This is a genomic window from Dokdonia sp. LLG6352-1 (assembly GCF_045055815.1).
Taxonomy (GTDB): Bacteria; Bacteroidota; Bacteroidia; order Flavobacteriales; family Flavobacteriaceae; genus Dokdonia; species Dokdonia donghaensis.
The window spans coordinates 728358-959043 of record NZ_CP159329.1 but is presented as its reverse complement, the minus strand read 5'-3'; the positions used below and the strand labels follow the sequence as shown (position 1 = coordinate 959043).

220 protein-coding genes, 2 tRNA genes and 1 riboswitch (2 of these 223 only partly in view) are annotated in these 230686 nt (G+C 38.8%); of the genes, 116 read left to right on the top strand and 106 right to left on the bottom strand.

The window, feature by feature from the left end; all coding sequences use genetic code 11:
* Positions 1-597, top strand: the 3' portion of a protein-coding gene (locus ABVM49_RS04410) for an NAD(P)H-dependent flavin oxidoreductase (protein WP_405203199.1). Its footprint begins 357 nt before the window's first position; only the last 597 of its 954 coding nucleotides appear in the window; its start codon lies beyond the left edge, outside the window; the stop codon is at positions 595-597.
* Positions 598-665: 68 nt separating this feature from the next.
* Here the strand turns inward: ABVM49_RS04410 and ABVM49_RS04405 are convergent, their stop codons facing one another.
* The 3 genes from ABVM49_RS04405 to ABVM49_RS04395 form a co-directional block, all read right to left on the bottom strand.
* Positions 666-1328 (bottom strand): ATP-binding cassette domain-containing protein, encoded by a 663-nt coding sequence (locus ABVM49_RS04405; protein ID WP_405203198.1) that lies wholly within the window; start codon positions 1326-1328, stop codon positions 666-668.
* Positions 1325-1618 carry a hypothetical protein gene (locus tag ABVM49_RS04400; protein WP_405203197.1) on the bottom strand — a complete coding sequence of 98 codons (294 nt, stop codon included), beginning with the start codon at positions 1616-1618 and terminating at the stop codon, positions 1325-1327. The genes ABVM49_RS04405 and ABVM49_RS04400 overlap by 4 nt, the downstream gene beginning before the upstream one ends.
* Positions 1619-1728: 110 nt before the next feature.
* The gene (locus ABVM49_RS04395) at positions 1729-2781 is read right to left on the bottom strand and encodes a ferredoxin--NADP reductase (protein ID WP_038598215.1); all 1053 of its coding nucleotides are present in this window, start codon (positions 2779-2781) and stop codon (positions 1729-1731) included.
* A 94-nt stretch (positions 2782-2875) separates the two neighbouring features.
* On the opposite strand from ABVM49_RS04395, the gene ABVM49_RS04390 reads away from it, so the two are divergent.
* The 23 genes from ABVM49_RS04390 to ABVM49_RS04280 all read left to right on the top strand — a co-directional run bounded on the left by ABVM49_RS04390 (position 2876) and on the right by ABVM49_RS04280 (position 27160).
* Positions 2876-4345, top strand: coding sequence for a DUF5687 family protein (locus ABVM49_RS04390; RefSeq protein ID WP_405203196.1), 1470 nt, complete (start codon positions 2876-2878; stop codon positions 4343-4345).
* A 7-nt stretch (positions 4346-4352) separates the two neighbouring features.
* Complete coding sequence (locus ABVM49_RS04385; RefSeq protein WP_405203195.1) at positions 4353-5066, top strand: ABC transporter ATP-binding protein; 714 nt, start codon at positions 4353-4355, stop codon at positions 5064-5066.
* Positions 5067-5390: 324 nt separating this feature from the next.
* Entirely contained in the window at positions 5391-7928 is a 2538-nt protein-coding gene (locus ABVM49_RS04380; RefSeq protein ID WP_405203194.1) for a tetratricopeptide repeat protein, read from the top strand.
* Between the two features lie 24 nt (positions 7929-7952).
* Entirely contained in the window at positions 7953-8357 is a 405-nt protein-coding gene (locus tag ABVM49_RS04375) for a polymer-forming cytoskeletal protein (RefSeq protein ID WP_038598219.1), read from the top strand.
* Positions 8326-8541 (top strand): AtpZ/AtpI family protein, encoded by a 216-nt coding sequence (locus ABVM49_RS04370; RefSeq protein ID WP_375252104.1) that lies wholly within the window; start codon positions 8326-8328, stop codon positions 8539-8541. The genes ABVM49_RS04375 and ABVM49_RS04370 overlap by 32 nt, the downstream gene beginning before the upstream one ends.
* Positions 8542-8943, top strand: a complete 402-nt coding sequence (locus ABVM49_RS04365; protein WP_405203193.1) for a DUF6168 family protein — start codon at positions 8542-8544, stop codon at positions 8941-8943. It abuts the gene before it with no gap.
* Positions 8944-9029: 86 nt separating this feature from the next.
* Positions 9030-10208, top strand: a complete 1179-nt coding sequence (gene atpB / locus ABVM49_RS04360; RefSeq protein WP_038598225.1) for a F0F1 ATP synthase subunit A — start codon at positions 9030-9032, stop codon at positions 10206-10208.
* A 40-nt stretch (positions 10209-10248) separates the two neighbouring features.
* Positions 10249-10473 (top strand): ATP synthase F0 subunit C, encoded by a 225-nt coding sequence (gene atpE / locus ABVM49_RS04355; protein ID WP_269465683.1) that lies wholly within the window; start codon positions 10249-10251, stop codon positions 10471-10473.
* A gap of 98 nt (positions 10474-10571) precedes the next feature.
* The gene (locus ABVM49_RS04350) at positions 10572-11072 is read left to right on the top strand and encodes a F0F1 ATP synthase subunit B (protein ID WP_035326314.1); all 501 of its coding nucleotides are present in this window, start codon (positions 10572-10574) and stop codon (positions 11070-11072) included.
* A gap of 22 nt (positions 11073-11094) precedes the next feature.
* Positions 11095-11631 carry an ATP synthase F1 subunit delta gene (atpH, locus tag ABVM49_RS04345; protein WP_405203192.1) on the top strand — a complete coding sequence of 179 codons (537 nt, stop codon included), beginning with the start codon at positions 11095-11097 and terminating at the stop codon, positions 11629-11631.
* Positions 11632-11693: 62 nt separating this feature from the next.
* Positions 11694-13271: a F0F1 ATP synthase subunit alpha gene (gene atpA, locus ABVM49_RS04340; protein ID WP_035326318.1), complete on the top strand. Its 1578-nt coding sequence runs from the start codon at positions 11694-11696 to the stop codon at positions 13269-13271.
* Between the two features lie 121 nt (positions 13272-13392).
* Positions 13393-14256, top strand: a complete 864-nt coding sequence (gene atpG / locus ABVM49_RS04335; protein WP_035326320.1) for an ATP synthase F1 subunit gamma — start codon at positions 13393-13395, stop codon at positions 14254-14256.
* Positions 14257-14412: 156 nt separating this feature from the next.
* Positions 14413-17226 carry a triple tyrosine motif-containing protein gene (locus tag ABVM49_RS04330; RefSeq protein ID WP_405203191.1) on the top strand — a complete coding sequence of 938 codons (2814 nt, stop codon included), beginning with the start codon at positions 14413-14415 and terminating at the stop codon, positions 17224-17226.
* 443 nt (positions 17227-17669) lie between these two features.
* A complete protein-coding gene (locus tag ABVM49_RS04325; RefSeq protein WP_405203190.1) occupies positions 17670-18944 on the top strand; it encodes a T9SS type A sorting domain-containing protein in 1275 nt (424 codons plus the stop codon).
* Between the two features lie 286 nt (positions 18945-19230).
* Positions 19231-19752, top strand: coding sequence for a hypothetical protein (locus ABVM49_RS04320; protein WP_405203189.1), 522 nt, complete (start codon positions 19231-19233; stop codon positions 19750-19752).
* A 39-nt stretch (positions 19753-19791) separates the two neighbouring features.
* Positions 19792-21255, top strand: coding sequence for a polysaccharide biosynthesis C-terminal domain-containing protein (locus ABVM49_RS04315; protein ID WP_405203188.1), 1464 nt, complete (start codon positions 19792-19794; stop codon positions 21253-21255).
* A 72-nt stretch (positions 21256-21327) separates the two neighbouring features.
* A complete protein-coding gene (gene dut / locus ABVM49_RS04310; RefSeq protein WP_038598233.1) occupies positions 21328-21762 on the top strand; it encodes a dUTP diphosphatase in 435 nt (144 codons plus the stop codon).
* Positions 21763-21815: 53 nt separating this feature from the next.
* Complete coding sequence (locus tag ABVM49_RS04305; RefSeq protein WP_038598235.1) at positions 21816-22835, top strand: sugar phosphate nucleotidyltransferase; 1020 nt, start codon at positions 21816-21818, stop codon at positions 22833-22835.
* Positions 22836-22855: 20 nt separating this feature from the next.
* Positions 22856-24238 (top strand): tetratricopeptide repeat protein, encoded by a 1383-nt coding sequence (locus ABVM49_RS04300; protein ID WP_405203187.1) that lies wholly within the window; start codon positions 22856-22858, stop codon positions 24236-24238.
* A 2-nt stretch (positions 24239-24240) separates the two neighbouring features.
* On the top strand, positions 24241-25020 hold the full coding sequence (locus ABVM49_RS04295) for a DUF4292 domain-containing protein (RefSeq protein WP_405203185.1): 780 nt from the start codon (positions 24241-24243) through the stop codon (positions 25018-25020).
* Entirely contained in the window at positions 25007-26239 is a 1233-nt protein-coding gene (locus tag ABVM49_RS04290) for a murein hydrolase activator EnvC (protein WP_298349882.1), read from the top strand. The genes ABVM49_RS04295 and ABVM49_RS04290 overlap by 14 nt, the downstream gene beginning before the upstream one ends.
* Before the next feature lie 114 nt (positions 26240-26353).
* Positions 26354-26863 (top strand): hypothetical protein, encoded by a 510-nt coding sequence (locus ABVM49_RS04285; protein WP_405203184.1) that lies wholly within the window; start codon positions 26354-26356, stop codon positions 26861-26863.
* Between the two features lie 111 nt (positions 26864-26974).
* Positions 26975-27160 carry a CsbD family protein gene (locus tag ABVM49_RS04280; RefSeq protein WP_038598248.1) on the top strand — a complete coding sequence of 62 codons (186 nt, stop codon included), beginning with the start codon at positions 26975-26977 and terminating at the stop codon, positions 27158-27160.
* Positions 27161-27212: 52 nt separating this feature from the next.
* Here the strand turns inward: ABVM49_RS04280 and ABVM49_RS04275 are convergent, their stop codons facing one another.
* Both ABVM49_RS04275 and ABVM49_RS04270 read right to left on the bottom strand, forming a co-directional pair.
* Positions 27213-27722: an acyl-CoA thioesterase gene (locus ABVM49_RS04275; protein WP_405203183.1), complete on the bottom strand. Its 510-nt coding sequence runs from the start codon at positions 27720-27722 to the stop codon at positions 27213-27215.
* Positions 27723-27790: 68 nt separating this feature from the next.
* Positions 27791-28726 carry an SPOR domain-containing protein gene (locus tag ABVM49_RS04270; protein WP_405203182.1) on the bottom strand — a complete coding sequence of 312 codons (936 nt, stop codon included), beginning with the start codon at positions 28724-28726 and terminating at the stop codon, positions 27791-27793.
* Between the two features lie 101 nt (positions 28727-28827).
* Between ABVM49_RS04270 and dprA the strand changes: the two genes are divergently transcribed.
* The 3 genes from dprA to lysM all read left to right on the top strand — a co-directional run bounded on the left by dprA (position 28828) and on the right by lysM (position 31744).
* Entirely contained in the window at positions 28828-29931 is a 1104-nt protein-coding gene (dprA, locus tag ABVM49_RS04265; RefSeq protein WP_405203181.1) for a DNA-processing protein DprA, read from the top strand.
* A gap of 90 nt (positions 29932-30021) precedes the next feature.
* The gene (locus ABVM49_RS04260; RefSeq protein WP_405203180.1) at positions 30022-30981 is read left to right on the top strand and encodes a nicotinic acid mononucleotide adenyltransferase; all 960 of its coding nucleotides are present in this window, start codon (positions 30022-30024) and stop codon (positions 30979-30981) included.
* Positions 30982-31243: 262 nt separating this feature from the next.
* Positions 31244-31744, top strand: coding sequence for a peptidoglycan-binding protein LysM (lysM, locus tag ABVM49_RS04255; protein ID WP_035326359.1), 501 nt, complete (start codon positions 31244-31246; stop codon positions 31742-31744).
* 96 nt (positions 31745-31840) lie between these two features.
* Here lysM and ABVM49_RS04250 read toward each other — a convergent pair whose 3' ends face one another.
* The 12 genes from ABVM49_RS04250 to ABVM49_RS04195 all read right to left on the bottom strand — a co-directional run bounded on the left by ABVM49_RS04250 (position 31841) and on the right by ABVM49_RS04195 (position 41101).
* Positions 31841-32170 (bottom strand): hypothetical protein, encoded by a 330-nt coding sequence (locus ABVM49_RS04250; RefSeq protein ID WP_405203179.1) that lies wholly within the window; start codon positions 32168-32170, stop codon positions 31841-31843.
* A gap of 5 nt (positions 32171-32175) precedes the next feature.
* Positions 32176-32754: a nicotinate (nicotinamide) nucleotide adenylyltransferase gene (gene nadD, locus ABVM49_RS04245; RefSeq protein ID WP_405203178.1), complete on the bottom strand. Its 579-nt coding sequence runs from the start codon at positions 32752-32754 to the stop codon at positions 32176-32178.
* 18 nt (positions 32755-32772) lie between these two features.
* The gene (locus ABVM49_RS04240) at positions 32773-33117 is read right to left on the bottom strand and encodes a HopJ type III effector protein (RefSeq protein WP_405203177.1); all 345 of its coding nucleotides are present in this window, start codon (positions 33115-33117) and stop codon (positions 32773-32775) included.
* Between the two features lie 7 nt (positions 33118-33124).
* Positions 33125-33724 (bottom strand): guanylate kinase, encoded by a 600-nt coding sequence (gene gmk / locus ABVM49_RS04235; protein ID WP_405203176.1) that lies wholly within the window; start codon positions 33722-33724, stop codon positions 33125-33127.
* Positions 33724-34587, bottom strand: a complete 864-nt coding sequence (locus ABVM49_RS04230; RefSeq protein ID WP_405203175.1) for a YicC/YloC family endoribonuclease — start codon at positions 34585-34587, stop codon at positions 33724-33726. The genes gmk and ABVM49_RS04230 overlap by 1 nt, the downstream gene beginning before the upstream one ends.
* 84 nt (positions 34588-34671) lie before the next feature.
* On the bottom strand, positions 34672-35004 hold the full coding sequence (locus ABVM49_RS04225) for a hypothetical protein (protein WP_035326367.1): 333 nt from the start codon (positions 35002-35004) through the stop codon (positions 34672-34674).
* Positions 35004-35765 (bottom strand): DUF1080 domain-containing protein, encoded by a 762-nt coding sequence (locus tag ABVM49_RS04220; RefSeq protein WP_405203174.1) that lies wholly within the window; start codon positions 35763-35765, stop codon positions 35004-35006. The genes ABVM49_RS04225 and ABVM49_RS04220 overlap by 1 nt, the downstream gene beginning before the upstream one ends.
* 3 nt (positions 35766-35768) lie before the next feature.
* The gene (locus tag ABVM49_RS04215; RefSeq protein WP_405203173.1) at positions 35769-36503 is read right to left on the bottom strand and encodes a DUF1080 domain-containing protein; all 735 of its coding nucleotides are present in this window, start codon (positions 36501-36503) and stop codon (positions 35769-35771) included.
* A gap of 9 nt (positions 36504-36512) precedes the next feature.
* A complete protein-coding gene (locus ABVM49_RS04210; RefSeq protein WP_405203171.1) occupies positions 36513-37565 on the bottom strand; it encodes a sugar phosphate isomerase/epimerase family protein in 1053 nt (350 codons plus the stop codon).
* Positions 37566-37647: 82 nt separating this feature from the next.
* Positions 37648-38784, bottom strand: a complete 1137-nt coding sequence (locus tag ABVM49_RS04205; protein WP_405203170.1) for a Gfo/Idh/MocA family protein — start codon at positions 38782-38784, stop codon at positions 37648-37650.
* Positions 38785-38885: 101 nt separating this feature from the next.
* Entirely contained in the window at positions 38886-40109 is a 1224-nt protein-coding gene (locus ABVM49_RS04200) for a nucleoside permease (RefSeq protein ID WP_405203169.1), read from the bottom strand.
* Between the two features lie 5 nt (positions 40110-40114).
* Positions 40115-41101, bottom strand: a complete 987-nt coding sequence (locus ABVM49_RS04195; protein WP_405203168.1) for a sugar phosphate isomerase/epimerase family protein — start codon at positions 41099-41101, stop codon at positions 40115-40117.
* A gap of 191 nt (positions 41102-41292) precedes the next feature.
* Between ABVM49_RS04195 and ABVM49_RS04190 the strand changes: the two genes are divergently transcribed.
* The 8 genes from ABVM49_RS04190 (at position 41293) to ABVM49_RS04155 (ending at position 48156) form a co-directional block, all read left to right on the top strand.
* The gene (locus ABVM49_RS04190; RefSeq protein ID WP_375252534.1) at positions 41293-42972 is read left to right on the top strand and encodes a GMC oxidoreductase; all 1680 of its coding nucleotides are present in this window, start codon (positions 41293-41295) and stop codon (positions 42970-42972) included.
* A 1-nt stretch (position 42973) separates the two neighbouring features.
* Positions 42974-43618, top strand: coding sequence for a gluconate 2-dehydrogenase subunit 3 family protein (locus tag ABVM49_RS04185; RefSeq protein WP_405203167.1), 645 nt, complete (start codon positions 42974-42976; stop codon positions 43616-43618).
* A gap of 4 nt (positions 43619-43622) precedes the next feature.
* Positions 43623-44570: a hydroxypyruvate isomerase family protein gene (locus ABVM49_RS04180; protein ID WP_405203166.1), complete on the top strand. Its 948-nt coding sequence runs from the start codon at positions 43623-43625 to the stop codon at positions 44568-44570.
* Positions 44571-44660: 90 nt separating this feature from the next.
* Positions 44661-45539 (top strand): ABC transporter permease, encoded by an 879-nt coding sequence (locus ABVM49_RS04175; RefSeq protein WP_038598289.1) that lies wholly within the window; start codon positions 44661-44663, stop codon positions 45537-45539.
* Positions 45540-45558: 19 nt separating this feature from the next.
* Positions 45559-45822 carry a DUF3098 domain-containing protein gene (locus ABVM49_RS04170; RefSeq protein ID WP_035326394.1) on the top strand — a complete coding sequence of 88 codons (264 nt, stop codon included), beginning with the start codon at positions 45559-45561 and terminating at the stop codon, positions 45820-45822.
* A gap of 37 nt (positions 45823-45859) precedes the next feature.
* Entirely contained in the window at positions 45860-46654 is a 795-nt protein-coding gene (uppP, locus tag ABVM49_RS04165; protein ID WP_375253625.1) for an undecaprenyl-diphosphatase UppP, read from the top strand.
* Between the two features lie 4 nt (positions 46655-46658).
* Positions 46659-47384, top strand: coding sequence for a tRNA pseudouridine(55) synthase TruB (gene truB / locus ABVM49_RS04160; RefSeq protein ID WP_298349930.1), 726 nt, complete (start codon positions 46659-46661; stop codon positions 47382-47384).
* 58 nt (positions 47385-47442) lie between these two features.
* Positions 47443-48156, top strand: a complete 714-nt coding sequence (locus ABVM49_RS04155) for a hypothetical protein (protein WP_405203165.1) — start codon at positions 47443-47445, stop codon at positions 48154-48156.
* A gap of 7 nt (positions 48157-48163) precedes the next feature.
* Here ABVM49_RS04155 and ABVM49_RS04150 read toward each other — a convergent pair whose 3' ends face one another.
* Positions 48164-48778, bottom strand: coding sequence for a thioredoxin family protein (locus ABVM49_RS04150; protein ID WP_405203163.1), 615 nt, complete (start codon positions 48776-48778; stop codon positions 48164-48166).
* Positions 48779-48846: 68 nt separating this feature from the next.
* Here ABVM49_RS04150 and ABVM49_RS04145 point away from each other — a divergent pair, with 68 nt between their 5' ends.
* Entirely contained in the window at positions 48847-49416 is a 570-nt protein-coding gene (locus ABVM49_RS04145; RefSeq protein WP_405203162.1) for a DNA-3-methyladenine glycosylase I, read from the top strand.
* A gap of 8 nt (positions 49417-49424) precedes the next feature.
* Here ABVM49_RS04145 and aat read toward each other — a convergent pair whose 3' ends face one another.
* From aat to ABVM49_RS04125, 4 genes are all read right to left on the bottom strand, one after another.
* Entirely contained in the window at positions 49425-50057 is a 633-nt protein-coding gene (aat, locus tag ABVM49_RS04140) for a leucyl/phenylalanyl-tRNA--protein transferase (protein ID WP_405203161.1), read from the bottom strand.
* 54 nt (positions 50058-50111) lie between these two features.
* Positions 50112-50471, bottom strand: a complete 360-nt coding sequence (locus ABVM49_RS04135; RefSeq protein ID WP_405203160.1) for a hypothetical protein — start codon at positions 50469-50471, stop codon at positions 50112-50114.
* Between the two features lie 76 nt (positions 50472-50547).
* Positions 50548-50931 (bottom strand): DUF3127 domain-containing protein, encoded by a 384-nt coding sequence (locus tag ABVM49_RS04130; RefSeq protein WP_035326409.1) that lies wholly within the window; start codon positions 50929-50931, stop codon positions 50548-50550.
* Positions 50932-50967: 36 nt separating this feature from the next.
* Positions 50968-51843, bottom strand: coding sequence for a flavin reductase family protein (locus tag ABVM49_RS04125; RefSeq protein WP_405203159.1), 876 nt, complete (start codon positions 51841-51843; stop codon positions 50968-50970).
* A 484-nt stretch (positions 51844-52327) separates the two neighbouring features.
* On the opposite strand from ABVM49_RS04125, the gene ABVM49_RS04120 reads away from it, so the two are divergent.
* The 4 genes from ABVM49_RS04120 (at position 52328) to ABVM49_RS04105 (ending at position 56803) form a co-directional block, all read left to right on the top strand.
* On the top strand, positions 52328-53467 hold the full coding sequence (locus ABVM49_RS04120; protein ID WP_405203158.1) for an SPFH domain-containing protein: 1140 nt from the start codon (positions 52328-52330) through the stop codon (positions 53465-53467).
* Positions 53468-53528: 61 nt separating this feature from the next.
* Positions 53529-54629, top strand: a complete 1101-nt coding sequence (locus ABVM49_RS04115; RefSeq protein ID WP_405203157.1) for a DNA helicase PriA — start codon at positions 53529-53531, stop codon at positions 54627-54629.
* Between the two features lie 96 nt (positions 54630-54725).
* Entirely contained in the window at positions 54726-55142 is a 417-nt protein-coding gene (locus ABVM49_RS04110) for an OsmC family protein (protein WP_380031487.1), read from the top strand.
* A 233-nt stretch (positions 55143-55375) separates the two neighbouring features.
* The gene (locus ABVM49_RS04105; RefSeq protein ID WP_405203155.1) at positions 55376-56803 is read left to right on the top strand and encodes an FG-GAP-like repeat-containing protein; all 1428 of its coding nucleotides are present in this window, start codon (positions 55376-55378) and stop codon (positions 56801-56803) included.
* Positions 56804-56908: 105 nt separating this feature from the next.
* Here the strand turns inward: ABVM49_RS04105 and ABVM49_RS04100 are convergent, their stop codons facing one another.
* The 6 genes from ABVM49_RS04100 to ABVM49_RS04075 form a co-directional block, all read right to left on the bottom strand.
* Entirely contained in the window at positions 56909-57571 is a 663-nt protein-coding gene (locus ABVM49_RS04100; RefSeq protein WP_405203154.1) for a hypothetical protein, read from the bottom strand.
* Positions 57572-57590: 19 nt separating this feature from the next.
* A complete protein-coding gene (locus tag ABVM49_RS04095) occupies positions 57591-58541 on the bottom strand; it encodes an OmpA family protein (protein ID WP_405203153.1) in 951 nt (316 codons plus the stop codon).
* 289 nt (positions 58542-58830) lie between these two features.
* Positions 58831-59994: a nitrate/nitrite transporter gene (locus tag ABVM49_RS04090; RefSeq protein ID WP_405203152.1), complete on the bottom strand. Its 1164-nt coding sequence runs from the start codon at positions 59992-59994 to the stop codon at positions 58831-58833.
* Between the two features lie 122 nt (positions 59995-60116).
* The gene (locus ABVM49_RS04085; protein WP_299149217.1) at positions 60117-61670 is read right to left on the bottom strand and encodes an aldehyde dehydrogenase family protein; all 1554 of its coding nucleotides are present in this window, start codon (positions 61668-61670) and stop codon (positions 60117-60119) included.
* Between the two features lie 185 nt (positions 61671-61855).
* Positions 61856-62392: a 3-hydroxyanthranilate 3,4-dioxygenase gene (locus ABVM49_RS04080; protein ID WP_035326436.1), complete on the bottom strand. Its 537-nt coding sequence runs from the start codon at positions 62390-62392 to the stop codon at positions 61856-61858.
* A gap of 124 nt (positions 62393-62516) precedes the next feature.
* Positions 62517-63014: a CAP domain-containing protein gene (locus ABVM49_RS04075; RefSeq protein WP_035326438.1), complete on the bottom strand. Its 498-nt coding sequence runs from the start codon at positions 63012-63014 to the stop codon at positions 62517-62519.
* 201 nt (positions 63015-63215) lie between these two features.
* Here ABVM49_RS04075 and ABVM49_RS04070 point away from each other — a divergent pair, with 201 nt between their 5' ends.
* Genes ABVM49_RS04070 through ABVM49_RS04060 form a run of 3 tightly spaced genes read left to right on the top strand, consistent with a single transcriptional unit; the run spans position 63216 to position 65167 of the window.
* Positions 63216-64286, top strand: coding sequence for an isoaspartyl peptidase/L-asparaginase family protein (locus ABVM49_RS04070; protein WP_405203151.1), 1071 nt, complete (start codon positions 63216-63218; stop codon positions 64284-64286).
* Position 64287: 1 nt separating this feature from the next.
* Positions 64288-64638 carry a hypothetical protein gene (locus ABVM49_RS04065; protein ID WP_038598346.1) on the top strand — a complete coding sequence of 117 codons (351 nt, stop codon included), beginning with the start codon at positions 64288-64290 and terminating at the stop codon, positions 64636-64638.
* A gap of 1 nt (position 64639) precedes the next feature.
* A complete protein-coding gene (locus ABVM49_RS04060) occupies positions 64640-65167 on the top strand; it encodes a GNAT family N-acetyltransferase (RefSeq protein ID WP_035326447.1) in 528 nt (175 codons plus the stop codon).
* 1 nt (position 65168) lies between these two features.
* On the opposite strand, the gene ABVM49_RS04055 is transcribed toward ABVM49_RS04060, so the two are convergent.
* Entirely contained in the window at positions 65169-65633 is a 465-nt protein-coding gene (locus ABVM49_RS04055) for a CBS domain-containing protein (RefSeq protein ID WP_035326448.1), read from the bottom strand.
* 121 nt (positions 65634-65754) lie between these two features.
* On the opposite strand from ABVM49_RS04055, the gene ABVM49_RS04050 reads away from it, so the two are divergent.
* Complete coding sequence (locus ABVM49_RS04050; RefSeq protein WP_405203150.1) at positions 65755-68118, top strand: M28 family peptidase; 2364 nt, start codon at positions 65755-65757, stop codon at positions 68116-68118.
* 37 nt (positions 68119-68155) lie between these two features.
* Positions 68156-68959 carry an NAD(P)H-binding protein gene (locus tag ABVM49_RS04045; protein ID WP_405203148.1) on the top strand — a complete coding sequence of 268 codons (804 nt, stop codon included), beginning with the start codon at positions 68156-68158 and terminating at the stop codon, positions 68957-68959.
* A gap of 97 nt (positions 68960-69056) precedes the next feature.
* On the opposite strand, the gene ABVM49_RS04040 is transcribed toward ABVM49_RS04045, so the two are convergent.
* The 4 genes from ABVM49_RS04040 to ABVM49_RS04025 form a co-directional block, all read right to left on the bottom strand.
* A complete protein-coding gene (locus tag ABVM49_RS04040) occupies positions 69057-71117 on the bottom strand; it encodes a M13 family metallopeptidase (protein ID WP_405203147.1) in 2061 nt (686 codons plus the stop codon).
* Between the two features lie 104 nt (positions 71118-71221).
* Complete coding sequence (locus ABVM49_RS04035; RefSeq protein WP_405203146.1) at positions 71222-74623, bottom strand: T9SS type A sorting domain-containing protein; 3402 nt, start codon at positions 74621-74623, stop codon at positions 71222-71224.
* Between the two features lie 139 nt (positions 74624-74762).
* On the bottom strand, positions 74763-75272 hold the full coding sequence (locus ABVM49_RS04030; protein ID WP_405203145.1) for a nuclear transport factor 2 family protein: 510 nt from the start codon (positions 75270-75272) through the stop codon (positions 74763-74765).
* 15 nt (positions 75273-75287) lie between these two features.
* On the bottom strand, positions 75288-75890 hold the full coding sequence (locus ABVM49_RS04025; RefSeq protein WP_405203144.1) for a hypothetical protein: 603 nt from the start codon (positions 75888-75890) through the stop codon (positions 75288-75290).
* Between the two features lie 111 nt (positions 75891-76001).
* Between ABVM49_RS04025 and ABVM49_RS04020 the strand changes: the two genes are divergently transcribed.
* Genes ABVM49_RS04020 through arfB form a run of 3 tightly spaced genes read left to right on the top strand, consistent with a single transcriptional unit; the run spans position 76002 to position 77494 of the window.
* Positions 76002-76952: an NAD-dependent epimerase/dehydratase family protein gene (locus ABVM49_RS04020; protein ID WP_405203143.1), complete on the top strand. Its 951-nt coding sequence runs from the start codon at positions 76002-76004 to the stop codon at positions 76950-76952.
* Between the two features lie 10 nt (positions 76953-76962).
* Positions 76963-77100 carry a DUF2256 domain-containing protein gene (locus ABVM49_RS04015; RefSeq protein WP_084811657.1) on the top strand — a complete coding sequence of 46 codons (138 nt, stop codon included), beginning with the start codon at positions 76963-76965 and terminating at the stop codon, positions 77098-77100.
* Positions 77093-77494: an alternative ribosome rescue aminoacyl-tRNA hydrolase ArfB gene (arfB, locus tag ABVM49_RS04010; RefSeq protein WP_035328931.1), complete on the top strand. Its 402-nt coding sequence runs from the start codon at positions 77093-77095 to the stop codon at positions 77492-77494. Before ABVM49_RS04015 ends, arfB begins: the two co-directional genes overlap by 8 nt.
* Positions 77495-77566: 72 nt before the next feature.
* Here arfB and azu read toward each other — a convergent pair whose 3' ends face one another.
* Both azu and ABVM49_RS04000 read right to left on the bottom strand, forming a co-directional pair.
* A complete protein-coding gene (gene azu / locus ABVM49_RS04005; protein ID WP_035326473.1) occupies positions 77567-78073 on the bottom strand; it encodes an azurin in 507 nt (168 codons plus the stop codon).
* A gap of 48 nt (positions 78074-78121) precedes the next feature.
* Entirely contained in the window at positions 78122-79090 is a 969-nt protein-coding gene (locus ABVM49_RS04000; protein WP_405203142.1) for a YheT family hydrolase, read from the bottom strand.
* Positions 79091-79309: 219 nt separating this feature from the next.
* Between ABVM49_RS04000 and ABVM49_RS03995 the strand changes: the two genes are divergently transcribed.
* Complete coding sequence (locus ABVM49_RS03995) at positions 79310-79786, top strand: thioesterase family protein (protein ID WP_038598374.1); 477 nt, start codon at positions 79310-79312, stop codon at positions 79784-79786.
* A 49-nt stretch (positions 79787-79835) separates the two neighbouring features.
* On the opposite strand, the gene ABVM49_RS03990 is transcribed toward ABVM49_RS03995, so the two are convergent.
* The 4 genes from ABVM49_RS03990 to ABVM49_RS03975 form a co-directional block, all read right to left on the bottom strand.
* Positions 79836-80204, bottom strand: a complete 369-nt coding sequence (locus ABVM49_RS03990) for a SnoaL-like domain-containing protein (RefSeq protein ID WP_375251782.1) — start codon at positions 80202-80204, stop codon at positions 79836-79838.
* 169 nt (positions 80205-80373) lie between these two features.
* Complete coding sequence (locus ABVM49_RS03985; RefSeq protein WP_405203141.1) at positions 80374-81504, bottom strand: hypothetical protein; 1131 nt, start codon at positions 81502-81504, stop codon at positions 80374-80376.
* Entirely contained in the window at positions 81497-82390 is an 894-nt protein-coding gene (locus ABVM49_RS03980; protein WP_405203140.1) for a DMT family transporter, read from the bottom strand. The genes ABVM49_RS03985 and ABVM49_RS03980 overlap by 8 nt, the downstream gene beginning before the upstream one ends.
* Before the next feature lie 6 nt (positions 82391-82396).
* Positions 82397-82753, bottom strand: a complete 357-nt coding sequence (locus tag ABVM49_RS03975) for an arsenate reductase family protein (RefSeq protein ID WP_405203139.1) — start codon at positions 82751-82753, stop codon at positions 82397-82399.
* A gap of 84 nt (positions 82754-82837) precedes the next feature.
* On the opposite strand from ABVM49_RS03975, the gene ABVM49_RS03970 reads away from it, so the two are divergent.
* Positions 82838-83302: a DinB family protein gene (locus ABVM49_RS03970; RefSeq protein WP_038598384.1), complete on the top strand. Its 465-nt coding sequence runs from the start codon at positions 82838-82840 to the stop codon at positions 83300-83302.
* On the opposite strand, the gene ABVM49_RS03965 is transcribed toward ABVM49_RS03970, so the two are convergent.
* Positions 83292-84014 carry a hypothetical protein gene (locus ABVM49_RS03965; RefSeq protein ID WP_405203138.1) on the bottom strand — a complete coding sequence of 241 codons (723 nt, stop codon included), beginning with the start codon at positions 84012-84014 and terminating at the stop codon, positions 83292-83294. The genes ABVM49_RS03970 and ABVM49_RS03965 overlap by 11 nt on opposite strands.
* A gap of 84 nt (positions 84015-84098) precedes the next feature.
* Positions 84099-84881, bottom strand: coding sequence for a T9SS type A sorting domain-containing protein (locus ABVM49_RS03960; protein WP_405203137.1), 783 nt, complete (start codon positions 84879-84881; stop codon positions 84099-84101).
* A 254-nt stretch (positions 84882-85135) separates the two neighbouring features.
* Between ABVM49_RS03960 and ABVM49_RS03955 the strand changes: the two genes are divergently transcribed.
* The gene (locus ABVM49_RS03955) at positions 85136-86275 is read left to right on the top strand and encodes a cystathionine gamma-synthase (protein WP_405203136.1); all 1140 of its coding nucleotides are present in this window, start codon (positions 85136-85138) and stop codon (positions 86273-86275) included.
* 44 nt (positions 86276-86319) lie between these two features.
* On the opposite strand, the gene ABVM49_RS03950 is transcribed toward ABVM49_RS03955, so the two are convergent.
* Positions 86320-87162: a THC0290_0291 family protein gene (locus ABVM49_RS03950; protein WP_405203135.1), complete on the bottom strand. Its 843-nt coding sequence runs from the start codon at positions 87160-87162 to the stop codon at positions 86320-86322.
* Positions 87163-87367: 205 nt separating this feature from the next.
* On the opposite strand from ABVM49_RS03950, the gene gdhA reads away from it, so the two are divergent.
* From gdhA to ABVM49_RS03930, 4 genes are all read left to right on the top strand, one after another.
* Complete coding sequence (gene gdhA, locus ABVM49_RS03945) at positions 87368-88711, top strand: NADP-specific glutamate dehydrogenase (protein WP_405203134.1); 1344 nt, start codon at positions 87368-87370, stop codon at positions 88709-88711.
* Positions 88712-88902: 191 nt separating this feature from the next.
* A complete protein-coding gene (locus ABVM49_RS03940; RefSeq protein WP_405203133.1) occupies positions 88903-91182 on the top strand; it encodes a two-component regulator propeller domain-containing protein in 2280 nt (759 codons plus the stop codon).
* Positions 91182-91901, top strand: coding sequence for a DNA repair protein RecO (gene recO / locus ABVM49_RS03935; RefSeq protein ID WP_405203132.1), 720 nt, complete (start codon positions 91182-91184; stop codon positions 91899-91901). Before ABVM49_RS03940 ends, recO begins: the two co-directional genes overlap by 1 nt.
* Positions 91902-94313 (top strand): TonB-dependent receptor plug domain-containing protein, encoded by a 2412-nt coding sequence (locus tag ABVM49_RS03930; RefSeq protein WP_405203131.1) that lies wholly within the window; start codon positions 91902-91904, stop codon positions 94311-94313.
* A 38-nt stretch (positions 94314-94351) separates the two neighbouring features.
* Here the strand turns inward: ABVM49_RS03930 and rsmI are convergent, their stop codons facing one another.
* The 3 genes from rsmI to ABVM49_RS03915 are packed head-to-tail and all read right to left on the bottom strand — an operon-like array spanning position 94352 to position 96273.
* Positions 94352-95026, bottom strand: a complete 675-nt coding sequence (gene rsmI / locus ABVM49_RS03925) for a 16S rRNA (cytidine(1402)-2'-O)-methyltransferase (protein ID WP_299149170.1) — start codon at positions 95024-95026, stop codon at positions 94352-94354.
* Between the two features lie 41 nt (positions 95027-95067).
* Positions 95068-95430 (bottom strand): DoxX family protein, encoded by a 363-nt coding sequence (locus ABVM49_RS03920; protein WP_405203130.1) that lies wholly within the window; start codon positions 95428-95430, stop codon positions 95068-95070.
* Between the two features lie 6 nt (positions 95431-95436).
* On the bottom strand, positions 95437-96273 hold the full coding sequence (locus ABVM49_RS03915) for a hypothetical protein (protein WP_035326508.1): 837 nt from the start codon (positions 96271-96273) through the stop codon (positions 95437-95439).
* A 113-nt stretch (positions 96274-96386) separates the two neighbouring features.
* Here ABVM49_RS03915 and ABVM49_RS03910 point away from each other — a divergent pair, with 113 nt between their 5' ends.
* The 8 genes from ABVM49_RS03910 (at position 96387) to ABVM49_RS03875 (ending at position 104317) form a co-directional block, all read left to right on the top strand.
* Positions 96387-97043 carry a thymidine kinase gene (locus tag ABVM49_RS03910; protein WP_035326510.1) on the top strand — a complete coding sequence of 219 codons (657 nt, stop codon included), beginning with the start codon at positions 96387-96389 and terminating at the stop codon, positions 97041-97043.
* Positions 97044-98144 (top strand): alanine racemase, encoded by a 1101-nt coding sequence (gene alr, locus ABVM49_RS03905; RefSeq protein ID WP_405203129.1) that lies wholly within the window; start codon positions 97044-97046, stop codon positions 98142-98144. It abuts the gene before it with no gap.
* An 89-nt stretch (positions 98145-98233) separates the two neighbouring features.
* Positions 98234-98641 (top strand): large conductance mechanosensitive channel protein MscL, encoded by a 408-nt coding sequence (gene mscL, locus ABVM49_RS03900; protein WP_038598415.1) that lies wholly within the window; start codon positions 98234-98236, stop codon positions 98639-98641.
* A 230-nt stretch (positions 98642-98871) separates the two neighbouring features.
* Positions 98872-99861, top strand: coding sequence for an aspartate-semialdehyde dehydrogenase (locus ABVM49_RS03895; RefSeq protein ID WP_405203128.1), 990 nt, complete (start codon positions 98872-98874; stop codon positions 99859-99861).
* 81 nt (positions 99862-99942) lie between these two features.
* Positions 99943-100575: a CatA-like O-acetyltransferase gene (locus ABVM49_RS03890; RefSeq protein WP_405203127.1), complete on the top strand. Its 633-nt coding sequence runs from the start codon at positions 99943-99945 to the stop codon at positions 100573-100575.
* Positions 100576-100633: 58 nt separating this feature from the next.
* Positions 100634-101008 carry a DoxX family membrane protein gene (locus ABVM49_RS03885; protein WP_405203126.1) on the top strand — a complete coding sequence of 125 codons (375 nt, stop codon included), beginning with the start codon at positions 100634-100636 and terminating at the stop codon, positions 101006-101008.
* A 111-nt stretch (positions 101009-101119) separates the two neighbouring features.
* Positions 101120-103288 carry a prolyl oligopeptidase family protein gene (locus ABVM49_RS03880; protein ID WP_038598434.1) on the top strand — a complete coding sequence of 723 codons (2169 nt, stop codon included), beginning with the start codon at positions 101120-101122 and terminating at the stop codon, positions 103286-103288.
* Between the two features lie 30 nt (positions 103289-103318).
* Entirely contained in the window at positions 103319-104317 is a 999-nt protein-coding gene (locus ABVM49_RS03875) for an NAD(P)H-dependent glycerol-3-phosphate dehydrogenase (protein ID WP_405203652.1), read from the top strand.
* 35 nt (positions 104318-104352) lie between these two features.
* On the opposite strand, the gene ABVM49_RS03870 is transcribed toward ABVM49_RS03875, so the two are convergent.
* From ABVM49_RS03870 to ABVM49_RS03860, 3 genes are all read right to left on the bottom strand, one after another.
* On the bottom strand, positions 104353-104748 hold the full coding sequence (locus ABVM49_RS03870; protein WP_035335296.1) for a hypothetical protein: 396 nt from the start codon (positions 104746-104748) through the stop codon (positions 104353-104355).
* Positions 104749-104834: 86 nt separating this feature from the next.
* Complete coding sequence (gene pheS, locus ABVM49_RS03865) at positions 104835-105851, bottom strand: phenylalanine--tRNA ligase subunit alpha (RefSeq protein ID WP_405203125.1); 1017 nt, start codon at positions 105849-105851, stop codon at positions 104835-104837.
* A gap of 120 nt (positions 105852-105971) precedes the next feature.
* Positions 105972-106334, bottom strand: a complete 363-nt coding sequence (locus ABVM49_RS03860) for a hypothetical protein (RefSeq protein ID WP_035335302.1) — start codon at positions 106332-106334, stop codon at positions 105972-105974.
* Between the two features lie 179 nt (positions 106335-106513).
* On the opposite strand from ABVM49_RS03860, the gene ABVM49_RS03855 reads away from it, so the two are divergent.
* The gene (locus ABVM49_RS03855) at positions 106514-107068 is read left to right on the top strand and encodes a CvpA family protein (RefSeq protein ID WP_035326543.1); all 555 of its coding nucleotides are present in this window, start codon (positions 106514-106516) and stop codon (positions 107066-107068) included.
* Between the two features lie 54 nt (positions 107069-107122).
* Here the strand turns inward: ABVM49_RS03855 and ABVM49_RS03850 are convergent, their stop codons facing one another.
* The 12 genes from ABVM49_RS03850 to ABVM49_RS03795 form a co-directional block, all read right to left on the bottom strand.
* On the bottom strand, positions 107123-109000 hold the full coding sequence (locus ABVM49_RS03850; protein ID WP_405203124.1) for a SulP family inorganic anion transporter: 1878 nt from the start codon (positions 108998-109000) through the stop codon (positions 107123-107125).
* 146 nt (positions 109001-109146) lie between these two features.
* Positions 109147-109773 carry a carbonic anhydrase family protein gene (locus tag ABVM49_RS03845; RefSeq protein ID WP_405203123.1) on the bottom strand — a complete coding sequence of 209 codons (627 nt, stop codon included), beginning with the start codon at positions 109771-109773 and terminating at the stop codon, positions 109147-109149.
* 44 nt (positions 109774-109817) lie between these two features.
* Positions 109818-111395 (bottom strand): SulP family inorganic anion transporter, encoded by a 1578-nt coding sequence (locus ABVM49_RS03840; RefSeq protein ID WP_405203122.1) that lies wholly within the window; start codon positions 111393-111395, stop codon positions 109818-109820.
* Positions 111396-111516: 121 nt separating this feature from the next.
* On the bottom strand, positions 111517-111810 hold the full coding sequence (locus ABVM49_RS03835) for a hypothetical protein (protein ID WP_038598449.1): 294 nt from the start codon (positions 111808-111810) through the stop codon (positions 111517-111519).
* A 136-nt stretch (positions 111811-111946) separates the two neighbouring features.
* A complete protein-coding gene (locus tag ABVM49_RS03830; protein ID WP_405203121.1) occupies positions 111947-112711 on the bottom strand; it encodes a tetratricopeptide repeat protein in 765 nt (254 codons plus the stop codon).
* 1 nt (position 112712) lies between these two features.
* A complete protein-coding gene (locus tag ABVM49_RS03825; RefSeq protein ID WP_405203120.1) occupies positions 112713-114479 on the bottom strand; it encodes a BatD family protein in 1767 nt (588 codons plus the stop codon).
* Positions 114479-115369: a tetratricopeptide repeat protein gene (locus ABVM49_RS03820; protein ID WP_405203119.1), complete on the bottom strand. Its 891-nt coding sequence runs from the start codon at positions 115367-115369 to the stop codon at positions 114479-114481. The genes ABVM49_RS03825 and ABVM49_RS03820 overlap by 1 nt, the downstream gene beginning before the upstream one ends.
* 3 nt (positions 115370-115372) lie before the next feature.
* Entirely contained in the window at positions 115373-116407 is a 1035-nt protein-coding gene (locus tag ABVM49_RS03815) for a vWA domain-containing protein (protein WP_405203118.1), read from the bottom strand.
* A 28-nt stretch (positions 116408-116435) separates the two neighbouring features.
* A complete protein-coding gene (locus ABVM49_RS03810) occupies positions 116436-117440 on the bottom strand; it encodes a VWA domain-containing protein (protein WP_375251756.1) in 1005 nt (334 codons plus the stop codon).
* On the bottom strand, positions 117440-119104 hold the full coding sequence (locus tag ABVM49_RS03805) for a hypothetical protein (protein ID WP_405203117.1): 1665 nt from the start codon (positions 119102-119104) through the stop codon (positions 117440-117442). Before ABVM49_RS03805 ends, ABVM49_RS03810 begins: the two co-directional genes overlap by 1 nt.
* A gap of 31 nt (positions 119105-119135) precedes the next feature.
* Positions 119136-120002, bottom strand: a complete 867-nt coding sequence (locus tag ABVM49_RS03800; protein WP_038598469.1) for a DUF58 domain-containing protein — start codon at positions 120000-120002, stop codon at positions 119136-119138.
* Between the two features lie 59 nt (positions 120003-120061).
* Complete coding sequence (locus tag ABVM49_RS03795; protein WP_038598472.1) at positions 120062-121066, bottom strand: MoxR family ATPase; 1005 nt, start codon at positions 121064-121066, stop codon at positions 120062-120064.
* A gap of 167 nt (positions 121067-121233) precedes the next feature.
* Here ABVM49_RS03795 and ABVM49_RS03790 point away from each other — a divergent pair, with 167 nt between their 5' ends.
* The 7 genes from ABVM49_RS03790 (at position 121234) to ABVM49_RS03760 (ending at position 127030) form a co-directional block, all read left to right on the top strand.
* Positions 121234-122100, top strand: a complete 867-nt coding sequence (locus tag ABVM49_RS03790; RefSeq protein ID WP_405203116.1) for an aldo/keto reductase family oxidoreductase — start codon at positions 121234-121236, stop codon at positions 122098-122100.
* 10 nt (positions 122101-122110) lie between these two features.
* Positions 122111-122863: an SDR family NAD(P)-dependent oxidoreductase gene (locus tag ABVM49_RS03785; protein WP_405203115.1), complete on the top strand. Its 753-nt coding sequence runs from the start codon at positions 122111-122113 to the stop codon at positions 122861-122863.
* Between the two features lie 23 nt (positions 122864-122886).
* On the top strand, positions 122887-124023 hold the full coding sequence (locus tag ABVM49_RS03780; RefSeq protein WP_405203114.1) for an ATP-binding protein: 1137 nt from the start codon (positions 122887-122889) through the stop codon (positions 124021-124023).
* Between the two features lie 27 nt (positions 124024-124050).
* A complete protein-coding gene (locus ABVM49_RS03775; protein ID WP_405203113.1) occupies positions 124051-124776 on the top strand; it encodes a metallophosphoesterase in 726 nt (241 codons plus the stop codon).
* Positions 124777-124884: 108 nt separating this feature from the next.
* Positions 124885-126075 carry a HAMP domain-containing sensor histidine kinase gene (locus ABVM49_RS03770; protein WP_035326622.1) on the top strand — a complete coding sequence of 397 codons (1191 nt, stop codon included), beginning with the start codon at positions 124885-124887 and terminating at the stop codon, positions 126073-126075.
* Positions 126075-126665, top strand: a complete 591-nt coding sequence (locus tag ABVM49_RS03765; protein ID WP_405203111.1) for an NUDIX domain-containing protein — start codon at positions 126075-126077, stop codon at positions 126663-126665. Before ABVM49_RS03770 ends, ABVM49_RS03765 begins: the two co-directional genes overlap by 1 nt.
* 20 nt (positions 126666-126685) lie before the next feature.
* Entirely contained in the window at positions 126686-127030 is a 345-nt protein-coding gene (locus tag ABVM49_RS03760) for a hypothetical protein (protein WP_298350080.1), read from the top strand.
* Between the two features lie 7 nt (positions 127031-127037).
* On the opposite strand, the gene ABVM49_RS03755 is transcribed toward ABVM49_RS03760, so the two are convergent.
* Both ABVM49_RS03755 and greA read right to left on the bottom strand, forming a co-directional pair.
* Positions 127038-127427 (bottom strand): HIT family protein, encoded by a 390-nt coding sequence (locus ABVM49_RS03755; RefSeq protein WP_405203110.1) that lies wholly within the window; start codon positions 127425-127427, stop codon positions 127038-127040.
* 4 nt (positions 127428-127431) lie between these two features.
* Complete coding sequence (greA, locus tag ABVM49_RS03750; RefSeq protein WP_405203109.1) at positions 127432-127908, bottom strand: transcription elongation factor GreA; 477 nt, start codon at positions 127906-127908, stop codon at positions 127432-127434.
* Positions 127909-128098: 190 nt separating this feature from the next.
* Between greA and ABVM49_RS03745 the strand changes: the two genes are divergently transcribed.
* Entirely contained in the window at positions 128099-128521 is a 423-nt protein-coding gene (locus ABVM49_RS03745; protein ID WP_375253595.1) for a hypothetical protein, read from the top strand.
* 130 nt (positions 128522-128651) lie between these two features.
* Here ABVM49_RS03745 and ABVM49_RS03740 read toward each other — a convergent pair whose 3' ends face one another.
* Positions 128652-130829: a TonB-dependent receptor gene (locus ABVM49_RS03740; RefSeq protein ID WP_405203108.1), complete on the bottom strand. Its 2178-nt coding sequence runs from the start codon at positions 130827-130829 to the stop codon at positions 128652-128654.
* A 162-nt stretch (positions 130830-130991) separates the two neighbouring features.
* Positions 130992-131085, bottom strand: a riboswitch (TPP riboswitch).
* Positions 131086-131227: 142 nt separating this feature from the next.
* Between ABVM49_RS03740 and ABVM49_RS03735 the strand changes: the two genes are divergently transcribed.
* The 12 genes from ABVM49_RS03735 (at position 131228) to msrA (ending at position 141762) form a co-directional block, all read left to right on the top strand.
* Complete coding sequence (locus tag ABVM49_RS03735) at positions 131228-131953, top strand: geranylgeranylglyceryl/heptaprenylglyceryl phosphate synthase (RefSeq protein WP_405203107.1); 726 nt, start codon at positions 131228-131230, stop codon at positions 131951-131953.
* 27 nt (positions 131954-131980) lie between these two features.
* Positions 131981-132940 carry a carboxypeptidase-like regulatory domain-containing protein gene (locus ABVM49_RS03730; protein ID WP_405203105.1) on the top strand — a complete coding sequence of 320 codons (960 nt, stop codon included), beginning with the start codon at positions 131981-131983 and terminating at the stop codon, positions 132938-132940.
* Positions 132941-132946: 6 nt separating this feature from the next.
* Entirely contained in the window at positions 132947-133207 is a 261-nt protein-coding gene (locus ABVM49_RS03725; RefSeq protein ID WP_405203104.1) for a hypothetical protein, read from the top strand.
* Positions 133191-133823, top strand: a complete 633-nt coding sequence (gene pnuC / locus ABVM49_RS03720; RefSeq protein WP_375252193.1) for a nicotinamide riboside transporter PnuC — start codon at positions 133191-133193, stop codon at positions 133821-133823. The genes ABVM49_RS03725 and pnuC overlap by 17 nt, the downstream gene beginning before the upstream one ends.
* The gene (locus ABVM49_RS03715) at positions 133784-134344 is read left to right on the top strand and encodes an AAA family ATPase (protein ID WP_405203102.1); all 561 of its coding nucleotides are present in this window, start codon (positions 133784-133786) and stop codon (positions 134342-134344) included. The genes pnuC and ABVM49_RS03715 overlap by 40 nt, the downstream gene beginning before the upstream one ends.
* Entirely contained in the window at positions 134341-135897 is a 1557-nt protein-coding gene (locus ABVM49_RS03710) for a DUF4301 family protein (protein ID WP_405203101.1), read from the top strand. The genes ABVM49_RS03715 and ABVM49_RS03710 overlap by 4 nt, the downstream gene beginning before the upstream one ends.
* A 132-nt stretch (positions 135898-136029) precedes the next feature.
* Positions 136030-137328: a DASH family cryptochrome gene (locus tag ABVM49_RS03705; protein WP_405203100.1), complete on the top strand. Its 1299-nt coding sequence runs from the start codon at positions 136030-136032 to the stop codon at positions 137326-137328.
* The gene (locus tag ABVM49_RS03700; RefSeq protein WP_405203099.1) at positions 137329-138864 is read left to right on the top strand and encodes a cryptochrome/photolyase family protein; all 1536 of its coding nucleotides are present in this window, start codon (positions 137329-137331) and stop codon (positions 138862-138864) included.
* Positions 138861-140339, top strand: a complete 1479-nt coding sequence (locus tag ABVM49_RS03695; RefSeq protein ID WP_405203097.1) for a deoxyribodipyrimidine photo-lyase/cryptochrome family protein — start codon at positions 138861-138863, stop codon at positions 140337-140339. Before ABVM49_RS03700 ends, ABVM49_RS03695 begins: the two co-directional genes overlap by 4 nt.
* A gap of 30 nt (positions 140340-140369) precedes the next feature.
* A complete protein-coding gene (locus tag ABVM49_RS03690) occupies positions 140370-140654 on the top strand; it encodes a TIGR03643 family protein (RefSeq protein WP_038601158.1) in 285 nt (94 codons plus the stop codon).
* Between the two features lie 156 nt (positions 140655-140810).
* Complete coding sequence (locus ABVM49_RS03685; RefSeq protein WP_405203096.1) at positions 140811-141233, top strand: DUF2452 domain-containing protein; 423 nt, start codon at positions 140811-140813, stop codon at positions 141231-141233.
* On the top strand, positions 141220-141762 hold the full coding sequence (gene msrA / locus ABVM49_RS03680) for a peptide-methionine (S)-S-oxide reductase MsrA (RefSeq protein WP_380031327.1): 543 nt from the start codon (positions 141220-141222) through the stop codon (positions 141760-141762). The genes ABVM49_RS03685 and msrA overlap by 14 nt, the downstream gene beginning before the upstream one ends.
* Before the next feature lie 106 nt (positions 141763-141868).
* Here msrA and ABVM49_RS03675 read toward each other — a convergent pair whose 3' ends face one another.
* The gene (locus ABVM49_RS03675) at positions 141869-143197 is read right to left on the bottom strand and encodes a M20/M25/M40 family metallo-hydrolase (RefSeq protein ID WP_405203095.1); all 1329 of its coding nucleotides are present in this window, start codon (positions 143195-143197) and stop codon (positions 141869-141871) included.
* A 32-nt stretch (positions 143198-143229) separates the two neighbouring features.
* On the bottom strand, positions 143230-145104 hold the full coding sequence (locus ABVM49_RS03670) for a T9SS type B sorting domain-containing protein (RefSeq protein WP_405203094.1): 1875 nt from the start codon (positions 145102-145104) through the stop codon (positions 143230-143232).
* A 506-nt stretch (positions 145105-145610) separates the two neighbouring features.
* Between ABVM49_RS03670 and ABVM49_RS03665 the strand changes: the two genes are divergently transcribed.
* The 3 genes from ABVM49_RS03665 (at position 145611) to ABVM49_RS03655 (ending at position 148303) form a co-directional block, all read left to right on the top strand.
* Positions 145611-145684: transfer RNA gene (locus ABVM49_RS03665), tRNA-Asn, on the top strand.
* A gap of 289 nt (positions 145685-145973) precedes the next feature.
* Positions 145974-147638 carry an ATP-binding protein gene (locus ABVM49_RS03660; RefSeq protein ID WP_405203093.1) on the top strand — a complete coding sequence of 555 codons (1665 nt, stop codon included), beginning with the start codon at positions 145974-145976 and terminating at the stop codon, positions 147636-147638.
* Positions 147638-148303, top strand: coding sequence for a response regulator (locus ABVM49_RS03655; RefSeq protein WP_405203092.1), 666 nt, complete (start codon positions 147638-147640; stop codon positions 148301-148303). Before ABVM49_RS03660 ends, ABVM49_RS03655 begins: the two co-directional genes overlap by 1 nt.
* 285 nt (positions 148304-148588) lie before the next feature.
* On the opposite strand, the gene ABVM49_RS03650 is transcribed toward ABVM49_RS03655, so the two are convergent.
* From ABVM49_RS03650 to ABVM49_RS03610, 9 genes are all read right to left on the bottom strand, one after another.
* Positions 148589-148662 (bottom strand) — tRNA-Asp (locus tag ABVM49_RS03650).
* A gap of 154 nt (positions 148663-148816) precedes the next feature.
* Entirely contained in the window at positions 148817-149758 is a 942-nt protein-coding gene (locus tag ABVM49_RS03645) for a DUF58 domain-containing protein (RefSeq protein ID WP_405203091.1), read from the bottom strand.
* A gap of 95 nt (positions 149759-149853) precedes the next feature.
* The gene (locus ABVM49_RS03640; protein ID WP_038598549.1) at positions 149854-150402 is read right to left on the bottom strand and encodes a ClpP family protease; all 549 of its coding nucleotides are present in this window, start codon (positions 150400-150402) and stop codon (positions 149854-149856) included.
* Between the two features lie 202 nt (positions 150403-150604).
* The gene (gene trxA, locus ABVM49_RS03635; protein ID WP_405203090.1) at positions 150605-150922 is read right to left on the bottom strand and encodes a thioredoxin; all 318 of its coding nucleotides are present in this window, start codon (positions 150920-150922) and stop codon (positions 150605-150607) included.
* A 143-nt stretch (positions 150923-151065) separates the two neighbouring features.
* Positions 151066-151767 (bottom strand): zinc metallopeptidase, encoded by a 702-nt coding sequence (locus ABVM49_RS03630; RefSeq protein WP_405203089.1) that lies wholly within the window; start codon positions 151765-151767, stop codon positions 151066-151068.
* A 188-nt stretch (positions 151768-151955) separates the two neighbouring features.
* Positions 151956-153062, bottom strand: a complete 1107-nt coding sequence (gene ald, locus ABVM49_RS03625) for an alanine dehydrogenase (protein WP_405203088.1) — start codon at positions 153060-153062, stop codon at positions 151956-151958.
* A gap of 125 nt (positions 153063-153187) precedes the next feature.
* Entirely contained in the window at positions 153188-153457 is a 270-nt protein-coding gene (locus ABVM49_RS03620; RefSeq protein WP_375252181.1) for a SemiSWEET family sugar transporter, read from the bottom strand.
* Between the two features lie 56 nt (positions 153458-153513).
* Positions 153514-156393 carry a leucine--tRNA ligase gene (gene leuS, locus ABVM49_RS03615; RefSeq protein WP_405203087.1) on the bottom strand — a complete coding sequence of 960 codons (2880 nt, stop codon included), beginning with the start codon at positions 156391-156393 and terminating at the stop codon, positions 153514-153516.
* 140 nt (positions 156394-156533) lie between these two features.
* Positions 156534-157181: a 4'-phosphopantetheinyl transferase family protein gene (locus tag ABVM49_RS03610; RefSeq protein ID WP_405203086.1), complete on the bottom strand. Its 648-nt coding sequence runs from the start codon at positions 157179-157181 to the stop codon at positions 156534-156536.
* A gap of 72 nt (positions 157182-157253) precedes the next feature.
* Between ABVM49_RS03610 and ahcY the strand changes: the two genes are divergently transcribed.
* Complete coding sequence (ahcY, locus tag ABVM49_RS03605; protein WP_038598563.1) at positions 157254-158570, top strand: adenosylhomocysteinase; 1317 nt, start codon at positions 157254-157256, stop codon at positions 158568-158570.
* 141 nt (positions 158571-158711) lie between these two features.
* Complete coding sequence (locus ABVM49_RS03600; protein ID WP_405203085.1) at positions 158712-159215, top strand: DUF6252 family protein; 504 nt, start codon at positions 158712-158714, stop codon at positions 159213-159215.
* A gap of 74 nt (positions 159216-159289) precedes the next feature.
* On the opposite strand, the gene ABVM49_RS03595 is transcribed toward ABVM49_RS03600, so the two are convergent.
* Positions 159290-160168, bottom strand: coding sequence for a hypothetical protein (locus ABVM49_RS03595; RefSeq protein WP_405203084.1), 879 nt, complete (start codon positions 160166-160168; stop codon positions 159290-159292).
* Between the two features lie 51 nt (positions 160169-160219).
* Here ABVM49_RS03595 and ABVM49_RS03590 point away from each other — a divergent pair, with 51 nt between their 5' ends.
* Positions 160220-160564 (top strand): TM2 domain-containing protein, encoded by a 345-nt coding sequence (locus tag ABVM49_RS03590; RefSeq protein WP_038598571.1) that lies wholly within the window; start codon positions 160220-160222, stop codon positions 160562-160564.
* Positions 160565-160643: 79 nt separating this feature from the next.
* Here the strand turns inward: ABVM49_RS03590 and ABVM49_RS03585 are convergent, their stop codons facing one another.
* Positions 160644-161114 carry an Lrp/AsnC ligand binding domain-containing protein gene (locus ABVM49_RS03585; protein WP_035326699.1) on the bottom strand — a complete coding sequence of 157 codons (471 nt, stop codon included), beginning with the start codon at positions 161112-161114 and terminating at the stop codon, positions 160644-160646.
* Positions 161115-161211: 97 nt separating this feature from the next.
* The gene (locus ABVM49_RS03580; RefSeq protein ID WP_405203083.1) at positions 161212-162582 is read right to left on the bottom strand and encodes a saccharopine dehydrogenase family protein; all 1371 of its coding nucleotides are present in this window, start codon (positions 162580-162582) and stop codon (positions 161212-161214) included.
* Positions 162583-162662: 80 nt separating this feature from the next.
* Between ABVM49_RS03580 and ABVM49_RS03575 the strand changes: the two genes are divergently transcribed.
* Both ABVM49_RS03575 and pckA read left to right on the top strand, forming a co-directional pair.
* Complete coding sequence (locus ABVM49_RS03575; protein ID WP_375252175.1) at positions 162663-163043, top strand: DUF423 domain-containing protein; 381 nt, start codon at positions 162663-162665, stop codon at positions 163041-163043.
* 74 nt (positions 163044-163117) lie between these two features.
* Positions 163118-164731, top strand: coding sequence for a phosphoenolpyruvate carboxykinase (ATP) (pckA, locus tag ABVM49_RS03570; RefSeq protein WP_405203082.1), 1614 nt, complete (start codon positions 163118-163120; stop codon positions 164729-164731).
* A gap of 111 nt (positions 164732-164842) precedes the next feature.
* On the opposite strand, the gene ABVM49_RS03565 is transcribed toward pckA, so the two are convergent.
* From ABVM49_RS03565 to ABVM49_RS03530, 8 genes are all read right to left on the bottom strand, one after another.
* On the bottom strand, positions 164843-165394 hold the full coding sequence (locus ABVM49_RS03565; protein ID WP_405203080.1) for a hypothetical protein: 552 nt from the start codon (positions 165392-165394) through the stop codon (positions 164843-164845).
* Between the two features lie 22 nt (positions 165395-165416).
* Positions 165417-165962 carry a hypothetical protein gene (locus tag ABVM49_RS03560; protein ID WP_405203079.1) on the bottom strand — a complete coding sequence of 182 codons (546 nt, stop codon included), beginning with the start codon at positions 165960-165962 and terminating at the stop codon, positions 165417-165419.
* 22 nt (positions 165963-165984) lie between these two features.
* Positions 165985-166530, bottom strand: coding sequence for a hypothetical protein (locus tag ABVM49_RS03555; RefSeq protein ID WP_405203078.1), 546 nt, complete (start codon positions 166528-166530; stop codon positions 165985-165987).
* A 328-nt stretch (positions 166531-166858) separates the two neighbouring features.
* Positions 166859-167743 (bottom strand): DMT family transporter, encoded by an 885-nt coding sequence (locus ABVM49_RS03550; RefSeq protein WP_405203077.1) that lies wholly within the window; start codon positions 167741-167743, stop codon positions 166859-166861.
* Positions 167744-167821: 78 nt separating this feature from the next.
* The gene (gldD, locus tag ABVM49_RS03545) at positions 167822-168385 is read right to left on the bottom strand and encodes a gliding motility lipoprotein GldD (protein WP_405203076.1); all 564 of its coding nucleotides are present in this window, start codon (positions 168383-168385) and stop codon (positions 167822-167824) included.
* Positions 168382-169704: a gliding motility-associated protein GldE gene (locus ABVM49_RS03540; protein WP_405203075.1), complete on the bottom strand. Its 1323-nt coding sequence runs from the start codon at positions 169702-169704 to the stop codon at positions 168382-168384. Before ABVM49_RS03540 ends, gldD begins: the two co-directional genes overlap by 4 nt.
* 22 nt (positions 169705-169726) lie before the next feature.
* Positions 169727-170215, bottom strand: a complete 489-nt coding sequence (ssb, locus tag ABVM49_RS03535) for a single-stranded DNA-binding protein (protein WP_405203074.1) — start codon at positions 170213-170215, stop codon at positions 169727-169729.
* A gap of 212 nt (positions 170216-170427) precedes the next feature.
* Positions 170428-170766, bottom strand: coding sequence for a T9SS type A sorting domain-containing protein (locus ABVM49_RS03530; protein WP_405203073.1), 339 nt, complete (start codon positions 170764-170766; stop codon positions 170428-170430).
* A 220-nt stretch (positions 170767-170986) separates the two neighbouring features.
* On the opposite strand from ABVM49_RS03530, the gene ABVM49_RS03525 reads away from it, so the two are divergent.
* Positions 170987-171859 (top strand): AraC family transcriptional regulator, encoded by an 873-nt coding sequence (locus ABVM49_RS03525; protein WP_405203072.1) that lies wholly within the window; start codon positions 170987-170989, stop codon positions 171857-171859.
* Here ABVM49_RS03525 and mutY read toward each other — a convergent pair.
* Entirely contained in the window at positions 171851-172900 is a 1050-nt protein-coding gene (gene mutY, locus ABVM49_RS03520; RefSeq protein WP_405203071.1) for an A/G-specific adenine glycosylase, read from the bottom strand. The two genes, ABVM49_RS03525 and mutY, sit on opposite strands and share 9 nt — an antisense overlap.
* A gap of 129 nt (positions 172901-173029) precedes the next feature.
* Here mutY and ABVM49_RS03515 point away from each other — a divergent pair, with 129 nt between their 5' ends.
* From ABVM49_RS03515 to ABVM49_RS03505, 3 genes are all read left to right on the top strand, one after another.
* Positions 173030-173320 (top strand): HU family DNA-binding protein, encoded by a 291-nt coding sequence (locus ABVM49_RS03515; protein ID WP_013750876.1) that lies wholly within the window; start codon positions 173030-173032, stop codon positions 173318-173320.
* Between the two features lie 329 nt (positions 173321-173649).
* Positions 173650-175200, top strand: coding sequence for an Rne/Rng family ribonuclease (locus ABVM49_RS03510; protein ID WP_405203069.1), 1551 nt, complete (start codon positions 173650-173652; stop codon positions 175198-175200).
* Between the two features lie 86 nt (positions 175201-175286).
* Positions 175287-175766: a regulatory protein RecX gene (locus tag ABVM49_RS03505; RefSeq protein WP_405203068.1), complete on the top strand. Its 480-nt coding sequence runs from the start codon at positions 175287-175289 to the stop codon at positions 175764-175766.
* Here the strand turns inward: ABVM49_RS03505 and ABVM49_RS03500 are convergent, their stop codons facing one another.
* The 4 genes from ABVM49_RS03500 to ABVM49_RS03485 all read right to left on the bottom strand — a co-directional run bounded on the left by ABVM49_RS03500 (position 175767) and on the right by ABVM49_RS03485 (position 180944).
* Positions 175767-176564 carry a carboxypeptidase-like regulatory domain-containing protein gene (locus tag ABVM49_RS03500; protein WP_405203066.1) on the bottom strand — a complete coding sequence of 266 codons (798 nt, stop codon included), beginning with the start codon at positions 176562-176564 and terminating at the stop codon, positions 175767-175769.
* 172 nt (positions 176565-176736) lie between these two features.
* The gene (locus ABVM49_RS03495) at positions 176737-177702 is read right to left on the bottom strand and encodes a hypothetical protein (protein WP_405203065.1); all 966 of its coding nucleotides are present in this window, start codon (positions 177700-177702) and stop codon (positions 176737-176739) included.
* Positions 177703-178125: 423 nt separating this feature from the next.
* Positions 178126-178617, bottom strand: coding sequence for a PAS domain-containing protein (locus ABVM49_RS03490; RefSeq protein WP_405203064.1), 492 nt, complete (start codon positions 178615-178617; stop codon positions 178126-178128).
* Positions 178618-178685: 68 nt separating this feature from the next.
* Complete coding sequence (locus ABVM49_RS03485; protein ID WP_405203063.1) at positions 178686-180944, bottom strand: TonB-dependent receptor; 2259 nt, start codon at positions 180942-180944, stop codon at positions 178686-178688.
* A 103-nt stretch (positions 180945-181047) separates the two neighbouring features.
* On the opposite strand from ABVM49_RS03485, the gene ABVM49_RS03480 reads away from it, so the two are divergent.
* The 7 genes from ABVM49_RS03480 (at position 181048) to ABVM49_RS03450 (ending at position 186451) form a co-directional block, all read left to right on the top strand.
* Complete coding sequence (locus ABVM49_RS03480; protein WP_405203062.1) at positions 181048-181701, top strand: metal-dependent transcriptional regulator; 654 nt, start codon at positions 181048-181050, stop codon at positions 181699-181701.
* Between the two features lie 15 nt (positions 181702-181716).
* The gene (locus tag ABVM49_RS03475; RefSeq protein ID WP_405203061.1) at positions 181717-182634 is read left to right on the top strand and encodes a metal ABC transporter solute-binding protein, Zn/Mn family; all 918 of its coding nucleotides are present in this window, start codon (positions 181717-181719) and stop codon (positions 182632-182634) included.
* A gap of 4 nt (positions 182635-182638) precedes the next feature.
* Positions 182639-183379 (top strand): metal ABC transporter ATP-binding protein, encoded by a 741-nt coding sequence (locus ABVM49_RS03470; protein ID WP_038598619.1) that lies wholly within the window; start codon positions 182639-182641, stop codon positions 183377-183379.
* Positions 183380-183419: 40 nt separating this feature from the next.
* Positions 183420-183677 carry a four helix bundle protein gene (locus tag ABVM49_RS03465; protein ID WP_405203060.1) on the top strand — a complete coding sequence of 86 codons (258 nt, stop codon included), beginning with the start codon at positions 183420-183422 and terminating at the stop codon, positions 183675-183677.
* Positions 183678-183697: 20 nt separating this feature from the next.
* A complete protein-coding gene (locus ABVM49_RS03460; protein ID WP_405203059.1) occupies positions 183698-184810 on the top strand; it encodes a metal ABC transporter permease in 1113 nt (370 codons plus the stop codon).
* Positions 184810-185967, top strand: a complete 1158-nt coding sequence (locus ABVM49_RS03455) for a metal ABC transporter permease (protein ID WP_405203057.1) — start codon at positions 184810-184812, stop codon at positions 185965-185967. The genes ABVM49_RS03460 and ABVM49_RS03455 overlap by 1 nt, the downstream gene beginning before the upstream one ends.
* A 79-nt stretch (positions 185968-186046) precedes the next feature.
* Positions 186047-186451: a hypothetical protein gene (locus tag ABVM49_RS03450; RefSeq protein WP_405203056.1), complete on the top strand. Its 405-nt coding sequence runs from the start codon at positions 186047-186049 to the stop codon at positions 186449-186451.
* Positions 186452-186624: 173 nt separating this feature from the next.
* Here ABVM49_RS03450 and feoB read toward each other — a convergent pair whose 3' ends face one another.
* From feoB to ABVM49_RS03435, 3 genes are all read right to left on the bottom strand, one after another.
* Positions 186625-188751 carry a ferrous iron transport protein B gene (gene feoB / locus ABVM49_RS03445; protein WP_405203054.1) on the bottom strand — a complete coding sequence of 709 codons (2127 nt, stop codon included), beginning with the start codon at positions 188749-188751 and terminating at the stop codon, positions 186625-186627.
* 4 nt (positions 188752-188755) lie between these two features.
* Positions 188756-188986 (bottom strand): FeoA domain-containing protein, encoded by a 231-nt coding sequence (locus tag ABVM49_RS03440; RefSeq protein WP_035326774.1) that lies wholly within the window; start codon positions 188984-188986, stop codon positions 188756-188758.
* 73 nt (positions 188987-189059) lie between these two features.
* Positions 189060-189764 carry an SCO family protein gene (locus ABVM49_RS03435; protein ID WP_405203052.1) on the bottom strand — a complete coding sequence of 235 codons (705 nt, stop codon included), beginning with the start codon at positions 189762-189764 and terminating at the stop codon, positions 189060-189062.
* A 144-nt stretch (positions 189765-189908) separates the two neighbouring features.
* On the opposite strand from ABVM49_RS03435, the gene rseP reads away from it, so the two are divergent.
* From rseP to ABVM49_RS03415, 4 genes are all read left to right on the top strand, one after another.
* Positions 189909-191216: an RIP metalloprotease RseP gene (rseP, locus tag ABVM49_RS03430; RefSeq protein ID WP_298350195.1), complete on the top strand. Its 1308-nt coding sequence runs from the start codon at positions 189909-189911 to the stop codon at positions 191214-191216.
* Between the two features lie 714 nt (positions 191217-191930).
* Entirely contained in the window at positions 191931-209222 is a 17292-nt protein-coding gene (locus tag ABVM49_RS03425; RefSeq protein WP_405203050.1) for a Calx-beta domain-containing protein, read from the top strand.
* Positions 209223-209279: 57 nt separating this feature from the next.
* Positions 209280-210221 carry a type IX secretion system membrane protein PorP/SprF gene (locus ABVM49_RS03420; protein ID WP_038598653.1) on the top strand — a complete coding sequence of 314 codons (942 nt, stop codon included), beginning with the start codon at positions 209280-209282 and terminating at the stop codon, positions 210219-210221.
* A gap of 33 nt (positions 210222-210254) precedes the next feature.
* Entirely contained in the window at positions 210255-212207 is a 1953-nt protein-coding gene (locus ABVM49_RS03415; protein ID WP_405203049.1) for an OmpA family protein, read from the top strand.
* A 92-nt stretch (positions 212208-212299) separates the two neighbouring features.
* Here ABVM49_RS03415 and ABVM49_RS03410 read toward each other — a convergent pair whose 3' ends face one another.
* Entirely contained in the window at positions 212300-212818 is a 519-nt protein-coding gene (locus ABVM49_RS03410) for a DUF456 domain-containing protein (RefSeq protein WP_405203048.1), read from the bottom strand.
* Between the two features lie 133 nt (positions 212819-212951).
* On the opposite strand from ABVM49_RS03410, the gene ABVM49_RS03405 reads away from it, so the two are divergent.
* The 4 genes from ABVM49_RS03405 to ABVM49_RS03390 are packed head-to-tail and all read left to right on the top strand — an operon-like array spanning position 212952 to position 216511.
* Entirely contained in the window at positions 212952-213311 is a 360-nt protein-coding gene (locus ABVM49_RS03405; RefSeq protein ID WP_038598658.1) for a BlaI/MecI/CopY family transcriptional regulator, read from the top strand.
* A gap of 2 nt (positions 213312-213313) precedes the next feature.
* The gene (locus ABVM49_RS03400; protein ID WP_405203047.1) at positions 213314-214759 is read left to right on the top strand and encodes a M56 family metallopeptidase; all 1446 of its coding nucleotides are present in this window, start codon (positions 213314-213316) and stop codon (positions 214757-214759) included.
* Between the two features lie 3 nt (positions 214760-214762).
* Positions 214763-215965 (top strand): tetratricopeptide repeat protein, encoded by a 1203-nt coding sequence (locus ABVM49_RS03395; protein WP_405203046.1) that lies wholly within the window; start codon positions 214763-214765, stop codon positions 215963-215965.
* 54 nt (positions 215966-216019) lie between these two features.
* Complete coding sequence (locus tag ABVM49_RS03390) at positions 216020-216511, top strand: hypothetical protein (RefSeq protein ID WP_148305656.1); 492 nt, start codon at positions 216020-216022, stop codon at positions 216509-216511.
* 17 nt (positions 216512-216528) lie between these two features.
* Here ABVM49_RS03390 and ABVM49_RS03385 read toward each other — a convergent pair whose 3' ends face one another.
* Both ABVM49_RS03385 and ABVM49_RS03380 read right to left on the bottom strand, forming a co-directional pair.
* Positions 216529-217665, bottom strand: coding sequence for a glycosyltransferase (locus tag ABVM49_RS03385; protein WP_405203045.1), 1137 nt, complete (start codon positions 217663-217665; stop codon positions 216529-216531).
* A complete protein-coding gene (locus tag ABVM49_RS03380) occupies positions 217665-218627 on the bottom strand; it encodes a lysylphosphatidylglycerol synthase domain-containing protein (protein ID WP_405203044.1) in 963 nt (320 codons plus the stop codon). The genes ABVM49_RS03385 and ABVM49_RS03380 overlap by 1 nt, the downstream gene beginning before the upstream one ends.
* Positions 218628-218670: 43 nt before the next feature.
* On the opposite strand from ABVM49_RS03380, the gene ruvC reads away from it, so the two are divergent.
* The 4 genes from ruvC to ABVM49_RS03360 all read left to right on the top strand — a co-directional run bounded on the left by ruvC (position 218671) and on the right by ABVM49_RS03360 (position 221529).
* Positions 218671-219225, top strand: coding sequence for a crossover junction endodeoxyribonuclease RuvC (ruvC, locus tag ABVM49_RS03375; protein WP_035326806.1), 555 nt, complete (start codon positions 218671-218673; stop codon positions 219223-219225).
* 16 nt (positions 219226-219241) lie between these two features.
* A complete protein-coding gene (gene hemW, locus ABVM49_RS03370; RefSeq protein ID WP_405203043.1) occupies positions 219242-220375 on the top strand; it encodes a radical SAM family heme chaperone HemW in 1134 nt (377 codons plus the stop codon).
* 81 nt (positions 220376-220456) lie between these two features.
* A complete protein-coding gene (locus ABVM49_RS03365) occupies positions 220457-221215 on the top strand; it encodes a cyclase family protein (RefSeq protein WP_405203041.1) in 759 nt (252 codons plus the stop codon).
* A complete protein-coding gene (locus tag ABVM49_RS03360; protein WP_405203039.1) occupies positions 221215-221529 on the top strand; it encodes an antibiotic biosynthesis monooxygenase family protein in 315 nt (104 codons plus the stop codon). The genes ABVM49_RS03365 and ABVM49_RS03360 overlap by 1 nt, the downstream gene beginning before the upstream one ends.
* A 7-nt stretch (positions 221530-221536) precedes the next feature.
* Here ABVM49_RS03360 and ABVM49_RS03355 read toward each other — a convergent pair whose 3' ends face one another.
* The 5 genes from ABVM49_RS03355 to ABVM49_RS03335 are packed head-to-tail and all read right to left on the bottom strand — an operon-like array spanning position 221537 to position 223915.
* Entirely contained in the window at positions 221537-222019 is a 483-nt protein-coding gene (locus ABVM49_RS03355; protein WP_405203038.1) for a YciI family protein, read from the bottom strand.
* A gap of 1 nt (position 222020) precedes the next feature.
* Entirely contained in the window at positions 222021-222488 is a 468-nt protein-coding gene (locus ABVM49_RS03350; protein WP_405203037.1) for a CYTH domain-containing protein, read from the bottom strand.
* Between the two features lie 23 nt (positions 222489-222511).
* On the bottom strand, positions 222512-222889 hold the full coding sequence (locus ABVM49_RS03345) for a VOC family protein (RefSeq protein ID WP_405203036.1): 378 nt from the start codon (positions 222887-222889) through the stop codon (positions 222512-222514).
* A gap of 5 nt (positions 222890-222894) precedes the next feature.
* Complete coding sequence (locus ABVM49_RS03340; RefSeq protein WP_405203034.1) at positions 222895-223263, bottom strand: VOC family protein; 369 nt, start codon at positions 223261-223263, stop codon at positions 222895-222897.
* The gene (locus tag ABVM49_RS03335) at positions 223247-223915 is read right to left on the bottom strand and encodes an NAD(P)H-binding protein (protein WP_405203033.1); all 669 of its coding nucleotides are present in this window, start codon (positions 223913-223915) and stop codon (positions 223247-223249) included. Before ABVM49_RS03335 ends, ABVM49_RS03340 begins: the two co-directional genes overlap by 17 nt.
* A 57-nt stretch (positions 223916-223972) precedes the next feature.
* On the opposite strand from ABVM49_RS03335, the gene dinB reads away from it, so the two are divergent.
* The gene (gene dinB, locus ABVM49_RS03330) at positions 223973-225085 is read left to right on the top strand and encodes a DNA polymerase IV (RefSeq protein WP_405203031.1); all 1113 of its coding nucleotides are present in this window, start codon (positions 223973-223975) and stop codon (positions 225083-225085) included.
* Here dinB and ABVM49_RS03325 read toward each other — a convergent pair.
* The 5 genes from ABVM49_RS03325 to ABVM49_RS03305 all read right to left on the bottom strand — a co-directional run.
* The gene (locus ABVM49_RS03325; protein WP_405203029.1) at positions 225082-225519 is read right to left on the bottom strand and encodes a YybH family protein; all 438 of its coding nucleotides are present in this window, start codon (positions 225517-225519) and stop codon (positions 225082-225084) included. The genes dinB and ABVM49_RS03325 overlap by 4 nt on opposite strands.
* 52 nt (positions 225520-225571) lie before the next feature.
* Positions 225572-226675 carry a DUF4407 domain-containing protein gene (locus tag ABVM49_RS03320; protein ID WP_405203028.1) on the bottom strand — a complete coding sequence of 368 codons (1104 nt, stop codon included), beginning with the start codon at positions 226673-226675 and terminating at the stop codon, positions 225572-225574.
* A 213-nt stretch (positions 226676-226888) separates the two neighbouring features.
* Positions 226889-228160: a mechanosensitive ion channel family protein gene (locus ABVM49_RS03315; RefSeq protein ID WP_405203027.1), complete on the bottom strand. Its 1272-nt coding sequence runs from the start codon at positions 228158-228160 to the stop codon at positions 226889-226891.
* Positions 228161-228245: 85 nt separating this feature from the next.
* Entirely contained in the window at positions 228246-230408 is a 2163-nt protein-coding gene (locus tag ABVM49_RS03310) for a M56 family metallopeptidase (RefSeq protein WP_405203025.1), read from the bottom strand.
* Positions 230405-230686, bottom strand: the 3' portion of a protein-coding gene (locus ABVM49_RS03305; protein ID WP_035326836.1) for a BlaI/MecI/CopY family transcriptional regulator. Its footprint extends 90 nt past the window's final position; 282 of the gene's 372 nt are visible here — the last part of the coding sequence; its start codon lies beyond the right edge, outside the window; the stop codon is at positions 230405-230407. The genes ABVM49_RS03310 and ABVM49_RS03305 overlap by 4 nt, the downstream gene beginning before the upstream one ends.

The window sequence follows — 230686 nt, the reverse complement described above, 5'->3', positions numbered from 1 at the left end:
AAAGTATTTTGTGACGTTACAGACTTGAGCTACTCAAAAAAGGTAGAAGCAATGGGTTGTGATGCACTAGTTGCAGTAAATAATCAAGCTGGTGGCCACAGAGGTAATATCGCTCCAGAAGCACTTATAAAAGAGCTTAATGAAAACTGCGCGATACCGGTAATAACTGCTGGTGGGGTTGCAAACAAGAGCGACCTTGATCGTGCGATGTCTTACGGCGCGATAGGAGCAAGTATAGGAAGCCCTTTTATAGCTTCAGAAGAGGCACCTGTGTCTCAAGAGTACAAGCAAGCTTGTGTAGACTTTGGAGCAAAAGATATCGTGATGACACAAAAGATATCTGGTACACCGTGTACAGTTATTAATACACCTTATGTTCAAAAGATAGGAACAAAACAAACCTGGCTAGAAGGTCTTCTTAATAAAAATAAGAAGCTCAAAAAATGGGTAAAAGCCATTCGTTTTGCAAAGGGTATGCGTGATACCACAAAGGCCGCACAGGGAGCTACTTATAAAACCGTATGGGTTGCAGGACCTTCTATAGAGCAAACCACAGCGATAGAGCCTGTAGCAATGATTATTAAGAAGTTTATATAGAAGTACGCTTTCGCGAAAGCGTAAATAAAACCAAAACCTGTCAAGTCATAAAGATGAGACAGGTTTTTTTATGTAATATACCCTTGTAGCTTAAGATCTTTTACCGAATATACTACCGAAGAAAACCCGTTAGAAAGTACAATGTTACTCGTAGTAACGTCTAGTACGTCTGTATAATAATGGTCTGTGAGTATGATTCCTTTTTTTGCTTTAAGCGAAAACAAAAACTCTTTTATCTTTTCTTTATACAAGGGCTCTATCATAGAGAAAGGCTCATCTAGCATAAGGAATGGGTGATTAAGATTTGCTACAAGTAACAGCTCTAGATAACGTATCTCACCCATTGAGAGTACGCCCGCTTTTTTTGACGCTATTTTTTCTATAAATGGAGCTCTAAAAATGGCGTCTTGATCATCACCATCACTATAAAATAGCGGGATGATATCTCTTACTTTTAAATGTTTAGGCAAAAAGCTTTCTTGTGGTAAATAGCCTATATATTGCCTTGGAATAATCTTTTCTAGAGATGTAGGTGAGCCATTTATGGTAAGTGTTGCTTTAGTCGCTTTTAAGGTGCCAAAAAGTATCTTGAGCAATGTAGATTTGCCAGATCCATTAGCACCAAATAGTCCCAAAATATCACCAGTCTGTAGTGTAAAGGAGACATCTTTGAGCACTTCTTTGCTTCCAAAAGATTTTTGTGCAGATATGAGTTGTAGCTCGTTTATCATACAAAGAAGGATGTAATGATAAGCAAGACTATGGCTAGAACACCATTTATCAAATAGGTTCTTGTGATGAGGTGCCTCTTTGTAAAACCAAGATTATGGTACATATAATACTGTTGCTTTTGAAAGTAACCAAAGGCAAGAACGCCCAAGCCAGTCCCAAACACACCAAAAACAACGATGGTTACCAGAACACCATTTATAATGCTATCTCGAGCAGGAACTGTCGCGAGTCCAAATAAAATGCAGACTGCAGCAGCATATAATGTTACGTCACGATAAAAGTTCCACATAGGTTAAAAATAGATAATCTCCTTTTAAGGTAGGGGCAACATACTTTAATGACATAAAAAAACCTGCCTGTTGTATAACGGGCAGGTTTTTAAAAATGTTATAACCTCAATTATATATCATCATAATCTACCACAATTCTAGCTGAGGTAGGATGCGCCTGGCAGGTAAGGATGAGTCCCTCTGCAACCTCTGCATCTGTAAGAATTTGATTTTGCGACATCACAGCTGTACCTTCTGTTACTCGTGCGATACAGCTACTACATACGCCGCCTTGACAAGAGTGTGGTGCGTCTATATCTTCATCTAGTGAGGCGTCAAGAATGTTTGTCTCTTGATCCATAGTAAACTCAAACTCCTCATCATCACAAAGTACTTTTATTGCCGTTTTACCGTCTAGAGGCGCCTCGATCTCTGTAGTTTCTGTACTTGCTGTAAAGAGTTCAAAATGTATGGCAGTGTCTGCAACTTCATTTTCTTTTAGAACTTTAGTTACTTCATTAATCATTGCCTCTGGACCACATAAAAAGTAATCGTCAAAGTTGTTTTCGGCATATTTATTTTTTACCACAAAGTTTACCGTAGATTTCATAATACGGCCAAAGTGTGCGCCATCTACACGCGACTGCGAGTAAATAGACTCTATAGAGAAGCGATCTGTATATTGTGATCTCAAGGCTTGTAACTCGTCTATAAACATCGCCTCCTCTGGCGTTCGGTTCCCAAAGACTAGTACAAAAGTGCTATCTGGAGATTGAGTAAGGGTTGTCTTTATCATAGACAGAATAGGTGTAATACCAGAACCTGCGGCAAATGCTGCGTAGTTTTTCGCTTTCGCGAAAGCGGAATTATCTATCTTAAATCTACCCTCTGGTTCTTGTACCTCTAGCGTGTCACCTTCCTTAAGTTCTCTGTTTGCATACGTTGAGAACGTTCCGTTTTCTACCTCTTTTACTGCAACGGTAAGCCCCTCTTGAGGTGTGCTACAAATAGAGTAAGCACGTCTAACCTCTGTACCGTCTATCGTAGTTTTTAAAGTAATATATTGACCAGGCGCAAAGGTGAAGTGCTCTTTTAAAGCACCCGGAAGTGCAAAAGTAATAGCAACAGACTTTGCTGTGATTCTTGTAATGGTCTGAATATGAAGTGTGTGGAATGAAGACATTGACGTTTTTTTTACAAAAATACAAAGCAATGCGTTTTATGTGTAACATTACGAGTAGTTTAAATACCTATACCTCGCTAAACAACCGAAAATTATGGTCAAACAATTTGTAAGCCTTGAGTGGAAGGCATTTTTTAGAAGTCCTGCTTTTGGGACTAACCTTGCACTTAAAATTTTGATGGTTTTTGGAGCCTTATCAATGATTTTCTGGTTGGGTGGTATGGGAGTTCTTTTATATATGGGTCTTGAAAAAGCAGACCTTGAGCCTTTCTCTACCGTAAATACATTTGTTATTTACTACATAGTAGGTGATCTTATAATAAGATATATGGGGCAAAAAATGCCTGTGGTAAATATTAAACCGCTATTACTTTTACCTTTTAAAAAGACTAAGATTGTAAAGTTTGCACTTGGTAAAACGGTACTTGCCTTCTGGAACTGGATGCACGCTTTTTTCTTTATTCCATTTTCTATTGTTTTACTGGCAAAGGGTTTTAATCCGCTAGGTGTGATTGCGTGGCACGTGGCAATGTTTTGCTTTATATATGCAAATAATTTTATTAATGTCTTTTTAAATGATAAGCTGTGGCTTGTGTTGAGTGTAGGAGCATTATTTGCCGCTTTAGGCTTTGCTCAGTATTATGGCTATTTTGATATCACGGCGTTTACACAACCGTTTTTTCAAGGGTTATATGAGTATATGTGGCCTGTTATATTTCCTATAGCATTACTTGTTACAGTAGCAACGGTTGCTTTTAAGTACTTTCTTGCAAGACTATATCTAGATGCAGGGCTGGCAAAAAAGGTGAGTGAAGCAAGTGGCGGAGATTTAGGGTGGCTAGATCGTTTTGGGAAGCAGTCTACTTTTCTTAAAAATGATATTAGACTTATAATGAGAAATAAACGCTCTAAGACTACAGTGTTTATGAGTGTTATGTTCTTGTTTTACGGGTTGCTCTTTTTTACGGGTGCAGTTGAGGTTTATGATGGTCCTTTCTGGAAGATGTTTGCAGCAGTATTTGTGAGTGGTGGTTTCCTCTTTAGTTTTGGGCAGTTTGTTCCATCTTGGGATAGTGCCTATTACCCACTTATGATGACACAAAATATTGCCTATAAAGATTACTTAAAGTCTAAGTGGTTACTTGTGGTGATTGCTACATTCTTTTCGGCCATATTATGTATACCCTATATTTATTTTGGGTGGGATATACTTATTGCAGTACTAGTAGGAGCTATATTTAATATGGGTATAAATGCACACCTTGTATTACTAGGTGGGGCTTATATAAAAACGCCTATAGACTTACAGAGTGGCAAAAAGGCCTTTGGAGACAAGAGTTCTTTTAACCTTAAAACACTGCTTGTGAGTTTACCTAAAATGCTTGGACCTATGGCACTTTATGCGATAGGGCACTTTACGGTAGGACCTACACTGGGCTATGCACTAGTCGCTATAGTAGGGCTTATAGGCTTTGCTTTTAGAGACAAAGTATTTGACCAGATTATAAAAATATATAAGACTGAGAAGTATAAAACGCTTGCAGCTTACAAACAAACAAAATAGAGAGACGATGATCACAGTACACAACTTGTCAAAATCATATAACGGAGTTACAGTTCTTAACCTTGAAGGTTTTGAAATCCCAAAGGGTCAGTCTTTTGGACTTGTAGGTAATAATGGGGCCGGTAAGACTACGCTTTTTAGCTGTCTGCTAGATCTTATACAACCTTCTACAGGTTATATAGAAAATGGAGGGGTAAAAGTAAATGAGAGCGAAGACTGGAAAACACACACGGCTTCCTTTATAGATGAAACTTTCCTTATAGGATACCTTACTCCAGAAGAGTACTTTTATTTTATAGGAGATCTAAGAGGAGAAAATAAGGCAGATGTAGATGCATTGCTAGCAACCTTTGAAGACTTCTTTAATGATGAGATCATAGGAAAACGTAAATACTTACGTGACCTTTCAAAAGGAAATCAAAAAAAGGTAGGTATTGTAGCAACATTAATAGGGAGTCCAGATGTAATTATACTTGATGAGCCATTTGCAAATCTTGATCCTACTACGCAAATACGTTTAAAAGGAATTATAAAAAAGATGGCATCAGATAGAGAGGTAACTGTCTTGGTATCTAGTCACGATCTTCAGCACGTAACAGAAGTTTGTGAGCGTATTGTAGTTTTAGAGAAAGGGAGCTTAGTAAAAGATATTATTACCTCTCCAGCTACTCTCAAAGATCTCGAGGCTTACTTTGCGGGTAATGAAGTTGTAGTTGAATAGTGGCTTAAAATAGGGGTAAAAAAAATGGCCACAATAAAGCGACCATTTCCTAAGTTCCCCAACTTAATTCTTCAAGTTTATGCAACTTGAACAGTAAAAATACTAAAGTGCTAGTTATCAACCGAAAAAACAGCGGTTTTTTTTAAGAATTTTCTTAACTTTTTTTATGACATCCATAAATTATTTTACTAAAAGCAGGATGTGGCGTGAAGAGTCCTAATAAAAAGAGGGAAATCTATGTTTTTTCAAAAAGAAATGTATTTTTACACGCTTCCATACTAAAATGGGTAAATTACAGTTCCTTTTAGTAAAAACACAACAGGTTTGATAATACTCTTAAGACGTATCCTTTGTACAAGTATTCTTGTATTAATTCTTGTGAGCTGCTCTCGCAAGAAAGATTCATTTATAAGTCGCAACTATCACGCGGTTACCACAGAGTTCAATACACTATATAATGGTAATGTTGCCCTAGATGAAGGTAAGAACGCACTTATACAAACCTTTGATGATAACTACTGGGAGGTACTACCTATAGAGCGCATATCATTTGAAGAAAATACATCATTAGGTGAAGAAAACAGAGATCCTAACTTTGTAAGAGCAGAAGAAAAAGCAATTAAAGCCATACAACGCCACTCTATGAAAATAGATGGAGAAGAGCGCAACCCACAAATGGATGAGGCCTTCTTACTATTAGGCAAAGCAAGATATTTTGACCAGCAATTTGTACCAGCACTCGAAGCTTTTAATTACGTACTTGCTTACTACCCTAAGAGTAACAATATTGCTCAGGCTAAAGTCTGGAAGGAAAAGACAAACATCAGGCTAGAAAATAATGAGATTGCTATAGAAAATCTCAATAAGATTTTTAAAGTAGAGAAGAATCTTAAAAACCAAGACATTGCAGATGCAAAAGCAATGCTCGCCCAGGCCTACCTTAATCTAAACAAACCAGATAGTGCTCTTATTTATATAAAAGAAGCATCAGACCTTACTCGTAAGTATGAAGAAAGAGGTCGTTATAATTACATTAAGGGGCAGCTGTATAATCGTCTCAATAAAAAAGATAGTGCAAATCTTGCTTTTCAAGAAGTAATAGACCTTAATAGAAAGATACCGCGCAAGTATCATATAAATGCACATCTGGAACAAATACGTAATAGTGACCTTACTACAGAAGATACTCTTGCACTAAGAGAGCGCCTAGATAAAATGGTAAGCAATAGAGAGAATAGACCATTTTTAGATAAAATATATTACACAAAGGCTGCCTATTATATGAGCCTAGGTAAAGAAGACTCTGCTATTGCAAACTATAATAAGTCATTAAGGGAGACCAGCACAGATAACTATCTTGTATCACGAGATTATCTTGCACTTGCAGATTATAACTTTGAGCAAGCCGCATATAAAACTGCTGGTGCTTATTACGATAGTATGCTCGGTAAAATAAGCGACCGTACAAGAGAGTATAGATCTGTAAAAAAGAAACGTGATAACCTTACAGACGTTATTGCTTATGAGGATCTTACCCTTCGTAATGACAGTATAATTTCGCTAGTTACAATGTCTGAAGAGGATCTAACAGCATATTTTGAAAATTATATTGCAGAGCTTAAAGCAAAAGAAGCTGCAGACTCTATCGCTAGAGTAGATAAAATACGTAACAACGAGTTTTTTAATAGTAACGCTAGTACTCGTAAAAAAACGCAAGCAGCACCGGGTGAATTTTACTTCTATAATGATGTAGCCGTTGCCTATGGTAAGCAAGCCTTTGAGCGCAGATGGGGTAAAAGAAGACTAGTAGATGGATGGCGCCTCTCATCAAAACAAACTCCAGCTAGTAACGGAGGTCCCTTGCCGGTAGCACTCCAAGAAGAAGAGGAGACACAAAAGAAAACAGCACAAGACTATATTGCAACACTACCTAGAGATAGAACTCAAATAGATAGCCTCATTAAAGAGCGAGACTTTGCATACTTTCAGCTAGGTCTTATTTATAAAGAAAAGTTTAAAGAATATCCTTTGGCAGCAAGTCGTTTAGAAAAGCTATTAAGTTTCAAACCTGATGAGAAACTTGTGTTACCAGCTACCTATAACTTGTATCAAGTGTATGATTCTATGGGCGCTTTCGCGAAAGCGAAAACTTATAAAAATGAGATTACCACAAAGTATCCAGACTCTCGTTATGCTACAAGAATAAATAATCCTAACACAGCACTTGAGGCCGATGCAGAGGCTCCAGAAGAAATTTATAAAGGGTTATACAAGCGTTTTCAAAACCAGGAATATGCAGGTCTTCTCTCAGATCTAGAAGTGAAAATTGATCAACTTTATGGAGATCCATATTTACCTAAATTTGAACTGCTTAAAGCAACCGTGTTGGGCAGATACAAGGGGTATGATGCTTACAAAGAGAGCCTTAATTATGTAGCACTTACCTACCCACGTACAGAAGAAGGTAAGAAAGCTCAAAACTTATTGCGTAATGCTTTGCCTACAATGAAGTTTGAAAACTTTGATGACGAGGCAATTTCTATAAACTATAAGGTGCTATACTCGTTTACAAGTTCTGACTTGCAGGGAGCGCGCGATTTTCAGAGGAGACTTGTAGAGAGCTTTGAAAAAATAGGTTACACACAGTTTTCTACCTCTATAGATGTATATAATGAGAAAGAGTCTTTTGTAGTAATACACTTTTTAGATAGTAGAAATCAAGCCGAAGGTCTTGTTGAATTACTTGCAGTAAATGATGAGGTGAGAATTACACGACCTAATACTATTATTGCTTCAGAAAATTATAAGATCATCCAAGTACATAAAAACTTTGATGCTTATAAGGCACAAAAAACAAATTGAGATTAAAAAATAACCCCCTTACAGATGTTTTCAGATAACAAAAAAGGAAAAGGACCAGCTCTTACAAACCAGCAAAACCGCATTAGTCAAGGCACTACTCTTAAAGGAGATGTAACCTCAGAGGGAGGTTTTCGTATAGATGGTGTTATAGAAGGCAATATAACTGCTCCAAATAAAATTGTGGTGGGCAAAACAGGTGTTGTAACTGGCACTATAATTTGCAATGATGCAGATGTAGAGGGTAAAATTGTAGGTAGATTAGAGATTAAAAATTTACTATCTATAAAGACCTCTGCACATATAGAGGGAGAAGTAATCACTGGCAAACTTGCTGTAGAGCCTGGAGCTACATTTAATGCATCTTGTGAGATGAAAGGTAATCTTAAATCACTTTCTAATGCCAAAGGAAAAGGAGAACGCTCCGCTTAAAAACTGGGCACGATTTTCTACTATTGCCCTGCAGATGGGAGTGACTATATACTTAGGTAATTTACTAGGTGTGTGGCTAGATCAAAAATTTGAAACTTCATACTTAGAAAAAACAGTTACACTCTTTGCTATTTTTCTATCTATCTACTTCGTCATAAAAGGGGTAATGCGTCTCAATAAATAAGTGTTGATTAAAAAATTAATTCTTTATACACTGGGTGTTATAAGCTTATTTCTTATTAGTTATAACGTTCACTATTATTTCACATTGAAATTTGAGATCTATCATCCATACAGTTTATGGAGTGTGTACATATATCAAGCAGTAGCATCTTATGTACTTGTGGTAGTCTTTGAGCTACTTGCCTCGCTCACAAAAGAGTTTAAAGATCAATTAGGTTTTTTATACTTAGGATCTATGGCGGTAAAAGTTTTATTCTTTTGTGTTCTTTTTAGAGATGTTATTTTTTTTGGACCTGATTTGAGTAAAATAGACAGTGTTTCTCTACTGTTACCCATCTTCATATTTATCTTTTACGAGGTAATTGTTATTGTGAAAATCTTGAATAGAGAGACTCAAAATTGAAATAATTACGAAATCTATTTTATTTTGAAGAAAATGAGTACTTTTGCACAGAATTTTAGGCCACGTCATTTATTGAAAATATTGGAATGAAAATAGCATCAAAATCGATTTCATTTTTAACATTAGTTCTTGTGCTTTTGACTTCTTTTTCTGTTTACGGAAAAGATGGAGCAAAAAAGGGTGATCCTGTTAATACAAGAACGGAGATTAATGAGTACATACAACATCACTTAAAGGACTCTCACGACTTCCATTTATTCTCAACTTTTGATGATAATGGAGTTGAGCATCACTGGGGTTTTCCTTTACCAGTAATGTTATGGGGAGAAAATGGCTTTACAGCTTTTATGTCTTCAGAGTTTCACCACGATGATGATGGAACTGTCGTTGTAGAAAAAGGTGATAGCCGCTTTGTAAAACTTCACGGTAAAATATATGAGCTTAATGCTGGTGAGGCTGCTGTTCAGTTTGATGAAGAGCACCACGCAGTAAATGCTTCAAAGCCTTTTGATTTATCTATCACAAAGAGTGTCTTCGGGATATTACTTATAGGTTTATTAATGCTGTTTTGGTTCTCAAGACTAGCAAGACAATACAAAAACAAACAAGTTCCTACTGGATTTGGACGTGTACTTGAGCCACTAGTGGTTTATGTACGTGATGAAATTGCTAAGCCAAACATTGGTGAGAGCTATAGAAAATTTACTGGATACCTTCTTACTGTATTCTTCTTTATCTGGATACTTAACCTTGTAGGTTTAATGCCATTCGGCTTTAATGTTACAGGTCAGATTGCTGTTACTGCGGCACTAGCTGTTATTACATTAGTAATTTATGTATTTAGTGGTAATAAACACTTCTGGGGGCATATGTTATGGATGCCAGGTATTCCTTATGTATTTAGACCATTACTAGGTATTATAGAGCTTATAGGTACACTAGTTATTAAGCCATTTTCATTATTAGTACGTCTGTTTGCAAACATTACTGCAGGTCACACGGTTGTAATGAGTCTTGTAGCGGTAGGTATTCTTATGCAAGAAAGCTTATCTGCAACAGGGTCTACTATTGTATCATTATTTTTATCATTATTCATAATGCTTATTGAGGTGCTAGTAGCATTCTTACAGGCTTATATATTTACAACACTCTCTGCACTATTTATAGGTATGGCAGTTGCAGATGATCATCACGATGAAGAGCTGCACGACGAGCTAGGAGAGGAGATTGAGGACACTGAAGTTATCCGTAAGAACTTCACTTAATTAAGAATTTTTATTTGTTTAATTTTTTATATACACTATTATGTCTTTAGCATTAGTACAAGAAGTAGCACCAATGTTCCCAAATTTAGTAGGAGCTGGTCTAGTAGTAATTGGAGGTGGTATCGGTCTTGGTAAGATTGGTGGAGCTGCAATGGAAGGAATTGCTCGTCAGCCTGAGGCTGCTGGTAAAATCCAGACTGCGATGATTATCGTTGCTGCACTTTTAGAAGGACTTGCATTTGGAGCGCTTATATTAGGAGCTTAATCCAGATCAACTCTAAAAATTCAATTTCCTGTAACGGTTGGTTACAGGAGTTGAATTTAATTAAACAAAGATTATAAGAACACAGAACCACTTTTGAGATGGAACAATTATTAGAGAATTTTTCACTTGACCTGTTTGTAAAACAAACAATCCTTTTCTTACTGCTTATTTTCCTTATGGTAAAATTTGCTTGGAAACCTATTATGAGCGCACTTAATGAGCGTGAAGAAGGAATACAAGGAGCTCTTGATGCTGCAGAAAATGCAAAGAAAGAGATGGCAAGTCTTCAAGCAGATAACGAGAAGCTTTTAAAAGAAGCTAGAGCAGAGCGTGAAGCGATGCTTAAAGAAGCTCGTGAGATGAAGACTAAAATGATAGACGACGCTAAGGTAGAAGCTAAAGACGCTGCGGATAAAATGGTAGCTCAAGCACAAGCAGCTATTGAGGCAGAACGTAAGAGCGCTATCGCAGATCTTAAAGGTCAAGTTGCAGCACTTTCTGTAGAGATTGCAGAGAAGGTTGTAAAAAATGAGCTTTCTGATAAAGAAAAGCAACTAGGTCTTGTAGACAAGATGCTAGGTCAAGCAACATTAAACTAACAGATTTTAAGCCGCTATCACTATGAGTAGAGCAGCAATACGATATGCAAAAGCAGTACTAGATCTTGCAAAAGATAATGGATCTGTAGAGGCAGTTTTAAATGATATGAAATCTGTAAAGGCTACTATTGAAGGAAGTAAAGAACTTCGCAATGCCTTAAACAGTCCTGTAATAAAAGCAGACGATAAGCGCGCTGTATTACGTCAGGTATTTACAGGCGGTACAAAAGAGACATTAGGTCTTGTAGATGTTCTTGTAGATAATAGTAGAGCAAATTTACTAGGTGGTGTGGCAGATAGTTTTATTGCAGAGTACAATAAGAGCAATAAGATTGAGAGTGCTACAGTAACTACAGCAGTAGCTTTAACTCCAGAACTGGAGACTAAGGTTCTTGCAAAAGTAAAAGAGCTTACAGGAAGCACGAACGTAACTCTTACAAACGAGATCGATGAGAGCATCATAGGTGGTTTTGTATTAAGAGTAGGTGATACACAGTACAATGCAAGTATCGCCAGCCAGTTAGGCAAGTTAAAAAGAGAATTTAGTAACAGTTTATAAATAAACGGCTCATCGTGAGGTGAGAAAATTTTCGCGAAAGCGGACTTATAAATTTAGATCAAATGGCAGAAGTTAAACCAGCAGAAGTTTCGGCAATTTTAAAGAAACAACTTTCAGGTTTTGAAGCAACAGCTTCCCTTGACGAAGTAGGAACAGTTCTAACTGTGGGTGATGGTATCGCTCGTATTTACGGACTTGCAAACGCACAATATGGTGAGCTTGTAGAGTTTGAAAGCGGTCTTGAGGCAATTGTTCTTAACCTTGAAGAAGATAACGTAGGGGTTGTACTATTAGGTACTTCTTCATCTATTAAAGAAGGTGATACCGTAAAACGTACACAACGTATCGCATCTATCCAGGTAGGTGAAGGTATTACTGGACGTGTGGTAAACACGTTAGGTCTTCCTATTGATGGAAAGGGACCTATCGCTGGAGAAACTTATGAGATGCCACTTGAGCGTAAAGCGCCTGGTGTTGTTTTTCGTGAGCCAGTAACAGAGCCATTACAAACAGGGATCAAAGCAATTGATGCTATGATACCAGTAGGAAGAGGGCAGCGTGAGCTTGTAATTGGTGACCGTCAGACAGGTAAGTCTACTGTTTGTATTGACACTATCCTTAACCAAAAAGAATTTTACGATGCTGGTGAGCCAGTACACTGTATATATGTAGCTATTGGACAGAAAGCTTCTACTGTTGCACTTATTGCACAGGTACTAGAAGATGCTGGAGCAATGGCATACACAACTATCGTAGCGGCAAATGCATCAGATCCTGCAGCAATGCAAGTATATGCACCATTTGCAGGAGCTGCAATTGGAGAGTACTTTAGAGATACAGGTCGTCCGGCATTAATCATTTATGATGATTTATCTAAGCAAGCAGTTGCATACCGTGAGGTATCATTGCTACTTCGTCGTCCACCGGGACGTGAGGCATACCCTGGAGATGTATTCTTCTTACACTCTAGATTACTTGAGCGTGCTGCAAAGGTGATTAATGATGATGCTATTGCAAAAACAATGAATGACCTTCCAGATAGTCTTAAACCTATCGTTAAAGGTGGAGGATCACTTACTGCACTTCCTATCATTGAGACACAAGCGGGTGACGTATCTGCTTATATCCCTACAAACGTAATTTCTATTACAGATGGGCAGATCTTCTTAGATGGAGATTTATTTAACTCTGGTGTACGTCCAGCAATTAACGTAGGTATCTCGGTATCACGTGTAGGAGGTAACGCACAGATTAAGTCAATGAAGAAAGTATCTGGTACACTTAAGCTTGATCAAGCTGCTTTCCGTGAACTAGAAGCGTTTGCAAAGTTTGGATCAGATCTAGATGCTGCTACCCTTAACGTTATCGAAAAAGGAAAGCGTAACGTAGAGATACTTAAGCAAGCAGAAAACACGCCATTTACAGTAGAAGATCAAATTGCAATTATTTATGCAGGTTCTAAAAACTTATTACGTGACGTGCCTGTAAACAGAGTAAAAGAATTTGAAGCAGAATATATCGAGTTCTTAAACGCAAAGCACAGAGGTATCCTTGATACACTTAAGTCTGGAAAGCTTACAGATGAAGTTACAGATACACTTGTAGCAGTAGCAAAAGACCTATCTGCTAACTATAACTAGTAGAATTTCGCTTTCGCGAAAAATATAATTCAACAACTCCCGCGCAAGCGGGAGACTTGTCAAAATTAAAGACAAATCGTGCCTAACAAGTCTTACTTGTAAACACGGGAATTTATACAAGATGGCAAACTTAAAGGAAATAAGAAACAGAATTTCATCAGTATCTTCTACGATGCAGATTACCAGTGCTATGAAAATGGTATCTGCTGCAAAGTTGAAGAAAGCACAAGATGCAATTACAGCAATGCGCCCATATTCTGATAAGCTTACTGAGCTTTTACAGAACTTAAGTGCAACGCTAGAAGGAGATTCTGGAAGTAAACTCGCAGAAGATCGTGAGATTAATAAGGTACTTATTGTAGCTATTTCATCAAACAGAGGTCTTGCAGGAGCTTTTAATACAAACATAATTAAAGGTGTAAATGCACGTGTTGCTGCAAAGTATGCTGGCAAAGAAGTACACCTAGTAACCTTAGGTAAAAAAGCAGATGCTATACTTGGTAAGACTTTTAAGGTAATCGAAAATAACAATGATATTTACGATGATCTTACTTTTGATAACGTATCAGCTATTGCAGAAGACTTAATGGCTCGCTTTGAAGCTGGTGAATATGACCGTATAGACATCATTTATAACAAGTTTAAAAATGCAGCAACGCAAATTGTTACTCCTGAGCAGTTTCTACCTATCGTAGCAACAGTACAAGAAGAAACAACTGCCACTGCAGATTATATCTTTGAGCCGTCTAAAGAAGAGATTGTAGAAGGATTAATTCCTAAAGCATTAAAGACACAGCTTTTTAAAGGTATAAGAGACTCTGTAGCATCAGAACACGGTGCACGTATGACTGCGATGCACAAAGCAACAGATAACGCAACAGAGCTTAGAGATGCACTTAAGTTACAATATAACAAAGCGCGTCAAGCGGCTATTACAAACGAAATACTCGAGATTGTAGGTGGTGCAGAAGCTTTAAATAATTAATAGCTGTTTAAGTCATTTAATTATACAACACAATTTGAAATATGAAATCCCTGGCCATAATGGTTAGGGATTTTTGTTATAGGTTAAATCTAACTATGACAAGATAAAAGAGTTATTATTGGTATCTTTTCAAGATAATTTCAAGAATTATAGGCTTTGAATTTTGTAAAGAACACCACATTTCTAATTACTATTTTCATAACTAGCTTGTTATGTAACTGTGCTCTAGCACAAGAGTTACCTCCTATTCAAAATTTTGAGCCGTCACTTTACGGTGCAGATAACCAGAACTGGCAAGTATCTCAAGGAGATGATGGGATCATCTATTTTGCAAACAACAAAGGACTTTTACAATACAACGGTGCTCAATGGAGCTTGAGACCTTCACCTAACGAGACAATTTTGAGATCTGTTGCTGCTGTAGGGGATAGAGTTTACACAGGGGCTCATATGGATTTTGGATTTTGGAAAAAAGACCGTGATGGTATACTACAATACACATCACTCAGTAGCCTTTTAAGCCACTCAATGATAGAAGGGGAGCAAATCTGGAAGATTATATCTTACAAAGACAAAGTGCTCTTACAATCTCTTAACGGCATTTATGTTTATAACCCTAAAGATGATAGCATAACCTATATTGCTGTAGCTATAAAGAATGCTATTTTCAGACTGTTTGAAATAGACGGTAACTTACTATTTCAAGAACAAGGAAAGGGATTGTTTATAATAGAAAATGGTCAAGCCAGAAGCTACGATACAAGAGATGTATTTAAAAATAAAACTTTTATAGGGCTCTACCAGCGAGAATCATATTGGTTAGGAGTAACCCAAAAACATGGGATTTTTAAAATTACACCTACGGAGGTTACTGCTTGGGCATACCCTGCAGCGTCATATATTAAAGATATGACCTTGTATCGCTCTATAGAACTTTCTGATAAATCACTAGTTATAGGAACCGTCGCAAACGGTCTTATAAAATTGTCTAAAGATGGCACACTAGATTACCAAGTAACTCAGAATAAAGGCCTTGGTAATAATACTGTACTGGCTATTTATGAAGATCAATCTAAGAATATATGGGTAGGTCTGGATAATGGAATTGCTTGTATAAACACAACGAGCCCCGTACGTAATTACTACGATGAACAAGGGAGGTTGGGTACAACATATGTATCAGCTATTCATAATAATGCACTTTACCTAGGCACAAATCAAGGTTTATTTTATAGAAATCTGGATAGTAAAGACTTTAAACTTGTTCCGGGTACCGAGGAGCAGGTTTGGGATTTAAAGGTCATACAAAACATACTTTTCTGCGGTCATAATAATGGCACTTACATTGTTGAAAAAGGTATAGCAAAACAAATTGCGAAACCCCAAGGCACTTGGACGATACGCACTATACCTGACAATCCTAATCTGCTTTTACAAGGTAATTACGATGGATTATATGTTTTAGAAAAATCAGAAAATGGATGGCAACTCCGTAATAAAATTAAAGGCTTTGATATATCATCACGGTATTTTGAGTTTATTTCGCCTACTGTTATTTTAGTAAATAACGAATATAAAGGTGTTTATAGAGTTGAAATGGACAGTACACTCAAGCAGGTAAGCTCATATGATCTGAATCCATCGGTAAATAAAGGAGAACATTCAAGCCTTTCTAAATTTGACAATACAATTTACTACGCAAATAAGAATGGTATTTATAAGTACAACGATATTACCAACACATTTAGTAGAGAAGATAAAATAAGTGCCATTTATGACAATAAGTTTGTTTCTGGCAAACTCATAAATGATGAAAGTAACAAGATGTGGGCTTTTACAGATGAAGATGTTGTTTACTTTTCTAAAGATCCTTTGGACACCGAGTTGTCTATTAATAAAATTTATATTCCGCAACGAGACCGTAATGCCGCACAAGGTTTTGAAAACATCACCTCCATTTCATCAAATAATTTTCTATTAGGAACTTCTCACGGATATCTAATATTTTCGCCCTACAATGATAAAGAGAAATATAGCGTCCATATTAACCGTATAGAAAACAATCCAATAGAGGGAACACCTCACGTCGTGTCACTTTTTGAAGATTCAAATTTTAGTTTTAAAGAAAATAATATCTCTTTTAACTATCACGTGGCTCAATATGATAAATTTAAACAAACCAGTTATCAATATCGATTGCTGGGCTTTTATGATGAATGGAGTGAGTGGACAACCACAAATAGACAAGAATTTGCAAATGTTTCTCCAGGCTCATATACATTTGAAGTTAGGGCAAAGGTAGGAGATAATGTTTCAGAAAATGTTGCTACACATAACTTTACGATAGACAGACCTTGGTATACATCATATCTGGCAATCATTCTCTATTCTATACTCGCTATTCTTGTTTTCTTAGCGTTTCAACAACATAATAAACGAAGATACAAACGAAAACAAGATCAAGCTTTAGAAAGAACAAAAAGAGATATGGATCTAAAGGCTCTGGCTGTAGAAAAGGAAAATATTGAGCTCAGAAATCAAAATTTAAGAGATGATATAAGTGCTAGAAATAGAGAGCTAGCAACTTCTACACTGGCAATGGTAAATAAAAGTAAAACGCTTAAGTCTATAAAAGAAAAGCTTAGTAAACTTGAACCTACCCCAGAACTTAAAGCGATTATCAAGGATATTGATAAGAATATTAGTACTAACGAAGACTGGGTATTTTTTGAGAAAGCATTTAATCACGCAGATAAAGACTTCTTTAAAAAAGTAAAAGAAATTCACCCAGAATTAACTGCAAATGATTTAAAACTTTGTGTGTACTTGCGTCTTAACTTAAGCTCAAAGGAGATTGCTCCACTACTTAATATATCTCATAGAAGTGTTGAAATTAAAAGATATCGTTTGAGGAAAAAAATTAATTTAGACAGATCTATACAGCTCAATGATTACTTCATAAAGATGTAAAGACCTCTACGTAGTGAGATTATATAAGTACATCATTGTTGTAATTTACTACAACATAACCACAACAATGATTAGTTTATAACGTTTGCGTAAGAATTAAGTAAGCTTCGTTTATAAGTATACAATACGTTTTTGTCAATACGAGTTATAATTATGTCTTATTACGAATATATTCTGTTATAAGCTAGGCAGCTAAGGTTCTTAACAGCAGTAAAAGCTAAGGTTTTAGGAAAAGTTTTTAAAATAACAAAGTTAATAAGAATTGTTACTTTAATTATGGATTTGACCTTTAAAAAAGCATCGAAAACAATTTTAAATTCTATAATTCGCAATTTTACGGTGTTAATATTACGATGTATGTTATTTGTATAGGTCTAATTTGGTGATTTGGCAAAATAAGCTTGTAATTTTAAATTTCGTATTATTAATTAAATTGAATTATTATGAAAAAAATTACTTTACTGCTTTTTATCTTTTGTAGTGCATTTGCAATGCAAGCCCAGAACCTGCTTAATAATGGCGATTTTGAAGAAGGAATGGTAGAATGGACGGGGAATGCCTTTAACGTACAAGAGGATGGCGGCAACAGCTTTAACTTTGCAAATGTAGAGACAGCAGGAAACGCGTTTGACGTAAATTTAAGTCAGATCCTCTCTATTACTGAGGGAGAAACATATGTACTCACCTTTGACGCATCTACTGGGGCTGGAGAAACTCGTACAATTATTGCGGGTATAGGTCTTAATGAAGCACCTTTTACTGCGGCGGTTGAAACAGTAACACTTACAGAAACTTTAACAACTTTTGAACTTACTCTTACAGCTGGTGGAATAGGAATTCCAAATAGTCGAGTATTATTTGATATGGGTGCAGAGACAGGAGTCGTTGTTATAGATAATGTTTCTCTAGTAGTAGGAGAAGCAGAAGAGCCTGCAGCTCCAACTGTAGCAGCTCCTACACCACCAGAAAGAGATGCAGAAAATGTTTTTTCTTTATTTAGCGATGCTTACACAACACAAGAGAATACTGTATTTGGAGCTTTTGGAGTGGGAACACAAGATATAGAAACAATCCAGGTAGAAGGAAACGACACCCAAAAAATCACGATGAATCAACCATCTTCTGAGTTTTTACTAGTAGACTGGGGAGCACCTATAGATTTATCTTCACTTACATTTTTCCATATGGATTATTGGATAGATACAGATAATTCGGCGGGTCTTATTGCAAATCCAAAATGGTCTAATCACGTAGGTGACGCAGGTGAAACTTCGTCTTTTCAGTTAACAAATCCTGTAACAACATTTGGAGAGTGGGTATCACTAGATGTGCCATTATCTGACTTTACAGACGGAGATGCAACACAGCAAAGAGATGCACTTAGACAGTTTGTATTAACGCTTGCAGGAGCAAATACGGGTAATAGAACTATCTATATAGATAATTTGTATTTACATAATGAGACACTAAGTACAGATGAGCTTACAGAGACAGGCCTATCTGCTTTTCCTAACCCAACTACAAACGAATGGGTTCTTACTACAAACGTACCTACAAAAGAGATTGTTGTTTATGATGTTTTAGGTAAAAAAGTTATGTCTTTAGAGTCTGGAAATACAACGACAAGAATAGATGCTTCAGGATTAACTACAGGAATATATATAGCAAACGTAGTGACAGAGCAAGGCATACAGTCTATAAAGCTTATCAAGCAATAGGGTCAACCCTCTATTTTATTACTTTATTAATGCCAGCTGTTTCAGCTGGCATTTTTTGTTTCTCCTTATTTTGAGCATCATAAAAAAGTAAACGATTATCGGTTTTCACCTATTTTTTAATGAAGCAGGGTATATTTAAACTCTTTCTTCACAATTATTTTGGTTTGAGTGTAAACCTCGAGGTGTCTATGATCTCGAGGTTTTCTTTTATGCTAAGAAGTCTAATTGTGATGAACTATCGTATCTTGGAATGAGATTTGTATATTACTCATAAACAACCACCATTATGTATAAACTACTTACAGTTTTGAGCCTAGCACTGAGCTCACTACTACTAACCCAATGTAAGTCTACTTCATCTTTAGAAAATCAGGATACGATGACTTTATCAAACCCCTCATTTGCTTCTATTGCTGCCCACTATAACACGTATGTCGCTGGAGCCCCGGGTGGTGGTTCTGGTATAGAGTTTTATATACCCACTAGTGTTCCTAGTAACGTATCATTAGAGAAAGTTTATTTTCGCGAAAGCGTAGGTAAGCTTATGCAAGGTAATGTAGGATACGTAGCTAGATTTAGAACAGATAATGGAATACATCAAGATGTGATAATGTCTAGTGACACAGATCAAGAAGCTGCAAATACGGCACCTGCGGCAAAGGATACGTTTCCTTTTAAACTATCAAAAGATCAAGCTGGTATTATTTACAAAGAAGAGGGGCTTACAAAGTATTGTATTTTATCAAATATTACTGAAAAAACAGGGGTTGATTACCCACAACAGCGACCACGCGGAAACGGCTACTAGGCTTTATTTCTTTATTTTTGATCGGTAAACAACTACTTCTTGAGCGCTCTTAAAAATCTTTTTAGACATACATTTATATACGGTCTTGCAACTGTATTACCTAGAGTTCTCACGGCTCTATTAACGCGATTGTATACTGGTTACTTGCCAGATACAGATGCCTTTGGGGAGATGACTATTGTGTTTTCATATATAATGATTTTTAACGTGCTGCTTACTTATGGTATGGAGACAGCCTTTTTTAGATTTTTTAATGATGAAAAGCATACTAAAAAAACATTATCAACCTCTTTACTTGGTTTGCTAGGGTCTACCATTTTATTTGTCATTATAGCATTTACTGGGATAGATGCACTATCAAGTATATCTGATGTTCCTGCGCAATACTGGAGATGGGTGATTTTAGTCATAGCGTTTGACACGCTTGCGGTAATACCCTTTGCATATATGCGAGCTCAAAATAAGAGTATGCGTTATGCACTTATAAAGTTACTTAACGTTGTTATTTCTACAGGATTATCTGTGGTATTTCTTGTGTGGCTACCGCAGTTAGATAGTGTAAACAGTTATTTACCCACAGATAAAATTGAGCTTGCATTTATTGCATTTTGTATACCTAGTTTTTTGATACTACTTATCGTGATAAAGCCCTATTTTACAAGATGTTCTTTTGATACGATTTTATTTAAAAAAATGCTTGCCTACGGTGCCCCCGTACTTATTGCGGGTCTTGCCTTTGCTGTAAATGAATCCTTTGATAAGATTTTATTAGAAAAGTTGCTACCAGAAGATATTGCAGAGAGTGAAGTGGGTATTTATGGTGCGTGTTATAAACTTTCTATAGGGATGACGCTGTTTGCCACAGCTTTTAGAATAGGGATAGAGCCCTTCTTTTTTAGCGAGGCAAAAAATGAAAACGCACATTATATGTATGCCCAGATTACAAAGGCATTTGTGGTTCTAGGTGCCATTGCGCTATTTGTGTATGTAGTACTTGTAGATGTGGTGAAAGTAATCCTTCTAGACGACCCTGCTTACTGGGAGGCTATGAATATTGTGCCACTTATACTCGTTGCATACCTGTTTTTTGGAGTTTATCAAACGCTGTCTGTCTGGTATAAAGTAACAGATAAGACAAGATATGGCGCTTATATTTCGGTTGCAGGGGCATTACTTACTATTGTGATAAATGTCTTACTCATCCCAAAAATAGGATATCTAGCCAGTGCCATTGCTACCTGTGCAGCATACACCTTGATGATGGTCACATCGTATATAATGGGCCGCAAACATTTAGCAATCCCTTATGATCTAAAAAATATACTTTTGTACCTCGTATTAAGTATCGCATTGTCTAGTCTATATTTTTATGGATTTAGAGATTACTTTGGCGTGGGTAGCTTGAGACTGTATCTTGTAGGAGCTGTAATGACCATATTATTAATTGGTGTAATAAGCTTCCGCGAAAAAGAGCTACTCTTGCGTATATTAAAAAGAAGATGAGTACGCTTTCGCGAAAGCGTAATTAAAAAATAATAGTATCTCAGTACGAGAATAAGTTAGAAAGAAGAACAAATGAAAATAAAGGTTATAAATAAAAGTGCACACGCACTTCCTCATTATGAGACCATCGCTAGCGCAGGAATGGATTTGCGTGCAAATATCACAGAGTCAATCACGATAGGTCCATTAGAAAGAGCTATTGTTCCTACAGGGATATTTATGGAACTGCCAGTAGGCGTTGAGGCACAAGTAAGACCACGTAGTGGCCTAGCTGCAAAAAAGGGCGTGACTGTGCTCAATGCTCCTGGAACCATAGATGCAGATTATAGAGGGGAAGTGGGAGTAATTCTTGTAAACCTATCTAATGAACCGTTTACAATCGAAAATGGAGAGCGCATTGCCCAGATGGTCATTGCGAAGCACGAGCAAGGGCAATGGGAAGAAGTAACAGAACTCTCAAGTACAGATCGTGGTGAAGGCGGTTTTGGTAGTACCGGGGTAAAATAGGAAATGACACTTATCAACATAATAGCAACCTTATTATAGAAAAATTTAAATAAATGAAAATAATAGTACCAATGGCCGGTCTAGGCTCTAGATTGAGACCACATAGTTTAACAATACCAAAACCATTAATTCCTGTAGCGGGAGCACCTATTGTACACAGACTTGTACGAGATATTGCAAAGATCTTAAAGCAACCTATAGATGAGATTGCTTTTGTACTTGGAGACCCTACATTTTTTGGTGATGCTGTAATTGCACAACTTGAAGAGCTTGCAGAGAGTCTTGGAGCAAAGGCATCTATTTATCGCCAGGGAGCGCCATTAGGAACTGGTCACGCTATTATGAGTGCAGAGCCTTCTTTAAGTGGTCCTGCGGTAATAGCTTATGCAGATGCACTTATACGCGCAGACCTGGAACTAGACCCAGAGGCAGATAGTGTAATCTGGACTAAGAAAGTGCCTAACCCAGAAGCTTACGGAGTTGTAAAACTTAATGAGAAAGATGAGATTGTAGAGCTTGTAGAGAAGCCAGAAACCTTTGTGTCTGATCAAGCGGTGATAGGTATATATTATTTTAAGGATGTAGCCGTTCTTAAAGAGAAGCTTCAAGAAGTTCTTGATGAAAACCTTATGAATGGAGGTGAGTACCAGATCAATGATGGTATTAAGAAAATGATGGCAGAAGGTCGTATTTTCAAAACTGGAACTGTAGATGAGTGGATGGATTGTGGTAATAAGGAGGTTGCCATAGATACTAATTCTAAGATGTTACAGTTCTTACACGATGAGAAGGAAGAGCAACTTATAGCAAACTCTGTGGTAAATGAGAATTCAACGATTATTGAGCCTTGTTTTATAGGTGAAAACGTAGTTCTTAAAAATTGTACTATAGGTCCAGGTGTTGCGATAGGAGCTGGCACAACTATTGAAGATAGTACCATAAGTCACAGCTTAATCCAGCAAGATAGTGTGATAAAAAACGCACAGTGGACAGAAGCGATGATAGGTAATAAAGTACAATATAACGGAGAACACACACGTGTAAGTCTAGGGGATTACACGGTGATGAAATAAGTTTTATATAATCATATTTAATGAAAAAAGGAATCTACATACTCATACTCACGATCGCTTTTACACTAGTAAAGGATCGTGCGTATGGGCAATTCTTAAAAGAAGCAAATCCCTTTGCAGATGAGAATGTAGATGACCTAGGTAATGTTTCAGACGATTTTCAGACATCTTTTTTTGAAGCATTAAAACAAAAGGGAATTGAGAATTATGAGCGTGCCATTATGGAGCTTAACAAGTGTATCTCAATGTCACCATCTAGTCATCCTATTTTATATTTTGAGCGAGGTAAAAATCACGTTTTCTTAAAAAAGTATGATGAGGCTGCTTTAGATTTTAATAAGTTTTTAGAACTCGAGCCAAATAATGAAGATGTACTAGAAGCATTATATGAAGTCTACTTCCAGCAGCGAGATTATGATGCTGCTGAGGCTACTGTAAAAAATCTCATTAATTTTGACGTGCAGTATAAAGAAGATCTTGCACGTATCTATACAAGCACAAAAAGATATAACGAGGCGCTAGATCTTATAGATGAGCTTGATGAAGAAATAGGTACAGATATATATCGCGATAGATTAAAAAACAGATTATATCTACTCTCTGGAGATACATCTAGACAGGTAAAAGCTATAGAGAAAAATATAGCTTCAAACCCTAAAAGTGAAGCAGAGTATCTTAAACTCATATTGCTTTATAGCGAGCAAGGAAATACGCAAAAAGCGTATGAAACCGCTCTAGAACTTCAAAAGGTAAACCCATATGCAGATGAGGTACACCTAGCTCTGTATAAGTTTAATCTCAATGATAATAAAATAGACGAGGCCATAAGCTCTATGCAAAAAGTACTGGAAAGTACTCGTATGAGTGCCGCAGCAAAGCATCGCGTGCTTAATGACTTTGTGCTATTTGTAAACAGTAACCCACAATATGAACCGCAGTTAGAAAAAGCCATTGCAGTTTTTGACACACAGGTGGGAGATTCTAATATTTATCAAGAACTAGCTTCTTATTACATTAAAAAAGGAAGTAAGGATAAGGCACTACCATATCTAAAGAAAGCTTTACAAAGTGATCCAGAAAATCTCGAGCTTATTAAAAACACAAGCCTTTTACTTTTGGACTCTGGAAGCTTTAAAGATGCCGAAGAGATTGCTGCAAATGCGCTAGACCTTTATCCATCACAGCCACTATTATACCTTACTTATGGAGTCGCACTTAATAATCAAGGTAAATTTAAAGCAGCCATAGATCAACTTGAACTAGGTGTAGATTATGTGATAGATGATGTAAAGATGGAAATAGATTTTTACCAGCAACTAGGCGATGCACATAAAGGAGACGGTAACGCTTCTACAGCAAGTAAATACTACAATAAAGTTGAACAATTAAAAGCGCAAGGATAATAATGAGAAAGCTCGTTTACATTATTTTATTAGTTGCTCTCGCAAGTTGTGGTGCAAAAAAAGCAGCGAGTACTAGCACTGCCGAAGATGTCTCTGCAAAAAGACTTATTACTGAGTATTACAACAATGCACTCACTTATAAAACGCTAGATGCCCGTACCAAGATAAAGTACAGAGATAAGAAAGGATCAAAGCCTACAGTAACACTTACGATACGCATAGAAAAAGACAAAAAAATCTGGCTAAACGCGTCACTCATTGGTTTTTCTGGTGCTCGTGCCTTGATTACACCACAAAAGGTACAATTTTACGATAAGCTCAATAATCAATATTTTGATGGAGACTTTACATTTCTTAGTCAGTACTTAGGAGTAGATATAGATTTTTACCAGTTACAGCGATTGCTTACGGGACAAACTGTTTATGACCTAAGAGAGGGAAAGTATACCTTTAAAGAAACGGAAACGGGTTATGAGGTCACACCAAAAAAGCAACTCAAGGAGGCACTCATCTTCTTTGGGATTGCTACTCAAAATTTCGTCACGCAAGAACAACGCATAGAGCAAACAGATGGTAACGGGACTTTAGACATTGCATACGGAAATTACAAACAGGTAGGAGGTAAGACCTTCCCATTTTCGCTAGATATTCTTGCAGATGATGGTCGCAACCAGTCACAGGTACAAATCGAGTTTCGTGATATAGATTTAGATGGAGAGGTACGTATGCCTTTTAGTATTCCTTCTGGATATGAAGAAATAAAGCTAGATGCAAAGAGATAGGCGCATATATATAGCTCTCTTGAGTGTTTTTATGATGCTCTTTGCTACGCAAGCGGCTTTTGGGCAGTCTGCAAAGCAAAAGCAGCTAGAACAGCGACGTGAGGCTCTTAAAAGAGAAATGCGACAGTTACAACGCTTACGCGAAACAAATAAGAAAAAAGAAATATCTATTCTCACCCAAGTAGAAGACCTGGATACCCAGATAAGACTACGCTCAGATCTCATACGAGTTACAAATAGTCAAGCCAATTTATTGTCAAGAGAGATTAATGAAAATCTCGTAAAGATGGAAAACCTCCGTAAGGAGCTCGCCATATTAAAAGAAGATTATGGTGAGATGATACGCAAGTCGTATAAAAGTAAGAGCGGACAAAGCAAGGTGATGTTCTTACTCTCTAGTGAAGATTTTAAGCAAGCTTACAAGCGTGTACAGTATATGAAGCAGTACGCAAACTACCGCAAGAAGCAAGGTGAGCAAATCAAGGAACGCACAATACTTATACAAGAGACTAATAAAAAACTAGTCAAGCAAAAAGCGGACAAAGAAACCCTCATTGCCGAAAATAGAACGGCAAAAAAGGAACTAGATAAAGAAAAGCAACGCCAGGACCTACTCATAAAAGAAATTCGTAAAGAGTCTAGTACCTATATCGCTCAGATCAAAAAGAAACAAAAGGAGGCAGATCGCATAGATAGACAGATAGATAAGCTCATTGCAGATGCTATTGCTGCTAGTAATAAAAAAGCAGGTAAATCTACAAGCAGTAAGACATTTGCACTCACACCAGCAGAGGTTACACTCGCAAAAGAATTTTCTAGTAATAAGGGTAGACTTATATGGCCAGTAGAGCGTGGCCGCGTGGTGAGACCTTACGGTAAGTCTGCACACCCTACCTTACCCGGGATTACTTTAAGCAATAGTGGTGTAGATATAGAAACTACAGAAAATGCTACCGTAAGAGCCATCTTTGAGGGAGAGGTAACTTCTATACAAGACGCAAAGGGAGCAAACATTGCTATTATCATAAGGCACGGTGATTATCTTACCACCTATTTTAATCTTAAAAATATTAAAGTAAAACTAGGTCAAAAAGTAACTCTTAAACAGCCACTAGGTGAAGTCTCTCGTAATGCATTTACGGGCAAGAGCATTCTTAAATTTAGGGTAAGTAAAAACCAGACTAAGCTCAACCCTACACAGTGGATAAGTAGACGATAGCTGCTGGTTTACGCTTTCGCGAAAGCGTACCTCTAAATATCATTTGGCATTTCAACTCTGTTTTTTGTAATAAGCTTAACATAAGCGCGTTACATAAGTTTTAAATTTAGGGCTATGAAACATCTTAGCCTCTTGCTCTTAATTTTATTCGCTTCAATTATTAGTGCTCAAAACACCACAACCACGGCAGAACCTCGTTTTTCTCTAAACGCAATAGGTGCGCTACCTAGTAATGTAGGAGAACCCAATAAAGAATTTTATGATCAAACACGCACGCTACTTGTGGGGACATCTTTAGGTTATAAGTCTAGCTTGCAGGGTGGGATATCAAGGTCACGTGTAGGTAATGACGAGGTGGTCGAGTTTCCTCTTATTTTTAGATATCAAGCCACAAAGGGTATAAGTGCATACCTGGGTGTACAAGGGCAAGTAGTGAGAGGACTTGACACCAGCGGGCTTATGTTTACAGAGTTTGCCCCTACTATGGGAATAGATGTGCAATTTACACCAGAGTGGGATGCAGGTATTCAGTTTATGGCACCCGTATATCAAAATAGTGCTGCGCCTGCAGTAAGCTACGAGCTATCGCACCCTATTAGATTAAGAACAGGGATTAAATTTTAGTGTTTACTAGGCTTGCAAACTTTAGCACAACCATAACACTTTTTAATACACTCTTATTACAATAGATATCTCATTGTGAGTAATTTAGTGGTGAACTTAAAAAGAAAGATTATGAACTCGACAGAATTAGAAGGAAAGTGGAATCAAGTAAAAGGAGATTTCAAACAGAAATATGGTAAGCATTTTGATAATGATGAGACCTTTGCAGATGGAAAGATGGATGAGGTTCTAGGCCGTATTCAAGAAAAAACAGGAAAAACAAAAGAGGCTATTAAAGAAGAAATAGAAAAGTGGTAATAGCCCATAGATACAAATAAAAAAAAGCCTCCATTATGGAGGCTTTTTTTTATTATATAAATAGTGCTTTGAGCTCTGTTGCTTCTGCAGGTTTCATCTTGCCTGCAAGCACAAGTGATAGTTGTTTACGGCGTAAGGCTGCATCATAGCGTTGTTTCTCAAGATCAGATTCTGGTATGACTTGAGGTACTGGTACAGGCTGCCCTTGCTCATCTACTGCTACAAAGGTGTAAATCGCCTCGTTTGCTTGCGCTTTAAGGCCGCTCTCGCGATCTTCTATCCATACATCTATAATGACTTCCATAGATGTTTTAAATGCTCTAGAAATCTTTGCTTCTACAGTAACAACGCTCCCTAGAGCAATCATTCTATTAAAAGCTACGTGGTTTACAGATGCTGTAACAACGATACGACGTGAGTGACGTCTTGCAGCAATACTAGCTGCTCTATCCATACGAGCAAGTAGCTCACCTCCAAAAAGATTACCCAGTGGGTTAGTCTCACTTGGCAGTACAAGATCTGTAAGTATTGTTTTTGAGTCGCTTGGTGTGCGTGAATCCATAGATATTCAATTTTGGCGCAAAGGTACACCAAAGTAGAAAAGGGAAACAGTAAAATGTATAAAGAGTATTAATCGATACTTTGTACGAGTAACCAAGCATCTTGATTATCTGTCTTGCGTATTGCTCTAAGTTCTGAAAGCGCTTCTTGAGAGTCTGTAAAGCTTCCGTACACTACTTGATGCAGTCCATACTTGTTAGTCCCTATAGTACGTGCTTTATATCCTTTTTCTGTAAGCTGGTCTACACGCTTCTGCGCATTTTCTTCCATACGGAAGGCGCCCGCTACAATGTGGTAATTACCTGCAGGCTTTGTAAGTGATAGCTGTATAGCTGGTAAGGGATTAGGGATAACAAAAGTTGCTTCTTGTATCTTATCTTCTAGCTGCTCTCTTGCTTGCTCTTGTGCCACATAGTTATGCTCTTTTACATCTTGAACATAATTAAAGCTAGCCGCTCCAAGAACACCAAAAGCGATAACCGCTGCTGCTGCATACTTAAGCCAAGAGTTACTTGCCTTACGTTCTGGTGTAAAAGCAATAGGTGTTGTCTCCTCAAGTGCAGTAACCTCTTCTTTATAAACTTCTCGCATAATCTCTGGCGAGGTAAAAGAAGATAGACCAAAAGAATCTGTAAGATAGTTGAGGTGATATGATGGCTCAAACTGTAATCTACTCTCTGCGTCTAGAGATAGTGTACCTATGTTTGTAAGCGTTTGTGACTCTCCCTTATGCAGGTTATCATAAAGAAAGCGCACGTAGGTTTTAATACGATTACTCGCCTCACTATGAGGAATCATCTCTGTCTTTGCAATATAGTTTGCCAGTAAACCATCACTGTCTGTAAGTTGTGCATTAAATGACAATTTCTTTTTAGGCGGGTAAAAAGCGTGTGTAGTGGCGTGTATTTGCGCACTTTGGATTTGAGTCAAAAAAGCTCCAAAACCTGGTAAAATTACACACTCATATCTGTATAAAAGGTCACTTATGTATTGGTCTAACTGCATAACTCAAAAATAGTCAAAATGTCTAGTCACGCAACAAGGCGAGATATATTTTATTAACAGATATAATAGTTGTTACTTAGTAGCCTCAATTTCAAGCATTAATGACAGAAAAAGAATTACTCGCACTTCTTACCTTACAATACACTCCAAATCTGGGTGATGGTTCTATAAAAAAACTGCTTCAACACTTTGGTTCGGCTACGGCGGTTTTAGAACAGAAAAAGAGCACATTGCTTAAGATAGATGGCATAGGTGAGCATAAACTTAAAGCTTTTGGTAATGAGGAGTATCACGCTTTCGCGAAAGCGGAATTAAAATACATACAAGATAACAACATAAACGTCTGTGCATTTACAGATGAGCAATACCCACAACGTCTTAAACACTGTCTAGATGGACCAGTGCTGCTATTTTCTAGAGGAAACATAAACTGGAATAATAGAAGAATTATAAGCATAGTAGGGACTAGAAAGATTACTACCTATGGCGAGCATTTTATAAAAAAGTTCGTTAAAGATTTAGCTCCCTTAAACCCGCTTATTATCTCTGGTTTTGCTTATGGGGTAGATATTACCACACATAAAGCGTGTATTGAGCACGGATTGCAAAATGTAGGTGTACTGGCTCACGGGCTTAATCAAATTTACCCAAAGGTGCACGCTAAGTATATGAGCGATGTAGAGGCAAATGGTGGTTTTGTGACAGACTTCTGGAGTAAGAGCAGTTTTGTACATACTAACTTCTTACAGCGCAACCGTATTATTGCTGGGCTGTCTGAGGCTACTATCGTTATAGAATCTGCAGAGAAAGGAGGTTCTCTTGTGACTGCAGACTTTGCAAATGGATATAATCGAGACGTGTTTGCGGTACCGGGTAGGGCAGAAGATAAGCAGAGCTTAGGTTGTAATAATCTCATAAAACAGCAGCGAGCAAATCTTATGACTAGTGCTGCAGATCTTATTTATATACTGGGCTGGAAACTAGAGCAAGAACAAACTCCCGTGATCCAAAAACAACTTTTTGTAGAACTTACAGATGAAGAAAAACTGGTATGGCGCTTCTTAAAAGACAATGGTAAAGAGCTTATGGATATCATCGCTCTTAATTGTAAATTGCCCACTTACAAGATTGCAAGCATCTTATTGCAAATGGAATTAAAAGGAGTAATAAGGCCTCTCCCCGGAAAACTCTTTGAAATTATCTAGTAATAAATATTCTTAAATAGCTGATTTTGAGCTGATTGAATTTTTGGCACGTGGTTTGAATACTGTTAAGGGAATCCAAAAACAAACAGTATGAAAACGATCAAACATTTTATTGCAGTAGCGCTCGTCGCCATTTTGTTTACTTCGTGTTATACAGAGGCGATTGTAGAAGTAGATCCATATGTAGAGGTTAATAATGGACCTACACTTAATCAAGTATTAACAGATTATGAGATATGGTATGTAGATATAGATGCCTCATCTGGAAATATAGTTGTACCATTTTTACAGAAAGCATTTACAGTCTCTTTTAGAGGAGGAAATATTTTTGCAAATAACAACCTTTCTGGTTTAGGGTATAATGGAGCCGGGTTTGGGATAGATGTAGGTAACTATGATACTTTTGGTTTTGAGCTAGATGCTTATCACGATTTAGACGGAGATTACACCTTTGATGTACGCCAGTTATCTGGTAATGAGATAGAATTATATCACCCGTCTACGGGAGCGAGATATATACTGGTAGGTTACCAGCGCAACACCTTTGACTATGACTTAGTGTTTTACAATAACATACACTACTTCTTACAAGAATTTGAAGCTTGGGAGAAAATCTATACAAGTCAAGAGGGTGAAATCAATCCTTTTGATAATGAGAACTACTTACAGTTTTTACCAGCAGGGGTTTCTGGCAACTTTAGAAGCTCAGAAGATGGTAATGGTACACCAGTAAATAATATATACTGGGACTATGATGGGATTTATGATGTAGATGATGTGCCTGGTGATTTTTACCAGAAAACTTTAACACTAGATTACAATTTTCCAGACAATGAGTTCTTTGACCTTACCGTTATAGATGACGAGACCATAGAGTTATATCAAGTAACTACAGGTACTACCTACCAGTTTAGAGGTAGAGGGTATATAGAGTTTAGAACCTCAGAAGATGGGAAGTCTAAAACCTTACCTAAGTTACGTAAGAAGACTTCAGAAATTAAAAAAGAAATAGAAGCGCTCAAGGCGAAAAAAGCAAAAGCGTTAAAATAAAAAGGAGCACTGTACAACCACAGTGTGACGCATAAAGATTTTTTGGTTGGTTATTTAGTTGGAAAACCCTTACCTAAGTGTTAATTAGCGTAAGGGTTTTCTGTTTTAAAAAACGATTAGAACTATAGATATAATGCATAAAATTGAGGACTAAAGTACTAAGTGATTATTATTACCAATCTCCTCTTAACAATACTGTATAAACACCTACTTTTTTGTAAATTGACTACACAATAAAAAACACTAACTAAAAATTATAATTATGGGATTATTTTCATTTATTAAAAATGCCGGAGCAAAAGTATTCGGGATAGGAAAAACAGAAGAAGAAGAGGCAGCAGAAGCAGCAGCAGTTGCAGAAGAAAAGATTGCAATGGAAAATGCAAAAGCAGCAAGTAATATGGCAGAAACTATTAGTGACCTTGGTCTAGATGTAGATGATCTAGATATATCTATAGATGGTGATGTTGCTGTTGTTGCAGGTAGTGCACACGACCAAGCTACAAAAGAAAAGGTAATCCTTGTAGTAGGAAACTCTACAGGTATTGCAACGGTAGACGATAGACTTACTGTAGAGAACCCAGAGCCAGAAGCTCGTTTTTATACGGTAGAAAAAGGAGATTCTTTAAGTAAGATCTCAAAAGCGATGTATGGAGACCCAATGAAGTACCCACAAATTTTTGAAGCAAATAAGCCTATGCTTAAAGACGTAGATTTAATTTATCCAGGTCAAGTATTACGTATTCCTCACTTAGAGAAATAAAAGAAAGCGCTCAAGCGCGATTATAGACTAATTAAAAGAACAAATATGAAGGGCGATAGTCTGGAATGTTTGTTCTTTTTTATGTATTAAATTCATCTAGTTTAATGAACCAAAAATGTGCAGAATCTCTTTGCTCATATTCATTAAGACTAACACCCAGAATATCACAGCGAGCCCTGCAAAGAGTTTTGCTTTGCCCAAGTGAGCATTATGAGGTTCTTTTCGAGCCTTGACGTATTTTATAATTGTAAAGACACTGGAAACAATAAATATTGCCGTGGCAAAACCTGTTAAAAAATCAGGTAAGTCATTACTTGACTCAATGACTCTGTTTAATATAAAATATACTAGAAAAGACACAGCCATCATAAGCCCGTAGTAAGTGGCTTCTTTTGCATTTTGGTCGGTGAGATCTCTTTTAGGCATCAGGATTATCTATAAAAACTCATCTCGTCTATGAAGGTGTAAACTTCTGGGGGAAGTAGTGGTCGTATGTTTTTACCCTCCTTAATACCCTTACGTATCATTGTAGATGAAATCTCCATAATAGGAGCGTCTACTTTGTGAATCTTTGGGTGATTATCAAACTGTGTTTCAACCGTACCTTCAGAGATTCTAGGGTATACATAGATGTCGTGACGCTCAAGAATAACTTCATAGTTTTTCCACTTATGAAGACTTTTAAGGTTGTCCTCACCCATTATTAAACAAAACTCGTGCTTAGGATACTTTTCTTCTAGATGAGCCAGCGTGTATACCGTATAGTTAGGTTGTGGTAAGTCAAACTCAATATTACTTGGCTCGATTTTGTCATAATGCTCTACAGCCTCCATAACCATCTGGTAGCGATGATGATTGTTAAGTAGGCTACTCTTCTTCTTAAAAGGATTGTGAGGCGTGATAACCATCCAGATTTTATCTAAATCACTATACTCAGCCATATGATTTGCAATAGTAAGATGCCCTATGTGTATAGGGTTAAAAGTTCCAAAGTATAGACCTATTTTCAAGGGATAGTAAGTTTTGGGTTATTTCTTTTGGAGCGGGTTTGTGTCAAAGGCAATTCCGTCCCAACCGTATTTGATAAAATTTCTAATATTTTGGTGATCTGTACCCTCTGGGTTTTGTAGCACATCTTCTCTGTAATATGAGCCAAAACACTGTAGCGTGTCACTTTTATTTAATCCTTGCTCTTGTGCAAATGCAAATAGCTTACAGGAGCCATTGTTCTCACCTGCGTCATTATGAATATCACCATTCTTAAAAGAGCTAGGCGTAAAAGTATATAGAGCTTCTATAACAGCCATTGTATCTGTAAACTCAATCTCAGTGGGTGAGCTAGTAAGTTTGGTTTTAAAATCTTGTAATGTCATTGAGTTATTATTTTACAAAATCAGCCACGAGTGCAACAGCCTCATTAAGTGCTTTTTCTAAGTTATCATTAAGGATAATATGATCAAATTGTGGTGCTGTGGCAAGCTCAACAGAGGCTTTTGCAACACGCATATTGATTTTATCCTCACTTTCTGTACTACGTTTTTTAAGACGTATTTTGAGCTCGTCTACACTAGGTGGTTTTACAAAAACGGCAAGTGTCTTATCTGGAAATTTTTTCTTTATGCGTAAACCGCCTACTACGTCTATATCAAATATGACGTGCTTACCCATCGCCCAGATACGTTGTACTTCTTTCCAGAGTGTACCGTAAAAGTTGTCACGATAGACCTCTTCCCACTCTAGAAAGTCGTCTGCTTTGATATGATTTTTAAACTCCTTAAGAGAGATAAAGTAGTAATCTGTGCCGTGTACTTCTGTGCCACGAGGTTCTCTACTAGTCGCAGAGATACTAAACTCTAGATTAAGCTCTGGCTGACCCAAGAGATGTCTTACAATTGTTGTTTTACCACTACCAGAAGGCGCCGAAAAAACAATGAGTTTCCCCGTGTGATTTAGTTCTTGTGCGTCAGGTTGTTTTCCCATTAGAGTACGTTTAATACTTGCTCTTTTATTTTTTCTAGCTCATCCTTCATTTGCACGACTAGCTGTTGCATAGGTGCATAATTAGACTTTGAGCCTATGGTATTAATCTCACGACCTATTTCTTGACCTATAAAACCTAGCTTTTTACCGTTAGAATTTTCAGAATCTAGTGCTTCTGTAAAGTAATCTAAGTGATTTTTAAGACGTACCTTTTCTTCTGTGATATCGTATTTCTCTAGGTAATAAATAAGCTCTTGCTCAAACCTATTTTCGTCAAGATTAACCTTGAGATCTGCAACGGCTTTCTCCAGACGTACCTTTACATCTGCAAGACGATCTTTATCAAGAGTGATAACTTCATCTAGTAAATGTTGTAAATTTTTAATGCGCAGTTCAAACTCAGTTTTGAGAGAGTTACCCTCATCTAGTCTGTAAGCGTTTATCTCCTTAAGGGCACCTTCTAGATTAGTTACAATAGCTTTGTACTCATTTTCATCAAGCTCTTCACGCTCAGTTTTGAGAGCATCTGGAAGTCTCACAGCCATTTTAAGTAGCTCTATCTCGCTAGGCTCACCAGCAACAGCGTTTGACAGCTGTTTCATATACGTGTTTACAACAGATTCATTAATCGCTGTATTGGTGTTTTCGCCAGTGCTTTCTATGTAGAGTCCTACATCTATCTTACCACGTTCTAGAGCTTTTGCAACCATATTGCGTAGTGCGAGTTCCTTCTCACGATATGTAGAAGGGATACGTGCATTGAGATCAAGGTTTTTGCTGTTAAGCGATTTGATCTCGATAGTAATCTTTTTTCCGGGAAGCTGTACGACACTCTTCCCAAAACCAGTCATTGATTTTATCATAGCGCAAAGATAATGGTTCAGTAAGTAATGAAAAATTAAGAATGACTGTGGTTTTTTACGCTTTCGCGAAAGCGTAATCACACCCTATTTTACTTTTTCTTGCATATAAGAACGCACCTGGTAGTTAGCCAGCACAACATATGCTACTAATGCTATATAACCACCGTATGCGGCATAAGGGCTTTCTAAAAAGAGGAGACAGCTACAAATTGCAAAAAGTGCAATGGTGCCTATCCCGTACTTTTGAGCAAGAAAGGAGTATGCTTTATCCCAAGTGGCTTGATCTCTCATCCACCATTCTGGAGCTTTTGATAAAAAAGGATTACCCAGCGATGGCGGAAAGTAACGTGTATTTATAAATAATGCCAGACTTATGAGTGCTGGGGCAAATGTTGTAAGGAGTGCAGGGAAGTTCATTAATCTAATTTACGTAACCAAATATTTCTATATCCTACACCACTCATATCTCCGTGATCTTGCAGTATAATTGGGCCGTCACCGTGAGCATTGTTTTTTGGGAAACCTATGTACTCTGTACTCCCTTTAATCTCGTAGTGATCTTGTATGAGTACACCATTTAAAAATACGGTGATTGTAGCAGCTTTTGTTTTTTCACCTGCAGCATTAAACGCTGGCGCGTGAAAAACAATATCATAGCTGTTCCACTCTCCAGTAGGTTTTGCAGCCATAACGTCTGGAGCTTTTTGCTTATAAATAGAGCCTACCATACCGTTTACATAGGTGTCATTGTCATTGTTATTTAAGATTTGTACTTCGTATAAGCCTTGAAAAAACACACCACTATTACTTCTGTTTTGGTTAGTCTGTGTGTTGTTTGGGTCACTGCGCCATTCTAGGTGTAATTGCACACTCCCGAAGTCTTCTTTGGTCACAATATCTCCCGTTTTATCCTTTACGGTCATACTGCCGTCTTGATTAATCGTCCACTTAGGAGCGCCACCGTCATTTTTACTTTTCCAAGCGTTGAGGTTTGTGCCGTCAAACAATACTACAGCATCACTGGGGATACCGGTTTGCCCGTTTATGGCAACCTTTGCAGGTTTTGGACCCCATACTTCTGTTTGTTCTGGTTTTGTAGGTTCGTCACCCACATTTCCTGAGCCACACGATGTAATGGTTAGTGCTGTTGCGATAATTCCTAAATGGTATAATTTCATAATCTATAATTCTTTTATTGTAATGTTGCGGTACCATACTTTATCTCCGTGATCTTGGAGACCTATGTGACCTTCTTGATATTTACCAAAGCCTTTCCAGTCTGCAAACTTAGTCTTTGCAACCATAGCATCCCACTGTTCGCCATTTACGGGGAAGGTGTATGCTTCTTTACCGTTAAGGCTTACTTTACCTAGGTTGCTATCGTGATTGATATAAAGCGTTACTTTGTTCCACTCACCAGCGGGATTAATCATATCGTCTGCAGGCTTTATCATATCATAAAGAGATCCTGCTTTGTGCGTTCCATTTGCCACCTTTGCATCTGGGTGACGCTCGTCATCTAGCACTTGTATTTCTGGGCCAGTTTCATAAGCTTCTTTAAACTCTGGTGATTCCTTTACACCCCAAAAGATGCCACTGTTACCACCTTCAGAAACTTTCCACTCGAGATTGAGTTCAAAGTTTTTATAGGTGTTTTTTGTAATGATGTTTTTACCACCTTCTTCCCCAGGCGTAAAAGCCATTGCTCCATCTTCTATGGTCCAGTTGTCGTGCATACCGTCGGTACCATATCCTTTCCAAGCGTCAAAGCTAGAGCCGTCAAAAAGGACAACTTCGGTCGTAGATGCTTGTGTTGCCGTTTCTACTTCTTCAACCTCTTGTTTTGTAGTAACTTCTTTTTCTTTACAGCTTAAAGCGAAAATTGCCACTGCTGCGATATAAAATGTTTTTTTCATAATAGTGTTTTAAAGTCCCAATATCTTCTTTAACTGCTCCTTGTCAATATCTTCTCCAGCAAAATCATCAAAACGTTTTTGTGTTGCCTCAATAATATGTGAAGTGATAAATGGTGCGCCTTCTCGAGCTCCTTGCTCAGGACTTTTTACACAACATTCCCACTCCATCACTGCCCAAACGTCACAACCGTATTCTGTAAGTTTTGTAAAAATGGTTTTAAAGTCTATCTGTCCATCTCCCGGAGAGCGGTAACGCCCAGCGCGATCTTGCCAGTCACTATAACCGCCAAAGGTACCACGCTTTCCATCTGGTTTAAACTCAGAATCTTTTACGTGAAAGGCCTTTATAAACTCGTGATAGTGATCTATGTATGCGATATAATCGAGTTGCTGTAATACAAAGTGACTCGGGTCATATAAGATATTACAACGCTTGTGATTACCTGTAGCCTCTAGAAAACGCTCAAAAGTCACACCATCGTGAAGATCTTCACCAGGGTGAATCTCATAAGCCACATCTACTCCACACTCATCATAAGTATTAAGTATAGGTAACCAGCGTTTGGCTAGTTCTTCAAACCCCATCTCAACAAGTCCTGAAGGACGTTGTGGCCAAGGGTGCATTGTATGCCAAAGCAGCGAACCACTAAACGTCGCACTCACATCAAGACCTAGATGTTTACTTGCGTGTGCTGCGCTTATTACTTGCTTGCGAGCCCACTCAGTACGCTTCTTTGGATTGTTTTTACAGTCGTCTGGAGCAAAGTTGTCAAACATCAAGTCATAAGCAGGATGTACCGCAACCAGTTGCCCTTGTAGGTGTGTAGAGAGCTCTGTAATCTCAAGCCCATAGTCATTTACTTTACCCTTAAGCTCATCACAGTAGGTTTTACTCTCTCCCGCTGTGGTGAGGTCAATTAATCGGTTTTCCCAAGTTGGGATTTGTATTCCTTTATACCCAAGGTCTGCTGCCCATTTACACAATCCGTCTAGCGAATTAAATGGAGCTTTGTCATCCATAAACTGGGCGAGAAATACTGCGGGTCCTTTTATTGTTTTCATTGGATATATTTTTTTCATTCTCGCAAAGGCAAGAATCTTTTCAGTTATTGTTTTTTTACGCTTTCGCGAAAGCGTACTTATACTACTCTAGGTCTACCCACACATTCCCATCACGATGAGATTGTACAGCTTTCTCTATAAAATTCATTCCTCGTACACCATCTGTCATACCCGGAAACTCGCCCGAATTGTAGTCTTCTCCACGTATTGCCTTAGCAACACCTTTATAGATATTACCCATCGCGTCAAAAATACCTTCTGGGTGTCCCGGAGGTAGTTTTGTGCCGTCTAGCGATAGCGCACTGTTATAAGTGTGGCCTGGTTTAAGCACGCGCATAGGTTGTCCATCTTCTAGTAAATAGAGATAGTTAGGGTTTTCTTGCTCCCACTTGAGACCTGCTTTTGTACCATAAACAGCTACGGTAAAGTTGTTCTCTTCTCCTGTTGCTATTTGACTAGATCGCAATACACCTTTTGTGTATTCATCTAGGCGTAGTAATACGGTGCCGTCTATATCCATCTCATTATCTGCATATAGATGGTTGAGGTCTGCAAGTACAGATTTAATTTTCTTACCTGTTACAAACTCCAGCATCTGGTAAGCGTGAACGCCTATATCACCAAGACAGCAAGAAATTCCAGATTTTTCGGGCATTAAACGCCAGGTGCTATTGCGCTGCTCCTTGTCGTGTATGAGGTTATTAATCCAGCCTTGGTAATACTGAGCGTCTACCTTCTGTATCTCGCCCAGTTCTCCATTTGCTATCATTTCCCTCATTTGGCGCACCATAGGGTAGCCAGTGTAAGTATGTGTAAGTCCAAAGACGTTACCATTTTTCCTTTGGATAGCCTCAAGCTCTAGCGCCTCTGCGTGCGTCATCGTCATAGGCTTCTCACAAATCACGTTAAAGCCAGCTTCTAGAAGCTGCTTTGCCATCGGGAAGTGTAAAAAGTTAGGCGTTAGTATAGATACCACTTGCATACGTTGGTCTGCTGGGAGCGCGGTTTCCTTTTCTATAAGCTCCGTTAGATCTTTATAAATGCGATCTGTCGGGATGCCTATTTGAGCAGCAAATTCTTTGCTTACCGTAATATCTGGGTTAAAAGAACCACCTACTAGCTGGTATGCGTCAAACATACTTGCCGCCACGCGGTGTAACACACCTATTAAACTATCTCCGCCGCCACCTAAGACGCCCCATCTTATTTTATTGCTCATTGTGTTGTGTTTTTATTTTTTAATTATATCAAGTAAATATGCTTATTCTAAGAAAAGACCGCCCTTTAGGGTAGGGGAAAGAACTTTTTTAGACTTTGCTACTACTCCGTATATTCTATTTTCTCACTCTTAAATAACAGTGCAAAAATCACAAATACGGCTGCTGCAAAAATTGCTGGGAATACCCATACTGAGTTCCAGTCGTGACCTTCACCTACAATATTTGCGTCTGTTATTTTCCCTGCCACATAAAAACCTACAAGCATCCCTACACCGTAAGTAGCAAGTGTGATAAGTCCTTGAGCGGCACTTTTAATTTTTGGTCCAGCTTTACTGTCTGTGTAAATCTGTCCAGACACAAAGAAAAAGTCATAGCAAATACCGTGTAAAACAATTCCTGTAATAATCATAAAGAAAAGGTCTCCCGTGTTACCATAAGCAAACAGTAGGTAGCGCAATGTCCAAGCGAGCATCCCTACAAGGATAGTTTTCTTAAACCCAAATTTCTTAAAGAAGAAAGGAAGTAATAGCATAAAGACTACCTCAGATACTTGACCTATAGAAGCAAGAGCCGTAGATTTTTCTACACCAGACTCTGTTAGGAACGGACTTAAATTTTGATAGTAAAAGGCAAGTGGAATACATATAAGTACCGAAGAAAGGAAAAACACTAAGAAGTTTCTATCCTTAAGTAAATCTAAAGCTTCAAGACCTAATATATCTTTAATTGCAACTTTCTCTCCCTTTGCACTTGGTGGTGTTTTAGGAAGTGTAAAACTAAAAACTCCTAGTATTGCAGAAGCAATAGCAGTCATTACAAATGTGTTTTTAAGTAAACCTGCAGCGATAGATTCTTGAGAGTCCCATCCAAAAGCAAAACTTATTAATAGTCCTGCCACAATCCAACCGATGGTTCCCCATACACGAATGAATGGGAAGTCCTTTGATGGATCTTTCATCTGGTTAAATGCAACCGAGTTTACTAGCGCCAGTGTAGGCATATAAGCAATCATATACCCTAAAACATATGGATAAAACACAGCCGAGTCTGTTGCTTGTGACATTAAATACATAAGTACGGCACCTATAATATGTAATACTCCCAGAATGCGCTCTGCATTAAAAAATCGATCTGCAATAAGACCTATAATAAATGGTGCTATAATAGCTCCCCAAGATTGTGTAGAAAAGGCTGCTGCAATTTCTCCCCCTTCGGCGCTTAGGTTATTACCCATAAAGGTACCTAAGGTTACAAACCAGCCTCCCCAGATAAAAAACTCGAGAAACATCATTAGGGATAATTGAAACTTAGTCGTTGATTTCATATTGCTTATTTAAGATTGTCTATTGATTTTTGAACTAGTGCTTTAGTAAGAGCGATACCTTCTTTTGGGTCTTCTAGCGGCCCTTCGTATTCTGTACCCACATATCCTTCAAAACCACTATCGGCAACGATTTGCATTAATCGTTGATAGTCTAATTTTGTCTCATTACCATTTTCATCAAAGTTATATGACTTTGCAGACACTCCTTTCGCATACGGCATCATTTCTTTAATACCTGCGTAGGTGTCATATTCTTCTACACAAGGTGCACCCCAGCGTTCTCCACCTTCTCTTTTGATGCAAAAGTTACCAAAATCTGGCAACACACCTACAGTTTCCATATTAACCTCTTTCATAACAGCCGTAAGTTTTTGACCATCACTAGACCAGCCACCGTGATTTTCTATAATAATATTTACACCTACTTCTTTACCATAAGTTCCCAGTGCAGATAATGAAGCTACAGAGTATTCGTGCCATTTTGCAGGATCTAGTTCTCCAAAGAGGTTTGCTCTTACCGAGTGTGCTCCCATAAGTTTCGCAGCATCCATCCAGTATTTATGTATTTCTATTGCTTCTGCTCTCTTTGCAGCATCTGGATCTGCAAGCTCACCGTCACGGTCTACCATAATAAGTACGTTATCCATACCTGCCGCATCAGACTGTTTTTTCATTTCGCGAGCCCAGTTCATCACTTTTTCTTGGTAGTTACTCTTGTCTTGAAATTCAGGGTAGAGTTGCGTTACATATTCTACACCGGTAAAACCGAGATCTTTAGCAATTTGAGGAAAATCTTTCGGATCAAGATCACCTTCTAAAAATGGTTTATGTAATGACCACTGTGCAAGTGAGTGTTTATAATTGAGTAAATTTTCTTTAGAAGTTTCGGTTTCCGCTTTCGCGAAAGCAGAATTATCTTCTTTTTTTACCTCCTCTTTACAAGAAATAAGGACAAAAGCGCATAAAAAAGCGCCTAACAAATAATTTTTCATAAGATGAATTTTAAATAAGACTAGAACTATAACGTTTTCGCCTGTCATTTACTGTTAAATATAGGGTTTGACTAAGGTAGTCTTTTTTAGATATTCACAAAAAACAACTTAAAATTTATATATTTGGTAACCTATATCCCAATAAATTTTCATTAATACATTTTATGGTGAATACAGCTAACGAAAACGAAATGTACGACGCAATTGTCGTAGGCTCAGGAATCTCTGGTGGATGGGCAGCAAAAGAACTATGTGAAAACGGTATGAAAACGCTCGTATTAGAGCGCGGTCGTATGGTAAAGCATATAGACGACTACCCTACAATGCACAATGACCCTTGGGACAACAAATTTAAAGGTAATAACTCACGTGAAGTGGAGGCTAGATATGAGAAACAAGCTCGTACTGGATACGTTCACAAGGCAGATAGTCGTCACTTTTTTGTAGATGATATTGATCACCCTTATAATGAGACAAAACGCTTTGACTGGATACGTGGGTATCACGTAGGCGGTCGTTCTATTATGTGGGGTAGACAGAGTTATAGACTGTCTGATATAGATTTTGAAGCAAATAAAAAAGAAGGTATTGCTGTAGACTGGCCGGTACGTTACAAAGATATCTCACCTTGGTATGATAAGGTAGAGGAGTATATCTCTGTATCTGGAGAAAAATTAGGTCTAGAGGTACTACCAGACGGAAAGTTTTCACCACCTATGGAGCTTAACTGTGTAGAAGAGGTTCTTAAAAAGAATATGGCCGAAAATTATAAAGATGGTCGCCTTCTTACCATAGGGCGTGTTGCACATATTACAGGAGCAAAGACCTATGATGGTAGATCTGCTTGCCAGTTTAGAAATCGCTGTGTAAGAGGGTGTCCTTTTGGAGGGTATTTCTCAAGTAACTCATCTACGCTACCAGCTGCAGAGCGTACAGGAAATATGACATTACGTCCATTTTCTATCGTAACAGAAGTTATATATGATGATGCTACCGGTAAGGCTACTGGAGTTAAGGTGATTGATCAAGAGACAAATGAAAAGTTAGAGTTTAAGTCTAAAGTCGTTTTCCTTTGTGCATCTGCTATAGCATCTGCAAGTATACTTATGCAATCTAAGAGTGAGCGCTTCCCTAACGGTATGGGTAATGACTCTGGTGAGCTTGGGCATAACTTAATGGATCACCACTTTAAAGCAGGAGCTACTGCAAAGTGGGATGGAGATTTAGATAAGTATTATAAAGGACGTCGCCCTAACGGGATTTACATACCTCGTTTTAGAAACATAGGAGGAGTAACAGATCAAAAAACCTTTAAGCGTGGTTACGGTTATCAAGGTGGTGCTGGTCGTGGTGATTATCAACCTCAAATTGCAGAGGCTGGATATGGTGCAGGGCTTAAAAAAGCAATTCAAGAACCAGGAGGGTGGACAATAGGTCTTATGGGCTTTGGAGAATGTCTTCCTTATCACGAGAATAAAATGACCCTAGATTATAATGATCTTGATAAATGGGGATTACCTAAAGTAAACTTTGACGCAGAGTGGAAAGAAAACGAGTGGGAAATGCGTAAGGATATGATTGCAAGTGCAAAAGATATGCTTAAAAAAGCCGGCTTTAAAGATATCCAGACTATGGATGACCCAAGTGCTCCAGGTAACGGTATACACGAGATGGGTACAGCACGTATGGGACGTGACCCAAAAACATCTGTATGTAATGGTAATAACCAGCTACACGCAGTACCTAATGTATATGTGACAGATGGAGCATTTATGACCTCTGCAAGTTGTGTAAACCCATCACTTACTTATATGGCTTTTAGTGCACGTGCTGCAAATCACGCTGCCGCTCAAATTAAAAAAGAAGCATAAGATGAAAAGAAGACAATTAATAAAGAACTTAGGATTAGGTGGAGTGGCACTCGTTGCAACACCTACAGTATTAAGCCTACTACAAAGCTGTAAAGCAGACGGGCCAGTGTTTGAACCTGTGTTTATTAATAACTCACAAGGTAAAGCGCTTCGTCATATTGTAGATCTTATCATCCCGTCAGACGAGGCAATACCAGGAGCTGTAGATGTAGGTGCTCATAAGTTTATAGATATGTATTGGAACGAAGTGACACCTCTTGAAGATCAAGCACAAATCAAGGCTGGTTTTGATGCACTTGCAAATAGATTACAAGATGCTACAGGTAAAACTTTTGAAGATGCAGAGGCCGAAGATTATGACAAGCTTCTAGCCAAATATCTAAATGCTTCAAAAGAACAAGAAGAAGTATTTAATAAAAGTCTAGGTGAGTATTACCAAGCGTACCAGAGAGATAAGACGGTAAAGGTAGATCCAGATGCTGGCGCTTTTAGTTTACTGCAAAACGTAAGAGGTATGACTATCTGGGGCTGGAAACAGTCTGAAGAGATAGGAGAAAACGTACTTGCTTATGAGCCTATACCGGGACAACAAATAGGTTGCTTACCAGTAGAGGAAGCAACAGGAGGAAAAGCATACTCACTGTAATTATATGGACAGAAGAAAATTTATAAAAAAAGGAGCTCTCACGGGTTCCTTTTTAGGTTTAGGGACCGTAGGTATACACGCTATGGATGCGGTTGTGAGAGATTCCGCTTTCGCGAAAGCGGAAACAGAACCACACGCTTTTAATCTCAATTATGCCCCGCACATAGGTATGTTTAAAGAGCTCGCTGGCAAAAATGTTATTGATCAGCTCAACTTTATGGCAGATCAAGGTTTTACCGCCTTTGAAGATAATGAAATGCGCAACCGCCCCATTCCCGAACAAGAAGCAATGGCAGAGGTGATGCGTAGGCGTGGTCTCACTATGGGCGTTTTTGTGGCTCATAAAATACACTGGACAAAGCCAAACCTAGCCAGCGGAAAACAAGAATGGCGTGACGAGTTTCTGGCAGATATTAAGAGCTCTATTGAGGTAGCAAAACGTGTAAATGCAAAATGGATGACCGTGGTACCTGGTCACGTAGACTTGCGTCAGAATATTGATTTTCAAACGGCAAACGTAGTGGAGAGCCTTAGACAAGCAAGCGCCTTACTAGAACCGCACGGTATTGTGATGGTGCTAGAGCCACTCAATTTTAGAAACCACCCAGGACTCTTTTTATCTAAGTCACCACAAGCATATCAAATTTGTAAAGCTGTAAACAGTCCGTCGTGCAAGATTCTTTTTGACATCTACCACCAGCAAATTCAAGAAGGAAATTTAATCCCGAACATAGAACAATGCTGGGACGAGATTGCTTACTTCCAGATAGGAGATAACCCTGGTCGTAATGAGCCTACTTCTGGTGAGATTAACTACAAAAATGTATTTAAATACATACACAGTCGTGGTTTCAAAGGAGTTTTAGGAATGGAACACGGTAACAGTAAAGAAGGAAAAGAGGGCGAGCAGCGTGTGATAGATGCCTATGTAGAGAGTGATGGGTTTTTGTAAATCTGTATTTTTAATAATAATACAATCAGAATCTCTTCGTTTGATAACGGAGTGTGTAGGATTTACTACTTTTACTCAAAACCCTAGCAAATGAGTTCATCTTTTGAAAAATACCAGAAAAGACGATTAATTACCTCCTATTTTTCGGTGGTGATTAGTATTGCTTTGGTTCTTTTTCTTTTGGGAATTTTGGGGTTACTAGTACTCAATACCAAGAAGGTAGCAGATTATTTTAAGGAGACTATTGCCGTAGGTGTTTACTTTAAAGACACTGCAAAAGATGTGGAGATGAAACAGCTAGAGAAAACACTTTCTCTTGCAGCGTACACAAAATCTATAAAATTTGTTTCAAAAGAAGAGGCTGCGGCAGCTCATAGTGAAGCCCTGGGAGAAAACTTTGTAGACTACCTTGGCGAGAACCCGCTTCAAAATAGTATAGACTTATACCTCAATGCAGATTATGTATCTGCAGAGAAGGTAGAAGAAATAGCAAATGAGATCGCATCAAAAGACTTTGTAGAAGAAGTAACTTATGATAAACCTCTCATATCATTGCTTAACGATAATATCAAAAAAATAAGCCTGTGGATACTTATTATCTCTGGCATATTTACGTTTATCGCAGTACTGCTTATCAATAGCTCTATACGACTATCTGTGTATGCAAAGCGTTTTACAATAAAGACAATGCAAATGGTGGGCGCCACAAAACGTTTTATAAGACGTCCCTTTGTATGGAAGAGTGTGCGCCTCGGGATTATAGGTGCGCTTATCGCTATAGCAGGTATGGCAGGAGTGCTGTATTATGCAAATAAAGCATTCCCGCAACTTACATTACTAGATGACCCGCTCGTACTAGGAGCATTATTTGGAGGTGTGTTTTTAATGGGAATACTCATTACTTGGTTTAGTACCTTTCTGGCAACACAACGTTTCTTAAATTTGCGCACAGACGAGCTATACTACTAGCCGAATTACTAGATGTATTATGGGAGAACAAAAACGTAAAGAAGTATCAAAACAAACTACCGAATTTATATTTGGGAAGAAAAATTTTACGTGGATGCTTATAGGCCTTGGAGTTATAGCCTTAGGTTTTATACTTATGTCTGGAGGAGGTAGTGATGACCCTAATGTGTTTAACCCAGAGATCTACTCTTGGAGACGCATACGTCTTGCCCCAGCAGTAATACTTATAGGTTTTGGTATAGAAGTATATGCCATCTTATTAAATCCTAATAAAGGCAAGTAACTTTTGCCGCTTGTAACTACAGTTTTATCTTTGCCCTATGAATAATCTTGACGCATTTATCCTTGGTGTCATTCAAGGACTCACTGAGTTTTTACCTGTTTCATCTAGTGGGCACCTCGAGCTAGGTAAAGCTATACTAGGAGATACTTCTGTACCAGAAGAGAGCCTTATGTTTACCGTAGTGGTACATTTTGCAACAGCACTTTCTACCATTGTAGTCTTTAGAAAAGATATCATAGAAATTTTAAGCGGATTGTTTTCATTCAAGTGGAATGAAGAAACACAATTTTCGGCAAAAATCGTTTTGTCAATGATACCTGCAGTTATTGTAGGGCTCTTTTTTGAGGAGCAACTAGAAGCACTTTTTGGAGGAAATATTATGCTTGTAGGCTGTATGCTACTGGTAACTGCGGTACTACTATACTTTGCAGATAGAGCAAAAGACACTCAAAAGAATGTAACTTTTTCAAATGCATTTATAATTGGCGTTTCTCAAGCAGTCGCTATGATACCTGGTATCTCACGTAGTGGAGCTACTATATCTACCTCTGTATTACTGGGTAATGATAAGAGTAAGGCAGCACGATTTTCATTTTTAATGGTGATTCCACTTATTTTTGGAAAAATTGCAAAGGACCTTATGGACGGTGCAATTACGACTCAAACGGGTAATGTCTCTGTACTAGTGATAGGTTTTATATCTGCCTTTGTTGCAGGACTTATAGCCTGCACCTGGATGATAAAACTTGTGAAGAAAAGTAAGCTTTCTTGGTTTGCTATATACTGCCTCATTGTAGGACTTATTGCGATAGGTTTCTCACTTTATAACTAAGTCTATGTCTAAGATAACGAGCCTTACAGATCAAGATTTTAGAGATGGCCAAGTGCTTATTTTTGACAAGCCTCTTGAGTGGACGTCCTTCCAGTTAGTAAACAAAGTGCGCTGGCTTATACGTAAGAACCGAAACATAAAAAAAATCAAAGTAGGGCACGCAGGCACACTAGACCCGCTAGCTACTGGTCTTATGATTATCTGTACGGGTAAGTTTACAAAGCGTCTACACGAGTTTATGGGACAGGAGAAGGAATATACTGGCACCATCACTCTAGGTGGCACCACACCTAGTTATGATCTTGAGACAGCCATAGATAAAGAATACCCTACCGAGCATATCACTGAGGAGGATATTTACGCTTTCGCGAAAGCGTACCAAGGAAAAATAATGCAACGTCCACCTGTATTTTCTGCACTAAAGAAGGAAGGAAAACGTTTGTATGAGTTTGCAAGAGCAGGTGAGGAAGTAGAAATCCCGAAGCGAGAGATACACATCTCATCTTTTGAAATTACGCGTATTGAAATGCCCGAAGTAGACTTTAAAGTAAGCTGCAGTAAAGGTACTTATATACGATCACTGGCGTTTGATTTTGGAGAAGGGCTTAAAAGTGGTGCCCATCTTACGGCGCTTAGAAGAACCAAAATAGGCGACTATAGCGTAGATAATGCACACCTTTTAGATGACTTTATAAGAGACATTACGCAGAGCAATCCTGCCGATATCTAGAGGCGCGCCACCCACGAGCCATAACTTATGGCTTATTTTTTGTAACTTTTAAATACCTATGAAATTATCCCCATCAGATAAGGCACTACTCATTACCGTTTTTGGAGCGAGTTTTCTAGTGCTTGTATTTTTCTTTTTGGGAGTAAAACCATATCAGGGTGAGATAGCAGAGGAGTTTATAGAAATACCCGTTATTACTCAAAATCTAGAAGAACCGGAGGAAGAAACCAAAACTCCTGTACAGCAAAGAACTCGTTTATCTAACCAAGCATATAACTCAAGTGAATTATCTAAAGCGCTACAAGAAGAGGACGAGATAAGAAAGGCCATTGCACAGCGCCAGCAAAGCAGTGTTGAAAACCTTAATGAGCGCACAGATAATCAACTCAACGCCCTGCAAGAGGCTAGAGAAGCTGCTCTAGAAGAAAAGAGGAAAGAAGTACAAGCTGCAATAGAGGCAAGGGAGGATGCTAGAGGTATTAAGAAAAAGAGCGCTTACAGACAGAGTACTGTTTCTTATAACTTAGTAGGTCGTACAGCTATTGCTTTACCTAATCCCGTGTATACTTGTGACGCTTTTGGGAAGGTGGTCATAAATATTACTGTAAATGATAAGGGAGTTATTGTAAAAAAAACGTTTAATAAAAATGCTTCTTCAAGCGCAAATGGATGCCTTATAGACCAGGCTATGAAATATTTAAACAGAGCGTACTTTGATAAAGGAACAAAAGCCACACAGCTAGGCAGTGTGACTTTTGATTTTCAAGGATAAGCTTAATCTACTTTAGTAGAAGAAGTAAATCTTCTACGGTGTTCTGGCCTTTGTCTTTATTATACCAAACTTGTAAGTCTTGTTTAAAGTCTGGTGTGAGTTTACCGTGAGCTTCTTTATAATCATTTACCATTTTTGTAGCTTCAGATGGACGTGGTCCCCAATCTCCAAGTACTTCTTGAGTTTCATTGTCAAAGGCAATAAGTCTTGGGATAGAACGACCCCCATTGTATAAAAAGCGATCCATAAGCTCAAGATTTTCATCTCTTAGAATGACCTTAAAATCAATGTTAGGGTTGAGGTCTGCAAACTTTTGCATTACAGGCATTGTTTGTGCTGCGTCACCACACCAGCTTTCTGTTAGTACAAGCCAAGTGGTTTTATTGTCATATTGCTTTATTACGTTTTGAGCCTCTTCAGACAGTTTTATAGTCTTATCTAGACGCTTCATACGTTTGTGATTGAGCATTGTATAGTTGTGCAATGCCTCTGTGACTTCTGGACCTGTATTTGTACCTTCTAGGGCGTGAGTTTCTGTAAGTACTCTATAATCTTGGTAAGAGATTGCCTCAGAGAGACTTTCTGTTACTAGTTGTGCGGTTGTTTTTTGCATAGTTTCCATAGCCATTATGTCGCAGGCTTTACTACAAACTTACTATCTTTCGAGTTAGAAAAACAAATTGTAACCGTATGGAAAAACATAGATGTGGCTGGTGTGTGGGTGATGACTTATATGAGGCTTACCACGATAACGAGTGGGGGACTCCGCTTAGAGATGAAGATTTACTCTTTGAGTTTTTGGTTCTTGAAACTTTTCAAGCGGGATTGAGCTGGATTACAATTTTAAAAAAGAGAGAAAACTTTAGAGTTGCCTTTGATAATTTTGATTACAAGCGCATTGCCGCTTATAAGGAAGATAAAATACAATCACTCTTGCAAGATGCTGGTATTATAAGAAACAAGCTAAAAGTACGTGGTACGGTTACAAATGCAAGGCTGTTTATGGAGATTCAAAAGGAATACGGCAGTTTTTCAAAATACCTATGGGATTATGTAGATAACACACCCATACAAAATCACTGGAATGATTATAAGGAATGCCCTGCAAATACACCTCTAAGTGATAAAATATCTAAAGATCTAAAAAAGAGAGGCTTCAAGTTTGTGGGAAGTACCATTATCTATGCATTTATGCAGGCTATAGGGATGGTAAATGATCACGATGTAAACTGTTTTAGGTACAAGATGGTACAAGAGTAGTAAAGCTACTATTTAAGATATTCTAAAAAGGTTTCTCTAGGTATTTCGGCGGCGCCTAGGCTTGCGAGGTGGTCTGTGTACATCTGGCAGTCTATGAGCTTATATCCATTTTTAGTAAGCTTTCGCGAAAGCGTAATAAACCCCACCTTGCTAGCATTACTAACAGTGGCAAACATACTCTCGCCACAAAAAACACCTTTATCTTGCAAGTCTATACCGTAGAGACCTCCTACGAGATTGTCTTCATACCAGACTTCTACAGAGATGGCATAGCCTAGCTGGTGAAGCCTTAGATAAGCTTCTACTACGTCATTTGTAATCCAGGTGCCTTGCTGTCCATCTCTTTTAATACGCTTACAGGCGAGTATTACTTCTAGAAAATTTTGATTATAAGTAACTGTAAAAGGGTTGTCGCGCAGTAATTTGCGCATAGATTTTGATACGTGTACATCTTGAGGAGCCACAACCATTCTAGGGTCTGGTGTCCACCACAAGATGGGTTGTCCCTCATTATACCAAGGAAAAATTCCAGATCTATAAGCAAGTAATAACCAGTCTGGGGTAAGATCACCACCTACCATAAGGAGCCCCTCTTCGTCTGCCAGATGGTGGTCTGGAAACCAAGGGTCGCTAGAAAACATATGATGATCTGTTGGTGGTAGCACAATCTAATTTAATAGGTAGGGCAAAGATAACTATGCCTTACTACTACTAAACGCTTGTATGCGGTCAAAATTCTTTCTAGTGTATAAAATATATAAAAGCGCAGGGATGGTGTATATAATTGCAACGAGTGCTACTTGTGTGAGATTTTCAAGTAAAAGATAGCTTGCAACAAGCATTAGGAATCCTGTTACGGTAACTTCTACAATGGCGCTTGAGACACGTTTTGGAGATTTTACCTTTATATTGTGCAGTGTAAAGGTGTTTGTAACTCCACAACGAGCACAGTTTTTACGTACAGACGTTTTGAGCTTAGTCTCAAACGCTGTGTGATTACCTGTATGAATTAATAGATGCTTATGGCAACTTGAGCACTCCCCGTATATTTTCATAGGGGTAAATTAAAAAAGCCCAGTACAATGTAATTGTGCTGAGCTTTAAATGTTTATGATTATGTACTTTATCGATTTAGAAAGGTAAATCGTCGTGGTCGTCGCTATTAAGATTTGTTGCAGGTTCAAAAGAGTCCGCAGGAGGCATAGGAGGTAATGGTTGTCCTCCACCAGCATTTGCTGCTGCAAGATTCTCTATGCGCCATCCTTGTATTGAGTTAAAATATTTTGTTTCTCCCTGTGGGTTTACCCACTCACGACCTCTTAGGTTAATGCTTATTTTTACATTTTGACCTACAGAGTAGTTATTAAGTAAGTCTGTTTTATCTTGTACAAACTCCACCATTATGTGCTGTGGATACTGCTCTTCTGTTGTGACAACAATCTCTCTCTTTCTAAACCCATTACTCCCAAAAGTTTGAGTCTCACCTATCATTTTTACTTTTCCTTGTACTTCCATCGTGTTCAATTATTAGGGTGTAAATCTATGAAAATTCTAACGTTTTGCGAGTAGAATCTTCCACGCGTTATTCACATTTTTTTGAGCCAATAATTCTTGCGCTTTTTTGTGTATCGCAAGGTCATCGCCTGTTTTTACTAATTCCTTTATAAGTGCATCACTTGCTATAAATGTGTCTATTTGTGCCTGGGTAGGGAGTTGCTCTACATTACCCAGCATCCCGAGGTCATTACCAGTAAGTATATCGCTCAGGCGTATGTTTTCTGGAATTTGGTCTACGCCTATTCCTGTTTTTGCAATAGGTTTTGGCACTTCAAAAAGCCCTTCTTTTGCACGGCTATACCAGTTTCCACCCATACGTGATACTTGATCTATTTTAAGTGGGTCTATGGTACCAGCGTCTGTGAGAATGGTTTTATCTATATGCATTTTAAGAATCTCGCATATCACGAGGTTACCAGCGCCACCTTCATTACCCAGCGCTTTTACCTCGACTACCTTACACTCAAACTGCACTGGAGATTCTGCCACGCGAGGAGGTGTTACCATTTCTGAGGCAAGCTCTGTAAGACCAGCTTTTACAAATTCATTTACGCCCTTTGCATAGGCTGTACTTGCGAGCGACATTTGCTGTACCATTGCATAGTTTACCATATTTACCGTACACTCTGCAACCTCTAGCACGTTATCTAGCGTATTTTTTGTGGTATTATCTCTCCCACTACGAGAAGGTGAGTACACAAGTATGGGAGGATTTGCCCCAAAGACATTAAAAAAACTAAAAGGAGCCAGATTTACATTACCATCCTTATCTACAGTACTTGCAAATGCTATGGGACGTGGACCCACGGCACCTGTAAGGTGACCAAATAACTCAGAAACAGGAATATCTTTTGGATCTATAGTAAGCATATAATTTCTTTTAAAATGTACGGTTCAAAAATACCAAATCTTATAGGGTCTATTACGCTTTCGCGAAAGCTTAACACAAAACAGTAGATACTAATTAATCATAAGTCGCGATGAATGTACCCGAAGGATTAGGGGTAAAAACCCTAAGCAATATGCGCCATTATAGCTACATACTAATCTGTTTATGGTTGCATATTTGTGCTGTAGTAATCATTAAATAAAACAATTATGAAATCGCAAACAGAAGAATGGGGACTTCTAGAGCAAATATGCCAAGAAGAAGAATTTGACGTGTCATTTTTTTCTATTGAGTTTCCAGATGGTAGCTCCTATGAGTATCAGAATTAGAAAATCAGAAAAATCTTAAGTTTGAATTAGCCTTTGCTTAGGCACTTTAAAACCGGCTATTGTTTGGGGGAACAATAGCCGGTTTTTTGTAACATTTTGTATCTTCAAGCCACCAATAGTTAAAACAACACAACCTATGGATATTTTTAGCAAGATTAAGGAGAAGCTCAGCAATGAGTTTATAGATATTGTAGAGTGGCTAGACTACACAGATGACACGATTGCACACCGTTTTGAACGTTATCAAAACGAGATTAAAAACGGTGCAAAGCTCATTGTGCGTGAAGGACAGACAGCCGTTTTTGTAAACGAGGGGCAACTTGCAGATGTTTTTACACCAGGTACATATGACCTTACTACTCAAAATTTACCCATTCTTTCAACACTAAAAGGGTGGAAATATGGTTTTAACTCTCCATTTAAAGCAGAAGTTTATTTTGTAAACACACACTTATTTACAGATGAGAAGTGGGGAACTAAAAATCCCATAACCTTAAGCGATGAGCGTTTTGGACTAGTTGAGATTCGCGCTTTTGGCACCTACGCTTTTAAAATTGCAGATGCAGGAAAGTTTATTGTAGACATCGTAGGGACAGATAATAACTTTACAAATTTTGAAATTAATGAGCACCTCAAAAGTCTCATTGCAACAAGATTTACAGATACAGTAGGAGAAGCAAATCTCCCTATAGAGCTCTATGCGGCAAATACGTCTGAGCTTTCTGAGACGTGCCAAGAGGTGATGAAGCCAGAGTTTATGTCTGTGGGTATTTCTCTTGAGAAGTTTTACATCGAGAATGTATCGATGCCAGAAGACCTCAAGAAAGAAATATTTGAATATAGCCGTATCGATAAGCTTGACCTAGATAAGCTTACTAAGTTCAAAACTGCCAAAGCTATAGAAGCCGCAGCAGCAAATGAAGGCGGAACAGCAGGTGCAGGAATGGGAATGGGAATGGGCTTTGTACTCGCACAACAAATGGGAGGAATGATGTCTCCACAAATGGGAGGACAACAACAAGCACAACCACAAATGAATCAAGGCGGAATGATGCCGCCACCTATGCCAGCCGCTGTACAATATTTTTATGCAGTAAACGGTGCGCAACAAGGACCCGTAGGTATAGATCAGCTCAAGGCTTTATTTGCAAACCGCACTATCAATAAAGAGAGCCTTGTATGGAAACAAGGTATGACTGGATGGACGGCATTGCAGGAGGTAGAGGAGCTTAAGTCGTTCTTAGGAGGTAACACACCGCCGCCACTGCCGGTTTAAAAATTTTACAATGTATCAGCTTATGTGCGCTTTCGCGAAAGCGTAATTACTCTATGCCTATATGGAAGAAAACCCCATACATAAAACCGAACTCAAAAAGGCCTGCATAAATTGCGGGGCAGAGCTCAAATATAAGCCAGGTACCACAGCCATCACTTGTGAGTATTGCGGTCATAAAGAAGAGATATCACTAGCCACGAGCAAGTTTGAAGAGCTGGAGCTGTATCCATACCTAGAAAGTATGGGTAATCAAAAAAACAGCGAAGAGATCTCTATGTTGCATTGCAAAAATTGTGGAGCAAACCAGCACGTAGAAGAAAACTATAAATCCCTACACTGCGTGTATTGCAGTATGCCCCTCATACTTGAAGATGCCCGCAAGGAAGACTGGATATTACCAGGAGCTGTCTTGCCATTTCAGATAGATCAGAGTGCCTCTTTTACAATCTTTAAAAAGTGGGTGAACGGTCTCTGGTGGGCGCCTAATAAACTGAAGAAAGCCTCACTAGATCCTCAGTTTACAAAGGGGCTGTACTTGCCATATTGGACCTTTGATGCACAGCTTGCTGCAAGCTATACGGGACAGCGTGGTGAGTATTATTATGAGACACAAACCTATCGCGATAGTGATGGTAATAGAAAGAGCAGGCAAGTGCGTAAAACAAGATGGTATCCCGCCTCTGGTCACGTGTCTGGATTTGTAGATGACACGCTCATAAAAGCATCAAAACAACGCGCTGGTAGAGTTCCCTCAAAAATTGCACGCTGGGATCTTAAAAAGCTACAACCCTTCAGTAGCGGATTCTTATCTGGTTTTGTGACAGAAAAGTATACCATCCCTCTTAAAGATGGTCATACCAAGTCACGTGAGACGGCAAAGCAAATCGCCACAAGCTGGGCCGCTGGAGATATAGGGGGCGACACGCAGCGAGTAACCTCTATAGATATGAAGCTTGCAGAGGAGACCTTTAAGCATATTTTATTACCCGTTTATGTGAGCTCTTATCGTTACAATGGTAAGGAGTATAACTTCTTTGTAAACGGTGAGACAGGCGCGCTTTCTGGTAAAAGACCGTATTCGTTTTGGAAAATATTTTTTGCCATACTTGCGGCACTTATCATTATAGGTGTGATTGTGGTTTTTGCTCAGGGAGCGGGATAGTTTTTGAGTTGTAAATCTTTGTTAAACGCAATGTTATAAGGTGTTAATACCGCTTTCGCGAAAGCGGAATACTCATATCTTTAAATAAAAAAGACAATGAAATTTACAAGAAGCGCAAGCGCACACTGGGAAGGAAGCGGAAAAGAAGGAAAAGGAACAATCTCTACCGAAAGTACGGTACTAGATAAAGCACAATATGCCTTTGGGACTCGATTTGAAGATGGAGTGGGTACAAACCCAGAGGAACTTATAGGAGCAGCACATTCTGGATGTTATACAATGCAACTTAGTTTTTTACTCAATGAAGAAGACTACGTAGCAGATGCTCTAGATACGAGTGCAGATGTAACTTTTGAAGATGGGGAGATTACAAAAATTCACCTCACCACAAAAGGGAAGGTTCCAAATATCTCAACTGAAGAATTTGAGAAAATAGCAACTAAAGCAAAAGAAGTGTGCCCATTATCTAAGCTTATGAAAGCCGAGATTACCCTAGATGCCACACTAGAGTAACAAATATTTTATAAATGTAAAAGCCCTCAAAACCTTAGGTTTTGAGGGCTTTTTTTATAGTGGTAGTTTGAGTAAGTATTCCTTCCATTATAAAATAGCTGTCTACACTGGCTATTTAGAAAACCTCAAGGTATTATTAAGTAGTTATTTAAAAAAATAATGCTACTACATAGAGTTTGAAACAACTCACAAGATTGTTAGTTTTGATCATACTAATCACATAATTAAATAGAATGATCAAAAAACGAATTACTTTACTATTAATGCTTGTAACTGCTATGAATTTACTTGCACAAGATGTCTATGAACTAGCAGATGTGTCACAGGCAGATTTTGAAAACTTTACCCTTTCATCCTTAGAGTTTGCAGATGTTGATAATGACTCAGACGTAGACTTACTCATAATGGGTAGAAATGTAGACTTTATAAACGTCGCAAATCTCTATATAAATGATGGAGAAGGAAATTACTCCTTAGACCAGGGATCAAATATAGAAGGGCTGTCATCTGGGGACCTATCTTTTGGTGATATTGATAATGACAATGATCTAGATTTAATTGTTACGGGAAGAAATACTAGTATGGCAAGAAGAACAGAGTTATATCTCAATGATGGGAGTGGAGTTTTTACTGTTCAAAGTCAAGTACAATTTGAATCTGTCGCAGGTTCTAAAGTTGAGTTAGGAGATTTAAATAACGACGGTCTTTTAGATGTTTTATTAATAGGTTTTACTGGTTCAGAAGCCCAAACCAATGTTTATTTGAATACTGGAAACGCTACATTTACAGAAGTCTCAACTATTTTTGAAGATGTTTTTTTAGGTGATATTGCCATTTTTGATGCAGATAATGATACAGACAATGATGTACTCATTACAGGAAGCGGAAATAGTAATAATAGAGTGTCTGAGTTATATCTTAATAATGGAGATGGCACTTTTATTGAGTCTTCAAATTCTCTAACAGGATCTATATCCTCTTCTGTGGCAGTAGCAGACATTGATAGTGATAATGACTTTGATATTATCATATCCGGTTTATCATTAGTAAATGGCTTGCAGGAGCCATCTACTACCTTATATATAAATAACGGTATGGGTGAATACACTGCCTCTACTCAATCATTTATAAATGTAGGTAGAGGAAATGTTGTTTTTGAAGATATTGATAACGATCAAGATCTAGATATCTTTATATCTGGAGTTGACGAAGATGATGCAATTATTTATAGTTTTTACCTTAATGATGGTCTAGGGGTTTATACGCCGTTTGTAGATTCTAATATACTAGCAGTAAGAGAGGGTTCTTTAGATTTTGCAGACGTAAATGGTGACGGAACACAAGATATAGCAATTACCGGGAAATCAAGTGAAGATATAGAAAGCTCAAGGCTTTATATAAATCAAGAAATGCTAGGGGTTACTAGTGTAGAGAGTAATGCGTTATCTGTTTATCCAAACCCAAGCAATGGGCGATTTACAATTAATATAGACAAACCTGTAGGACAGATTGAAATCTTTGATATTTCTGGAAAGCTTATGCTTCGAGATAATGAAGTCAATGATAAGTTTTTGGATGTAAATCTGGCCTCTGGCATTTATCTTATAAAGGCTATGACAATCGATGGTGAGCAGTATGCTTCAAAAATTATTATAGAGTAAATTTTATTTTTTCGCGTAATTTAACATTGTAAAATAAAAAGAGCCACTTCAGTAATGAAGTGGCTCTTTTAGTAGTGATTTTATAAAAAGCTTTGTCTATTATAATTAAGCTTTACCGTAATCGTGCTCGTCCTGCCATTTTTTAAGCTCTGCCCACTTACCTAGAGCGGCCATTTCGGCTTGCATAGGCCAGGTGCCTGGACGATGTATTTCAAAGCGTTTACCACCAGAATTAAGTACCTCTTGACACTTCTCTACAGAAGTGCTTGCAAGTGCTGCCCACGTTTTGATATCGTGATTATGAAAGAGCTCAGATATTTTTGGACCTATTCCTTCTACAATAGTAAGATCGTCTTCTTTTATTCTTTTCTTACCATACACGCCTTTTGCCGCTGCTGCATCAAATGGTACACCTATGATACCTATAGACGGTGATGGTACACTCGTATTTGTATTTGAGATAACGGTCTCGCTTGTCGCTGCACCGGCTGCAAATGAGCTTGCCATACTTGCAGTGGTACTAGCTGCTGCTGGAGCCGCTGGTGGAGGTGTAGCCCTAAGCTTTGTTCTACACGCCTCTAGGTCTGCTTCTAATGAGGCTGTTTTCTTTCTACACGCATCAAGATCTGCCTTGTAATCATAGGTGTCGTGAGTTGTTGTTTCTTCTTTAGAACTACCAAAGAGTCTACCTAGTAAGTATCCTAAAATTCCGCATACTACTCCGGCTATAAGTGGCCAGATCCAGCAAGCTATATTTGAAAAATCCATATGTATATTTTTTAATGAGTTAGTTTATAGTTATTACGGCGCGTCTGTTTTGAGCGCGGCCTTCTTCTGTATCATTTGTTGCAATAGGGTTACGTTCTCCCTTTGTAACGGTTTTGATTTTTGCACCCGCAATCCCATTGTTTTGAAGGTATTGCTTACCAAATTCTGCACGCTCAAGTCCCAGTCTATCATTTGTAGCCATACTACCTTCACTGTCTGTGTGCCCTTCTACCGTAATGCTAGATCCTTCAACCTTATCAAGGTAACGTGTGATGTCTCCTAGTTTTTTACGCTGTTGAGCGTTGAGGTTTACAGAAGCTTCTGAGTAGTCAAAATAAATTACTAGCGGGTCTGCCTTAATAGCTTCAGCCATATTTGCAAGTTCTTCTTGCGCTTTGGCCTCATCTTCGGCGGCTTGTGCGTAGAGATTGTATGAAACAGGTCCTCTATAGATGTCGCCATCTGGAACTAATTCTTCGCGTAGCTCACCATAGGTGTTAATACGACTTGAAGAGATACCTTGATCTACAAAGTAATTTTTTACAGCAGTGGCACGTGCAAGACCTAGGTTTGCATAAGCCGAGTTGTTTACTTCATCACTGTCATAATAGCCAGTAATATTGACCATTTTGTTGTCATTATTTTCTGCATCAAAATAGCCTTTAAGCTTTGCAATACCACCATTTACATCTCCTACTACAGGAGTAATGATAGCAAAGTCTGAACTATTAAAATTAAAATTGTCGTTGCTTGAAAAAGCAAAGTTTCCGTCTGTGCCTCTTAAATTGAAGCCCATTGAGGTGGCCGCTGTGGCAGCAGCTACTGCGTTTTGATCATCTATTGTTGTTTCTTGCTTATCTGTGGTAGAAGCAGCGCTTGCGCCGGCTCCACAACAAAAAATCCAAGCCAAAATCATACAAATGATAATCGTAAATAGCATACCAAGTAGGTATCCTGATTTCTTACTCATATTGGTTAGGTTTAAATGGTTCGTTTGTCTTAAAGTTAGTTAAAATTTTAACATAACAACATTTTACACATTGATTGTTAGAACTTTATGTATTTCCTCGACGATTTTAATGGGTTTATCGAGCATTTTTGGGAGTTCAATCCTTGTTAAACACATTGTTTAGTGCGTTTTGCTGATTTTCAAATGTTTACAAAAAGATAACGTCATAGACAGCAAGTGGCAAGCCCTTATCTTAATAAAATTGTAGTGGGATGAGATTACGCTTTCGCGAAAGCGTAAAAAGAAATAATTATCTATTTCTCATCGCTAGGAGTCCAAAAACGGGACCTATAGCGAGAAGTGGTAAGGCATACATAAGTGGTACAAAAGATTGTAATAACACAAGTGTCTGTATACTTATGATGGTAATAGCAAACCCTATACAATTTACCATTGTTAAAGCGGTACCTTTTACAGATGGGGCTGCTCGCTGGGCTACTAGTGCAGAAAAAAGTGGTGAGTCTGCAATGACGACCATACCCCAAAAAATGAGAAATACAATTACAACTGGGTAATATGCTGTCCTTAATATCAACGGCGCTATAAGGCAGCACATACCAGACAAGAGTAAAAAGAGTTTTGCCATTTTTTGAACTCCTATTTTTTGTGATCGATAGCCACCAGCTATACAAGCAATGGAGCCGGCACCTATAATAATAAATGAATACAAGCTTACAGATAAGCTCGTTGCTGGATGCTGTTTTAGATAGATGATGAGAATGGCAGGAACCAGCGTCCAGAAGGTGTATAATTCCCACATATGACCTATATATCCTAGTGCGGCCTTATTAAAATTAGGATCTTTAAAAATATCTTTTAGCTGTTTAAAGCTTAAGGCGCTTCCGGCCTTTCTGTATGGTCCGTCTGGTACAAGTAATTGTAATAAAATCCCACCAAATACTGCAGTACAAGAGGTAATAATCATCACGGTTTGCCAAGAGATGCTGGATAGCACATCGCCCAGCAGGTGAGGAAAAGCGGTGCCTAGCACAAGAGCACCTACTAGATATCCCAGCGAGCGGCCCAGTCCTTTGTCAAAATAATCTGCTGCTATTTTCATCCCTACAGGATATATTCCGGCTAGAAAAAAACCGGTGAGAAATCGCAATAAGAGCAGTGTAGAGAGCGTGTTACCCTGCCAAATCATAGCAACATTAAACAAAGCGCCCGTGATCGCACAAACTAGAAATACTCTAGAAGGAGAGAATCTGTCTGCAATGGCAAAAATGGCAAATAGAAGCGTACCTACTATAAACCCTAGCTGTACAGCAGTTGTAAGATGTGCTACGGCATTTTGATTAAGATAAAAATCACTTATTAGCCCAGGCATCACCGCATTACCAGAAAACCATAACGAGGTGCCACAAAATTGTGCAAAAACAATGGTAGGTAAAATATGTCGTGCAGGCTTCAAATGTGATCTCGTAATTAATGTGGTAGAAAGATAGCTTTTTTGTGCGGGTGACGCTTTCGCGAAAGCATAAAAAAACCGCTCCTATAAAAGAAACGGTTTTTAATAATTATAAAGAGTATAATCTATAAATCAAACTTGATACCCTGCGCCAGCGGAAGCTCTGTGGTATAGTTTATTGTGTTAGTTTGTCTTCTCATATATACTTTCCAAGCATCAGATCCAGACTCGCGTCCTCCACCTGTATCTTTCTCACCTCCAAAGGCTCCACCTATCTCTGCACCAGAGGTACCTATATTTACATTTGCAATACCACAGTCTGATCCTGCCGCGCTCAAGAAACGCTCTGCCTCACGTAAGTTATTAGTCATAATTGCAGAAGATAGACCTTGTGCTACACCATTTTGTAACTCTAGTGCATCTATAACGTCTCCAGTATATTTTAATAAGTATAAAACAGGAGCAAATGTCTCGTGCTGTACAATCTCATACTCATTACTAGCTTCGGCTATTGCTGGTTTTACATAGCAACCGCTCTCATAACCTTCACCTGTAAGAACACCACCTTCTACAATGATGTTACCACCTTCTGCTACCACACGCTCTAGGGCGTTATTATAGTTTGCAACAGCATCTGTATCTATAAGTGGCCCCACGTGGTTGTTTTCATCTAGTGGGTTACCTATGCGTAGTTGACCATATGCTTTTACTATAGCATCCTTTACCGTATCATACACACTCTCGTGTATGATAAGACGACGTGTAGATGTACATCTTTGTCCTGCAGTACCTACCGCTCCAAAAACGGCACCTATAACGGTCATCTTAATATCTGCATCTGGCGTAACGATTATAGCATTGTTACCTCCTAGTTCAAGAAGCGATGTACCTAGACGCTCTCCTACAGTAGCAGATACAATCTTACCCATACGTGTAGATCCAGTAGCAGATACTAGAGGTACACGCTTATCTGTAGTCATCATTTCTCCTACTTTGTAATCTCCATTTATAAGACAAGAGATACCTTCTGGCATATCATTTGCCTTGAGCACCTCTGCGATAATGTTTTGACAAGCAACGCCACAAAGTGGTGTTTTTTCTGATGGTTTCCATACACATACATCACCACATACCCAAGCAAGAGCCGTGTTCCAAGCCCATACTGCTACAGGAAAGTTAAAGGCAGATATAATACCTACCACACCTAGTGGGTGGTATTGCTCATACATTCTGTGACCTGGTCTTTCTGAGTGCATTGTAAGACCGTGTAACTGGCGTGATAGCCCCACCGCAAAGTCACAGATGTCTATCATCTCTTGTACTTCTCCTAGACCTTCTTGATATGATTTACCCATCTCGTAAGAAACAAGTTTTCCTAGTGGTTCTTTTACCTCACGTAGCTTGTTACCAAACTGACGTACAAGTTCTCCACGAGCAGGAGCGGGCATTGTTCTAAAATCTTTAAACGCCGCTGTAGCTGCACTCATTACCGTCTCATAATCTTCTTTTGTAGTGGTTTTTACTTTACCTATAAGTTGACCATCTACTGGTGAGTGTGATTCAATAATCTCACCGTTACCAAAGTTTTTTTGACCCGTTGAGGTTCCTTCGTTTATGGCAGAAAGTCCGAGGATTTTCATCGCTTCGTCCATTCCAAAATCTTTTGCTACTGTGCTCATCGTTTTTTTATGAATAACTGAGATAAGAAAACCAGTAAAGTTGCCTTACTCAAGGGTTAATTTCTATTTATACTTCACAAACATATATGAGATGTCTATGTGAGTCAAATCTAAGAATAATTCAAAGGTTTCCATAAAAAAGGGTGTATTATTAAATACACCCTAAAAATTATTCTGTTTTTTTATCAATCTGCTGTAAAACGTTCATCTACTTCCATCACCGTACCGCAGTTGTCGCACGTTCTAAGCTCCTCACTATTATAGAAGTCCTTAAAATGTGACTGGAAGTCTTTTTCTACATCGTGAAGTTTAAAGTATACTTCGTGTAGTTTGTTATTACAATTGTCACAGTACCATAAAAGACCGTCTGTTCCTTCTAAGTCGAGTCTTTTACGTTCTACTACGAGTCCTATTGAGTTGTCGTGACGCACTGGTGAGTGCGGTACCCCAGCTGGGTGTAAGTACATATCACCAGGACCTAGTTTCATCGTGCGCTTTACACCTTCGTCTTGTACGTGCACTTCAATATGTCCTTCTAGTTGAAAAAAGAGTTCTTCGGTCTCGTTATAGTGATAGTCTTTTCTGGCATTTGGTCCACCTACAATCATAACGATATAGTCACCAGCGTCTTTGTAAAGATTTTTATTACCTACGGGTGGTTTAAGAAGATCTCTATTTTCTTCTATCCATTTATTTAAATTAAAGGGAGGTGCTATGGCCATATGTGTCTTATTTAGTTACTATAAAAGTACAAAAAGTAGTACGCTTTCGCGAAAGCGTAAAAAAAACATCCCCACCTACGTAAGCAGGTGGGGATGATAATCAAAAGATTTGGGGTTTTTTATGTTATCTAAAGAATAGTTGTGTGTAATATGGGATACCCATCTCATTCTTTACGATACCTATACCTGTATGTGTGTAATCACCTTCTAGTGCTTCTTTATGTGCTGGACTCCCTAACCATCCCTGTACTACAGACTCTGCGTCCATATAACCGTATGCTACGTTTTCGCTTACTATGTGAGCACCGCTTTGTTGTAACATTGCTGAGCGCTCATAGAAGTTATCGTGACTAGGCTGACTTTGTACCACCATATAATTAGAGTGACCTACAGCAAGATCTTCAGAATAGTTGTGCCACTGAAGTTCATTAAGACCTAAAGTTGCCCTATGGGCATTTAATACAGCAAGAACCTCCTGGGCTAATTCGATGTCGTTTTCAACATCAACTGGAGCTTCAAGATTAGAAGTCAGGTCTTCTGACTCGTTAATTGGATCGGTACTGCAAGAGCAGATAAGTAGCATTGCTGCAAAAAAGCAGAGACTTTGGTTAATCAGTTTCATAATTTGGGGTTATGAGTTATGACTGCAAGATAAAAATAATTTGCACTTAATCGTACACTTTGTGTATTTAATCGATGAAATACACAAAAAATGTAGTTTTTTTTAAAATTTACAAGTAGGAAGTGTCTGTATTCATCACTTTTAAGCCGTTCAAATGCTTCTTTCTCCTTATATTAGACCTATATATTTTAGTAAAAGCCTATGAAAAAGTTAGTTACCCTTGTTATGTTGTCTTTAATTGTATGTTCTTGCGATATGCCTGTTAAGGAAAAAGAGGATAAGATTAATGCATCATCTATACCTGCAGATCAAAAGTTTGGTCTTGTTATACACGGAGGAGCAGGTACAATTCTTAAAAAAAATATGACCGACTCTCTTGAGAGGGCATATCGAGCAAAACTTGATGAGGCTACAAGAGCGGGACATAAGGTGCTCTCTGATGGAGGCACGAGTATGGAGGCGGTGACGGCAGCTATCAATATTATGGAGGATAGCCCTCTTTTTAACGCTGGAAAGGGTGCTGTATTTACACACGATGGTACAAATGAGCTAGATGCTAGCGTTATGGATGGTAATACCCTTAATGCGGGAGCTATCTCTGGTGTGACTACTGTAAAAAACCCCATTGACCTTGCAGTAGCTGTAATGAACAAGTCTGAGCACGTGATGCTCAGTGCAAAAGGAGCAGAGCAGTTTGCTGCAGAACAAGGACTTGAGATAGTAGATCGATCTTACTTTTATACAGAGAGAAGGTATAAATCGCTCCAAAAAATAATAGATAAAGAAAAAACGCAACTCGATCACGACTTAGATAATAAAGTGACTTTTATGGATCCTTTTATAAAGGATAGTAAATATGGTACCGTAGGTTGTGCAGCACTAGATAAGTATGGTAATCTCGCAGCAGGCACCTCTACAGGAGGAATGACTAATAAAAGGTATAACCGTATAGGAGATGCTCCTATTATAGGAGCTGGCACTTATGCAAATAATGCAAGTTGTGCGGTAAGTAGTACAGGATGGGGAGAGTTCTTTATGCGTGGTATGGTAGCACACGATATCGCTGCTATTATGGAGTATAAGGAAGTTACATTACAAGAAGCGGCAGAAGAGGTAATCCAGAAAAAGCTTACAGAGCTAGGCGGTACTGGAGGAATTGTATCTATAGACCGAGATGGAAATGTAGCGATGGAGTTTAATACAGCAGGTATGTACCGTGCACATATGAATGCCGCAGGAGAGATAGATATAAAAATCTATAAGAACAACTAGTATGGATAGAACGTGTCCAGAATGTGGAGATAAAATTATAGGTAGAGCAGATAAGAAGTATTGTAGTTCTTCTTGTCGCAATGCTCGTAACAACAGCCAGAATAAGGACTCAAAAAATATGATGCGCAACATAAATAACAGGTTGCGCAAAAACTACCGTATACTAGAAAAACTCAATCCTGAGGAAAAGACAAAAACAACTAAGGCAAAACTAAATGCAGCGGGTTTTGACTTTAATTATTTTACAAGCATTTACACGACTAAAGCAGGTACTATATACTACTTTATATATGACCAAGGATATTTACCATTAGATGGTGACTTTTACGCACTCGTAAAAAGAAAGAATTAATATGAAAATCTACGCCGAAACTAAAAACCTAATTCTTAGGGAGATTGTCATAGAGGATACAGGAGATATGTATCGCTTGGACAGTGATCCCCTGGTACATAAATATCTAGGCAATAAGCCTATAAGTTGTATGGGTAAAGCAAGGGCATATGTAGATTACATACGTATGCAGTATGAAACTTATGGCATAGGCCGCTGGGCAGCCATCGAAAAATCTACAGGTGACTGGATAGGGTGGACCGGCTTAAAAATGAATTTTGAAAATGAGATGAACGGTCATACAGATTTTTATGATATAGGTTATCGCTTTATGCCACAATACTGGGGTAAGGGTTATGCAACAGAGTCATCTATAGCCGCTAGAGATTACTTTTTTGAAAACTTCACTGGCAAAAAACTGTGCGGTATGGCAGAGCTGGGCAACGGCGCCTCTTGCCGTGTGCTTGAAAAAATAGGACTAGAGCGCAAAGATAATTTTATCTACGAGCCAGAAAATATAGAGCTAGCTTGGTTTGAAAAATCAATGTAATCTATTTCCAAGTCTGACCATTAAGCTCTAGAGCCGCTTTAAGGACATCTTTCTGGCTTATCTGGCCTACTAGTTTACCATTTTCTACAATAGGGAAGCGTCTATGTTTTGATTCCAAAAATTTATTTGCCGCATCAAAAACATTCATATTACCATCTATAGTATCTACATTAGATACCATATGATTGCTCACTTTCATATTATCCATAGGCATATTATAATATCTACTCTCTGAGATTTGCTTCATACAGTCGCCCTCAGAAATTATTCCTAATAGTTCATTTTGTTCATTTACCACGGGACCACCAGATATTTTATGCTTTATAAGACTATTCATCACCTCAAGAACAGATTGATCTGGAGAGAAGGTGATGAGTTTTCGGCTCATATAATCGCTTACTTTTATATCTGTTGCAGTGCTTTTTACTTCTTTTGCACGTTTACCCATAAAACTTTTAATTGCCATAACTATCTGATTTTGTTGTCTTAAAGTTAGTCATTTATATTTAATAAGTTGTGTTACGCTTTCGCGAAAGCGTACTCCAAACCTATAAATTTGTATTTTACAAGCACCAAACCAATAGCAAATGAAACGCCTTAAACATTTCTTCTCATTATTTGTACTCCTCTTTCTTGTGTGGTTAAGCTTTAAATCGCTTTTGCCAGAGACGGCATCTTCTGGAGATGTACCACTCACTGAGTTCTCTACAGAACGTGCAATGAGCCAACTCAAAGTAATCTCTCAAAAACCTCACTATGTAGGGTCACCCGCACACGCAGAAGTGCGTGGGTATATTATAGATGAGCTTAAGAAACTAGGTCTTGAGCCTTCTGTGCAAGAGGGGTATGTACTAGACTCTTGGTGGGGATCAAGTACCTTAGTGAAGCCAAAAAACATAGTGGCACGTTATAAAGGAACCGGCACGGGTAAGGCAGTATTGTTAATGTCGCATTATGATAGTGCTCCACATAGTAAGTCTCACGGGGCGAGCGATGCGGGGTCTGGAGTGGTGACTGTGTTAGAAAGTTTAAGAGCCTATCTAGCAGCCGGAGTTGAGCCAGAAAATGATATTATCGTGCTATTTACAGACTCTGAAGAGTTAGGTCTAGACGGTGCTACGTTATTTGTAAAAGAACACCCTTGGGCAAAAGATGTGGGTATTGCCTTAAATTTTGAAGCTAGAGGCTCTTCTGGACCTTCTAATATGATTGTGGAGACTAATGGGGGTAATGAAAATCTTATTAAAGAGTTTGAGAAGGCTGGACTTGAGTACCCCGTGGCTACATCATTAATGTATAGTATTTATAAAATGCTACCTAATGATACAGACTCTACAGTGCTCCGTGAAGATGGTGATATACCAGGTTTTTTCTTTGCGTTTATAGACAGTCATTATAATTATCATACAGTAAATGATACTGCAGATAATCTTGACCCGCGCACACTTGAGCATCAAGGACAGTACTTATTGCCGCTTATCAAGCACTTTGCTCAAGTAGATTTATCTAGCATTAAATCTAGTGAGGATAGGGTATATTTTGACACACCACTACTTACTTTTGTTTCATATCCGTTTGCTTGGGTATTACCTATGGCTATTATTGCCTTGGTAGTGTTCATACTTTTATTAATTAAAGGTTTTAGAGATAAAAAGTTAAGGGGAGGTCCTGTAGGGCGAGGATTTTTAGCACTTTTTATTTCCCTAGGATGTGCTTTACTACTTCTACAAATATTTGTGTGGTTAATGCCATCATTATACCCTCAGTATAATGATATGTTACCAGTATTTATTTATAATGGTCACTGGTATACGATTGCTTTTGTGATGATGTCACTAGCGTTTAGCTTCGGCGTATATAGTCGTTTATGTAAACTAGAACATACAGCAAGTACTTATGTAGCCCCACTTGCTTTATGGGTTATTATAAATATGATGGTCGCTATATATCTTAAAGGGGCTGGCTACTTTATTATTCCATTATTATTTAGTCTTATTGCCTTTTTTGTAATGATTAAGCAAAAGAAACCAAGCGTTATATTAATGCTTTTACTGGTAGCGCCAGGAGTATTTGTTTTTTCACCATTAGTACAATTCTTTCCTGTAGGTTTAGGACCATCTGCATACTGGATTTCTATACTTTTTACAGTACTAGTATTTGGTTTATCATTACCAGTAATAGGCTATTATAAGAGTAAGCGCTTTTTAGGTTATATAGGTTTAATACTTACGTTTGTGTTTTTAGGAGTAGCACACGCAAAGTCTGATTATACACAGAAAAGACAGAAGCCTAATAGCTTATTATATTACCACAATGATAGTGATAGTAATGCTTACTGGGTCACCTATGATGATTATATAGATAGTTGGGTAGAGGGATATCTAGGGTCTAACCCCAAAGCTGCCAGTGAGTATATCACAAATGCTTCTGGAAGCAAGTATAATACTTCCTTTAGCTATGCAAAGGAAACCTCTGTTATAGACCTTGAAGAAACTATCATTATCAAAGAAAAAGATGAGGTTGTAGATGGAAATAGAGAGGTAACGTTGAGCATAAGACCACAGCGACGTATTAATAGAATACGCCTCTTTGCAGATAAGAATACGCCGTTTAAAATGCTATCATACAATAAAAAAGAATATAAGCCAGATAGCACGGCATCTTTATATAAGAAGAGATGGAGTAACGCTCTACTAAGTTATTATATGGGAGCAGATGAGGAGCTTGAATTTAGTTTTGTGGTGCCTGCCGGAGTAGATCCAAAAATAAGTTTTAGAGAATACTCTTTTGACTTATTAGAAAATTCAAAATTCACAGTATCTGCCAGACCAGAAACGATGATGCCTAAACCCTTTGTCTTAAATGATGCCATTATTATAGAGCGCGCGATTAACATAAATGAGCTGGCATTTGCCACTCCACAAAGTGACACACTACAGGTACAAGAATAGTACAGTATTTTAAAATCCCCGTGATAATGGGACACATATGACTAAAAGAATAACTATTGCAGGATTAGGCTGGTTAGGGCAACCACTAGCATCACATCTCAAATTATATGGTTACCAAGTAAAAGGTAGCGTCACAGATACAGAGAAGGCAAAAGCACTTACAAAAAGTGGCATTTCAGCTTACCCAGTTGTTATAGCAGAGGCTGGTGTGTCTGGACTAGTAGACACCTTGCTGATTGATACCGATGTGCTTATGATAATGATTCCTCCAGGGCTACGTAGAAATACTGGAGCAAATTATGCGCTTAAAATGGCTCATTTTTTACATCAAGTAGAAAAATCACAAATAGAAAAAGTCATCCTAGTAAGCAGTACCTCGGTATATGATGACTCACAGGGTGTAGTTACAGAAAAAGTCGCGCCTAGACCTGAGACTAACGCCGGTAAGCAATTACACGATGTAGAGCAAATTTTCTTTAATAACAGTGCTTTTAAGACCACCGTAGTACGCTTTGGAGGACTCTTTGGAGGTAGTAGAAACCCCGTTAAGTTTCTTGCCAGTCGTAAGGGGCTTACTAATGGTAAGGCTCCCGTAAATATGATTCATAGAGATGATTGTGTAGGCATTTTAATGGCTATTGTAAAGCAGGACGCCTTCGGCCATATTATAAATGCCGTTGCACCTAGCCACCCGTCAAAAAAGGACTATTATACACAGCAAGCACAAGAACTAGGTCTTGAGCCTCCAGAGTACATAGACGAGGATACAGCCACGTTTAAAGAGGTAAATAGTGTGGTTGTAAAACCCGTTTTGAACTACGAGTTTCAGGTTGATTTATAGATTGCTATAACCATTAAATAGTTTAAGTACGCTTTCGCGAAAGCATAAAAAAACCGTCCCTAATGAGACGGTTTTTTAAGTTTATAAAGTGTTTGTATTACCAAATACGCACTCTATCTTCTGGAGCTAGGTAATTTGCATCTCCTTCTTTTATATCAAATGCTTCATAAAAAGCATCTACATTAAGTAAAGGTTGTACAGCACGTACCATACCTGGAGAGTGTGGGTCTGTCTTGATTTGTGTTCTTAAAGCTTCATCACGGCTCTTAGTTCTCCATACGGTTGCCCAAGACATAAAGAAACGTTGTTCTGGCGTAAAGCCGTCTATGTTTTCTGGACGTCCATTTTCTGCATAGTATTTCTGAAGACCGTCATAAGCTCCTAGTACTCCTCCTAGATCACCTATATTTTCACCTAGTGTAAACTTACCGTTTACAAAAACGCTGTCTAGTACTTCTACATTGCTGTATTGTTCTGCAAGTGCATTACCACGTTTTGTGAAAGCTTCAAGGTCTGACTCTGTCCACCAGTTTTTTAGGTTTCCATCTGCATCGAAACGTGCTCCACTATCATCAAAGGCGTGTGAAATCTCGTGACCTATTACGGCACCTATACCTCCATAATTTACAGCCTCATCTGCCGTGTAGTTGTAAAATGGTGGCTGTAATATTGCTGCAGGAAAAACAATCTCATTGTTAAGCGGGTTGAAGTATGCATTAACCGTTTGTGGTGACATTCCCCACTTAGATTTATCTACAGGTTCACCTATATCTTCATAATTTTTAAGCTGACCCCATTTACCTACAGCTGTCATATTTTCAAAATAGGTCTTATCTGCAGACACCTCCATTGTAGAGTAATCTTCCCACTTGTCTGGATATGCAATCTTAACTGTAAATTTATCAAGCTTTTCGATTGCTTTTTCTTTAGTCTCTTCTCCCATCCAGTCTAAATTCTGGATACGGTTTTTGTAAGCATCAATCACGTTTGCAATCATTGTTTCTGCCTTTGCTTTTGCCTCTGGCGGAAACTTTGCATCTACATATAGTTGTCCTAAAGCTTCTCCTACGGTACCGTTTACAGTTGCAAGCGCACGCTCATCTGCTGGGCGTTGCTTTTTTGCACCGCTTAGGTATTTACTATAAAACTCCCAGTTTGCTGTTTCAACATCAGTACTTAGTCTACCGGCAGCACTATTAAAAGTATCCCAGCGTACGAGTGTTTTTATATCTTCAATAGATGTGTTATTTAAAAATTTGTCTAAGGCTGCAGTATACTTAAGCTGTGTTACCGTGAGGGTGTCAAATTCTTTTTTGATACCCAAGTCTTTGATCATCTTTTTAAGATCTACAGATGTTAGCATTGCATCTGCCTCTTCTACAGAACGTGGATTATTGAAGTTACGAGCATCACGGCTCTCTACTTTATCTAGTCTAGGTATAGCAAGTGCAGTTTCCATCTCAAGAATTTTTTCTGCAGCTGCTGTGGCATCTACTTCAGAGTCACCTAGCATTTGTAACATTCTTGAAATATGCTTTTTATACTCTACGCGTATCTCTTTAGACTTACTGTCTTCTAAGATGTAATAGTCACGGTCTGGAAGACCTAAACCATTTGCACCTAGATAAACAGTATTCATTGAGCTATCATTAAGATCTGCTCCAGCACCTATACTTAAAAATGGAGAAGATACTGCAGGGTTTGTAGCAAGTACGGTTTGTAACTCTGCGAGGTTTGTAACACCGGCAATATCATCTAGTGCTGGTTGTAATGGTTTTAATCCGGCTTCATTTCGCGCAAGCGTATCTAACTTTGTATTAAAGATTGCTAGTGCTTTTGCTTGGTCTGTGCCAGCAGTGTACTTCCCGCTTTTTTCTGCTTCATCAAGTATAGCAAGAACATCTGCATCTGTAGATTTACGTAGTACAGAAAAGCCTCCCCAGCTTGTACGATCATCAGGTATCTCTGTGTTTTTCATCCAAGAGCCATTTACGTAGTTGTAAAAGTCTTGATTAGGAGTTACGGAAGTATCCATATTTTCAAGTACGATACCTGGAATTTCTTCTGTTTTGGCTTCATCTTTTGGACCTTCTGTTTTACAACTTACTAGAGTAAGTGCACAAGAGGCTACAATTGCAGCCGATTTATAAAGTTTCATAGTGTTATGAGTGTTTGAAATTATATCTGAATAAGACGTTATTAATTTTGGATTGTTACAAAGTTAATAAAACAAAAAGCCCTCTTAAAAGAGGGCTTGATTAGTTAGTTGCGTATCAGCTTTTTGGTTATTTGCTTTGTACCTGTATTGAGTTTAAGTAAATATAAGCCGGTAGCAAATGAACTCATATCTAAGGGATAGTTTGTCTCACCCGCAGTGGTTGTAATAGGTTTTACAACTACCTTGCCTAAGATGTCATAAACTTCTATAGTAAGCGGAGTTCCTTGTGACCAGTTGATGTTAAAGACGCCATTTGAGGGGTTTGGGTGAATGCTAAGACCTGAAATAGAAACTTCATCTATAGCAAGTGGCTCAAGACCTATTTGTAAATCGTCTAATAATACACCTTCTCTCACCGTGTTCTGATCTGAGTGGAAAACAAATCTAAAAATCATACTTGTTTCTGAAGCAAAGGCAGTAAGGTCATAACTATACTCGTTAAGAGATGTGTCGTTGTCACCTGTCCACTGTGCTCCTGGGCAGTTAAAGCAGTTGTTACCCGGTAAGGTATCACTGTTATACCAATTAGGATCATTTGCTGTTCCTAATATATTCCAAGTAACGCCATTATCTGTAGTATACTCCATATACATAATATCCCAATCATTTTCTAGCTCAAAAGCCATCTGAAATGAAATTTGAGGTACTTCTAGTGCAGATATGTCATAACATTTAGTAGTTAAAAATTCTTTGATATTATCACCGTGATCACCAGCTAAGTTAGTCGCATATACATTCTGACCAGATGCTGCTTGATTAAGAGCTGGGCCCGAAGGGATCCCTCTTTGCCAGGTTGTGTTACTAGAGTCACAATTACTTGCATTACTATTTTCAGTAAGTACAAGAAGTGCATCTTCTTCTGTTTCAAAGTCATTAATAAGATCTCCTTCTCCTACTGCGTTTACGGCTAGAATGGTTCTTGAGTCATTATTATCTACTACTTGATCACCATTTAATATAACTTCTGCCACAAGCTCATATGTCCCTGTAGAGAGTCCTAGCACTGGTAGCTCAATTGTAGTAGACTCTTGTGATGCAAGCGATCCCGACCAATCTATTGAATTTGAAATACCACCAGCTTGATAATTTATGGTCGCAGTTGTAACTCCATCTGTACCACTATTTATAAAAGTAAGTTCTGTAGGGATTTCTTCACAAGAGAGGGCTTGATTACCTATAGGTGCTAATGAAGTAGTAGCGATATCTAGAGCTATGGGCTCTGTATCTATGTTAGTTTGCCAGATGCCACGACCGTAGGTAGCTGCCGTAAGAATACCATTAGACTCATTAATATCTAAGTCACGTACAGCAGTATTAGGTAATCCATTATCAAAGGTCTCCCAGTCGTTTGTAACATCATCATATCTCCAAACTCCAAGTGCTGTACCAAGATATAGTGGGTTTTCTGAGTGTAAGTTTTGATGTTTTATAACTAGTTTAGGAATGTTAGGTAATGAGCCGGTTATTTCGGTTGCTGTAATGTCTGTGCCTGTAATGTTTGCTTCATATACTTTACCTGAGGTTCCAGCGGTAACAATATATAATGTTGAGCTATCTCCATTTTTCACTTCAAGTGAAGATATATTATTTGAAAAGTTTGTCACAAAAGCAAAATTATCACCGCTGTTAGAACTTTTGTATAGTTGATTATCAACCGCTACATACATTACCTCTTCATCATTTGGGTCTGTCTCAAGGTAATCAATACGAGTGCCAAAAGACGATGAACGTTGTACCCAAGTATTAGAACAAAAATCTAATTCATAAAGACTAGTATATCCCGCATATAGTCTACTATCTTTTGCAAAGGCTAGAGGTGTTATCCAGTTACCATTTTCTGGAGCGTTAAAAGCTCCTGCGAGTGATGCTCCTCCATTATTTGAAAAATAAGGACCACCGCCACCTTGTATAAATCCGTAAACTCTGTTTGGGTCATTTGGATCAAATACATTCTCCATTCCATCTGCTCCATAATAGTTTTGCCATTGCTCGTTAAGGCGAGCATAACCACCGTTATCTTGTAATCCTCCAGAAATAAGAGAAGCGTCTGTAGCAGCTACATCTATTCTATAAAATTGTCCTATTGCTAGACCATCTGTAATGCTTGTAAAACTAGCGCCACCATCTGTAGATGTGTAAATACCACCATCACTCCCACAATAAAGAGTTCCGTTTATAAATCGTAGGTTATGAATATCTGCGTGGGTATATGCTGCTTGGTTTGGTGAACTCCAGTCGTTAAGTTGTGTGAAGTTTGCGCCACCATTAGTAGATTTCCATACATTGAGTATTCCTGTGTAAATTTCGTCTTCATTTGTGTCTGAAACGGCAAACGCCATATCAAACCAGGCTTGCGTACTCTGGAAAATATCTTGACCTCCAGTAAAAGTTTCTATAAAGCTATCTGCACTATCTGTAGATTTAAATATTGATCCAGAACCAAAACTTGAATCAGATCTAAATACATAGAGTACTTCTGGATTTGCTGGGGTTACATCTAGTACGAGTCTTGCTGCACCAGTAATGACTCCAGCAGATATGTTTGTCCAAGTTTCTCCAGCATCTAGAGATCTATAAACTCTATTTGAAGTAGCTGCATACAGCACATCAGAGCTTCCTGGTTTTACTTTTAAGTCATCAAAGTCGCCTGTGATTTTGTTTTCCCAAGTTAGACCACTATCTGTCGTTTTATAAACACCATCGCTAGTTGCAAGCCATAGTGTTTTATTGTCTGCAGGGTCAAAGTAAATCTCATTCATTGTTAAAGGAGAATTACTTTCATTAAGACCTGTGGTGTTCCAAGTAACGCCACCATCTGTAGATTTCATCACGCCTATACTTGTAGAGTCACCAGCATCATCATCACCAGTGGCAATGTATATGATATTACTATCGGTAGGATCAATAGCGATACCAGACACTCCTATTTGTGGTAGTTGGTCCGTAAGAGGTGTCCACGTTGCGCCTGTGTCTGTAGACTTCCAGATACCTCCAGCTGGAGCACCTATATAAATAACAGCAGGGTTTGCTGGGTCTACAGCCATCGCGTTTACACGCCCTTGGCCTGCAGACCAAGAGCCTGTATTAGTATGAGTAAGAGGGCCTATGTTTACCCAATCGCTTTCATCTGTTTGTGCCGCTCGTGAAGAGCTGTTTACTTCTTGCCATACGTCCCAAAGTTGCTTTTGAGTCATTACGGTACCATCATCATTAAGATAATTTTGGTGAAAAGATTCCCATCTTTTAAATGGTTTGTAACCGCTTCCTTTTACGGTCTCATCTTTGTCTTCCCAATACAGTTCAAAAGCATTTACAATTTCTTGAAAAGTGGGTTCTGTGGTTCGGTTAGGATTGTTAAAAGTTTCCATCCACGGGGCAGATGTACCTATTTGAGCAACAGATACTCCCGCAACTAGGCAAAGACCTAGTACTAGTAGTTTTTTCATTGTAGTTTTATTAGGCGATAAATATAATGCAGTAAAAGTATTTTACACAATTATTTCTCTATAAAACCAACAAAAAATCTACATAATATCAAGCAAACCTTTAAAAAGCTGAGATTTTAATAAAATAAACATCTTTTGCTTACTGTTTTTTGCGCATTTTCTCGATGTAGCGAGTGTCCCATTCACTTTTCATTTTGGTAAGCTCAGACACATTTTCATTAGGCACTGCAATAGATAAGACATAGTGGTGCACCTTCCAGTTGCCGTTTACTTTTTTTAGAACTCCAGAGCCTCTGCAAATCCCCATTTGTGTTTCTAAATGTTCATCAAACCAAGCAATACTTGGGTTTAATCCCTCTACATATACATTTCTATCTATAGCTTTGAATGACCAAGCACGACCTTTATCAAAATGAGGTTTTGAGTAATTTTTAAAAGACTCCACATCCCAAATTTCTGTTGCATCTGTTCCTACAAAAATTGCAGAGTCTGTCATCAAACCAAAATAAGCATCAAAATCTGCGTTAGATGCTGCTTGATGCCACGCATCTAAGGCTGTTGTGATAGATGTCTTAATAGAGTCATTATCTTGCGCAAGTGTAGTTGTAGTAATGCTTATAAGGACAAAAAGGGTAGCTATAAACTTCATAATTTACTGTATTTATTAATCTTTAAGAATTTCTTTTTCTTCCCCATCACCATCAGGCTCTTCATTCTCAAGTTTTATTTCTTCTAGTAAATCTCTAAAGCTTGTGTTGAACGCCTCATTAAGTTGTAAATTAAGATCCTGGTAAGCATTATGTAAATCTCCTATTTGCTTAGACAGTGTTTCTGAGTTTGGTTTGTTTAAAAAAGCTTCATTTTTAAGCACTTTCACCTTTGTCTCAATGGCAATGAGTCTTGCTTGTATTGCGTTAGACAATGTTTCTTGAGGAGCAACTTGCACCTCTGCCTCCTCTGCTTCTGCCTTTGCCTCATATAAGTTGTCAAATTTTTGAATCTTATTTTTTAAAACGCCCAGTGTAGGTATTTGTAAACTATCTATCGCTACAGATAGATCCCTGTATAAAGGCCAGTTTGCTACACCTTCTCTTGCTTGTGGTCTAAGGCCTATTTTAGGTTTAAGATTACTAGGTTTTGCTATAGATAAAGTGTCTTTTCCTAGTGTTTGCTCTTGGGTAGTGATTTCTTGAGGTGTTTGCTTTTCAGAGCAAGCATTTAGCATAAAAACCAAAATAAATAATAATAATACAGATAAATATCTCATAAAATATAGCGTAAAGACATAACAAAAGTAGGTCAAATGCATATATGTGAGCAATAATTATGACTAAGTTTGTCTACGCTTTCGCGAAAGCGTACTTCAAAACACACACAAATGAAATCAAGAATACTAATAATAGGAGCCTGTGGCCAGATAGGCACAGAACTTACACTCACCTTAAGAAATAGATTTGGTGCAGATAAAGTAGTTGCCAGCGATATACGCGAGGGTAATGAAGACATAATGGGTGAGGGGCATTTTGAACTACTAGATGCCACAGACCTTGCAGCAGTAGAAGATGTAATATTTAGATACAAGGTAGATACCGTGTACCTTATGGCAGCAATGCTTAGTGCTATTGCAGAGCGTTTTCCAGCAAAGGCCTGGCATCTTAATATGACCTCTTTATTTAACGTGCTTAACCTAGCAAAAGATAAGAAGGTAAAAAAAGTGTTCTGGCCATCTAGTATAGCTGTTTTTGGTGAAACTACACCAGCTCAAAATACACCACAACTCACCGTTATGGAGCCATCTACCGTGTATGGGATTTCAAAACAAACAGGAGAGCGCTGGTGTGAGTATTACCATAATAAATATGATGTAGATGTACGCAGCATACGTTACCCAGGCCTTATAAGTTATACAACAGAGCCAGGAGGTGGTACGACAGACTATGCTGTAGACATCTATCATAGAGCTCTTAAACACGGCCAGTACCGTAGCTTCCTTAATAAAGGAACAATATTACCTATGATGTATATGGATGATGCCATAAGAGCAACTATAGGCATTATGGATGCGCCAAAAAAGAATATAAAAGTACGCTCATCATACAACCTAGCCGGAGTAAGTTATGCCCCAGAAGATGTTGCAGCAAGTATACAAAAGGTAGTACCTAACTTTGAGATAAGCTACGAGCCAGACTTTAGACAGGCCATTGCAGACTCGTGGCCAGAGTCTATAGATGACAGTGTTGCGCGCAAGGATTGGGGCTGGGAGCATAAATTTGACCTAGATGCCATCACAAAAGTAATGCTCGATAATCTAGAAGAACGATATAAATAAGTACACTTACGTGAAAAAGAGAGACCTCCCCACAAAAGATTGTCCCGTTTGTAAACGTCCATTTACCTGGCGTAAAAAATGGGAAAAAAACTGGGCAGAGGTCATTTACTGCAGCGAGCGCTGCCGAAGAAATAAAAACAGTGCATAGAGAACAGCTCTTACAAGAATTATCATTTAAGGCTTCAAAAAGCAGTGGCCCGGGTGGACAGCACGCAAATAAAACAAGTTCTAGAATAGAGTTGAGCTGGTCGTTACCAGAAACCCTTGCATTTACAGAAGAAGAAATAGTGCGCCTTACTGATAAGCTCGCTCACAGACTCACTAAGGAAGGGGTGCTGCAGCTTGCTTCACAAGCATCACGTAGCCAGCATAAAAATAAAGAGGATGTCATAAAGCGCTTTTTCTCGCTACTAGAAGTGGCTATACAAGTTCCTAAAGTGAGAAAGAAGAAACGGCCTTCTAAACTTGCCAAGCTAAAACGCCTTAAAGCCAAAAAGGAACAGTCAGAAAAAAAGGCAAATCGCAAGCGACCAGAGTTTTAGAAGAACTGTTGTAAAATTAAAAGCCCTGTAAACAATGCGTTTACAGGGCTTTTAATTTTAAAATAGTGTAGATTACTCTACAATAAATTTTCCTTTCATAAGTCCTGAGTGACCTGGAAAGCTACATATAAAATCATAGGTTCCAGCCTCTGGTGCGGTAAAGGTTACAGTAGTAGACTGCCCACCACCTATCATCTTAGTATGAGCTATGATCTGATCTTCATTTGCAATCCAGTCACCAGCTTCACCAGTTGCTGCCGCCGCTGCCGAAAATTCTGGAATAGACGTTCCTGGCTTAAGTAGTACAAAGTTGTGACCCATTATTTTTTTATCAATTTTTCCTGTGTGACGTAGTGTAAGAGTCACTTCTTGACCAGCTTTAACTTTAAGTTCGCTCTTGTCATATTTCATCTGGTCATTTCCTGCAAGTGCAAGATTTACAGATTTTCCATCATCTTTTTTGGTTGTCTTTTTTGAGCCTATCTTTACGGTTTCTTTTTCGGCTTTTTTCTCTTCGCCGCCGCAGCTTATCATAAGTCCCGCAAGTGCAAGAGCAGCTATAATTCCTTTAAATTTCATAGTAGTTCAGTTTAGTTTAAGTTTCTAAAGATAATCAACAACAGCTTTTTACTCAATATAATTTTTAAAAAAGTCAAAGGTGCGTAACTCATTGTAGTAATACTCTCCTTTCATATAAAAGCCCACGTGCCCTCCGTGATCTGGCATTTCTAAATGTAAGATGTCAGACTGTTTTGCTTGTTCTATAGGATAGCAGTCACCGTGTAAAAAACTATCATTTTTTGCATTAAGGATAAGAGTAGGTACTTTAATATTTTTTATAAACTGAGCGCTACTTGCTTTTGCATAATAATCTAGTGCATCTTCAAACCCGTGAGCGGGCGCGGTGTATATATCGTCAAAAGATTGTAAACTATTAATTTTCTTATACGACTGCTTACTCATTTTCTCAGGAAAGCGAGACATTTTTTTTCGATACTTTGCACGTAAGTGTACTAAAAAGGAAGTGCGATAAATGACATTTTCTTTTTTTGATAATTGCTCAAGAGACATACGTAAATCTGCGGGTACACCTATGCAGGAGGCTACTTTAACTTCTGTAGGGATATTAGTATGCTCTCCTAGGTATTTTAAAACAGCATTACCTCCCAAGCTCACACCGTAGAGACCTATTTTTTCATATTTACGCTTAACAAGTGTTTCTACAATAAATGCAATGTCACCCGTTTCTCCACTGTGGTAAGACCGGTAGAGTCTATTTTGCACGCCGCTACAGCCCCGTAAATTTACAGCGGCAACATCATAGCCATTTGTGCTTAATAACTTTGCTGTGCCTAGCATATAAGGACGCTGTGCATCACCTTCTAAGCCGTGAAAGAGAACAGCCACCTTTTGATTTTTTCTTGAAACTCGAGCATTTGTCCAGTCTATATCTATAAAGTCACCATCGGGAAGTTCTAAACGCTCTCTAGACTGTTTAACCCCTTTTACACGCCTAATTTTTGCAGAGTAAATGGTAGAAAAATGAGCATCTTTAAATAGTCCGCTTGCGCGAAAATTTGATGAAACTATGGGCATTTAGGGTATGTAGCTTTAGATATTTAACATTTTGTAGTACAACATACTACTATCACAAAATTACATAATTATGAGAGGGTAATACCTATATATAGTCATTCTGTAAAAGCTTATTAAGATATTTTTATCGAAAACTACTGTACCTCAAAGAAGCGATTATTGTAATTTTACGACAAGACGGTATTGTCACAAACTTGATTTAATTAGAACAATTTATATATGTACACAAAAGAATTTGATATACGATGGAGTGATATAGATGCAAATCGCCACCTAGCAAACTCTGCTTACGTAAACTTTATGTCTCATACTCGTATGGGCTTTATGATAGAGAATGGTTTAAGCCAGAAGGAGATGGTGGAGTATAACATAGGGCCAGTGATTTTTCACGAGCAAATATTCTTTTTTAAAGAAGCCTTTCAAGGTAGACCTATCACTGTGACCTTTGAGTTAGGAGGAGCTAGTGAGGATGGTATGTTCTTTAAGTTTGTACATAACTTTTATGATTATAAAGGAAGAAACCTAGCTCGCGGAAGTATGCAAGGAGCTTGGATAGATCTTACCACACGTAAAACTACTGGCCTTCCAGAGGCATTAATGCCTATGCTCGAAAATGCCCCAAAAACACCAGACTATAAAGTCTTAACTAAAGAAGATATGAGATCTCACGGGCAGGCGCCTAGGGATAGAGAGTAATAAAAAAAAATTATAGGAGCAGTATGATGCTGCTCCTATAATGATACTGCTATTGTCCAGGCATATCATAAAAGAATTGCTCTTGAACAATTTTTCCATCCTTTACTTGATATACTGCTATTTCTGAAGATTTACTGCGTTGCCCGCTAGGCTTATGAGTAGTATCCATATCAAATCGTACAGAAAACCAGTTTTCTGCCACAGTAGGCTCACTTACAGTAGTGCTGTGTACATCAAAAGTATTTTCCCACCATTCTCCTTTTTTTCCTACAGCTTCCATACCCTCAGATCTTGAGTGTTCTGCCCACGATGGTTCGAGACTTACGATGTCTGGGCTGTAAAGTTCTTGATAGCACTTTGCATAATCTCCTTTATTACACCATTCTACTAGATTGTTTGCAATTTCTTGAGTTTTCATAATGAGTTGATTTTTAGATTGTTTGGTGTAAATATATGTATCTAAATACTGCTTTTGCTAGTCAAAACTTAAAATAAAAGTTAAATTTTTAACACAATTTGCTATATTGAAGGAGAATTTGAATGTCAAAAAGTTCAAGCACATACTACTAATTGATAGTGCACAAAGTTTATTTTTTAAACGGTGTATGTTGCTTATATTCTGTCATTTCGATTTGACGCACAAGAGGTTTAAATAACATATTTGCTGCCGTACGACGGTGTTTTATATAACACCGCAGTTGTTCTGGTACAGCACCTAGAGTACTTTTAATTTCAGATGCTGTTCTGCCCAAGTTGATTTCTTTCACCCCTAATGAGAGACCTTGTCTTATATAATCGTTAAGCATTCTTTGGTAGACGGCATCTGTTTTATTAAACTCGTAGTTGAGTCCTATAAAATGTGCATCAAGCACATCATCTACAATAAAAGCGGTTGAGAATCCCACAAGCATCCCATCTCTACTATAGGTTTTAAAAATGATACGGTCTTTAAAAGCATCTTTTAGTAGTGCATAGGTCTCTATAGTAATAGTTAGGGTATTAAAAACAGCCTTGCTAGTTACATTATTATATAGCAGCTGTAAGCTGTCTTTATTGCTTCTTATCTCTAATGCAGATAGCGATCGTACAGTAAGGTTATTGCTCAATGTATCTGCTCTATTAACCTTTACTCTATACTTAGATTTTAAGGCATTTTTATAACTGTCAAAGTCTTTCCACCTTACATGTAGCCTCATATTTGGTTCTACCGTAAAAGATTGAAAGTGTTCTTTTTCTGCGATGCTAGCAGATGCATCTTCGGTAGCATTAAAGTCCTTTAGGAAAAAGAGGCTTGGTTTTTTTGGTATAGAGAGCTTTTTTAGCTTTCGCGAAAGCGTATCATACACACTTCTTTTATCTATACCGGTTTTTACATAAAGACCATATGCACCGCTCAGAAAGATATTTCCACACACTAATATATGTGTTTTCTTTCCGCTTAGGTAGCATTGTATACTGCGTGCTAGTTGCTGGGTGAGTGGCACTTTCTCTGAAGCCATATCTAATGAGATATCTATTGCCTGGGTTATGGCAAGAGCTACGGGTTTGTCATTGAGAGAAAATAGAAGGTAGGTGTATGTAATAAGCGGGTTTGCCTTTTCAAACGCGTGTAAGAATGGTTTTGAAAAATACAAAGTGTCCTGACTCTCTAGTGTTATAAAAACACGATCATCTATATCATTTATACTTGAATATGATGTGCACGTATAATTAGACACTTGCTTTTTTTCGTTTTGTACTTAAATATACACCTAAGAAAATAAGCGAAGCTGCTACTACTCTTATAGTAGTGAGGGTGTCTGCTCCTAGTATAATAGCTACAAGCGTAGCTATGAGTGGTTGTAAATAGATAAAGGCTCCTATCGTAGAAGGTTTGAGCTGTCGCAGGGCAAATACATTAAATAGGTATGTTAAGTATGTGGTGCCTATTACTACAAACAGCATTACACCTATGACTGAAGGTGGTAAACTAGACCACTGTACTTCGAGAAATTGAGGTAAGGCAATGGGTGCGTTTGTAAATACTGCTATTAAGAAAAACCATTTCATAAGTGTTACCGAGGCATATTTGGCCGTGAGTGGCTTTACTAAAATTAGATAGACGGAGTAGGCAATGGCGTTAATTATAAACAGCGTGTTACCTAGGGGTATATTGGGCGCATTAGCTTGAGTTTTTGCGCCAAATAATATAAGAATAAGTGCTCCTACTAGGCCTATAGCAATACCAGAGGCTTTGAGCCAAGTGATTTTCTCTTTTAAGAATAAAGCAGATAGAATAAGAAGGATAACTGGAGATAGGGTGATGACCACACTACTGTTTATAGGAGTAGATAGCTGTAAACCCTTAAAAAACATAAGCATATTAATAGTCATCCCAAAAAGAGCACAAAGTATAATGCGCCACCAGTCTTTAGGGTCAATCTTTTCTGAGGGTAAAAACAAGCTTGTAATCCAGAATAGTATCGCTGCGCCTAGCACTCTAAGCATTATAAAACCATATGCTTCAATGTATGTGGGCATAAGATCTTTTGCCAGCGTGTGGTTTACACCATATATAAAACTAGCGCCAAAGGCAGCAAGAAATGCGAGATGACGCTTACTCATAGATTTTTATGCTTTTGAAAATGCCTCAACAGCAGCAGCAACCACCTTCTTGCTATTACCTACAAAAATTTGATTATCTACAATCATAATCGGGCGCTTTAAAAAAGTATAATGTTCAAGTATAAGATTTTTAAAATCTTCTTCAGAGAGAGATTGCTCGTTAAGACCACGTTTACGGTAGAGTTGTGCTCGTTTACTAAAAAGCGACTCATAACTACCGCTCATTTCTTTCATAGCCACAACTTGATCTTCTGTAAGAGGCTCGGTTTTAATGTCTTGTAATACAACGTCACTAGACGGGTTTATTTCAGAAATAATACGCTGGCAAGTGTTGCAAGTAGCTAAGTGTATGATTTTTTTCAAAATATGGTGGCTTATTAAATTACTTTACAAAATTACCATCTAACTCATCCAAAATGAATTATTTTTAGACAAAAATTACACATTATGACCTATACCTTTGATATCTGCCTTAAAAGTAGACAACTTTTAGAACGCTTTTTAAAAAGTCATACTACAGAGGAGCTTAACACAATTCCAGAGGGTTTTAATAATAACATTATATGGAATATAGGTCATAGCATCGCCACACAGCAACTTCTTACATACGGGCTGTCTGGGCTTAAAACTAAGCTTGATATGGCATTTATAGATCGCTATAGAAAAGGTACAAAACCAGAAGGGCTAGTTACTCAAGAAGAGGTGGCACAAATGCATACACTCTTGTTTACAACACTAGCAGAATTACAAGAAGATTATGAAGCCGGACTTTTTAAAGACTTTAAAGAATACACATTATCTACTACGGGCGGTACACTTACCAACGTCGGAGAAGCTCTGGAGTTTAATAATTATCACGAAGGTTTACACCTAGGGTGCGTTATACAGTTGTCAAAACTCGTTAAAAAGTAAGGTAACTCTCTGCTTCTTCCCAAGGTATAGTAACCACCATATTTTCAGATTGTATTGTATCTAGATCTATGTAATAAAGCACTACGCCTACATCTGTAAAACCAACTTCTTTAAGACTCTCATAAAACGTGGGATTGTTAAAGATATACTCCTGCTGTGGGTACTCTTTTGTGAAGTACGCTTTCGCGAAAGCGTAAAAATCTTCTGTAAATAGTGCTTCTTTTGATAATAGCTCTCCATTTTGTGGATTTAGGTTGAGGTAGCTTGCTGTGTCATACCCACTAGCACCACCAGAAAATTGATAGGTATAGTGCACAATAGAGAGTAAATTATTAGTCCCATATGAGAGCGCTGTTTCTATTTGAATTTCGTGAGCATCAGAGAGCTCAGTAGTTTCGGGATATGAAATTTGGGACTCATTAATGTATAAGTCTATTGCATCTGTTATAGTAAGGTCTGGCACTTCAGAAGCATTATACAAAATGGAAGTTGTCTTGTCAAGAATCCACTTATTTGCAATGTCCTTAACCGTCTCTGGCGAAGAGAAAGTAATAATGTCAATATCTATGTCTGGGCATTGCTGTGTTGCACATAAATCTATGTCGCTAGTGGTATAACGTGTGCTATTAGTTTCGTAAACAACTTCTTTCTCACAGCTCACGATAGAGATAGATAGTATAGTAAGTAGGAGGGGAGCCAGTATTTTTTTCATTAGATAAATGTAGGGTTAAGGCTGCAATAAAAAAAAGGCTACTCTTATAAGAGTAGCCTTTTAAAAAAGTTTAAGTTATAAAACTTATTGCTTCATAAACTTGTAAGTTCCTGTTTGACCTTCTGCAGTTACTTGTACTAAGTAAGCGCCAGTTTTAAGGTTAGAAACATCAATAGCATCAGAAAGTGCATTTACTCCCTTGTTTACTACTACTTGACCTAAAAGGTTATAAACTTTAACGCTAGAAATAGTAGAAGCTGCAGTCACATTTAATACGTTAGTCGCAGGGTTTGGAAACATTGAAAATCCGTCTAGTGAATTTGTTTCGGCAGATAGTACTCCTGTAATAGCAAAGGTATCTATACCTGCACCCCATCCCCAGTCACCTCCATTGTCATCGTAAGTATACCTTACTTGGAAGTCAGTATTAACATAATCTGTTAAGTCTATAGTTTCAGTTATAACACCACCAGTATTAGCATCATAAACTAATAGTGTGTTCCAAGCAGCCCCATCATAAGCTTCTACAGTAAATGTTTGATCTCCAAATTCTTGAAACCATACTTCATAAGTAAGAACAGCAGCTCCTTCACTTCCAGATAGGTCATATACAGCAGTTGTTATCGTTAGATTACTTGCGGCAGCCCCGTTTCCACATCCATCATCGTCATAAACAATTGCTGTCGAAGTAAAGTCATCTTGCGAACTTGGTGTTGTAGCAGTAAAAGCCCAGTCGCAATCACCCGTAACTGTTGTTAGTTCCCATCCATCTGGCGCAGTACCGTCATCAAATGTTTCAGAAACATCTTGTGCAGTCATTGAAATTGTAAAAAGTGCTAATGCACATAAAAGAGTAATTTTTTTCATACTAATATTGTTTAAGGTTATCAATGTGTTAAATATAAGTTATTTGTGCTAACAGGGCTTTTTTAACGTAGGTTAATTTGTTTTTTTTCGTTAAATGGTCATTAAATTGTAGGGTATTGTGAATAAAATCTTACAAAAGGCTTATTAACAAACGTTAGTATGTTAAATAGTTAGTTATTCCTTAATTATTTATTGTGCACTGCACTTTATCTTCCTACTTGAGTTAAGTAGCTTTGTTATATAAAAATCTCTCTATGAAATTTAATACTAAAACCATACACGGTAACCAGAAGCCAGATGCAGCTTATGGATCTGTGATGCAACCCATTTATCAGACATCTACTTATGCTCAACAGTCACCGGGTGATCATAAGGGATATGCCTACAGTAGATCTGCAAACCCTACACGTCACGCGCTTGAGCAATCTCTTGCAAGTATAGAAAATGGAGCATTTGGTATGGCATTTGCCTCTGGTGTGGCTGCGATAGATGCGGTAATGAAGCTACTTAAACCAGGAGATGAGGTTATCACAACAAACGATATCTATGGTGGTTCTTTTCGTTTATTTACTAAGGTTTATGAAGGTTATTGTATTACCTTCCATTTTGTAGATATGAGTGATATTAAAAATATCGAAACTCAAATCACAAATGATACAAAGATGATCTGGATGGAGTCTCCTACAAACCCGATGATGAACATTTTTGACATACAAGCCGCGGCCAAACTTGCAAATGAAAATAACATACTCCTTGCTGTAGATAATACCTTTGCGACACCTTACCTGCAAAACCCTCTAGATCTTGGGGCGCATATTGTGATGCATAGTGCTACAAAATACTTAGGAGGTCACAGTGATCTAGTAATGGGAGCACTTATCGTAAATGAAAAGACGCTAGCAGAAAGGCTTTACTTTATACAAAATGCGTCTGGCGCTATATGCGGTCCTCAAGATGCTTTTCTCGCACTGCGCGGTATAAAAACATTGCACGTACGTATGGAAAGGCATTGTCAAAACGGGCGTGCAATTGCCCATTATCTTAAAAATCACTCTAAAGTAGAAAAGGTGTACTGGCCAGGTTTTGAAGACCACCCTAGCCACCATATTGCTAAGAGACAAATGAATGATTTTGGGGGGATGTTATCATTTTCCACATATGGAGATAGTACAGAAGATGCACTCAAGGTTATAAAAAATTTAAAAATCTTTACTCTCGCCGAAAGTCTAGGAGGTGTAGAAAGTCTAGCCGGTCACCCAGCCACAATGACGCACGCTGCAATACCTAAAGAAGATAGGCTTAAAATAGGTTTAACAGATTCTTTAATACGACTAAGCGTCGGGATAGAAGATGTAGATGATTTAATAGAAGATCTTGAGCAGGCTCTTGAGTAGTATTCCGCTTTCGCGAAAGCGTAACTCTCCACCTTATCAGTATTTTAATCTAGGTAATAGATATACCCTACATTCATCCAGAATATCCAGTCGTTTACTCTGTTTACAGGTCTTGGGTCTGGATTAAGTCCATCTACCCAGTTTGAAGTGTAGTAGTGCCATCTCAAATCAATATTAAGATCACTTAGAATACCTAATTTATAACGAGTACCTACACTCCAAGTTATTGCCCAAGTATCACCCACACGGGTGTCAATACCTGTACCCATCTGTCCTTCACCTACATTAAAACCTTCTATAATAGCTGGTCCCGTATCTGTAGGATCTGTTGTAAAAGGATTGAGTACTTGTCCAAAGATATTACCATCCTCACGTAGTGAAGTTGTAGCACTAGGATTAAAAGAAACAAAGTGAGCTCCTACACTTACATATGGAGCAAACTTATAGGCCCCAGCAGAGAAGTCACGTATGCTCATAGGGAAGTATTCTAGTTGTGAACCTATCTCTAGTACTTGAGTTCTTCCTTTATGTGCGCGTAATCGCATACCTCCAAAATCGTTATCACTCGCCTCTGGGCCAAAGTTGTCTAAGTTTGTTATATGGAAGTCTATCTCGTTTCGTACCTTAAAGTGATCATTAAAGTAGGTGTACTTTGAATAACAGTTACAGTCTGCTTGATAGGCAAAGTTTAGGTAGTGCACTATTCCCACACCAAAGCCTACATTACCAAGGTTGGTCTCAACATTACTACGCTCTCCATAATCAGATTGAAACGCAACTGGACCGGCTATAACGCCAAGTTCGTGTGAAAACCCAAACTGAGCATTTAAGCCCTGCTGTGTGATCACCATTAATAATAATGCCAGTAGTAGGTACTTGGCTCTCATAAGTAGGTAATTAGGTGAGCAAATATATAAAAATATGTCAAACATCGAGTTTTTTGAGTTAAAATGATATTTCACGTAAGTGTAATCTTACAATTATATATTTAATTATGATATTCTAAAAAAAACACGCTAAAAATCAAGGATAATGTATATTTGTAGCTCTAACAGAACAATGTTTAAAGCATTGTCATAATAGATACCTTTTATGTCAGACAGCATTAAAAAATTTGTCGATTATGTTGCTCAGAGCAACCCAAATGAACCAGAATTTATGCAGGCAGTCCACGAGGTGGCAGAAACTGTAATTCCTTTTATAGAAAAAAATCCAAAATACCAGGGTAAGAAACTCTTAGAGCGTATGGTTGAGCCAGAGCGCACTATTATGTTTAGAGTGCCTTGGACAGATGATTCTGGAGAGATTCAAGTAAATAGAGGATACCGTGTAGAGTTTAACAGCGCTATAGGGCCATATAAAGGAGGACTTCGTTTTCACCCTTCTGTAAACTTGAGTATTCTTAAGTTTTTAGGGTTTGAGCAAGTGTTTAAAAACAGTCTTACTACATTACCTATGGGTGGTGGTAAAGGAGGATCTGACTTTAACCCAAAGGGAAAGTCAGATGCAGAGGTAATGCGTTTTTGCCAGAGCTTTATGAGCGAGCTAGCTCGTCACATAGGTCCTAACACAGACGTACCTGCTGGAGATATAGGAGTAGGCGGTCGTGAGATAGGCTATATGTTTGGACAGTACAAGAGACTTCGTAATGAGTTTACAGGAGTACTTACAGGTAAAGGTCTTACTTATGGAGGTTCATTAATGCGTCCAGAAGCAACCGGTTATGGTGATGTATACTTTGCACAAAGTATGCTTAAGACTAAAGGTGAAACTTTTGAAGGCAAAGCAGTAGCAGTTTCTGGATCTGGAAACGTTGCTCAATATGCTACAGAGAAAGTTACTCAACTAGGTGGTAAAGTAGTGACTATGTCAGACTCTGGAGGTTACATTTATGATAAAGACGGTATAGATGCAGATAAGCTTGCGTTTATTATGGATCTTAAAAATGTAAAACGTGGTCGTATAAGCGAGTATGTAGATACATACACAAGTGCAGAGTATCACGAGGGACAAAGACCTTGGTCTACTAAGGTAGATGTTGCACTTCCTTGTGCTACACAAAATGAACTTAATGGAGATGAGGCAAAAACACTAGTAGATAACGGATGTATATGCGTTGCCGAAGGTGCAAATATGCCTTGTACGCCAGAAGCTATAGAAGTTTTCCATAAAGCAAAAATTCTTTTCTCACCTGGAAAAGCATCAAACGCAGGAGGTGTTGCGACATCTGGACTAGAAATGTCTCAAAACAGTTTACGTTTTAACTGGACTGCTGAAGAGGTAGATCAAAAACTTCACAAGATTATGCTAGACATACACGAAGCGTGTGTAGAGTATGGAAAAGATGAAGACGGTTATGTAGACTATGTAAAAGGAGCAAACGTTGCCGGATTTGTAAAGGTGGCAGATGCTATGCTAGCTCAAGGAGTGGTATAGTAAGTCACACATATAATATAATATTACAATCAGACAGCTCAGGCTGTCTGATTTTTTTATGGGTAGTAGTACGCTTTCGCGAAAGCGTAATCAAGAAACCTAACTATCTTATGCATAACCTAGCTCCATTTCTGTGCTCAAAGCAATAATTGTACATTTGGTCGTTTTATACAAATAAACAGTTACCGGTAGTGAAGACGCGTTTTTTCTTATTGATTCTTCTCACATCATTTACAGTGATGTCCCAAGACTTTTCAGAAAACTGGACAGCACATTACTCTTATAACCGAGTGTCTGATATGACCTCTGGTAATGATAGAGTATATGTGGCCTCAGAAAATGCTGTTTTTATATATAACACACTTGATGAGACTATAGAGACTAGAACCACCGTAAATGGTCTTTCTGGTAATGTTATATCTGCTATTTATTATAGTGAAAATTTTGACACACTTTTTATAGGGTATGAAAATGGTGTTATAGATGTTGTAGTAGGTAATAGAACAGATGTTCTTACAGTGGTAGATATTTTTAATAAACCTGCTATCCCACCAGACCGTAAGCGCATTAATCATTTTGAAGAATATAATGGCTTTGTTTATATATCATCAAGCTTTGGTATTTCTTTATTTGAACTCAACCAGTTAGAGTTTGACGATTCTTATTTTATAGGTAACGGCGGTGGCTTACTAGATATAGGTAGTGTAGCCATACAAGAGCCATACATCTATGCAGCGTCTAGTGACGGAGGTTTACGTAGGGCACTTGTTGCAAATGATAATATTATAGATTTTGATAACTGGGAGACTATACGCACTGGATCATATCAAGAGATTGTAAGTTTTAACGATGACCTTTACTTACAAGAAGATAACCAGATTCTTATCTCTCAAAATGGGTTAGATTATAACATTTTTGAATCATACCCAGAGACGGTAATAGACATTAGACCTAATGAAGATTTCTTATCTGTAACATATAATGCTACCGTCTTACTTTATGATGAAAATCAAAATCTAGCTCAAACCTATGGTGCGATAGAAGGTTTTACAACAAGATATACTACTACATTGACACTTCAAGGAGAAATCTTTGTTGGGACATTTGGTTCCGGTGTGGCGCGATTTTCTAGTGATAATATTTCTGATGTAGCAAGGCTACTTCCTAATGGTCCGCTTGAAAATGAACATTTTGATGTAGCAGCAAGTGCTGGAAACGTGTGGTCTGTTTTTGGAGATTTTGATGTCTCTTATAATCCTTTCCCGCTCAAAACACAGGGAATAAGTAGATATGAAGAGGGTTTGGGGTGGAGTTTTATAAACCCTGGAGATCTTTTTGGAGCGACAAATTTTGTGCACGTTGCTATAAACCCCTTAGACCCAACACAGGTGTATGCAAGTTCTTTTAATGGAGGTCTAGTTGAGGTGCTAGATGCAACGCCTAGTATTTTATATGATGAAAATAATAGTTCGCTATCTCCTGTTTCATCAACTACAGATGATGTACGTGTAAACGGAGGAGCGTTTGATGCTGAGGGTAATTTCTGGGTGACTAATGCAAGATCACTGCTAGGCTTGCACAGGGTAAGTCCAGCAGGACAATTTTCTTCTTTTAACACAGAGGAGATTCTAGCCGGAAGTGATGCAAATCTTGATGCCCTTGCAATAGGTCTTGATGGTGTTGTGTTTTTTGGGACAGATACAAGAGGTGTGATTGCTTATAATCCAGCTACTAATGAGTTTGCAAGACTTGCAGGAGAAGATGGAGCAGCAAATTTACCTATAGATGATATACGCTCGCTAGCAGTAGATAGAAATGGGGCTTTGTGGATTGGAACACGATTAGGCCTTAGAGTACTATTTGGCCCATCACAAATTTTTGAAAACCCACAGATAAGCGCAAATGCAATTATATTTTTAGAGGATGGTCTAGCTCAAGAATTGCTTAATGACCAAGTGATAACAGATATCATTGTAGATGGAGCAAATAATAAGTGGCTAGCCACTGCAGACTCTGGTGTGTTTTACGTGAGTCCTAATGGCCAAGAAACCATTTTTCACTTCACTACAGATAACTCACCACTGCCGTCTAACACGGTACAATCTGTTGCGATAGATCCAGAGACGGGGAGTGTTTACTTTGGTACCGTAAGAGGTATGGTATCTTTTGATGGTACTTCTACTGCTCCTGCAGATAATCTGGAGAATGTACTAATATATCCTAACCCAGTGAGACCAGGCTTTAATGGTAACGTGCGTATAGAAGGACTTACCGCTCGTACTAATGTAAAAATTACAGACCTAGTAGGTAACCTCGTTTATGAAGAAAATACCACAGGTGGCAGCATAGAGTGGGATACAACAGCCTTTGGCCGTCATAAGGTGGCTTCTGGGGTATACTTATTACTCATTACCGGCCCTCCAGAAGAAATACAAGAGACTACCATAGAAAAAGTGATGATCATACGATAATGCTAGTAAAAACAGAAGCTATTGTATTCTCTGCGCTCAAGTATGGTGAGGCAGATCTTATTGTAAAGGCTTTTACAAAAAGCAGCGGTGTCAAGTCGTACCTACTCAGAAACATTCTTAAATCTAAAAAGGGAAAGCTACGTGTAGCAATGTTTCAGCCGCTCACCCATCTTGAGATAGAAGCAAACCATAAAGACAAGGGAACCCTCGAGAGTATAAGAGAAGCAAAAGTCATTACTCATTATACGAGCCTGCACACACAGGTAGCAAAGAGTGCTATCGTTTTTTTTATATCAGATATGCTGCGATCTTCTGTGCAAGAGGAAGAAGAAAATGCTCCGCTATTTGAGTTTCTGGTTGCCTCAAGCTTATGGCTAGATTTACATAGTGATATTGCAAATTTTCATCTACTATTTTTAGTGAAGTTAAGCGGTTATCTAGGCTTCTATCCAGATGATAGTGAGGCACATCACCTATATTTTAATTTGCTAGATGGTTATTTTGAGTCTTCAGAGCGCACTTTGTATAGTAGATCTGGAGAAGAAATTGAGTTGTTAAAAAGGTTCTTAGGCATAAATTTTGATGCACTTACAAAAATCAAACTAAATCAAAAACAACGCACCTCCTTTCTCAATATACTGTTACAGTATTATGAGTTACATTTGCAAGGTTTTAAGAAACCTCGCTCACTAGCGGTGCTTAACTCAATTTTTAGCTAAATGCGCATACTTTTATCCCTATTTCTGCTGCTGTCTTTTACTTCTTACTCTCAGGTCATTACAGTACTAGATGTAGACACGCGTGAGCCTATAATAGGGGTTGCTATATTTAATAATGACAAGAGTAAAAGTGCACTCACAGATTTTGATGGTAAGGCAGATGTGACCGCTTTCGCGAAAGCGGAAACCCTTTATTTTCAAGAAGTCGCACATAAGGACGCTCAGTATACAAAAGCACAAATAGCAGCATTTTCAAACCGAATTTTTCTTAAACAAAAGGATAACCAGCTTACAGAAATTGTGCTTTCTGCGAGTAAATTTGCACAAAGCCGAAAGAATGTACCTCAGAAAATAGTAGGCCTCACCTCAAAAGATATTATAAGAGCAAACCCGCAAACAGCGGCAGATTTACTAGAGACAAGTGGGTCTGTTTTTGTTCAAAAAAGTCAGCAGGGTGGAGGTAGTCCACTCATACGAGGATTCTCTACAAATAGGCTACTCATCACATTAGACGGTGTGAGATTTAACACGGCCATATTTAGAGGAGGAAACGTGCAAAACGTGATATCTATTGATCCTTTTATTATAAACCGCACAGAAGTTTTATTAGGTCCAGGTTCTGTGATTTATGGTAGTGACGCTGTAGGTGGAGTGATGAATTTTTATACAAAACAGCCCAAACTATCATTTTCAGACAGCCTTACGGTAACAGGTACGGCTGTAGCCAGAGTAAATACGGCCAATAATGAGAAGACGGGTCACTTTGATATCACACTGGGTAAGAGGCAGTGGTCTTTCCTCACAAGTGCTAGTTACTCAGATTATGATAACCAGCGACAAGGGAAGCACGGTCCAGATGATTACCTACGTTCTGAATATGTACAGACTATAGATGGGGTAGATGTAGCTGTCACAAATGAAGACGCACTGGTACAAGTAGGCTCTGCTTTTAACTCACTTAATCTAATGCAAAAGGTTAGATATACACCTAATGAAAAGTGGGATTTTAACCTTGGGGTGATTTATGCAGCCACATCAGATTATGATCGTTATGATCGATTAACAAGAAAACGTGATGGCGAGTTTAGATCGGCAGAGTGGTTTTATGGTCCACAAAAGTGGTTTATGACTAACCTCCAGGTTAATAAAGAAGGTAATGGTCAGTACTACGATAGAGTGATAGGTACCTTTACTTACCAGAATTCTAAAGAAAGTAGAAACGACCGGGATTTTAACGCGACAGACTTCTTTGAGACAGATGAGAGTGTAGATGCAATATCTGTAGGGTTAGATTTTGTTAAGAAGCTTAAGACTAGGAGAAACAAAATATTTTATGGCCTTGAATATATACATAACAAAGTACACTCAGATGGTCAAGTAACAGACATAACTACGGGTGACATAGCAAACACAGCGTCGAGATATCCAGATGGCTCTACCTGGCAATCGCTTGCAGCTTATGCCAGTGCACAAATAGAGCTTTCTGATAACACACATTTACAAACGGGATTACGTTATAATCACATCTTACTAGCAGCAGACTTTTCTGATAATAATGAGTTTTTTGCATTTCCTTTTCAAAACGCAGACTTGAGTACGGGTAATCTCACTGGAAGTTTTGGCGTGACTCACGAGGTGTCAAAAAAAGTAAGTGTTAAGGCAAATGTAGGTACAGCTTTTAGAGCACCTAATATAGATGATGTGGGTAAAATTTTTGATAGCGAGCCAGGTTCTGTTGTTGTGCCTAACCCTGATCTTAAATCTGAATATGCCTATAATGGGGAGCTGGGCGTGAGTCTTAATTTTTCTAACGTACTACAGTTTGATGTAAACGGGTATTATACACTGCTGGAGAACGCGCTGGTGCGTCGCGATTTTAATCTTAATGGTGTTACAGAGATAGAGTATCAAGGTGAGACTAGTAATGTCCAAGCTATTCAAAACGCATCTAAGGCAGAGGTATATGGTGTGGAGATAGGGGCAAATGCAAACCTCACAAAGCATTTAAGACTCACAAGCCAGTTTAATTACACGAGTGGTGTAGAGCAAGAAGAAGATGGGAGTTATGTGCCTTTTAGACACGTGGCACCACTCTTTGGAAATGGGCATTTAATCTGGGCAAAAGATAAGTGGACACTTGATGCCTCTGTGGCATATAGCGGTAAGTTTGATTTTGATGAGCTTGCTCCTAGCCAGCAAAGTAACGCACACCTTTATGCACTAGACGGAGATGGTAATCCCTTCTCACCTAGCTGGTATGACTTGAGTATTGCGAGTAGATATGTACTTTCAGACAGTTGGTCTTTTACGGCAAATCTTGAGAATATTACAGACCAGCGTTACCGTACCTATTCTTCTGGAATAGCTGCGGCGGGGAGAAATTTAATACTTGCGGCGACTTATAATTTTTAAGGTTACGCTTTCGCGAAAGCGTAATAAGAACCATTTAACTACTTGCTTTTGCCACCTACTATGATTACAATCTCACCCTTAGGAGGTTTGTTTGTATAATGTGCTAGTACCTCTGCTGCGGTACCTCTCACGGTTTCTTCGTGTAGTTTTGTAATCTCTCGAGAGACAGAAACCGGGCGATCTTCTCCAAAATATTCTACAAAGTGGCCTAAGGTCTTTACTAGCTTGTGTGGCGACTCGTAAATAATCATCGTGCGCGTCTCTTCTTTAAGTGCAAGAAAACGTGTCTGGCGACCTTTTTTTACCGGGAGAAAACCTTCAAAAACAAACTTATCATTAGGGAAGCCACTATTTACAAGTGCAGGTACAAATGCCGTTGCACCTGGTAAACAGTCTACCTCTATACCTGCCTCTACACAAGCACGCGTAAGTAAAAAACCAGGATCAGAAATTGCTGGTGTACCCGCGTCACTTATACAAGCTATGGTCTCCCCAGCAGCAATGCGCTTTACAATAGCATCTACCGTTTTATGCTCATTATGCATATGGTGACTCATCATCTGGGTGTCTATCTCATAGTACTTGAGTAGTTTACCGCTGGTGCGTGTATCTTCTGCAAGAATAAGATCTGCCTCCTTAAGTATGCGTATGGCACGGAAGGTCATATCTTCAAGATTACCTATGGGTGTGGGTACGAGATAGAGTTTTGACATACCGCAAAGTTAGTGATTAATGACAGTTTGTAGCTGTAAATCTAGCGATACATAGGTCGTACCTCTTTACCAAAAAAATATGATGCAAGTACTAGAACCGTTGTAACAAGTGTGAGGGTAATATCTTGGTCTGCATTATAATGTGCCGCCGCAGCGAGCACAACATCCATAAAAATACCAGCATATGCCCACTCAGTAAGCCAGGGGATACCTCGCCAGAGTACCATTGCAACACCTGCAATTTTTAATATGGCTAGCGGTATAACAATGTATGTGGGGTAGTTTAAAGATTCAAAAAACCCCTCAACCATCGCTGTGTTTCTAAAATACATTTGTGCAGAGTATAACATAATGGCACAAATACCTATGGTAGCAATCCAGTAAATGATGCGTTGTGTTTTCATAGCGATTTAATTAAAACGCGCTTCTATAACCTCCATAAATCGCTCCTCTTGTATTTCTTTACCTTCCCAGTTATTATAGTCTGGCTTTACCATCTGGGTAATAAAGTTTCTCGCCTCGCTAGCAGAAGCAAATGTTTCTAGCTGGCTTAACACGCGGTTGTAGTCAGACGTACTTCCGGCAAATAGGTGTTTTATAAAAGAGAGTTTATCATTAAGCCCTATTTTAAGCCCTGTTTTTAAGCGATCATTAAGGTTCTTAGGTTTTTCTTCTTCTTTGGGAGTCTCGGTTGTTGTTTCTTTTGGTTCAAATATGGGTGTTTGACCATACTCAGAGCCTATTGTAAAGCTGTCATTTTTACCTACAGCAGGTTCTTGCGGGATGATGGAGTCTATCACCTTATCAATATCTGCCGCTTCTGGTGCCATTTCTGGCCACATATCTTTTATTTTTTCTATAACGGGCTCGTGTACTGGATCTTCATCATTGTACTCTGTACCATCAGGTCTGTGGTGGTCTGTTGTTCCTTTTGCCTCCTCATAGCGCGCTTCATTCTCGGCTAGTATTTGAGCTGGAGTTTTTGCCTGCTCACTTTCTGTAGGTTCAGAAAATAGGTCTTGCTTTACGGTCTCGATAGAAGTTACTGCCTCAAGATTATCTTCTACATCTTTGAGACCTATTGTGGGTACACCTGTTTTTTCTAGCTTTTCTGCATAGGCCAGTACGGTTAATTTTTCGTGTAGTTCTCTAGAGGTAGCTGCTAGCTTAGTATAATCTGCTGTATCACGTAGTTGTAATATTTTGTGTGCTAGGCTTACAAGGTCTGCCTTGATGGATTTCTTCATAACTTTGAGATATGTGGGGTCGGTTTCGACGTAATTTTGATACATTTACCTACTCCTAATCATTGGGATTGATAAAACGAAATTAAATTCGTTTTGGTGTAGAAAAGTACAAAATGTTTCTCGAAAATACAGTAAATCATAAAGAGCAATTTGGCTGGATAGAAGTCATTTGTGGGTCGATGTTCTCTGGTAAAACTGAAGAACTCATCCGTAGGCTCAAGCGCGCGCAGTTTGCAAAACAAAAAGTAGAAATCTTTAAACCTGCGGTAGACGTGCGCTATGATGAAGAAATGGTAGTCTCTCACGACTCAAATGAGATACGATCTACACCTGTACCAGCAGCAGCAAATATTCCTATTCTTGCAGATGATTGTGATGTGGTAGGTATAGATGAAGCACAGTTTTTTGACGATGAGATTGTAAAGGTGTGTAATGATCTTGCAAACCGAGGCATAAGAGTAATCGTTGCGGGACTTGATATGGATTTTAAAGGAAACCCCTTTGGGCCTATGCCTAACCTTATGGCAACAGCAGAGTATGTGACTAAGGTACACGCAGTTTGTACTCGCACAGGTAATCTAGCACAATACAGTTATAGAAAAGCGCAAGGCCAAGATATTGTAATGCTAGGCGAGACAGAAGAGTATGAACCTCTATCTAGAGCGGCATATTTTAAAGCAATGCTGCGTGATCGTCTTCGTAAGATGGATGTAGATCAACCAGAAGAGATAACTCCTACTCAAAAAGAGACTCCTCAAGACCCTGGCTAGATGGCTATAACACGGTTAGAAATAGATCTCAGTGCATTAAGACACAACTACGCATATATGCGCAGTAAAGTATCGCCAGGTGTAAAAGTAATGGCCGTTGTAAAGGCATTTGCATATGGTAGCGATGCACAAGTGGTTGCTCAAGAGTTAGAAAAGCTCAAAGTAGATTACTTTGCGGTGGCATACGTTTCAGAAGGTGTCGCGCTTAGAGATGCAGGAGTTACAACTCCTATTTTAGTACTACACCCACAGCCAGATAATTTTGAAACGCTGCTAGAGCGCTGTTTGGAGCCTAATATTTATAGTAAGAGGATGCTGGAGATGTTTTCCGCTTTCGCGAAAGCAAAAAAGCAAACCGCATATCCCATTCACCTTAAGTTTAATACAGGTCTTAATAGGTTAGGGTTTACAGCAGGAGATGTCCCTTGGATTGTCGAAAACGTACTCAAATCCGAGCATCTAAAGGTGAAATCCTTATTCTCACACCTAGCGGCTAGTGAAGATCTTGACGAGCGCGATTTTACTTTGCATCAAATTGCCCAGTTTGATGAAATAGCAAATGAAATAAAGACCCAATTAGGTTATGCACCATTTATGCATATGACCAATACTTCGGGAATTATTAATTATCCCAGTGCTCACTATGATTGTGTGCGCACAGGTATAGGGTTGTATGGATATGGTAATACACCAGAAGAAACAGCAAACTTAAAACCAGTTGCTCGTCTTAAGTCTGTAATCTCACAAAAACATATTATTAACCCAGGTGACAGTGTAGGTTATAATAGAGCCCTTATTGCAAAAGAGAAGATGGTAACCGCAACAATACCTATAGGTCACGCAGATGGTATTTCTAGAGCCTACGGCAATGGCGTAGGTTACGTAACGATTGCGGGAGAGAAAGCTCCTTTTGTTGGGAACGTCTGTATGGATATGATTATGGTAAACGTTACAAACATTGCCTGTGAGGAGGGAGATGATGTAGAGATTTTTGGAACACAAACAGGGGCAAATGCTTTAGCTCAAAAAGTGCAGTCTATCTCTTACGAATTACTTACTATGGTTGGTCAGCGAGTAAAACGTGTCGTTCTTCGAGAATAGTATTCTTAACATCAAAAAAATTAACGTTTCTTTAAGCTTTCATTTTTTTGTTTATCTTGCTTAAAAATTAACCTTAAAAACTGACTAAAATGTTAAAAGAATTTAAAGAGTTTATTATGACGGGTAACGTCATAGATCTTGCCGTAGCTGTTATCCTTGCTGGTGCAATAGGATTAGTAATAAACGGTTTTGTGGGAGATATTATGATGCCTATCGTAGGTCACTTTGCAGGAGGTGTAGACTTTGCAGATCTTAAAGTAGTACTTGATGAGGCTGTTGTAGCTGCAGATGGTACAGTTACAACTGCAGAAAATGCAATTATGTATGGTAAGTGGATCAACGCGATCATAAACTTAATCATTGTAGGATTTGTATTATTTATGATGGTTAAAGCTTACAACAAAACTAAGAAGCCAGTTGTAGAAGAAGCTCCAGCAGATCCAGGACCATCTGAGATTGATTTATTAAAAGAGATCAGAGACGCTCTTAAGAAGTAATTACTCGTAGCAACCGCTACACTATTATATTCTAACTTAAACCACCTTGTTTATCTAGCAAGGTGGTTTTTTTATAGGTTATGAACAAACTTTAACAGATTGTTATATATGTAACTAACTTTTACAGTTTTAACGACTTATTAATGGAGCTTCCGTGCTAACTTTGGCGTTTTATAATAGTTTTTCGCGAAAGCGAATAAAATGTTTACAAACCTCTTTAAAACGATACTATGAAAGTAGCGGTAGTAGGAGCCACCGGGATGGTAGGCCAAGTGATGTTAAAAGTTCTTGCAGAACGTGATTTCCCAATTACAGAGTTAATACCTGTTGCCTCAGAGCGCTCTGTAGGTAAAAAGGTTACTTATAAAGACAAGGAGTACACGATTCACTCTATGGAAGATGCTATTGCAGCAAAGCCGCAAATAGCAATCTTCTCTGCTGGAGGAAACACCTCAAAGGAGTTTGCACCTAAGTTTGCAGAGGTAGGTACAACGGTAATAGATAATAGCTCTGCCTGGAGAATGGACCCTACAAAGAAGCTTGTAGTGCCAGAAATAAACGCAACCTCGCTTACTAAGGAAGATAAGATTATTGCAAACCCTAATTGCTCTACCATACAGATGGTGCTAGCAATGTCTCCTTTACATAGAGAGTACGGTATAAAGAGATTAGTCATATCTACTTATCAATCTATCACAGGTACAGGAGTAAAGGCAGTAGAGCAACTAGAAAATGAATATGCGGGTGAAAAAGGTGAGATGGCATACCCATACCCTATACACCGCAACGCCATACCAGCTTGTGATGTTTTTGAAGAAAATGGATACACAAAGGAAGAACTTAAACTGGTAAACGAAACTCAAAAAATACTAGATGATCGCTCTATAGCTGTTACAGCTACTGCAGTACGTATTCCAGTAGTAGGAGGACATAGTGAATCTGTAAATGTAGAGCTGCGTGCGCCTTTTGAAGAGAAGGACATTCGTAAGGTTCTTAATGAAACTTCTGGAGTAACTGTACAAGACAACCCAGATACAAATACGTACCCTATGCCTATTTATGCAGAGGGTAAAAATGATGTTTTTGTAGGCCGTATACGTCGTGATTACTCACAAGAGAATACCGTAAATATGTGGATTGTGTCTGATAACCTTCGTAAGGGAGCAGCAACAAATGCAGTGCAAATAGGTGAGTACCTATTAGCAAACGGACTAGTGTAAATCTAGCTTTAACATATCTTAGTGTATAAAAAGTCCCTCATCGCGAGGGACTTTTTATATTTGTGATAAATACCTCAAGCATTGAAAAAAATAGACATCACCACCTGGAAACGTAAGAAGCATTTTGAGTTTTTCTCACAATTTGAAGAGCCTTACTTTGGGATCACCTGGCAAGTAGATATGACACTTGCAAAGCAGCGAGCAAAAGAGCAGGGTATCTCACTTTTTGTATACTACCTGCATAAATCTCTTGAGGCGGCTATGGCTATAGAAAACTTTAGATACCGCATTAGACCTAATGGAGAGGTGGTTTTGCTAGATACTATAAGCGCTAGCGCTACGCTTATGAGAGATAATGAGACGTTTGGATTTAGTTACATTCCTTACGATACAGATATAACGGTTTTTACAAAATCTGTAGAGCGTGAAGTGGAGCGTGTAAAGGAGTCAGATGAGCTTTTTCCGCCTATTAATACAGATGATGTGATGCATTGCTCTGCTATACCCTGGATGGATTTTACAGCAATCACACATTCAAGACTCTTTAAAGCAAAAGACAGTGTTCCAAAAATTTCTTACGGCCAGATTACTCAAAAAGAACCAGGAGTTTACACAATGCCTGTTGCCTTATACGTACACCACGGTCTTATAGATGGTTTGCACCTCTCTAGGTATAAGATCAAATTTCAAGAGCTGCTAGACGGTAAAGAGTAGGTTTGTAATTAAGTGCTGCTCACTTCGTCTAAGGTTAGGAACAATAAAACCAACCATAATGAAATTAGCACACACAATTATAAGAATAGGCCTAGGACTTATGTTACTTGCCTTTGGTCTGAACAAATTTTTCTGGTTTATGCCAGATTTTGAATTTGGTGATAACGCAGGCGCAGCAAATCTTTTTCAGGCATTTACAGATAGTGGTTATATGTGGCCACTTGTAGGAGGGCTTGAAGCGCTTATTGGAGTACTATTTATTACTAAAAAAGCATTTCCTGCGGCATTACTAGCACTTATACCTATTTCGGTAAATATTGTGCTCTTTCACGCAGTGCTTGATCCGCCTAATATTGTGCCAGCTTTACTAGTTGCGATCCTCAATGGTTACTTCATTTATCGCAACTGGTCTTATTACAAGGATTTAGTGTAGGTAGTGCGCACCATAACATATTTATACCCACTTATTTGAGTGGGTTTTTTTATGCTTTCGCGAAAGCGTAATAACTCGTATCTTGAATCTCCATTCAAACACCCACACGTTATGAAAAAACTAGTTCTATTTGCACTGGCTACAACCGCAATAATAAGCTGTAATCAAGACGCCGAAAAACAATCAACATCGATGGCTGTAACTTATACTGAAACAAAAAAAGTAGATACGGTAGACACCTATTTTGGCACAGAAGTGCAAGATCCTTATCGCTGGCTAGAAGACGATCGCAGTGAGGAAACAATGGACTGGGTAAAGCGTGAAAACAACACAACGCAAGACTACCTCAAGAATATTCCTTTTAGAGCAGAGCTTAAAGATAGACTTGCTACTTTATGGAACTATGAGAAAGTAGGTTCACCTTTTAAAGAAGGTGATTATACGTACTTCTATAAAAACGACGGACTCCAAAATCAATATGTAATTTACCGCTACAAAACAGGTGAAGATCCTAGTACAGCTACGGTATTTCTAGATCCAAACACCTTTGCAGAAGATGGTACTATTTCCTTAGGAGGAGCTAGCTTCTCTGAGGATGGATCTATACTTGCTTATGCCATTTCTGAGGGAGGAAGTGACTGGCGTAAGATTCTGGTAATGGATACAGAGAAAAAAGAAATTGTAGAAGATACCCTAGTAGATGTAAAATTCTCAGGGATGTCTTGGTATAAAAATGAAGGTTTTTATTACTCTAGTTACGATAAGCCTAAGGGCAGCGAACTATCGGCAAAAACAGATCAGCATAAATTATACTATCATAAATTAGGTACAGCACAGTCTACAGATAAGCTCATCTTTGGCGGCACAGCTGCAGAGAAACATAGATATGTAGGTGGTAGTGTTACAAAAGATAACCGCTATCTGCTTGTGAGCGCTCGTAGCTCGACCTCTGGAGGAAAGTTATTTATGAAAGATCTTACTAAGCCAGGTAGTGACTTTGTAACCATACTTGGTCACGAAGATTCTGATAGCTACGTGATGGAAAACGTAGGAAGTAAGCTTTTTATAGCAACTAATCTTGATGCTCCTAATATGCGTGTTGTAACGGTAGATGCATCTAACCCTACACCAGAAAACTGGGTAGATTTTATACCAGAAACAGAAAATGTATTGAGCCCAAGTACTGGAGGAGGATCATTTTTTGCACGTTATATGGTAGATGCAGTTTCAAAGGTAAAACAGTATGACTACAGCGGTAAGCTAGTGCGCGATGTAGAATTACCAGGAGTAGGAAGCGTAGGAGGTTTTGGCGCAGAAAAAGATGAAAAAGAACTGTACTATAGTTTTTCAAACTATAAAACGCCAGGCAGCATTTATAAATACGACATCGCATCTGGTACCTCAGAATTATTTATCAAACCAGATATAGATTTTGACCCAGAAGCTTACGAGAGCAAGCAGGTGTTTTATAACTCAAAAGATGGTACGAAGGTGCCTATGATTATCACATATAAAAAGGGAACTGAGCTCAATGGTAAGAACCCTACTATTTTATATGCTTATGGAGGTTTTAATGTAAGTCTTACACCTAGCTTTAGCATTGCAAATGCTGTGTGGATGGAGCAAGGTGGAGTTTATGCAGTGCCTAACTTAAGAGGTGGTGGTGAATATGGTAAAAAATGGCACGATGCAGGAACTAAGATGCAAAAGCAAAATGTCTTTGATGATTTTATTGCAGCCGCAGAGTATCTTATTGATAACAAATACACCTCAAAAAAGTACTTAGCAATACGCGGTGGTTCTAACGGAGGTTTACTTGTAGGAGCAACAATGACACAACGTCCAGATCTTATGCAAGTAGCATTACCAGCAGTAGGTGTAATGGATATGTTACGTTACCACACCTTTACAGCAGGTGCAGGATGGGCATATGATTATGGTACAGCAGAGGATAGTAAAGAAATGTTTGAATACCTTAAAGGGTATTCTCCAGTACATAATGTAAAAGCGGGAACGTCATACCCAGCAACAATGGTTACTACGGGAGATCACGATGATCGTGTAGTACCTGCTCACTCTTTTAAATTTGCTGCAGAGCTTCAAGAAAAGCAAGCAGGAGATGCTCCAGTACTTATACGTATTGAGACAGACGCTGGTCACGGGGCTGGTACGCCAGTAGCAAAAACCATCGAGCAGTATGCAGATATTTTTGGATTCACATTATATAATATGGGCTACGAGGTACTACCAGAAAAGGTAGGCAACGTGATGAAAAAGTAACGAGCACAATTAAGACATAAAATACAGATGATGAGTAAACCCACATTTGGAGTTATAGGAGGAGGAAGCTGGGCAACCGCTATTGTAAAAATGTTATGTGAAAACCTAGAGACTGTAGGCTGGTATATGCGCAGTAACTATGCACTTGAGCACATCAAACGTGAAGAGCATAACCCAAGTTACCTAAGCTCTGTAGAGTTTAAGCCAGAACAACTTAAGTTAAGTAATGATATAAACGAGATTGTTGCTTATGCAGATGTAGTCATCTTTGCAGTGCCGTCTGCATTTATAGGCGGTGAGCTAGCAAAGCTCACGGCTTCTTTAGAAAATAAACTCATTATTTCTGCTATAAAAGGCATAATGCCAGAGAGTGGTAAGCTGGTGGGTGATCACTTTCACAATGTATATAACATACCTTTTGAAAATATAGGGGTTATTGCTGGTCCTTGTCACGCAGAGGAGGTAGCGCTTGAGCGCTTGTCATATCTTACAATAGCTTGTGCAGATAAAGAAAATGCAAAGCTGGTGGCAAAAAATCTATCTAGTGATTATATAAAATGTACCACTAGTGATGACATTATCGGGATTGAGTATGCTGCTACGCTCAAAAATATTTATGCCATCGCGGCTGGTATTGCACACGGTTTAGGCTACGGAGATAACTTTCAAGCGTTGTTAATGAGTAATGCTATACGTGAGATTAAACGTTATGTAAAACGTGCTCATAAGATGAAGAGAGACATTAATGGCTCTGCTTATTTAGGAGACTTATTGGTTACTGGTTATTCTGTTTTTAGCCGTAACAGAATGTTCGGTAATATGATAGGGAAGGGCTACACGGTAAAAAGCGCACAGATGGAAATGTCTATGATTGCCGAAGGCTATTATGCAGCAAAAAGTGCTTTAGAACTTAATGAGTCTCGTGAAAAACAAGCCAAAATTCCAATTATAGAGGCGGTACACAGTATTCTTTATAAAGGAAAAGATCCTAAGAAGGTGTTTAAAAAGCTTACAGAGAAGCTTAATTAAGTTTTAGTGTTCCGCTTTCGCGAAAGCGTAATAAGTTACACTGCTAGTACACCATCTTTATCCATTACAGGAAGCGCTACGGCGCTTTCTGCTTTTATGGTATGTGCAGGAAACTCAAAGCGCTTCTCATACATCTTGTTATCTAGAAAATAAGTAACCGAGTAGAAGTTGTCTAGCTTAAAGATATCTTCTTGCATAAATTCAATCTTTGCAAACCCCTTTGCTGGCAGCACCTTTATGGTGTGACGCGTGTGCGTGGTCATTTGCTTATCATTATAGCCTTGTACGGTAAGAAGTACCATCTCGAGTGGTGCTAGGCCATCGTTTATGATATATGCATTCCAGTCTAGTGTTTTAAACTCCTCGTGCATCTCTTGCACAGCAGCGATATAAACGTCTTTTACTTCTGGTATGATAATGTCTTTGCGCATAGCTGTAATCTGGTCAAGCGCAGTAAAGACCTATTTAATAAAGAAATGATGTTTCCCACGACTGCGCTCGAGGGGATAGTATGACTTTAAAAAGCAGATTTAAACTGCTCTAAGAAACGTGCATCGTTCTCACTAAGCATTCTAATGTCTGAGATCTGGTGTAGTAATAATGCAATACGGTCTATACCCATACCAAATGCGAAGCCACTGTACTCTTTTGAATCAATACCACAGTTTTCAAGTACATTAGGATCTACCATACCACAGCCCATAATCTCAAGCCATCCGGTTCCCTTTGTCATTTTGTAATCTGTCTCTGTCTCAAGACCCCAGTATACGTCTACCTCTGCACTAGGCTCTGTAAATGGGAAGTACGATGGACGTAAGCGTATTTTACTTTTTCCAAACATCTCTGTAGTGAAGTACTGCAGTGTTTGTTTAAGATCTGCAAATGATACGTCTTTATCTATGTATAATCCTTCTACCTGGTGAAAGAAACAGTGTGAACGACCACTTATAGCCTCGTTACGATATACACGACCTGGAGAGATTGTACGTATAGGTGGTTTGTTATTTTCCATATATCTCACCTGTACAGATGAGGTATGCGTGCGTAATAATACGTCTGGATCTGTTTGTATAAAGAAGGTATCCTGCATATCACGTGCTGGGTGATACTCAGGAAGATTTAAGGCAGTAAAGTTATGCCAGTCATCTTCTATTTCTGGACCTTCAGAAACGTTGAATCCTATGCGAGAAAAAATATCAATAATTTGATTTTTTACAATAGAGATAGGGTGGCGTGCTCCTATTTCAATAGGTTCACCTGGACGTGATAAATCTCCGGTAGCTGTTTCTTCTTCGGCGCCTTCTAGCTTTTCTTTAAGCTCGTTTACTTTTTCAAGAGCACTCGCTTTAAGGGTGTTAATTACCTGTCCGTACTCGCGCTTCATCTCATTAGGCACATTGCGAAAATCTGCCATAAAATCATTCACAAGCCCTTTCTTTCCAGAATACTTAATTCTGAACGCCTCTACCTCTTCTAAAGTTTGGGCATTAAAGGCCGTTACTTTTTCAATGTGTTCTTTGATTTTATCTAACATAATGGATGATTTTACCCTCTAAAAGGAAAGCGCAAATTTAAGAATAAAATTGGGGTGTAGCCTTAAAAAGAGCGTGCGAAAATAAACACCCACAAAATCTGAGTTTGCTATTAGTAAAATTTAAGAAATAAGTCCTTTTTCTAAAAAGTACTGCACGATGGCATCTTTCATAAGTATTTGTTGCTCACCAGCTTTAAGTGGTGGTAAGGCTTCTAGTACTTTGTAATGTGGCCATCCATCTGGATCATCATAATCGTACTGGTAGTACCCAAAAGGTTCTAGTAAACGGCATATGGCTATATGCATCAAGTTCATCTTTTCATCCTTCTTAAAGGTTTTATCTAGTTGTCCTAGCTCTTGTATACCTATGAGATATATAATGCTGTCTAGATCCATCGCTCCCGTATCTCCCTCTGCAAAGCGGTCGGCTAGTTTTTGTACTACCGCTTCATATCTCTCTTTAAGTTGCTCGTCTCTTGCCATAAATGTGCATCATCGGGAGTTTAGTCCCGCAGTTGTGATCCTATTTTATTAAGAAAATATAGATGGGTCTTACAAGTTAAGATATCCATCAAGTGTAAGATAACAAAGATACAATGCGTAGGTGAGCTACTTGCACAATATCAAAATTCATTAATCTGTAAAAAACTTATCTTAGCCATATGAACACAATAGACATCGTTTTTGGGATCATTTTGATTCTAGGTTTAGTACAAGGGATACGTAAAGGCTTTTTTGTAGAACTTGCCTCACTGGTAGGCCTTATTGCAGGTATTTACGGAGCCATACATTTCTCATATTATGTGGCAGACTGGCTTGTTGAGAAAACGGCGTGGGGAGAGCAAATTATAAAGCTTACCTCATTTGCAATAACGTTTGTAATTATTGTTTTGGTTGTCTCGCTCGCAGGAAAACTGCTTACTAAAGTTGCAAATTTTGCAATGCTAGGTATTGTAAATAAGCTACTAGGCGCTGCATTTGCGGTTATAAAATTTGCCTTTTTACTAAGTGTGGTTCTTATGTTTATAGATGCAGCAGACCGCCAGATAAGTCTCATAGGTGATGATAATAAAGAAGAGTCTATTTTATATCCTATCGTACAGCCACTTGCTCCTGCATTACTTCCGGCAATTATAAAAACTGCCAAAGACGAGGATATCTATAACCCAGATAAAGAAAAAGAGCCGACTGAAACAGACGACTCTTCTAGTATTTAGTAATGTTGATAGTTACGCTTTCGCGAAAGCGTAATTACTCCCCACATCATCTATTTAATATCTGTCTTTTACCTGAGTGTTAAGTGCGTTTATACACTCTTCAAAAGTGTCATAAACCTCTGTTTCTGGTATTAACTCAGGGATGATTTTAATACGTTCTAGCATATACTTAGGCTGTTTTCTAAGGCCTACAATATGCACATTAATTCCGCCTTGGTTAAGTTGGAGAATCGTGTCTTCTATCGCATATACACCAGACTGATCTACATAAGGAACACGCCCCATACGCAAGATAACATCTGATGCTGTTGCAGGAATTTGCTTAGTAAGTGCCGAAAATTCACTCGTATACCCAAAGAATAACGGCCCACGAAGGTGCTTTATAAATACCTCCTCCTTGAGATGATCTGGAAAAATAAGTTCGTCACTCCATAATACTTTATTCTTTTCGGCGGCGCGTAGGTCAAAAACTTTAGACTGTCTAGCGGTAAAGTCACCCATCTTCTTCATAAACATAAGACACGATAACACAAGACCAATTCCTACTGCAGCCACTAGGTCCCACACTACAGATAGCACAAGAACCACAAGCATTATAATCACCTCAGAACTTAGTTTTATAGGTCCCATCTTTAAATCCTTAGGAAGGTTAGGGATGGCTTTAAGACCTTTGTAATCCATCACTCCTATACCTACGGTAATAAGTATACCTGCAAGTACTGCTGCCGGTATTTGTGAAGCGATAGGGCCTAGGGCTAGGAGTATAAAAAGTAGTAATACACCAGCAATCATTCCTGATAATTTGGTTTTACCACCAGAGTTAATATTTACTACCGTTCTTATGGTTGCCCCTGCTCCAGGAATTCCGCCAAAGAAGGAAGCGATGGTATTTCCTATACCTTGACCTATAAGCTCTTTGTTAGGCTTATGTCTAGTCTTAGTCATATTATCTGCCACAACAGAGGTAAGCAGCGAATCTATTGCTCCAAGAAACGAAAGAGACAGTGCCGTGAGTATATATGGAGATATGATGCTAAACTTAAAATCGGTAATGATAGAAAGCTTAGGTACGGGAAACCCACTTGGGATTTCTTGAATTGCTCGGTATTCAAAAGGTGCAATATATGCTACTCCAGACACTACGAGCAGTGCGACAAGCGTACTAGGTACAACGGTTGTTATGCGTTTAAAGCCATAAATTATAAAAATCGTGGCAAGCGCTAGGGCAAGCTCTATCCAGTTTATATTTTGCAAGGCGCGTCCCATCACCTTAAAAGTACCTACCACCCCAGAAGAAGATGCTTTTGCAAGAGTTACGGCCTCCTTGTAAATGTCGGTATCGTCTGTAAGTTTTGCTCTACGTATGGTTTCTTCAAAGTTTTCTAAAACCAGAAGGCCTTCACCTGCTTCGTCTTGTAAAATCTTATCGAGCACAATTTCTTGCGCCTGTGGCTTAAAACTGTCTACATAACTTTCATCTTGATTAGGATAATACCCCACAGCTGGTAAAAGTTGCGTGATAAGAATCATCACACCTATAGCGGTCATAAATCCAGACACAACAGGGTAGGGGATGTATTTTATGTATTTACCTATGCCCATTACTCCCAGTACAATCTGGAAGAGACCTGCAAGTAAAAATACGGTAAGTATGGCTGGTAATGCCTTATCTACATCGCCATCAAAAGTAGCAATAATACCTGCGATAACTACCATACTCACTGCGGTCATAGGAGCTGTTGGTCCCGAGATTTGAGTAGGAGTTCCTCCAAAAAGTGCAGCAAAAAATGCTATAAAAATAGCACCATATAATCCGGCACTGGGTCCAAGACCAGAAGACACACCAAAGGCGAGTGCTAGTGGTAGAGCTACAATACCTGCTGTAATTCCTCCAAAGGCATCGCCTTTAAGGTGTTTAAAGAAGTTTTTCATAATGGTTAGGTTGGTGTCAAAATAGAAAGTTAATTCTTTGCATAAAAATAGGGTGGCTTCTTAACGGAACCACCCTACTAATTTAACATTTTAGTTTGTATGAAGCGTATACTGTTGTGAGTTACGCTTTCGCGAAAGCGGTTTTACTATACAAATGTTACTTCACCATTTGAGATGTCATAAACGCCTCCTACTATCTTGATGTCACCGTCATTTTCCATTTCGGTAAGAAGTGGGCTATCTGCGCGCATCTTTTCTATCGTTAAGTGTACATTTTTTGTAACCACATCGTTTACAAATGTCTTATTTGCACTAGTGCGGTCTGCAGCATCTTTAGGCTCCTCTACTGCGTGTACGGCTGGACGTATTTTTGATAATAATGCGGTGATGTTACCTAGTTGTACATCGTCACAAGCGCCTTTTACTGCACCACACATCGTATGACCTAATACGACCACTAGTTTCGACCCGGCAACTTTACATCCGTACTCAATACTACCTAGTACATCTTCGTTTACGATGTTACCCGCTACACGTGCGCTAAAGATATCACCTATACCTTGATCAAAAACAAGCTCTGCAGGTACGCGAGAGTCGATACAGCTTAGTACTACAGAGTGTGGCCATTGTCCACCAGTAGTATCTTTTACTTGATCTAGTAAGTTTCTATCTGCTGCTTTTGCAGCAACAAATCTTTTATTTCCTTCTTTTAAAATATCTAATGCATCTTGAGGTGTAGTAGCGTCTTGTATAGCTTTATTAAATGTTTTCATAATAGTGTGTTGTATATCACAAAAATGTGATCATTAATATTTTGTTATGCTGTTTTAGGTCTTAGTTTAAAAAACTCAATATAACTAGGTGGGTTCTCTATAATACCACGTTCTGAGATAAGCTTGATGTTGATGTTTCGGCTCTTTGCTTTAAGAGCAAAATCTTCTAATATCTCTATGATATCGTTATCTAAGAATCTTGTTTTACGTACATCTAGTTCAAGGTAAGAGTTTTCTGGAAGGTTGTCAAGCTCTTTTAAGATGGCTCCTTTGTTAAAGAAAGTAACCTCCTCGGCAAGGGTCATTTTCATTTTTTGAGTACCGTTACTTATATCTTCTTTGTTTAAGAAGTGCGAGTTTTTGTAGCTCTTGTAAAGAACCACTACGATACCTACGGCAAGACCAAGGCCTATACCCCATAAAAGATCAATAAAGAAGATACCTACTACGGTTACAATAAATGGTACAAATTGTTTCCATCCTGCTTTCCACATTGCTTTAAAAGTAGCTGGTTTTGCAAGTTTGTACCCTACAATAAGTAATATAGCCGCAAGTACAGAAAGTGGTATTTTGTTAAGTAAGGTAGGGATTAGAATCACAGAGATTAATAATAAGAAACCGTGTATGATGGCAGACATCTTTGTCTTACCACCAGACTGTATGTTTGCAGATGATCTTACGATTACTTGTGTCACTGGTAGTCCTCCTATCATACCAGATAAAATGTTACCTGTACCTTGAGCAAGAAGCTCTCTGTTAGTAGGTGTTACTCTTTTTTCTGGATCTAGTTTATCTGTTGCTTCTACACATAGAAGTGTCTCAAGACTCGCAACAAGTGCTATAGTAAATGCTGTTACCCATATGGCTGGGTTTGTTATTGCGCCAAAGTTCGGAAAAGCAAACTGCCCTATAAAGCTATCTACACTATCTGGTACAGGTACACTCACTAAGTGCTCTGCACTAATGGCATAATCTGTTCCTATTGTGCTTACATAATAGATGATACCAACGGCTACAGCAACAAGAGGTCCTTGTACTAGCTGGAAAAACTTTCCTTTTTTAGAAAGTACGTTGCTCCACAAAATAAGAATAGCGAGTGCAATAACTCCTATAAGTGTAGCTCCTATACTTATAGAGCCTGCGATGTTTCCTAGTTCAGACAATGTGTTTTCTCCATCCATTTGCGAGAAAGCAAAGTCTCCCTCAGGATCTGCATCATACCCAAAAAAGTGAGGAATTTGCTTGAAAATAATAATAATACCTATGCCCGTAAGCATTCCTTTAATCACAGAAGACGGAAAGTAATAGCCAATAATACCTGCTTTTAAGAATCCAAAAACAAGCTGTATTACACCTCCTAATACTACGGCTACCAAGAAGTTTTCATAACCTCCTAGAGCGCCAATAGCGGTAAGTACAATGGCAGCGAGTCCTGCTGCAGGACCACTTACACCTATTTGAGAGCCACTCAAGGCTCCTACTACAATACCTCCTATAATACCGGCTATAAGACCAGAAAATAGTGGTGCGCCACTGGCAAGTGCAATACCAAGACATAATGGTAAAGCAACAAAAAATACAACGACACTAGCGGGTAAGTCGTTTTTTAAATATTTGAACATAATTAATAAGATAATACCCCTCCATAGTTGGATAAGGCGATGATTTTAAAATGTAATAACGCTTTCGCGAAAAGAGTAATGGGTGATATTTACACAAAGTACTCAAAAGATGAAGTAATCTTTATACGTAATCTGGTGGGGGAGAGCTCACATCTTTAATGTGGCCGTAAGAACTGTCTAGATAGCAATAAAAAGCGAGTACAGGATCATCTGTACGTATAATAGAAAAACTGAGATCGTCTGTAAGGAACTTCTCATATTCTTCTAGCTCCTTTTTAGACTCACTTTGTTCCTCTTCGATATCTTGAACAATCTCAATAGAGCTGTCTGATTCAAAGAGTGCTATAAATGATGGTCCTATTATAGAGAAGGACATCATAAAGGCGAGTGCATATAAAGAGATTGCCTTAAACAATGGTTGTTTTTTTAATTAGTAATAAAACTAGCAATAATTGTGATAATGTGCTTTGTTTTAAAAAAATAAATAGAATTAAAGTAGACTTGTTATAAGTTACTTATAATACCTAGAATAACAAAAGTAGAACAAATAACTACAACGCTCTTACATCTGTCGTAGGAATCCAGCCAGTTTTACCATCTGCTAGTTTTATTTTGTTCCAGTTATCTACTGTTTCAAGAATCATCACTTTAGTTCCTTCGTGTAGTATAAAAGCTTGTGTACTTTTTAAGTTTGGCTCGCTCTTTACTTCAGACGTTGCAGCAAATACGATAGCTGGGTTGTCTTTAGAAATTTTCGCGAAAGCGTTATAAGCAAACACGAGTGATAAGAGGGCAAGAAGTAAACTTGTCACCGAACTCACAAAAAATAAACGTTTCTTGCCAGAGGCTACAGAAAAGTAGTAGCTTATAAATAGTATTACAAATAAGAATACAAATGCGACTGTAGCATATGCCCAGCCGTCTGTAGTCATAATATTGAGAATGCTGTTAAACCATTTTTGAAGCGTGTTTTCTGGCAATGGTGTTATGGCATCTATCTTCATCTTATCTGCAAATGAAGCATTGTTTTTTATGTCACTATCTGCTGGAGCAAGTTGCTTCGCTTTCTCGTAATAGTAAATGCTAGGCGCTACATTATTTAGTTTAAAATGGGCATTTGCAAGGTTATAGTATACGGCAGCGCTTTCTTGATTGCTGTCTAATATCTTTTTGTAATCATCTATAGCTTCTTGATACCTGCCCTCTGCATAGTGTGCATTTGCAGTTTCAAAATATTGCTCTGGAGTTTGAGCTATAACAGGTGTAACTGCAAGCATAAGTACAGTTACCGCGATGTATGTAATCAGGTCTCTCATCTTATAATTGTTTATCTATGGCACTTATAACTCTCACGGCTTTATCATAATCTTGCTGCATTGCCACACTACTGGCTGGGGTATATCTAGCAAACTCGCAGCTTTCTAGAAGACTTATAAACTCTATTGTGGTGTTTTGGTCTACATCACGTTCTTTAAGTAATCTTGTTATGCGATCTTTAGACATCTCACTGGTTGTGATGTTAAGTTTTGCTTTGAGGTAGTTGTGTAGTGCACGCTCCATTGCGATGTAAAACTCTTTTTGACTACCTAGGTTTTTCTTTGCTGTAGCGAGAAATTTTCTAGCAAGCTTATCTGCCTTGCGTATTCTATTACCCGCGATATCATTTGCATAAGACTCCTTCTTTTTACGTACAAGTATAGCTATAGGAATCAATAAAAATGGAAGTAGACTAAGCATCCAAAATAGTGTACTCTTAAAAAACTTTTCTTGTGTTACTGGTTTAAGGTTTGCAGTTGTCTTTATGTACTGAAATTGATTATTTGAAGCTACGACTTGCTGCTGCTTTGTATCATTAGTGTCAGATATTGCACTTGCAGTGTCTGTAGGTCCATTTTCTACTGTAATCACACGCTCTTGTGAGGTGATACGTTCGTAAGACTTGGTCTTAGGGTTAAAGTACGTAAATGAAAGTGGTGGTATGGGGTAACTCCCCTTAAACTGTGGTACAACTGTATATGTATCTTCCTTAAGGCCGCTCATACCGGCAAGATTAGTACGTATTTTATCGCTATTTTCTGGCTCATATACTTCTAGTGTACTTGGTAAGTTAGGTTTAGGTAACTCAAAAAGTTTGAGATTCCCTCTTCCTTGTACTTGTAACTTAAGCTGAAAAGCCTCTCCAGCATCTAGTGTATCCTTAGTTGAAGTGACTTTAAAGTCAAACTCACCTACAGCACCAGAAAAGTAATCTGGTTTACCGGCATCTGGTAATGGTTTTACATCTACCGTTCTTATAGGAGCGCTTACTGTAATATTTGCACTTTTACTGAGTATACGTCCAAAGATGTCACGGCGATTAGTAGGGACACTTACGGCAACACTTAGACTTAAAGGTTCTATCTCTAGCTTTCCTGTTTTTTGAGGGTAGAGCACAGTACGTCTCAAGATAACATAGCGATAATCTTCTCCTTTATACTTGCCTTCATAAATTTTAAACTGCTTCTCGTCTGCGCTTTGACTCCAGAAGTCTGCAAACTTTGGTGAGTCAAGCTCACGCCAGTTATTCACACTTGTCTCTTTTGAGACATAAAGCTTGTAAACAATAGTAAATGCTTCATTGAGATAAGGGCTATTTTTTGAAACCTCTGCCACGAGATGTACTTTTTCTTTTGCCAGATAAGTAGGGTCATTTGGGTCCTTTGGGACCTCTACAGCTGCAGTAACCGTAACTGGTACTGGCGGTGATTTATAGACTTGACCCCCTACTGTTATTTCTGCTTGGCCTATCTCAAGGTTACCACGCTTAGTGGGTGATAATACATAAGAATATGTTTTTGAAAAACTACTCTTACCATTTACCCACTGTCTGCTTGTAGTCTGGCTAGGGCCACCTACCACGCTAAAACCTTCAAAACTAGGAGCTCTAAAATTATCTCCATCTTGATTCATTATAAAATCTACACGTAAACGCTCATTTACACCTAGTCTATTCTTGCTCAACTTTGCATTGAACTGAACGTCTTGCGCAAATAAAACTGTCCCTATGAGTAGAAACAGGTAAACTATGTTTGATTTCATCTTCATTACCAGTCTTTCTCCGTTTTTACTTTTGCACCTTTTACCTTCTGTGCATTTATCTTTTCTTGGGTTTTTTTCTCTTGGTCCTGCATCGCTTTTAGTAAACTCTGCACTTGTTGAGGAGATAATTGCCCTTGCTTAGGTTGCGGTGGTGGTTGTTTTTTATCTTCTTCACCCTCGCCACCATCTTGCTTTTTGTCTTTGTCTTTAGGGTCTCCTTTATCATCTTCTTTCTGCTCTCCCTCGTCTTCTTTTTCTTCGCCCTTATCGTCTGTTTCTTCCTTGTCGCCGTCTTCTCCTTCTTTTTTATCTCCTTCTCCTTTGTCGTCTTTTTTATTTTCGTCTTTGTCCTGGTTTTCGTCTTGGTTTTCTTGGTCGTCATTATCGCTACCACCACCGCCATTGTTTTCTTTTTCTTTTTTGGCAAGTTGTAAATTATAGCGTGTTTCTTCGTCTGTAGGATCTGCGCGTAGGGCATTTTTATAGGCTTCTACAGCTCCATCCCATTGCTCTTGTTGAAAGAGTGCATTACCTAGGTTGTGATATGCTTTGTGCTTTTCTTTTTTAGTTTGGGCAACTGCTGCTGCTCTTGCCAGCGCGCTTGTGCTTTCTTCCCACTTTTTGTTTTTGTAATAGTTGTTTCCTGCATTATATTTTGCAGGTACACTCTCTGGTGTGAGTGAGATGGCTGCTCTTAGGTTTGATTCCGCTTTCGCGAAAGCGTCAAAATCTACAATGCCACCCTCTTGGTTCACCATTGCTTCGGTGCCTTCTAGAATATACTCTCTAGCCTCACCTGCCAGCGGATTTTCAAGTGTCTTTCCTTCTTTTGCTTTTTCTTGAGCTATGGCAGTAAAAGCTAGTGTGGCGAGCGCCAGTGTAAGTAACTTTTTCATTGCTTAGTTATCATTAAAAAGGTTTAACTTTTTGAGCCAATTAGTCTTACGGTCTAATAGAAATATATCTAAAAATAAGAACAGTAATCCTGCGCCTAAAAACCATTGAAACTGATCTTTAAAATCTGCAAACTGCTTGGCTTCAAATTCTTTTTTGTCCATACCATTGAGCAAATTCTGTACCGTTTCTACCACTGTGGCCGTGCTGTTACCGTCTATATATTCACCATTAGCCTGCTCTGCAATAGCCTTAAGAGTAGCCTCGTCTAGGCGTGTGATAACGGTCTCTCCGTTTTGATCTTTCTTATAAGATTGTACAATGCCATTGCGCTTGAGAGGTATGGGGCCACCTTCGGTTTTACCTACGCCTATGGTAAAAATGCGTATACCTTCTTTATTTGCTTGTTCTGCTAGGCTCGATGCTTCTCCCACGTGATCCTCACCATCTGATATGATAAAGAGCACACGATTAGTTTGCTCCTCATCATTATAATAGGTTTTTGCAAGTTCTATAGCTTCTCCTATGGCCGTACCCTGGCTAGAGAGCATATCTGTATTCATCTGGCTTAAAAATAGCTTAGCACTGCTATAATCTGTCGTGATAGGTAGTTGTGGGTATGCACTTCCTGCATAGGCTATAATCCCTATACGATCGCTACCCAGACTATTGATGATTTGAGTAACTAGTTGTTTTGATTTTTCAATTCTATTAGGTGCAATATCTTCTGCTAGCATAGATTTTGAAACGTCTATGGCAAAGACCACATCTACTCCCTCGCGCTTTACGGTCTCAAGTTTAGTTCCCATTTTTGGGTTAACAAGGCCTATTACTAAAAATGCAATGGCAATACAGATTATAAGGACCTTAAGACCTGGTTTAAAATAAGACCTGTCTGGACTTAATTTTTTAAGAAGATTTGCACTTGCAAATTTCTTTTGAGCACTGCGCTGCCAGATTAACACCCCCATATATAAGAGTATTACCGCTGGTATAGCGAGCAGTAACCAAAACCATATTTTTTCTTCTAATAGATACATAGGTGCCTTTTACAAAAGCATATATTATTTATACAAAACTCTTAAAAACAGTATACTTTAATAATAACTCAATCATAAGTAACAATCCTGCTAGTAAAACTAGAGGCCTGTACTTTTCTTCATAATTTGTATACTTAAACTCTTCTACATCGGTACGTTCAAGTTTATCTATCTCGTCATAGATTTCTTGAAGTTTCTTGTTGTTAGTCGCTCTAAAGTATTGACCTCCGGTGGTTGCGGCGATTTCTTCTAGTAGCTCTTCATCTATAGTAACTTGTATATTTTCATACACAAAGGTACCGTTAGGGTTACGAGCATAAGGTGATAGTGCCGTACCATTTGTACCCATCCCGATGGTGTATACTTTAATGCCAAACTCTTGTGCGAGCTCTGCTGCGATACGCGGGTCTATCTGTCCCGCATTATTCTCACCATCTGTCATTAATATGATAACCTTGCTTAATGCTTTACTGTCTTTAATGCGGTTTACACCCGTTGCTAGCCCCATACCTATAGCGGTCCCTCCTTCTATAATGCTGTTGTACTGTATGCCTTTAAGCGCACTTAGTACAATACTCTTATCACTCGTGATGGGTGTTTTTGTAAAACTCTCACCTGCATACTCTACTAGTCCTATACGATCGTTAGGACGGCCATTTATAAAACTTGAGGCTACTTTTTTAAGTGCTTCTAGTCTATTAGGACGTAAATCTTTTGCCAGCATACTGGCAGATACATCTATCGCGATTACGATATCTATCCCTTTTGTGGTTTTAGTCTTAGTAGATACCTCTACATTACGAGGTCTAGCGAGTGCCACTATAATAAGACTAAGAGCCGCTAGTCTCAAAATAAATAGAAGCGGTCTGAGTTTAGGTAAAATGCTAGTGCTCGTTTTAAAACCTTTAATGCTAGATATTTTTACCGCAGGCGTTTGCTTCTTGCGTTTCCATAAGTACCAAGCGATTGCCACTGGCAGTGCAAGAAACAACCAGAAAAACTCAGGATTTGAAAATTCAAAATTGCTTAGCATTACTTCTCTTCTTCTTTTGCTTGCAGTTCTACACTTTGCATCACGCGCTCTGCGATTTGTTTACCATAAGGATCTTCATCGTGCCAGCTTATAAATAATTGCTGGATCACACTTTCTGACTGAAAAGTTAAAAATGCATACTCACCAGAGTCCATCATTTCCTTTTCTTCGTCTATAATTTGTGTTCCTTTTCCAAAGGTTTTGAGACCTTCAGCACCATTAGGGGTTTTGAACTTTTCATTCTTCACAACATCTGCAGAGAAGCCATTTTGCTCGAACGTCGCAAGTTGATTTGCAATGAGCTGCTCTACTTTTACTTCGGCGTTTTCTGGAAATTTAAATTGAAATACGAGTATAGAAACATTTGCCGGTACAGTAGACCACGCAAATGAGGTTGCCTCCATTTGCCCTTGCGCCTCTGGTGGTAATGCCACTTCTTGTCTTGTAAGAACCTTTGGTGTACTCACAATCATAGATGGCGCTCCATACTCACTAGTAATCCAAGAACCTTCGGCAAGCTCACGGGTCATATTTCCGAAGACAAAATCTTTAACCTCACTATACCCCTTAACAACTATACCTACGGTGGTTGCTACAAGTAAGATGGCCAGAACACCACCTATTGCGGTAAGCCATAGTTTTCTTTTACGCTTTCGCGAAAGCGCTTCTCTATAATCCTCCTGCTTCATAAGCTCTTCTACAGTAGGAGGTGGGAGTGCTTCTTTAGTTTCTTTTACTATTTCTTCTACACTAAGACGGTCTGCTTGCGCCTTACCCTCTGGCGGGTTTACACGTGCAAATTTTATAAGGTCTGCACGTTTAAAAATATCTTTAAGCTTTACAATAGTCTCCCTGCTGAAGTCAATGTGCCCACTGTCACGCTCCATCTCAAGACGGGCAATGAGCTCATCTGTTGTGCTCTCCATAGCACGATCATATACCTTCTCATCATAGTAGCGACGTATGGCATCTGTAAGTACGGTGTAGTACTCCTTATATTTTGCTTGAGCGATATAATCTTCTTGATCTAGTGCGTTGAGTGTTGCAATAGCTTGCTCAAAAGGAGGCACATATTTTTCTGCCTCTTTTTGTTTTTTATGACGACGTAGTAAAAACCATAAAAATAAGGCGATGGCAATAAGTACTGGGATGATCCATAACAGGTACTTCCACCACTTGCTATAGTCTCTAGGTAACTCTATAATAGGTTTAATATCATAAAGACCTTGGTTTACAGTATCTAGTACAACATTGTTTACTTCTACTAGAAAAGTATCTGTCTCTACAGTTTTAGTCCCTATGATTATTTTTTGCTTTGGGATGACATAGCGACCACTATCAAACTGTGTTAAACCATATCTCTTTATAAGCTTTACTCTTGCCGAAGTTGAGCTTGCGGTGTCAATTTTATAACTTTCTATAACCTCAAGAGGGTTAAAAGTTTGACCCTCTGGAAAAACTACCGCCTCACCATCATTTGCAAGAACTTCAATCTTGTAATTAATTTGTTGCCCTATAAGAATGCTTGTAGAATCTATGGTGGCACGTACATCATCTTGAGCTTGAGACGATGTGGCAAAAAGAAAGCAGATCAAGAAAAACACAAACAAGGCAGACTTAGATATGCCAGCTGTATTAAAGTTATGTTGTCTTGAGGTATTCATTAGGTATTTCTCTTTGGGGTTTTTATCGCTACTAGCCACGTCTTTTAAAGTATCCGAGTAGCTTTTTTACATAGCTTTCATCTGTACGTACATCTATAACACCGGCACCACTGCGCTTAAAGGTTTCTTTAAAGTAAGCAACACGCTCTTTATAGTATACCTCATAGTTTGTTCTTATCTTTTTTGAACTTGTGTTGATAAGTGCTAGTTCGCCAGTTTCTTCATCTTCCATCTGTACAATACCTAGGCTAGGTATTTTTTCTTCTCGCTGGTCATAAATACGTATACCTGTAATATCGTGCTTATTTGCAGCAATTTTCATTGTTTGCTCATAGCCGTCTGTAATAAAGTCTGAAAGCACAAAAACAATGGCTTTCTTTTTCATCACATTACTAAGGTACTTTATGGCTTGTGCAAGGTCTGTCTTTTTTGAACTAGGTTTAAACTCTAGTAACTCCCGTATGATGCGTAGTACGTGAGACTTTCCTTTTTTAGGAGGTATAAATAGCTCTATCTCATCTGTAAAAAGGATGAGACCTATTTTATCATTATTCTGCATTGCACTAAAGGCGAGTGTTGCCGCAATTTCAGTAACAATTTCATTTTTAAACTGCTTGTCTGTTCCAAAAAACTCAGATCCAGACACATCTGCCACGAGCATCATTGTGAGCTCTCGCTCTTCTTCAAAAACCTTAATGTACGGCTCACTGTAACGTGCTGTCACGTTCCAGTCTATATTACGCACATCATCACCAAACTGATACTGGCGCACCTCAGAAAAAGTCATACCACGACCCTTAAAGGTAGAGTGATATTCTCCACCAAAAATGTGATCAGACAGCCTACGTGTCTTAATCTCGATCTTGCGTACTTTTTTAAGAAGTTCTTTTGTATCCAATTCTTTTTGGGACTATAATTTATCGCATAGTAACTGTTCTCACTGTTTTATGAGACTGTCTATGGTACTTCTATCTGGTTTACAATTTTGTTTATGATATCTACAGAGGTAATATTTTCTGCCTCTGCTTCATAGGTAATACCTATACGATGGCGCAGTATATCGTGTACCACGGCACGTACATCTTCTGGTATAACATAACCACGACGTTTTATAAATGCATAACACTTTGCAGCTGTGGCAAGGTTGATACTACCACGAGGCGATGCTCCAAAGTTTATGAGAGGTTTTAAATCTGCCAGGCCATAATTTTCTGGGTAACGCGTTGCAAAGATGATATCAAGAATATACTTCTCAATTTTTTCATCCATATACACTTCTTTTACCGCCTCTTGCGCTCTTATAATTTGCTCTACAGATACTACAGGATTTACTTTTTCATAAGAACCCTTTAAGTTCTGGCGTATGATGAGTTGCTCATCTTCCAGTTTTGGGTAGTCTATAACTGTTTTGAGCATAAAACGGTCTACCTGTGCTTCTGGTAGTGGGTACGTTCCTTCTTGCTCTACAGGGTTTTGTGTAGCCATTACTAAAAATGGCTTATCTAGTTTAAAAGTTTCATCACCTATGGTAACCTGCTTTTCTTGCATTGCCTCTAGTAGGGCAGATTGCACTTTTGCCGGAGCACGGTTAATCTCATCTGCAAGAACGAAGTTGGCAAAAATAGGTCCCTTCTTGATACTAAAGTCTGCAAGCTTCATATTATAAATAAGCGTTCCCACTACATCTGCAGGTAGTAAGTCTGGCGTAAATTGTATACGAGAGAAAGAGCCGTGTACCGCTTGTGACAAGGTGTTTATGGCTAGCGTTTTTGCAAGACCAGGCACTCCTTCTAGAAGAATGTGACCACGACCCAAAAGACCTATGAGCAATCGCTCAATCATATGCTTTTGACCCACAATTACTTTATTCATCTCCATTGTAAGAACCTCTACAAAGGCACTCTCACGCTCAATTTTTTCATTGATTGCCTGTATGTCAATCGATGTAGTATTTTCTTCCATAATTCTTTATTCTAGTAAGCAAAAACTTCTAACGTCGCAAAGTCTTATTTTATTCCTGAAAATCTTGTTAACATTTGGTTAAAAAATATTGAAAATAAAGGGCTTCGCACACATTTCTGTAGTTTTAGAACAACTACTTTTAATAAAATCAAATTTAAAAATTACAGATGCAATTTTCAAGAATAATTCAAGGCTGTATGACCTGGGGCGTTTGGGGCAAGCAATTTAATGAACGCCAAATGGTTGAGACCATACATCACTGCCTTGAGCAAGGTATTACCACCTTTGACCACGCAGATATTTACGGCGATTATACGACAGAGGTTGAGTGGGGTAGCGCTTTCGCGAAAGCGAACATCCCTAGAGAAACCGTACAAATTATAAGCAAGTGCGGTATCCAGATGATGGGTGACAACAGGCCAGAAAACACCATAAAACATTATCAGTACGACAAAGATTACATCATAGCCAGCGCCGAAAGGTCTCTCAAAGAGCTACAAACAGAGTACCTTGATTTATTCTTATTACATAGACCAAGTCCTCTGCTTGCTACAGATGAGGTAGCGGAAGCAGTGAGCCAGTTAAAAGAACAGGGGAAGATTAAAAACTTTGGACTTTCTAACTTTACGGCTTCACAAACAGCACTTGTAGCTTCTAGCGTTGAGGTGAGTGCAAACCAGCTCGAAATCTCCATAACAGAGCGCAGCGCCCTAGATGATGGGAGTCTAGACTATATGATGACTAATGGGATCACACCTATGAGTTGGAGTCCGCTGGGATCTGTTTTTAGAGAAGAGACACCGCAGAGTGATCGCATTAAAAAAGCGCTAGAGCCGTTATGCGAAAAGTACAATGCCACACAAGATCAATTATTACTAGCCTGGTTGCTCAAGCACCCAGCGGGTATACACCCAGTTATAGGGACCACAACTGCGAGCCGTATTACAAATGCTGTACTGGCAGAAAAAATAGCATTAAGCCTTAAAGATTGGTTTACCATCTTAGAAGCTAGCGTAGGAGAAGAAGTAGCATAAAGAAAATATTATGAAAACAGCACTTATAACCGGAGCCACCAGTGGTATAGGTAAAGCAACAGCCACTCGATTTGCACAAGAAGGGATACGTCTCATTCTTTGCGGTCGTCGTGAGGAGGTATTAAAACAACTACAAAATGAGCTTGGTAAGCACGTGCCTGTACACACACTTACATTTGATGTGCGTAACGATGAAGATGTTACCGCTGCGATACAAAGTCTACCAGAAGATTTTAATACCATAGATATCTTAATTAACAATGCAGGTAATGCCCACGGTCTGGACCCTATACAAAATGGCTCTATAGATGATTGGGATGCAATGCTCGACATTAATGTAAAAGGATTGCTGTATGTGAGTAAAGCAATTATCCCACAGATGACAGCGCGTAAGAGAGGTCATATCATAAATATAGGCTCTACAGCTGGCAAAGAAGTGTATCCTAATGGCAATGTATACTGTGCAAGTAAGCACGCTGTAGATGCTATAAACCAAGGGATGCGTCTAGATCTTAATAAGCATAACATACGTGTGGGAGCCATAAACCCGGGGATGGTAGAAACAGATTTTAGTAAAGTACGTTTTAAAAATGATGAGGATCGAGCAGATAAGGTGTATCAAGGTTTTGACTGCCTACAACCAGAAGACATTGCAGACATTATACACTTTACAGTCACAAGACCCTATCACGTAAACATTGCAGATCTCGTCGTGCTCTCCACAGCACAAGCAAGCTCTACGATAGTTAATAGAAATGACTAGAATATAACAATGCACAGAGCACGATGATTAATAAACGACTTCTTGTAAAAAATCTTCTCGCTCACAATGACGAGAACAGTTTTTATGACAAGAAGCGTAAGATTGACATTAGCAATAAAGAGGGCAAAGCAAAATTTTTAAAACATATCTGTGCGCTGTCCAATAGCAACCCCAAAAACAATTCATACATCGTTATAGGCGTAGATGATGGCGAAAATGATATTATGGGCGTGCCGTTTTTTGATGATAGTAAATTGCAAAACCTCATAAACGCATATCTAGATAACCCGCCTATTATCTCTTATGAGAACATACCATTTCCTAATCTCCCAGCAGATAAGGTGGTGGGACTTGTAACCATTAGAGCACAAGATAAACTTACAGCTTTACGTCGCAATATTTGGAAATACTGGGGAGGTACAGTCTTTTTTAGAGATGGCAGTATCTCTATGCCTAAGGTCTTTAAGTCTGATATAGTAGATGTAAACAGTGACATTGTTGCTGCAATAGAGAGACACGCAAAAAACAGCATAAAACTCACACTAGACGGTGTGATGGATTTTGTAAATCATCGTCATAAAGATAGGGATAGCACATATAAAGTCTTTAAAGAGCAGTTTGTACTATGCTGGGCAGGAGTAAAAAAAGTGGTTAAGGGTGAGACCTATTACTCAAGAGTAGATATAGAGCTTATTAATGAGCAGGTAAAATTATTTTACTCTTCGCTGGACGAGGTTTCAATTACCTATGATGAAGATTGTTTTAAGATTTTAGAGTATGTGCATCTCGGAGTACAAGAGCAGTTTAAATATTACCCACTAGAAGAGGTTGAGATACGCTTTCGCGAAAGCGGAACCTACACCATTCATACAAATTTGGTGTTTGAGCCACCTAAGGTAGATAGAAAGACGTTGTATCATATTTTTAATAATAACAATGTTATTTTTTACAAGCTTAAACGTGGTATAGCACTCAATCAAGGTGAGTGGAAGGATTTATATAATCTATCAAACACGTATCTAATTTGTTATCTCAACGGTTTTGATAGTGCGATGCAAAAACTAGTAGAGCTCAAACCTTTTATGAAAAAGATAAGAGGAGGTGCCTACGGTAGATATCGGGAGACAATGCGTATTTTGAGAAAGGTGAGGTATGAATAAAGTATAAAAGAAGGACAGTTACGATTTATGAGAACATTAATTTTTGGAGATATACACGGTGGTTTACGTGCCTTAGTGCAAGCTATGGAGAGGGCAAAGGTTACAGTAGAAGATCATCTCATTTTTTTAGGTGATTATGTAGATGGATGGAGCGAGAGTGCAGAGGTTATAGATAAGCTTATGGAGCTTCAAAAATCAAATAAAACAACCTTTATACGAGGCAATCACGACGACCTCGTACAGCAGTGGCTAGAAGGTAAAGAGATGTCGCCTAAGTGGCTACAGCACGGGGGACAAAGCACTATAGACTCTTACAGTCGTAGGTCTAAAGATGAGATCAAGACGCATCTGGATTTTTACAAAAAGTTTAAAGACTATCATATAGATGAGCATAATAGAATGTTTTGTCACGCAGGATTTCAGAACCTTAACGGGCCTGAGCACGAGTGGCACACCACAGTTTTCTTTTGGGATAGAACTTTATGGGAAATGGTATGTGCTATGCGAGATGATATAGCAGAGAGTGATGCTTTATACCCTAAGCGATTAAAGCTTTTTGCTGAGATATTTATAGGGCACACACCTACTACTCGTATTAATAAAACAACGCCTGTAAATAAAGCTAACGTTTGGAATCTAGACACGGGAGCCGCTTTTAAAGGACCGCTTACCGTAATGGATGTGCATACTAAGGAGTACTGGCAGAGTGACCCATTACCAACTTTATATCCCAATGAAAATGGTAGAAATTAACTACTAGCATATCATAAAGATGCGGTCATTTTTTTAATAGATATTGAGCGTGTTTTATAGAATAGTTGGTTTTTGAATTGTCTGTATCTTTAACCCAAATAGCATTGTATGAATTTTAGCGCACAGCCGCATATTGCGAGATGGTTTATCATCATCTCATCGCTTATCATTACCACACTCATCTTGTGGAATGTGTCGCTATTTTTTGACCAACTTAAAGATGCAGAGCAGTCTAAGGTAGAGATTTATGCTGCCGCAATGAGAGCCCTTGCAAATACAAGTGAGGTTAACCTAGAAAGTCGTAATAGAGATACCCGCATATTATCTAACGAGCTTACCTCTTTACAAAGCCTTATCATAAGTGATAATAGAACTATCCCATTATTACTGTATCAACTGGAGGCAGATACCTTTGTGCCTCAAAATATTCCAGATGCAGATAAGCTCTCGCAAGAAGATTTAAGACAGCTAGCCGAAGAGTACGCACTCGTAAATGAACCTATTGCTATCACCTTTGATGGCGTAGAGGAGCAAACACTATATTATGGCAACTCGGCTATTATAAACCAGATCAAGTACTTTCCTATTGCGCTTATCGTGATAGTTATTCTCTTTATAGCCTTAATTTACTTTTACTATCTCACCTCAAAAGCGGGTTCTCAAAACTTATTATGGGCTGGGATGGCAAAAGAAACAGCACACCAGATAGGGACACCACTCTCATCACTGGTAGGATGGACAGAAATTCTCAAAACAGAAAATGTAGATCCAGACTATATTGCAGAGATGACTAAAGATATTAATAGGCTTGAGACTATTACAAATCGTTTTAGTAAAATAGGCTCTGTGCCAGATCTTAAAAAAGTAGACCTCATTGCAGAGACACAAGAGGCTTATGATTACTTAAGCAAGCGCAGCTCAAAACTCATCACCTTTACTCTAGACATCCCGCAGGGGCAACTACCAGTAATGCTCAATAAAGAACTATATGGCTGGACATTTGAAAACCTTATAAAAAATGCCATAGATGCGATGAAGGGTAAAGGTGCGTTAACCATTACTATCACTCGTGATACACGCTTTGCGATTGTTCAAATTACAGATACGGGTAAAGGCATTGCTAAGTCTAAGTTTAATAAAATCTTTGAACCAGGTTTTACTACCAAAAAAAGAGGATGGGGGCTAGGGCTATCACTCGCAAGACGTATCATAGAAGAGTATCACGATGGCCGCATTAAAGTACTGGAGTCTGAGGTCAATAAAGGAACAACAATGCAAATAGCTTTACGTCTCGCATAATGAGTAATCGCATAAAAAACGTAGTAGAAGAGATCATAAGTGATCAGTGGGCAACGCTAAAAAAAGTAACCTACAGTTATCAAAACCAAGACCAATCTTGGAGCGATGTAAAGCGAGAGGTATATGACAGAGGCCACGGAGCCTGTGCCTTGCTTTATAATGTAAAAAAGCAAACGGTCATTCTCATAAAACAGTTTAGGCTACCTGCATATCTTGCGGGAGACGATGGTTTTTTAACAGAAGTGCCTGCTGGTATCATAGAAGACGAGGCGCCAGAGCAAGCCATTATACGTGAGATAGAGGAGGAGACCGGTTATGTTATACCAGCACTTACTAGTGTGGGTGATATTTTTACCTCTCCTGGAGCGGTAACAGAGCGCATTTTTCTATTTATAGCAGCTTATGACGATGCTCAAAAAGTAACGGATGGTGGCGGTCTAGATATTGAAAACGAAGATATTGAGGTGGTTGAGTACGCTTTCGCGAAAGCGTTACAAGACGTAAAAAAAGGTATTATTAAAGATGCCAAAACAATTATCTTACTACAGCACCTGGCACTCTCTGGTGTGATGAAAACATCCAATTTGTAACGTGCAAGCGTATCACATTTATGAAAACAACTTATAAAACCATACATACGGCTGCCTTGCAGTGCAACTGCCCAGAGTGTTATAGTAATAGTGGCTTAGAGTTAAGCTTTAAACAGGAGTGGAAAGATACCTTCTGGTCAAAAAAGGCAACAGATGTCGTGAGAGAAGAGTTGGTTTGTAAACATTGCGATTTTCCTATCTACCCCGTAAGCTGGACCGAAGATATTGAGCGCCTTTATGAGTACCATAATAAGCTTGCCAAAAAGGAAACGTATAAAAAATTAAAAGCCCAAACCTATATTATAGGACTTGGACTTTTAGTTATTTTATGTGTTGTTATTTATGGAGTAATAACATATTACTAGTAGTGTTCTATAAAGCTTTCTTTATATCATTTATAAGCGCCTTAAATTCATCATCTGTAAGAGATACTTTCTTTTCAAATCTTATGTCATCCATATCTTGTAGCGGGATGAGGTGTACGTGCACGTGTGGTACTTCAAGACCTATGACAGATACGCCTACACGTTTACAAGGCACTGCCTTATCTAGAGCGATTGCTACCTTGCGAGAAAAACGCATTAGGTCAAGATATTCTTGTTCCTCTAGGTCAAAAATCTTGTTAACCTCTTTTTTAGGGATACAAAGGGTGTGACCTTTTGCATTAGGATTTATATCTAGTATTGCGATATGCTTATCATCCTCTGCAACAATGTGGCCGGGGATTTCTCGGTTTATGATTTTTGTAAAAATGCTTGACATTGTTCTAGTCTCTAGTAATTGATACTACGTCAAATTTCATTATCCCGCTAGGCACTTGTATTTCGGCAACGTCACCTACTTCTTTTCCTAGAAGTCCTTTACCTATAGGTGAGTCTACAGAGATAAGTCCCTTCTTGATGTCGGCTTCATTTTGAGCTACTAGTTTGTAGGTCATTGTCGCGCCGTTAGTCCGGTTTTTAATTTTTACGGTAGAGTGTACCAGCACCTTTGAGGTGTCTAGTTGCGACTCGTCTATAATGCGCGCGTTTGAGGCAAGTTCCTCTAGCTTTGAGATGCGCATTTCTAGCATTCCTTGTGCTTCTTTGGCAGCATCATATTCGGCATTTTCACTCAGATCTCCCTTGTCACGTGCATCTGCAATATCTTGTGATGCCTTAGGGCGCTCTACATCACGCAGGTGATTAAGTTCGTCTTTAAGTTTTTTAAGTCCTTCTGGGGTATAGTAATTTACCTTGCTCATAATAGATCCGGTTTTAAGTATAATTAGTATTAAAATGATGTGTCAATCTCTCAAACACAAAAAAAGTCCCTCTTCGGGACGTGCCTTACGAATATACGAAATATTTTAAATCCTTTCTCGTTTTATAGTACCTTGCGAGCTTTATAGGATTAAAATTACGCTTTCGCGAAAGCGTATCAAAAACAACATTATGCGTCACATTTGTGCTTTACTTTTTGCTCTAGTTCTTATTACTTCTTGTTCTGAAAGTGATGATGGCGGCCAGCGTAATCCCTTCTTGCTAGATGTAAATTTTTCTACACAACTTAGTGCGATACAGGTGCTTGATCTTGAGATACCTAGTAACCCTATTTATGTGTCTAATGGTGGTTTGAGAGGTTTTTTTGTGATTAATACGGGTAGCAGTCTTATTGCCTGGGAAGCATCAGACCCTAACCACGCTCCAAACGACTGCTCTAGAATGGTGATAAACGGTATAAATGTTTTCTGCCAGTGTGATGATGCGCATAGTTATAACTTATTTACAGGGCAGTCTAATGATGAGGTGTTGCCCTACACGATGCTTAATTACAGAGTAAATGAATCTGGAGGAACGATTACCGTGTTTAATTAAATGAAAAGAAGCCATCTTAACAAGATGGCTTCTTTTGTTACAAAGTGTATTACAGTCCCCCAACTGCTACAAATTGTTGATTATTTGACACTTAAAGTAAGCTAAAAAAACATAAATTCAAAATTTAGTTTTAAAACTTCATCGTAGCACCTACTAGAAAGTTAATCCCAGCCTGTGGATAAAAGCCTGCTCCCTCTATAGTTGTGATTTCATTTGGTACAGAAAAATCATCGTCATAGGTAAAGAAGTAACCGTTTGATACATATTCAATATCAAATATGTTATTTACTAGCGCGTTAAAAACGATAGACTTAAATACTGGGATATCCTTAAGCTCATAAGTAACATTTAAGTCATTTGTAAAGTAGCTATCTAGTTTAGAAGTCTCACTGTCTATATTACCTAAGTATTGCTCACCTACATATTTAGATAAAAGGCTTATTCTAAAGTTTTGTGCTGGCTTGTAAGAAATGGTGTTACCGGCAACTAGGTTAGGCGAGTATGAGATGTCTGTATTACCTAGGTTAGTAAGCACGCCGTCTCTCTCAAAAAAGAAATCTCTGTTTTTATTTGTGCTTATTGCAACATTAGGCTGTACTGTAATTTTATCTGTTATAGCGATTGCCGCGTCTATCTCAATACCAGCTCTAAAGCTCTCTCCACTATTTGCACGTATAGGTGCTCCTACGTCATCTAGCGCTCCAGTAAGCACCAGCTGGTCACGGTAACCCATATAGTATCCGTTTACATTAAGGCTTACCTTTTCTGTATTATGACGCCATCCTAACTCCCAGTCGTTAAGACGCTCTGGACGTGGTGCTCCGTTTTCAAAATCTGTACGGTTAGGCTCTCTGTTTGCTCTAGCAAAAGATGCATACAGCTGGTTGTTATCATTTACCTTATAAGAAAGCCCCGCTTTTGGGTTAAAGAAACTATAATCTTCATCTACAATAAATTCGGTTATGTCAGAGTTAATTCCGTCTGTTGTGTATGAGATAAAACGTTGCTGTAAGTCAAGGTAACCACTCCATTTTGAGTTGAAACGGTAGTTCGCTTTCGCGAAAGCAGAAAACTCCTTCTTCTTACCAGTTCCAAAATAGTAATCATCACCTAGCTCACTATCACTAGCAAAACGTGCCCAAATCACTTCGCCAAAATGGTCACCGTCATATACACTTCCGTATAATCCTCCTACAAAGTCAAGGCTTGTATCCTTGTAATTTACCGTAGCATTTGCCACATAAAAGTCATTATCTAGCCAGCGACGTCTTATAATATCTGAGGTCTCTACCGTCTCATCACCTATAACTACAGGAGCGATGCTGTAAAATGCGAGATCTTCATCTTCTTTATATTCTTCAAAGAAGCCGCGACCATACGTGTAGTTAAGGCTAAGCTGTGTACTCCAGTTGTTATCATAACGCTGGTTCCAGTGTAGCTGGTAGTGATCTTGCTTGTAATTATCTACTTGATTATCGTGAAAACGCGTTACACCATTCTCATCTGTAAATTGACCAGCTGGGTTAAACGTTCTATCTTCTGCAAGTGTCTCTGCGTCTATGCCAAACCAAGATTGATACGTTACCTCAGATCCTGCAAAGTTAACTAACTTAATAAGCGTGTTATCATCTGTATAAGCCGCTTGTAAAAAGTAAGACTTAAGGTCTGAAGATGCTCTATCTATATATCCATCAGACTTTATTTGTGATAATCTTCCTGATATCTCTATATGATCATTAAGTAACCCTGTACTAAACTTCACATTGTGACGACGTGTTGCAAAAGATCCAAATGAGTTAGAAATCTCACCATAAGCCTCCTTAGAAATAGCATCTGTAAGAATGTTAAGACTTGCTCCAAAGGCTCCAGGTCCGTTTGTAGAAGACCCTACGCCACGCTGTAACTGTAAACTCTCTACAGAAGAGCTAAAGTCTTGAAGGTTTACAAAAAACGTAGTTGCGCTCTCTGCATCATTATAAGGGATACCATTTATCGTTACATTGATACCTTGGTTACCAGTACCACGTACTCTAAAACCTGTATACCCTATTCCCGCACCAGCATCTGATGTGGTGACAACACTAGGTAAAAAGTTAAGCTGTGTAGCGATGTCTTGACCTAAGTTACGCTGGGCGATTTGTGCCTTTGTAAGGTTAGAGTGCGTGATAGGTGAGTCTGCCTTTACTCTTACAGAGCGTACCAGTACTTCATCTAGCGACTCCACTTTTGTGGTGTCAATAACAGTAGTTTGTTGGGCAGTAGCAGTGATTGCTGCAAGTGCCATCATACTTAATAGGATCTTTTTCATCCGTAATTAGTTTGGTTACGAATACAAAGGGCAAATATTCCTTAAATGTTAGTATAAAACATACCTGTGCCGCGCGCACATATTGAAGAGGGTGTGCTATAAAAGCACGTCTCAAGAGTAGTGTTGCCTTACTAAAACTACGCAGTTATAGTTATAGTTTTAGTCAGACCTCTTTCTCATTCCTAAACAGCATTACCTGTTCTAGGTTCAATGGGTATAATCTCAGCTTATTTAAAAGCACCCCTTTGAGATGCCGCAAAGATATACTAGAGTTTTTGATTATCAAGCATACTATGCGAGTAAATTTTTATGCTCATTTTGAGTGAGAAATATAGAAAGTTTATGAGTTAATAATTAGCCTTGCCTGTACTTTGTATAAATCCCTACCTTCGTTTATAATGTCTATACTAGAAAATATATTAAAGGCTGCTCAGTATAAAGAGCAATTGCTCGCCATACTCATAGATCCAGATAAGTTTGAGGTAGATGGTGATGGGAAGGGTAGCGCTTTCGCGAAAGCGTACTTAAAAAAAATCCCCGCGCAAACCACACATCTTTTTGTAGGCGGTAGTACAGATAACAACTGCAAAACCGAAAAAGTAGTACAACTCCTCAAAGCCGAAACAGATTTACCAGTAATATTATTTCCGGGAGATTACACTCAAGTTACTCCAGAGGCAGATGCGCTACTGTTTTTATCACTACTCTCTGGTGATAATCCGGAGTTTTTAATAGGGCAGCAAGTAAAAGCCGCACGAGTAGTACAACAAAGTAATCTTGAAGTCATACCTACGGGTTACCTTCTCATAGATGGCGGGTCGCAAACGGCAGTTGAGAGAGTGAGTAATACGCAACCACTATCTCAAGATGAACCAGAGACTATTATAACAACTGCTCTAGCTGGACAATATCTGGGCAAAAAACTAATATATCTAGAGGCGGGAAGCGGTGCTAGAAGTGCAGTACAACCTAATATTATAACATCAGTTTGTGAGGCCGTTACCATACCCATAATTGTAGGTGGGGGCATACGTACAGAGCGTGCTATGCAAGCGGCTTTTACCGCTGGGGCTACTATAGTAGTGATAGGCACGGCTTTTGAAGATAACACCTGGAATAACTAACGGTTTAAAACCACTACATTTGTTTATATGAAAGTTTCCTTCTTAGCCATAGTACTTACATTAACTGCGGTTGTAAATAGCCAGACTACCTTTGTGAAAGATGCAGTTACAAAGACGCCGGTTTCTTTTGCAACTATCTCTTTTGGAGATGGACGGGGTACTTTTGCTGGAGAAGAGGGAGAGTTTAGATTTGAGGCGTCTAAATATAAAGACATTGATAGTCTTTACATTTCGGCAATAGGTTTTGAAAGTAAGGCAGTTGCTACAGAAGGACTGGTTTCTCAAGTACTCTTAAAGCCTGCAGCAAGCCAGCTAGAGGAAGTGGTTCTCACCTCAGAAAAAAAAGGCAAGTATAAAAAGAAAAAGCTCAAAGAAACTACACACATCAACTATTATAATAGCTGGCTTCCTACCGTAGAAAGTGAGGTGGCTGTGTTTTTTGAAAGACAAGAGGGCAAGTCTACAAAAGTGGCGCAACTCTGGCTACCTATTAACTCAGAAAAGGAGTTTCGAAAAAAGGGTAATATGAAGTTTTCTACTCTTTTTAGAATTCAGTTTTATAAAAATAATAACGGATTGCCTGGTGATGCTATGGTACACGATGATATCGTTTTTCGCGTAAGCGAGCAAGATGATGAGATGTATGAATTAGACATTTCAAAATTCCAAATCTTTATTCCTAAAGGTGGGTTATATGCGTCTTTACAAGTACTAGGCTATGCAGACCCTCAAGGAAAATTGATACAGACTAAAAAATATAATGAGATAGAAACGCCTAGAGGTATACAAAAGGTATCTGTCACTTTTAGACCATTGTTGCCTTTTACAAATGATCTTCCTGCGCAGAAGACTTTTGTAAGAAGGGTATTTTTTAATAATAAAAAATGGCAAGTGTTTGACAAATCTTATAACGAGAACTCTGCACTAGTAAAGACAGGTCACGTAAACTATGGGATGGGAGCACTTTTGCACGTCTATAATAAATAAGAAATTATGAATATATCTGTAGACCTTACTTTTAGTCCTTTGCAGAATGATTATGAAGGGCATATTATAAATTTTATAAAAAGGCTACGTGACTCAGGCCTCACTGTTATAGAAAACCCCCTTGCTACGCAGGTTTATGGCGATTATGATGAGGTTATGGGGCTTCTCACTGTAGAGATGAAGCGCAGTTTTGAAGAAGTGGGTATAGGCCTCTTTTACATAAAAATGGTAAAAACAGATCGCTCAGACTATGTCGCAGATTTTTGATTTCCTCTTTGGGCAATATGCGAGTTATGATACACTAGATATCGTATTAGAGTTACTTGCCTCTGTATTTACAATAGCATCGGTTATTTATTCAAAAAAGAATAACGTTCTGGTCTTTCCTACGGGGATGATCTGTACAGCCATTTTTGTGTATTTATTACTCAAATGGGGCTTGCTAGGTGATATGATGATTAATGCATATTACTTTATTATGAGTGTTTACGGCTGGTATATCTGGACCAGAACGGTAGATGGTACAGCGGTTACACCTATTACCACTACCTCAAAAAAAGAACACATTATTTCTGTGGGTATTTTTATAGCCGCGGCGGTATTTACATATGTCGTATACATCACTTTTGATAAAATTTCACACTGGACATCATATATAGATATGATTACCACAGGCATTTTCTTTGTTGGGATGTGGCTTATGGCAAAACGGAAGATAGAAAACTGGATATACTGGATTATAGGTGATATCATTACTGTGCCCTTATATTTTTATAAAGGTTTAACCTTTAGTAGTATCTTGTATTTTGCATTAACAATTATTGCCGTTTTCGGTTATTTAGAATGGAAGAAAAACTTAGACAAGTCCCTAGCAATTGTATAAGAGTATGTCTTTTTGGGCCAGAGAGTAGTGGGAAAAGTACGCTTTCGCGAAAGCTATCAGAGCATTACAACGCTCCCTTGGTAGAAGAGTTTGCACGAGAGTATTTACAAGAACTTTGGGAGAAGGAGCAGAAAATCTGTAGACCCAAAGATTTACTTCCCATAGCTGTTGGACAGATAGATTTAGAAAATAAAGCAGCCGCAAGCACAGATAGGCTTATCATTTGTGATACAGATTTACTTACTACAAAGGTCTATAGTGAAGCATATTATGATGGGTGGTGTCCAGAATTATTAGAAAAAACAGCATTAGAAAATCAATATGATTTGTATCTTTTAACCTACATAGATACACCCTGGGAAGAGGATGATTTACGAGATAGGCCAGACCGGCGGTTAGAAATGTTCAAAGCCTTTGAAAGCGCTTTGATAAAGTATAATAGACCCTACATTATAATGAAGGGACGAGTACAAGAGCGAGTGACTGAGGCAACTCAGGTAATTAACACACTATTAGTTTGAAAATAACAGAAGAAGATAAAAAGCAACTGGACCAAAGAGGCATTGCACTAGAGCAAGTACAGAGTCAGTTTGAGAGTCTAACCAAAGGAATTCCTTTTGCAGATTTAAGGGATGCCGCAACAGATGGAAATGGAATACTCATCTTATCTTCAGATCAAGAAAAAGCACTTGTAGAAAAATTTGATCAATCTAGTGGTAACCTTGAGTTATTAAAGTTTACACCAGCCTCTGGTGCGGCAACTAGAATGTTTAAATTTCTCTTTCAGTTTTATGATGATTACAATCCCGTAGAGGGATCAATAAACGCCTACATTAATAAAAAGGGAGTACCAGAACTACGCCTATTTTTTGTGGGATTAGATAGTTTCCCTTTTTATAAAAAGGTGCGTAAGCGCATTAAGAAGAGGTACAGCGATGGAGAATCACTAGATATAGATGTAAATAGATTGCGGTTTATAAAAATACTGCTCAATGAAGATGAGCTTAATTTTGGAAACAAACCTAAAGGCTTATTCCCATTCCACAGGTATAAAAAAAATATTGCTACTGCCTTTGAAGAGCATTTGTTTGAAGGCGCATCTTATGCGGCAAAAGATGGAGTAGCACGATTGCACTTTACAATCTCTGAGGCACATTTAGAGCGTTTTCAAAAACAGTTTGAAAAACGTAAAGACTACGTACAAGAAAAAACTGCAACTACTTTTGACATTTCATACTCATTTCAATCTCCAGCTACAGATACTGTTGCACTGGCAAGTAATGGAGAATTGCTTAGGGATAAAGAGGGACAACTAGTCTTTAGACCTGGTGGTCACGGGGCGCTTATAAACAACCTTAATGAGCAAGATGCAGATGTTATTTTTATAAAAAACATAGATAATGTAGTGGTAAGCAAGTATCGTAAGAAGGTTGCTCATTTTAAAAAAATGCTTGCAGGTAAATTGCTTGAGATACAAGAAAAATCTTTTGCCTACTTGCATAAACTAGATGATGCCGAAGCTATAAATGAGCAAGTTATTTTAGAGATTGCTACATTTCTACAAAATGAGCTTTTTATAAAGGTTGCATCAGATTTTGAGCGATACTCGCCTACCTATCAAGTGGAGTATTTAAGAGAACTTCTAGACAGGCCACTACGCGTTTGTGGTATTGTAAAAAATGAAGGAGAGCCAGGTGGTGGTCCGTTTTGGGTTCGTCACGAAAATGGGAAGGAATGTCTCCAGATTATAGAGAGTGTGCAAATCAACCCTGGTGATAACGCACAGCAACAAATTGTAACAAATGCGACTCACTTCAACCCAGTAGATATTGTTTGCGGAGTAAAAAATTACAAAGGTGAGAAATATAACCTTCTCAAATATGTAGACTATAAAGCCGGATTCATAGCTTCAAAAAGTTACGAGGGACAGAAAATAAAAGCACTTGAGCACCCCGGTCTTTGGAACGGAGGAATGGCACACTGGAATACCATCTTTATTGAGGTGCCGCTCTTAACGTTCAATCCTGTAAAAACGGTAAATGATCTCCTTAAACCAGCTCATCAGGTTAGGTAAAGTGTTTTTTATTACGCTTTCGCGAAAGCGAACTACTCAATCTTAACGCTAATGTTGTATAATGAGGTTAAAATTTGTTTAATCTTTTTAAAAAAACAATAAACAATAGTATCTTTATTCTAAAATTAGGATATGGATACCGCATTGGTATGGTTTAGAAATAATCTTAGAGTTCAAGATAACGCGTCACTTGCGGCGGCTATTGCTACTGGTAAAAGAGTTGTAGGTGTTTATTATTTTGATCCTCGTCATTATGAGGAGGGTGATTTTGGTTTTAAAAAGACCGAAAAATATAGAGCTAAGTTTCTTATTGAAACAATAGAAAATCTAAAAGCAAATCTAGACAAGCTCAATATCACTTTGCTAGTATATAATCACAAGCCCGAAGAGCATATAACCACTGTAGTTAAAAGTTATAAAGTTACGAGCTTATATTCTCAAAAAGAGTGGACGGCAGAAGAGGTGAAAGTTACAAACGCTGTAGAGCGCGCAATACCCCAATTAAAAAACGAGGAGGTATATGATCAGTTTCTATTTCACCCAGACGATATTCCCTTCAATAGCATAACAGAGGTTCCTAAAATCTTTACGCAGTTTAGAAAAAAGTGCGAGAAGGAAAGTAATGTGAGACCTATCTTCAAAGAGCTTACGGCACTACCGCAAGAAAATATCTTAACTACCATAACTCCTATACCTACGCTAGAAGACTTAGGATTAGACACCTTTGTAAAAGATCACCGCACAGCATTTCCTTGGGAAGGTGGAGAAGATGCTGCTTGGGCTCGTCTTAATGACTATTTCTGGACCACACAAAAGCTTGCATATTACAAGAAAACCCGTAACGGTCTCATAGGTGAAGGTTATAGTTCTAAGCTCTCAGCCTGGCTTGCAAATGGCTCCATATCTGCAAGACAGATTTATTGGGAGGTAAAAAGATTTGAAAAAGAAGTCAAAAAAAATCAAGACACCTACTGGCTCATATTTGAGCTTATATGGAGAGATTATTTTAAGTACGTCTCTCTTAAACACGGTGATAACATTTTTAAAATAGGAGGTATTCTCAATAAAGAATATGACTGGAAGCATAACAATAAGGCCCAACGCGAGTGGATTAATGGGAATACAAAATATGATTTTGTAAATGCAAATATGATTGAGCTCAAGGAAACTGGCTGGATGTCTAACCGCGGTCGTCAAAATGTTGCTAGCTTTTGGGCAAAAGAACAAGAGCAAGACTGGCGTGTAGGCGCAGCATATTTTGAAAGTATACTCATAGATTATGACGTACACAGCAACTGGGGTAACTGGATGTATAATGCTGGGGTAGGTAACGACCCTCGTGACCGTAAATTTAACATCAAGAGGCAGCAAGATATGTATGATGGGAGCGGGAAATATGTCAGACTATGGACGCAGGAAGAACTTTTTTAAATGAAAAAATTACGACTCATACTTGGCGACCAGCTCAATCATAAACACTCTTGGTATCAAGAGCAGGACGATGAGGTGGTGTACTTTATGGCAGAAATGCGCCAAGAAACAGACTATGTAAAACATCATATTCAAAAGGTAGTTGCCTTTTTTATGGCTATGCGCGAGTTTGCAAGCTGGCTACAAGAGCGAGGTCATACGGTCGTTTATTACCAGCTAGATGATGCTCGTAACACACAAAGTCTTACAGAAAATCTTCAACAACTAATAGCCCAGTATGACATTGAGCAGTTTGAATATCAATTACCAGATGAGTATAGACTAGATGAGTTATTAGTACGCTTTCGCGAAAGCGTAAACATTCCCGTACAATCGTGCGACACAGAGCATTTTATGAGTTCGCGCACAGATTTGCAAGAGTTCTTCAAAGGGAAAAAGCAATTTACAATGGAATACTTCTACCGTATGATGCGCAAGAGGTACGACATTATGATGATAAATGACAAAGATCCAGAAGGCGGAAAGTGGAATTTTGACCACAGTAACCGCAATAAGTGGAAGGGTGAGACCCTCATCCCACACGAGCGTGGTTTTAGAAAAGATGCACGAAAGATTGTTGAGCTATTAGAAAAAGAAGGAGTAAAAACCATAGGTCGCATTACCGAAAAGCACTTTAACTGGCCCACTAGTAGAGCAGATGGACTTTCTGTGTTGAGATATTTTTGTGAGAACCTGTTGGTGCATTTTGGCGATTATCAGGACGCTATGGATCCAGATCAAGCATATCTGTACCATAGTAGATTGAGCTTTGCGATGAATAGTAAACTCCTAGATCCTCAAGAAGTAATTGAAACGGTTATAGACTACTGGAGAGATCATAGCGATGATATTTCTATAAGTCAAGTAGAGGGATTTGTAAGACAGATACTAGGCTGGCGAGAGTATATGAGAGGGATGTACTGGATGCAAATGCCAGAATTTGCAACCGTAAACACGCTAGAAAATACTAATGAATTACCAGATTTTTACTGGACAGGTAAAACTAAGATGAACTGCTTGAGCTGCAGTATAAATAATAGTCTTGATAATGCCTATGCACACCACATACAGCGACTTATGGTGACTGGTAATTATGCACTGCTTACAATGTGTGATCCATCACAGGTAGATGAGTGGTATTTGGGTATTTACATAGATGCAATAGAGTGGGTAGAAATTACAAACACAAGAGGGATGTCACAATGGGCAGATGGCGGAAAGATTGCTACAAAACCCTATGTGTCAAGCGGTAGTTACATAAATAAAATGTCTAATTATTGTAAGGGTTGTCATTACAAAGTGAGTAAGAAAACAGGAGAAGATGCCTGCCCTTTCAACGCTTTGTATTGGAATTTCTTAAGTGAGAAACGTGCTCATTTTGAAAACAATAATAGAATGAATATGATGCTTAGCCTTCTTGATAAAATGGATAAGAAGACCTTGCAAGCACACCAAGAACGAGCGCAAGATATTATAGAGCATCCAGAGAATTATTGAGTAAAAGTAAATCACATATCACCGTACACTGGTTTAAAAGAGACCTTAGGCTCCAAGATAATGAAAACTTGTGGCAGGCACTTCAACATAGTGAGCCTGTAATATTGCTATATATCTTTGAACCTTCCTTGCTGGATGATGCGCATTATAGTGAGCGACATTTTAATTTTATAAAAGAGTCACTTCAGGATTTACAAAACAGGTTAGAAAATTATGGCAGCAAGATACTTGTTGTTCAAGGAGAAGTGATACCTGTTTTTAAAAAATTACAGCAGCATTACACTATAAAACGGGTCTATTCTCACGTAGAAACTGGGATTCGAAAAACCTATGATAGAGATATTGCATTTAAGGTCTACCAGCAGTCTCAAGACATACGATGGATACAATTTATAAATAATGGCGTAAGGCGTAGCTTAAGCAACAGAGTAGGCTGGGTACAAGGTTGGGAATGGTGGATGAGTGAGCCACAACGCATTTTTGTACCGCAAGGCGGAGACCTTGTTACTAAGAAAGAAATAGAGGTGCTTGAGCAGTATTTTGATTGTGTCTCTTTACAAACACCAGAAAATACCGCATTTCAAAAAGGAGGCACTACAATGGGGTTGCGTTATTATGATAGCTTTTTGAAGGACAGAATCAAAAATTATAACGCTCATATCTCAAAACCCTTACTAGCTAGAAAGAGTTGTAGTCGCTTGTCTCCATATATAGCTTGGGGTAATCTCTCGGTGCGCGAGGTATGGCAGCGAGCAAAAAAGTTGCGACAAGACTCACCTTACAAAAGACAGATAGATGGTTTTACCTCACGTCTTAGGTGGTCTGCTCATTTTATACAGAAGTTTGAGATGGAAGATACAATGGAGTTTGTAAGTGTAAATAGAGGCTTCCATAGTTTAAAGAAAGTGTCTAACCCAGTCTATGCAAAGGCTTGGCAAGAGGGTAAAACGGGTTATCCGCTAGTAGACGCCTGTATGAGGTGCCTTGTAGAAACGGGTTATCTCAATTTTAGAATGAGAGCGCTTACGTTGTCATTTTTTACACACAATTTGTGGCAACCCTGGCAAGAGGCCTCAGCATTTCTGGCGAGGCAATTTTTAGATTTTGAGCCAGGTATACACTACCCGCAAATACAAATGCAAGCTGGAGAAACCGGTATTAATATGTTGCGTATTTATAACCCTGTAAAAAACAGTTATGAACACGACCCAGAAGGAGAGTTTATAAAAAAGTGGATACCAGAACTACGTGAAGTACCGCTGTCATACATACACGAACCGTGGACGATGAGCCTCCTCGAGCAGCAGTTTTGTAATACAACCATAGGTAAGGACTACCCAGCGCCTATTGTAAATATAAAAGAGACCCAAAAATATGCTACAGACACAATGTGGAAGTACAAAGAGCGTCCGGCCGTAAAGCAAGACGCCGTGCGCATTTTAAAACGACATACCTTAGTAGATAGACAGGTATAGGATTAATAATAGATTACAAAAAGAAGAAATATGAAAGAGTTTACAGATAGACAGTTAGATCGCATTATCGAGATGGCGTGGGAAGATCGCACCACTTTTGATGCGATTCAATTTCAGTTTGGGATAAGTGAGCGTGAGGTTATAGATATTATGCGCCGTGAGATGAAGCCTTCTAGTTTTAGAATGTGGCGCGCACGTGTGCAGGGTAGAAGTACAAAGCACGCCGCAAAGCGCAATTATGGAATAGATGATGCCCGTTTTAAGTGTAGTAGACAGAAACAGATCACACATAATAAAATATCTAAGAGAAGATAAGTGCAAATCCAGTAGGTTAAACTGTGAAGACGCTGTTAAGCTTTTCGTTTTAAGATATTGTTTAATGATTGAGCATTATCTTTGTACAAAAAATGAGTTGTCACGCTTTCGCGAAAGCGTACTTATAACTCCGCTCACCAAGCACGATAATTTAAGATGACAAAGAAAAAACCAGATCAGGTTGTGTTTAATGAAGAAAAAGGGAAGTATGATGCTGCCTTAACTCCATATGCTACAAATCTAGGTGCTCCAGCCATTGTAACAGATGATGTTACTACCTGGAAAAACTCAAATATAAGTAAGGTTAACCATCAATTTAAGACAGAGTATCAAGAGCTTAAAGCGCAGTATGATAAAATGATGGAGCAGTTTGAGTATAATAACCTTATATACTCTGCTAAGTTTTCTTTTGAGCCTATAGTAGGCTCCGTTTATCATTTATACAAGAGAGGAGGAGGTGAGCCTTTTTTATCACTCATCTCGCCAGAGGAATGTAACTGGGACTTTGTAGGCACTTTTGAGCTCAAAGCAGATAAAATTTGGAACCGCATAGACACACCCCTAGATGAAGAAGAATAACTTACAACAAGCAACCGTAGGAGGTGGCTGTTTCTGGTGTACAGAGGCGGTAGTACAACGTCTAAAAGGAGTTACAAATGTAGTTTCTGGTTATGCTGGAGGGACCGTGCCTGGTCACCCTACATATAGAGAGATTTGCTCTGGTCTTACGGGTCACGCAGAGGTGATACAATTTGATTATGACCCTACTGTGATTACTTATGCAGAGATTCTTACAGTCTTTATGACTACGCACGACCCTACTACTTTAAACAGGCAAGGTGCAGACCGAGGTACACAATATAGATCTGTAATTTTTTATCACAATGAAGAGCAAAAAGAACAAGCCGAGCAAGTGATAAAAGTTGTACAAGAGTATTATGAAGACCCTATAGTTACAGAGGTGTCTGAGTTACCTACGTTTTACGAGGCCACGCAAGAGCATCAAGATTACTACAACGAAAACAGATTACAAGGCTATTGTAGAGTTGTGATTGATCCCAAAATTGCTAAACTGAAAAAGTACTACGAGCATTTAATAGCCTCATAGAATACTAGTTTTTTCAATATTAAAAAGCCACACTACTTCTAGTAACATAGAGTGATATGGCTTTTTTGAGTATGATGTATTTATTTACGCTTTCGTAAAAGCGGACTTATCTTTTTTCATTTATGAGTCTGTAAATTAATAGTGCGGTACGTTTAGTAAGCATCTCTATGGTGTTTATGTATACAGTCTCATTTGGTGTGTGTGCTCCTGTTCCCATTGTGCCTAAACCGTCAAGACAAGCCACATATTCTGCGACAAAAGAGGTGTCTGCAGCGCCACGTTTTCCAGGGTCGTATGCTGCCACAGCTGGCCCTCCCATATCGAGGCTTACTTGACTTAATTTTTCTAAAAGCGCATAATTTTTAGGAGTAGGTTGCATTGCTGGATAACTATCTTCAAACTCAACTACAGCACTTGTTTGCGGTAAATTATTCGCAACAATCGCTCTCATTTTATCACGAGCTTCTTCTTTTTGCTCTTCAGATATAAAACGTAGGCCACCTTGTACGTATGCAGTTTGTGCTACTACATTTCCTTTGCCAAAGATGCTTCCCTTACTTTGTTTTGCCTCAAGATCCATTTTTGTTCCTCCCAGCATCATACCAGGATTAAAGGATAGTAATTCTGGACCTCTTACTTCGTTATAAAAACCGTTGAGAATACGTGCAAGTTCAAAATTTGCTCCTGCACCTACGCTTTCGCGAAAAATACCACTCGAGTGTGCTCTCTTTCCTGTAACGGTTACATTCCAGTTTGATGAGCCACGTCTGGCTACGGTTGCATTATCAAAACCCGTTGAGGTTTCAAAACCAAGAGCAATATCTGAATTCTTTGCTGCCTCTATAAGATCCTTACGGCTTATAGTGAGCGGTTTTCCTGTGCTTTCTTCATCTCCAGTAAAGGCTACTGTGATTTGTGCATTGTCTAGCATCCCTGCTTGTCTTAGAGCTTTGAGCGCATAAAGTACGACCACGTTACCCCCTTTCATATCATTTGCTCCGGGTCCTTTTGCTACGGTGTCGTTTACCATTTCAAATTTTTGAAACTCGCTGTCTTCTTCAAAAACCGTATCAAGATGACCTATAAGTAGTAATCTTTTACCTTTTGTACCCTCTGTAGTTGCAAAGAGATGTCCTGCACGGTCCATTTCGGCGGGCATATCAATCCACTTTGTGTTAAAACCTATGTCTGTAAATGCGCTAGAGAAGCGAGTGCCTACTTCTTTTACTCCTTTTACATTTAGAGTTCCGCTATTAATGTTTACTACCTCTTCTAGAAATGCGATACTCTCTGCCGAGTTTTTTTCTACTAGGGTAAGTATACGCTGTTCTTGAGGTGAGAGTTTATTGCTGGTTTGAGCGGTTACTGTTTTTGCTTTCGCGAAAGCGATAATAATAAATAGGGCTAGAGTAGTCTTGAGAAGGTGATTTTTCATTGCTTAAACGATGTTATTTTTAAGAGATAGTATTATAAAAGTAGTGATATGTGACCAGTTATACGTTTATTATCTATCTCGATTACGTACCAGTAGTCATCTGGCGGGAGTAACTTACCGTTAAATCGCCCACCCCAAGTAAAAGTGGTACCGTTACCACTAGCGATTAACTTACCATAACGATTAAAGACTTGTATAAAACTAGTGTTAAAGTATGTGGCGTCTGGTAATAAAAAGTAGTCATTGATTCCGTCATCATTTGGGGTGAAATACGTGGGAATATTATAATGATAGTACGTTATAATAACAGGAAGGCAGCCCGATGTATTACGAACAAAAATAGTTTTAATGCCTCCAGGTTGATTTCTAAATATGGGCTGGGTATAATAAATTGAGCCATTGAGTGAGTATTCCCAGTTGCCTTCATTTTCAACATCTATAATAATGTTTTCGCCTTGAGTTGTAATATTTGCTACGATGGGAGACGCTATGCCAGTTACTTGAAATGTTTTTGTGACACTACAGCCAGCAGTGTTTGTCATTGTCACGCTATATGTTCCGGCATTACTGATTGTTATATCTGGTGTGGTGGCTCCCGTGCTCCATAAGTAGCTCACATTTGTAATACCTGCATTAAGATCGATACTCTCTTGATTGATACAAATATTGCGTTGCTCTACCTGATTTGTCACAACTGGTGCTGCTAGTTGTGATAATATTACTGGTGTGCGTGATAGACTCGCGCATTCTGTTCCTTGCACATAAGACTGCGCATAGTAGATCCCTGGTGATGTAGGTGTAAAAGAATTTCCAGTAGCTATTATTTCTGTACTTGTAGCTGAGGTGTACCATTGTACATCCTCACCTGTAGCTACAGTGACTGAGATAGGTGGTAAAGGTTGGTTTTCACACACATTTACATTGCCATCGCTCAAAGGTGCTTGAGGGGCGTCTATAAAGTCTATTAAATATGCTTCAGATAAAAAGGAGCAAAGTGGGTTTCCTATACTTGCTATATCTGTTGCTGTGTTTACTCTGTAGTAAGTTGTAGTGTTTAAAACAGGTGTAGTATACGAGCCGTTTGTAGCCCCAGCAATAGGAGTCCAGTTTATGGCATCATTACTCACTTCCCATTGTAAAAAAACGGCACTGCTTAGAGCAACAGAGAGAGTGGTGGTAAATGAATTCTGATTGTTACATATTAGTATGTCTTCTTCTCCAGATATATCTGAGCTTATAGTGCTTACATCTCCACAGGCTCTAAAGACTATATCGTCTATAGCAAGATCATTACCACAGCCACCGTTGCCATTATTAATCATCCTTAATATGACTTCGTTTTGTCCTGCTTGTGTTTCAAAGATGAGACCGTATTGGGTCCATATAGGATTTGCCGTTCCAGCAATATCGCCCGTATCTCCTGAGGCCAAAAGTACGGTGTCAGAACTATCCCATATTTGAAACCTTACATTTACTGGTATGCCGTTTCCGCCGCATACTGCAGAGTTGATATTATAGAGGTTTTGTAAAAATGCAGAAAACTCATATGAAGTATTTTCACAAAGACCGCTTATTGTTTTTTGATAAAATTGATCTGCTGTAAAGCTCGCGTTTACTATAAACGCCTTTCCATTAGTATCACCAGGAGTATGATCTGGCCCTATATGAAATGCGCCTAGTTGTTGCATTTGTGAAGAGATTGTATAAAAGCCATCTTCTGGACCGCTATCTACATAAGTATAAGAAGTTATATCTGTACTTAAAGCAGGCCCATTGCTAGTGCCCGTCCCAAAATCTTCTACAAATATGGGAGCACCGAGATCTCCAGAACAAAATCCTAATTGCCCAAAACTAATACTAGTAGTAAGTGATAATAGGGTAAAAAAGATATAAAATGACTTGTTCATAGGGATTATAACAAAGATATAGGAAACAAATTATATCTATCATACTGACTTCTAGTGCCATATGTTATTTTGATATAAGAGGTAGGAGTTTTACAGAGTAGACTGTTTCATAAGCAAAGCATTTAATCCTACTAAATGATAGTTGATACCAGGTGTTGGTATATTGTTTTTATTTAAAACTACTCATTTATGACTTCCCCGAATTCATAAATGAAAGCAGTACTTCTCCTACTTGAAGCATTGTAAATAGAAACATTTTTGAAGAATCCCAAGAAATTTTTGTACTTGGGATTTTTTCATTTTAAAAGTTACGCTTTCGCGAAATTTATAATGTAAACACGTAAAAAGCTGTATAAAAAGTAGTTGTAAGTTACTTTTGCTAGGTTCAGTTTTGGCTTGAGTTATAGAGGTAAAATAAATCACTAAAAAAAGTCGAAAAAACGTCAATTTTTTTTTGATGATTGTAAAAAAGCTTTATATTTGCATCCGCTTACAAAAAGTAACACTCCTCAATAGCTCAGTTGGTTAGAGCATCTGACTGTTAATCAGAGGGTCCTAAGTTCGAGTCTTAGTTGAGGAGCTAGTGAGTAAAAGCCACACAGTCCGTGTGGCTTTTTTTATGCTCAATAGTTTGTGCAAGGTTTTGGCTATAATAAGTTCTTTTGCGCTCATCTTTTTTAGAATGTGCTCTAAACAAAAAAAAGCCTCTCCTACAGGAAAAGCTCTTCACCGGATTCAACTACAAATCCTACCACGTGTGACGTGGCCAACACAACGATGTTAAAAGTACTAAAAAAATAGAAACTTCTATTTTATCTCTCCCTGTGTAAAGTGTAAACCAGATACAGAAATTATAATATATTTGAGAGATGAAGAAATACGATCTAAGCTTCCCTATTTTTTTTCTTACCCTATTTTATCTTTTAATTTTTACTTCTCACGCCCATAGCCAGACCAAGGAGGTTGATAGCACAACCTTCTACTATAATTCTATTATGGGTGCTACTTGTAAAGAAGCTATACAAAAGGGTGTGGTTTTCTTTGAAAACGAATTAAAAACTAATATTAAAAAAGAGGATCCACATTATAGAGCACAGATTCTTGATCTTATCTCGCTAGGATACTTTAATATGGATGAGTTTTTTAAAAGCGAAATCTCTGCTATAGACAGTTATAAGTCTCTTGATCTAGCATCACAAACTATAGGTAGAGAGGATATCAAAATTAGATTAGGAAACCGCCTAGGTAGACTTTATAGAAGGCTAGGAGATGATGATAATGCCCTAAAGTATTATAAAAACACACTCCCTTTACTTTCAAAAAAAAGAGACAGTTTAATCCTTTCAAATAATATAGCTTCAATCCATATGGATCGTGATGACTATCAAAAAGCAGTAGACTTGCTTGCTCCTTTTGTAATTGATTCAACTTCTATTTTAGAAAAAAAATATCTGGCTACTATTCTTGATAATTATGGTTATAGTTTGTCTCATTTGCGTTCTTACGAAGGGCTCTCTTTTATGAAGCGCGCAGAAGATATAAATAAGACAATAGGTTATGTGCGCGGACTCTTTTCTGTTAAGAGACATCTTTCTCAATACTATGGTAATAATGACAAATTCCTTAAAGCAAGTAAGTATGCACAAGAAGCAAATGTAATTGCAAACTCACTAGGAAGTCTCACTTATAAAAAAGAATCTTTAGGACTTCTCATTGAGGCGGGTATAACAACAGACGCCTTAGCCTATAAGCAATTGTCAGATAGTTTGCAGAGTGTGCAAGAACAAGTGGCAAATAAATATGTTGCTCAAAAATATGACTACAGTGTCTTTCAAAATGAAGCTCAGGAGAGTGAGCTAGTTGCTCAAAAGGAAAAAACTAAAAATAGATTTTACCAGTTTTTAGTCATTTTTTTAATACTTCTTGCTGTTGCTGTATTTATTATTTCTAGGCTGTTAAACAAGAAAAAAAGGATGGAGGAGATGTTTAAAACAGAGGCTCGTTTTTCTAAAAAAATACACGATGAGGTGTCAAATGATATTTATAAAGTAATGGCACATATGCAGAGCAGTAAGGAGCTGGATCCTGGTCTTATGGATAACCTAGAAAGTATTTATAATAGAACACGAGATATCTCTAGAGAGACAAGTCCAATAGATGCCAGTAAAAATTTTCAGACTACATTAAGTGATCTTTTACTGGGGTATCAAAGTGACTCACTAAATATTGTTACTAGAAATAGTGATAGCGTGAGATGGGCGCAAATATCTAACGAGAAGAAGAATGCTATTTATAGAGTTTTGCAAGAGCTTATTACAAATACAGTAAAACACGGCAGGGCAAGTTTGGTACTCATTGAGTTTAATCAAGATCATAAAAAAATTGCAATCAGATATAAGGATAATGGCATAGGGTCAGAACTATCTAATAAAAATGGCTTGCAGAATGTGGAAAACCGTATAAAAGCCTTTAAGGGAACTGTTACATTTGAAAGTGAAAAGAATAAAGGTTTTCAGGCAAATATCCAGATGTAATGTTTAAAAAAGTTCTAATAGCAGATGACTTAGTCAGTATTAATGAAGGTGTGTCGCATACACTTAGTGGTTTAAATATAAATGGAGCAAAACAGGTCACATATTGTGATGAGGCGTATTTACAAATCAAGAAGGCAGACAGAGATAATTTACCTTATGACTTATTAATAACCGACTTGTCTTTTACAGCAGATCATAGAAGGCAGCGATTTTCTTCTGGAGACGCGCTTGCAGAGGTTGTCAAAAAAGAACACCCCGAGATTAAAGTAATAGTCTACTCTGTAGAAGACCGCTTTCAAAGAGTACGTCAACTCTATAATGATGTCCATATAGATGCTTTTGTGTGTAAAGGTAGGGATGGTATTTCAGAGCTTAAGGACGCAATTAAAACCGTGTCTGAGGGTAATCGTTATATCTCCCCTAAAGTCGCAATGGCGTTATCTAATAATGCAAATCTAGAAATAAATGAGTACGACATTACACTTATTAGATTGCTCTCATATGGCTATTCTCAAGAAGAAATAAGTAAAGATCTCAAAGAAAAGAATGTATCACCTTCTAGCGTAAGTGCTATTGAAAAGAAACTAAATAAGTTGAAAATTCAATTTAGAGCAAATAATGCAATACATCTCGTAGCTCTGGTGAAGGATATGGGCCTAATTTAGAAGAAAAAATGTTCTAATTGTGGATTCCCGTAAAGTATAGAAAGTACAATCTTATATACTTGTAATGCTTTAAGTTTTTGGGGGGCTTAAAGCATTTGTTTGTTAAAGAGCATCTTCGGGTGCTCTTTTTTTATGCTTTATTATATCCAGAACTTACCAAAAACAAAAAAAGCCTCTCCAATCAGGAAAAGCTCTTCATCGGATTCAACTACAAACCCTTACCACGTGTGACGTGGCCAACACAACACTGTAAAAAAAAAGCCCACAAATGTGGGCTTAATTATGCGGTCTGGACGAGACTCGAACTCGCGACCCCCTGCGTGACAGGCAGATATTCTAACCAACTGAACTACCAGACCGTTCCCTTATGTTATAGACTTGGAGGTTGTCTTAATTCTTCAATATTTTACTTGCTACATTTCCTTTGTCAAGAACTAACAACTCATCGTTGCTCTGTTGCGGGTGCAAATATAGAACACCTTTTTAATTGCACCAAATAATTTTTTAAAATTTTTATAAAAATTTCTGACGCTCTACTAAAAAGGTCGTCAGTATGGGGCTAAAGCCGTTTTCTATAATTGCAGGAATGTACTTAATTCTATATTGTGCACACTTGATTTGCAGTGTTTTAAAATAAGTTTCTACAGAGCTTTTGTAAATATCACGTATACTATCTGCATATAAATTAATAAATGCTCCACTTTCTACATCAACAAACTTTTTTGGGCTATTGTCAAAATCAAAGTTATATTCCTTCTCCTTACTGTAGGTGTGAAACAAAATTACTTCGTGCTTGTTGTATTTAAGATGCTGTAAGGCTTCAAAAAGTTGCTCTTGCTCCACATCGTCTTGTAGCATATCAGAAAAAAGAAAAACCAGAGACCTACGTTTTAACTTCTCTGCAATAAGATGAAGGTGTTTATAAGTGTCTGTTCCTTTAGGTTGTTCCTTATGTGAGCGAGTAGTATTTATAATACCATTAAGTTGGTCTAGTAGCATATGGTGGTGCCTGTCGCTACCTTTTTCTCCTGTGTAAAAATCATAAGTATCACTATAGATACTCATTCCCACAGCATCACGCTGCTTCTTCATAAGATTCATAATAGCTGCGCTAGCCAGCGCAGAGAAGCTTATCTTGTTAAGCTCTGTTATGCTAGGCTCTTTTACAGCAGGATAGTGCATAGAGCTACTATTATCTACAATAAGGTGACAGCGCAGGTTAGTTTCTTCTTCATATCGCTTTGTATAAAGCCTGTCTGTCTTTGCATAGAGTTTCCAGTCTATGTGTTTTGTACTCTCGCCGGGGTTGTAAATCTTATGTTCTGCAAACTCTGCCGAGAAGCCGTGAAAAGGACTCTTATGCATACCAGATATAAATCCCTCTACCACCTGGCGCGCTAGTAGCTCTAAATTGCCAAAGCCTGAGGTTTTATGAAGTTCTGATTTTATATCCATCGTTATGCGAGTGTAGCGGTTAGAAATGCTCTTAAATGAATCGGAACTTGCCCTAAAAGAAGAACAAGTTCCGATGTGTGATTAGAGTAGCGGGTTTATCCTTCGTAAACGCCGTCTACGATTCCGTAGTCTACAGACTCATCTGCGCCCATCCAGTGATCACGCTGGAAGTCTTTCATTATTTTATCAAAAGTTTGCCCACAATTATCTGCAAGAATCTGTGCGCTAAGCTCTTTTGTTTTTACAATTTCTTGTGCGGTAATTTCTATATCAGATGCTTGACCTCTAGCTCCTCCAGAAGGCTGGTGTATCATAACACGAGCGTGTGGCTGTATAAAGCGGCGACCTTTTTCTCCTACAGAGAGTAATAGTGATCCCATACTAGCAGCTAGACCTGTACAGATGGTAGAGACTGGGCTCTTAATCATCTTTATAGTGTCATACATTGCAAATCCAGAAGTTACATAACCACCAGGGCTATTTATAAATAACTGAATCTCATCGTGCCCTTGTGCGTCAAGATATAGTAATCTATCTATAACGTGCTTTGCGCTCTTATCATCTACCATTCCCCAAAGGAATATCTTTCTATCATTGAGCAACTGGTTGTCAATAGCGTCTTGTACTTTTATTTTCTTTTCCATAAATATCGCTGCTCTGGCAGCTATTAGTCATTTTCGCTTGCGCAAAAATCTATTGGTGTTAGACAATATAAATCTAATAAATAGTAAAGTGTGTATTTTACGCTTTCGCGAAAGCGTACACCTTCTATCTAATGCTTTAAAAATACAAAAAGGCTCGGCACTGTGCCAAACCTTTCTGATAATCTTATTAAAATAGGGGAGACTATAAAAGTCCGTCTATTGCTTCTGTATAAGTAGCCTTTGGAGCAACACCTACTTGACGTCCTACTACTTCACCGTCTTTAAACATAAGTACTGTAGGGATGTTACGTACACCGTATTTTGCAGCAAATTCTTGGTTTGCATCTACGTCTACTTTACCTATGATAGCTTTACCTTCGTACTCTCCAGCAATCTCTTCGATAACTGGTCCTACCATACGACAAGGTCCACACCAAGCAGCCCAAAAGTCTACTAATACTGGCTTATCGCTTTTTAATACTTGTTCTTCAAATGTTGCATCTGTGATTTCTAATGCCATAACTATATCGTGTTAAATTGTTATTCTAATTTGTAATACAAAGTTAGTCAATAATAATTCCAAACCTTACAATGCGCATATCAGGATTGACTATCGCGTCATTGTGGCAGGTTATAGTAAGTAATTAACTACTATATAGTCTTTTATCTTCTACTTCCAAAAACTTGTAGTGCAAAGTATAAGAGAGTGGCAAGTGATCCTAAAGCGGCAACAAGATAGGTGCGTGCTGCCCATTTTAAGGCATCCTCTGCACCATCATACTCTTCTGGGGTTACCATATTTTCGGTTTTGAGCCAGGCAAGTGCTCTATTACTTGCATCATACTCTACAGGCAGTGTGATGAGGCTAAAGAGTGTTCCCATTGCATAAAGTGCAAGACCTATAATGGCAACAGTACCACCTATCTTAGTAGTAGCCATAAGTGCAACACCACCCATAATTACCCACATACTCATCTTAGAAGCAATATTTACTACAGGTACGAGCTTAGATCTCATTTGTAAAAAGCTGTATGCTGTAGCGTGCTGTATAGCGTGACCTACCTCGTGGGCAGACACGGCAGCCGCTGCGGCATTTCTCTGGCTGTAAACAACCTCACTTAAGTTTACCGTTTTATCTCTAGGGTTGTAGTGGTCTGTAAGCTGGCCTGCAACAGAGATTACTTTTACATCTGTAATTCCATTATCTGCGAGCATCTTTTCGGCAATCTCTGCGCCAGACATCCCGTTGCGTAGTTGTAGGTTAGAATAATGTTTGAATTTGCTCTTAAGCTTAGAACTTACAAGTCCGCTTATGAGTGCAATGGCTCCTACTATAATGTAGTAACCCATAGATCCTGCTAGCATAGTCGTTTATTTTTTTAGTTGTTTTAGGTTTCTAAAGTTACAAAAGTATAAAGCACAAACTACGCCAAAATATAAAACGACATTTTCTAACCCCTTTCGTGTCAATAGTCGGTAGATCTATTGCTTTAGTGGAGTGATAGGTCTATAAAGAGTTTTACGCTTTCGCGAAAGCGTACACAACCTCCTTTTTAAATCGCTAGTGGTGTGTATGGGATATCAAAAACCTCAGAGATTTCTTCATAAACTACGTCTCCGGAAACAATATTCACCCCTTTTTTAAGAACCTCATCTTGTGCACAGGCTGTTTTCCATCCTTTATTTGCTAGTTTGAGCACATAGGGTAATGTGACATTTGTGAGAGCTACCGTAGAGGTGTAAGGTACTGCTCCAGGCATATTTGCAACACAATAGTGCACCACATCATCTATGATAAAAACGGGATCTTGGTGTGTGGTAGGTTTTGAGGTTTCTACACAGCCACCTTGATCTACCGCTACATCTACTATTACGGTGCCAGGTCGCATCTCCTTGAGCATATCACGTGTGATTAACTTAGGTGCTTTTGCTCCAGGTATTAAAACGCCTCCTATGATTAAATCGTGTGTTTTGATATGTTTCCTTATGTTGAATTCGTTTGAGAATTCTGTAACTACGTGTGGTGGCATTATATTATTTACATAGCGTAGTCGTTTCATACTTATGTCAAGTATGGTAACGTGTGCGCCTAGACCTGCAGCCATTTTGGCTGCCTGTATACCTACTACACCTGCGCCCAGAACGAGTACTTTACCAGGGCTCACGCCTGGCACACCACCTAGTAGTACACCGCGCCCTTTTACTGGTTTCTCAAGATATCTTGCTCCTTGTTGTATAGACATACGCCCAGCGACCTCGCTCATAGGGGTAAGCAGTGGTAGAGACCTATCTGCTTCTTCTACCGTTTCATATGCGATACAAGTAGCGCCGCTAGCTATCATTGCTTTTGTGAGTGGCTCGCTAGAGGCAAAATGAAAATAGGTAAAGACAATCTGGTCTTTTTTAATAAGCCTGTATTCTGGAGCTATGGGCTCCTTAACCTTTACAATCATTTGAGCGCTTGCATATACCTCTTCTATGGTGTCTAGTATGTTTGCTCCAGCATCTATGTATTGCTGGTTTACAAAACCACTGTTTACGCCAGCATCCTTTTGAATATATACGGTATGACCGCGTTTTGTGAGTTCATATACACCTCCTGGGGTGATGCCCACTCGGTTTTCATTATTTTTAATCTCAGTGGGTACCCCTATAACCATCGCTTAAATTTTTGCGGCAAGGTAGCAGAAATGTAAAAAATGAAAGCTGATAAAATATTAAAAATCAGGGGTGTAAAAAGTGATATTATTAAAAATAGATAGGCATTTTTAACGATATGTAAATACTATTTTTTGCCGTATTTGATTTTGAAATACAGCAGTAAAAATGAGGAGATAACTGTAATAGCATTTGCCAGTATGATGGATAGACTTTCTTTAAGCACTCCATAAATAAGCCAGAACACAATGCCTACAAAAAACATTGTAAACATAGGTAAGCTCAAGCCAGAGACATCCTTAGTTTTCCAAGTTTGATATACTTGGGGTAAAAAGGCTGCAGTGGTCAGTGTAGCAGCAATGAGACCTATGATCTCTATATCATCTATTCCAGACATTAGTATGTAATTAAATCTTGCCCATAATATGACTTACGGGCAAGAGTATATGTGTGTTAACCCACGATGTTTACAATCTTACCAGGCACTACAATCACCTTTTTTGGTGTGCGGCCATCAAGATACATTTGTGTTTTTTCGTGTGCCATCACGGTTTTTTCTATCTCATCCTTACTCATATCTAATGGTAGCTCAAGGGTGAATTTCATTTTACCATTAAAAGAGATAGGATAGTTTTTTGCACTTTCTACAAGGTGCTTTTCTTCAAATACTGGGAAGCCAGCTTCAGAAATACTTTCGGTGTGACCCAGCTTACTCCATAGCTCCTCTGCAATGTGTGGTGCATAAGGTGCAATAAGAATAGCAAGTGGCTCAAGAACTTCACGCGAAGTACATTTTTGTGCACTTAGCTCATTTGCTGCAATCATAAATGTAGATACAGAGGTGTTAAAAGAGAAATTCTCAATATCCTCTTGTACCTTTTTTATGGTTTTATGTAGCGTTTTTAAGCTGTCCTTACTTGCTGGTGTATCTGTAACATTAAAAGCAGCCTCTGCGCCATTATGGTATAACTTCCAGAATTTCTTTAAGAAGTTGTGTACGCCTGTAATACCTGCCGTGTTCCAAGGTTTTGCTTGCTCAAGCGGCCCTAAAAACATCTCGTACATACGTAAGGTGTCTGCTCCATATTGATCACAAATATCATCAGGATTAACAACGTTGTACCAACGTTTTGACATCTTTTCAACTTCTCGACCAACTAAGAATTTACCTTCTTCTAAGACAAACTCAGCATCTTTAAATTGCGGTTGCCAATTCTTTAACGTCTCTGTTTCTATTTCATCAGAAGCGTTCACCATATTTACATCGATATGAATACCTTCAGTATCGTGTTGACTTTTTAATCCTGCAGAAACATATGTATTCGTTCCACTTATTCTATAAGCTATAGCACTCGTCCCCAAAATCATCCCTTGATTGATCATCTTTTGGAAAGGCTCATCTACACCTACGTGACCTCTGTCTTTTAAGAATTTTACCCAAAAACGCGAGTATAATAAGTGACCGGTACCGTGCTCAGATCCTCCTATGTATAAATCTACATTACCCCAGTAGTCCATCGCTTCTTTTGAGGCAAAGACAGCATCGCGCTGTGCTTTTTCCATATACCTAAAGAAGTACCAGCTACTACCTGCCCAGCCTGGCATTGTGTTTAATTCTAATGGGTAAATTCCATTATCCTCGGAGTTCTCGACTGCGCTCGAACGAACAAGGTCATTTGAAACAACTTTGTTAGTCTTACTATCCCACGCCCATACATCTGCACGGCCTAGTGGTGGTTCTCCATCTTCTGTAGGGAGGTATTTTTCTATTTCTGGTAGCTCCAGTGGTAAGTGTTCCACATCAATCATATGTGGCATCCCGTCTTTGTAATATACTGGGAAAGGTTCTCCCCAATAACGCTGGCGGCTAAAAACTGCGTCACGTAATCTGTAATTTGTTTTACCAGAACCTGCACCTATTTTTTCTAACTCATAGATGGCAAGTTTTACTGCTTTCTTATACTTTAATCCGTTTAAGAAATCAGAATTTGCAATGACGGTAGCTGCCTTATCAGCAAAGGCTTCTTCAGAAATATCTACCCCTTCAAAAACATTAGGAATAGCAATCCCAAAATGCTTTGCAAAGTCATAATCACGCTGGTCACCACAAGGTACAGCCATTACCGCACCTGTACCATAACCGGCAAGTACATAGTCACCTATCCAGATAGGTATAGGCTCTTTTGTAAATGGGTGCTCTGCATAGGCTCCTGTAAATGCTCCAGTGATTGTTTTTACATCTGCCATACGCTCGCGCTCAGAACGCTTTGCGGTAGAGGCGATGTATGCGTTTACTTCTTCTTTTTGCTCTGGAGTAGTAATCTCTTGTACAAGATCTAGCTCAGGAGCAAGTGTCATAAAACTTACACCAAAAATAGTGTCAGGGCGTGTGGTAAATACTTCTATCTTTTTGTCGTGATCTTTTAAGTTAAAAGATACAGTAGCTCCTACAGATTTACCTATCCAGTTGCGTTGTGTTTCTTTTATAGACTCACTCCAGTCTAAGCTGTCAAGCCCTTGTAGTAAACGCTCTGCATAGGCAGAGATGCGCATAGACCACTGTGTCATTTTCTTGCGCACTACGGTATGCCCTCCACGTTCTGAAACGCCGTTTACAATCTCGTCATTTGCCAGAACAGTACCTAGTGCTGGACACCAGTTTACTTCTGTTTCGGCGAGGTAGGTGAGGCGGTATTGTAGGAGTATGGCTTGTTTTTCGTTTTCAGAAAAGTCGTTCCATTGTGCTGCGGTAAATGGCTCAATGTTATCATCACAAGCAGCGTTTATAATTCCATTTCCTTCTTTCGCGAAAGCGGAAACTAAAGTCTCTATACCTTCTGCTTTATTTGTGTCATTATTGTACCACGAGTTAAATAGCTCTGTAAAAATCCACTGTGTCCATTTGTAATATTCAGGATTTGAGGTGCGTACCTCGCGACTCCAGTCAAAAGAGAATCCTATTTTATCAAGCTGGTTACGATACCCAGCAATCTCATTGCCTTGGTTATCTACACCGCCTTCTATATTAACCTTTGTAGTTACGGCAGGGTGCTGTCCCGTTTGTATTGCATATTGCTCTGCTGGAAGCCCAAAAGAGTCATAACCCTGCGGGTGCAATACATTAAAACCTTTAAGGCGCTTGTAACGCGCATACACATCACTGGCAATATACCCTAGCGGGTGCCCCACGTGCAGTCCTGCTCCAGATGGATAAGGAAACATATCTAGCACATAATATTTAGGCTTGTCACTGCTGTTTGAGGCGTTAAAGGTGCCCTTGTCTGCCCAGTATTTTTGCCATTTGGCCTCTATCTCGTTAAAGTGATATTTCATTGTAAGTGTATTATATATGCGCTTTCGCGAAAGCGTACTCATCCCTATTTAAGGGGGCAAATTTACAATTAATTATGTGGATTAATAAGTGCTTGCTGTGAGAGTTGCTACAACACCTTTGAGTTATCAATAAATAGACTTTATAAACCGTACACGCAGGTAAAACCTTCAAACTCCATAAGATAAATTGCATAGGTTGAAGATGCTCCATTGTACACCACTCTTGCTGTGGTTTGTGAGGCATCTAGCTCAAAGTCTTGCACGTCTATATGTTTTAAGAAACTCAACCCCTCTTGATTATATAGCTTATATAGCGATTCTTTTGCTCCCCATACATAGGTGAGTTTACGTATGCGAGCCTCAGAGCTGGTAAGGGTGTAATACTCCTCAATAGGTGTAAACTTATGAGCGATGCGTAAAATCTTATCGCGCTGCTTCTCGATATCTATGCCTACTGGGTTATCACTTATAATAATAGCGGTAAATGTGTAGCTATGTGTTATTGAGATGTGCTTGCCATCGTGCAGGTGAGGCTTGCCAGATGGAGAGTAGTATAGGTCAAAATCTGTATAACCCGCCTCTGCAAGTAGGTGGCGTATGCTCATAAAGCCACGCTGGTGCAGGTCAGACTTCATACTGTCAAGTCTTTTTTGGCAATGCGGTGTAAGGATATGGGTTTGTCCTTCGCCTAAGGGTAGGGTAGATTTAAGCGTTTCTAGACTTTCCTCAATCTTCCAGATATATACTTTTGTAGTAGGGGAAACTGTTATCGTTTTGTAAAGAGGCATTAGAGTGTCTAAGTTATTGCGTAAATTTGCACCGCCTTAACGGGTCTATGAATTTAAGATAAAGATAAGAAAATGAGCAATAAGACAGTACCGTACGTACCGTACAAAGTAAAAGATATTTCCCTTGCAGCTTGGGGACGTAAAGAGATAGAACTAGCAGAGGCAGAGATGCCTGGGCTTATGTCTTTACGTGAGGAGTATGGAGATGAGCAGCCGCTTAAAGGTGCTCGTATCGCAGGATGTCTGCATATGACAATACAGACAGCTGTATTGATTGAAACATTAAAAGCGCTAGGAGCAGAGGTAACTTGGTCTTCTTGTAACATCTTCTCTACGCAAGATCAGGCTGCTGCAGCAATTGCAGATGCTGGTATCCCAGTATATGCTTGGAAAGGAATGAATGAAGAAGAATTTGACTGGTGTATCGAGCAAACTCTTTTCTTTGGAGAAGATCGCAAGCCACTTAATATGATTCTTGATGACGGTGGTGATCTTACAAATATGGTACTTGACCGTTACCCAGAACTAGCAGGAGACATAAAAGGACTTTCTGAAGAAACTACAACGGGTGTACACCGTCTTTACGAGCGTGTAAAGAATGGAACGTTACCTATGCCAGCTATAAACGTAAATGACTCTGTAACTAAGTCTAAGTTTGATAACAAATACGGATGTCGTGAGAGTGCGGTAGATGCTATACGTCGTGCTACAGATACTATGCTTGCTGGAAAGCGTGTAGTAGTATGTGGATACGGAGATGTAGGTAAAGGAACTGCAGCTTCTTTTAAAGGTGCTGGATCTATCGTTACAGTAACTGAAATCGATCCTATCTGTGCGCTTCAAGCTGCAATGGACGGTTTTGAAGTTAAGAAACTAGAAAACGTAGTAGGTAATGCAGATATCGTTATCACAACTACAGGAAACAAAGACATCATACGTGGTGAGCACTTTGAGGCAATGCGTGATAAAGTAATCGTTTGTAACATAGGTCACTTTGATAATGAGATCGATATGGCTTGGTTAAACGGTAACCACGGCGCTACAAAGGATGAAATCAAACCTCAAGTAGATAAGTATACTATAGACGGTAAAGATATTATCGTTCTTGCAGAAGGTCGTCTTGTAAACTTAGGTTGTGCAACTGGTCACCCTAGTTTTGTAATGAGTAACTCATTTACAAACCAGACACTAGCACAAATCGAGCTTTGGAACAATAGCGAGAAGTACAATAATGAAGTTTATATGCTTCCTAAACACCTAGATGAAAAAGTAGCAGCATTGCACTTATCAAGACTAGGAGCAGAGCTAGAAACACTTTCTAAAGATCAAGCAGATTACATCGGTGTGACAGTAGAAGGGCCATTTAAGCCTGAGTACTACAGATACTAAGAGCGAGTCGTATAGACAGAACAATTTTTTCGCTTTCGCGAAAATATGAAATAGAAAAACCCACGTTTATAGCGTGGGTTTTTTATTGTCGTAGATTTATTTGAAACTGATTACTTTTGCTGTTCACTCAAAAAACATATAATGAATTTAAGATTTTTAAAGATTGCGGTACTATTAATAACATTTGGCTTCATAACAAGCTGTGGTGATGATGAAGGACCAGCAGAAGCGCCTAGTGTAAAATTTAGAGCCTCTGTAGGTGGAGCTACATTTATCTCAGACACCCCAACGGCAGTACTAAGTAATGATGGGAGACTCTTTGTAGTAACCGCTACAAACGACATAGGGAGCGAGACATTTACCCTCACAGTAGGCTCTTCAAATCCAGATGCGCCCTTAGTGATGGAACAATCATATAACACAGCAAGTGAAACATTACCAGCTTCTATACAATTTGAAACAGGAGGTGTAACTTATAAAACAAATCTAGAAACTGTAGGTGCAATAAATCTTAACAGTTTTGACCTAGACCTTAATTTTGTTTTCGGATCATTTAATGGAGATTTAGAAAACGTCGCTGTTCCAGATGAGTTACTATTTGTAACAAGCGGAAATATGACAGGTATAGAGATAAGCGTGCAGTAAAAACACGTAACTCTTTTAAGTTTAAAGCCCTTATGTTTTATAACATAAGGGCTTTATTAATTTTTGAAGTGTGCTTATTGCTTTACAAGTGTAAGCGCTGCTTTTTCTCCAGTTTTAAGACTCGTTCTTGTGGTTATAAGACTTGGCCCGTCTTGCACCTCAACCTTTACGGTGTTAGGAGATGAGGTTCCTTCATTTACAGCCTCTACACGCACGACAGCGGTTTTATTTGTAATAGTTACGGGTATGTTTTTCTTCTCTCGAGTGATAGCGTAGTTCTCTAGTATAAGCTTGTCGTCTACGTATAGATTAATACGGTCATCATCTACTTTTCCAGAGTCGTAAATGGAAATTGTTAACTCCTTACTCTTTGCAAATATGTTGAGGTTTTCGTCTTTTCTTACTACGCTCATAGTAAGTGTGTCTACAGATCGCTTTGCAGAAATTTTATCCTTTACTTCTTGACTTACTTTTTTAGACTTTTGTATTCTTTCGTCTAGTTTTGCAATACGCTCTTGTACTCTTTCTGATGCGGCCATTATGAGCATCCCGTCTAGGCAAGCTGTTTTGTCTGGATACAGCCCTTTAAAATCACCGCTAAATGCTTTGTTTTTTTCTAGATTACGCATTCTAGTAGAAAAATTAACCAGACACATATCAATTTCTCCTAGCGGAGATTTTGTGTAAATGATATCATATTCGGCAAAAGAGAATTCTTTTTTATCACTGTCATAAGTACCTTTTATATTAGACTTAGTCTCGTGCTTACCACCTAGGTCAGACATAGAGTAACCTTGTATCTTCCCATCTAACTCTTCAAAGGCTAGCTTGTATGATATAAAGGCAGAGTCATTAAGCTTAATGACTCCTGTGTACTCATAATCATCGAGTTGACTAAAAACTGTAAAGCTAGAAAACGATAAAATAAAAAGTAATGTAGCTTTTAAAGTCATATAATTATTTTGAGTACATTTATTCATAGATAATCAATTCACATCCAAATTATGAGACTCAAAATTACATTATTATTTGCGTTTGTACTGCTTTCAGTTACAAATACCTATGCTGGATTTCCAGTACAGAGAACAGCTGTTGCAGCTGTAGAAGGTGTAACCCTCACAGAAGATGACACCGCAGAGGTGCTTACATCTCCTGCTGCAGTAGAGGCAGACCGCCAGCTTATAGCTATACTTCTATGGTTATTTTTAGGAGGTTTTGCAGGACACAGGTGGTACCTAGGAAGCCCTATAGGGTGGAACATTTTATTTATCCTTACAGCAGGTTTCTTTGTTGTAGGATGGGTAATAGATGGTATTGAGATACTATCTGGCACATACCCAGGGCTATAATTTATAGTTTCTTTTTTATAAAAAGTAAAGCCTCTCCATATGGAGAGGCTTTTTTTATGAAGTATATATAAGCTCTAGCTTATATTTTTATCTGTCTGTCTATTTGCTGGTCTAAGGAGATAAAGGTTTCTGTACGGGAAACCCCGTCTATAGCTTGTATTTTCTTGTTAAGTAGGTTCATAAGATCCTCATTGTTTTTACAAAGAATCTTAATCAAAACAGACCAGTTACCTGTAGTATAGTGACACTCTATTACCTCTGGTATATCCTTAAGTTGTCTTACGGCTCTTGCGTTATTTGCCGCACGCTCTAGATAAACACCTATAAAAGCCTGTGTACGATAACCCAGTACTTTTGGGTCTATAATAAATTTTGAACCGGCAATGAGACCAGATTTTTCTAGCTTACGTAAACGCTGGTGTATTGCCGCACCAGAGATACCCACTTTACGAGCAATCTCAAGTATAGGTTTACGAGCATCTTCCATAAGCTGGCGCAAGATAATTTTATCTATACCGTCTATAACTAGTTCGTCTTTAACTATTTTCATCGCTTGTGATTGTAAATTGAAAGAGAAAGATACGTAATAACTTGTAATGTGTAATTGAGTTGCGTGTTTTTTGTGACGCTTTCGCGAAAGCGTAAAACTATCCCCCTACATTATCTGGGTTGTACCCTAGGTAGCCTACCTCGTACTCTTTAAAGGTGATGCCATACTCTTCTAGCTCTTTGAGAATAGGTTCATACACCTCACGATTAATAGGTAACTGAACGCCAGGTGTGGTAATCTCACCATTAAGTATGCGTAGTGTGGCCATTGCTACTGGGAGTCCTACGGTTCTTGCCATTGCAGTTTCTACTTGATCTTCTCCTATGTTTACCATAGTTGCATCTATTTGCTTGCGAGTACCATTGAGCTCGTAGCCAAATTTATGATACATCACAATCATATCTTTATCTTCTGGAGCGAGTGTCCACTTGTCTTCTAGTATGCGTTGTAGTGCTTGAGCTGGAGTGGCGTTTGTAAGTCCTAATTTTTTTGAAGGATTAAAAAGGTCTAGTTCTAGTAATTTATCCCAGAGCAAGTCATCTTGATCAATTTTAAGGTAGTGACGTAGTTTGAGCTCTACAGAGTCTGTAGGTGAGTAGGGTAAGAAGAGATTTGTATAATCACGATAGCTCATTGTCTCTGTGTCTTGTAGGGTATAACTATCATCTGTCATACCTAGTAACACAAATAATTGCCAGGCACGTGAGAAACCTACTCGACGTATGGTACCTCGGTAAAGCGTAGGTATATCATCCAGGTCATATATAGAACGATACTTAAGGGAGTTGCGGTTTGCGTATCCTTCAAATCTTCCGTGGCCTTCTATTTCTAAAAATTCTGTACGTCTAAAGAGTCTTTGGTAAGGGATGTATTTATAAGTACCTTCTTGTATAAACTCTGCCGCACCGCCTTGACCGGCAAGTACCACATTGCGAGGGTTCCAAGTAAATTTATAATTCCAGAGGTTTGTATCACTCTCTGGCGCAACAAGTCCACCGGTAAAAGATTCAAAAAGTATCACCTTACCGCCTTTATCTCGTATGCGATCTAGCACCTGCATAGCACTCATATGGTCTATACCTGGGTCTAGCCCTATCTCATTCATAAACACAAGCCCTTTTTCCTTAACAGCGGTATCTAGCGCTTCCATTTCTTTTGAAATATAAGATGCCGTCACCATAGACTTATTAAAGGTCACGCAGTCTTTTGCCACCTCTATGTGAAAACGTGCGGGTAGCATTGAGATAACGATGGTTGCTTCTTGTATGGCTTGCTCTCGTTGTATTTTGTCAAAAACATCTAGTGAGATGGCTGTCCCGTTATCGTGATTATTTATAAGCTTTTGAGCATTTTCAAGAGAGAGGTCACCTACGGTAATGTGCAAATCTTCTGCAGCAGATTTATTGAGTAAATAGTTTACGAGTTGGCTAGTAGATTTACCGGCTCCTATGACTAGAATCTTTCGCATTGATGGTGTATTTTGTAGTTTTGTGTTTGACTTATGCAGGTTTAAATGTACACTTTTGCAAAGCATATAATAGTAAGATTATGGATAAAAAGTTACGTATAGCGGGTGCGATATTTGGGTTAACGGCTGTAGTTATTGGTGCCTTTGGAGCTCACGGGCTAGAAAAAGTTCTTGATACAGATGCACTTTCTACATTTGAGACAGGTGTAAAATACCAGATGTATCACGCCTTGTTGCTATTGCTCATATCTGTTTTCGCTTTAAGCGAAAAGTCAAAGAGGATACTTCTCATACTTACGGTTATAGGTATACTATTCTTTTCTGGCTCTATTTATGGGCTTGCAACTAATGATTTGACCAGTTTTAACTTCACAAAAATTGCTCTTATCACCCCTCTAGGAGGTACTTTGCTCATTGTGAGCTGGGTAATACTCCTAGTACAATTCATAAAATCTAAATAAAACAGCGAAAACGTTATAGTACCTAGATTAGACTTCTTACTTTTGTGTCATAAAACAACACAAAACTCATTGGTATGGTCGCAGATAGCTTAGCATCGAAGACACTCTCATTAGAACAAATTGGCATAAAAAATGCCAAAATCAACTACCAACTTTCTCCCGAAAAACTACATCAAATTGCTGTAGAAAATGATATGGGTAAAACCGCATCATCTGGCGCTCTCGCTGTAAACACAGGTAAGTTTACAGGTAGATCTCCTATGGATCGTTTTATCGTAAGGGACGCAAAAACAGAAGATAAAGTCTGGTGGGGAGATATAAACCTCCCCTTTGAAGAAGAGGCGTTTGCAAAACTTAAAACAAAAGTTGCAAACTATCTCTCAGAAAAAGAAATCTACGTGCGTGATAGTTATGCGTGTGCAGATAAAGATTACAAACTCAACATACGCGTTGTAAACGAGTACCCTTGGTCTAATATGTTTGCATATAATATGTTTCTTAGACCTACAGAAGAGGAGCTTAAAGGATTTGACCCAGAGTGGACTATCTTAAACGCACCGGGCTTTCTAGCAGATCCAGCTGTAGATGGTACACGCCAGAGCAACTTTGCGATATTATCTTTTACAGAAAAAACCATCATTATAGGGGGTACAGGTTACACAGGTGAGATTAAGAAAGGAATCTTCTCTGCACTTAACTTTATACTTCCTGTAGAGAAAGAGACATTACCTATGCACTGTAGTGCAAACGTAGGTGATAACGGTGAGACCGCTATCTTCTTTGGACTTTCTGGAACAGGTAAAACCACACTCTCTGCAGATCCTGAGCGCAAGCTTATAGGTGATGATGAGCACGGGTGGACTAAAGATAACACCATCTTTAACTTTGAGGGTGGCTGTTATGCAAAAGTGATTAACCTCTCTGCCGAAAATGAACCAGATATCTACAATGCTATAAAGCCAGGAGCCATTCTAGAGAATGTTATACTAGATGAGCAAGGTAATGTAGCTTTTGAAGATACCTCTATTACACAAAACACACGTGTAAGTTACCCTATAGACCACATTGAGAACATACAGGTACCATCACTAGGTAAAAACCCAAAAAACATCTTCTTCCTTACGGCAGATGCTTTTGGAGTACTACCTCCTATCTCTAAGCTTACACCAGGTCAAGCCGCATACCACTTTATAAGTGGGTATACTGCAAAGGTTGCTGGTACAGAAGCAGGAGTAAATGAGCCTGTACCATCATTTTCAGCGTGTTTTGGAGCGCCATTTATGCCGCTTCACCCTACAAAATATGCAGAGATGCTTAGTAAGAAAATGACAGAGGCTGGAGTAAACGTATGGCTTATCAATACAGGATGGACCGGCGGACCTTACGGAGTAGGATCACGTATGAAGTTAAAGTATACGCGTGCAATGATTAAAGCTGCGATGGAAGGTAAGTTACCACAAGAAACTACGCACGATGACTATCACATACACTCAGTTTTTGGGCTAGCACAACCACGTACCTGTCCAGGAGTGCCTACAGAAGTATTGAGCCCACGCGCAACGTGGAATAATGACAAAGGTTATTATGAGACGGCAAACAAGCTCGCAAGATCTTTTAAAGAAAACTTCAAGCAGTTTGAAGCATTTGCAAGTGAAGAGATTATGAATGGACAGCCGCCATTAGGCTAGAAAAACGACAGTTTAGTTGGTGAAAGGCGGTTTACTTCGGTAGACCGCTTTTCTTTTTTTTACGCTTTCGCGAAAGCGTGAACCTTCATAGTAAAAGTTGTTTTAAAAATGTTAGTTGGTATAATTAAGATCAAAGCGACCGTCTGTAATGGTAATCTCATTGCCATCATTGTCTAAGACCGTAAACCCAAAGGTTCCAGAGATGATTGAGTCATCAAAACGGGTAATTGTAAGTAGACCTGGGTTACTATTTTGTGAGTTGACTGCTATCAATTCATCAGGAAATGAGGTAAGTTCGCCGCAATAGTTAGGTAAAGCACAGCTTATTAATGCATAAGAGCTATTTTCATCAATAATTTGTGGATTATCAATTGTTCCAATAAGAATGGACTGGAATGAATCACCCCCTCCTGACGATGCAGAAATAGAAAGTGTATAAGCCCCATCTACAAATTGATAGAAAGCATTTGGAGCACTATTTCCAAAATTAGAAGGGATAAATGGCTCTCCATTTATAAGACATCCTAGCGTCTGTGCTCCTGTTTGCGTTGCAGCGGGTAGCTCATCTAGTGGGTATGTAGGGCCGTCATTGCCATTGTCATCATTATTACAGTTAACTAAGAATAATGATACTAGTAGTAAAAAAAAGAATGTTCTTTTCATACATATATGTGTTTTAAAAATGTTAGTTGGTATAATTAAGGTCAAAACGGCCGTTTGTAATGTTAATCTCATTGCCATCATTGTCTAAGACCGTAAACGCAAAAGTTCCAGAGATGATGGAGTCGTCGAAACGCGTAATTGTTAGTAAACCAGGGTTTCCATCTGTAGTAGAGGTATTAAGTTGAAACTCCTCAAGCGTGACAGCGCCAAAATAATTATCAGGGTCATCATTTTGAAGGATATACGTGCCCGTTGTTATTTCTTCAACAACATCTATACCGCCGAATCGAATAGCTCTCGAAAATTGACCTTCTTCGGAGGTTCCAGAGATACCCAAAGTATAGGCGCCATCTACAAATTGATAAAAGGCATTAGGTCTATTGGGTCCTATGCTAGGAGGCACCCAAGGCTCTCCATTTATAAGGCATCCTAGTGTCTGGGCTCCTGTTTGTGTTGCAGCGGGGAGCTCATCTAGCGGGTCTGTAGGGCCGTCATCACCATCGTCATCATTATTGCAATTAATTAAGAACAGTGATGCTAGTAGTAAAAGAAAGAGTGTTTTTTTCATACATATATGTGTTTTAAAAATGTTAGTTGGTATAATTAAGATCAAAGCGACCGTCTGTAATGGTAATCTCATTGCCATCATTGTCTAAGACGGTAAACTCAAAAGTTCCAGAGATGATCGAGTCATCAAAACGGGTAATTGTCAATACGCCAGGATTATCATCAGAAGGACTGCCTTCGATAACTGCTGATGCAGTATATTCAGCGAAATAATTTCCTGATGCGAAATCTAAGAGATTATACGAAGAACCTTCAATTATGATTTCTGGCACATCAACACAGCCCACTATAATCTGTTGGGATTCACTACCCCCTCCGGTTACACCAGAAATACTTAGTGTATAGGCCCCATCTACAAATTGATAAAAGGCATTGGGCCTATTAGCCCCTATGCTAGGAGGTACCCAAGGTTCCCCATTTATAAGGCATCCTAGCGTCTGGGCTCCTGTTTGTGTTGCAGCGGGGAGTTCATCTAATGGGTCTGTAGGGCCGTCATCACCATCGTCATCATTTTTGCAGTTTATCAAGAACATTGATGCTAGTAGTAAAAAAAAGAATGTTCTTTTCATACGTATGTGTGTTTTTATAATTTATGTCTCTTAAGCTCATTGTAGAGAAGGAGTGTAACGCCTTTTAAAGACGCTGCTGTATCTCTAGTGACAATTTTCTTTAGAACTCTTTCAATTCTTTCTAAGCTATTTATTATCCTGCTAAAATATCTTAAGGTTTTCTTAATGAGGCTGTTTCTTAATGTTTAGATAACATTGTGAGGAGATTTTTAATAAAGTGTTTCTCTCTTATAAATAGCGTAGCGACTCACTATTGAGAATGTAAACGTGGGGTAATACGCTTTCGCGAAAGCGTGAACCTACATAGTAAAAGTTGTTTTTACAGCGCTTATGCTTTTCTTCTGGCGCTATTACCTATATAAACACCTGCAAGAATGATAAGGGTGGCAATAAACTGAAGCATTGTAAAGGCCTCGCCATCTAGCAGTCCCCACATTACAGATATAATAGGCATCAAGTAGGTAACAGAAGATGCAAAGACGGGATTGCTCATTTGCACAAGTTTGTTAAACATCACTTTTGCTAGTGCGGTGCCAAATATAGAGAGGATCACGATGTACCCTATAGACTGCTGTAGCGTAGCATCTGTAGTAACGGGTAAATCAAAAAAACCAGAAATAGCGAGTATAATTGCCGCAGGTATGATGAGAAAGACAAAGTTACCAGCCGCAATAGCGATGGCAGGCACTTCTTGCAAATGTCTTTTTATAATATTTACATTAAGTGCATAAAAGGAGGCTGCTATAATAACCAGTGAGGCATACCAATAATTTTGACTTTCATTAATTTGAGCACCTATATAAATAAGAGCCCCAGCACCCACAAGCCCTAAAAGCACGCCTATAAACTGCCTTTGTATAAATTGTGCACCAAAGAGTAGTATCCCAAAAATAAATGCCAGTAAGGGCACGCTAGAGTTTAAAATACCTACCACAGCACTATCTATCTCTGTCTCTGCAAAGGCAAATAAAAATACGGGCAGCCCTGTACCTAGTATACCGGTAATACCTATCCACTTCCAGTCTTGTTTTTTTATCTTTTTGAGACTTTTCCACCCAAAAAGCAATAACACCGTTGCCGAAAATAAAATACGTAAAGCCCCTAGTTGCAGAGGATCTAGACCTACAAGCCCTTTTTTAATAAGGATAAAAGAACTACCCCAGATAATGGATAATACAAAGAGATATATCCATTTTAATGACTTGTTTGGCATTGCTTTGATTTAAGAATGCAAAGGTCGGCGTTTTTAAGGTAAAAATCTAAAAGGTTTGTGAGGTAAAGTAGGGCGATGTTATTTACGCCATTCTATACTTTCCATAAGGTGGCGTATATCATTTTTGAGATACATAGCTGCAGGATAGATACTATCATAGTTAGGCCTTGCATTAAAATAAATAGAACCTGTAAGAAAGTGATTTGTACTATCTGTAATATAAAATTGAGATTGTGAGGCGGCATCTCCTTTTATATCATAAAACATCCCGTAGGCGTTTTGGGTCTCGTTTACATACTTTTCTTCTATAATATTATCTGCTTTACGCACGTGCTCATAGGTGAGCTTTTGAGCGTCATTGAGCAGTGCATTAATATTATTATCAACCTTGCGGTAGGTTAAAAAGATGCTGCCGTTTATGGTTGGGTAATCTATTACTGCAGAGCAGTCATCTTTGTAGCGTACAATCCCTAGTTTGTTGAGGTCAAAGTTATAATCACATTCGCTAGCAGTAGCCTTGTAGCTAGGCGCAGGGTATGATAAACTAAGCTGGCTTTTAGGCTTTGGCAAGGCGTCGCCTCCACAAGAAATAAGTGATATGCTTACAGTGATTAAGATGAGTATGGCTGCTGTGTTTTTCAAGATGTAATGGTAAATTTAATTTGCTTGATGCGCTTTTTATCTATAGCCTCCACAGTAAACGCATAGGTGTCATACTTTATTACCTCATTTTTACGAGGAAAGCCGCCAGATACTTCTAGTACAAAGCCAGCAATGGTTTCGGCCTCACCTTTCTTGTTTTCAAAGGTAGTGGTGTCTTCTAGTTTTATGATACGATAAAAATCCTTGAGCGATGTCTTCCCATCAAAGATCCAGTTATAATCATCAAGTTTAGAATAGATAATATTTTCATCATCAAACTCGTCTGAGATGTCGCCCACAATCTCTTCTATAATATCTTCTAGAGAGATGAGTCCACTTGTGCCACCGTACTCATCTACTACGATGGCTAGGTGGTTTTTCTTTTCTTTAAACTCTGCGAGTAGGTCATCTAGCTTTTTATTTTCTGGCACAAAGTAGGGCTCGCGTATAAGTTTTGTCCAGTCAAAGTCTTTTTTAGTAAGATGTGGTAGTAAATCTTTTACATAGAGAATACCTATTATAGTATCTACACTCTCAGAAAACACGGGGATGCGTGAGAAACCATTTTCTGTAATCTCTTTAAGTACTTTTTGGTAATCGTCATCCTTATTCAGGGCAAAGACATCCATACGTGGTCGCATTACCTGTTTTGTATCTGTATTACCAAAGGATACAATGCCTTTTAAAATTTTTTGTTCCTCCTTTGTTGTGTCTTCTTCACTAGTAAGCTCTAGTGCCTGTGATAATTGATCTACATTAAAACTAGATTTTTGTTCACCTAGCTTATTTTGTATCCATATGGTCGCGAGTCGCATAGGACTGCTAAGAGGTGTGAAGATCATATCTAAAAAACGCAGCGGGTATGCCATTAGTGCTGCAAATTTCTTATTATTTCTGTTTGCATATACCTTAGGTAAAATCTCTCCAAAAAGTAATATCAAAAACGTGATAAGGACCACTTCTAGTAAGAAGCGCACAGGGATGGTAAGAATCTCTGCTGTAATATTTGCAAATATGACTTCACCCAGGCTGGCAAATAGGAGAACAATAGCAATATTTATAGCATTATTTGCCACAAGTATAGTTGCTAGTAATTTTTTTGGTTTGGTGAGTAATTTTTTTACCACCATCATCTTGCGATCTGCAACGAGCTCTTCGGTTTCTAGTAAGTCACTAGGTGATAAAGAAAAAAAAGCTACCTCTGCACCACTTATAAGCGCAGAGCACGTGAGCAGTATAACAAGCGCCAAGAGACTCAAAATACTTGAGGTGTCAAGGGCGAGTAAAAGTATAAGTAAGGGTTCGGGATCGGGATCCAAAGGTTCAAAAATTTAAATTAACTTAAAATGGCAAATCATCTACATCACTGGTGTCTGTAGTAGGTTGCGCAGGTTGAGAAGGTTGATTTGTATTATAAGGTTGCGCTTTAGGCTGTGCTGGTTCAGCAGCTTGTCTAGGTTGCTTGGCTTGCTGCCCTTGTCCTTGACTCTCGCCTTTAGGTGTTAAGAAGGTAAACTCTTGACACTGTATCTCTGTAGAGTAGCGGTCCATACCTTTATCATCTGTCCACTTGCGAGTTTTAAGGCGACCTTCTACATATACTTTGTCACCTTTTTTCAGATATTTCTCACAAATTTCGGCAGCTTTATTACGCACAACAATGTTGTGCCACTCAGTATTACTCACGCGCTCTCCCGTGGTACGGTTTACATACTCTTCGTTAGTCGCTAGAGGAAATCTTCCTATACAATTACCTCCTTCAAAGTAATTCATCTTTACGTCATCTCCGGTGTGACCTATTAAGATCACTTTATTGATAGTTCCTGCCATAGTATCAAATGTAATAAATATTGCGATGCAAGGCTGTTATGCTTTCGCGAAAGTTTACCAAAACACACTTGTATTACATAAAGGATATAGAGTTCTAGTCTCCCAAACTAACAGAGATACCTCACAATAAGACATAAAAAATCCCTAAAAGAACCACCTTTTAGGGATTAAACTAAGCATACTAATTTTTACACAAAATAAACTAGTCTTGTTTATCCGATAACCACCTCTTTGGTGTAACTCTTGTCACCGTCTTTTACTTTTACATAATACGTACCCTTGAAAGCTTTTGTAAAGTTAAAAGCCTTGTGTACAGTTTTTGTCTCTTCAATAGTTTCTGTAAAAACAATGCGTCCCATTGCGTCACGTACTACTACGTTTATAGGGCTTTGGTCAAGGTTAAGTAGGTTAAGATACACTACCTCTCCGTCTGTTTTTAAAACTAAGCTCTCTGCAGATGTCTTAGGAGGATTGTTTAATCCTGTAGCATTAACTTTAATGCTTGTTACTAAAATCGCAAAGGCTGCTAGTAATTTGATTGCATTTTTCATAATATTTCAATTTAAAAGATTGATTTCTAATTTTTTACACTGCAAACATACGGTCGATTATAAGTTTCTACTACACGCATATTTTCAAATATATGTGTGTAATTAACACGGTAATGTGTTAATAAATCTTAAAATGTTAATTTAGTACATAATTGAGGTAAATCTCTAGTGATGTAAGGATTTAAACCTATTTAATTTTGCCTCGTAAAGCAGCTCTACTATGATTTTGCAAAAACCTACTTTTGAGTCTATTTCTCCAGATTTTGGAACCTCGTTTGCATACCAGAAGTTTGATGAGCGAACTACAAACGTTAATAATGTTTGGCATTATCATCCCGAGATAGAGCTCGTTTTTGTAAACGGAGGTACAGGGAGAAGGCAGGTAGGGAGTAACGTCTCTTATTACACTTGGGGAACACTTATAATAGTAGGTAGTAATTTACCTCACTGTGGTTTTACAAATGAGGATACAGGTAACAGCTGTGAGACCGTCATACATATGAAACCCGATTTTTTAGGAGCAGACTTCTTTAATATCCCAGAGATGGCCAGTATTAAAAGATTATTGCACGTTGCAAATCGTGGGATTGTATTTTCTGGCGAGACAAAGGCGAGAGTAGGAGCGATGATGGAAGCAATGGAAAATCAAACAGATTTTGAACGCCTGGTATCACAACTCAATATTCTTAATGATCTTGCACATACTGAGGAGTACAGAATTCTCAATGCAGATGGATTCTCATTACTGTCTGATGTAAAAGATAATGACCGTATTAACCTAGTCTTTAATTATGTAAAAACTCATTTTAAAGAAGAAATACCGCTAGAAGATATGGCAGATCTTACAAGTCTTACCATCCCTAGCTTTTGTCGTTTCTTTAAAAAGATTACTCATAAGACCTTTACGCAATTTGTAAACGAGTACCGCCTCGTACACGCTTCAAAGTTACTTGCAGAGCAGCCCCTTAGTATCACAGAGGTATGTTTTGCCAGTGGGTTTAATAATTTCTCTCACTTTAATAAAAAATTTAAGGCCTTTGTGGGTCAAAATCCTTCAGAGTATAGAAAAGAGCTTAGAACCGTACTAGAGTAACTTCTCTATAAAATTCCCTATCAGCACTGGTACGGGTAGTTCGGTAATCCTATCTACAGGTGTGGCATTATCAGTAATTTCATCTACCGTTACTATCCAGAATGTGGTGTGTAGATGCTGGTGTGACAGTTTATGCACAATAGGGGTGTCATTATATCTATCAATATCATTTATAACCAGATCTTGTAGTAAGGGGTGGTTTTTTACGCTTTCGCGAAAGCGCTCTCCTTCTCCCTCTTGCAGCGCCGCAAGTTCTTCTATAACAGGAAACTCATACAGTCCCTGCCAGATGCCTTTGCCTGTGCGTTGCTTTATGATAGTTTGCTCTTGCTTATCTTTAATATATAGGTAGTGGAAATATTTGTGCTTAACCTTAGTCTTCTTAAGCTTCACAGGAAGCTCAGATACTTTATTTTGTTGTAATGCTACACAGCTATCATTATAGATACAGTGCAAGCAGTAGGGGTTTTGAGGTTTGCATTGTATTGCCCCAAACTCCATTATAGCCTGGTTAAAATCTGCAGGGCGGTTTTCATCTATAAGCTCCTGCGCCAGTGCTTTAAACTCTTTTATACCGGCTGTGCTATTTATAGGTGTGTCTATCCCGTATACTCTAGATAGCACTCTATATACATTACCATCTACTACGGCAGTAGGCTCATTAAAGCATATGCTTGCAATTGCACTAGCGGTATAATCTCCCACACCTTTAAGTTTTTTAATCTCCTCATAGGTGTTAGGAAAAACTCCGTCCATCTCTTCTACAATCATTTTTGCACTTGCGTGCAGGTTGCGACCACGAGAATAGTAGCCTAGACCTTGCCATAATTTAAGCACTTCTTCTTCTGTAGCTTGAGCAAGATCTTGTACTGTGGGGAAGGCTTCTGTAAAGGCAATATAATACGGTAATCCTTGCGCTACGCGCGTTTGCTGAAGAATAATTTCTGAGAGCCAGATGTGGTAAGGATGGGTGGTATTGCGCCAAGGCATATCGCGCTTGTGTTCTAAATACCAAGTAATGAGTTTGTTAGAAAAAGACAATATAAAATAGGGTTTTATACAAAGCTAGATGTTATGTGTCTATTTTTTAAAAGATTATGTTTGATTCTTTGATATTTTAATTCCTATATTTGCAATCTTGAATTTTAACCCCCTAATATATTTGACATTATGACTAAAGCTGATATCGTAGCGAAAGTTTCTGAGAAACTGGGTATCGAAAAGAATGACGTACAAGCGACTATTGAATCTTTTATGGAGGAAGTAAAAACTTCATTAGAAGGAGGAGATAACGTGTACTTAAGAGGATTCGGTAGCTTTATAATCAAAACTAGAGCCGAGAAGACTGGTAGAAACATTTCAAAAAATACAACTATCAAGATTCCAGCACATAATATTCCAGCGTTCAAGCCTGCTAAAGTATTTGTAGAAGGTGTAAAAACGAACGTTAGTGTAGACTAATAAGTAATATTTTAAACTATCATTTTTATGCCAAGCGGTAAAAAAAGAAAAAGACACAAGGTAGCGACTCACAAACGTAAGAAAAGACGTAGAGCAAATCGCCACAAAAAGAAAAAGTAGTCTTAAGACTACTTTTTCTTTTATTACACCCTAAGGGTGCAATAACGCGTTCTTTGACATCGCAATAACAGCACTATCTTTTACCTAAGATACGTCATTATTGCAACGGTATTTATTACACACAGTATGTAAACACATACACTATACACCTGTGATAAATTAAAAGTATCAACCATCCCGATTTATATTGGGATAAAAATTACTACAACGTGAATAAAGAATTGATCATAAGATCTAGTTCCTCCGTAGTTGATTTTGCCTTACTAAAAGATGGAAAACTTATAGAACTTCATAAAGATGAAGATGAAAATAAGTTTAACGTAGGTGATATTTATATCGCAAACGTGAGAAAGGCCGTATCTGGTCTCAATGCTGCATTTGTAAATGTAGGTTACGAGAAAGATGCATTTTTGCATTACCACGATCTGGGCCCAAAACTGCCTACCTTACTTAAGTACATCAAAAGTATAAGCACAGGTAAATTAAAAGACTATTCCTTACAAAACTTCACCTTTGAAAAAGACATAGACAAAAATGGCAAAATAGCCGATGTTCTTAAGTCTAAACAAAGTGTACTTGTACAGATCGCAAAAGAACCTATCTCGACTAAGGGGCCTCGCATAAGTAGCGAGTTGTCTATAGCTGGTCGTTATATTGTTCTCGTGCCATTTTCTGACCGCATCTCTATCTCACAAAAGATAGAAAGCAAAGAAGAAAAAGCACGTCTTAAAAGACTGGTAACAAGTATCAGACCCAAAGGGTTTGGCGTTATTGTGCGCACTGTTGCACAAGGTGTAAAAGTTGCAGAACTAGATAAGGACCTGCAAAATCTAGTGGACAAATGGACCACTATGAGCAAAAAAATTAAAGGTGCTCACCACCCTAGTAAAGTACTAGGTGAGATGAATAGGGCATCGTCTATCCTGCGGGATATATTTAACGATAGCTTTACGAGCATCACTGTTGATGATGAGACACTTTATTATCAAATTAAAGAATACCTAAGCGAGATCGCTCCTCATAAAGAGAGCATTGTAAAATTATACAATAGCCAAGTGCCTATTTTTGAGAAATTTGGAATCGAAAGACAAATTAAAACCTCTTTTGGACAAACAGTATCAATGAGCCGTGGTGCTTATCTCGTGATCGAACACACAGAAGCCCTACACGTCGTAGACGTAAACAGTGGTAACAGATCAAATAAAGCCAAGAGTCAAGAAGACACAGCACTCGAGGTAAATATGATTGCTGCTACAGAAGTAGCAAGACAGCTTAGCCTCCGTGATATGGGAGGTATCATTGTAGTCGATTTTATCGATATGGCAAAGGCTGAAAATCGTCGCAAATTATTCAATCATCTCAAAGACGAGATGAAAGAAGACCGCGCAAAACACAAAATATTACCTCCTAGTAAATTTGGACTTATCCAGATCACTAGGCAGCGAGTACGTCCAGAAATGAACATTAAGACCCGTGAGGAAAACCCGAACGGCGGAACTAATGAGATAGAAGCACCTATTGTAATAGTAGAGAAGCTTCAAGGACAACTCAACCGTATTTTAAAATCTGGTGCAAAAAAGGTGACGCTACACGCGCATCCATTTGTTGCAGCCTATTTAACTAAAGGCTTTCCTTCTATACGTTCTAAATGGTTTTTAGAACATAAAAAGTGGGTAAAGGTAATGCCACGAGATGCATACACGTATCTCGAGTATAACTTTACAGACGCTTCTGGCAAGGACATCAAGATTGTAAACTAGTAAAAACCCCATTCTCAATAGAGGATGGGGTTTTTTTATGCCCTATTGTAAAAATGATATCGCGGTAAAACAAGTACATTTGCCCAGTGCAAAAACCCGTAAAAACATATACTGTAGAAGAGGCAAAACGCAAGCTGGAAGCCTACTGCGCCTATCAAGACCGCTGTCATAAAGAAGTTGAACAAAAGCTTAGAGATATGCGTATGATACCAGAAGCTATAGATGTAGTGATAGGTCACCTACTTGAGCACAACTTTTTAAATGAGGAGCGATTTGCAAAAGCCTTTGCAAGGGGTAAATTTCGTCATAAAAGCTGGGGGAGGGTACGTATCACTCGTGAGTTAAAACAACGCGGCATAAGCGCTTATAATCTCAAAACAGCCCTACTTGAAATAGAAGAAGCGGAGTATGATAGGGTTTTTAATACGCTTTCGCGAAAGCGTTATGAACAACTCTCCTCAGAAACCGATAAATACCGCAAGCGTAAAAAACTCGCAGACTATCTCACCTACAGAGGATGGGAAGGTGATCTTGTGTATGAAAGGGTGAAGGAGCTGGTGCCATAATCAATAAACCTCTACGCCAAAAGATGCTCTGAGGTAAGAACCACTTACTTGTGATTGCAACCAGATTTTATTTTTGAGCTTGGCAAGCGTTACAAATGCATTTATAGATGAGTCGTTGCCGGCTGTAAATCCGTATGCAGCATCATTATTTTCTCCTAGCCACTCTAAGCCTATAAAGAGTCCCTCGCTAGGCATCTCTATGTATTGATCTTGAATATCTATACTAAGTATGCCTTTTTTTCTCCGTACGGGATAGATAATTGATTTTGTTAATAATGGCTTACCTGGCTTTTTTGTGGTGGGGTCAACGCTATAAACGTGGGCTCTTACTAAAAGGCTATCTTTTTTCTTAGATCGTATCTTGTAGCGAAGCGATTTAAGGGTATGCGCAGCGCCTGTTTTATTAGGTATGTGTTGTGCTAGAATAATATTTTCGCCATAGGTTGTGATATAACGAGTTTTCTTAAGATTTGTATATCCTAAGGTTTGTACTTTTTTATTCTGTACAATCACCTCTGGTAGGTTTGTGTTTTTTTGTTTTAGAAAGATAGTATCATTATATACTTCTTTTTTTAAGGTTTTTGTGTGGTAGCCTAGATGTGTTATTGTAATGGCTTCTTCCTTATATCCTTGTTTTAAAATCACTTCCCCAGTTGCATTGCTAGTAAGACCTTCATTATTGTTACCCGTAAAAATGTGAGCAAATGCAAGAGGCTTTTTTGATAAACTGTCAACTATTATAAGTTTTCGTTCTTGGCATTGAGCGTGACAACAAATAAGCAATGTAAGTAGGAACAAATAAAATTCCCAAATAAGAAAAACATTCCTATAGTTTATATAGGAATGTTTTAGATTTTTATTGACTTTATATTTACCGCTCACAATAAGAGTTTCTTAATTTCTTTATTAGGATTTTTAAAATAAGCCCCAACTATAATCTCTCTATACGGATTTGCGATTTATAAAAATATTACCAATTAATAGTTGTATTTAACTGATTCGTATCACCATTAACTTTGTGAAATATTGAACCACTCAAATTAACTCGCCATTCATAATGACTTATTGGGGTAGAACTAACAAAATTATAATTACCTATCCAAAAGGATTTGGTTCCTTTTAATGGTGAAGAACAGTAATTTTTATCATTAATTGAAAAAGATTTAACTGAGGTTATATTTCCTCCATATTTGTATTTAATGTACCAACTTCCAGATAAATTGAGGTCATATAACCTTTCAGTTGTCGTATTGTTATATTTCCAACCAGATCCCGTCTTTTGACTCATTCTCAATTTAAAAATTAGATCTGACTGAGTAAAAAACGGACCAGATACTTTTCGTACCACTAAGTAGTGTACGAGTCTGTACTTTAGGCTTTTGTTGTATGGTGTGCCGCAGCGAGTACGATATTTTTGTCTATTATATTCGCGCCATCCTTGTTTGTATTCCCCTCCATTAGCATTAATTGAAACCCTATTAGATGTGATTTTATCTGTTACGCCATCTTCGTTATCTGTTGAAAGAGGGGATTGCTCGACTTTTGCAAAAATCTTATTAGATTGGTTTAAACCATTTAGATTCCTTTCATAAAAGACACCTTCACTGTAATTAATAATTCTATCTCCTATTTGAAATTCTCTTTTTTCATTTAATAGGAATAGGAATGATAGAGGCAAATCTTCTTGCTCTTTTAGAGTAATGCTCTTGTCAGAGTAAAGGGAATTATAGTTTTGTTGTCTACTCCAATCTTCAAATTCAGAGATTTCATTAAAAGAATTAAATAAATTTAGCGTATTTTTAAAAGTCTCATTGCTTTCGAAATATATAATTTCTCCAAGACTATTTTCATTTTCAATTGATAATTCTTCTTTCGAGCACGAAAAACTCAGGCTCAATACTAGAAGAATAATGGTATATATTAAAGGCTTTTTCATTTTTGATTGATTATAAATTATTTAGTTTGTGGTTTTAACATTAATATGTGTTTTGTTTTTTTGCATTTCATCTGCGGGTGGTCAGCCCATAATTAACCTTATAATTTTAGAAAGTAATTTTGAGCAATGTAGAAAATTCTTACGTGATTATTTTACGGATTTCCTTTATTTCAGAGTTCTGTCAAAACAAATTAGTTGTTTTGATTTTATAGAAAGAGCTGTTTTGTAGTGATATACAGTTTTTTTGTCAAAAAGTTAATATTTTGTTAAAAGAGATTTAAGGAGTTTAGGAGTAGTTTCTAACGCTTTCGCGAAAGCGCAAAAATATCCACCTAGATTTGCGTGGAGTGCAAGTAGTTTAAAAAAGTGTGCTGTACTAATGAGTCAAAAAAAGGAGGACTCAATATTTAATAGAAAGAAATATTAGGCTACTCTAGCAGGTTTCTCTAGTGCCATAAAATGAGTGATTTCACTTTTTGAGTTGTGTAGCGGTATAATTTTAATATCACACAGGTACGGTGTGCCATCTTTTTTATAATTGAGAAGTTGTCGCTCTACTACGGCTCCTTTACTAAGGTGTGTTTTAATCTCTTTACGTACTTGTGGTGAAGTTTTTGCGCCTTGTAAAAAGCGAGGGTGCTTCCCTATGGCATAACTCTTAGGGTAACCTGTCATATCGCTAAAGCCTGCATTTACCCACTTTATGTGCTGTGTGTGATCTGTAACAACTATGGTGGTGTAGTCGCAATCTGTTATTGCTGTAACATCAATCCTCCACTTATATTTTTTCTTAAAAACGGCAAGTTGCTCTCGTTCGGCTTTTTTTCTCGCTTTAATGCTATTTTGAGCCAGACCTTCAGAAAAAATATCCCAAGATTGTAATGGGGCAATGGCACGTATGGTTTTCTTCTTCATCTTCTCAATTTTTGAGAAAAGTACACAAGTTTATATCCATAGGTGTTAAATTAATGAGGATTAACACTTTAGTTTAAGGTGTAGCGTATACCAAAGAAGCCTCGTATTCCTTGGTTAGGAGCAAATATATAGTTGGGGTCAAAGGTGAGTGCATTTGGGTTATCTGCCGTAGGCACTACTTGCCCTTGATTATCAAAGACTACATTTTCATCAAAAGGATCGTCTGCTCTGGCGATGATAAAAGGGTTATTGCGGTTAGGAGTGTAGTTCAACAAGTTTTTGACTCCGCCATAGAGTTCTAGGTTTGTAATACCGTCATAGGTGAGCTGTATGTTTTGTGTGCTCCAGGTGGGACTGTATTCTTTTCTAGGGTCTAGTTCTCCCAGTATGGGTAATCGCATAGGGCCGTATAGGCTACCTGTATAATCTATATTGAGATTAAGGTTTTCTATTTTATAGCTTAGTGACCAGTTAGCACTATAACTCTCGGTAAGTATTTGACGATCACGCACGCCGTCTTCGGTTTGTGATACGTCTTGATATGTAACTCCTAGACTCCCTTTTATACCATTTGTAAACGTTGCATCTAGATTAACACTAGCACCGTACGTTTGTGAGTAGCCATTAAGGTTGCTGTATATAATCTGGTTTGGGTTTGTATCATAATCTGGGAGTATTTGATTTGTAAAATGTGTAAACCAAGTAGAAGCATCTAGTGTTAAGATGGCATTGCGATTATAAATTTTCTTTAAGTAGTTGAGATTTACATTATACGATTGCTCTGGGTCTAGCTCTTCTGTGATAATGACATCTCTTGCACCTGTAAGCGCGGCGTGATCTTCGGCAAAGAGGCTTACAATTCTAAAACCTGTACCAGCATTAATCCTTAAAATATTATCTTCATTAAATTTATGTCTATAAGCTAGGCGTGGGGTAAATATGCTGCCGTGTCGTGAGTCATAATCATAACGCGCACCTACTAGCAGGGTGTTTTTGTCTGTAAATTTAATCTCGTCTTGCACTAAAAATGATGGGATCACAACCTCTTCTTCGGCATTTGCACCTGCATTAAAAGTCGCTGTTGTATTGTCATCATAGTAGTTGTAACGTATGCCACCTGCAAGGAGTAGGTCGTGCTTATTTATTTTTTTGTTCCAGGTGAGCTGGGTAAAACCTATGCGTTGCTGTGCGATGTAAGCTTCGTTACCATACACGCTATTTTGATCGTGGTCTGTGTATGAAAAGCGTAGTAAAAAATCTTCGGTAGTGGGTAGTTGGTAATTTCCTAAAATTTCAAAACGACGTGTGTAAATGCTCTCTCCGTATATCTCATCGCCTCCGCGAAAAGCGGGTGTCCACTGTAGTTCTCCACCCCATCTGTCCTCATAAAAAAACCGTCCAGCTAGGTTAAAAACTTTATCATTCTTACGATCAAAACTCCACTTATTAAACACCGAAATACGGTCCTGCAGCGTTACATCTGTAAAGTTGTCGTTGTTGTTATCTACGGGATTGCTATAGTTGTAATAATTTACACCCAGTAGACTGTTTGCTTTTCCAGCCTTAAAAGAAGCGCCTATGTCTAAGTTGTTTTCTCCCCAGCTTGTAAGTTGGTTTTCTATAAAAAAGCGTGGTGCTTGTTCGGGTATTTTTGTAATTACATTTATTAATCCTCCTACTGCCTCGCTTCCATAGAGCGATGAGGCTGGTCCTTTTACAACTTCCACACGTTCTATAAGCGAAGTAGGAATCCCAGAAAGGCCATATACCGTAGAAAGGCCACTTACAATAGGCATCCCGTCTATGAGTACAAGCGTGTATGGTCCTTCAAGACCATTAATATGTATGTCGCCTGTATTACACACACTACAGTTGAGCTGCGGGCGCACGCCATTTACATTTTGCAACGCCTCAAAAACCGAGGGTACAGGATTCTTTTTTAAAAATGCTTGAGAGTACACCTCTACCGGCACTGGGCTTTCTTTACGCACCACAGGTTTGAGGGTTCCAGAAATTACGACTTCCTCGAGAGATGTGTTTTGTTTTAGAAAGAAATTTGCGGTAATAGTGCCACCGTTTACAGTGATGTTTTTCTTCACAGATTCATAACCTGTAAAAGAGGCAATAATGGTATAAGTTCCATCTGGTACATTTAAAATCTCAAAGCTACCATCATTATCTGAAGATGCACCTAGCGTAGTATTTGCGAGGTATACGTTTACAAAAGGAAGAGGACCATTGCTATCTGACACCCTACCTGTGATAGTGGTTTGAGCGCACATTAACAGCGAAAAAAACAGCATCAGGAATGTACATACTTTAAGCATAACGCATTTTAAATTTTTGCAAAGCTATATAAAAATGTTAGTCTTATCTAAAAATAATTATAATAGGTGCAAAAATCCGTACATTTGATATTATTAATTGAGTATGTACAGCAAGTCAGAAGAAAATTATTTAAAAGCAATCTACCATCTTGAGGCGATTGCAAAGCACGGGGTGAGTACTAATGCCATAGCAGGAGAGATGGAGACCAAGCCATCTTCTGTTACAGATATGGTAAAGAAGCTTGCAGACAAGCAACTGGTGAATTATGTGAAATATAAGGGCACCACACTTACAGAAAAGGGAAGAAAAGCGGCGCTAGGTGTCGTGAGAAAACATCGTATTTGGGAAGTTTTTCTTTTAGAAACGCTCGATTTTCAATGGGACGAGGTGCACGATATAGCAGAGCAACTGGAGCACATAAAATCACAAGAGCTCATAAACAGGCTCGATAAGTTTTTAGATTATCCAGATTACGATCCGCACGGAGATCCTATTCCAGATAAAAACGGAAATATCAAAAGTGCCGAAAAGAAACTACTCGCCGAGCTTAAGAAAGGAAACCAAGGTCAGTTAGTAGGTGTACGTGAGACAAGTCCAGATTTTCTTCAGTTTTTAGATAAGCGTAGCATAGCGATAGGTTCAAAAATTAAAGTACTTGGTAAAGAGTTTTTTGATGGATCAATGGTTATTCAGGTGCAGGGAGAGCAGTTTTTTATCTCAAAAAAAATAGCCGAAAATCTTTACATCCACATTTAATTTAAAGCAACATTAATGAAGCAGAGTTTTTATATCGCAATTGTATTTTTCGCTTTAAGCGTGATAAGTTGTAAAGAAAATAAAGAGGATAATGGTAGGTTAAACGTTGTTACCACTACCTCTATGATTACAGATCTTGTAAAAAACATAGGAGGTGAGCACATCAACTTGCAAGGGCTTATGGGTGCCGGAGTAGATCCACACTTATATAAAGCAAGTGCTGGCGATGTGACAAAATTATCTCGTGCAGATGTTATTTTTTATAACGGCCTACACCTAGAAGGTAAACTGGTAGAGGTGTTTGAAAAGATGAACGCAACCCAAGTCACGCAGGTGGCTCTAGGAGAAGCGCTAGATAAAAGTACGCTCATAGGGTCAGACTATTTTGCGTCTAACTATGATCCTCACGTGTGGTTTAATATTAGTTACTTTAAGCAGTTTGTAGCAGAGGTGACAAGTACGCTTTCGCGAAAGGACCCTCAGAACGCACAACACTATCAAACAAATGCCAAAGCTTACCTCGCAAAACTAGAAACCCTAGAAGCCCAAATAAAGGCTAAAGTAGCCACCCTCGCCCCCGAAAAAAGGATACTCGTTACCGCACACGATGCCTTTAATTATTTTGGCAAGAGTTATGGTTTTGAGGTAGTAGGCTTGCAGGGTCTATCTACAGCAACAGAGGCTGGTGTTCAAGACGTACAGCGTCTATCAAAATTTATAATAGAGAATAAGGTGAAAGCCATCTTTGTAGAGAGCTCTGTGCCTAGACGCACGATAGAGGCATTGCAAGCCGCAGTTCAGTCTAAAGGAAACGAAGTAACCATAGGGGGATCTTTATATAGCGATGCGCTGGGTAATGCTGGTACAGAAGAGGGAACCTATATAGGGATGTTTACATATAATGTGACTACAATCGTAGAAGCCTTAAAATAAAACTATGTCAGAATCAAAAATAGCCATACGCGTAGATGATCTCACCGTTGCTTATAACTATAAGCCAGTGCTTTGGGATATAGATCTTGAAGTGCCTGAAGGTGTGCTTATGGCAATAGTAGGTCCTAATGGTGCTGGTAAGTCTACTCTTATAAAATCCATTTTGGGTATTATAGACCCCATAGCTGGTAGTGTTTCTATTTATGGAAAACCATACGATAAGCAGCGTAAGCTTGTGGCCTACGTACCTCAAAAGGGGAGTGTAGACTGGGATTTTCCCACTACGGCGCTAGATGTAGTGATGATGGGAACGTATGGAAAGCTAGGGTGGATAAAGCGACCAGGAGCAAAGCAAAAAAAGGCAGCGCTAGAAGCACTTGAAAAAGTAGGAATGCTACCTTTTAAAAGTAGGCAAATAAGTCAACTATCTGGCGGGCAGCAGCAACGTGTCTTTCTTGCCAGAGCACTTGTGCAAAATGCTGCTATTTATTTTATGGATGAACCTTTTCAAGGGGTAGATGCCACGACAGAAATTGCTATTATCAATATCTTAAAGGAACTTCGTAAAGCAGGTAAAACTGTAGTGGTTGTGCATCACGATTTACAAACGGTCCCAGAGTATTTTGACTGGGTAACATTCTTAAATGTAAAGAAGATTGCTACCGGTCCAGTAAAGGATATTTTTAATGATGATAATCTCACCAAAACTTATGGGATTAATTATAAAGTAGCTGTAAATCAGTAGTTGGTAGTTTTTAGAGTTTAGCTTTTAGAATATTTAGAGAATGAGTAAAGAAGTTGTATTTAATTTTGAAAAACTAAAAGTGTATCAAAAATCACTAGACTTTGTTGACTTTGTCTATGAAATAATTCAGAAGTTCCCAGTTGATGAGAGGTTTGCTTTAAGCTCTCAATATCGCAGGACAGCATTATCTATTTCACTCAACATTGGTGAAGGTCAAGGGAGTTCTGATGCGCAATTTAATAGATATTTAGATATTGCTCTCAATTCATTAAGTCTAAATCCCAAAGCTAAAGGTTAAGAACTAATAGCTATTAATTTATGGAACTCTCAGATTACTTCTCGCAATTATTTTCAGATTATACCCTAAGGACTATCACCTTGGGTACAGCTATTCTTGGAGCAATCTGTGGGATGTTAGGGAGTTTTGCGGTATTGAGAAAACAGAGCCTTCTAGGTGATGCAATCTCACACGCAGCACTACCAGGTATTGCAATAGCTTTTTTAATCACCGGTACAAAGGATAGTAATATCTTATTGCTTGGAGCACTCGTAAGTGGTTTGATAGGTACTTTCTGGATACGAGGTATGATTACAAAAACACACCTCAAGAGTGATACAGCACTTGGTCTTGTGTTGTCATTATTTTTTGGTTTTGGAATGTTATTGCTCACATTTATACAGAAACAGCCCAATGCAAATCAAGCTGGACTTGATAAATACTTATTTGGTCAAGCCGCAACCCTCGTAGAGAGCGATGTAATTTTGATGGCGATTGTAACTGGGATTTGTCTGGTGATTATGTTACTCTTCTGGAAGGAGTTTAAAATTCTTCTCTTTGATGCAGATTATACAAAGACATTGGGTTTTAATACTAGATTTATTGATGTGCTTATCACCTTTTTTATTGTTCTGGCTATTGTTTTAGGATTGCAAACGGTAGGTGTTGTACTTATGAGTGCTATGCTTCTTGCGCCTGCCGCAGCTGCAAGACAGTGGACAAATAAGCTGAGTGTAATGATAGTCCTCGCTGCGATTTTTGGTGCCTTTTCTGGTGTATTTGGGACAGCTATAAGTGCGAGTCAAAACAACCTATCTACAGGGCCAGTAATTGTGCTGGTAGCTGGTGTGTTTGTGGTGGTTTCTTTTGTGTTTTCTCCTGGTCGCGGAATTTTGTTTAAACAGCTGCGCAAGTATCAGAATAGACGAGATCTCAAATTACAAAAGACCCTGCAATTTATGTTTGATATTGCAAAAACACACGAGAATATATCACACCCACACGCAATAAAAATTCTTAATAATTTCCAAGGATATACCCGGACTTCTCTTAAAGAGATGGAAGAGAAAGAATGGGTGAAAGTGCGAGGTCAGAAATGGGCAATGACAGAAAAAGGCTATGATGCCGCAGTAAACCTTTATAAGAATAACTAATGGATGCTCAGGTAGAAATACAACTTATTGCCGCAGTAGTCGCTATAGCGTGTGCTATACCAGGAGTTTTTCTTGTATTGCGCAAGATGGCGCTTATAAGTGACGCCATAAGTCACTCTATCTTACCAGGTATTGTGATAGGCTTCTTTATAACAGAAGACCTTAACTCTCCGCTTTTAATACTTCTTGCCGCTCTTATGGGAGTGATTACAGTTGTACTCGTAGAGGCAATACAGAAAACAGGACTTGTAAAAGAAGACACGGCAATAGGCTTAGTGTTCCCAGCCTTATTTAGTATAGGTGTTATTCTCATTGCAAAAAATGCAAACGATGTGCACCTAGATGTAGACGCCGTCTTGCTAGGTGAGCTCGCTTTTGCTCCCTTTGACAGACTCATTGTGTCTGGTACAGATATCGGTCCAAAATCTTTATGGGTTATGGGTACAATTCTATTAATAACCATAGGTATGCTATTTGCCTTTTTTAAGGAGCTTAAGGTAAGCACCTTTGATGCAGGACTATCAGCAGCGTTAGGGTTTTCACCTGTCGTTCTGCATTATGGGTTAATGACAGTTTCTTCGGTTACGGTGGTGGGCGCTTTTGAAGCAGTAGGTGCAGTGCTAGTTGTAGCGCTTATGATTGCCCCAGCGGCCACGGCATATTTACTCACTTCAGATTTAAAAAAGATGCTAGTGCTCTCTGTTATTTTTGGAGTCTTTTCGGCAATAGCGGGGTATTGGGTGGCTCATTTTCTTGATGCCTCTATTGCAGGGTCTATGACAACCGTCTTAGGTTTAGTCTTTCTAATGGTCTATCTATTTGCGCCAAATAAAGGTCTCATTGCAGTGATGTATCGCCAGAAACAACAGCGCACGGAGGTGTCACTTCTTACATTTTTATTACACCTAAATAACCACGAAGAAGAGAGTGAGCGCCACGTAAAACATCTTAATGAGCATATAAACTGGCAAAAGGTACGCTCTAAAACAGTACTTGACCTTGCCGAGAGAAACAACCTTGTACGCATAGATAAAAACATTGTTTCTCTTACTACAAAAGGAAAAGAGTTTACAGACCTCGCTCTAGAATACATCATCACAAATAAGGATGAAAAAATAGAGCATATGAAGGATGACTTCTTCCTCTTTAGAGGTTAATTAATAGTTATTTTGCAACGTGGCATTAGTTTTGGAGTATTTAAGTAACTAATCATAAGATTTAAAATAACCGCTGTTTATGAAAACATACCTTACACTCATTTGTTTGCTGCTTTTTTCCGCTTTCGCGAAAGCGCAAGACACCACAAAAGTTGAAGTCCCAAAAATATATGTAAAGGCATATCAAGGCACTGCTACGCCTATAAGTCATACGTCATTACGACTTGTGCAAGTGTTACAAGATAGTAGGTGTCCAAAAGGAGTAGAATGTATTTGGGCAGGAAATGCAAAAGTTGAGGTAGAAATCACAAATGATAAAGGTGATAAAATCACCAAGCAAGTTACACTTAATGGAAAGCAATTACCTGCTATCTACACAGAAGACGGTCTTGAAATTTTTATAAGAGGACTAGCGCCATATCCTACAGCGGCTTCTAAGATCAAGTCAAGCGACTACTATTTACGATTAGAGATAAGAAATTAGCAGCCACAGCTACCGTTACCGCATCCATTATCGTCCTTCTTCTTTAAAAAAGACGGGGTATAGATAAATTTTGTTATTAAGTAACCTACAGCTGCAAGAAAGATGAGCAGCACCATAATTTTTTGAAAAATCTCCATATTACTTAGTAGTTCTTAATGGTTAATCCTTACAGTTTATTTGAGCATTTGGTAGGCTATTAGCGCAGCCATATATGCAATTACTGTCATTGCCCCTAGTTGTATCATAGGCCACTTCCAGGTATTAGTTTCCCTCTTTACAATGGCAAGTGTACTCATACATTGCATTGCAAAGGCATAAAATAATAAGAGCGATATACCACTTGCAAAGTTAAACCTAGGCGTACCTAGTACTGGGTTGATCTCGCCTGCCATTCTATTTTTTATCGTTTCTTCTTCGGCGTCACCTACGCTATAAATTGTTGCTAGCGTACCTACAAAGACCTCACGAGCGGCAAACGAGGTGATAAGGGCAATCCCTATTTTCCAGTCATAACCTAGTGGTTCTACTATAGGCTCAATGGCTTTACCCATATAACCTATATAGCTGTGTTCTAGCTTCTGGCTTGCAACGAGTTTGTCTATTTCTGCTTGGTAAGCCTGCGTATCTGTAAATGCGTTGATACCTCCTTGTGCTTCTAGGTTTGTGGTTACAATATCTTCTGCCTGATTAAACTTTTCATTAGGCCCAAAAGAAGCGAGTACCCATAACACAATACTTATGGCGAGTATGATTTTACCAGCATCTACTACAAAAGATTTTGTCTTTTCAAGTACATTGATTCCCACGTTTTTAAGAAGAGGGAGTTTGTAGTTAGGCATTTCTACTACAAAGAAAGACTTACTTTTTATTTTAAGAATCTTATTGAGAATCCACGCAGAGCCTATGGCAGCACCAAAGCCTATGAGGTACATAAGCATAAGCGTGAGCGCCTGCAGATTAAAAAATAAGAACTTCTCATCTGGAATAACCAGTGATATAATAATAAGATATACAGGTAATCGTGCAGAGCAGGTGGTAAATGGCGTTACTAGTATGGTAATTAATCGCTCTTTCCAGCTTTCTATATTACGAGTCGCCATTACAGCGGGTATAGCACAGGCCGTTCCAGATATAAGCGGCACTACAGATTTACCACTTAGTCCAAAACGGCGCATCACCCTATCCATCAAGAAGACTACGCGACTCATATAGCCGCTCTCTTCTAGTACGGAAATAAATAAAAATAAAAAGGCAATTTGTGGTATAAAAATCACAATACCACCTAGTCCCGCGATTATACCTTCGGCAAGTAGGTCTGTGAGCTTTCCTTCTGGTAGCGTGGCTTGCACCCACTCACTCATATGTGCAAATGCAGCATCTATCGCATCCATTGGGTATTGCGACCAGTCATATATCACTTGAAAAATAAGCAAGAGTATCGCAAAGAAAATCACGTAACCCCATACTTTGTGCGTGAGTATGCGATCAAGACGCGCTCTTAGATCTTTTGCATTTTCTACGTCTATAGTTTGTGTCTCGTTGAGCGTCTCATTTATAAACTTATAGCGTATGATGGTTTCCTTTTGCTGTAGTCTTTTTAGGTTACTCTCAGACTCGGTCTTAAATGATGAGATACTCTTCATCTCCCCACGTTCTAGTTTACCAAAGTTTACATCTTGAGTAATTACTAGCCATAACTTATATAAATCTTGGTTAGGAAAGGCTTTGCGTAGTCTATCAAAATATTCTGGAGCAATGACAGATGCATTTACACAAGGCTCTGTGTTAAGCGTGCGATACTCAGATATAAGCTCTTTGAGTTCTGTAATTCCCGTATTTTTTCTTGAGCTTATAAGAGCTATGCGTGTTTTAAGACGCTTCTCCATCTCTGGTATATCTAGAGAGATGGCTTTTCGCTCCATACGGTCTGCCATATTTATGGCGAGTATGGTGGGTATACCTAAGTCTTTAATCTGTGTAAAGAGGAGAAGGTTGCGCTTTAGGTTTTCTACGTCAGATACTACAACGGCAACATCTGGGTAGTCTTTATCATTCTTGTTAAGTAGTAACTCTATTACAACATTCTCATCTAGTGAAGAAGCATTAAGGCTATACGTACCTGGTAGGTCTAATATGTGTGCTTTTACACCACGAGGGAGTTTACATACACCTTCTTTTTTTTCTACCGTAATACCTGGATAGTTACCCACCTGCTGGTTAAGGCCTGTAAGGTGATTAAATACCGAAGTCTTTCCGGTGTTCGGGTTACCGATGAGTGCAACGTTGAGCTGTTTTGCCATAGGGTTATGCTGGCGTTTCTATTAGAATGTGTAATGCAGTCTCACGACGTATCGCCATATGACAACCATTTACATCTATGTACATAGGGTCTGCAAAGGGCGCAAGTTGTAATAAACGCACTTCGTTACCTGGTAGACAGCCCATTTCTAGTAGTTTAAGAGGCACCTCGTCTGTCATTACATCTGTAATGATTGCGCGTTCTCCTTTTAGTAAGTGGGCTACTGTTTTTTTCAATGTTTATTTAGATTGAATTTAGATAACAAAAGTAATGCATTTTACGCTTTCGCGAAAGCGTACGCATTCCAAACTAAAAAATCTTTTGATACCAAGCTTTACGTGGCTCGTACTCTTGTTTTAGAATCTCGATGTCTTCTAGCAGTTGATCTATGGCTTCGCGATCTGTACCGTCATAGTATCCTCTTATTTGACTTTTTTTGTCAATGAGCATAAAGTTTTCGGTATGTACCATATCTAGGTCATCTTCTGTACCTGGTATATCTTTTACCGCGAGATAACTCTTTCGCGCAAGCGTAAAGATTTCTTCTTTTGAGCCGGTTACAAGATTCCATCTACTATCATCTACACCTTTCTTAGTGGCGTATGCTTTTAAAATTTCTGGAGTGTCATACTCAGGGATAACTGAGTGCGAGAGTAGTTTTACAAGTGTGTCACCTTTGAGCTCTTCTTGTATCTCTACCATATGGTCTGTCATAATAGGACATATAGTCTGGCAGGTGGTAAAGAAAAAATCTGCCACATAGATGTGGTCCTTGTAGTCTTTTTGAGTTACTAGATTACCGTTTTGATTAGTAAGAGCAAAGTCACTTATTTTGTGATATTTCTTGACATACTGAAGGGTGCTGTCTACGAGTTCTTTACTAACCATATCTGGCTGATATATGGGTAGTGTAGGTGTAACTTTAAGCTGACTATATATTAAGGTAAGTATAATTACAGATAGTACAAACAGTGTAATGAGCAGTATTTTATAGCGATTAAAAATCTGTCGCATAGCTTAATTTTTTTACAAAGTTACAATGCACGTGGCATTTACTTTAAGTATGGCTTGAAAAATGCTATCATACAGCTCTAGAACTTTACTATGCGCATCGAAAAGCCTATTTTTGTGCGTTTTAAAAATTGATTTTTATCCTTTATGGAGACATTTATACAGATTGCCCAGTTTACGCTTGCTATATCTATTCTTGTGGTTTTACACGAGTTTGGTCACTTTGCTCCTGCCAGATGGTTTGGAATTAAGGTGGAGAAGTTTTTCCTGTTTTTTGATGTGAAGTTTGCACTTTTTAAAAAGAAGATAGGTGATACCGTTTATGGCATAGGGTGGCTACCTCTAGGTGGTTATGTTAAGATTGCTGGTATGATAGATGAATCTATGGATAAGGAGCAGATGGCAAAAGATCCAGAACCGTGGGAGTTTAGGTCTAAGCCAGCGTGGCAACGTCTCATTGTAATGATAGGTGGTGTAACGGTTAATGTACTGCTTGCGTGGTTTATCTATAGTGCTATGCTTGTGTATTATGGTGATGAGTATGTGCCTGCAGACCGATTAAAATATGGTATTGCAGTAGGTGAAATAGGTGAGGAGATAGGCCTTCGTAATGGAGATCAGGTTATAAAAATAGATGATAAGACAGTCACACGTTTTGATGATGTCCAGATAGATATTTTACTAGGTGACAATGTAACTGTTGTACGTGATGGAAATGAGATGACATTTGCCATACCAGATGAGGCAAAAAAATCTGTGCTTGACGCAGAGGAGCGTTTTATAAGACCAAGATTTAGTAATATAATAGGTGTTGTTGCAAAGGACTCAATAGGGTATGTAAATGGAGTGCTTGCTGGAGACCGTATTATGAATATAAATGGCACACCTATAAATGAGTGGTCAGAGTTTCAGTCTGTCTTTGATGCCGCAAAGGGTGGTGAGGTTGTGATGCAACTAGATAGAGATGGCGAGCAGATTGAGAAAAGATTTATGGTAGCTCAAGATAGAGCGCTAGGTGTAGCAGCAAATGTAAATGAACTTCTGGTTAAAGATGAGTATAGCGTTGCTGCGGCAATACCAGCAGGTCTCACAAAAACTTGGGATGTACTTACAAAGCAAGTAAGACAATTTAAACTCATATTTAATAGAAAAGTACAAGGCTATAAAAAAGTAAAAGGTCCTATAGGTATTGTTGAGATGATGGCGCCACAATGGGACTGGTATAAATTCTGGGGCTTTACGGCAATGTTTTCTGTATGGCTAGCTTTTGTAAATATTCTTCCTATCCCAGCGCTAGATGGTGGACACGTTATGTTTTTACTTTATGAGATGATTTCTGGTAAAGCACCTTCAGAAAAAACATTAGAAAGAGGTCAGATAATAGGTTTTGTTATCGTGATGGGTCTAATGGTGATCATTTTTGGTAACGATATTTGGAACCTAATAAAGGGGTAATCCTTACGCTTTCGCGAAATATAAAAATTGATTAAAACTATTGCTACAAATCGATTTATAGTTTTTTCTTATTCAAATTCTAAAAAGCGCTCTGAAAGAGCGCTTTTTTTATGCTTTCAAAATTCATAAATGGTTTTTGTTGTGAAATTATTTTACAGGCCTTAAATCATCTTAAAATGGATATTCATAACAAATAAGCCAATTTTAGCAGTTGGCAACAAATTATCAAATAAATAAAATACAATAAAAATGTAAGATTAAACTTGTTAATATAATTTACTATGACTGATTAAATACTGTTAAAAATAGCTTAAAAACAGAAAATTTTTCTAATTACTTGATAGCGAGTTACTTGTAAAAAATTGATTTAAGTTCATTTTTATGTTAATTTTATTTAGAAACTAATTTGATCAATTTCTGTTAATGCCTTTGTTTACGTATCTTTCGGGGCGTTAATAAATTTTTTTTGACCTTTTTTAAAATGTTAAATTTTGTTAAATAAGATATACTGTGTTTTCGGTGTAATTTTGTTTTAACAAAAATTTTACTTGTGTAGTATGTCGATATAATTTCTCGGTTTATCGGATAATCTGCTAGTTGTTTGGCTGGTAAAGTTCATTATATCTCCGTAATCTACATTTGTTTTGGTTTTTAAATTACACCCTCTTAATTGATAATCAAACCCGAAAGCTTGTCTTTCACTTTTAATAGTTTATGAAAAAAGTTACTCTTGATCAAGTTTCAAAAAGTTTAAAATACTTTCTGATTCCTGTTTGTGTTTTTCTGTTTGGTCAAAATATACAAGCACAATCTACACCTAGATCGTGTGATGACGACCCTATTGTTTTAAACAGCGCAAATTTTGTCGGTGCAAATATGACAGTAGAATCTGAATCTGGCGATCCCAATGCGGTAGAAGTCAATGATGTGTTTAGATTTAACGATGTAGCTCCAGGGATAGATTGTTTAATTTCGGTAGATGCATTCGTTAATGGTGCAGGAATAAGTAGCATAGATAATCTTGATGCTTCAACAGCACTTGTTGGTGGTTTTGATCGAGCATTTCAACCAGTGATTGATGGAGATCCAGGTGTTGATGGTCAGGAGGTTGTATTTACATTGAACTTTGTTCTTGCAGATACAAATATTAGTCAAACAGTGTCAATATACTTGACAGCATTGGATTTAGACAGTAATCAGCCAGGTGATAAGGAGAGGGTGAAACTGGAACTTCCTGATGCATACTTTACAAATGGTGCAGATTCTGAATTGATAATCATTGAAACTGCAAACCAGATTATTGGTGAGTCTAATGGTTCTGGAATTGTAAACGGTATAAATGTAGATGATTCATATTCGTTTACAGGTTACTATAATTCATTTTCATCTATTGAGTATACTATAAGTAAAGATGGTTATAATGGTGGTCTTGGTTTTGAAGACAGACAGTTTTCTTTGTTATTTGAAGATGTTGTTTATTCTCCAGAAGAGGCTGTTCTTCTTACTGATCCAATAATATGTGGTCAGGTTTTCGTTGATAACGTTCCGAGACAGGGTGTGACAATTAATCTTACTGGTGATTCAACACAAACTACTGTTACTGATTCAAATGGCCAATACAGTTTCACAGTACCTGGTAATGGAAACTTTACAATTACTGAGGTTGACCCAACAGGTATTACTTCTACTAGTGATGTAGATGGTGCTAATGATAATGTAATTAATACATCAATCACTGGTCTAGAATCTTCTCAGGAAAATGATTTTTTTGATACGATCACTGTTTCTATTGGGGATGTAACAGTTACAGAAGGAAATGATGGAACTACTGTGGTAGCTGAATTCCCAGTAACCTTAAGTGCTCCTGCCGATACAGATACAGTAGTAACTTTTACCGTTGCTGATGGAACAGGAACGGTTGGTGATGCAGATTATGTAGCACCAACGGAGTTGACCGTAACGATCCCTGCTGGAGAGACGAGTGCTGTATTCCCAGTAACGGTAAATGGTGATGACGTTGTAGAATCAGATGAAGAATTTGAAGTAACGATTGCTAACACTACCAACGGTACGATTGATCCTGCTGCCACAACAGGAACTGGAACAATTACCAATGACGATGCTACTGTCGTAAGCATCGGCGATGTAACAGTAACAGAAGGAAATGATGGAACTACGGTTGTAGCGAACTTCCCTGTAACCTTAAGTGCTCCTGCCGATACAGATACAGTAATAACTTTCACTGTTGCTGATGGAACAGGAACGGTTGGTGATACAGATTATGTAGCACCAACGGAGTTAACCGTAACGATCCCTGCTGGAGAGACGAGTGCTGTATTCCCAGTAACGGTAAATGGTGATGATGTTGTAGAATCAGATGAAGAATTTGAAGTAACGATTACTAACACTACCAATGGAACCATAGATCCTGCTGCCACAACAGGAACTGGAACAATTACCAATGACGATGCTACTGTCGTAAGCATCGGCGATGTAACAGTTACAGAAGGAAATGATGGAACTACTGTGGTAGCTGAATTCCCTGTAACCTTAAGTGCTCCTGCCGATACAGATACAGTAGTAACCTTCACTGTTGCTGATGGAACAGGAACGGTTGGTGATGCAGATTATGTAGCACCAACGGAGTTAACCGTAACGATCCCTGCTGGAGAGACGAGTGCTGTATTCCCAGTAACGGTAAATGGCGATGATGTTGTAGAATCAGATGAAGAATTTGAAGTAACGATTACTAATACCACAAACGGTACGATTGATCCTGCTGCCACAACAGGAACTGGAACAATTACCAATGACGACGCTACTGTCGTAAGTATTGGCGATGTAACAGTTACAGAAGGAAATGATGGAACTACGGTGGTAGCTGAATTCCCAGTAACCTTAAGTGCTCCTGCCGATACAGATACAGTAGTAACTTTCACTGTTGCTGATGGAACAGGAACGGTTGGTGATGCAGATTATGTAGCACCAACGGAGTTAACCGTAACGATCCCTGCTGGAGAGACGAGTGCTGTATTCCCAGTAACGGTAAATGGCGATGATGTTGTAGAATCAGATGAAGAATTTGAAGTAACGATTACTAATACTACTAATGGTACGATTGATCCTGCTGCCACAACAGGAACTGGAACAATTACCAATGACGACGCTACTGTCGTAAGTATTGGCGATGTAACAGTTACAGAAGGAAATGATGGAACTACTGTGGTAGCTGAATTCCCTGTAACCTTAAGTGCTCCTGCCGATACAGATACAGTAGTAACCTTCACTGTTGCTGATGGAACAGGAACGGTTGGTGATGCAGATTATGTAGCACCAACGGAGTTAACCGTAACGATCCCTGCTGGAGAGACGAGTGCTGTATTCCCAGTAACGGTAAATGGCGATGATGTTGTAGAATCAGATGAAGAATTTGAAGTAACGATTACTAATACCACAAACGGTACGATTGATCCTGCTGCCACAACAGGAACTGGAACAATTACCAATGACGACGCTACTGTCGTAAGTATTGGCGATGTAACAGTTACAGAAGGAAATGATGGAACTACTGTGGTAGCTGAATTCCCAGTAACCTTAAGTGCTCCTGCCGATACAGATACAGTAGTAACCTTCACTGTTGCTGATGGAACAGGAACGGTTGGTGATGCAGATTATGTAGCACCAACGGAGTTAACCGTAACGATCCCTGCTGGAGAGACGAGTGCTGTATTCCCAGTAACGGTAAATGGCGATGATGTTGTAGAATCAGATGAAGAATTTGAAGTAACGATTACTAATACTACTAATGGTACGATTGATCCTGCTGCCACAACAGGAACTGGAACAATTACCAATGACGACGCTACTGTCGTAAGTATTGGCGATGTAACAGTTACAGAAGGAAATGATGGAACTACCGTAGTCGCTGAATTCCCAGTAACCTTAAGTGCTCCTGCCGATACAGATACAGTAGTAACCTTCACTGTTGCTGATGGAACAGGAACGGTTGGTGATGCAGATTATGTAGCACCAACGGAGTTAACCGTAACGATCCCTGCTGGAGAGACGAGTGCTGTATTCCCAGTAACGGTAAATGGCGATGATGTTGTAGAATCAGATGAAGAATTTGAAGTAACGATTACTAATACTACTAATGGTACGATTGATCCTGCTGCCACAACAGGAACTGGAACAATTACCAATGACGATGCTACTGTCGTAAGTATTGGCGATGTAACAGTTACAGAAGGAAATGATGGAACTACCGTAGTCGCTGAATTCCCTGTAACCTTAAGTGCTCCTGCCGATACAGATACAGTAGTAACTTTTACCGTTGCTGATGGAACAGGAACGGTTGGTGACGCAGATTATGTAGCACCAACGGAGTTAACTGTAACAATCCCTGCTGGAGAGACGAGTGCTGTATTCCCAGTAACGGTAAATGGCGATGATGTTGTAGAATCAGATGAAGAATTTGAAGTAACGATTACTAATACTACTAATGGTACGATTGATCCTGCTGCCACAACAGGAACTGGAACAATTACCAATGACGATGCTACTGTCGTAAGTATTGGCGATGTAACAGTTACAGAAGGAAATGATGGAACTACCGTAGTCGCTGAATTCCCTGTAACCTTAAGTGCTCCTGCCGATACAGATACAGTAGTAACTTTCACTGTTGCTGATGGAACAGGAACGGTTGGTGATGCAGATTATGTAGCACCGACAGTATTAACAGTAACGATTCCTGCTGGTCAAACAAGTGGAGTATTTCCGGTAACCGTTAATGGAGACGATAAAGTTGAAAATAATGAGCAATTTTCGGTTAGTATAGCTAGTGTATCTAGCGGAACAATTAATTCAGCGGCAAACACTGGAGTGGGAACAATTACCAATGACGATGCTACTGTCGTAAGCATTGGGGATGTAACAGTTACAGAAGGAAATGATGGAACTACTGTGGTAGCTGAATTCCCAGTAACCTTAAGTGCTCCTGCCGATACAGATACAGTAGTAACTTTTACCGTTGCTGATGGAACAGGAACGGTTGGTGATGCAGATTATGTAGCACCAACGGAGTTGACCGTAACGATCCCTGCTGGAGAGACGAGTGCTGTATTCCCAGTAACGGTAAATGGTGATGACGTTGTAGAATCAGATGAAGAATTTGAAGTAACGATTGCTAACACTACCAACGGTACGATTGATCCTGCTGCCACAACAGGAACTGGAACAATTACCAATGACGATGCTACTGTCGTAAGCATCGGCGATGTAACAGTAACAGAAGGAAATGATGGAACTACGGTTGTAGCGAACTTCCCTGTAACCTTAAGTGCTCCTGCCGATACAGATACAGTAATAACTTTCACTGTTGCTGATGGAACAGGAACGGTTGGTGATACAGATTATGTAGCACCAACGGAGTTAACCGTAACGATCCCTGCTGGAGAGACGAGTGCTGTATTCCCAGTAACGGTAAATGGCGATGATGTTGTAGAATCAGATGAAGAATTTGAAGTAACGATTACTAATACCACAAACGGTACGATTGATCCTGCTGCCACAACAGGAACTGGAACAATTACCAATGACGACGCTACTGTCGTAAGTATTGGCGATGTAACAGTTACAGAAGGAAATGATGGAACTACTGTGGTAGCTGAATTCCCTGTAACCTTAAGTGCTCCTGCCGATACAGATACAGTAGTAACCTTCACTGTTGCTGATGGAACAGGAACGGTTGGTGATGCAGATTATGTAGCACCAACGGAGTTAACCGTAACGATCCCTGCTGGAGAGACGAGTGCTGTATTCCCAGTAACGGTAAATGGCGATGATGTTGTAGAATCAGATGAAGAATTTGAAGTAACGATTACTAATACCACAAACGGTACGATTGATCCTGCTGCCACAACAGGAACTGGAACAATTACCAATGACGACGCTACTGTCGTAAGTATTGGCGATGTAACAGTTACAGAAGGAAATGATGGAACTACTGTGGTAGCTGAATTCCCAGTAACCTTAAGTGCTCCTGCCGATACAGATACAGTAGTAACCTTCACTGTTGCTGATGGAACAGGAACGGTTGGTGATGCAGATTATGTAGCACCAACGGAGTTAACCGTAACGATCCCTGCTGGAGAGACGAGTGCTGTATTCCCAGTAACGGTAAATGGCGATGATGTTGTAGAATCAGATGAAGAATTTGAAGTAACGATTACTAATACTACTAATGGTACGATTGATCCTGCTGCCACAACAGGAACTGGAACAATTACCAATGACGACGCTACTGTCGTAAGTATTGGCGATGTAACAGTTACAGAAGGAAATGATGGAACTACGGTGGTAGCTGAATTCCCAGTAACCTTAAGTGCTCCTGCCGATACAGATACAGTAGTAACCTTCACTGTTGCTGATGGAACAGGAACGGTTGGTGATGCAGATTATGTAGCACCAACGGAGTTAACCGTAACGATCCCTGCTGGAGAGACGAGTGCTGTATTCCCAGTAACGGTAAATGGCGATGATGTTGTAGAATCAGATGAAGAATTTGAAGTAACGATTACTAATACCACAAACGGTACGATTGATCCTGCTGCCACAACAGGAACTGGAACAATTACCAATGACGATGCTACTGTCGTAAGCATTGGGGATGTAACAGTTACAGAAGGAAATGATGGAACTACTGTGGTAGCTGAATTCCCAGTAACCTTAAGTGCTCCTGCCGATACAGATACAGTAGTAACTTTTACCGTTGCTGATGGAACAGGAACGGTTGGTGATGCAGATTATGTAGCACCAACGGAGTTAACCGTAACGATCCCTGCTGGAGAGACGAGTGCTGTATTCCCAGTAACGGTAAATGGTGATGACGTTGTAGAATCAGATGAAGAATTTGAAGTAACGATTGCTAACACTACCAACGGTACGATTGATCCTGCTGCCACAACAGGAACTGGAACAATTACCAATGACGATGCTACTGTCGTAAGCATCGGCGATGTAACAGTAACAGAAGGAAATGATGGAACTACGGTTGTAGCTGAATTCCCAGTAACCTTAAGTGCTCCTGCCGATACAGATACAGTAATAACTTTCACTGTTGCTGATGGAACAGGAACGGTTGGTGATACAGATTATGTAGCACCAACGGAGTTAACCGTAACGATCCCTGCTGGAGAGACGAGTGCTGTATTCCCAGTAACGGTAAATGGTGATGATGTTGTAGAATCAGATGAAGAATTTGAAGTAACGATTACTAACACTACCAATGGAACCATAGATCCTGCTGCCACAACAGGAACTGGAACAATTACCAATGACGATGCTACTGTCGTAAGCATCGGCGATGTAACAGTTACAGAAGGAAATGATGGAACTACTGTGGTAGCTGAATTCCCTGTAACCTTAAGTGCTCCTGCCGATACAGATACAGTAGTAACCTTCACTGTTGCTGATGGAACAGGAACGGTTGGTGATGCAGATTATGTAGCACCAACGGAGTTAACCGTAACGATCCCTGCTGGAGAGACGAGTGCTGTATTCCCAGTAACGGTAAATGGCGATGATGTTGTAGAATCAGATGAAGAATTTGAAGTAACGATTACTAATACCACAAACGGTACGATTGATCCTGCTGCCACAACAGGAACTGGAACAATTACCAATGACGACGCTACTGTCGTAAGTATTGGCGATGTAACAGTTACAGAAGGAAATGATGGAACTACTGTGGTAGCTGAATTCCCAGTAACCTTAAGTGCTCCTGCCGATACAGATACAGTAGTAACCTTCACTGTTGCTGATGGAACAGGAACGGTTGGTGATGCAGATTATGTAGCACCAACGGAGTTAACCGTAACGATCCCTGCTGGAGAGACGAGTGCTGTATTCCCAGTAACGGTAAATGGCGATGATGTTGTAGAATCAGATGAAGAATTTGAAGTAACGATTACTAATACCACAAACGGTACGATTGATCCTGCTGCCACAACAGGAACTGGAACAATTACCAATGACGACGCTACTGTCGTAAGTATTGGCGATGTAACAGTTACAGAAGGAAATGATGGAACTACCGTAGTCGCTGAATTCCCTGTAACCTTAAGTGCTCCTGCCGATACAGATACAGTAATAACTTTCACTGTTGCTGATGGAACAGGAACGGTTGGTGATGCAGATTATGTAGCACCAACGGAGTTAACCGTAACGATCCCTGCTGGAGAGACGAGTGCTGTATTCCCAGTAACGGTAAATGGCGATGATGTTGTAGAATCAGATGAAGAATTTGAAGTAACGATTACTAATACTACTAATGGTACGATTGATCCTGCTGCCACAACAGGAACTGGAACAATTACCAATGACGACGCTACTGTCGTAAGTATTGGCGATGTAACAGTTACAGAAGGAAATGATGGAACTACCGTAGTCGCTGAATTCCCTGTAACCTTAAGTGCTCCTGCCGATACAGATACAGTAGTAACTTTTACCGTTGCTGATGGAACAGGAACGGTTGGTGACGCAGATTATGTAGCACCAACGGAGTTAACTGTAACAATCCCTGCTGGAGAGACGAGTGCTGTATTCCCAGTAACGGTAAATGGCGATGATGTTGTAGAATCAGATGAAGAATTTGAAGTAACGATTACTAATACTACTAATGGTACGATTGATCCTGCTGCCACAACAGGAACTGGAACAATTACCAATGACGACGCTACTGTCGTAAGTATTGGCGATGTAACAGTTACAGAAGGAAATGATGGAACTACGGTTGTAGCGAACTTCCCTGTAACCTTAAGTGCTCCTGCCGATACAGATACAGTAATAACTTTCACTGTTGCTGATGGAACAGGAACGGTTGGTGACACAGATTATGTAGCACCAACGGAGTTAACCGTAACGATCCCTGCTGGCGAGACGAGTGCTGTATTCCCAGTAACGGTAAATGGTGATGACGTTGTAGAATCAGATGAAGAATTTGAAGTAACGATTACTAATACTACAAACGGTACGATTGATCCTGCTGCCACAACAGGAACTGGAACAATTACCAATGACGATTCAACAACCGTGACTATCGAAGATATAATTGTAGACGAAGATGCTGGAACGGCAACGGTTCCTGTAACCTTGAGTAACCCAAGTGATGAGGATACTGTTATTGAAATAGTCACTACGACTGGTACTGCTGGTGAGGATGATTACGAAGAAACAATTGTAACGATAACGATTCCTGCAGGAGAGACTGAAGGAGAAGTTGTAGTTCCAATTACAGAAGACACGACAGATGAAGAGGATGAGATTTTCACAGTAGACGGAACGGTAACAAGTGGTAACACTGACAATACAGATCCTAGCGGAACGGTAACCATTATCGATAATGATGATGCTCCAACCGTGACTATCGAAGATGTAATTGTAGATGAAGATGCTGGAACTGCAACGGTTCCTGTAACCTTAAGTAACCCAAGTGATGAAGATACTATTATTGAGATAGTCACTACGACTGGTACTGCTGGTGAGGATGATTATGAAGAAACAATTGTAACGGTAACCATTCCTGCAGGAGATACTGAAGGAGAAGTTATGGTTCCAATTACAGAAGACACGACAGATGAAGAGGATGAAATCTTCACAGTAGACGGAACGGTAACAAGTGGTAACACTGATAATACAGATCCTAGTGGAACAGTAACGATTATCGATAACGATGATGCTCCAACCGTGACTATCGAAGATGTGATCGTAGATGAAGATGCTGGAACGGTAACGGTTCCTGTAACCCTAAGTAACCCAAGTGATGAAGATACTGTTATTGAGATAGTAACTACGACGGGTACAGCTGGTGAGGATGATTACGAAGAGACTATTGTAACGGTAACCATCCCTGCAGGAGAGACTGAAGGAGAAGTTATAGTTCCAATTACAGAAGACACGACAGATGAAGAAGATGAAATCTTCACAGTAGATGGAACGGTAACAAGTGGTAACACTGATAATACAGATCCTAGTGGAACAGTAACCATTATCGATAACGATGATGCTCCAACCGTGACTATCGAAGATGTGATCGTAGATGAAGATGCTGGAACGGTAACGGTTCCTGTAACCCTAAGTAACCCAAGTGATGAAGATACTGTTATTGAGATAGTAACTACGACGGGTACAGCTGGTGAGGATGATTACGAAGAGACTATTGTAACGGTAACCATTCCTGCTGGAGAGACTGAAGGAGAAGTTATAGTTCCAATTACAGAAGACACGACAGATGAAGAAGATGAAATCTTCACAGTAGACGGAACGGTAACAAGTGGCAACACTGATAATACAGATCCTAGCGGAACGGTAACGATTATCGATAACGATGGTGCGCCTACAGTGACTATCGAAGATGTAATTGTAGATGAAGATGCTGGAACTGCAACGGTTCCTGTAACCTTAAGTAACCCAAGTGATGAAGATACTGTTATTGAAATAGTAACTACAACGGGTACTGCTGGTGAGGATGATTATGAAGAGACTATTGTAACCATAATCATTCCTGCAGGAGAAACTATGGGTGAGGTTGTACTTCCTATTGATGATGATGAGATTGATGAGGGTGATGAAATCTTTACAGTAGACGGAACAGTAACAAGTGGTAACACTGACAATACAGATCCTAGCGGAACGGTAACGATTATCGATAACGATGATGCTCCAACCGTGACTATCGAAGATGTAATTGTAGATGAAGATGCTGGAACGGTAACGGTTCCTGTAACCTTAAGTAACCCAAGTGATGAAGATACTGTTATTGAAATAGTAACTACAACGGGTACTGCTGGTGAGGATGATTATGAAGAAACTATTGTAACGGTAACCATCCCTGCAGGAGAGACTGAAGGAGAAGTTATAGTTCCAATTACAGAAGACACGACAGATGAAGAAGATGAGATTTTAACAGTAGACGGAACAGTAACAAGTGGTAACACTGATAATACAGATCCTAGCGGAACGGTAACGATTATCGATAACGATGATGCTCCAACCGTGACTATCGAAGATGTAATTGTAGATGAAGATGCTGGAACGGTAACGGTTCCTGTAACCTTAAGTAACCCAAGTGATGAGGATACTGTTATAGAGATAGTAACAACAACGGGTACTGCTGGTGAGGATGATTACGAAGAAACAATTATAACGGTAATAATCCCTGCTGGAGAAACTACTGGAGAAGTTGTAATTCCTATCGAAGATGATGAGATTGATGAGGATGATGAAATCTTCACAGTAGACGGAACAGTAACAAGTGGCAACACTGATAATACAGATCCTAGCGGAACGGTAACGATTATCGATAACGATGGTGCGCCTACAGTGACTATCGAAGATGTAATTGTAGATGAAGATACTGGAACTGCAACGGTTCCTGTAACCTTAAGTAACCCAAGTGATGAGGATACTGTTGTAGAGATAGTAACTACAACGGGTACAGCTGGAGAGGATGATTATGAAGAAACAATTGTAACGGTAACCATTCCTGCAGGAGAGACTGAAGGAGAAGTTATAGTTCCAATTACAGAAGACACGACAGATGAAGAAGATGAGATTTTCACAGTAGACGGAACGGTAACAAGTGGCAACACTGACAATACAGATCCTAGCGGAATAGTAACTATTATCGATAACGATGATGCTCCAACCGTGACTATCGAAGATGTAATTGTAGATGAAGATGCTGGAACGGTAACGGTTCCTGTAACCTTAAGTAACCCAAGTGATGAGGATACTGTTATTGAAATAGTAACTACGACTGGTACTGCTGGAGAGGATGATTATGAGGAAACAATTGTAACGGTAATAATCCCTGCTGGAGAAACTACTGGAGAAGTTGTAATTCCTATCGAAGATGATGAGATTGATGAGGATGATGAAATCTTCACTGTAAATGGAACGGTAACTAGTGGTAACACAGATAATGATACCGCTCAAGGCGAAATTACAATTGTAGATAACGATGATGCGCCTACAGTGACTATCGAAGATGTGATCGTAGATGAAGATGCTGGAACGGTAACGGTTCCTGTAACCTTAAGTAACCCAAGTGATGAAGATACTGTTATTGAAATAGTAACTACGACTGGTACTGCTGGTGAGGATGATTATGAAGAAACTATTGTAACGGTAACCATCCCTGCAGGAGAGACTGAAGGAGAAGTTGTAGTTCCAATTACAGAAGACACGACAGATGAAGAAGATGAGATTTTCACAGTAGACGGAACAGTAACAAGTGGTAACACTGACAATATAGATCCTAGCGGAACAGTAACCATTATCGATAACGATGATGCTCCAACCGTGACTATCGAAGATGTGATCGTAGATGAAGATGCTGGCACTGCAACGGTTCCTGTAACCTTAAGTAACCCAAGTGATGAGGATACTGTTATTGAAATAGTAACTACGACGGGTACAGCTGGAGAGGATGATTATGAAGAGACTATTGTAACGGTAACCATTCCTGCAGGAGAGACTGAAGGAGAAGTTATAGTTCCAATTACAGAAGACACGACCGATGAAGAAGATGAGATCTTCACAGTAGACGGGACGGTAACAAGTGGCAACACTGATAATACAGATCCTAGCGGAACAGTAACCATTATCGATAACGATGATGCTCCAACCGTGACTATCGAAGATGTAATTGTAGATGAAGATGCTGGCACTGCAACGGTTCCTGTAACTCTAAGTAACCCAAGTGATGAGGATACTGTTATTGAAATAGTAACTACGACGGGTACAGCTGGAGAGGATGATTATGAAGAGACTATTGTAACGGTAACCATTCCTGCAGGAGAGACTGAAGGAGAAGTTATAGTTCCAATTACAGAAGACACGACCGATGAAGAAGATGAGATTTTCACAGTAGACGGAACGGTAACAAGTGGTAACACAGATAATGATACCGCTCAAGGCGAAATTACAATTGTAGATAATGACGATGCGCCAACCGTGACTATCGAAGATGTCATTGTAGATGAAGATGCTGGAACGGTAACGGTTCCTGTAACCTTAAGCAACCCAAGTGATGAGGATACTGTTATTGAAATAGTAACTACGACTGGTACTGCTGGTGAGGATGATTATGAAGAAACAATTGTAACGGTAACTATCCCTGCTGGAGAAACTACGAGTGAGGTTGTGATTCCTATTGAAGATGATGAACTTGATGAGGGTGATGAAATCTTTACAGTAGACGGAACGGTAACAAGTGATAACACTGACAATACAGATCCTAGCGGAACAGTAACCATTACTGATAATGATGGTGCTCCAACCGTGACTATCGAAGATGTGATAGTAGATGAAGATGCTGGAACGGTAACGGTTCTTGTAACCTTAAGCAACCCAAGTGATGAGGATACTGTTATTGAGATAGTAACTACGACTGGTACTGCTGGTGAGGATGATTACGAAGAAACAATTGTAACGATAACGATTCCTGCAGGAGAGACTGAAGGAGAAGTTGTAGTTCCAATTACAGAAGACACGACAGATGAAGAAGATGAGATTTTCATAGTAGACGGGACGGTAACAAGTGGTAACACTGACAATACAGATCCTAGCGGAACTGTAACCATTATCGATAATGACGATGCTCCAACAGTGACTATCGAAGATGTGATAGTAGATGAAGATGCTGGTACAGTAACCATTCCTGTAACCTTAAGCAACCCAAGTGATGAGGATACTGTTATAGAGATAGTAACTACAACGGGTACTGCTGGAGAGGATGATTATGAAGAAACAATTGTAACGGTAATAATCCCTGCTGGAGAAACTACTGGAGAAGTTGTAATTCCTATCGAAGATGATGAGATTGATGAGGATGATGAAATCTTCACTGTAAATGGAACGGTGACTAGTGGTAACACCGATAATGACACCGCTCAAGGCGAAATTACAATTGTAGATAATGATGATGAGCCTACAGTGACTATCGAAGATGTGATCGTAGATGAAGATGCTGGTACAGTAACCATTCCTGTAACCTTAAGTAACCCAAGTGATGAGGATACTGTTATAGAGATAGTAACTACGACTGGTACAGCTGGAGAGGATGATTATGAAGAAACAATTGTAACGGTAATAATCCCTGCTGGAGAAACTACTGGAGAAGTTGTAATTCCTATTGAAGATGATGAGCTTGATGAAGAGGATGAAATCTTCACTGTAAATGGAACGGTAACTAGTGGTAACACAGATAATGATACCGCTCAAGGCGAAATTACAATTGTAGATAATGATGGTGCTCCAACCGTGACTATCGAAGATGTGATAGTAGATGAAGATGCTGGTACAGTAACCATTCCTGTAACCTTAAGTAACCCAAGCGATGAGGATACTGTTATTGAAATAGTAACTACAACGGGTACTGCTGGAGAGGATGATTATGAAGAAACAATTGTAACGGTAATAATCCCTGCTGGAGAAACTACTGGAGAAGTTGTAATTCCTATCGAAGATGATGAGATTGATGAGGGTGATGAAATCTTCACTGTAAATGGAACGGTAACTAGTGGTAACACAGATAATGATACCGCTCAAGGCGAAATTACAATTGTAGATAACGATGATGCGCCTACAGTGACTATCGAAGATGTGATCGTAGATGAAGATGCTGGTACAGTAACCATTCCTGTAACCTTAAGTAACCCAAGCGATGAGGATACTGTTATTGAAATAGTAACTACAACGGGTACTGCTGGAGAGGATGATTATGAAGAAACAATTGTAACGGTAATAATCCCTGCTGGAGAAACTACTGGAGAAGTTGTAATTCCTATCGAAGATGATGAGATTGATGAGGATGATGAAATCTTCACTGTAAATGGAACGGTGACTAGTGGTAACACCGATAATGACACCGCTCAAGGCGAAATTACAATTGTAGATAATGATGATGAGCCTACAGTGACTATCGAAGATGTGATCGTAGATGAAGATGCTGGTACAGTAACCATTCCTGTAACCTTAAGTAACCCAAGTGATGAGGATACTGTTATAGAGATAGTAACTACGACTGGTACAGCTGGAGAGGATGATTATGAAGAAACAATTGTAACGGTAATAATCCCTGCTGGAGAAACTACTGGAGAAGTTGTAATTCCTATTGAAGATGATGAGCTTGATGAAGAGGATGAAATCTTCACTGTAAATGGAACGGTAACTAGTGGTAACACAGATAATGATACCGCTCAAGGCGAAATTACAATTGTAGATAATGATGGTGCTCCAACCGTGACTATCGAAGATGTGATAGTAGATGAAGATGCTGGTACAGTAACCATTCCTGTAACCTTAAGTAACCCAAGCGATGAGGATACTGTTATTGAAATAGTAACTACAACGGGTACTGCTGGAGAGGATGATTATGAAGAAACAATTGTAACGGTAATAATCCCTGCTGGAGAAACTACTGGAGAAGTTGTAATTCCTATCGAAGATGATGAGATTGATGAGGGTGATGAAATCTTCACTGTAAATGGAACGGTAACTAGTGGTAACACAGATAATGATACCGCTCAAGGCGAAATTACAATTGTAGATAACGATGATGCGCCTACAGTGACTATCGAAGATGTGATCGTAGATGAAGATGCTGGTACAGTAACCATTCCTGTAACCTTAAGTAACCCAAGCGATGAGGATACTGTTATTGAAATAGTAACTACAACGGGTACTGCTGGAGAGGATGATTATGAAGAAACAATTGTAACGGTAATAATCCCTGCTGGAGAAACTACTGGAGAAGTTGTAATTCCTATTGAAGATGATGAACTTGATGAGGGTGATGAAATCTTTACAGTAGACGGAACGGTAACAAGTGATAACACTGAAAACACAGATCCTAGTGGAACAGTAACCATTACTGATAATGATGGTGCTCCAACAATGACTATCGAAGATGTGATAGTAGATGAAGATGCTGGTACAGTAACCATTCCTGTAACCTTAAGTAACCCAAGTGATGAGGATACTGTTATTGAGATAGTAACTACAACGGGTACTGCTGGTGAGGATGATTATGAAGAGACTATTGTAACGGTTATAATCCCTGCTGGAGAAACTACGGGTGAGGTTGTGATACCTATTGAAGATGATGAACTTGATGAGGGTGATGAAATCTTTACAGTAGACGGAACGGTAACAAGTGGCAATACAGACAATACAGATCCTAGCGGAACAGTAACCATTATCGATAACGATGATGCTCCAATCGTGACTATCGAAGATGTAATTGTAGATGAAGATGCTGGTACAGTAACCATTCCTGTAACCCTAAGTAACCCAAGTGATGAAGATACTGTTATAGAGATAGTAACTACAACGGGTACAGCTGGAGAGGATGATTATGAAGAAACAATTGTAACGGTAATAATCCCTGCTGGAGAAACTGCTGGAGAAGTTGTGATTCCTATTGAAGATGATGAGATTGATGAGGATGATGAAATCTTCACTGTAAATGGAACGGTGACTAGTGGTAACACAGATAATGACACCGCTCAAGGCGAAATTACAATTGTAGATAATGATGATGCGCCTACAGTGACTATCGAAGATGTGATCGTAGATGAAGATGCTGGTACAGTAACCATTCCTGTAACCTTAAGTAACCCAAGTGATGAGGATACAGTTATAGAGATAGTAACTACGACTGGTACAGCTGGAGAGAATGATTATGAAGAAACAATTGTAACGGTAATAATCCCTGCTGGAGAAACTACGGGTGAGGTTGTGATTCCTATTGAAGATGATGAGCTTGATGAAGAGGATGAAATCTTCACTGTAAATGGAACAGTAACTAGTGGTAATACTGACAATACAGATCCAAGCGGAACTGTGACTATCGTAGATAATGATATAACAGGTAATCTTGATTTATCAAAGTCTAGTGAGATTGTAGATCTTAACGAAAATGGTGTTATTGATGCTGGAGACCAAATAAACTATACACTAACGGTAACTAACAATGGTTCAGTAGATCTTACAGATGTAGTTGTTTCTGATGAAATGATTATTCTAGAAGAAAATACAGTAGCATTGCTTATGGTAGGTGATAGTGTTGTATTTACAGGTAGTTATACAATCACACAAGATGATATTGACACAGGAGAAGTTATAAATATTGCTTTTGCAGAAGGAATAGATCCTCTTGGAGATATTGTAGTAGATCAGTCTGATGACCCAATGGATACAACAGATGTAGATACAGATGGAGATGGAGATGGAGAAGATCCTACAATTACTTTGATAGACCAATTACCTAGTCTTAACGTCACTAAAACAGCTTCTTATCAGGACTTTAATGCCGATGGTTTTGCAAATGCAGGTGATCAGATTATTTATACTTTTGTTGTAATGAACACTGGAAACGTCACTTTAACGGATGTTCACGTAGATGACCCGATGGTTATCGTTGCAGGTGATCCGGTAACGTTACTTCCTGGTGAAAGTGCTAATTTTACTGCGGTTTATATAATTACCGAAGAGGATGTAGCCAATGGAGAGATTGTAAACGTTGCAACAGCAGTTGCTTTAGCACCGTTTGGTGTTGAAGTGATAGATGTTTCTGATGATCCAGAAGATCCAACAACAGATGTTGATGATCCAACTGTTACAGTGTTAAGTCAGACAGCAGGTCTTATTGTAAATAATGGTATATCAATAGGTCAAGACGGCCGTAATGATAGCTTTAGAATACAAGGACTTGAGAACTTCCCTGATAATACCTTAACCATATTTAACAGATGGGGTATTGAGGTGTACACTGCAGAGCGTTATGGTGTAGATGGCAATGAATTCAGAGGTTTATCTAATGGTAGAACAACTATTAGCCAAGATGATTATTTACCTGTAGGGACCTACTATTGGATTTTAGAATATGTAAATGCAGTAGGAGATACAGTTAATGAATCAGGATACTTATATATAACACGATAAAAGATGTTAAATCGCCGGTAGTTTTTAAAACAGCCGGTGATTTTAATTAAATGATTTATGAAAAAGGTAGTTTCAGTTTTTGGATTCTTATTGATTTTAGCGCTTGGTACAACGTCCCTTTCTGCGCAGCAAGATCCTCAGTATACGCAGTATATGTATAATACCGTAGCTATTAACCCAGCATATGCTGGTAATAGAGGTGTAACTAGTATTGTAGGATTACATAGAAGTCAATGGGTAGGACTCGATGGAGCCCCAAGAACACAAAGTTTAAGTATTCATTCTCCTATTGGAGAAGGTAAAGTAGGTTTAGGGCTATCTATTGTAAATGATGCTTTAGGCCCATCACAAGAGACTTACGTTGGTGCAGATTTTAGTTATACAATCAACACTTCAGAAAATGGGAAACTTAGCTTTGGACTAAAAGCTGGAGGACATATCCTAGACGTAGATTTTACTAAGCTTACGCTTTTTGATGTAACAGATCCAAGGTTTTCTCAAAATATAGATAATAAGCTTTCTCCTATAATAGGTGCAGGACTGTATTATCACACAGAAAATTTTTATGCAGGTGTAAGTGTTCCTAACCTTATAGAGACCGAGCACTTTGATTTAAGTAATAACTCATCAAGTGTAATAGCTAGAGAGCGTATACATTATTATGGTATTATGGGTTATACTTTTGATATAAGTGATCAACTCAAATTTAAGCCTAGTACACTTGTAAAAATGGTTGCTGGAGCTCCATTGCAAGTAGATCTTACAGCAAACTTCTTAGTGATGGAAAAATTACACTTAGGAGCGGCATATAGATGGAGTGCAGCACTTAGCGGCCTGGTAGGTTTCCAAGTTTCAGATAGTATGTTAATAGGTCTTGCCTACGATAGAGAGAGTACAGACTTAGGTGATACCTTTTATAACGATGGTAGCTTTGAAGTATTTTTACGATTTGAGCTGTTTAATGAGTATGATAGAATGTTAACCCCTAGATTCTTTTAATAAGTTATTTTTGACTTATTCAAACTTACAATTATGATGATTAAAACGATTAATATTTGTTTATGTATCCTTTTCTTAGGAACAGTAGGACTTTATGCCCAAGAAGGTAAAATAGATAGAGCAGATAAGAAGTTTGACCAATACGCATTTGTAGATGCACGTAAAATTTATCTTGAAGTAGCAGACAAAGGATATGAGTCTGCAGATTTATTCCAGAAAATTGCAGATAGTTATTACTTCAATGCTGGTTATGCAGATGCTCAAGTTTGGTATGAGAAGTTAATATCAACCTTTCCAGATGAGATAAAGCCAGAGTACTACTTTAGGTACTCACAAACATTACGCGCCTTAAAAAATTATGATAAGGCAGATGATATGATGGCTACTTTTAATGACCTTAACGGAGATGATGTTAGAGCGGTACTTTTTGAAGCAGAGCCTAATTACTTGAAGAACATAGATTACAAAAAAAGCACATACACTGTGCAGGATATACGTAGTATCAATTCGCGCTACTCAGATTTTGCACCTACTGAGTATGAAGGTAAACTCATTTTTGCTTCTTCGAGAGATACAGGAGGTGTTTCAAAAAAAATACATAAATGGAATAATGAACCATTTTTAGACCTTTATGAAACTAAGGTAGGAGAGCAGACAGAAAGCTACAGTAAGCCAAAAAATTATAGTAGAGAACTCAACTCAAAATTTCACGAAAGTACAACCACCTTTACAAAGGATGGTCAAACTGTATACTTCACACGTAACAATTATAATAAAGGAACGTATAAGAAGTCTAAGGAAGGAACTAATAAACTTAAGATTTATAAATCACGTAAAAAGAATGGTCGCTGGAGCACACCAGTAGAAATGCCTTTTAATAGTGATGAGTACTCTACTGCACACCCAGCATTAAATGAAGATAATACAAAGCTGTATTTTGCATCAGATATGCCAGGTACATTAGGTTTGTCAGATATCTGGGTAGTAAATGTAGATAGTACAGATGTAGTAAGTGAGCCAGTAAACTTAGGAAGACCTATTAATACAGAAGGAAGAGAGACTTTTCCATTTTTAAGTGACAACGGAGTGCTTTACTTTTCGTCAGACGGGCATCCAGGTCTTGGAGGTCTTGATGTATTTGCTACAGCACCAGATGCACGTGGTAATGCTCAAGATGTTATAGATAATATAGGTGAGCCTATAAACAGTTCATATGATGACTTTACGTTCATAGTTAACGAGACGACTAAGGTGGGTTACTTTGCTTCTAATCGTAAAAAAGGAGTAGGTAGTGATGATATCTATAAATTTACAAAAGAAGAAATACCTTGTGAGATTGAGCTTGTAGGGGTTGTAACAGATAAAGATTCTGGAGAACCTATTCCAGAGGCAACAGTTACACTTCTGGATTATGAAGGAAACGTTGTTACTACAGTGGAGACAACAGCCAGCGGATATTATGCCTTTGATAACTCTTACTGTGATACACAATACATTATACGAGGAGCAAAAGAGACTTATAGTGGAGCAGAGGCAATCACAAAGACACCAGATGTTTCTGGCACAGTGACTAATGACCTTGAGTTATCCCTATTACAAAAACCTATTAAAGTAGGTGATGACCTTGCAAAAATACTTGAGCTCAACCCTATCTATTTTGATTTTGATAGATTTAATATTCGTCCAGATGCAGCCTTAGAGCTTGAAAAAGTCCTTGCAGTTATGCGTGAGTACCCTAATATGGTTATAGATGTACGTTCTCATACAGATAGTAGAGGTAATGATTCGTATAACTTAAGTCTGTCAGACAAGCGAGCAAAATCTACTGTAAACTATATCATTGCAGAGGGAATCTCTTCATCTAGAATCTCAGGTAGAGGATACGGAGAGACACAACTTACTAATGAATGTTCTAACGGTGTACAATGTTCTGAAGAAGCACACCAGCTTAACAGGCGTTCAGAATTTATTGTAATAAGTAACTAGAAGAAACTTACTACTTATATCTAAAACCCCTTTTCTTACGGAGAGGGGTTTTTTTACGCTTTCGCGAAAGCGCACTCATACACTTGTTAGCACTACCCTAAAGAAAAAATTACGTCTTTGTGCTCAATAACTTGTAGTATATACAAGACCAAGAATACCATTGTAACCACAGCTTTTATAAATGTAGAAGCTATAAAGCCTATAAAGGATCCTAGCGCTGCTTTTAGGGCAACCTGAGTACTTGTCTTATTAAAGCTGAGTTCACCTATAAAAGCGCCTATAAACGCCCCTATAAGAAAGCCCAAGGGTATGGGACTAAGCAATCCCACAATAAGGCCTACGGTAGTACCTATGGCACCTGCTTTACTACCCCCATATCGTTTTGTACCCATTGCAGGGATGATATAATCAAGTATGGTGATTGCAACTGCTACAGCTAGGGTTATGCCTAAAAAGGTCCAGTCTTGCGGTACAGCATCTGTTACGTGAAGGGTTAACAAACCTAGCCAACTTAAAGGCGGGCCAGGTATCACAGGTAAAAAACTTCCCACTATACCAGCTATAACCAGCAGTAGGCCTACAAAAACCAAAAAAAGATCTACATAATTCATCGCTTATAAGACGTCAAAATGCTATAATGTTACATTTTTTAAACTAAAACATTAGTTTAAACTAAATATTTAGTTATATTTGATGTGTTGATGTTCAATATATTGACATACAGACTATTCAATTCCAGTATTTATGAAACAACTTACAAAGGCAGAAGAAGAGGTAATGCAATTATTATGGGTAGCACAAAAGGCAAACGTGGCACAACTCATCGAGCAAATGCCAGAGCCTAAGCCTGCTTACAATACCATATCTACCATCATAAGGATTTTAGAAAACAAAGGCTTTGTAGGTCACGAGAAGGAAGGAAGAGGCTATATCTACCACCCTCTTGTGACAAAGGAGGTATACAGCAACGCCTCTATGCATAAAATGATGGACAGCTATTTTAATGGTAGTTTTAAAAGTATGGTAAGCTTCTTTGTAAAAAAGAATGATCTAGATGTAAAAGAGCTGGAATCTATTCTGAGCGAAATTAATAAAGACAAGTAAATATGGGATCTTACATTATACAAGTCATCTGTTTTCAAGCATTATTTCTAGCAGTGTATTACCTGCTTTTAAGAAAAGAGACCTTTTTCTCATATAACAGAATATACTTGCTAGTCACTCCCGTAATTGCACTAGCATTGCCATTTATAAAAATCGCAATGTTACAAACGGTGGTGCCTGTAGAGACATTTACCAGTGTACTCCCAGAGGTTGTAATAGGTGATGCGGCAGTGATTACATCTACAGATGCGGCTCCCGTTACAGAGTCTTTTACCATACCGTGGTTACAAATTTATATGGCAGGTGTGGTGATTAGTCTAGTTGTACTCATCATAAAGATTAAAAAATTTGCCAGCTACTTTTCTTATAAACAGAAAGGGTCTAGCATCATAGAGATTCCTTCATCTACAGAGGCTTTTACATTTTTTAATTACATATTTATTGGGGCAGATATAGATACGCTTTCGCGAAAGCAAATACTTACCCACGAACAGATACACGCAAAGCAAGGGCATACTTGGGATCTCATCTTTTTTGAGATTTTGAAAGTAGTACTGTGGTTTAACCCTATTACCTATTTATATCAAAAAAATATAAGTATCGTACACGAGTACCTAGCAGATCAAAAAGCAACCGAAGGTATCTCAAAATACACCTATTATGAAGAGTTACTTAACACTGCCTTTGGCACAAGTAAACTCTCATTTACAAATACATTTTTTAATCAATCATTAATCAAAAAACGAATCGTTATGTTACAAAAATCAAAATCACAAAAAAGCGCATTAGCAAAGTATTTACTTTTAATTCCACTTGTGCTTGCAATGCTCGTGTATGTTTCTTGCTCTGAAGACAATAGCGTAGAGAGTGAGCGCACTCTAGAACAAGAGATTGCAGAATTACAAATTGCACTAGAGCAAAAGGAAGAACTTACAGAGAGCGAGAGAAAACTTTTTAATCAACTTAATAAAACCTTATTACAAAAAGGTGGCAACAAGAGTATTTATACTCACGGTATGGGAGCAAAAGATGACGAAACAGTAGAAGTGCTCGAAGTAGAACGTGTTTATGATGTAGATGAGAACGGAAATATTCCTTTTGCCGTAATAGACGAGGTTCCAGTTTTTCCAGGTTGCGAGTCCCTTACCTCAAATGAGCAATTAAGGAAATGTATGTCTCAAAAGGTAAGCGCTTTAATTAGCGCTAATTTTAATGTTGCATTAGGGAAAGAGCTAAATCTCAAGGGTACTAATCGAATTTTTGCAAGCTTTAAAATTGATAAAAACGGATATATCACAAACTTAAGAACACGCTCGCCACACCCAGATCTTGATGCTGAAGCACAGCGTGTAATATCTATGTTACCAAAAATGCAACCTGGTAAACACAATGGTGAAGTAGTAGGCGTTCTCTACAGTCTCCCTATCACGTTTCAAATAGCAGAGTAACCTATGAAAAAACTATTTATAGTAATTGTAATTGGAATGATATCAAAAGTCGGGGCGCAAGCTCCGGCTTTGGCTGTTGCAGATAGTTTATACGCTACTGGTGAGTATACAAAGGCAATAGCCCAGTATGAGAAGATTCAAGAACCTACGGCACGTATATGGTTACAAATAGCTAGAGCATATAAAGGAAAGGGAGCAAAAACAGCTGCTCTTAACTTTTATAAAAAGTCACTAGAGCTTAACGATAAGCAACCCATCGCCGCAACCGAGTATGGAAGGTTACTCCTCACAAAATCAAAATTTAAAGAAGCAGACAGTGTTTTTACTATACTTTCAACGAGATACCCTACAAATGCCGAGTATCACTATCAATGGGGACGAGCACTTAAAAAGACCGCGGTAAAGGACACCTTAGTTTTAAATAAAAAAGTAGATAATGAAAAGATAGATACCTCAGAAAAGGCTTTTGCAAAAGCAGTCCAGCTGGACTCAACACATCAAAAGGCAATGTTTGAACTTGCAAAGTATCACTTGGGTCATAAAAACTATCCAGAGGTAGAGACAATCTGTAAAAAAGCACTTGAAAGCGAGCCAGAAAATATTGAGATTATAGGCGTACTTGCTCAAAGTTACTATTACAAAGGCTGGTGGATAGAGGCAATAGATCTTTTTAACCAGTTGCTCGATATGGGAGTAGATACCTTATTTGTGAGAAATAAACTAGGGCGTGCCTACTACGAGAAAAGAATGTATCCAGAGGCTATTGAGGCTTATGAAGAAGTACTCGCTTATGATGACGAAGATTGGGGTACACTTATCACCCTTGCTAGGTTGTATAACTTTAATCGTGAGTATGACAAGGCCTTAGAGTATGGAAAAAAAGCCTTGTATTTCAAAGATCTACCACTAGATGATGTGTATTATACAATGGGTCGAGCGTATGAATTTAAGAAGGATTATGAGCAGGCGATGAAGTACTACAGAAATTCTACTAAGGAAGATGCAAACAACCTTGATGCGGTCTATGCAACCGCCGTGGCTGCAGATAATTATTATGAAGATAAGGAAGAAGTACTCAAACTCTATGAGAAGTTTGTGGCACAGTCTAAGAAATTAAAAAAGCGTCCTTACTTAGCAAGAATTGCTCAAGAGCGAATAACACTACTCAAAAGAGAAATTTTTGAGGCACAAGAGAAGAAAGAGTAGGCCAGTGATGGCTACTTTTTGGAGCGGTTTAAATATTGTATTTTCGAGCTACGTATGAAATGGTTTTTACATCGTGGCTTATTGATAATCACAGCAGTAGTTGTGATGACTTCGTGCGACCAGATTGAAACTAAAAAAATATCTTCTTCGCAGTATCTTTCTGAGAGTTGGAAGGCAATAGATTTACATAGAGTAGATGGGTATCCCACTTTTGATACCTGTGCTACATTGCCAGAAGGGGAGCCGCTTAAGGCTTGTTTTCAAGAGACGGTTACAAAGACCTTTTACGAGTCATTTGGAAAACATACTATCGTAGTGCAACGCGCTCTAGACGACACTATATTTGTAGACTTTGTAGTAAACGAAAAAGGGAAGTACTGCATAGATACACTCAAAATCGCTCAAGAAATCCGCACAGAAATCCCTCGCCTAGAACAGTGGATACACGAAGCCGCAAGACAATTACCAGAAGCAAAACCTGCAACTAAAGAAGGCGTACCCGTAAAAACACGATTTAAAATCCCCGTGGTTTTAAAGGTGGAGTAATTGAAAGGCATCACAAACTATTTCTTGTAGTTGCGACCTTTCCATTGATACCCAGTAGTAAGCGATCTAAGGGCTATGTAGGTGCTTATAAAAGGGTAGCAAACCATCACAACTGGATACCATTTTAAATATCTTTTTCGGTTGTAAAAAGAAGCTTCGGAGTCAATGAGGATAACATCAACTACTAGTTTTATGACTAAGCCCATTAGTATGATGGATTGGGTTTCCGCTTTCGCGAAAGCGTAATAAAGAACTCCCACAACACTTAAAAGATTAACTGCCAAAACAAGAATCCCCATTAGTTTTGAGAACCAAAAGGTATAAGCACTAGACTTTGCCGCCCAGCGTGTGCGCTGTGCTATAAATTTGTTCCAGTGCTCTTGAGGCTGTGTGGTTACAATCGCATCTGGAGAGCGTAAATAGCTTATCCTATTTTTAAACTTCTCTTGAAATTTCTCGAGTAAAAAATGATCATCTCCACTAGCGATATGATTATTATTTGCAAAGCCTTGAACGGCTGTAAAGGCTTCTTTTTCATAAGCGAGATTTGCTCCGTTACATAAAAAAGGGAAGCCCATATAAAAGCTTCCAGCGGTTGCACCCATAAGACTTAAAAAATCCAATTGCTCATAGGCAGTTAAAAATGAAGGCTGAACCGTGGTAGCAATGGCAACGGGCATAATCACCATAAGTGGCGCTTGTTGCTGTATGATAGCGTCTAATCTGTTGAGCCAGTTTGCGGGCACGGTACAGTCGGCATCTGTGGTGACAATCCACGGGTGTTTACTGGTATGGATGGCCGTCTGGAGCGCATCTTTTTTTGGTGATGCGGCGGTGCGCACGTTATCTATAACATCAATATTTGTAAGCGCATATTGCGATATGCACTTATTTATGACCTCAAGAGAGTTGTCTGTAGAGGCATCATTTACTAAGATGATTTCCCAGCTGTTTTGTGGATAGTCAACCTCGGCTAGTGATTGCAGCAAGTCAGTAAGATGTGCTTCTTCATTTCTAAAGGGTACAACAACAGTAAATGTAGAAGTTGGGATGTCACAAGTTTGTGAGAACGTGCCAGCGTGTTTTATCTCAAGCGCAAACCCGAGGATGATAATTCCATAGAGCAAGAAAACAAAAAACAGCATCCAGATCATTATACGGTCTTTATGGTGCTAGTAGGCTTTTGCACTAGCAAAAAGTAGGCGCCAGGTAATAATGGTACTACTACATTGAGCAGCCACATTAAAAGTACAGTACTTAATACAATCTCTTCGGGTACATTAAACCAGCCAAAAATGAGAACGGCCGCACCACCGCGCACCACAACATCTAGTAACTGCATCACAGGTATGAGCGAGCTCACAAGGTAGGTAGCACAAATGCAAGCCATTACGAAAGGATAACTTGTGGTAGCACCTAGCAGGTAGAGAATAAGGTAAAACTGATGTGCAAAAATGATATATCGTATAATGGAAAACAGGCGTACCTTCTTTTTAATAGGTGCAGCGATAGATTTCCAGTACTTCTTGATTTTATACCAAGGATTTCCCTTGAGTGTCCAGTGTACACTTCGTAGTATTTTTGGGAGTATCTGGTACAATACGAGTGCCATAAATATGCTCAAACTCCAAAAGAATATCGCTGTCCCACTAGTAAAAAAGGCAATAATACCTAAACCAATGCTCCCAAAAATAAGCGTCGCTAGCAGCTGATACATATTGCCTATAAAGTTTAAGAAGAGTATCTGCTTGCGTTGCTCTTTCGGGTAATAGAGCGCCTTTGCGCCATAGTCACCAGCTTTGGCAGGAGTTACAAACCCTACGAGGTGAGCGGTGAGGGTTTGTATTGCGCTTTCGCGAAAGCGTACTAATCTATTTATACTCACTAGAGTTTGCCATTTCTTGATTTCAAAAAACCAGTTGGTAGCTGTAAGTAATAATATGATTATAATATAGAAATATAACGATGATGTGTTAATTTCAGAAAGCTGAAATTGTAGCGACCGTAAATCACCGCGATCTAGTTTGTCATAAATAAAATAGCCAGCCAGTAGTACAATGAGAATCTTAAGAGTCGCCCAGAGTAATTGCGTAGCTTTGTGAGATAATCTAGGCATTCATTTCTTTGTTAAGGATGAGCACAAAGTAACAATAAAAGCATTGGCAGACGAAAAAATCATATTAGGTATTGATCCAGGAACCACTATTATGGGTTTTGGACTTATCAAGGTTGTGGGTAAAAAGATGGAGTTTATGCAACTCAATGAGTTATTGTTACAAAAGTATAATGACCCTTATGTGAAGCTCAAACTCATTTTTGAGCGCACCATACATCTTATAGATACGTATCACCCAGATGAAATTGCGATAGAGGCACCGTTTTTTGGCAAGAATGTACAAAGTATGCTCAAGCTAGGTAGAGCGCAAGGAGTGGCGATGGCAGCAGGTTTATCTCGAGAAATTCCTATCACAGAGTACCTTCCTAAAAAGATTAAAATGGCCGTTACTGGAAACGGTAATGCAAGTAAGGAGCAGGTGGCAAGAATGCTGCAGTCTTTACTAAAACTTAAAACCTTGCCTAAAAACTTAGACGCTACAGATGGTCTTGCCGCCGCAGTGTGTCACTTTTATAATTCTGGAAAAGTAGAAATAGGTAAAAGCTACTCAGGCTGGGAGAGCTTTGTAAAGCAAAATGAAAAACGAGTTAAGAAGTGATATTTCTTTAAAACATATGGCATCCATCTACATCCACATACCATTTTGCAAGCAGGCGTGTCACTATTGTGATTTTCACTTTTCGACCACGATGGGTAAAAAAGCGGAAATGATAACGGCTATCATAAGTGAACTTGAGATGCGTAAAGCCGAGTTTGAAAATGATGAGGTATCTAATCTTTATTTTGGCGGCGGGACACCTTCTGTTTTAAACACTGCAGAGATTGAACAAATTATAGATGCTTGCTACACACATTACAAGATTCAAGAAGATCCGGAGATTACCCTAGAAGCAAATCCAGACGATCTTACCGAGCAAAAAATAAGAGAGCTCGCAGCATCGCCTATTAATAGATTGAGTATAGGCGTGCAATCATTTTATGAAGAAGATCTCAAATTAATGAATCGTGCTCATAACGCTCAAGAGGCACTAGACTGCCTGAGATTAACAAGAGCAAGCTTTCCTAACAGTTCGCTAGATCTTATTTATGGAATCCCTGGGATGAGTGGTGAGCGCTGGGAGGAGAATATAGATAAAGCACTAGCACTAGACCTACCTCATATATCTGCCTACGCGCTTACGGTAGAGCCTAAGACGGCCCTAGAAAATTTTATTAAAAAAGGAATTGTACCTCCGGTAGAAGATGAGGTGGCACAAGAGCATCACGAGCTATTAATACGTAAGATGGAAGCTGCTGGTTATGAGAATTACGAGTTTTCAAACTTTGCAAAACCGGGTTATCATTCTAGAAACAATACGGCATACTGGCAAGGAAAAAAATACATAGGTATAGGTCCCTCTGCACATAGCTATGACGGTAAGCGCCGCGCGTGGAATATAAATAACAACCCAAAGTACATAAAAGCAATCACGGCTAGAGAGCTACCTCAAGAGGTAGAAGAGCTCTCGCTTACAGACCAGTACAATGAGTATGTAATGACGAGATTGCGCACGCAGTATGGAGTTTCTTTACTCGAGATAAAAACACAATTTGGCGAGCGTTTTTATAACTACTTTTTAGAATACGCTCAAAAACACATAGAGGAACATTTGCTTTTTATAGAAGAAGATAGGGTCTATGTGAGTAAAAAAGGAAAGTTTTTAAGTGATGGTATTGCAAGTGACTTATTTATACTCAACTTAAAGTAGCCTAACTCGTTGCAATGAGTTTAAGTACTCTAGGTAAATCAATAGAGTATTTTTATCTTTAGTTTTCTCTTTAATTACGCTATGCTTGCAACTATAACTCATAATAAGGAAACTTTTAAGGTCAATCTTTCAAAACCTATTGATCTCTCGATTCCCCTTACCTCTAAGAAGAATCCGCTGGCTTGGTATATTGACCCGCCTAAGTTTGAGACAGTCACAGATGGCGAGTGGGTAGGAAGTGTGCGCAAGGGAGGCGATGTAAATTTTACTACCATCACCTTTAACCCACATTCTCACGGGACGCATACAGAGACCGCTGGTCATATCACAGAAAAGGTGCATAGCATTAATAAAAATCTCAAAACATTTTTCTTTATCGCAGAGGTGGTGACAGTCATACCAGAGCCGCTTGATAACGAAGATGATGATTTTATACTAAGTGATAAGCAGTTTAAAAACCTACTTAAAGATAAATCACCAGAAGCTTTGGTGATACGCACATTGCCTAACGCACGCGAAAAGAAAACAATGAACTGGTCTAACACAAACTGGCCATTTGTAGATGATAGGGCGATGGTACGCTTTCGCGAGAGCGGTATAAAACACCTCCTCATAGATTTACCTAGTGTAGATAAAGAGAAGGATGGTGGTGAGCTCAAGGGGCATCACGCGTTTTGGGATGTAAATGGTGAGATACGACTAGATGCAACCATTACAGAGATGATCTATGTACCGCATAAAATTCCAGACGGGACGTATCTTCTTAATCTCCAGATTGCCTCTTTTGAAAATGATGCCACACCTAGCAAGCCTATCTTATATAAAATCGAAACAGAATAATGCAACCACCTTACTACGCTGTAATCTTTACGTCTACACAAACCAGTAGCACAAGAGGCTATAAACAAGCAGCAGATCTTATGAAGGAGCTGGCCGCAACAATGCCTGGTTTTCTGGGAGTAGAGGGAGCTAGAAATGATAGTGACCACCTAGGGATTACGGTATCATACTGGCGCTCGCTAGAAGACATTGCAAGATGGAAAGCCCAGGCAGAGCATCAAGGTGCGCAACGTATGGGAAGGTCAGACTGGTACGATAACTATACGGTGAGAATATGCAAGGTGGAAAGAGAATATAGCTTTGATAAAAAGTAAGTGTTTCTTATCTCAAGCCGTAACCTTTTCCAGCCCAAAATGGTTTTATATCTACCACTAGTCGTCCACTTTGTACTGCGGGATCTAAGCGTACTAGACTATCTGCTGTGGAAAGATTTGGGACATTGTAAATTGTAATTCCTTGGGTCACCCCTAAGCTATCTTCTAGAGGTCCAGATATATCCGCATAGCCTAACTCGTACATACGACCTAGATGTGCGCGATGTCCTTTCTGAATCTTTGTAGCTTCTTCCTCATCTTGTGATCTATTAGGTCCTGTATTGAGAAAAGCTAAAAAATACTTTTGCATAATTACCGTGTCTTGAATATCATCATCGTAATAATCGAATATCTCATATTCATTGGCTTTAAGATCTGCAATTTGTTGTGCTTTGCTAGGTGAAGCTGCGACTGCGCTAGTTTTTGTCTCAACCTTAGATTGACAACTTATTAGTAGTACGAGTACTAAGAAAGTGAATATAATTTTCATTTCACCAATTTTTAAAAGGATTCTTAGATAGCTGCGAGTTGTAATATTTGTTATCTCCTGTCACTTCTTGACCTATCCATTCTGGTGTTGTAAAATTTTCTTCTTCAGCGTTTAGTTCTATTTCGGCAACGGTGAGTCCTTCGTTTTCTCCATAAAATTCGTCTATTTCCCAAGTGTGATTACCTGCGGTATACTCGTAGCGTGTTTTATCTATAACTCCAGGAAGACACATTGATAGTAACGAATGCGCCTTGTCTACTGCGATTTCTTCTTCTACTTCTACACGGGTAGTACCGCTATCGTTTGATTTTCCTTTAATCGTAAGAAAGCCTTTCTCACCTTTAATTCGCACTCTTACAGTACGCTCAGGATCTGTGCTTAGATAGCCTTGAGTAATACGAGTTGCCTTTTGAGCAACTTCTTTAAAAGCCGCTGAGGTTACTAGGAATTTTCGTTCTATTTCTAACATAATGTTGCTGTTATATCTAGCCTTTAGTTAATGCGCCACGGCGGGTTTTTGCGATTATCACCAGCAAAGTAAAGAATAATTTGATTCCCATCTGGATCCTTAAGTCTTGCCTCTCGCCACAACCACGACTGGTCTGTGGGCAATAGGTCAAAGGTAACATTCTCCCCTTGTAATCGTGACACTTCTTGGTCTAAACGCTCTGTTTCAAAATATACCGTTACTCCAGCACCTGCAGGTAGCTCATCTACAAGATGTATAGAAAACGTAGCATCTCCCTCTGTGCACTCAAAGCGTGCATAATGTGGCAAGGCTTTTACAATGAGACGCAATCCTAGTTGCTCATAAAAAGCAATGGAAGTTTCAAGATCTAGTGACGGTACGGTGATTTGGTTGAGGTTCATAGCATTTATTTTTGCCAGGGAGTTACGGTCGTAGGAGTATCCTTTTGGTAAAGCACTACATTATTACCATTGGGATCTTGTAGTGTTAAGTCCTTTCCACCCCAGTCTCTGTATATGGTGAGGATGAGTACGCTTTCGCGAAAGCGTAATTCAAACACCTCAATACCGTCTGTTTCAAAGTAAACGGTTACGGGTTGTTCTGGAAGTTTGGGATTATAATAAGCTGTAAAAATGACTTCGTGCTCCTTGTTTTCAAAATGTGCGTGATGCTGAGGCTCGTGCTCAATAAGTTCCATACCAATGCCTGTATAAAACGCAATCGCCGCTTTAAGGTCTCGGGAGGGAACGGTGATGTGGTTAAACGTGGTAGGCACTGCTTAGTTCTTTAATCTCAATATTTGTGATGTCTGTGTGGGTTACTGTTTCTTTTGCAAGTTGTGCCATTGCTCTAGCAATATCTTTTGCTTGTGTAGACTTCCACTTTTTGAGTGGTCCTACCATAAAGAAGTCCATTACGGCCATCATCATTTTAAGAGTTTTCTCGCCTTTGCGAGCGTCATCTGGGCGGCCATTTATAAAAGCAGGTTTAAGAATGTAGGTGTTCTTAATTCCTACCTTACTCAAGTCGCGCTCCATCTCACCTTTTGTGCGAACATAGAAAAACGGACTCTTAGCCGAAGTTCCCGCCGAAGAAATAACCATATAACTCGCTATCCCGTGTTGCTTTGCCAGTTGTGCCGTTTCAATCGGGATGCCGTAGTCTATAGCGCGATACTTATCTCTATCTGGCGTTTGGGCTTTCGTTGTGCCTATGCAGCAAAAAACAACATCACCTGTAAATTGCTCCTTGAAGGTGCTTGTGTCTAATAAATCACAAATAATCTCTTCCACTTTTTCGTGTGTAAAAGCGGTAGGCCGCCTTGTAAATATTTTCACTTTAGAAAATGCTGGGTCTTTTATGAGTAACTCTGTTAAAAGTCCGCCAGTAAGACCTGTGGCGCCGAGTATGATTGCTGTTTTAGACATACTCAAAGTTACGATTTATAGTACAAAACCTTCTGAGTACTTTGTAACTTGCATACAATGTCTGAGCTGCCTATAAAAAAGATAATTCACGTAGATATGGATGCATTTTATGCATCTGTAGAGCAGCTGGACAACCCAGATTTACGAGGTAAAGCTATTGCTGTAGGTGGCGGTGGTGAGCGTGGTGTGGTAAGTGCAGCGAGTTATGAGGCTCGTAAATTTGGCGTGCGGTCTGCTATGGCGGGTGCGCTTGCGCGAAAGTTGTGTCCCGAGCTCATTTTTGTAAAGACTAACTTTGAGCGATACCGAGAGGTCTCTGCTCAGATACGCTCCGTTTTTCACGAGTTTACAGATCTTGTAGAACCCTTATCACTAGATGAAGCCTATCTAGATGTCACCGAAAACAAAGTAGGAATGCCTAGCGCAACGGTTATTGCCTCGTGGATACGACAACGCATAAAGGAAAAAACAGGACTAAATGCCAGTGCAGGAATAAGCATCAATAAGTTTATTGCAAAAGTTGCCAGTGACATTAATAAACCCAATGGCCAGAAAACCATACCACCAGAGGAGGTAATCACCTTTCTTGAGGAACTAGACATCAGAAAGTTTTACGGCATAGGAAAAAAGACTGCCGAAAAAATGTATCTACACGGCATTTTTACGGGGATGGATCTCAAATTAAAATCAAAAGAATATCTGAGTGACAACTTTGGAAAGAGTGGAGCCTACTACTATGATATTGTGAGAGGCATACAACATAGCGAAGTAAAGCCTAACCGCATACGCAAGTCACTTGCGGCTGAGCGTACCTTTAGAGAAAACATAACCTCAGAGATTTTCATGCTTGAAAAGCTAGAACACATAGCCGAAGAAGTGGAGAGAAGATTAGAAAAAAGTAAGGTAGCAGGTAAGACCATTACTCTTAAAATAAAGTACTCAGACTTTACACTACAGACCCGGTCAAAAACCCTAGACTTATACGTGAGGTCTAAAGACATCATACTAGAAACGGCAAAGGACTTATTGTACCAAGAAAAAATGAAAAACAGTGTACGTCTTTTAGGCATCTCACTGTCTAACCTCAATACCGAAGACCGTAAAAAGAAGGATGCAGCAAAAGCTGTAAAAGAAGAAGAGATTGATGTACAGATGCGCTTTACCTTTTAGCAAGACATATCTGCTACAATTTTCCAGGCACCGTTTATACTACGCTTAAAGATGATGATAAAAACACCGTCTGCATTGCCTACTTTACGTTTGAGATGATATTCTCCCATCACGTAATAAGCGTTTTCTTCTATGAGCGTCATATCCTTTATTACGAATTGCAACTCACCTGTGTAATCTAGCGTAGGGTATCCTTTTTTATAATTAGCTAGCGTTTTGTCCCACCCATAGGTAAGGCCTTTACTTCCATAAAACTTTAAGGAATCACTCTTCCAGTAGCCTTGCATAAAAGCTTCTAGATCTCCCTGTGACCAGGCTTCTTGTTGTGCTTTTAAGACAGCGGTAATGGCTGCCTTATCTTGAGCAACTGTAGGTTGTTGCTTGCAGTTTATTAATAAGAAACTAGAAAGCAGGAGCGTGATAACGATTTTCATAATAAGCCTATTTCCTATAAAGATACATTATAGCATATAGGACTAAATGTGACTATCCTAAAATTTTAGTCTGCCGCCTGTAAAAGGCATCTTGCTGTCGTTTTAAAATCTCTTTTGCCATCTTTTTCTTGTAGTTGTATAGCTCTTCATCTTGGGCGATATCTGTATACACGCGATCATTTACAATGTGATCTGTCTCGGTAAGGATCTTGCGTTGTAGGGCTTTTTGTGCACTCCATTCTTTTATGGTGAGCTCGTGGTCTGCAAGTTTTATATCATACTCACCCATAGGCGAGATAAGCTTAGAAAATATAGGTGCCGTCTCTATCGCAAGAAAGAGTAAGAAAATAAACAGCGAGGGTAACCACGGCAGTTCTTTCATCGCATCTATGCGCGCCATTAATCCGTCAAAGTTATTTATAATGGGCTGACTCGTGCTTACAGCAGTGTTAAACTCCTCGCGCAGTTGTATTTTTTGCGCTTCGGCTTGAGCTATTTTTTCTGCATTTGTTGCTTTGAGAGCAGTGAGTTCTGCAAGAGCGGCATCGTGTTTGTCTCGCTTTTCTTGATAGACTGGGCCTTTGCCTAGTAGCTCTGTGCCAGCAGTACCTTCTGCCTCGTCTATGTAAATCTGATAGAGGTTGTTTACTTCGGTCTCTTTGGTAGCGATTTCTTGTTTTGCGGTAGCTATTTGGGCATCCAGTTTATTGATTTCTGGGGTGTATTGTGCGAGTATCTCACCTTGATTTTGCACGGTAAACTCATTTTTTTGACTGAGCATCACGCGGTCTATCTCTTTCTCAAATATTTTAAGCTCTAAGGGTTTTGAAATCACTACAGCAATAATTACCGCAAGAATAAGGCGGGGAATTGCCATCCCAAATTCTTTCCACCAGTTGTTTCGCTTTTTAAGTGTAGAAACAATAAAACGGTCTAGATTAAAAATAACCAGTCCCCATAATAAACCAAAAAGTATGGCTCTATACACATTATCAAAAACGGTAAAAAGCGCATAGGTTGCTGCGATGGTGGCTAATACGGCTGTAAAAAATACGGTAGCACCTATGCCAGCATATTTATTCTTTTCTCCGCGAGAGCAGGTGTCTAAAACGTCACGATCTGCACCAGAGCAGAGAATAAAAAAGGATTGAATCATAATACGGTTCGTTTAGTTAGTTTTTGAGTGGGTGGTTGTTATGCACCCGGCTGATTGATGAGGGTGTGGAGTACTACAACGACGGTTTCCTGCTTTTTCGTATGTATTGCATAACAAGGTGTAGGCGTAGGTGAGACTCTTGCTTTAAGAGACTCATAAAATATGAGATTGTTGCAGTTGTGTGTGTTACGCTTTCGCGAAAGCGTAAAAAACCTATTGAGAAACGTCTATAAAGTTATCACGATTTGGACTACTTGGGTACTCAAAGAGCTCAAGATCAAAGTAAGGTACGGCAGCCAAAAAATGGTCAAAAAGATCTGCCATTATGTACTCGTAGTTTTCCCATTTTTTGTCTTTACTAAAGCAATACACCTCTAGAGGGATACCTTGTGCAGTAGGAGCCAGCTGGCGACACATAAGAAGCATCTCTTTGTGTATGGCGCTGTGGTTTTGAATATAGGTCTCCATATATTTTCTAAAAAGACCTACGTTAGTCAGGTTGCTACCATTAATCTGGATAGACTTATCAGAATTATCTCGCTCGTTAATGCGGGCTAGTTTTTCCTCCATATTTGTGAGGTAATCTGTGATGAGTCCTATTCTCTTAAAGCGCTGTATATCCTCGTCTGTAAGAAACTTTATGCTGTCTTGTTTTATATACAAGGAACGTTTTATACGACGACCAGGACTGTCTGTCATACCACGCCAGTTCTTAAAAGAGTCTGAGATAAGCGCGTAGGTAGGTATGGTTGTGATGGTCATATCAAAGTTTTGAACCTTTACCGTTGCGAGGTTAATCTCTACCACATCACCATCTGCTCCGTACTTTTCAAAGGTAATCCAGTCGCCTATACGCACCATATCATTAATAGCAACCTGAATGCTTGCTACAAACCCAAGAATAGTGTCTTTAAAAATAAGTAATATAATGGCCGAGGCGGCACCAAAAGTTCCTAAGGCCTGTCCTAGTGAAACAGGTGTTATAAGACTTATGGCGTAAAAGATGGTAAACACCCACGCAAAAATCATAAAGACCTGTATGTAGCTATCTATAGGTTTATCTCGTAAGCCTGGTATGGTTTTAAAGTAATCTCTAAGAGTGTGTAAAAGGGCTCTTATGATACGTAGCGCAAGAATGATTCCTATAAGATTAAGAATCACGCTAAAAACGTGTTGTAGTTCAAGAAAATCATCTAGTATAAATGGAAGCGCTCCTATAAGTAAGTACAACGGGAGTATGTGTGCTAGTCTTCTAGGCACACGGTTTTTAATGAGGAGATCATCAAAATTTGTTTTTGTACTTTTTGAAATATATGCAGCCAGCTTTCGCAGTACTTTACGCACGAGCATATCTGCCAGAAAAACCAACACTAGCACAATAACACCTAGTACAAAGGCATTGAGATACTTAGAGAAGGTTTCTGATAGTCCCCAATCAATAAAATGATCAAAGAAAAAACAGCTTATTTCCTTTTTATAATCCATTGCCGCAAAGCTACATATATCTGTATTAATGGCTTTGCTATTGGCTTTGTTTTAAGAATTAAGCTGTGTGAAGTGTAGCTTGTAATTATTCTTTGATTTTCACAAATTTGAAAGATGGTTTCTCTTTTTCAGAACCTCTTGAAATGAGCACAGTTTTGTAATTAGCACCAAACTGGGTGATTTCATCTTCAGATAATAATTTATCATTTAAGTAATAATTTGCTTTACTAGTTAGAAAGTTTTTGATGAAAATCATTTTGTTATGAAAAGAAGATATGTGTATGGTAATATTAGGTTCTTTAGATTTCAGAATAGCATCTTCTTTTGAGATTTCTTTTCCTTCAAATTCAAAAGTACCGCCATTTAGGGCGTGCTGTTCAACGTTTTTTGATAAAGAACCATCTTCATCATAACTTGCTTTAACTTCAAAATGATTGCCTTTTTGAGTTGAAACAGCGGCTTGTTTTCCAGCTACTTTAGCTTTAATAACACTAGTTCGTTGCATTACGCGTGTTGATTTGTTGGGTTTGCTGTAACTAGTACTAATAGGAGTAACATTCTTACTATCAATATTGTTTTCTTCTAAAAAAGAAGCGACTGCTTTGTCTGTTGCCTCTGTAGATCGTATTTTTTCTGACACCTCGTCTATTGTACTCACTGTAAAACCAACACTCTTAGGGTACGACTCTTGCGATAGGCTGCTAGCTGGATCTATGACTTCTTGATAAATAGTCTGGTACGTATTAGGATCTTTAAAAACGTTTCCCTGCCCTTTTTTATTTGAGAGGTTAGCGCCTACTTTTTTATTTACATTAGGTTTAATTGGCTCTGTACTTCCTATAAAAGTTTTGGGTGGGTTGCTGTAAGGATACGGTGTTTTAATTTCTGTTACACCACCTTTTGCAAGGCGTACAGCTTCTTCATAGGTTACTTCTTTGCCATTATAGATAAAAAGGCTACTCAGTTTGTGCATTTTAAGCAAATGTTCTTCTGGAGATGGCGGCGGTGGCGGTGGAGGAAGCTCTCCTCTAGGTGCTGGTGGCGCAGGAGGTGGCGGAGGAATAAGGCGTAAACTGTTATTTGCCTTATACAATTGCGTTTGTCTAAAAACAGCTTCGGCTTTATTTATAAACCCTTTTGAGTTGCCCTTAAAAATCATAGACCTCACCGGCTGTGCAAACTCTTCTTTTGTCCACTGTGCGGTGATGTTATCTACGCTTTCGCGAAAGCTGTCAAGCGGACTGTATTGTCCATTTATATAGATACTATCATTTCGTACCTCTATAACTAGTGCGTTTTTACCATTACGTGTAGCTCCTTCTACAAACTGTGTGGCGTAGGTTGAGGTTTGAGGTGCCTTTTGCTCTTTAGGTTTTTCTTGAGCAATGATTCCTTGATTAAAGAGTAGTAGGCAAATTGTAACTACTGGAATGAGTAGTAATGCGCGCAGCACTACTTTTTTACGACTAAATGATTGTGATAACATAACGATTCGTTTTTTGGTTAATGAATAATTAAAAGGACTCTCGAGCGCAGTGTGATGAGTACTGCTTGCATAACTTAAGAGTATGTTTTGATATATAGCAATATTACTTTTATCTACTATAGCACCTTGATCTGCTAGAAATTCGTGATTTAATTTTATAGAACCTTTATAAAGCCACACCAGCGGATTAAACCAGAAAATGACCTGTATAAACTCTATGGCAATAATATCTAGGGAGTGCCTTTGGCGCACGTGAGTTGCCTCGTGAGCAAGTACTTCTGGAGCTATTTCCTGTTGTGTGTATGATTGTCTGTTTACAAAAATCCACTTTAGGAAAGAGTGTGGCACCATCACTTGCTCTAATAGGGCAAGCGTAAAGTGTGATGATGGGTGAAGCTCTGCCTGATGTATCTTTCGCTTTAAGCGCACAAGATTTACAATAAAACGAGTGCCAAAAATGAATACTCCTAGAAGGTATATTCCCCAGATAGCGGTGTTTGTGTAATCTACTTCGGCAACCCGAGGTACTTGGTTTGGCGCAGAAACGGTCTCAACATATTCTTGAAATATGGGAGTAATCTGTGGTGCTTCTGCTGCTTGGTATGTAAAGGTGATAAGCGGTATGGTAAATGAAAATACAAGACTTGCCAGGAGGTAAAATCTTTTAAAGTGGTGCATCGCTTTTCCTTCTAGCGCTAGCTTATAAAAGCCAAATAGGATGCCTAAACATAAAGCGCTTTTTAAGAGATAGATGAGTATCATTTCTTTTTGGCTTTAAGTTGGTTATCTATGATTTGTTTTAACTCCTCTAGTTCTTGCTGTGAGAGATCTGTCTCACGGGTAAAGAATGAAGCAAACTGCCCAGCGCTATCGTTAAAGAAATTTTTAATCAGCCCATTAACGTGTTTTGAGAAGTAGTCTGTCTTCTTTACAAGCGGGAAGTATTCCCTAGAACGGCCGTACTGTTTATAATCTACAAACTTCTTGTCTTGCATACGCTTAAGTAGCGTTGCGATTGTCGTGGTCGCTGGCTTTGGGTC

Excerpts from the sequence above, each read along its gene's own strand:
- ABVM49_RS04405 (WP_405203198.1), bottom strand. The coding sequence starts at position 1,328 with ATGATAAACGAGCTACAACTCATATCTGCACAAAAATCTTTTGGAAGC.
- ABVM49_RS04400 (WP_405203197.1), bottom strand. The coding sequence starts at position 1,618 with ATGTGGAACTTTTATCGTGACGTAACATTATATGCTGCTGCAGTCTGC.
- ABVM49_RS04395 (WP_038598215.1), bottom strand. The coding sequence starts at position 2,781 with ATGTCTTCATTCCACACACTTCATATTCAGACCATTACAAGAATCACA.
- ABVM49_RS04390 (WP_405203196.1), top strand. The coding sequence starts at position 2,876 with ATGGTCAAACAATTTGTAAGCCTTGAGTGGAAGGCATTTTTTAGAAGT.
- ABVM49_RS04385 (WP_405203195.1), top strand. The coding sequence starts at position 4,353 with ATGATCACAGTACACAACTTGTCAAAATCATATAACGGAGTTACAGTT.
- ABVM49_RS04375 (WP_038598219.1), top strand. The coding sequence starts at position 7,953 with ATGTTTTCAGATAACAAAAAAGGAAAAGGACCAGCTCTTACAAACCAG.
- ABVM49_RS04370 (WP_375252104.1), top strand. The coding sequence starts at position 8,326 with ATGCCAAAGGAAAAGGAGAACGCTCCGCTTAAAAACTGGGCACGATTT.
- atpB (WP_038598225.1), top strand. The coding sequence starts at position 9,030 with ATGAAAATAGCATCAAAATCGATTTCATTTTTAACATTAGTTCTTGTG.
- atpE (WP_269465683.1), top strand. The coding sequence starts at position 10,249 with ATGTCTTTAGCATTAGTACAAGAAGTAGCACCAATGTTCCCAAATTTA.
- ABVM49_RS04350 (WP_035326314.1), top strand. The coding sequence starts at position 10,572 with ATGGAACAATTATTAGAGAATTTTTCACTTGACCTGTTTGTAAAACAA.
- atpH (WP_405203192.1), top strand. The coding sequence starts at position 11,095 with ATGAGTAGAGCAGCAATACGATATGCAAAAGCAGTACTAGATCTTGCA.
- atpA (WP_035326318.1), top strand. The coding sequence starts at position 11,694 with ATGGCAGAAGTTAAACCAGCAGAAGTTTCGGCAATTTTAAAGAAACAA.
- atpG (WP_035326320.1), top strand. The coding sequence starts at position 13,393 with ATGGCAAACTTAAAGGAAATAAGAAACAGAATTTCATCAGTATCTTCT.
- ABVM49_RS04325 (WP_405203190.1), top strand. The coding sequence starts at position 17,670 with ATGAAAAAAATTACTTTACTGCTTTTTATCTTTTGTAGTGCATTTGCA.
- ABVM49_RS04320 (WP_405203189.1), top strand. The coding sequence starts at position 19,231 with ATGTATAAACTACTTACAGTTTTGAGCCTAGCACTGAGCTCACTACTA.
- dut (WP_038598233.1), top strand. The coding sequence starts at position 21,328 with ATGAAAATAAAGGTTATAAATAAAAGTGCACACGCACTTCCTCATTAT.
- ABVM49_RS04305 (WP_038598235.1), top strand. The coding sequence starts at position 21,816 with ATGAAAATAATAGTACCAATGGCCGGTCTAGGCTCTAGATTGAGACCA.
- ABVM49_RS04300 (WP_405203187.1), top strand. The coding sequence starts at position 22,856 with ATGAAAAAAGGAATCTACATACTCATACTCACGATCGCTTTTACACTA.
- ABVM49_RS04295 (WP_405203185.1), top strand. The coding sequence starts at position 24,241 with ATGAGAAAGCTCGTTTACATTATTTTATTAGTTGCTCTCGCAAGTTGT.
- ABVM49_RS04290 (WP_298349882.1), top strand. The coding sequence starts at position 25,007 with ATGCAAAGAGATAGGCGCATATATATAGCTCTCTTGAGTGTTTTTATG.
- ABVM49_RS04285 (WP_405203184.1), top strand. The coding sequence starts at position 26,354 with ATGAAACATCTTAGCCTCTTGCTCTTAATTTTATTCGCTTCAATTATT.
- ABVM49_RS04280 (WP_038598248.1), top strand. The coding sequence starts at position 26,975 with ATGAACTCGACAGAATTAGAAGGAAAGTGGAATCAAGTAAAAGGAGAT.
- ABVM49_RS04275 (WP_405203183.1), bottom strand. The coding sequence starts at position 27,722 with ATGGATTCACGCACACCAAGCGACTCAAAAACAATACTTACAGATCTT.
- ABVM49_RS04270 (WP_405203182.1), bottom strand. The coding sequence starts at position 28,726 with ATGCAGTTAGACCAATACATAAGTGACCTTTTATACAGATATGAGTGT.
- dprA (WP_405203181.1), top strand. The coding sequence starts at position 28,828 with ATGACAGAAAAAGAATTACTCGCACTTCTTACCTTACAATACACTCCA.
- ABVM49_RS04260 (WP_405203180.1), top strand. The coding sequence starts at position 30,022 with ATGAAAACGATCAAACATTTTATTGCAGTAGCGCTCGTCGCCATTTTG.
- lysM (WP_035326359.1), top strand. The coding sequence starts at position 31,244 with ATGGGATTATTTTCATTTATTAAAAATGCCGGAGCAAAAGTATTCGGG.
- ABVM49_RS04250 (WP_405203179.1), bottom strand. The coding sequence starts at position 32,170 with ATGCCTAAAAGAGATCTCACCGACCAAAATGCAAAAGAAGCCACTTAC.
- ABVM49_RS04240 (WP_405203177.1), bottom strand. The coding sequence starts at position 33,117 with ATGACATTACAAGATTTTAAAACCAAACTTACTAGCTCACCCACTGAG.
- gmk (WP_405203176.1), bottom strand. The coding sequence starts at position 33,724 with ATGGGAAAACAACCTGACGCACAAGAACTAAATCACACGGGGAAACTC.
- ABVM49_RS04230 (WP_405203175.1), bottom strand. The coding sequence starts at position 34,587 with ATGATAAAATCAATGACTGGTTTTGGGAAGAGTGTCGTACAGCTTCCC.
- ABVM49_RS04225 (WP_035326367.1), bottom strand. The coding sequence starts at position 35,004 with ATGAACTTCCCTGCACTCCTTACAACATTTGCCCCAGCACTCATAAGT.
- ABVM49_RS04220 (WP_405203174.1), bottom strand. The coding sequence starts at position 35,765 with ATGAAATTATACCATTTAGGAATTATCGCAACAGCACTAACCATTACA.
- ABVM49_RS04215 (WP_405203173.1), bottom strand. The coding sequence starts at position 36,503 with ATGAAAAAAACATTTTATATCGCAGCAGTGGCAATTTTCGCTTTAAGC.
- ABVM49_RS04210 (WP_405203171.1), bottom strand. The coding sequence starts at position 37,565 with ATGAAAACAATAAAAGGACCCGCAGTATTTCTCGCCCAGTTTATGGAT.
- ABVM49_RS04205 (WP_405203170.1), bottom strand. The coding sequence starts at position 38,784 with ATGAGCAATAAAATAAGATGGGGCGTCTTAGGTGGCGGCGGAGATAGT.
- ABVM49_RS04200 (WP_405203169.1), bottom strand. The coding sequence starts at position 40,109 with ATGAAATCAACGACTAAGTTTCAATTATCCCTAATGATGTTTCTCGAG.
- ABVM49_RS04195 (WP_405203168.1), bottom strand. The coding sequence starts at position 41,101 with ATGAAAAATTATTTGTTAGGCGCTTTTTTATGCGCTTTTGTCCTTATT.
- ABVM49_RS04190 (WP_375252534.1), top strand. The coding sequence starts at position 41,293 with ATGTACGACGCAATTGTCGTAGGCTCAGGAATCTCTGGTGGATGGGCA.
- ABVM49_RS04185 (WP_405203167.1), top strand. The coding sequence starts at position 42,974 with ATGAAAAGAAGACAATTAATAAAGAACTTAGGATTAGGTGGAGTGGCA.
- ABVM49_RS04180 (WP_405203166.1), top strand. The coding sequence starts at position 43,623 with ATGGACAGAAGAAAATTTATAAAAAAAGGAGCTCTCACGGGTTCCTTT.
- ABVM49_RS04175 (WP_038598289.1), top strand. The coding sequence starts at position 44,661 with ATGAGTTCATCTTTTGAAAAATACCAGAAAAGACGATTAATTACCTCC.
- ABVM49_RS04170 (WP_035326394.1), top strand. The coding sequence starts at position 45,559 with ATGGGAGAACAAAAACGTAAAGAAGTATCAAAACAAACTACCGAATTT.
- uppP (WP_375253625.1), top strand. The coding sequence starts at position 45,860 with ATGAATAATCTTGACGCATTTATCCTTGGTGTCATTCAAGGACTCACT.
- truB (WP_298349930.1), top strand. The coding sequence starts at position 46,659 with ATGTCTAAGATAACGAGCCTTACAGATCAAGATTTTAGAGATGGCCAA.
- ABVM49_RS04155 (WP_405203165.1), top strand. The coding sequence starts at position 47,443 with ATGAAATTATCCCCATCAGATAAGGCACTACTCATTACCGTTTTTGGA.
- ABVM49_RS04150 (WP_405203163.1), bottom strand. The coding sequence starts at position 48,778 with ATGGAAACTATGCAAAAAACAACCGCACAACTAGTAACAGAAAGTCTC.
- ABVM49_RS04145 (WP_405203162.1), top strand. The coding sequence starts at position 48,847 with ATGGAAAAACATAGATGTGGCTGGTGTGTGGGTGATGACTTATATGAG.
- aat (WP_405203161.1), bottom strand. The coding sequence starts at position 50,057 with ATGTTTTCTAGCGACCCTTGGTTTCCAGACCACCATCTGGCAGACGAA.
- ABVM49_RS04135 (WP_405203160.1), bottom strand. The coding sequence starts at position 50,471 with ATGAAAATATACGGGGAGTGCTCAAGTTGCCATAAGCATCTATTAATT.
- ABVM49_RS04130 (WP_035326409.1), bottom strand. The coding sequence starts at position 50,931 with ATGGAAGTACAAGGAAAAGTAAAAATGATAGGTGAGACTCAAACTTTT.
- ABVM49_RS04125 (WP_405203159.1), bottom strand. The coding sequence starts at position 51,843 with ATGCTTACTATAGATCCAAAAGATATTCCTGTTTCTGAGTTATTTGGT.
- ABVM49_RS04120 (WP_405203158.1), top strand. The coding sequence starts at position 52,328 with ATGGATATTTTTAGCAAGATTAAGGAGAAGCTCAGCAATGAGTTTATA.
- ABVM49_RS04115 (WP_405203157.1), top strand. The coding sequence starts at position 53,529 with ATGGAAGAAAACCCCATACATAAAACCGAACTCAAAAAGGCCTGCATA.
- ABVM49_RS04110 (WP_380031487.1), top strand. The coding sequence starts at position 54,726 with ATGAAATTTACAAGAAGCGCAAGCGCACACTGGGAAGGAAGCGGAAAA.
- ABVM49_RS04105 (WP_405203155.1), top strand. The coding sequence starts at position 55,376 with ATGATCAAAAAACGAATTACTTTACTATTAATGCTTGTAACTGCTATG.
- ABVM49_RS04100 (WP_405203154.1), bottom strand. The coding sequence starts at position 57,571 with ATGGATTTTTCAAATATAGCTTGCTGGATCTGGCCACTTATAGCCGGA.
- ABVM49_RS04095 (WP_405203153.1), bottom strand. The coding sequence starts at position 58,541 with ATGAGTAAGAAATCAGGATACCTACTTGGTATGCTATTTACGATTATC.
- ABVM49_RS04085 (WP_299149217.1), bottom strand. The coding sequence starts at position 61,670 with ATGAGCACAGTAGCAAAAGATTTTGGAATGGACGAAGCGATGAAAATC.
- ABVM49_RS04080 (WP_035326436.1), bottom strand. The coding sequence starts at position 62,392 with ATGGCCATAGCACCTCCCTTTAATTTAAATAAATGGATAGAAGAAAAT.
- ABVM49_RS04075 (WP_035326438.1), bottom strand. The coding sequence starts at position 63,014 with ATGAAACTGATTAACCAAAGTCTCTGCTTTTTTGCAGCAATGCTACTT.
- ABVM49_RS04070 (WP_405203151.1), top strand. The coding sequence starts at position 63,216 with ATGAAAAAGTTAGTTACCCTTGTTATGTTGTCTTTAATTGTATGTTCT.
- ABVM49_RS04065 (WP_038598346.1), top strand. The coding sequence starts at position 64,288 with ATGGATAGAACGTGTCCAGAATGTGGAGATAAAATTATAGGTAGAGCA.
- ABVM49_RS04060 (WP_035326447.1), top strand. The coding sequence starts at position 64,640 with ATGAAAATCTACGCCGAAACTAAAAACCTAATTCTTAGGGAGATTGTC.
- ABVM49_RS04055 (WP_035326448.1), bottom strand. The coding sequence starts at position 65,633 with ATGGCAATTAAAAGTTTTATGGGTAAACGTGCAAAAGAAGTAAAAAGC.
- ABVM49_RS04050 (WP_405203150.1), top strand. The coding sequence starts at position 65,755 with ATGAAACGCCTTAAACATTTCTTCTCATTATTTGTACTCCTCTTTCTT.
- ABVM49_RS04045 (WP_405203148.1), top strand. The coding sequence starts at position 68,156 with ATGACTAAAAGAATAACTATTGCAGGATTAGGCTGGTTAGGGCAACCA.
- ABVM49_RS04040 (WP_405203147.1), bottom strand. The coding sequence starts at position 71,117 with ATGAAACTTTATAAATCGGCTGCAATTGTAGCCTCTTGTGCACTTACT.
- ABVM49_RS04035 (WP_405203146.1), bottom strand. The coding sequence starts at position 74,623 with ATGAAAAAACTACTAGTACTAGGTCTTTGCCTAGTTGCGGGAGTATCT.
- ABVM49_RS04030 (WP_405203145.1), bottom strand. The coding sequence starts at position 75,272 with ATGAAGTTTATAGCTACCCTTTTTGTCCTTATAAGCATTACTACAACT.
- ABVM49_RS04025 (WP_405203144.1), bottom strand. The coding sequence starts at position 75,890 with ATGAGATATTTATCTGTATTATTATTATTTATTTTGGTTTTTATGCTA.
- ABVM49_RS04020 (WP_405203143.1), top strand. The coding sequence starts at position 76,002 with ATGAAATCAAGAATACTAATAATAGGAGCCTGTGGCCAGATAGGCACA.
- azu (WP_035326473.1), bottom strand. The coding sequence starts at position 78,073 with ATGAAATTTAAAGGAATTATAGCTGCTCTTGCACTTGCGGGACTTATG.
- ABVM49_RS04000 (WP_405203142.1), bottom strand. The coding sequence starts at position 79,090 with ATGCCCATAGTTTCATCAAATTTTCGCGCAAGCGGACTATTTAAAGAT.
- ABVM49_RS03995 (WP_038598374.1), top strand. The coding sequence starts at position 79,310 with ATGTACACAAAAGAATTTGATATACGATGGAGTGATATAGATGCAAAT.
- ABVM49_RS03990 (WP_375251782.1), bottom strand. The coding sequence starts at position 80,204 with ATGAAAACTCAAGAAATTGCAAACAATCTAGTAGAATGGTGTAATAAA.
- ABVM49_RS03980 (WP_405203140.1), bottom strand. The coding sequence starts at position 82,390 with ATGAGTAAGCGTCATCTCGCATTTCTTGCTGCCTTTGGCGCTAGTTTT.
- ABVM49_RS03970 (WP_038598384.1), top strand. The coding sequence starts at position 82,838 with ATGACCTATACCTTTGATATCTGCCTTAAAAGTAGACAACTTTTAGAA.
- ABVM49_RS03965 (WP_405203138.1), bottom strand. The coding sequence starts at position 84,014 with ATGAAAAAAATACTGGCTCCCCTCCTACTTACTATACTATCTATCTCT.
- ABVM49_RS03960 (WP_405203137.1), bottom strand. The coding sequence starts at position 84,881 with ATGAAAAAAATTACTCTTTTATGTGCATTAGCACTTTTTACAATTTCA.
- ABVM49_RS03955 (WP_405203136.1), top strand. The coding sequence starts at position 85,136 with ATGAAATTTAATACTAAAACCATACACGGTAACCAGAAGCCAGATGCA.
- ABVM49_RS03950 (WP_405203135.1), bottom strand. The coding sequence starts at position 87,162 with ATGAGAGCCAAGTACCTACTACTGGCATTATTATTAATGGTGATCACA.
- gdhA (WP_405203134.1), top strand. The coding sequence starts at position 87,368 with ATGTCAGACAGCATTAAAAAATTTGTCGATTATGTTGCTCAGAGCAAC.
- recO (WP_405203132.1), top strand. The coding sequence starts at position 91,182 with ATGCTAGTAAAAACAGAAGCTATTGTATTCTCTGCGCTCAAGTATGGT.
- ABVM49_RS03930 (WP_405203131.1), top strand. The coding sequence starts at position 91,902 with ATGCGCATACTTTTATCCCTATTTCTGCTGCTGTCTTTTACTTCTTAC.
- rsmI (WP_299149170.1), bottom strand. The coding sequence starts at position 95,026 with ATGTCAAAACTCTATCTCGTACCCACACCCATAGGTAATCTTGAAGAT.
- ABVM49_RS03920 (WP_405203130.1), bottom strand. The coding sequence starts at position 95,430 with ATGAAAACACAACGCATCATTTACTGGATTGCTACCATAGGTATTTGT.
- ABVM49_RS03915 (WP_035326508.1), bottom strand. The coding sequence starts at position 96,273 with ATGAAGAAATCCATCAAGGCAGACCTTGTAAGCCTAGCACACAAAATA.
- ABVM49_RS03910 (WP_035326510.1), top strand. The coding sequence starts at position 96,387 with ATGTTTCTCGAAAATACAGTAAATCATAAAGAGCAATTTGGCTGGATA.
- alr (WP_405203129.1), top strand. The coding sequence starts at position 97,044 with ATGGCTATAACACGGTTAGAAATAGATCTCAGTGCATTAAGACACAAC.
- mscL (WP_038598415.1), top strand. The coding sequence starts at position 98,234 with ATGTTAAAAGAATTTAAAGAGTTTATTATGACGGGTAACGTCATAGAT.
- ABVM49_RS03895 (WP_405203128.1), top strand. The coding sequence starts at position 98,872 with ATGAAAGTAGCGGTAGTAGGAGCCACCGGGATGGTAGGCCAAGTGATG.
- ABVM49_RS03885 (WP_405203126.1), top strand. The coding sequence starts at position 100,634 with ATGAAATTAGCACACACAATTATAAGAATAGGCCTAGGACTTATGTTA.
- ABVM49_RS03880 (WP_038598434.1), top strand. The coding sequence starts at position 101,120 with ATGAAAAAACTAGTTCTATTTGCACTGGCTACAACCGCAATAATAAGC.
- ABVM49_RS03875 (WP_405203652.1), top strand. The coding sequence starts at position 103,319 with ATGAGTAAACCCACATTTGGAGTTATAGGAGGAGGAAGCTGGGCAACC.
- ABVM49_RS03870 (WP_035335296.1), bottom strand. The coding sequence starts at position 104,748 with ATGCGCAAAGACATTATCATACCAGAAGTAAAAGACGTTTATATCGCT.
- pheS (WP_405203125.1), bottom strand. The coding sequence starts at position 105,851 with ATGTTAGATAAAATCAAAGAACACATTGAAAAAGTAACGGCCTTTAAT.
- ABVM49_RS03860 (WP_035335302.1), bottom strand. The coding sequence starts at position 106,334 with ATGGCAAGAGACGAGCAACTTAAAGAGAGATATGAAGCGGTAGTACAA.
- ABVM49_RS03855 (WP_035326543.1), top strand. The coding sequence starts at position 106,514 with ATGAACACAATAGACATCGTTTTTGGGATCATTTTGATTCTAGGTTTA.
- ABVM49_RS03850 (WP_405203124.1), bottom strand. The coding sequence starts at position 109,000 with ATGAAAAACTTCTTTAAACACCTTAAAGGCGATGCCTTTGGAGGAATT.
- ABVM49_RS03845 (WP_405203123.1), bottom strand. The coding sequence starts at position 109,773 with ATGAAAACATTTAATAAAGCTATACAAGACGCTACTACACCTCAAGAT.
- ABVM49_RS03840 (WP_405203122.1), bottom strand. The coding sequence starts at position 111,395 with ATGTTCAAATATTTAAAAAACGACTTACCCGCTAGTGTCGTTGTATTT.
- ABVM49_RS03830 (WP_405203121.1), bottom strand. The coding sequence starts at position 112,711 with ATGAGAGACCTGATTACATACATCGCGGTAACTGTACTTATGCTTGCA.
- ABVM49_RS03825 (WP_405203120.1), bottom strand. The coding sequence starts at position 114,479 with ATGAAGATGAAATCAAACATAGTTTACCTGTTTCTACTCATAGGGACA.
- ABVM49_RS03820 (WP_405203119.1), bottom strand. The coding sequence starts at position 115,369 with ATGAAAAAGTTACTTACACTGGCGCTCGCCACACTAGCTTTTACTGCC.
- ABVM49_RS03815 (WP_405203118.1), bottom strand. The coding sequence starts at position 116,407 with ATGTATCTATTAGAAGAAAAAATATGGTTTTGGTTACTGCTCGCTATA.
- ABVM49_RS03810 (WP_375251756.1), bottom strand. The coding sequence starts at position 117,440 with ATGCTAAGCAATTTTGAATTTTCAAATCCTGAGTTTTTCTGGTTGTTT.
- ABVM49_RS03805 (WP_405203117.1), bottom strand. The coding sequence starts at position 119,104 with ATGAATACCTCAAGACAACATAACTTTAATACAGCTGGCATATCTAAG.
- ABVM49_RS03795 (WP_038598472.1), bottom strand. The coding sequence starts at position 121,066 with ATGGAAGAAAATACTACATCGATTGACATACAGGCAATCAATGAAAAA.
- ABVM49_RS03790 (WP_405203116.1), top strand. The coding sequence starts at position 121,234 with ATGCAATTTTCAAGAATAATTCAAGGCTGTATGACCTGGGGCGTTTGG.
- ABVM49_RS03785 (WP_405203115.1), top strand. The coding sequence starts at position 122,111 with ATGAAAACAGCACTTATAACCGGAGCCACCAGTGGTATAGGTAAAGCA.
- ABVM49_RS03780 (WP_405203114.1), top strand. The coding sequence starts at position 122,887 with ATGATTAATAAACGACTTCTTGTAAAAAATCTTCTCGCTCACAATGAC.
- ABVM49_RS03775 (WP_405203113.1), top strand. The coding sequence starts at position 124,051 with ATGAGAACATTAATTTTTGGAGATATACACGGTGGTTTACGTGCCTTA.
- ABVM49_RS03770 (WP_035326622.1), top strand. The coding sequence starts at position 124,885 with ATGAATTTTAGCGCACAGCCGCATATTGCGAGATGGTTTATCATCATC.
- ABVM49_RS03765 (WP_405203111.1), top strand. The coding sequence starts at position 126,075 with ATGAGTAATCGCATAAAAAACGTAGTAGAAGAGATCATAAGTGATCAG.
- ABVM49_RS03760 (WP_298350080.1), top strand. The coding sequence starts at position 126,686 with ATGAAAACAACTTATAAAACCATACATACGGCTGCCTTGCAGTGCAAC.
- ABVM49_RS03755 (WP_405203110.1), bottom strand. The coding sequence starts at position 127,427 with ATGTCAAGCATTTTTACAAAAATCATAAACCGAGAAATCCCCGGCCAC.
- greA (WP_405203109.1), bottom strand. The coding sequence starts at position 127,908 with ATGAGCAAGGTAAATTACTATACCCCAGAAGGACTTAAAAAACTTAAA.
- ABVM49_RS03745 (WP_375253595.1), top strand. The coding sequence starts at position 128,099 with ATGCGTCACATTTGTGCTTTACTTTTTGCTCTAGTTCTTATTACTTCT.
- ABVM49_RS03740 (WP_405203108.1), bottom strand. The coding sequence starts at position 130,829 with ATGAAAAAGATCCTATTAAGTATGATGGCACTTGCAGCAATCACTGCT.
- ABVM49_RS03735 (WP_405203107.1), top strand. The coding sequence starts at position 131,228 with ATGTCTATACTAGAAAATATATTAAAGGCTGCTCAGTATAAAGAGCAA.
- ABVM49_RS03730 (WP_405203105.1), top strand. The coding sequence starts at position 131,981 with ATGAAAGTTTCCTTCTTAGCCATAGTACTTACATTAACTGCGGTTGTA.
- ABVM49_RS03725 (WP_405203104.1), top strand. The coding sequence starts at position 132,947 with ATGAATATATCTGTAGACCTTACTTTTAGTCCTTTGCAGAATGATTAT.
- pnuC (WP_375252193.1), top strand. The coding sequence starts at position 133,191 with ATGTCGCAGATTTTTGATTTCCTCTTTGGGCAATATGCGAGTTATGAT.
- ABVM49_RS03715 (WP_405203102.1), top strand. The coding sequence starts at position 133,784 with ATGGAAGAAAAACTTAGACAAGTCCCTAGCAATTGTATAAGAGTATGT.
- ABVM49_RS03705 (WP_405203100.1), top strand. The coding sequence starts at position 136,030 with ATGGATACCGCATTGGTATGGTTTAGAAATAATCTTAGAGTTCAAGAT.
- ABVM49_RS03700 (WP_405203099.1), top strand. The coding sequence starts at position 137,329 with ATGAAAAAATTACGACTCATACTTGGCGACCAGCTCAATCATAAACAC.
- ABVM49_RS03690 (WP_038601158.1), top strand. The coding sequence starts at position 140,370 with ATGAAAGAGTTTACAGATAGACAGTTAGATCGCATTATCGAGATGGCG.
- ABVM49_RS03685 (WP_405203096.1), top strand. The coding sequence starts at position 140,811 with ATGACAAAGAAAAAACCAGATCAGGTTGTGTTTAATGAAGAAAAAGGG.
- msrA (WP_380031327.1), top strand. The coding sequence starts at position 141,220 with ATGAAGAAGAATAACTTACAACAAGCAACCGTAGGAGGTGGCTGTTTC.
- ABVM49_RS03675 (WP_405203095.1), bottom strand. The coding sequence starts at position 143,197 with ATGAAAAATCACCTTCTCAAGACTACTCTAGCCCTATTTATTATTATC.
- ABVM49_RS03670 (WP_405203094.1), bottom strand. The coding sequence starts at position 145,104 with ATGAACAAGTCATTTTATATCTTTTTTACCCTATTATCACTTACTACT.
- ABVM49_RS03660 (WP_405203093.1), top strand. The coding sequence starts at position 145,974 with ATGAAGAAATACGATCTAAGCTTCCCTATTTTTTTTCTTACCCTATTT.
- ABVM49_RS03655 (WP_405203092.1), top strand. The coding sequence starts at position 147,638 with ATGTTTAAAAAAGTTCTAATAGCAGATGACTTAGTCAGTATTAATGAA.
- ABVM49_RS03645 (WP_405203091.1), bottom strand. The coding sequence starts at position 149,758 with ATGGATATAAAATCAGAACTTCATAAAACCTCAGGCTTTGGCAATTTA.
- ABVM49_RS03640 (WP_038598549.1), bottom strand. The coding sequence starts at position 150,402 with ATGGAAAAGAAAATAAAAGTACAAGACGCTATTGACAACCAGTTGCTC.
- trxA (WP_405203090.1), bottom strand. The coding sequence starts at position 150,922 with ATGGCATTAGAAATCACAGATGCAACATTTGAAGAACAAGTATTAAAA.
- ABVM49_RS03630 (WP_405203089.1), bottom strand. The coding sequence starts at position 151,767 with ATGCTAGCAGGATCTATGGGTTACTACATTATAGTAGGAGCCATTGCA.
- ald (WP_405203088.1), bottom strand. The coding sequence starts at position 153,062 with ATGGTTATAGGGGTACCCACTGAGATTAAAAATAATGAAAACCGAGTG.
- ABVM49_RS03620 (WP_375252181.1), bottom strand. The coding sequence starts at position 153,457 with ATGTCTGGAATAGATGATATAGAGATCATAGGTCTCATTGCTGCTACA.
- leuS (WP_405203087.1), bottom strand. The coding sequence starts at position 156,393 with ATGAAATATCACTTTAACGAGATAGAGGCCAAATGGCAAAAATACTGG.
- ABVM49_RS03610 (WP_405203086.1), bottom strand. The coding sequence starts at position 157,181 with ATGCCTCTTTACAAAACGATAACAGTTTCCCCTACTACAAAAGTATAT.
- ahcY (WP_038598563.1), top strand. The coding sequence starts at position 157,254 with ATGAGCAATAAGACAGTACCGTACGTACCGTACAAAGTAAAAGATATT.
- ABVM49_RS03600 (WP_405203085.1), top strand. The coding sequence starts at position 158,712 with ATGAATTTAAGATTTTTAAAGATTGCGGTACTATTAATAACATTTGGC.
- ABVM49_RS03595 (WP_405203084.1), bottom strand. The coding sequence starts at position 160,168 with ATGACTTTAAAAGCTACATTACTTTTTATTTTATCGTTTTCTAGCTTT.
- ABVM49_RS03590 (WP_038598571.1), top strand. The coding sequence starts at position 160,220 with ATGAGACTCAAAATTACATTATTATTTGCGTTTGTACTGCTTTCAGTT.
- ABVM49_RS03585 (WP_035326699.1), bottom strand. The coding sequence starts at position 161,114 with ATGAAAATAGTTAAAGACGAACTAGTTATAGACGGTATAGATAAAATT.
- ABVM49_RS03580 (WP_405203083.1), bottom strand. The coding sequence starts at position 162,582 with ATGCGAAAGATTCTAGTCATAGGAGCCGGTAAATCTACTAGCCAACTC.
- ABVM49_RS03575 (WP_375252175.1), top strand. The coding sequence starts at position 162,663 with ATGGATAAAAAGTTACGTATAGCGGGTGCGATATTTGGGTTAACGGCT.
- pckA (WP_405203082.1), top strand. The coding sequence starts at position 163,118 with ATGGTCGCAGATAGCTTAGCATCGAAGACACTCTCATTAGAACAAATT.
- ABVM49_RS03565 (WP_405203080.1), bottom strand. The coding sequence starts at position 165,394 with ATGAAAAGAACATTCTTTTTTTTACTACTAGTATCATTATTCTTAGTT.
- ABVM49_RS03560 (WP_405203079.1), bottom strand. The coding sequence starts at position 165,962 with ATGAAAAAAACACTCTTTCTTTTACTACTAGCATCACTGTTCTTAATT.
- ABVM49_RS03555 (WP_405203078.1), bottom strand. The coding sequence starts at position 166,530 with ATGAAAAGAACATTCTTTTTTTTACTACTAGCATCAATGTTCTTGATA.
- ABVM49_RS03550 (WP_405203077.1), bottom strand. The coding sequence starts at position 167,743 with ATGCCAAACAAGTCATTAAAATGGATATATCTCTTTGTATTATCCATT.
- ssb (WP_405203074.1), bottom strand. The coding sequence starts at position 170,215 with ATGGCAGGAACTATCAATAAAGTGATCTTAATAGGTCACACCGGAGAT.
- ABVM49_RS03530 (WP_405203073.1), bottom strand. The coding sequence starts at position 170,766 with ATGAAAAATGCAATCAAATTACTAGCAGCCTTTGCGATTTTAGTAACA.
- ABVM49_RS03525 (WP_405203072.1), top strand. The coding sequence starts at position 170,987 with ATGATTTTGCAAAAACCTACTTTTGAGTCTATTTCTCCAGATTTTGGA.
- ABVM49_RS03515 (WP_013750876.1), top strand. The coding sequence starts at position 173,030 with ATGACTAAAGCTGATATCGTAGCGAAAGTTTCTGAGAAACTGGGTATC.
- ABVM49_RS03495 (WP_405203065.1), bottom strand. The coding sequence starts at position 177,702 with ATGAAAAAGCCTTTAATATATACCATTATTCTTCTAGTATTGAGCCTG.
- ABVM49_RS03490 (WP_405203064.1), bottom strand. The coding sequence starts at position 178,617 with ATGAAGAAGAAAACCATACGTGCCATTGCCCCATTACAATCTTGGGAT.
- ABVM49_RS03485 (WP_405203063.1), bottom strand. The coding sequence starts at position 180,944 with ATGCTTAAAGTATGTACATTCCTGATGCTGTTTTTTTCGCTGTTAATG.
- ABVM49_RS03480 (WP_405203062.1), top strand. The coding sequence starts at position 181,048 with ATGTACAGCAAGTCAGAAGAAAATTATTTAAAAGCAATCTACCATCTT.
- ABVM49_RS03475 (WP_405203061.1), top strand. The coding sequence starts at position 181,717 with ATGAAGCAGAGTTTTTATATCGCAATTGTATTTTTCGCTTTAAGCGTG.
- ABVM49_RS03470 (WP_038598619.1), top strand. The coding sequence starts at position 182,639 with ATGTCAGAATCAAAAATAGCCATACGCGTAGATGATCTCACCGTTGCT.
- ABVM49_RS03465 (WP_405203060.1), top strand. The coding sequence starts at position 183,420 with ATGAGTAAAGAAGTTGTATTTAATTTTGAAAAACTAAAAGTGTATCAA.
- ABVM49_RS03460 (WP_405203059.1), top strand. The coding sequence starts at position 183,698 with ATGGAACTCTCAGATTACTTCTCGCAATTATTTTCAGATTATACCCTA.
- ABVM49_RS03455 (WP_405203057.1), top strand. The coding sequence starts at position 184,810 with ATGGATGCTCAGGTAGAAATACAACTTATTGCCGCAGTAGTCGCTATA.
- ABVM49_RS03450 (WP_405203056.1), top strand. The coding sequence starts at position 186,047 with ATGAAAACATACCTTACACTCATTTGTTTGCTGCTTTTTTCCGCTTTC.
- feoB (WP_405203054.1), bottom strand. The coding sequence starts at position 188,751 with ATGGCAAAACAGCTCAACGTTGCACTCATCGGTAACCCGAACACCGGA.
- ABVM49_RS03435 (WP_405203052.1), bottom strand. The coding sequence starts at position 189,764 with ATGCGACAGATTTTTAATCGCTATAAAATACTGCTCATTACACTGTTT.
- rseP (WP_298350195.1), top strand. The coding sequence starts at position 189,909 with ATGGAGACATTTATACAGATTGCCCAGTTTACGCTTGCTATATCTATT.
- ABVM49_RS03425 (WP_405203050.1), top strand. The coding sequence starts at position 191,931 with ATGAAAAAAGTTACTCTTGATCAAGTTTCAAAAAGTTTAAAATACTTT.
- ABVM49_RS03420 (WP_038598653.1), top strand. The coding sequence starts at position 209,280 with ATGAAAAAGGTAGTTTCAGTTTTTGGATTCTTATTGATTTTAGCGCTT.
- ABVM49_RS03415 (WP_405203049.1), top strand. The coding sequence starts at position 210,255 with ATGATGATTAAAACGATTAATATTTGTTTATGTATCCTTTTCTTAGGA.
- ABVM49_RS03410 (WP_405203048.1), bottom strand. The coding sequence starts at position 212,818 with ATGAATTATGTAGATCTTTTTTTGGTTTTTGTAGGCCTACTGCTGGTT.
- ABVM49_RS03405 (WP_038598658.1), top strand. The coding sequence starts at position 212,952 with ATGAAACAACTTACAAAGGCAGAAGAAGAGGTAATGCAATTATTATGG.
- ABVM49_RS03400 (WP_405203047.1), top strand. The coding sequence starts at position 213,314 with ATGGGATCTTACATTATACAAGTCATCTGTTTTCAAGCATTATTTCTA.
- ABVM49_RS03395 (WP_405203046.1), top strand. The coding sequence starts at position 214,763 with ATGAAAAAACTATTTATAGTAATTGTAATTGGAATGATATCAAAAGTC.
- ABVM49_RS03390 (WP_148305656.1), top strand. The coding sequence starts at position 216,020 with ATGAAATGGTTTTTACATCGTGGCTTATTGATAATCACAGCAGTAGTT.
- ABVM49_RS03385 (WP_405203045.1), bottom strand. The coding sequence starts at position 217,665 with ATGATCTGGATGCTGTTTTTTGTTTTCTTGCTCTATGGAATTATCATC.
- ABVM49_RS03380 (WP_405203044.1), bottom strand. The coding sequence starts at position 218,627 with ATGCCTAGATTATCTCACAAAGCTACGCAATTACTCTGGGCGACTCTT.
- hemW (WP_405203043.1), top strand. The coding sequence starts at position 219,242 with ATGGCATCCATCTACATCCACATACCATTTTGCAAGCAGGCGTGTCAC.
- ABVM49_RS03365 (WP_405203041.1), top strand. The coding sequence starts at position 220,457 with ATGCTTGCAACTATAACTCATAATAAGGAAACTTTTAAGGTCAATCTT.
- ABVM49_RS03360 (WP_405203039.1), top strand. The coding sequence starts at position 221,215 with ATGCAACCACCTTACTACGCTGTAATCTTTACGTCTACACAAACCAGT.
- ABVM49_RS03355 (WP_405203038.1), bottom strand. The coding sequence starts at position 222,019 with ATGAAAATTATATTCACTTTCTTAGTACTCGTACTACTAATAAGTTGT.
- ABVM49_RS03350 (WP_405203037.1), bottom strand. The coding sequence starts at position 222,488 with ATGTTAGAAATAGAACGAAAATTCCTAGTAACCTCAGCGGCTTTTAAA.
- ABVM49_RS03345 (WP_405203036.1), bottom strand. The coding sequence starts at position 222,889 with ATGAACCTCAACCAAATCACCGTACCGTCACTAGATCTTGAAACTTCC.
- ABVM49_RS03335 (WP_405203033.1), bottom strand. The coding sequence starts at position 223,915 with ATGTCTAAAACAGCAATCATACTCGGCGCCACAGGTCTTACTGGCGGA.
- dinB (WP_405203031.1), top strand. The coding sequence starts at position 223,973 with ATGTCTGAGCTGCCTATAAAAAAGATAATTCACGTAGATATGGATGCA.
- ABVM49_RS03325 (WP_405203029.1), bottom strand. The coding sequence starts at position 225,519 with ATGAAAATCGTTATCACGCTCCTGCTTTCTAGTTTCTTATTAATAAAC.
- ABVM49_RS03320 (WP_405203028.1), bottom strand. The coding sequence starts at position 226,675 with ATGATTCAATCCTTTTTTATTCTCTGCTCTGGTGCAGATCGTGACGTT.
- ABVM49_RS03315 (WP_405203027.1), bottom strand. The coding sequence starts at position 228,160 with ATGGATTATAAAAAGGAAATAAGCTGTTTTTTCTTTGATCATTTTATT.
- ABVM49_RS03310 (WP_405203025.1), bottom strand. The coding sequence starts at position 230,408 with ATGATACTCATCTATCTCTTAAAAAGCGCTTTATGTTTAGGCATCCTA.